Origin of the sequence: Streptomyces sp. PH10-H1, assembly GCF_030063355.1 — a bacterium.
Classification (GTDB): Bacteria; Actinomycetota; Actinomycetes; order Streptomycetales; family Streptomycetaceae; genus Actinacidiphila.
Map to the genome: position 1 here is coordinate 1 of NZ_JASISZ010000007.1, position 180,472 is coordinate 180,472.

The window sequence follows — 180,472 nt, forward strand, 5'->3', positions numbered from 1 at the left end:
GTCTCCACGCAAGAGCGGCACCACCAGCCGGAATAAGGCCCGTGATGCACAACGTCCTCGCTGTGTAATCGCCTCCCACCCACCCCGAAAGGCGGCGGAAGGACTTTGTTTTTCAAAGGAACCTCAAACAGAACCGGAATCGGCCCTGCCCGGGGTATATAAGTCTGGCGTTGACTTTTGGCACGCTGTTGAGTTCTCAAGGAACGGACGCTTCCTTTGGTGCCGTCACCGGCGCCCTCCGGGCTTCCCTTCGCGTTTCCGACTCTACCAGACGCTTTCACGCCCGATTCCCAGCCGGCGGGAGTTCTACTTGTTCCTGCTTTAGCGTTTCTGCCTTTCGGCTTTCCCGCTGCACCCGACTTTAGCAGAAGCTTTCCATCGGATTTCCCGCTCTCGTTCCGAAGACATACGTACCCAGTCTGAGAATTCACTCGGATTGGGTTTGCGGCGTCTTCGTCGATGAGCGAAGAAGGAAGCAGACTCTATCTGTCGGTCTCGAACATGGCTAGTTGGAGACAACTGTTCGAGTCTACCTCCCCCATCCACCCGTGTCAACGGGGTTCTGGGGCGAAGAGGAGACTAACAGGTCAGCGGCGGTGATTGCACATCCAGGGACCGAGACGCTCAGGCAGCCGTCGGCAGGCCCGCGCTCCGGTCCGCGGCCTCCAGGTCGCCGGTCTCGCCGAGGCGGACCGCGCGCCGGCCGGCACCGTAGACATAGCCGAGGAAGAGCAGCTCAGCGACGATGCCGATGGTGATGCGAGCCCAGGTCGGAAGGCCGGACGGGGTGACGAAGCCCTCGATGGCTCCGGAGACGAAGAGGACCACGGCCAGGCCGATGGCCATGCCGATCGCCGCACGGCCTTCCTCGGCCAGTGCGGTTCTGCGGGAGCGCGGGCCCGGGTCGATCACGGTCCAGCCCAGGCGCAGGCCGGTGCCCGCGGCGACGAAGACGGCGGTGAGTTCCAGGAGGCCGTGCGGGAGGATCAGGCCCAGGAAGGTGTCGAGGCGGCCGGCCGAACCCATCAGGCCGATGCCGACGCCGAGGTTGAGCATGTTCTGCCAGAGCACCCAGAGCACGGGCAGACCGAGGAAGACGCCGAATACCAGGCACATCGCGGCGGCCTGGGCGTTGTTCGTCCAGACCTGGGCCGCGAAGGAAGCGGCGGGGTGGCTGGAGTAGTACGTCTCGTACTGCCCGCCGGGCCGGGTCATCGACCGGAGCGCATCCGAGGGGCCGATGGCCGACTGCACCTCCGGGTGGGAGGCGATCCACCAGCCGATGAGCGCGGCGATGGCAGTCGACAGCAGCGCGGTGGGCACCCACCAGTGACGGGCCCGGTAGACGGCTGCGGGAAAGACGCTGGTGAAGAAGCGGGCGACGTCGCGCCAGCTCGCCGCACGGGTGCCCGCGACGGCGCTGCGGGCCCGCGCGACCAGGGTGGTCAGCCGGCCGATCATGGCCGGGTCCGGGGCGCTGGACTGGACGAGGGAGAGATGCGTCGCCGTGCGCTGGTAGAGGCTGACGAGTTCGTCGGCCTCCTCGCCGGTGAGCCGGCTGCGCCGTCCCAGCAGAGCGTCGAGCCGGTCCCACTCGTGCCGGTGGGCGGCGGCGAAGACATCTAGGTCCATGGGCTGCTACTCCTGGCGGAAGAGGGCCGGACGGTGGGGAAGCCCAAGCTTGGCAGACCGGGCAGACTGTTCGGACGAGGGTTCGGACGAGGTTCGGGCAAAAGTTCGGGCGAGGGTTCCGGCAGCGTGGAGGAGGGGTTCGCGCGTGAGTGGACTGGTGACGGGCGAGGCGGTGGCGCTGGGGATGGACCCGGCGAAGCTGCCGAGCCGCGCACTCGCGATATCCATTGACCTCGTCGTGTACTGGACGGGGTTCGTCGGGCTCATGTTCTTCCTCGCCGCGGCGACGGCGTCGCTCGACGACGCGGCGGTGGCGGCGGTGTCCATCGGCGGGATGCTGCTCATCCTGGTCGGCGCACCGATCGCCGTCGAGACGCTCACCCGCGGGCGGTCGCTGGGGAAGCTGGCCTGCGGGCTCCGCGTGGTGCGCGACGACGGCGGGCCGATCCGCTTCCGGCACGCGCTGGTGCGCGGGGCGGTGGGCGTGGTCGAGATCCAGCTGTCGTTGGGGGTCATCGCCTGCATCGCGTCGCTGGTGTCGGCGCGCGGGCGGCGGCTGGGGGACGTCTTCGCCGGGACGCTGGTCGTACGGGAGCGGGTCCCGGTGCAGCACTCGCAGTTGATGCCGCCTCCCCCGCCCTGGCTCGCCGGGCGGTTCACGGGAGTGGATCTTTCGGGCGTGCCGGAGGGGCTGTGGCTCGCGGTCCGCCAGTACCTGTCGCGGATGCAGCAACTGGATCCGCAGGTCGGCTGGTCGATGGCGGAACGGTTGGCGACGGATGTCGCCGCGTGCACGGGGACGCGGGTGCCGCAGGGGACGCCGCCGGTGGCATTCCTCGCCGCGGTGGTGGCGGAACGGCAGTCACGTGACACTCAGCGGATGTTCGCCGGGGGGCGGCCTCCGGCCGGTCCTTTCAGTGATCCGCAGGTCGGTGGTGCTCAGGCGCCCTCGATGCCCTCGATGCCGTCCACGCCGCCGCTGTCCCCGGCACCTCCGGCACCCCCGGCACCCAGGGACGCGGTGCCAGCGCAGACCGCGCCGTCGCCCGCGCCCGTCCCGCCGGAACCTCCGCGTACGGGGTTCGCGCCGCCCGCTTAGAGCGCGCGTCGAGCAGGAGCTGCACGCGACGGGCGGGCGCTGTCAGGCGAAGGCCGACGGCGGCGATTCGAGCTCTTCGAGCTCGATGCCCGGGGCGGAGAGGACGATGTCGCCCGCGATGTGGATCGAGCGCTGCTCACCGGTGTCGAGCTCGGTGACCTGGTACTCGTCCACTGCCAGCGGGCCACTGTCAGTCGTGTGTGCTGTCCTGTTGAGCAGGGCCCAGGACTGGTCGAGGGTGCGGGGCGCGAGTACGGGGGGTGCGAATGCGACGAGGCGTACGCGGGTGGCGGGGGTGCCCGGTTCCAAGCGCAGCAGTCGTGCGGTGGCGATCAGGAATGCGGGCGAGGCACCGGTGAAGGCGTGGGCGGGGACGTTGCCCTCCTGCGCGCGCTCCCCCGTGGGGTCGGTGCGGACCCAGGTGACGCCGTCGACGGCCGCGCCGCGGACCTGCCAGCTGGACGCGTTCAGTTCGAGGCGGATGGGGCGGCCGAGGTCGTCGATGGTGAGGTCGACGGATCCAGCGTGGTCGCCCGAGGGGGCGGTGAGCTGGGAGACGTAGCGCCAGCCGGAAGGGCCGGTGGCGCAGTGGAAGTGCTCGGCACCCAGGGGGGTGTGGTCATGCGTGTCGTAGAACGAGTAACGGCCTCGGGGCATGGTGGGGACCTTAGACGGCGAAGCCCCCGCCGCAGAAAACGGCGGGGGCCGACGACGCGCGCAACGCTCAGCGGCTCAACAGGGTTGAGCTGCGGATCAGTAGCCGCGGATCAGTAGCGGGCGGATCAGTAGCGGTAGTGGTCCGACTTGTACGGGCCCTCGACCGGGACGCCGATGTAGGCGGCCTGCTCCGGGCGCAGGGTGGTGAGCCTGACGCCGAGGGCGTCGAGGTGGAGACGGGCGACCTTCTCGTCCAGGTGCTTCGGCAGCACGTAGACGCCGGTCGGGTACTCGCTCTGCTTGGTGAACAGCTCGATCTGGGCCAGCGTCTGGTCCGCGAAGGAGTTGGACATCACGAACGAGGGGTGCCCAGTGGCGTTGCCGAGGTTCAGCAGCCGGCCCTCGGACAGCACGATCAGGACCTTGCCGTCGGGGAACTTCCAGGTGTGGACCTGGGGCTTGACCTCGTCCTTGACGATGCCAGGGATCTTGGCGAGGCCGGCCATGTCGATCTCGTTGTCGAAGTGGCCGATGTTGCCGACGATGGCCTGGTGCTTCATCTTGGCCATGTCGGCGGCCATGATGATGTCCTTGTTGCCGGTCGTGGTGACGAAGATGTCGGCGATCGCGACGACGTCGTCGAGCGTGGCGACCTGGTAGCCGTCCATCGCGGCCTGCAGGGCGCAGATCGGGTCGATCTCGGTGATGATCACGCGGGCGCCCTGGCCGCGCAGCGACTCCGCACAGCCCTTGCCGACATCGCCGTAGCCCAGGACGACGGCGACCTTGCCGCCGATGAGGACGTCGGTGGCGCGGTTGATGCCGTCGATCAGGGAGTGGCGGCAGCCGTACTTGTTGTCGAACTTCGACTTGGTGACCGCGTCATTGACGTTGATGGCCGGGAAGAGCAGCGAGCCTTCCTGCATCATCTCGTAGAGGCGGTGGACACCGGTGGTGGTCTCCTCGGTGACGCCGCGGATCTCCGACGACAGCTGCGTCCACTTCTGGGGGCTCTCACCGAGGGTGCGGTTCAGCACGCGCAGGATGTAGCCGTACTCCTCGCTGTCCGCGGTGGACGGGTCCGGGGCCGCGCCGGCCTTCTCGAACTCAACACCCTTGTGCACCAGGAGCGTGGCGTCGCCGCCGTCGTCCAGGATCATGTTCGGGCCGCCGGTGGGGGTGTTCGGCCAGGTCAGCGCCTGCTCCGTGCACCACCAGTACTCCTCGAGCGACTCGCCCTTCCAGGCGAAGACCGGCACACCCTGCGGGTTCTCGGGGGTGCCGTTCGGGCCGACCGCGATGGCGGCTGCGGCGTGGTCCTGGGTGGAGAAGATGTTACAGGACGCCCAGCGGACGTCGGCACCGAGCGCGACCAGCGTCTCGATGAGGACCGCGGTCTGGATCGTCATGTGCAGCGAACCGGTGATCCGCGCGCCGGCCAGCGGCTGCGTGGCGGCGTACTCGGCACGGATCGACATCAGGCCGGGCATCTCGTGCTCGGCCAGCGTGATCTCCTTGCGGCCGTACGCGGCCTGGGAGAGATCGGCGACCTTGAAGTCATTGGCAGTGGTGGTCATACGGGCTGCTCCTCGCTGAATGCTTCGAGGTGGACGGGGAATTGACGCAGCCGCAGGCCGACGAGACAGCGCCCTCGAGCGGACACACCCGTCCCCTTGCAGCAGCGCATTCCGTCGGAGGCCCTCTCTCCCTCGGCCGGCCACCGCTTGCGCGGTACCGCCCGACCGCCATCAGCAGCGACGTCTGGCTACAGACGAACCTACACCGGACGGGCCGGACGGCTCATCGGTCCCCGGCTCGCGATGTCCGGAACCTGTCGACGGAAAGGGAAGAAGTTCGACCGAAAGGTGCAAAAAGGACCATCGCGCTCAGTATCGACATGAAAGTCGAGACGCAAGGCCCGATCGGCGCCCTGCCTTCAGAAGACCCCGAGCCGGGCCGGGATCCTCAAGATGCCGGCCGAGATCCGGTAGCCGACGGCCGTCAACCGGTGGATCCGGCGTTACGTGGGGGCCTCCGCGCCATACGGCGGGACCCCTACGATGCCTCCCGCGCCGTCCGAAAAGCGGAGGGCAGGCGGAGGGGCGGCATGGAGAACCCGGCAGATTCACCGTGGCCCGTGCCGGTTCGCAGAGCGAGCCGGAAATGGCTGGTCGTCTGGTGTGCGGTGCTGGTGGCCGGGCTGCGGTCGACTCTTCCTGCTCGGCGACAATCGCATCAACTCCCTCGACTCCCGTTTCCACCTCGAGACGGAGCAGGGAACAGCGCCCGCCTCCGCGGTGTGGGCGCGGGCGACGACCAGTACCGATGCGCTGATGCCCCATGCGGTGACATTCGGTTCCGGGCTGCTCATCGCGCCGGCCGGGCTGATCGGCGCCGTGGTCACCTGGGCGAAGGGCAGACGCCGGACCGCCGCATGACGACCAGTAACCGGCAGCCGGTACGACGAAGGGCCCCGCGCTTCGCCGCGCGGGGCCCTTCGTCGTACCAGGACCTCAGTGGGGATGCGGGTCGCCGCCCGGGTTCTGGGTCGGGTCGGGGCCGGCGGCAGCGGCGGCCTCGCTGTAGATGTCGGGTTCGAGATAGATGACGCGGGCGATCGGCTCGGCCGCGCGGATGCGGGCCTCGGCGGCGTCGATGGCGCGGGCGACCTCGGCGGCGGTGTCGTCGTGCTGGACGGCGATCTTCGCGGCGACCAGCAGTTCCTCGGGGCCGAGGTGGAGGGTCCGCATGTGGATGACGCCAGTGACGGTGTCTCCGTCGACGATGGCCTCGCGGATCCTGGCCGCCGATTCGGCGTCGGCGCCCTCGCCGAGGAGCAGGGACTTGGTCTCGGCGGCGAGCACCAGGGCGATCAGGATGAGCAGGATGCCGATGCAGAGGGTGCCGACACCGTCCCACACACCCTTGCCGGTGGCCAGTGAGATGCAGACACCGCAGAGGGCGAGGACCAGGCCGACCAGTGCGCCGAAGTCCTCCAGAAGAACGACGGGCAGCTCCGGGGCCTTAGCGCGGCGGATGAAGTTCGTCCAGGACTGCTGACCGCGGGTCTCGTTGGACTCCTTGATCGCGGTGCGGAAGGAGTAGCCCTCCGCGATGATCGCGAAGACCAGGACGCCGACCGGCCAGTACCAGTGCTCGATCTCGTGCGGGTGCTTGATCTTGGTGTAGCCCTCGTAGAGCGCGAACATGCCACCGACGCTGAAGAGCACGATCGACACGAGGAAGGCATAGATGTAGCGCTCCCGGCCGTAGCCGAAGGGGTGTTCCTCGCTGGCCTCGCGCTTGGCCTTCTTACCGCCGACGAGAAGCAGCGCCTGGTTGCCCGAGTCGGCGAGGGAGTGCACGCCTTCGGCGAGCATGGACGACGATCCGCTGAACGCCCACGCCACGAACTTCGCCACGGCGATGGCGAGGTTGGCGCTCAATGCGGCGACGATCGCCTTGGTTCCGCCTGACGCGCTCATAGGTGCTGGTTCGTCCCTTCCGTCGGCCCCGGCCGCTGCCACGGCCCAGTCTCCGGCCGGTGCTCGGCCTTCGCAGGCCGGTCATTCTTGCAGGCTGCCCTGCGAACGGCGCGTCAGGCCACCACGGTGGCCCGGAAGACGGTGCCCCCGGTGCTCCCGGTGCTCCCGGTGCTTCCGCCGCTCCCGTCCTCGGGGTCGTCGGTTCCCTCACTCGTCAGTTCGACGCGTTCGCCCGCCGGGATGAAGGCGGACTCGCCGCGCGCCAGCGTCAGGTCGCCGTGCGGGGAACGGAGCCGCACCGAGCCGTCGGTGCAGAGCAGGATCTGCGGGGTGCGGGCGTCGGGCGTGCGGGCCTCACCACCCGGGGCGAGTACATAGCGCGAGAGCCGGAACTCGTCGATCGGGGTCTCGTAGGCCTCTTCCCCGTTCGACGATGCCTCGGGGCGCATGACGCCCGGGTCGGTGGCTTCGAAGCGGACGACGCGGAGCAGTTCCGGCACGTCGACGTGCTTGGGGGTGAGGCCGCAGCGCAGCACGTTGTCGGAGTTGGCCATGATCTCGACGCCGAGGCCGTCGAGGTACGCGTGCGGGATGCCGGAGCCGAGGTAGAGGGCTTCGCCGGGCTGCAGGGTCACATGGTTGAGGAGCATGGCCGCGATGACGCCCGGGTCGCCGGGGAAGCTGCGGGCCGTGGCCGCGTAGGCGGCGAAGTCGGCGGCGTGCGGGCCGTCCTGCGCTCCGAGGCGGGCGGCGGCGTCGGCTGCGGCGTCGACCGTGTCAGCCATCGCGTCGCGGTCGGCGGTCAGTACGGCGGCGAGGACCTCGCGCAGCGCGTCGCTCCCGGGGCGGGCGCGCAGGATGTCCGCGTACGGCTTGAGCGAGTCGACGCCGAGGGCTTCGAGCACCTCGGCGGCCTCGGCGGGGTGCCGAAAGCCGCACAGTCCCTCGAAGGGGGTGAGCGCGACGATGGCTTCGGGCTTGTGGTTCGCGTCCTTGTAGTTGCGGTGCGGGGCGTCGGCGGGGATGCCGCGCGCCTCCTCGTCCGCGAAGCCCGCCTGCGCCTGGGCGAGGTCGGGGTGGACCTGGAGGGACAGCGGCGCACCGGCCGCGAGGACCTTGAACAGGAAGGGCAGCCGCGGGCCGAAGCGCTGTACGGCGGGCTCGCCGAGTTCCGCGCGCGGATCGGCGTCGATGACCTCGTTCAGCGGGATCGGTCCCGCGCCCCGGTCGATCCGCGAGGGCGCGCCCGGGTGGGCGCCCATCCACAGCTCGGCCTGTGGCTCGCCGGTGGGGGTGGTGCCGAGCAGTTCGGGGATGGCGGTCGTGGAGCCCCAGGCGTAGGGGCGCACGCTGTTGGTCAGACGGTCCATGACGTCATGATCTCTCGCTGGAGGCGACAGCAAGGTAAACCGCGGCGAAATCTGTCAGGGCGAGCAGCTCGGCGGCGGTTTCCAGGGCGCTGCCGTCCGCCGCGGCGATTTCGCTGAGCGGGGTCTCATGGGCGTAGGCCAGCTCACGGGCGGCGGGCGCCGCGGCGGCCTGCTGTCCGGCCGCCTCCCGCAGGAGGACGACGCGCAGCCGCATCGTCCGGTTGTCCTCGGTGCGGTCGCGGAAGAAGTCGTCGGGGTCGGCTCCGGCCGCGAGGGTCCCGGCGAGCAGGGCGCCGTGTGCCGCCAGCGCTTCGGGCAGTTCGGCGGCGAGCGCGGGGCGGCCGGTACGGGCGGCGAGTACGGCCGCGAAGCGGCGGGCGGCCGGGGCGCCGATCGGGCCGGTGCTCCAGAGCAGGGGCAGGGCGTCGGCGAGTTCGGTGGCGAGGGTCTTGGCGGGGTTGTTGTACGTGGCGATGGCCGGTCCGCAGCGCGCGGCGACCTCGTCGAGCCGGTCGGCCACGGCCTGGACCGCGGTCGGCGGGGCGCTGAACAGCCCGATGCGGTCGGCGAGCGTGAGCAGCGGGGTGAGCAGCGCCCACAGCGCGCCGGGGTCGTCGCCGGAGGCGCCGGCCGCCCCGGAGGGGAGCGTGGGCGCGGGCCCGGCGAACGGGATCGTCATGCCGCGCGCCTGTTCCAGTGCCTCGGCGAGGGGCGATTTGGCGGGCGCCACGGCGGCGACGGTGCAGCCGCGCCGGTAGGCCTGCTCGACGAGGCCGACCAGGCCGTCCTCCCTGCCACTCGAAGTGGTGAGCAGCAGCAGGTCGAGGGGGCCGGTCCAGCCGGGGAGCGTCCAGTGCAGTTCGTACGAGGTCGGGCCGGCGGGCCGGAGCGGTATCACGGGGCAGCTGCCGGCGCCGAGCGCGGCGAGCACGTCGGCGACGACCGCGGTTTCCGGGCCGGTGCCGGCGACGAGCACGCTGCGCGGCCTGCCGTCCGGGCGGAGGTTCTGGACGCCCGCTTCCTGCGTGAGCCGCGCGGCGATCCGCACGCGGGCACCGGCGGCCGCGGCGCTGAGCAGCAGCCCGCGGGTGTCGGCGCGGCCGAGGGCGTCGGGGTCGTCAAGCAGCGACTCGTCGAGCATCGGGACCTCCCGGTCCTGGTCCGTCACCCCGGGCCCGCCCTGCCGGGTGGTCACGGGGGCCCGGTCCTGGGTCCCCGTGCCGCCGGCCAGGGTGGCGGAGTGGCTGGTGCGGCTGGGTAGCTGGGTGTGACGGGATGTGACTGGTACTGGTTCTGCCGGGTGACGTGTCGCGGGACCCTGCCCAGGACCCTGCCCAGGACCCTGGCCGGGACCCTGGCCGGGACCCTGGCCGGGACCCGTTGAGGCCGGGCGGTCAGGCCGGACTTTCAGGCCGGGCGGCGGGCCTCGTCGATGAGCAGGACGGGGATGTCGTCGCGTACGGGGTAGGCGAGACCGCAGCTGTCCGAGGTGCACACGAGCTCGCTCGCTTCGGTGTCCTCCCGGAGGGGGGCGTGGCACGCCGGGCAGGCGAGGATCTCCAGAAGGCTGGCTTCGACGAGCGGCATGGTGGCTTGTCCTTTGGACGGGTCGGACGGTTGGACGAGTTGCCCTGAACGGTTGGGCTGAGCGGCTGAGCGGCCGGACGGCTGGACGGCGGTATACGTTTGCGCCGTGATCAGCCTATCGCCGGGGTGGGGCCGCGTCAGGCCCGGATGATGGCGAGTGCCTCGTCGCGGACGCGCGCGACGGTGGCGGCGTCGCGGGCCTCGACGTTGAGGCGGAGCAGCGGCTCGGTGTTGGAGGCGCGGAGGTTGAACCACCAGTCGGCGGTGGTGACGGTGAGACCGTCGAGCTCGTCGAGGATGACGCCGGGCCGGCTCTCGTAGGCGGCGCGCACCGCGGCGACCCGGCCCGCCTGGTCGGCGACGGTGCTGTTGATCTCGCCGGAGGCGGCGTAGCGGTCGTACTCGGCGACGAGGGCGGACAGCGTGCCGTCCTGGGCGCCGAGCGCGGCCAGCACGTGCAGCGCGGCGAGCATGCCGGTGTCGGCGTTCCAGAAGTCACGGAAGTAGTAGTGCGCGGAGTGCTCGCCGCCGAAGACCGCTCCGGTGCGGGCCATCTCCTGCTTGATGAAGGAATGGCCGACGCGGGTGCGCACCGGGTTGCCGCCGTGCTCCTTGACGACCTCGGGCACGGACCAGGACGTGATCAGGTTGTGGATGATCGTGGCGCCGGGGTGCTTGGCCAGCTCCCGGGCCGCGACCAGGGCGGTGATCGCCGAGGGGTTGACCGGCTCGCCGCGCTCGTCGACCGCGAAGCAGCGGTCGGCGTCACCGTCGAAGGCCAGGCCCAGATCGGCGCCGGTCTCCAGGACCTTCGCCTGGAGGTCGACCAGGTTCGCCGGGTCCAGCGGATTGGCCTCGTGGTTGGGGAAGGTCCCGTCCAGCTCGAAATACAGGGGGACCAGCTCCAGCGGCAGCCCGTCGAAGACAGTGGGGACGGTGTGACCGCCCATCCCGTTGCCCGCGTCGACCACGACCTTCAGCGGCCGGATCGCGCCCAGGTCCACCAGGTCGCGCAGATAACCGGCGTAATCGGCCAGTACGTCCAGCTGGGTGATCACTCCGGGGGTGGCGACCGGCTCCGGCGCGCCCTGCTCGCTCCACCGCTCGGCCAGCGCGCGGATGTCGGCCAGTCCGGTGTCCTGCCCGACCGGGGCCGCGCCCTTGCGGCACATCTTGATGCCGTTGTACTGCGCGGGGTTGTGGCTGGCGGTGAACATCGCGCCGGGCAGGTCCAGTTGACCGCTGGCGAAGTACATCTCGTCCGTCGAGCACAGCCCGATCTCGGTGACGGACGCACCGCGCGCGGCCGCACCCCGCGCGAAGGCGCGGGACATTCCGGGAGAGGAGGGGCGCATGTCATGGCCGACGACGATCGCATCGGCTTGGGTGACGGTGGCGAAGGCCGCGCCGAAGAGCTCGGCGAGCGGCTCGCCCCACTGGTCCGGGACCACGCCGCGAATGTCGTAGGCCTTAACGATCTGCGACAAGTCGGACACAGCACACCCCTGTTGGACAGCGCCGGACGGCGGCGCGCGGAAAACTCCCGCTCAACCTACCCCGGCGGAGCGATCGGCCCGCTGATCGGCCCGGTGATCGGCCCGGTCAGGGCTCGGGCGAGCGCAGCACCCTCAGGTGGCCCCGGCGGGCGACCTCCATGGGGTCCACGTCACGGCCCCGGGAGACGTTCGCGGGGCGCTCCGGTGGGCGGGCGGCCTCGCGTACGGCGTTGGCGAGCGCTTCGAGATCGTCACCGCTGGGGCGGACGGGACCGGTGTCCATCGCGAGCCGGACGACTTCCCAGCCGCGCGGCGCGGTGAGGCGCTCGGAGTGCTCGTGGCAGAGGTCGTAGCAGTGCGGCTCGGCGTAGGTCGCGAGCGGGCCGAGTACGGCGGTCGAGTCCGCGTAGACGTACGTCAGCGTCGCGACGGCGGGTCGGCCGCAAGCGGTCCGCGAACAGCGACGTACAGGGCTCACGACGTTGGACGCTACCGCACTCTTGAGCGGGCCGCGACGACTCTCCACGACCTCACCCGGTCGTGTCGTCCCGGTTCGCCGGGAACGCCGGGTAGCCGGGATCACGAGCTGACCTGCGAGGAGGAGGCGGCGGCACGGATTCCCCGTGGTGGTCCCGGCGGTTTCCCCGTCACACGGTCGCGCGACATCGGGGCGGATGGCGCGCCGCCCGGCGTCCGCCATGTACCGCGGCTCCGGGAGGACTAGGCTCAAAGGCGATGGACAGCCCTGTACCTCCCTCTTCAGACCCCCGCCCGCGTCGCCGCGACCGTCATGGGCGCGGGATGCGCGGACCCATCGCGCCGCCGCAGGTGCCGCTCGCGCTCACGCGCGCCGACGCCTTCGACGACCTCGTACGGGACGCCGCCGACCGCCTGGAAAGGCGCTGGCCGCAGCTTGCCGACGTCGAGTTCGCCGTGCAGGAGGTGCCGCTCGTCTCCGACGCGGGGAAACCGGCCACGGCTGACGACTCGGCAGACGGCAGTGTGCCGCTCGGCCGGCTGATCAGCGGCCGCAAGGACGCTCCGAACCGGATCGTGGTGTACCGCCGCCCGGTGGAGATCCGGGCCAAGAGCCACGACGAGCGGGCGATGCTCGTGCACGAGGTCGTCGTCGAGCAGGTGGCCGAGCTGCTGGGGCTCTCACCGGAGAACGTGGACCCCAAGTACGGGCAGGACTAGCACGTACGGGCAGGACTGGAGCACGTACGAGCAGGACTGGAGACGGTCCGCTCGCACCTGCCCGCCCGGCCCCTCAGGCCCTAGTCGGTCAGGATCGACAGGTTCGGCTGGACCTTGGGGACCACGACCGTGCCCCGGTCGTCCGGCATCGGCTGGATGGTGAACATGGGGACGCCGTTGAGCGGCAGCGACAGCATGCGGGAGGCGTAGACCGGGCCGCCGGAGACCGGTTCCACGGTCACCGCGTACGCGCCCGTGCCCGACGAGGGCTGGGGCGGCTCGATCGCCAGGGTGGTACCGGCCTTGACGGTGACGGTCTTGGTGACCGGTGCTCCGCCGTCGGTGGCCGCCGAGGTGGTGACCTTCACCGTCGCCTCCTTGCCCGGCGCGACGAGGGACAGCGTCGATGCCTTCGTCCGGTTGTCGGCGACGGTGGCCCGGTCGTCGATCTTCGCCGTGGCCGGCAGGAAGGCCATCTCCTGCTTGGCGCCCGTGCCCCGGGTGATCCGCAGCGCGGCGACGATCGGTGCCGGGCTGTGCGCGTCGGTCGGGGCCAGCAGCAGGGATCCGGCCTCGCCCTTGGTGAGGTCCCCGAGGTCGACCGCAGTCGTCATACCGCTCTTGACGTGCAACGTCTCATGTCCGGCCGGGGTGATGGAGCCTGCCGGTGAGGCGAGCCGGACGGTCAGGTCGGCGTCTTCCTGGCTCGTGGCGTACGCCACGAGCTGTACGGACGTCGCGTCGCTGGGGATGCCGGGGAACACCAGGCCGCCGGCCGGGTCGGCGGCGGCGGGCAGCCAGTCGACGCCGAGCCTGCTGTCCGCCGCCTGGACGGCCGCGCCGACCCGGCCGCTGCGGACGGTGACATGCACGGTCAGATCGGGTGCCTTCTCCGCGATGAGGGTGGAGAGCAGGATCGACGTGCTGCCTTGCGACGGGACGGAAACGCCGTCGCCGGTCGTGGCCTTGAGGGCGCCGTCCTTGCCGAACAGTTCGATATCGACGACGGCGTCCATGTCGTCGGGGTTCACCAGATGCAGGAAGTCCTGGCGGTCCGCGGCGGTGCTCGCGGCGGGGAACCAGAACTCGCTGTCGGGGGCGACGCAGGAGGTGCCCAGCACGCCGCGGCCGGCGCCCGCGCTGATCACGGTGGTCTGCTGGACGCTCCAGCCGGGGGCGAGACCGCCTTCAGCAGTGCCGACCAGCGCGGGCTGATCGGGCTTGTCCACCTTGGCGGTGACCGGCACGCCCGGCTCGGTCAGCGGGGCGAGCGGCTTGGCCTGCCCGCCCGCGGCGCCCGTGGCGGGCAGCAGCTGGGCGGAGCCCTGCCGTCCCGGCTGGGTGCCCTTGGGCGTGAACGAGGTGTACGTGGTGGACGCCAGCTCGGAGGCCGAGGGCGCCGGGCACACCAGCGCCGACCGCTGCACGGGTTGCCGGGCGGCGGAGCCGACGGGCGCGGCGGCCGGGTCGCCGGCCCCGGTGAGCACTGCCGCGCCGGTCAGGGCGACGAGGGCTGCGGTCGCTCCCGCCAGGGAGAGGATGCTGCGGTTCACTGACTTTCACCTCGCGGTGTTGCCCGGGGCCGGCCGGTCGACCTGGTCATGACGTGTCTGACGTGTCTGACGTACGTGACGTGCGGGACTCGGCGGGACGGATGCGTCCGCCTCGCCGAGTCGTGGGGATCAGGGCTGGCGGTTGCCCCCGTCGTGGTGCTGGTCGCCGTCGGTGTAGTACCCGCCGCCGTCCTGCGGCTGCTGGTACGGGTCGTAGGCCGGCTGCTGGCCGTAGGTGTAGGGATCGGCGTAGGTGCCGCCGTTCTGGTCGTAGCCGCCGGGGTCGGCGGGGGCGGTGGGGGCCGCGTACTGGTAGCCGTCCCACTGCTGTCCGTACGGATCCTGTTGCGTGACGGCGGCGTACGGGTCACCGCCCGGGTCGACCGGTCCGGCCGCGTACGGGTCGTACTGGTCGGGGACAACCGGTGATTCGGCCGGTGATTCGGCCGGTGATTCGGCGGCGGGATCGGTTCCCGCCTCGGCGGCGGCCTCGGCATCGGCGGCCGCCTGGAGGCGGCGGGCCCGCCGGCCTTCGCCGGACGCCTGCGCCGGGATCCCGGAGGTGGATGTGGCCGCGGCCGCGGCTTCCTGCTCCGGCAGGTCGTCGTCGATCTGACGGCGGCGGCCCGGCAGCGCCAGCACCACCACAACGAGCGCGAGGAAGCCCTGGGCCCACAGCCAGCCGGTGTGGGCGACCGGATCCTGGTAGGTGAGGTCCAGCCGGCCGCCGTCCGGGGGCAGTTCGAAGCCCTGCGCCCAGTCGTCGACCTTGGTGGCCTTGAGCTGCGCGCCGTCGAGTGTGGCATGCCAGCCGTCGGAGGCCGTGTCGGCGATGCGCAGGACGCGTCCGGCCTTGCCGGCCGGGATCTTGGCGTGCGCCTCGACGCGCCCGGCCCCGACGGGCACCGGTGGTGCGTCCTTGCTGACGATGGCGATGCGGGAGACGGGGATGTCGACGCGCCACAGGGCGCTGCCGTCGGCCTGGCTGACGCGGGACAGGCCGGGGGTGCTGTCGAGCACCCGGCCCATCTCGTGCGGGGCGCCCGGCTGGACGAGGACGTAGCGGACCGCGTAGCCGGCGAGCCGGCTCGCCTGGTCGGCGCCGGAGCCCGCCACGAGGTTGGCGACCGTATCGTCCAGACGGCTGTCGCGGCCCGCCTCGGCGGCGAGTTCCGCGTCGCCCAGACGCGCGCCGGCGCCGCGGACCAGGACGTACGAGACGCCCGTGGGCTTGCCGTCGAGCACCAAGGTGCGGGCCTGGTCGCGGCTGGTGCTCTCCTCCGCGACGAATGCGGGGACCTGCACGGCGTCGTGCCGCTTGAGCGGCCCGTTCGCGCCGTCCTGCACCCAGGTGAACGCGGCCAGCAGCGGAGCGGCGGCGGCGGCCAGGGCGATCAGCGCGGCGACGGGCTGCCGCCAGCCGAAGCCCTTGGCGGCGATGCGTTCCTTGGCGCCCTCCGCTCCGATCGCCGCGGCGGCCAGCAGCGCGAGTCCGTAGACGAGGGTGGCGGGGCCGGCCCAGGCTTCGCCGTTCTCCAGGATGGCGAAGAGCAGCCCGGCCAGCGCGACCGCCCACGCGGTGAGCACCGCGAGCTGCCGCTCGGAGCGCATCAGGGCGGCGAGCGCGGCGAGGACGAGGCCGATGAGCAGCAGGCCGCCGGAGCCGTTCGGGCCGCCGGGGCTGATCATCAGCAGGTCGACTGCTGAGGCGGCCTTGGTGCCGAAGGGCAGGCCCGCCTCGTGCAGAAGCCGTCCGGGGTGTGCGACCAGGGCCAGCGACCAGGGCGCGAGGAGCACGGCGGGGGTGATGAGCAGGGCCGCGGAGCGCAGCAGGTGCGGGACGAGCAGCCGCTGCTGACCGCGCACGACGCGCAGTACGAGCACACCCGCGCACAGCACCAGCGCGATCGGCCAGACCAGCGGGGTGAAGGCGGCCGTGAAGGTGAGCATCAGGGCGAGCGCCCAGGTGGCGCGCCAGCTCGGCCGGGCGCCGCGCGCGATGGCGCCGTCGGTCAGCTGCAGTCCCGCCGTGGCGACCGCGGTGCGGGCCATCAGCGGCAGCAGGATCGCCAGGACGGCGGTGCCGATGCGGCCGCCGGCCAGCGCGCCGGTGGCGGCGGGCAGGAAGGCGTACGCGACGCTGGCCCAGGCCCGCAGGAGCCGGGACTCGACCAGCCGCCGGGACGCGAAGTAGGCGGTGACGCCGGCCAGCGGGACGGAGGCGACGAGGAGCACCGTGAGGGTGAGACCGGTGCTGCCGAACAGGACGCTGGCGAAGAGCGCGAGGACCGCGAGATACGGCGGGGCGGGCTGGGTGCCGCCGGTGCCCAGTGCGTGCCAGGCGCCGGTGTACGCGGCCCACAGGTCGGAGGCGCCGGGAGCGGCGGGCAGCAGTGCGCCGCCGGTCAGGGAGCCGGAGCCGAGCAGCGACCGGCAGGCGGCGAGCGAGACGACGAGCAGGACGGCGAAGAGCATCGGTCCCGGTTTGTGGGCGATGCGCTTCAGCCGGGCGAACTGCTCGACCTCGATGAAGTCGCCGTCCTCGTCGCCGGGTCCCGACTCGATGCCGCCGCCGTGCCGGCCGGCCGCCGCGGCGGCGGCCTCGGTACGTCCGGAGAAGTTACTGACGACCTGGTCGACGGTGGCCCGCACGGTGGCGCCCGGCGGCGGGAAGAGCGGCCGCAGTTCGGACGGCGGGACGGCGCCCTGGCCGCGGCGGCGGCGGGCGCCGAGCACCCGGCCGGGGCGCAGCAGCACACCGAGGAGTCCGACGATCTCGTCGACGGCCTGTACCGGCACCTTGCCGACGAGGTAGGCGAGGGTGCGCAGCAGGGTGCCGAGGACGATCCGCAGCACCACGTACGGCAGCAGCGGGCCGCGGGTGTTGGCGAGCAGCGTGTAGACGGCACCGGCCTTGTCGACGCGGTGCGGATTGACGGCGGACCGGCCGGCGCAGTCGACGGGTCGGCGCTCGCGGGAGGCGGCCTCGGCATGCCGCATCACGGCGTCCGGGGCGACCAGGACGATATGGCCGGCGGCCTGGGCGCGCCAGCAGAAGTCGACGTCGTCGCGCATGAGCGGCACATGGCGGTCGAAGCCGCCGAGCTCTTCCCACACATCGCGGCGGACCAGCATGCCCGCGCTGGACACCGACAGGACCTGGCGGACCTGGTCGTGCTGACCCTGGTCCTGCTCGCGGCGTTCCAGTCCGGTCCAGCGGCGGCCGCTGCGGGCGATGCTGACGCCGACTTCCAGCAGCTGGCGGCCGTCGTACCAGCTGCGCAGCTTGGGGCCGATGACCGCCGCGGAGGGGGACGCGTCGGCGGTGCGGAGCAGCGCGGCGAGGGCGCCGGGGTCGGGCTCGCAGTCGTCGTGAAGGAGCCAGAGCCATTCGACGGGTTCGCCGTGCGGATCATCGGGCTCGTCGTACGCGTCATCGTTCCAGCTGCGGCTGACGGGGTCCCATCCGCTGGCGCGCTGCAGATACGGCAGCTGCTCGGCGGTGAGCCGGCCGGCGGCACGGACCGCCTCGTCGACGGCCGCGCCGAAACCGGTGCGGCGGGCAAGGTGGAGCACGCGCTGGGCGCCGAGGGCTCCGGCCAGCAGCCGGGCGGAGTCGTCTGCGCTGCCGGTGTCGGCGGCGATGACGTCCTGGACAGGGCGGTCCTGGGCGAGGAGGCCGGAGAGCGCGTTGGGCAGCCAGCGGGCACCGTCGTGCACGACGAGCACGGCGGTGACGACATGGCGCGGCAACTCTGGGGCGGCCGGGAAAAAGGCCGACGCTTGACTGTTCACGGACATCGAGGTTCGGGCCCCGGTTCGCTGGACTGCGGTGGACGCTGTGACCACTGGGGTGGACGGCGCGCCTCGGACGGGCCCCCACACTAACGGCTCACGCCCGCGACCCTGCCCGGCGGCTGTGGATAACTCCCCCACGCCGATGGCCACGACACCGGGCACGGCACCGGCCGGCCCCGGCACGGCACCGGCACGTCACCCGCACGACATCGGACACAACAACGGCCCGCCTCCCGGTGGATGAGACCGGCAGGCGGGCCGAGCAAGCTTTGGAGCGAACCGGGACCAGGGCCGGACAGGCCTTAGACCACGCCCTTTTTGAGCCGTCGGCGCTCGCGTTCCGACAGGCCGCCCCAGATTCCGAAGCGTTCGTCATTGGCGAGTGCGTAGTCGAGGCAGTCGGAGCGGACTTCGCAGGCGAGACAGACCTTTTTCGCCTCGCGAGTGGATCCGCCCTTTTCCGGGAAGAACGATTCGGGATCGGTCTGCGCACACAGCGCGCGCTCCTGCCATCCGAGTTCCTCGTCAGCCTCCTCGGCCAGCAGAAGCTGGAACTGCTCGGTCATGCGCGCCCCTCGTCTGTCTTTGCTTCCCCGTGATGTTGCCGTTACCGGTAGCGGCTGAACGACACGAGTGAAATTACAAGTGTGCCGATACGGGCCAGTCAAGCCGAGATCTGCTATTAGGCCCGTTATTCACTCCGCTGAACCAAGGGTTGGCAGAAAGTGTGGAAATCATCCCAAACGCCAGCATCTGTCAACCAAGGTCCAGCAGATCCACCGCTCACACCTCGTCAGACGTCGCAGCACTGGGCCGCGTTCCGCATCGCGAGGTGAAGCGTTGTGGATCACAATCCGGCCACGGGGGCGCGACACCGTCGAGCAGGAAGACGCTCCCATGTGCAGTTGCTGCGCCACCTATCCGTACATCTCTCCGCACAAACCTTTCACCACCTCGGCCGACCGGATCAGGTGAAAGATTTCCGACATAACGGACAACTGGTTGACAAGCACTCCCGGAGACCGGTTTCCTATACCCATGCCAGCAGTGACCCATGCGCCGTTCCGGACTCGCCGTCGCGAGTCCCACCGCGCTGTGCCGGTCCGCTGTCGCCGTTCCTGTTGTTGCCGCTGAGTCCTGGACCGCTGAGCACCTTCATCCTCATCACCGCTCAGTTCCGCACCCGCCGCCCTCCGCAGCTTTCGGCAAGGAACTTCCGCACATGTACAGCGACGTCTCGATCGCCGGCGACCCGCTCGCCCTGCCCCACCTCCTGCCTCCCGTTCCGCAGCACCCCAGCACCGTCGCCGAATTCGCCGGCCTGGCCCGTTCCATCGCGGCCGACCGCGACCGGTGGGCGCCGCTGGTCCGCTACGACGCCACCACCCGCTGGTACGCGCGGCTGCAGACCGGACCCGGCTATGAGGTCTGGCTGCTCAGCTGGGTGCCCGGCCAGAGCAGTGGCCTGCACGACCACGGCGGCTCCTCCGGTGTGCTCACCGTTCTGCAGGGCGAGCTGACCGAGCGCGCGCTGTCCGGCGCCTCGGGCGAGGTCCGGCGCGGTCTCGTACCGGGCGGTCAGCGCGCCTTTGCGCCCGGCTATCTCCACGAGGTCGTCAATGACTCCCTCGAACCGGCCGTGAGCCTGCACATCTACTTCCCCGGCCTCACCGCGATGACCCCCTACGCGGCCTGCACCGCGCCCGCCGCGCAGGAGCCGGCCCATGAGCCGGCATGAGTCCGCGCAGGAGTCCGCGCAGGAGCCCGTGCAGGAGCCCGTGCGGGGCTGACAGAGCGGGCTGACAGACTGTCCCTCATGCGAATTGTGGTATTGGCCGGCGGCATCGGGGGGGCCCGTTTCCTGCGCGGCCTCAAGGCAGCGGCACCGGAAGCGGACATCACCGTCATCGGCAACACCGGTGACGACATTCATCTGTTCGGGCTCAAGGTCTGTCCCGACCTCGACACCGTCATGTACACCCTCGGCGGCGGCATCCACGAGGAACAGGGCTGGGGCCGGTCCGACGAGACGTTCACCGTCAAGGCCGAACTCGCTGCGTACGGAGTCGGGCCCGAGTGGTTCGGGCTCGGCGACCGCGACTTCGCCACCCACATCGTCCGTACCCAGATGATCGGCGCGGGCTACCCGCTCAGCGCCGTCACCGAGGCGCTGTGCGAGCGGTGGCAGCCGGGTGTCCGGCTCATCCCCATGTCGGACGACCGCGTGGAGACCCACGTCCTCATCGACGTGGACGGTGAGCGCAAGGCCGTGCACTTCCAGGAGTACTGGGTGCGGTTGCACGCCTCCGTCGAGGCGCATGCCGTGGTGCCGGTCGGCGCGGAGCAGGCGAAGCCGGCCCCGGGTGTTCTGGAGGCCATCGCGAGCGCGGACATCATCGTCTTCCCGCCGTCCAACCCCGTCGTCAGCATCGGCACGATCCTGGCCGTGCCGGGGATCCGCGAGGCCATCGCGGAGGCGGGCGTCCCTGTCGTCGGGCTCTCCCCCATCGTCGGTGACGCGCCCGTGCGCGGCATGGCGGACAAGGTCCTGGAGGCCGTCGGCGTCGAGACGACCGCCGCCGCTGTCGCCGCCCACTACGGGTCAGGACTGCTCGACGGCTGGCTCGTCGACACCGTGGACGCCGGCTCGGTCCCCGGGATCGAGTCGACGGGAATCCGCTGCCGTGCGGTACCGCTGATGATGACCGACCTCGAAGCCACCACCGCCATGGCGCGCGAAGCACTGGCGCTCGCGGCGGAGGTCCGGTCGTGACCTCCCCGGCCTCCCCCGGCTCCTCCGGCTCCCCGGCCTCCTTCGGCTCCCCAGGCTCCCCGGGCTTCCGGGACTCGGCGTCCGCCCCGGCCGTCCCGTCCTTCCAGGTCCTCGCCGTGTCCGGGATCCCTGAGGTGCAGCCCGGCGACGACCTCGCCAAACTGATCGCCGGCGCGGATCCCGCCCTGGCCGACGGGGACGTGCTCCTGGTGACGTCGAAGATCGTCAGCAAGGCCGAGGGCCGGATCGTCCGCGCCGACGACCGCGAGGCCGCGATAGACGCCGAGATGGTCCGGCTGGTCGCACGGCGCGGGCCCACCCGGATCGTCGAGACCCGGCACGGCTTCGTCATGGCAGCAGCCGGCGTCGACGCCTCCAATACGGCCCCCGGGACCATACTTCTGCTCCCCGAGGACCCGGACGCGTCCGCCCGCGCGATCCGGGACGGGCTGCGCGATGCGCTCGGCGTCCAGGTCGCGGTCGTGGTCACGGACACCTTCGGGCGGCCGTGGCGCGAAGGGCTCACCGATGTGGCCATCGGCGCCGCCGGGCTGCGGGTCCTCGACGACCTGCGCGGCGGCCTCGATTCGCACGGCAACGCGCTGAGCATGACCGTCACCGCCACCGGGGACGAACTCGCCGCCGCCGGGGACCTCGTCAAGGGCAAGGCGGCCGGGCTGCCGGTCGCCGTCGTCCGCGGGCTCGGCCACCTGGTGTCGCCGGACGACGGGCCCGGCGCCCGCGCCCTCGTCCGGGACGCGAGCACGGACATGTTCCGGCTCGGCACGTCGGAAGCCATCCGAGAGGCCGTCGCGGCACGCCGTACGGTCCGGGACTTCACCGGTGAGCCGGTGGACGGCACCGCGGTCCGGCGCGCAGTCGACATGGCCGTCACCGCACCCGCGCCGCACCACACCACGCCCTGGCGGTTCGTACTCCTGGAGTCCGCGGAGTCCAGAACGCGGCTGCTCGACGCCATGCGGGACGCCTGGGCGGCGGACCTGCGCGCCGACGGCTTCCCCGAGGAGAACGTCACCCGCCGGCTGCGGCGCGGGGACGTGCTGCGACGAGCTCCGTATCTGATCGTGCCGTGCCTGGTCGCCGACGGCGCGCACGCATATCCGGACCCGCGGCGGGCGGGAGCGGAGCGCGAGATGTTCGTCGTCGCCGTCGGAGCCGCCGTCCAGAACCTGCTGGTCGCGCTGGCGGGCGAGCAACTCGGCTCCGCGTGGGTGTCCTCCACGATGTTCTGCCGCGATGTCGTCCGCGATGTCCTCGGGCTGCCGGACGACTGGGACCCGATGGGCGCCGTCGCCGTCGGCCACGCGTCCGCCCCGCCGAAGCCCCGGCCGGAACGGACTGCGGAGGCGTTCATCACCGTCCGGTGAGCCTGCGACCGGACGCGCTGAATTCAGCCCGCTAGATGCGGGCGATGTCGTTCGGCGCGAAGCGCGGCGCTCTGCGCGGGGGGACGCGGCCGCTGAGCAGGATCAGGCGGGCCGCCCGGTGGCGCTGGCCCGCGTACGGGGCCAGTAGCGCGCACATCGCCGCGTCGTCGGTGCGGTGCGCTCCGGTGAGGGCGAAGCCGATGATGTTCGGCAGGTGCAGGTCCCCGACCGTCAGCGCGTCCGGCGCCCCGTTGCTGCGCTGCAGCGTCTCGGCGGCCGTCCAGGGGCCGATGCCCGGGATCGCCTGCAGCCGGGCGGAGGCCGTCGCCAGGTCCATGGTGGCGGCCTCCTCCATCCGCGCGGCCACCCGGACGGCGCGCAGGATCGTCGCGGAGCGCTTGTTGTCGACCCCGGCGCGGTGCCAGTCCCAGGACGGGATGAGGGACCACTGGCGCGGAGCCGGCATCACGTACATCCCGCCGGCGGGACCGCCGGTGGCAGGCCCTGGGGCCGGTTCGCCGTGGCGCCGCAGGAGCAGCCGCCAGGCGCGATGGGCCTCGTCGGACGTGACCTTCTGTTCCAGGATCGAGGGGATCAGCGATTCGAGTACGAGGCCGGTACGGGTCAGCCGCAGGCCCGGGTGCCGCCGGTGCGCCTCGTGCACGACGCGGTGGCGCGGGGTGAACGGGGCGGGGTCGTCATCCGCGCCGAGCAGCGCGGGAAGCGCCTCCAGGAGCCAGTCCGCACCCTCGCCCCAGGCCTCCGCCCGTACGGTGCCGCCGGCCGCGCCGATCCGCAGCGTTCCGGGGCCCGCCGGGGTGCGGGCGGCCCGCCAGATCGCGCCGTCGGGTGCCACCTGGTACGCCGGATCCCCCGGACCGCGGCCCAGCGGGCCGAGCGTCAGGCCGAGGTCGGTCCTGACCCCCGGGGTCCAGTGGCGGGTACTCGTTCGCATCCGCCCGAGGGTAGCCGCACGGCGGCTCCCCGGGCCCCGCCGGGCCGCGGCCAGGTACCCGACCGGGGCTCGCGTCCTCGGTCGGCGCCCTCCGCCCGCGCCCTCGGCCACCTACCTGGCGGTCGGCTACTCGTCGGCTACTGGTCCGAGGAGAAGCGGAGCGAGGCCGCGGGGATCTGCGCGCCGCACCAGACGCGGACGCCGTGGAGGAGTTCGTTGTCGGCGCCGACGGTGGCGCCGTCGCCGATGACGGCACCGTCGAGGATCGTGCGGGCGCCGATGGTGGCGCCGGTGCCGATGAGGGAGTCCCGGATGACGGCGCCGGGTTCGACGACGGCGCCGTTCAGGACGAGGCTGCCGTCGATGCGCGCACCGGCTCCGATCCGCGCGCCCGCGCCGATCGAGGTGCCGCCGCTGAGCTTGGCGCCCTCGCCGATGACGGCGCCGTCCAGGACGAGGCGCTCGCCACGCCGGCCGGGGACCGCCGGGGACGTGGCGCGGCCGAGAACGAGGTCGGCGGAGCCGCGGACGAAGGCCTGCGGGGTACCGAGGTCGAGCCAGTACGTGGAGTCGACCATGCCCTGGAGGTGGGCGCCGGAGGCGAGGAGGCCGGGGAAGGTCTCGCGCTCGACGGAGACGGGCCGGCCGGCCGGGATGCCGTCGATGACCGAGCGGTTGAATACGTACGCGCCCGCGTTGATCTGGTCGGTGACGATCTCCTCGGGGGTCTGCGGCTTCTCGAGGAAGGCCGTGACGCGCCCGGAGGCATCGGTGGGGACGAGGCCGAACGCGCGCGGGTCCGCGACCTTGGTGAGGTGCAGGGAGACATCGGCGCCCGTCGTGCGGTGGTTCTCGACGAGGGCGCGGATGTCGAGGCCGGTGAGAATGTCGCCGTTGAAGATGAGGACGGGGTCGCCGGGGGCGGACCGGAGCCTGGAGGCGACGTTGCGGATGGCGCCGCCCGTGCCGAGAGGCTCGTCCTCGGTGACGTACTCCAGACGCAGGCCGAGCGCCGAGCCGTCGCCGAAGTGCGGCTCGAAGACCTCGGCGAGGTAGGAGGTGGCCAGCACGATGTGCTCGACACCGGCCGCGCGGGCGCGGGCGAGCTGGTGGGTCAGGAACGGCACACCGGCCGCCGGGACCATGGGCTTGGGCGTGTGCACCGTCAGCGGGCGCAGTCGGGTGCCCTTGCCGCCGACCAAGAGGATCGCTTCAGTCACCTGGGTTCTTCTCTGCTTCCTGGTGGGCGGGCCGATGGGCCGCAATCTTAGGCAGATGAACGGATGAGCTGACCACTCGCACCGTCCGCGGCCCCGGGACACCCCGGAGCCGCGGACGGGAACGCGGTCGAACCGCGAGTCAAAGCACGAGTCGAACTTCGCGTCGAACCACACGTCGAACCGCGGGTAGAACCGCGGTGGAACGCGCTGCAACCGAGCGGCGGCTCAGCGGCCCTGGAGGTCGGCTGCCGACTGGCGGACGGATCCGAGTCTGGCGTAGAGCTTGGCCCCGGGGCACTCGGTGTTGAAGCCGTCGCGATGTCCCGAGATGACGTTGAGTTTGACGCTGGTGCCCTTCGCGTACAGGTTGCCGCCACCGGAGGTCAGATGGGCGGTGCCTTCCGGATTCGATCCGAACAGTCCGAGCTTCCAGGCGAGGAGATGGGACACCCCGTTCAGGGCGGCGGCCGACGGCGCGGCGCTGGTGAACGTACCGAGGACGGCGACGCCCATGCTGTTGGTGTTGAAGCCGAGGGTGTGAGCGCCGAAGACAGCCTTGCCGACGCCGCCCGCCCGGCCCTCGTAGATGGTTCCGCACTTGTCGACGAGGAAGTTGTACCCGATGTCCCGCCAGCCGCTGCTCTCCACGTGGTAGCGGTAGATGCTGCGGATGAGCGCGGGGCCTTCCGAGCAGCTGTAGCCGTTCCCGGTGGCGGTGTGGTGGACGAAGGCCACCTTGACGGTGTCGGTGTAGACGAAGCCGGCTTCGCGCAGGCTCTCGTCGGCGCCCCAGCCGGCCCGGGTGGTGATCTTGGGGCGCGCGCCGATGTAGGGCGTGCCACCGGCCTCGGTCGCAGTCGCAGTGGCGGAAACGGCCGCGGTCTCGGCCCTGCTGAGTGCGGGGATCTCGGCGGCGGGAGCGCCGACGGGGACGAGGCCCGGTGCCAGTCCCCGGCCGTCCAGGCCCAGCCGGAGGTCGTTCCCCGCCTGGGCCGACGCCTCCCGCACGACCTGTTCCGCGGCCTCCGGCGTCATCTCGTCGCCCGGGTCGACCATCTCCAGGCGCAGGCCCTTGGGCAGTGGTGCGGCGGCCACGGCGGAACGGTCACCGGTGTCCCTGACGACGGCTCCGGGCCGTACCCGGACCTGGACCCCGTCCGAGGCGCCGACCCACAGCGGGGCGGTGGCGCCACGGGTGGGACTGCCGCCGGGGTCGGGGGCGTCATCGTTGTGCGCCTGTACGTCCTGCCAGCCGGACCAGGCGCCGGTGGCGGCGGCCCGGGTCCGGACCTGGACGGAGCCGTTGATGTCGGCGGTGGAGTCGTCCCAGGTGACGCCGAGCAGCGAGTACGGGGTGACCCGGCGCGCGGCCAGGCCCTGCTCGGCGGTGGCGGCGAGCGCGCGGTCGGATCCATGGGCGGTGGCGGGGGCGAGCGGGACCAGTGGAAGGGAACGGGTGCTGCCCGGGACCTTTCGGGCGGCACCGGGGGCGGCCGGCGCTGTGCCGGAGACCGGGGAAGAGGAGGAGGAGGAAGAGGTCGAGGACATGGCAACGGCCGTGCGGGAGGAGGCCGTCACGTGAACCGGCCGCTCGGGCCGTCCGCCGTTCGCGGCGGCGCCCGTGGGGACGGCGATCGGAAGCGCCAGCGCGGCCGTGCACGCGACGCCGATGGTGGAGGCAAGGTATGCACGCATGGAACAGATCGTTACATAAGCCGCAAATATGTCCAGTCGGAATCTGACGGACTGTCCGCTGCGACCGCCGTCCCCCCCACCCGTACGGACGAGGCTCCCCGACCCGGCGGCAGGTAGCCTGAGTCGGGTGACCGCTACCGCCAACACCCCCGCCGGCCTGCTGGATTACGCCCTCCGGACGGAGCCCGCCCGCCCGCTGGTGACCTTCTACGACGACGCCACCGGAGAGCGTGTCGAACTCTCCGTGGCCACGTTCGGCAATTGGGTGGCGAAGACCGCCAATCTGATCCAGGACGACCTGGGCGCGCAGCCCGGCGACCGGCTCGCGCTGCTGCTGCCCGCGCACTGGCAGACCGCGGTCTGGCTGCTCGCCGGTTTCTCCACCGGGGTGGTCGTCGTCCCCGGCGGCGACCCGGCCGCCGCCGATCTGGTGGTCAGCGGCCCGGAAACCCTGGACGCGGCCCGCGCCTGCGGGGGCGAGCGGATCGCGCTCGCGCTGCGGCCGCTCGGCGGCCGCTTTCCGCAGTCGCCGGAGGGTTTCGCCGACTACGCGGTCGAGGTCCCCAGTCAGGGCGACCGCTTCGCGCCGTACGCGCCCGTCGGCCCGGACGCTCCCGCGCTGGAGCTCCCCGACGGCTCCGTACTGACGGCCGCCGAGGTGGTCGGCCGGGCCCGCGAAAGCGCCCGCGAGCTGGGCCTCGACCGTGGTTCGCGGCTGCTTTCCGGCCGGTCGTTCGACGACTGGGACGGGCTGGCCGCGGGCCTGCTGGCGCCACTGGCCGCGGACGGTTCCGTGGTGCTGTGCCGCCATCTCGGCCGGCTTCCCGCGGACCAGCTGGCCAAGCGCGAGGAGAGCGAGCGCGTCACCCACACGGCCCAGTAACCGCCTCTCCCCCGGGCCTCCCGCCCCGTCCTGGGGGATGCTTGGTTGATCACACAGCCAAGCGGAAGAGCGAGCCGCGCAACCATGTACGGGATTCGGATGTCTGAACGGGTGCCGGTCGGGCCATCCCGCCCGAGAACTCCGGCACCGAGCGACTCACCGAGGGATGGGCGCAGACGTGACCACGCCAGCAGGCACGCCCGCTACGCCACCGGACCCGGACGACGCGTCGTCCACCGGGGAAGGCGTCGGCGGCGCTGACACCCCGCCCGCCGCACCCGCGGCGCGCAAGGGGCGTCGCTGGCTGCGCGTACTCGCCGCGTGCACCGCCGTGGTCCTGCTGGCAGGCGCCGGCACCGCCTGGTACCTGTACAAGCAGCTCGACGGAAACATCAAGACCGACGTCCGCACCGCCAACGAGCTGGAGCGCTTCCAGTCCGAGCGGCCCACCCCCGGCCCGACCAAGGCCGAGAACATCCTGCTCATAGGATCGGACAACCGCGGCAACGGCAACAGCAAGTACGGACAGGACAGCGGCACCCAGCGCTCCGACACCACGATCCTGCTCCATCTCTCCAGCGACCGGAGGAGCGCGACCGCGGTCAGCATCCCCCGCGACCTGATGTCCCACGTCCCCAGCTGCAAGCAGGCGGACGGCACCATGTCGCAGGAGAAGTTCATCCAGTTCAACTGGGCCTTCGAATTCGGCGGGGCGGCCTGCACCATCCGCACCATGGAGAAGATGACCGGCATCCGCATCGACCACCACATGATCGTGGACTTCAACGGTTTCAAGAAGATGGTCGACGCGATGGACGGCGTCGAGGTGTGCCTCCCGAAGCCGATAAACGACCAGGAAGCGCATCTGAACCTGCCGGCCGGGGTGCAGACGCTCAACGGCGAGCAGGCCCTGGGCTTTGTACGCGCGAGGTACAGCCTCGGTGACGGCAGCGACACCCAGCGGATGGACCGCCAGCAGGAGTTCCTCGCCTCGCTGGTGCACAAGATCCGCAGCGATGGCGTGCTGCTCAACCCCACCAAGCTCTACCCGGTGTTGTCGGCGGCGACCTCGTCCCTGACCGTCGACGCGGGCCTGGACTCGCTCAGCAAGTTGTACGACCTCGCCCGCAGCCTGGAGAACACCCCGACCGGGGCGGTGCACTTCCTGACCGCGCCGCGCCAGCCGTACGCCTACGACAAAGACCGGGACGAACTGGTCCAGCCCGAGGCCGACCAGCTCTTCGCCGCACTCCGCGCGGACCGGCCGGTCAGCGTGACGACCAAGTCCGGCGACGGGACGAGGACCGGCGGACCGGCGGACGGCAACGGGGCGCGGGACGGCTGGACGTTCGCCGCGACGACGCCGCCGGGGCCGGGAGCCGGCCCGACGTTTCCCGGAACGACCGCAGAGCGAGACATCTGTGGTAAAGCGCAATAAAAGGTAAGACCAACAACCCGGCCGGATTGGAGGGTTTGTCCAGTTGTAGGGGAGTGGAGTTTGTCACGCACGTGACTAGACGCTGAAGTGTGGGGCTAGTGTGAGCGATCCGGCCGGACCGGAGGATGGTCAACCGGCCGCACTCACACGAAAGACAGAAGATCGAGCGCCCAGGGGGCAGGCGCCGCGTGGCACCGACGGAGGACCCGAGTAACCGTGGACACGCAAGGCCGTAGGAACATCGACCCGGCGGACCAGTGGGTCCTTGATCCGGAGACTGGCAGCTACGTGCCGCGGCTCCAGACCGAAGAACCTCCGTCACCGAGCGTGTCCGTTCAGGGCGGTCGGCGTGAGCGACGTGAGCAGCAGGGCGCCGGGGCCGCCCCGTCGAGCCGTCGCAAGGCCAAGCCGCGGACGTCGAGGAAGAAGAAGGTCCTCATCTGGACCGCGGGCACGGTCGGCTTCGTGCTCGTCGCGGGCAGCATCGGCGGCTACTTCGTCTACCAGCACTTCAACAACAACATCACCACCGTCGACGTCGGCGACGCGGGCAGCAAGAACGTCACGACCGACGGCCCGGTGAACATCCTGGTGATCGGCACCGACAGCCGGGTGGGTCTCGGCAACGAGTACGGCGACGCCGGCAGCGTCGGCCACGCCGACACCACGATCCTGTTCCATGTCTCCAAGGACCGCAGCAACGCGACCGCGTTGAGCATTCCGCGCGACCTGATGACCAACATCCCGGACTGCCCGACCAAGCAGAAGGACGGATCGACGAAGGTCGTCCCCGCCGAGCAGAACGTCCGGTTCAACACCAGCCTCGGCCAGGAGGGCCGCGACCCGGGTTGCACCATGCGTGCCGTGAAGCAGCTGACCGGCGTGAGTGTGGACCACTTCATGATGGCCAACTTCAACGCGGTCAAGGACCTGTCGACCGCGGTCGGCGGCGTCGACATCTGCCTGGCCAAGCCGATCAACGACCCCAAGTCGCATCTGAACCTCGGCAAGGGCCATCACAACGTCGCGGGCGACGAAGCGCTCGCCTTCGTGAGGACCCGGCACGCGGTCGGCTTCGGCGGCGACCTGGACCGCATCAAGCTCCAGCAGCAGTTTCTGGGCTCGATGATCCGCCAGATGAAGTCCGGCGACACCCTCACCAGCCCCAACAAGCTGTGGAAGCTGGCGAATGCCGCCACCAAGGCACTCACCGTCGACAGCGCCATCGGCAGCATCTCGAAGCTCTCCGACCTGGCGAAGGACCTCAGCTCGGTCGACACCAAGAACATCACCTTCGCCACCGTCCCGGTCATAGACAACCCGGCCGACGGGAAGGTCCACAAGACCGTCGTGCTCGACCCGACGAAGGCCTCGCAGGTCTTCTCCATGGTGCGGAGCGACATCTCGCTCACCGCGGTGACGAAGAAGAAGACCGGCACCCCCGGCTCGCCCGCGGCCCCGGACAAGCTGGCCGGCACCAAGGCCCCCGCGTCGCAGGTGCGGGTCAAGGTGTTCAACGGCAGCGGTGTGACGGGCGTGGCCCAGGACACCATCAGCTGGCTGCAGAACAGCAAGGCCGTCAACCGCTCCACGAACGGCGGCAACGCCCCGGCGGGAGTGGTGGCGACCACGACGCTGGTCTACGCCCCCAACCAGGCCGATCAGGCGCGCGCGCTGGCCGCCATGATGGGGCTGCCCGCCACCGCGCTGCAGCCGGGGACCGCGGACGCGGCGCCCAAGGCCAACATGACGCTCACCCTTGGCAGGGATTTCAAGGGTGCGGGGACACCGATCGCCGCTCCGACGACAGCGCCGGAGGGAATTCAGAAGGTCGTCGCCGACGATAAGAGCGTCTGCGCGAAATGACGTATCCAGGGGGGGCCATGCGGGACAGCGGTGTACGGGGCGGTGGGGCGCGAGATGCGGCCGGGCCGGGTGACCTCGGCTGGGACGACAGCTTGTACCAGGACCTGGACGGGGCCGGCGCGGGCTCCGGCGCGGGCTCCCGAACGAGTTCCGGCGCGGGCACCGCCACGGGCGCGGTCACGGACCCGGGCCTGGCCCCGGACTCGGGCGAACCCGCGATACCCGGGCAGCGGAACGGCGGTACCGGCGGCGGTGCCAACGGGGATAACGGCAGCGGCGACCGCCGTGGCGGCAGCCGGCGGCAGCCGCGCAGCAGGAAGCGCCGGATATTCCGCTGGATGGCCGGCACGATGTCGCTGCTCATACTCGCCGGCGCGGGCGCCGGCTACGCGTACTACGAGTACCTCGCCGGGAAGATCCGCACAGGTGAGCTCAACAGCGGCAAGAGCGATGTGGCGCCGTCCAGGGCGAACGCGGCCGGTGAGACGCCGCTCAACATCCTGGTGCTCGGCTCCGACGCCCGTGACTCCGAGGCGAACATGCAGTTGGGCGGGGCCCGTAACACCGCGGGCGAGCCGCCCCGCGCCGACGTCATCATGCTGCTCCACATATCCGCCGACCGCAGCAACATGTCCGTGGTCAGCATTCCCCGTGACACCCGGGTGCCGATCCCCGAGTGCACGGACGCCGCGACCGGCAAGACGTTCAAGGCGACGGATCACGACATCATCAACGAGTCGCTGGGCCGGGGAGGTGCGGGCTGTACGCGCGCGGCCGTCCAGAACCTCACCGGCGTCTACATCGACCACTGGATGACCGTCGACTTCGCCGGTGTGGTGAAGATGGCCGACGCCGTCGGCGATGTCGAGGTCTGCGTCAAACAGAACATCTGGGACCACCCGACCAAGGCCCAGCCGGGCGGCTCGGGGCTGAAGATGAAGGCCGGCACCTGGCCGGTCAAGGGCCAGCAGGCGCTGCAGTGGCTGCGCACCCGGCACGCCTTCGGTGACGACGCGGGCCGCTCCAAGGCGCAGCACATGTACATGAACTCGATGATGCGCAATCTGCAGAATCAGAGCCTGTTCACCAACCCCGCCCGCCTCAACGGCCTGGCCACGAAGGCGATGGAGGCGTTCCAGGTCTCGAAGGAGATCGGTACGCCGAAGAAGCTCTACGGCCTCGGCATGGAGCTCAAGAGCGTGCCGCCGGGCCGGATGACGATGATGACGATGCCGCACGACGCCGACCCGGAGAACCCCGACGCCCACTACGTCCCGGCCAAGGCGGACGCCTCGAAGGTCTGGACGCTGCTGCGCAACGACGTCGCCATGGACACCAACGGCAAGGGCGCGAACGCTCCGAAGGCCGCCGCCAAGACCGGACCGCCCGCCGCGGCCCCGGCCGCCATCGCGGTCACCGTGGTGAACGGCACGGCCGGGGACAAGAACGGCACCTCCGTGGAGAATCGTGCCTCCACCGTCTCCAAGGCGCTGGTCACGGGCGGTTTCACGAAGGCGAAGGCCGCCACGACCGGCAAGCCGAGCAAAGGGACGCTCGTCAACTACCCGGCGAGCGCCGGTGAGCAGGGCAAGTCCGACGCACTGGCCGTCGCCGCGGCCCTGAAGATCCCGTCCGCCGCGGTACGGGCGGCGGCCGATGTCACGGCCGTCACCGTGACCGTCGGCGCGGACTGGACCTCGGGCACGGACTACGGCAAGACGGCTCCGGGTGCGGGCTCCGTCCCGACCACCGCGGACGCATTGAACGGTTCCGACAAGGGCTGCATGGACGTCTACAAGCCCTACCAGTGGAAGTAGGGGACGTGGATCACCGGCGAACCAGGGGTGCGGCGACGCGGAGCGACGTTCCCGCGCAGAGCAGTCCCTCCGAACTCGGCTGGGACGACGGCCTGTACCGGTCGGAGTCCGGGGCGGCGCCCGACGCGGAATCGTCCCGGCCGGCCGACCCGCAGGACGCGTCCGGGAGCGGCCACCGCAGGGGCGGCACCCGTTCCCGCAAGGCACCGAAGGGCCCCAAGAGCCGCAAGCGCCGTGTGCTGCGCTGGATCGGGATCGGCACCGCGGTGGCGATCCTCGGCACGGCCGGCGCCGGCTGGGCGTACTACGAGCACCTCAACGCGAACATCAAGAAGGACGAGCTCAACCTCAGCGACTCGAAGCTCTCCAAGTCGCAGGCGAACGCGGACGGCCAGACGCCGCTCAACATCCTGCTGCTGGGCTCCGACAGCCGTAACTCCGACGAGAACGTGAAGCTCGGCGGCGCCAGGGACACCAGGGGCGAGAAGCCCCGTGCCGATGTCGAGATGCTGCTGCACCTCTCGGCGGACCGCACCAACATGACGGTCATCAGCATCCCGCGCGACACCCGGGTGACCATCCCCAAGTGCACCGACCCGCACGACGGCACGGTCTACAAGAAGTCCGAGGACATCATCAACGCCAGCCTCACCCACGGCGGTCCCGGCTGCACGGTCGCCACGTGGGAGGAGATGACCGGCATCTCCATCGACCACTTCATGATGGTCGACTTCGCCGGTGTGGTGAAGATGGCCGATGCCATCGGCGGCGTCCCGGTCTGCGTGGACAAGAACATCTACGACAAGCAGTCCGGGCTGCGGCTCAAGGCGGGTAGGACGACCGTCATGGGCGAGCAGGCCCTGCAGTGGCTGCGCACCCGGCACGGCTTCGAGGACGGCACCGACCTCGGCCGTACTCACGCGCAGCACATGTACATGAACTCGATGATCCGCGAGCTCAAGAAGGGCGCGAAGCTCACCGACCCCGGGCAGCTCACCGGCCTCGCCGAGGCGGCGACCAAGTCGGTCACCGTGGACACGGGTCTCGGCACCGTCAAGAAGCTCTACGACCTGGGCAATGAGCTGAAGAAGGTGCCCTCCAACCGGATCACCATGACCACGATGCCGTGGAACTGGGACCCCACGAACAAGGCGCACGTCATTCCCAAGCCCGGTGACGCCGAGAAGCTCTTCGCGCTCGTGCGGGCGGACAACCCGGCCGACGGCAAGGCCAAGGAGCCGGCCCCCGGGGCGGCCGCGAGTTCCTCCCCCGCCGACCCCGCCGCGCCCACGGGCGAGATCGCCGTCACCGTGCGGAACGGCACCGGCACCGCGTCCAGGGCCGCGGTGAGCGGCCGTGCCAAGGTCATCGCCGGCCGGCTGAACGCCCTCGGCTTCACCAAGGCCGTCGCCGACACCAGCCCGCAGACGCAGGCCGACACCACGGTCAGCTACCCGAGCGCGTCCCTGAAGGGCGACGCCCAGGCCGTGGCCAAGGCGCTGGGTCTGCCGGACAGCGCGGTGCGGGTCTCCAAGAGCGTGACCACGGTGACGCTGGTCGTCGGCTCCGACTGGCGTACGGGCACCAGCTATCCGAAGACCGCCGGGTCATCGGGTACCGCCGGTTCCGGGACTCCGAACAAGGCACCGGACACCTCGTCCGCGCTCAATGGGGCCGACACCTCGGCGTGCATGAAGGTGAACACCTTCCCGGGCGCCCACTACGTCTGGTAGCGAGCGGGGCCGGTGCCATTACCGGCACCGGCCCCGTCGTCGTTATGGACGGCCGGGTCAGACACCGGCCGTCGTCACACTGGGACGGCGGCTGGCGATGACCTTGTTCGCGAGGGACCGCGGGCTGGTGAGATAGCCCCAGCCCCAGCACATGTGCATGGTCGCGAGCGCGACCGGGATCCGTGCGCGGGCGGCGAGCGACAGGCCCCTGCCCGCAGGGAGGGAGCCGAGCGTGATGGCGGCGAGGTATCCGGCCGGGACCACCCAGCCGAACGGGGTGACGGCCACGCCCACCACGATGCCCGCCGCGATGCCGAGAACGGCCGCCGGGGGCGCGAGGTAGCGCATGTTGACCGAGCCGCGGTGGTAGCGGGCGACGACATGGCGCCAGCGGCCGTAGTTCCGGTACTGCTTGGCCAGCTCGCGCACGCTCGGCCGCGGCCGGTACGAGACCTTCAGCTCGGGCGAGAACCAGACGAGGTGACCGGCCTCGCGGATCCGGTAGTTCAGCTCCCAGTCCTGGGCGCGGATGAACTCCACGTTGTAGCCGCCCTGCTCCTCCAGCACCTCGCGGCGGAAGACGCCGAGGTAGACGGTGTCGGCCGGGGCCGCGGTGCCGCCGGTGTGGAAGGACGCGTTGCCGACGCCGATCTTGGAGGTCATGGCGGCGGCCACCGCCTCCTCCCAGGAATTCTCGCCCTCGGCGTGCATGATGCCGCCGACGTTGGCCGCACCGGTCTCCGCCAGCAGCCGGACGGCGGTGGCGATGTAGTCGGGCGACAGCATCCCGTGCCCGTCGACCCGGACCACGACCGGATGCCGGGACGCCTTGATCGCGGCGTTCAGCGCGGCGGGGGTGCGGCCGGTCGGGTTGGGCACGGTGTGGATCCGGGGATCCTCCGCGACCAGTTCGGCGGCGATCTCGTCCGTGCGGTCCGCGGAGGGGCCGAGTGCGATGACCACCTCGAGCTCACCCGGGTAGTCCTGCTCCAGGATGTGCCGGACGGAGTCGCGCAGATGACGTTCCTCGTTGAGCACCGGCATGATCACGGAGACAGCGGGGAGGGCGGGGTCGTTGGCAGCGTTCATCGCGGGAAACGTTACCGCGAATGGGGGACCCGAGCGTGTGGGGGGCACGAATGACTGTCCGTTTTGTCTAGCCTGATCGGGTCCCCTGTCTCCCCGCGGAGGTGCGCCCCGATGACGGTCCCGCCCGCTCGCCCGCCCGCCACCCCGTCCCGCAGGTCCCGCACCCCCGTGAAGACCGGGCGGCGCCCCGGTGGACAGCCACCTCGACAGCCCGGTCGGCGGCCCGTCCGCTGGAGCAGCCGGATCGCCGGCGGACTGGCGCTGATGGTCATCACGGCCAGCGGCATCGGCCATGCCGTGGTCAGCGGGGTGGACAAAGGCATCGACCGGGTCGACGCCTTCGGCGGGATGCGGGACCGCCCCGGCGGCAGCAAGGGCATGAACTTCCTGCTGGTCGGCACCGACGGACGCGACGGTCTCGACCCGGACGCCAAGAAGCGGTACCACCTCGGCGGCGCACCCTGCCACTGCACCGACACGATCATGCTGGTGCATCTGTCGGAGAACCGCGCCCGCGCGAGCGTGGTCAGCATCCCGCGCGACAGCTACGCCATGCTGCCGGAGCATGTCGGGGCGTCCGACGGCGTGAAGCACGCGAGCCACCCCGCCAAGATCAACGCGGCCTACGCGGACGGCGGCCCCTCGCTCAGCGTCGCCACCGTCGAGAAGATGACCGGTGTGCACATCGACCACTACCTGGAACTCGACTTCACCAGCTTCATGAAGACCGTGGACGTCATCGGCGGCGTCCAGGTCTGCACGGTGCGCCGGCTGCAGGACTCCTACACCGGCCTCGACCTGCCGGTCGGCACCTCGACGCTGACCGGCGGCGAGGCCCTGCAGTACGTCCGCTCCCGCCATCTCGACGGCGCCGCCGACCTGGGCCGGATGCAGCGCCAGCAGCGCTTCCTCGCCCAGATCATCCACCGGGTCACCAGCGGCGGCCTGCTCACCAACCCCGTCAAGCTCAGCGAGGTCGCCTCCACGGTGCTCGGGTCGGTCCGCGCCGACCAGGACCTCAGGCCGAAGGACCTGATCGCGCTGGCCCAGGGGATGCGGGGCTTCACGCCCGGCTCGTCGGAGTTCACCTCGGTGCCGATCGGCGTCATGGGCTTCCCGGTCAAAGGCATCGGCTCGACCGTGAAGTGGGACGACGCCAAGGCCGGCAAGCTCTGGGCCGCGATCCGTGCGGACCAGCCGCTGGCCGTCCACGCGCCGGCCCAAGCGCCTGTCCAGGCCAAGGGCCCCGCCACCGGGCCCGCCGATGCGCCCGCCACCGGGCCCGCGCCCAAGGTCGAGGTGGATGTCGACCCCGGCTCGGTCCGGGTCAAGGTCGACAACGGCACCGCCGTCAGCGGCCTGGGCGACAAAGCCGACAAGGCGCTGCGCGCCACCGGCTTCGCCACCACCCGCGCCCCCGGGAACGCGAACGTGCACAACGTGCCGCGCACCGTCATCCGCTACGACCCCCGGTGGGACCGTTCGGCGAAGTCACTGGCCGTCGCCCTGCCGGGCGCGGAACTGGTGCCGGCCACCGGGCAGGGGCCCGTCATGCAGGTGACCATCGGCGCCGGATACCGGGGCGTCACACCGGTCCGGGCCCAGGGCCTCGCACCGGCCGCGGGCACCGCGACGGGCGCGGTGACCGGCGACCAGGTGGTCTGCCCGTAGCGGATCGGACGGGCTGAATTCAGCCCGTCCAGGGGGCACCTCCCAGCGGTAGCTGGGGGAGATTGAGGACAGGCCCTAGTCGTCGAGGCCCTCCGCTGCACGGTTCTGGCGCAGCTCGACGATCGCGCGGCGACGCGAGAGGCGGTGGGTGCGGCGGATCTGCGCCTCCTGGTAGCGGCGGCGGTCCTGGTCGGTCTCGGGCCGCACCTGCGCCACGGAGCGGGGCTTGCCCTCGGCGTCGACGGCGACGAAGACGAGGTAGGCGCTGGCCACCTGCTTGGCGGGTCCCGATTCGTTCCACCGCTCGGCCACCACCCGTACGCCGACCTCCATGGAGGTCCGGCCGGTCCAGTTGACCTGGGCCTTCACATGCAGCAGATCGCCGACCCTGACCGGCTCCAGGAAGATCATCTCGTCCATGGCGCCGGTCACCGCCGGACCCTCGGAGTGCCGCCCGGCGACCGCGCCGGCCGCGTCGTCGACGAGCTTCATGACGACGCCGCCGTGCACCGTGCCCAGCAGGTTGGTGTCGTGTGCGCTCATGATGTGGCTGAGCGTGATGCGCGACACGGAGGTCGGCTTGTCCGGGATCTCCGTGACGGAAGGCTCGATCATGCCTGTCAGCCTATGTCCGCTCTACGATCCCAGCCGCACCGGAAGGTCGCGCAGGCTGTTGACGAGGATCGACGGGTTGTTCGCGAGCTGCTCCTCGGGCACCGCGAGCGTGAGGCCGGGGAAGCGGTCGAAGAGTGCGGGGAGGGCGACCTGGGCCTCCAGCCGGCCGAGGGGGGCGCCGGGGCAGACGTGCGGGCCGTAGCCGAAGGAGAGGTGGCGGGCGGTGCGGCGGGTGATGTCGAACTCCTCGGCGGTCGGGCCGTGCTGGACCTCGTCGCGGCCGATGGCGCCGTAGGAGACCATCACGGCGTCGCCCTCCTTGATGACCACATCGCCGATCGCGATGTCCTCGGTGGCGTAGCGGAACAGGAAGTTGGTGGTCGGCGGCGACCAGCGCAGCGTCTCCTCGACGACCGTGTCCCAGCCGCAGCCGCCGCCGCGCACCAGCGCCAGCTGGTCGGGATGGGTGAGGAGCCCGCGTACGGCGCTGACCAGCAGGTTGATGGTGGTCTCATGGCCTGCGGCGATCATGACCAGGAGGGTGCCGACGAGCTCCTCGTCGGACAGCCGGTCGCCGCCCTCGGTCGCGGCGAGCAGCGCGCTGGTGAGGTCGTCGCCGGGCCGCCGCTTCTTCTCCTCGACCACGCCCGCGAAGAACGCGAACAGCTCGGCCATGGCGGCCCGCACCTCGTCGGCGGGGGTGACGCTGCTGAAGAAGGTGTCGTACAGCGCGCGCAGCCGGGAGTGTTCCGCGGCCTCGACGCCCATCAGCTCGCTGATGACGCGCATCGGCAGTTTGAACGCGAACCCGCTCTTGAAGTCCACGACGGCGCCGCCCGCGCCGGCGGCCTCGAACTCGTCGAGGATCGTGCGGGTGATCTCCTCGATACGCGGTCGCAGCCGCTCCATCCGGCGCGGGGTGAGCGCCTGGGCGGTGAGCACCCGCTGCCGCTTGTGCTCGTCGCCGTCGGCGGTGACCATGCTCGTGCCGGGGGCGACCAGGCCGATCAGCGGCCAGGTCGTGGGGATCTCGCCACGGGTCCAGGCGCCCCAGCGGTTGATGTCCTTCACCAGGCGCGCGTCGGTGAGCAGTCTGCGGGCTTCGGCGTGGCGCGTCACCGCCCAGCACGCGACTCCGCCGGGCACCTCGATCGCGACCACCGGCCCGGCCTGTCGCAGCCGGGCGCCCTCTCCGACGAGATCACGTACGAGTGGGTCGAGGGCGATACGGCCGTGGTCGACGGGGCAGGTCATGGTTGCCTCCAAGTGGGTTCCAAAAGCTGACAGTTGTAGCTACCCCGTTGTCAATAGCCTTTCAACCACCGCTGTTTCCCAGCGCGGGACGGTACGTAAGTCCGCGGGTGCGGCGGCGAGCGCCGGCAGGCTCGCGGCCGCGGTGATGACACCCGCGGCCAGGGGGGCGGTCACTGCTCCGCCCAGCGGCAGGCGGCCGGCGCGGTGGGGGTGCGGTCATCGATCGGGTCCTCGCGAAGGGCGGCGGGATTCCTCTGCCGCAGGTCAGGAGGGGTGACCCGGACCGCGGGCCAAGGGAGGCACCGGCGCACCACGGTCACCTCAGCGGCAACCAGGCCGCCCGTGTAGCTTCGCGGTAGCTTCCGTTGCGCCAACGCGCGTTCACTGTCCGTCATTTGACGGCGCTAGAGTGCGGCATTCGACTGCCGAGGAGGGGGACGCATGCCGGGGAACGGCGCCGTGACCGGCGGGGAACAGCCTTTGAGCCACCCGTTGAGTTGCATACGCGCGGAGCGCGGCTGGACCTACCAGGACGTGGTCGACATCGTCGCCCGCCGGGTCGGCAACATGTCCGCGCGCCGGGAGAAGGCGTGGCGCTGGGAACACCGCGGAGTCGTACCCGACCTGGAGACACAGCAGGCCCTCGCCAGCGAACTCGGGGTTCCGCAGGCCCAGTTGACCACCACTCCGTGGCCCGGCTGGCTGCCGGTGGGCGACCGTACGGCGGCGCGCGTCGCCTGGACACCGCAGGACTGCGTCGCCGCGCTCGACGCGACGGCCGGGACGGCGCTGCTGGACCGGCGCGGGTTCATGGTCGCGGGCGCGGGCAGCGCCGCGACGGCCGCGCAGCGGTGGCTCGCGCTCGCCCCGCTGTCGTGGCCCCAGCCACAGCCCATGACCGTGCCCTCGCCCGTGCCCTCATCCGAATCCGCGTCGCCGTCCGCGTCGCCGTCCGCGTCCGTGGCCGTGCTCGCACCGGTGGCCGTGCCCGCGCCGGCACCCTTCGCGGCGTCCCAGTCCGTGCCGCGGCCACGCGGCGGCTCGTCCGCCGCACACGCCACGCCCGCGCTGCTCGCCGCGATCGGCGCGCTGGAGGAGCGGGTCCCCGCGCTGCGCCGGCTGGAGGCCGCGCTCGGCGGTGGACCGGTCCGCGCGGCGGCCGACGCCGAACTGCGTCTGGTCACCGATCTGCTGGCCCGCAGACCCACGGCGCGGCTCGGTCCCGCCGATGCCGCCGGGCTCCCGGCGCGGCGGCTGTTCACGGTCGCAGGCGAGTTGGCGTGCCTGACGGGCCGCGCCTGTCTCGACACCGGCCACGAGGCCGCCGCCGAGCGGTACTTCACCGCCGCGCTGTCGGCCGCCCACGCCGCCGGTGACCGCCCGCTGGGGGCGCGGGTCCTCGCCGCGATGAGCCTGCAGTGCCTGACCGCCGGCCGTCCGCAGGAGGCGCTGGCCATCGCGCGGGCCGCCCGCGAGGGCCTCGTCCGGGAAGCGGCCACGGGCGAGGGGCGCGCCGCCGGCACGTCCACGGCGCACGGGTACGCCGCGGACGAACGCGATGCCGATCCGCGCGCGGCGGGAGGGCTCCCGGCCGACGTACTCCGCTCCTCGGCGCTGCTCATGGCCCGGCAGGCGCGGGCCCATGCCGTACTGGGCCAGGCCGGCGGGTGCCAGCGGCTGCTCGCCGCGGCGGGCGCCATCCTGACCCCCGACACCCGGAGCGGCGCCGACCACCGGGCCGACTACTGCGCGGAGGCCGCGGCCTGCGAGCTCGCGCTGGACCGCCCTGCCGCCGCCGACCACTGGCTCCGGCGGACCCTCTCCGCGCTGCCCGAGGGCCGGGCCCGCGACCGCGCGGGCACCCTCGTCCTGCGGGCCGGGGCCGCACTCGACCTGGGCGCCGTGGATCGGGCCCGGGAGCTGGCCACGGAGGCCGGACGTGCCGTCGAGGGCATCGACTCCCCCCGGGTGCGGCACGCCCTGGCAGCGCTGTGGGAGCGGCTGCACGGCCGTCCCGTACGGCAGCGCGGGGGCAGGGAGGCGCCCGGCCGGGACCTCGCGATGACCGCCCTGTAACACATGTACGGGTATGCATCGGGTCTGCTACAGAACCGCCTGCGATTGCCGGTCTCGCACCCCCAGCGGGCACACTTTCCCCATGAGCGGATGGTCCAACGAAGCAGAGCAGCGCCGGCGCACCGAGCCACCGCTGCCCCCCGAGCTGTCGCCGCGCCGTGGCGCGGCCGCCGCGGCCGGTGTACCCCCGCAGCCTTCGCGGGGCGGGGCCGGCGGCGGCGACTACGGGCCGCCGAGCACCGGCGGCGGTGGCCGCGGTTCCGGCCGCCGGCCCGGCAGCCGGGCCCGTAAGGTGAAGATCACCCTGCTGAGCCTGGTCCTGGTGCTGCTGGTGGTCTCCGCCGGTACGTATTTCTGGGCCGACGGCAAGGTGCGCCGCGAGGTGGACCTCAGCAAGGTCGAGGACCGGCCGGCCGGCGGTAAGGGCACGAACTATCTGATCGTCGGCTCCGACAGCCGCGAGGGGCTGTCCAAGCAGCAGGAGCAGGATCTGCACACCGGCTCGGCCCAGGGCAAGCGGACCGACTCGATGATGGTCCTGCACGTCGGTGGCAACGGGAACACCATGCTCAGCCTGCCGCGTGACTCGTACGTCACGATCCCGGCCTTCACCGGCCAGCAGTCCGGCAAGCGCTACCCGGCCGCCACCCACAAGCTCAACCGGGCCTACGCGGACGGTGGCCCCGAGCTGCTCACCCGGACCGTCGAGTACAACACCGGTCTGCACATCGACCACTACGCCGAGATCGGGTTCTCCGGCTTCGTGAACCTGGTGGACGCGCTCGGCGGCGTCGACATGTGCCTCGACAAGCCGCTCAAGGACAAGGCGTCGGGCGCGGACTTCCCGGCCGGCTGCCAGACGCTGAACGGCAAGCAGGGCCTCGCCTTCGTCCGGCAGCGGCACCAGGAGGCCGACCAGGACCTCGGCCGGATGCGGAACCAGCAGAAGTTCCTGTCGACGCTCGCCCACCAGGCGGCCTCGCCCAGCACCGTGCTGAACCCGTTCACTCTCTACCCGGTGATCGGTTCCGGCCTCGACACCCTCATCGTCGACAAGGGCATGAGCCTGTGGAACATCAGCTCGATGTTCTGGGCGATGAAGGGCGTGACGAGCGGCGACGGCAAGTCGATGACCGTCCCGATCTCCACCGCCAGTCTGCCCACCCGCGGCGACGGCGTCGCGGTGAAGTGGAACCAGGCGAAGTCCAAGCAGCTATTCGCCCAGCTGAAGAACGACGAGACGGTCACGGTCACCGACAAGGGCTGACCGGTCGGCGTCCCTCAGCAACAAAGCCCCGGACGGGAATTCGTCCGGGGCTTTCGCGCACGGCTTTCGCGTACGGCGTCCTGAGTTACGCCGCGACCTCGGTTACTTCGGCAGGTTGCGCGCCATCACGATGCGCTGGACCTGGTTCGTACCCTCGTAGATCTGGGTGATTTTGGCGTCGCGCATCATGCGCTCGACCGGGTAGTCGCGCGTGTAGCCGTAGCCGCCGAGCAGCTGGATGGCGTCGATGGTGACCTCCATCGCGACGTCGGAGGCGAAGCACTTGGCGGCGGCGCCGAAGAAGGTGAGGTCCTCGTCCTTGCCACCGGCGGAGATGCGCTCGGACTTGGCGGCGGCCGCGTAGGTCAGCTGGCGGGCGGCCTCGAGCTTCATGGCCATGTCGGCGAGCATGAACTGGACGCCCTGGAACTCGGCGATGGCCTTACCGAACTGCTTGCGTTCGTGCACATAGCCCTTGGCGTAGTCGAGGGCGCCCTGCGCGATGCCGATCGCCTGGGCGGCGATGGTGACGCGGGTGTGGTCGAGGGTCTTCATCGCGGTGGCGAAGCCGGTGCCCTCGTCGCCGATCATGCGATCGGCGGGGATCCGCACATTGTCGAGATAGACCTCGCGGGTCGGCGAGCCCTTGATGCCGAGCTTCTTCTCGGGGGCGCCGAAGGAGACGCCCTCGTCGGCCTTCTCGACGACGAAGGCGCTGATGCCCTTCGAGCGCTTCTCCGGGTCGGTGACGGCCATCACCGTGTAGTACTCGCTGACGCCCGCGTTGGTGATCCAGCGCTTCACGCCGTTGAGGACGTAGAAGTCGCCGTCACGTACCGCGCGGGTCTTCATACCGGCCGCGTCGGAGCCCGCCTCGGGCTCGGACAGGGCGTACGAGAACATCGCGTCGCCCTTGGCCAGCGGGCCGAGGTACTTCTTCTTGAGCTCCTCGGAACCGGACAGGATCACCGGGAGCGAGCCGAGCTTGTTCACGGCCGGGATGAGGGAGGACGACGCGCAGACGCGGGCCACCTCCTCGATCACGATCACGGTGGCCAGGGCGTCCGCGCCCGCGCCGCCGTAGGCCTCCGGGACGTGCACGGCGTGCAGGTCGGCGGTGATGAGGGCGTCGAGGGCCTCCTGCGGGAAGCGGCCCTCCTCGTCCACCTCCGTCGCGAAGGGGGCGATCTTCGCCTCGGCGAGCGAACGGACCGAGTCGCGGAGCATGTCGTGCTCCTCGGACGTCCGGTAGAGGTCGAAATCGGAAGAACCGGCCAAGGCTGTCTCACTCCCCGAGTGCTTGCTAACTACCGTTAAGTAACCAACCGATCGTAGGCCCGATCGGGCCGCCCGGCATACGTGAGCTTCACGACACCTTGCTGCCCAGCCGGTCCACGGTGTTCGCTCCGATGTAGTCCGCCATCGTGTCGTTCCGCACCGCTTCCCACAGCGCCGACGTGCCGTTCCGGTCGAGAAGGACCACCTCCTGGCCCTTGATCATGTCGAAGCCGGCGACGGGCGCGTTCATGAACACCATGTCGGAGGACCTGGTGCCCTTCATGCCCCAGATCAGGTCCCGCAGATCGCCGTCGGAGAGCCGGTCGTCGACGCTCACCGAGTTCGTCACCTGGTCCAGCATCCGCTTCGCCTTGAGCGGATTGCTGAGCGTGTCCCCCGCCAGCACCTTGGCCAGCACGGCCCGCAGGAAGTTCTGCTGCCGGTGGGTACGGTCCAGGTCGCCGCGCGGCAGGCCGTACCGCTCGCGTACGTAGTCCAGCGCCTCGTCGCCGTCCATGTGGTGGGTGCCCGCGTCCCACATCCCCGCGCCGTTGCGCGGGGAGACGGTCTTGTCGACGGTGATGTCCACCCCGCCGATGGCGTCGGTCAGCTTCTTGAAGCCGCTCCAGTCGATCACCGCGAGATGGTCGACCTTCACATGGGTGAGCCGCTGCACCGTGTCGATCAGCAGCGGCGGGCCGCCCCAGGAGAAGGCCGCGTTCAGCTTGTCGCTGCCGTGGCCCGGAATCGGCACCCAGGAGTCACGGGGCAGCGAGACGACATACGCGTGCTTCCCGTCGGCCGGCAGGTGCACCAGCATCATCGTGTCGCTGCGCTGCGCGCCCGACTGCCACTCCGGCGCCTTGGCGCCCTTGCCGGTGGTCGGCAGGTCCGAGCGCGCGTCGATACCGACCAGCAGGAATGTCTGACCGCCCTTGCCGGGCGCGGGCTGCGCCTCGGGCGGCACGTTCGTCGGGAACGCGTTCGGGATCCGGTCGACCCGGCCGGTGTAGTGCTCGTACGCGTACCAGACCGTGCCGACGATCAGCAGCGCGCCGGTACACAGCAGCAGCACGGCGGCGAGCAGCACCCGGCGGGTTCTGCGCCGGCGACGGGCCCTGCGGTCCTTCGGCTCCGGCGGCTCCCCGGGCAGCGCCGCCCCGGCCTGCACGGGTTCCCCGGCCTGCACGGGTTCCCCGGTCTGCACGGGTTCCCCGGTCTGCACGGGTTCCCCGGTCTGCTCGGGTTCCCTGATGTGCTCTGACCCCTCGGCCTGCCCACCCGGTTCGGGACCCTCTTCACTTCTCGGTACCGCGTCCTCTTGGCTGGCTCGTGCCACGGCCTCCACCCCCTCAGCTGTGTACGCGTTGTGGCCATCTGACCACGGCTCCACCCTGGATTTCACACACCGGGACGCGACTATGCTCTTCGCATGCCTCTGAAGCTCACCGTCATCGGCACCGGTTACCTCGGCGCCACCCACGCGGCCGCCATGGCCGAGCTCGGCTTCGAGGTACTGGGGCTCGATATCGACCCCCGCAAGATCGAGATGCTGTCGGCCGGCAAGGTCCCGATGTACGAGCCGGGTCTCGAGGAACTGCTCGCCCGGCACGTCGCCGGCATCGAGGGATCCACCGGACGGCTGAGGTTCACCACCTCCTGGGAAGAGGTCGCCGAATTCGGTGATGTCCACTTCGTCTGCGTCAACACCCCGCAGAAGCACGGCGAGTACGCCTGCGACATGTCCTACGTCGACAGCGCCTTCGAAACGCTCGCACCGCATCTGCGGCGGCCCGCCCTGGTCGTCGGCAAGTCCACCGTGCCGGTGGGCAGCGCCGCCCGGCTCGCCGCCCGGCTCGCCGAACTGGCTCCGGCCGGGGCCGACGCCGAGCTGGCCTGGAACCCCGAGTTCCTGCGCGAGGGCTTCGCCGTCCAGGACACTCTGCACCCGGACCGGGTCGTCGTCGGCGTCGCGAGCGCGCACGCCGAAAAACTGCTGCGCGAGGTGTACGCGACACCCGTCGCGGAAGGCTCGCCGTTCGTCGTCGCCGACTACCCCACCGCCGAACTGGTCAAGACCGCCGCCAACGCCTTCCTCGCCACGAAGATCTCCTTCATCAACGCCATGGCCGAGGTGTGCGAGGCCGGCGACGGCGATGTCGTGAAGCTCGCGGAGGCGATCGGCCACGACGACCGGATCGGCCACAAGTTCCTGCGGGCCGGCATCGGCTTCGGCGGCGGCTGCCTGCCCAAGGACATCCGCGCCTTCATGGCGCGCGCCGGTGAACTCGGCGCCGATCAGGCACTGACCTTCCTCCGCGAGGTCGACTCGATCAACATGCGGCGGCGCGGCCACATGGTCGAGCTCGCCCGCGAAGCGGTCGGCGGCGACAGCTTCCTCGGCAAGCGGATCGCCGTACTCGGCGCCGCCTTCAAGCCGGACTCCGACGACGTACGGGATTCGCCCGCGCTCAATGTGGCCGGGCAGATCCACCTCCAGGGCGGCCAGGTCACCGTCTACGACCCCAAGGGCATGGACAACGCGCGGGCGCTGTTCCCCACGCTCGCGTACGCGGGCAGTGCGCTGGATGCCGTGCGGGGGGCGGATGTGGTTCTTCACCTCACCGAATGGCGCGAGTTCCGGGACCTCGACCCCGCGGCCCTCGGCGAGGTCGCCACGACGCGGCACATCATCGACGGCCGCAACGCGCTCTCTCCCGAGCTGTGGCGCGCGGCGGGCTGGAAGTTCCGCGCGATGGGCCGTCCTTCGGCCTGACGGCTTTGGTGCCGGGTCCCTGCGGGAGCGTTGCCGGGCCGGGGCCCGGTGGCTCCGGGGTAGGGGTCCGAAATCGACTATTTACGGGCCTGGCGGCCCACAAATAGCTCGGCAGCATTTCGGACCCCTACCCCTGCGCCCCCGTTCCCCTCCGAGTTCCCGTGCGTCCCGTGCGCAAGTGCTCGGCCGCCTTCCGCTGCCCCTGCGCCCCCGTATGTCGTGTCCGACCGTCCTGCTTTACGGCGTACGGCTGCGGTATGCGCGCATTTTGGCTCGGCTGCCGCAGACGGCCATCGTGCACCAGCGGCTGCGGCCCGCTGGGCTGCGGTCGTAGTAGACCCAGCGGCAGTTGTGGGCTGCGCAGGCTTTGAGCCGGGGCCAGGTGCCGTCGGCGACGGCGGTGGTGATGCCGGCGGCGAGGTGGGCGGTGAGGGCGGCGGCGCCGGTGAGGCCTTCTGCCGGGCGCAACGACGCGCCGCCCCGCGGGTCGATCGAGAGCACCAGCGGCGCGGCTCCCAGCAGCCGCCGCAGTTCTGTTCCCGTTGCTTCCGGCACGTCCGTTCCGGTGTGTGCCTGGCAGGCGTCGCGCAGTGCCTCGCGGAGTGCGATGACGTCGGCGAGGTCCGTGGTGCCCGAGGCGGGGCCGTGCAGGCCGTGGTCCCGTGCCCAGGTGTCCAGGTCGGCCGGGGTGCGCAACTGGTCGTCGGCCGACTCGATATCGACGGTGTTCGCCAGATCCTGGACCAGAAGGAGTGGTCCGGGAGCGGGGGCGCGTTCTCCGGGCTGCTGCACCCTTGCCACGTTACTGCTTGAAGGGCATGATGCAGTAACGGTTACCGGTTAACCACGATCACAGGTAACGAGCGAAGGAGACAGCATGAGCATCGGAACGCTGGGCAGCGTCGTCCTGGACTGTCCGGACCCCAAGGAATTGGCCACGTTCTACGCGGCCGTGGTCGGCGGTGACGTGGAGGCGGACGACGACGACTGGGTGGAGCTGCGCGCGGCCGACGGCGTCAAGGTGTCGTTCCAGCGGGCGCCGGAGCTGCGCGCGCCGCAGTGGCCCGACCCGGAGCGGCCGCAGCAGTTCCATATCGACGTGGCGGTCGAGGACCTGGACGCGGCGCAGGAAGCGGTGCTCGCCCTCGGAGCGAAGCTCCTGGAGGACGATCACGGCGGCGAACGGGACTGGCGGGTCTTCTCCGACCCGGCGGGACACCCTTTCTGTCTCTGCGCCTGCTGAGGCAGAAAGGGCGCCCCGGCCGTCAGCCGTCGAGCTCGCCGATCGTCGCGTTGGACGGGCCGCGCTTGGCCTGGGCCACGACGGCGGCCGACTCGGCGTCGCGCAGCACCCGGACGGCGTTGCGCCACGTCAGCTTGGCGAGGTCGGCGTCGGACCAGCCCCGGCCGAGGAGTTCGGCGATGAGGTTCGGGTAGCCGGACACGTCGTCGAGACCCGAGGGAGTGAACGCCGTGCCGTCGAAGTCGCCGCCGATGCCGAGGTGGTCGATGCCGGCCACCTCGCGCATGTGGTCGAGGTGGTCGGCGACGGTGGCGGGGGTGGCGACGGGGCGCGGGTGCTCAGCCTCGTACGCGCGCTGGACCTTCATGCCGGCGGGCGTGGTGTCGAGGTGGTGCAGGCCGTTGGCGCGCATGTTCTCGTCGGCGGCGCTGGTCCAGGCGACCGCGTCGGTGAGGATGAACTTCGGGACGAAGGTGGCCATGGCGACGCCGCCGTTGGCGGGCAGCAGGGCCAGGACGTCGTCCGGGATGTTGCGGACGTGGTCGCAGACCGCGCGCGCGGACGAGTGCGAGAAGATCACCGGCGCTTCGCTGACCCGGATCGCGTCCCGCATCGTGTCGGCGGAGACATGCGACAGGTCGACGAGCATGCCGCAGCGGTTCATCTCCCGGACGACCTCCTCGCCGAACGCGGTGAGACCGCCCGCCCGCCGCTCGTCGGTCGCCGAGTCCGCCCACGGAAGGTTGTCGTTGTGGGTGAGCGTCATATAGCGGACGCCGAGCTGGTGCAGCGCACGCAAGGTGGCGAGTGAGCTGTTGATGCTGTGGCCGCCCTCGGCGCCCATCAGGGAGGCGATACGGCCCTCGGCGCGCGCCGTCTCCATGTCGTCGGCGGTGAGCGCGAGCCGCAGATCGTCGGCGTAACGCTCCGTCAGCCGCAGCACCACGTCGATCTGTTCGAGGGTCGCGCAGACCGCGTCGTCGCCGGCCATGTCGCTGCGGACATAGACGGACCAGAACTGCGCGCCGACGCCGCCGGCGCGCAGCCGCGGGATGTCGGTGTGCAGCGAGGCGCTCTGGTCGGTGCCGATGTCGAGCAGGTCGAGGTCGTAGCGGACCTGCTCGCGCAGCGCCCACGGCAGGTCGTTGTGTCCGTCCACGACGGGGTGGGCGGCGAGCAGTTCCGTGGCGCGGGCGAGAAGGTCCATCGACGTCTCCTTGATACGGGTTACTTGCCGAACCCGAAGCCTGCCGCACCCTGGACCTTGGCGCGCAGCCGCTTGCCCTTGTCGGTGGCCTGTTCGTTCAGCTCTTCCTGGAAGTGCCGCATTTTGGCGAGCAGTTCGGGGTCGTGCGCGGCGAGGATGCGGACCGCGAGCAGCCCCGCGTTGCGTGCGCCCGCGACGGACACCGTGGCGACGGGGACGCCGGCCGGCATCTGGACGATGGACAGCAGTGAGTCCATGCCGTCGAGGTACTTCAGCGGCACGGGAACACCGATGACCGGCAGCGGGGTGACGGAGGCGAGCATGCCCGGCAGGTGGGCGGCGCCGCCCGCACCCGCGATGATCGCCTTGAGGCCGCGGCCGTCGGCCTGCTCGCCGTACGCGATCATCTCGCGCGGCATGCGGTGTGCGGAGACGACGTCGACCTCGTAGGGGACCTCGAACTCGTCCAGCGCCTGGGCGGCGGCTTCCATGACGGGCCAGTCGGAGTCGGAGCCCATGACGATGCCGACGAGAGGGGACGTTGTCATTCGGTGATCGTTCCTCGCAGGTAGTCGGCGGCATGCCGGGCGCGCTCGCGCACATCCGCCAGGTCGTCGCCGTAGGTGTTGACATGGCCGACCTTGCGGCCGGGCTTCACGTCCTTGCCGTACATGTGGATCTTGAGCTGCGGGTCGCGGGCCATGCAGTGCAGATACGCGGAGTACATGTCGGGGAATTCGCCGCCGAGGACGTTGGCCATGACGGTCCACTTCGCGCGCGGGCGCGGGTCGCCGAGCGGCAGGTCCAGTACGGCGCGCACATGGTTGGCGAACTGGGAGGTGATCGCGCCGTCCTGCGTCCAGTGGCCGCTGTTGTGCGGGCGCATCGCCAGCTCGTTGACCAGGATCCGCCCGTCGCGGGTCTCGAAGAGCTCGACGGCGAGATGCCCGACGACGCCCAGCTCTCCGGCGATGGTCAGCGCGAGCTGCTGGGCCTGCGCCGAGAGATCGGCGGAGAGGTTCGGCGCGGGGGCGATCACGGTGTCGCACACCCCGTTGACCTGCACGGATTCCACGACCGGATAGGAGACGGCCTGGCCGTGCGGCGAGCGCACCACATTCGCGGCCAGCTCCCGTACGAAGTCGACCTTCTCCTCCGCGAGCACCGGGACGCCGGCCAGGAACGGATCCGCGGCCTCGTCCTCGCTGCGGACGACCCACACGCCCTTGCCGTCGTACCCGCCGACCACGGTCTTGAGCACGACGGGGAAGCCGTCCCCCTCAGCCGCGAACCGCGTCACATCCGCCGGGTCCGCGACGATCCGGTGCCGTGGGCACGGCACCCCGATCTCGCTGAGCCTGGCCCGCATGACGCCCTTGTCGTGGGCGTGCTGCAGAGCGCCGGGCCCCGGGCGGACGGCGATGCCGTCGGCCTCCAGGGCCCGCAGGTGCTCGGTGGGGACATGCTCATGATCGAATGTGATCACGTCGCAACCGTGGGCGAAGGCCCGCAGTGTCGCCAGATCGCGGTAGTCGCCGATGACGACATCGCTCACCACCTGCGCCGCCGAGTCCTGCGGAGTGTCGCTGAGGAGTTTGAACCTGATACCGAGCGGGATACCCGCTTCGTGGGTCATACGGGCGAGCTGGCCGCCGCCGACCATGCCGACTACCGGGAATGTCACGTTCCCCAGGATATCGGGCGTCCGAGTACCCGAATGACGCCACCCACAGGCAGCGCTTCCCACCGTGCGGTTAGCATGAAGAGCCAGTACGACCACACCGACAGACAAGGCCGAGCGATCACCATGGGCGGACGCCAAACCGTGCAGTCGCGTTTGGGATCGCTGTATCGAGAGGTCGCCAGGTTCGGCGTGGTCGGTGGCGCGGGCGTTCTGGTGAACGTCGGGGTCTTCAACCTGGTGCGGCACAGCACCGGGCTGCAGACGGTCCGGGCGAGCATCATCGCCACCGCCGTATCGATTCTCTTCAATTACGTCGGCTTCCGGTACTTCACCTACCGGGATCGCGACCGCAGCAGCCGCTCGAAGGAACTGGGCCTCTTCCTCGGCTTCAGCGCCGTCGGCCTGGTCATCGAGAACGCGGTGCTCTACGTGGCGACGTACGGGTTCGGCTGGGACAGCTCGCTGCAGAGCAACATCTTCAAGTTCGCCGGCATCGGCGTGGCCACCCTCTTCCGCTTCTGGTCCTACCGGACCTGGGTCTTCAAGGCGCTGCCCGCACGCGGGGTCCGGGAGCAGGCGGAGTCGATACTGGCCGAAGCCGCGCCCGGGACCGAGACCGGAGCGGGACCGCAGCCGAACATCCGCTCCCCGAAGTAGGAACTCTCCGCAGGAGGAACTCTCCGCAGGAGTCGCTCTCGCGGGAGACGCGCTACACCGGAGGACCGGCCACGTCCCCGCGCGGCTGGCGCGGCTGTCCCGCCGGATCCTCCTGGGCCAGGAAGAGCGCGAAGACCGGCGGCCGCTGCTGCAACAGCTCCAGCCGCCCGCCGTCCGCCTCGGCCAGATCGCGGGCCACCGCCAGCCCCAGTCCGGTGGAATTGCGACCGCTCACCGCCCGCTCGAAGACCCGTGCTCCGAGGTCCGGCGGTACGCCCGGCCCGTCGTCCGTGACCTCGACGACCGCTTGATTCCCTGTCACCCGGGTGTGCAGGCCGACCGTGCCCGCGCCGTGCATGAGCGAGTTCTCGATCAGGGTGGCCAGCACCTGGGAGACCGCACCCGGGGTGCCGACGGCCCGCAGTCCCGGGGTACCGGACCGGATGATGGAGCGCCCCTCGCTCTGCGACGCCGGGCGCCACTCCTCCATCTGCTGCTTGATCACATCGTCGAGGTCGAAGTCGACCGCCGAGCCGGAGCGCGGGTCGCGGGCGTTGGTCAGCAGCCGCTGCACCACATCGGTGAGCCGCTCGACCTGGCCCAGCGCGATCGCCGCCTCTTCCTTGACGGCGTCCTCGTCGTCGGCGGTGGCGATGATCTCCTCCAACCGCATCGAGAGCGCCGTCAGGGGCGTACGGAGCTGGTGCGAGGCGTCGGAGGCGAGCCGCCGCTCGGCGGTCAGCATCCGGCCGATTCGCTCCGCGCTCGCGTCGAGGACGTCGGCGATCCGGTCCAGCTCGGGAACGCCGTAGCGGCGGTGCCGCGGGCGCGGATCGCCGGATCCGAGCCGTTCTGCGGTCTCCGCGAGGTCGGTCAGCGGGCTGCCGAGCCGGCGCGCCTGCCGTACCGCGAGCACCACGGCCGCCAGCACCGCGAGCAGCGCGACCGCCAGGATGACCAGCAGGGTCCTGCCGATCTCCTGGCTGATCTTGGAGCGGGACTCCTCGACGACCACGGTCGCACCGTTGTCGCCGGTCTGGGTGGACTTGATCACCCGGCCGCCCGGCGGCGTCCCGATCTCGATCGGCGCGCTGCCCGGCACCCGCACGATCGCGAACCGGTCGGCGGCGACCTGCTGGGCCAGCGAGTCGGCGTCGACCTTCTCCCCGCTGGCGCGCCGGCTGTCGACGCTGCCCGACAGCCGCACCGCCTCGGAGTCGACGCTCTCCTGCGCGCTGTTCTCGATCGTGCGGGTCTCGACGATGACGAGCGAGAGCCCGAAGACGGCGATGACGACGAGCACGACAGCGAGCGTGGAGGAGATCAGTCGGCGGCGCATGGGAGAAGGGTGTCAGCCTTCGGCTAGTTCTTCTCGAACCGGAACCCGACACCGCGCACGGTGGAGATGTACCGGGGAGCCGTCGCGTCGTCGCCGAGCTTCTTGCGCAGCCACGAGATGTGCATGTCGAGGGTCTTGGTCGACGACCACCAGGTGGTGTCCCAGACCTCGCGCATCAGCTGCTCACGGGTGACCACCCGGCCCGCGTCCCGTACCAGGACACGCAGCAGGTCGAACTCCTTCGCGGTGAGTTGCAGCTCGTCGTCGCCCATCCAGGCGCGGTGCGACTCGACGTCGATCCGTACCCCGTGGGTGGACGGCTGCGGCGCGTCGGTGGTGCCGCGGCGCAGCAGCGCCCGGACCCGCGCCAGCAGTTCGGCGAGCCGGAACGGCTTGGTGACGTAGTCGTCGGCACCGGCGTCCAGGCCGACCACCGTGTCGACCTCGTCGGCCCTGGCCGTGAGCACCAGCACCGGGAAGGTGTGCCCCTCGGTACGGATCCTGCGGCACACGTCCAGGCCGTCCATGCCGGGCAGCCCCAGGTCGAGCACCACCAGGTCGACAGCGCCCAGCAGGGCGGCTTCGAGCGCGGTGGGCCCGTCCTCGCGCACCTCGACCTCGTAACCCTCGCGGCGCAGGGCGCGCGCGAGCGGTTCCGAGATGGATGCGTCGTCCTCGGCAAGAAGTACGCGGGTCATGGGCTTGATGGTAGACCGCGTGGACAGGCGGCGACGTAGCGGTGCCAACAGCCCTGTGAGGTAGGTCTCAAGACGCCCTATAACACGTGTTCGGCTGTCATAAAGTATTGAATCGCCCGTAGCAGCACTCTGGGACCTTCTGCGCGCAACCCGCGCCGAAGGCCTCTTCTGTGACGGGGCTGGTGCAAACCAGCGAGAGTGACTGACCTGACGGCCGGGTCCGCCGCGCAAGACCGCGCGGCGGGCGTGGATCCCGGCACGCCCCCATAGCGTGCCGGTGCCGGCCACCCCCCACCGGGCGCGCGGACTGTTCCGTCGCGCGTCCCGAGCGAACAAGGATCGACCATGGCGTCCAGCCTGACGAAGGACGCCGCCCCGCAGGAGACCCCTGTACCGGGCGGCAAGACCTTCTTCGGCCACCCCCGCGGCCTGGCCACTCTCTTCATGACCGAGATGTGGGAGCGTTTCAGCTTCTACGGCATGAAGGCCCTTCTCCCGCTCTACCTGATCGCCGGCGGTCCCGCCGCCGACAAGGGCGGCCAGGGAGGCGGCCTCGCGATGACCGGGGCCACGGCCATCGCCATCTACTCCATCTACATGGCGATGGTGTACCTGCTCGCCATGCCGGGCGGCTGGTTCGGAGACCGGGTCTGGGGACCGCGCAAGACGGTCGCCATCGCGGCCGGCATCATCATGGCCGGCCACCTGACACTGGCGATCCCCGGCCAGGCGACGTTCTTCGCCGGCCTCGGACTGGTCGCCCTCGGCTCCGGCCTGCTCAAGGCGAACATCTCGACGATGGTCGGCCACCTCTACGACGGGCCGGACGACCCGCGTCGCGACGGCGGCTTCACCGTCTTCTACATGGGCATCAACATGGGTGCCTTCTTCGCCCCGCTGGCCATCGGCACCGTCGGCCAGAACTACAGCTGGCACCTGGGCTTCGCCCTCGCCGCGGTCGGCATGGCGCTGGGCCTGGTCCAGTTCCTGCTCGGCACCCGTCACCTGAGCGAGCGCAGCAGCGTCGTCCCCAAGCCGCTGACGACCGCGGAGCGCGACGCGACCCTGCACAAGGGCCTGATGTGGCTGCTCGCGGCCGTGGCCTTCTACGGCGTGGTCGTCCTCAGCGGCCACTACACGCTCAACTGGGCGCTGGTCCCGATCACCGTCATCGGTCTGGTGATCCCGGTCGGCGTCCTGGTGCGCATAAAGCGCGACAAGGATCTGTCGGCCCCCGAACAGTCCAAGATGAGCGGCTACATCTGGTTCTTCGTTGCCGCCGCCGTCTTCTGGATGATCTACGACCAGGGCGGATCGACCATGTCGATCTTCGGCGACACGAAGACGCAGGGCGCTCTGTTCGGCTTCGACTTCCCGTCCTCGTGGTTCCAGTCGGTGAACCCGCTGTTCGTCATGGCGCTGGCTCCGGTCATCGCCTGGGGCTGGATCTGGCTGTCGAAGAAGAACCGCGAACCCAGCACCACGGTGAAGTTCGCCATGGGCCTGTTCCTCATCGGCGCCTCGTTCTTCGTCTTCGTCGTCCCGATGGGACTGGCCTCGGACGGCACGAAGGTCAGCCCGATGTGGCTGGTCTCGATCTACATGATCCAGACCATCGGTGAGCTCTGCCTCTCCCCGGTCGGCCTCTCGGTCACCACCAAGATGGCTCCGGCCAAGTACGGCAGCCAGATGATGGGGGTCTGGTTCCTCGCGGTCACCGCGGGCGACTGCACCACCAGCCTGCTGTCGATCGCGGGTGTGGACCTGAACGGGACCGGCATGGTCGGCCTGGAGGCCGCCCTCGCCGTCGTCGCCGGCCTGGCCGTGTGGATGTACCGCAAGAAGGTCGTCGCGCTGATGGGCGACGTCCGCTGACGTCCCTCCCCGCGCACGCCTGATGAGGCCCGGTGACCGTACGGTCACCGGGCCTCGTCATGTCGCGGGCGCTGTCACGCCCGCGAGCGAGGTGCGTGTCGTGCCCGCTGTACGTGTTGTGCCTGCCGTGCCTGCTGTGTGCGGTCAGTGGCGCAGCTTGCGCCAGGGAGTGAAGGTGAAGACGGCGCCGCCGATGAGGAGGACGGTGCCCGCGACGAGGCCGAGGGCCCGCAGGGAGCCGTCGTTCTCGGCGCCGGTGTTGGCGAGGCCGCCGGAGGTGGCCGAGTTGTTGTCGCCGGTGGTGCCGCCGGAGACGCCGCCGCTGCTGCCCTTCTCCTTGATGTCGAGGGTGAGCGAGGCGTCGACGGCCTTGGTCGGAGTGCAGGTGGCGACCGTGGTTCCGCCATCGGTGAGCTTGATGACGATGGCGCCGGGAGTGAGCGTCACCTTGCCGGTCTTACCCGGCGAATACGTGCCCTTCAGATCATCGAGGGTGACCGGGGAGTTCGCGGTGACCGCCTGGGTGTTGGGCGGGCCGGTGACGGCGACCGTGCCGGAGTCGGCGCCGCCGACCTTGACGGCCATGCTCGGAGTGATGAAGCCCTTGGGGAAGGGCGCGGGGGAATTCATGACGCTGCCGATGAACTTCACCGCGAGGTCGTAGCCCCCGCTGCTCTTGGTGGCGTCGATGGCGATCTTGGCGGTCGGCTTGCCGAACGTCCCGCAGTCGACGGGTACGGAGACCGTGGTGCCCTTGTGGACGGTGCCGTTGGGCTCACCGCTCCCTCCCGTCGTGCCGCCGGAGGTCGTGGTGCCGCCGGTCGTTCCTCCGGAGGCCGTCGTGCCGCCGGAGGTTGTACCGCCGGAGGCCGTGGTGCCGCCCGACGCGGTCGTGCCACCAGCGCTCGTCGTTCCGCCGGAGGTCGTCGTGCCACCGGACGTCGTCGTACCGCCCGTGCCGCCGCTGCCCGTCACCTTGATGGTTACCGCGACCGGGACGCCGGCGGTCGGCGCGCAGGCGGTGTCGGTCGACATGATGTAGTTGGCGTTGATGTTGTACGCGCCGGGCGACAGGGTGACGTCACCGGCGGCGGTCAGCTTGAGCTTGCCCTTCATGTCGGACAGCACCATGGGGCTGTTCTTGGGGATCGGGGGGTTCGTCCGCGTGCCGGCGACGTCCAGCGACCCGGTCTGCGCGCCGCCGATCGTGACCTTGCCGGTGGGCAGGACCGAGTTGGCGGGCAGATCGGCGACGCCGGGGTTCTCCGAGGCGGCCTGCACCATCTTCCATGTCACGTCGATGGTGTCGCCGACCTTGGCGGTCGCGGGCGCGGTGACGTCCGCCTTGGTGGTCCCGTTGATGTCGGGCAGGTTCGCGATCTTCGGCGGTATGCACTTGGTCGCGAATGAGGACACGGCGGCCTGCGCGGGTGCCGCGATCAGCAGCGCCGAGCCGCCGCCGAGCATGAGCGCGAGACTGACCGCGGTCGCGGTCCTGCTCCTCCGCGGTCGCGTTGGTCGATTCGTCACGTGCTTCCCTTCGAAGGTGGACGTTCGGTACTCGGTGCGGATGCCGGTGGGGGTGCGGGAGTCGGTGGGGGTGCGGGAGTCGGTGCGGATGCGGGAGTCGGTGCGGATGCCGGTGTGGCAACCGGTGGGGATGCCGGTGCGGCCGGCAGGGTGCCCTGGCTGAACCAGGGCAGGGCCCCCGTGTCGTCCGCCGGACGGGAGTCCGGCGGGTGCGCGCCGTTGGGCGACGGCTTCGGGGGCGGCGACCGCCGTGGCGCGGGCAGGTGGAACAGCGCGGCGGGCCGACAAGGGGCCTTGCGGCGACGGCCGGAGGCATAGATCGTGCCGGGCAGCCGCGGGCGCGCCTTGTCGACCACGGCCATGCCGATACGGAAGACCGCGGCCGGGACGACCACGCACAGCAGGATCCAGAAGAGGGTGATGCCCCACGGCCGGCCGACGTCCCACGGTTCGGTGACGAGCACCTTGCCGCCGTACTTGAGCTGGACCTTGTAGTCGCCGTGCGCACCGGAGGCCAGCTCGACGGGCAGCTTGATCTGCTGCTTCATGCCCGGCGCCACACTGCCGCGCCACTGCTGCTCCTCCCACTGCGGCGCGAAGACCCCGTGCGAGACACCGACCTGGAACACCGGGTCCTTGGTCGGCGCCGAGCCGAGATTGCCGACGGTGAAGACGAGTTGGCGCTGCGGCGGTGAGCCGAACCAGTTGAGCAGACCGCTGCTCCCCTCAAGCCTGGCCGTGAGCACCGCGAGCCGCCCGCCGCCGGCCGGCTGCGGCCGATCGGCGACCGGGTGTCCGGTGACGACGAAGGGCGCGTCGACGGAGACGGAGTCGCCCATCACCGTCGCGACATGCACCACGCAGGGGCAGGGCTTGGGCGGTGCGGCGGCCAATAGCTTCTGGGTGAAGCCGCCCTTGGCGTCGGTGGTGACCGCCCGGCCGGACTCGTTGGAGCAGGAGTTGGTGCCGCCGATCGCGTTCTGGCCGCAGACCAGCAGGGTGAGCAGCGTGGCCGGCTTCCAGCCCCGCCCGGTGACGGTGATCTCCGCGCCGGGCTTGGCCTGTTGCGGGGAGAGCGCCACCGCGGGTTTCTGATCCGCCGATGGTGTCAGGACCGTCGCGCGCGCGGGCTGCGCGGTGAGCGCGGACAGTACGAGCAGCCCCGCGGCGAGCACGGCGGCCGCCAGCGCCCGGAGTCGTTCCCTGTGCATCGTGCTCACGCCTGTCCGCCCCTGCTTCCCACGCTTGTCACGCTTGTCACGCCGGCCGTTGTCTCCTCCGCTGCGCCCTCCGGAGCTTCCTCCGGTGACCGCGGCGGACGGTTCCTGCGGCGCCGGACGGTGAACCAGGCGGACAGGAGCGCGAGTCCGGCGAGCAGCACTCCGACGGCGAGCCACGGGACGGCGTAGAACGAGGCGCTGCCGGTCTCGTTCAGCTCGCCCCGGTCGGTGGTGACGGTCAGTTTCACGCTCACCCGGTCGAACTGCGGCGCCCCGGCCCATTTCTCGGTCAGTTCGACCTGCTGGCCGGGCAGCAGCTCCAGCGGCAGTCCCTTGGCCTGGCGGTCCAGCAGGGTGCTGCCGAACAGCCCGGTGGCCTTGAGCCGCAGGCGCGGCAGCAGGGAGACGTTGCCGCGGTTGACGAGGGTGTAGTGGATGGTGGCGTTGCTCGCGCCGGTGCCGGGCAGCCAGGGCTGGCCGTGGTCGATACGGACGTTCTCGACGGACAGCGCGGGGAGGCTGGGCCCGCTCACCCGGAGGTAGATCCGGGCCCCGACGGCCCGCCGTACGCCGACCGCGACGTTGCCCTTGCTCTTGTCGGTCTCGGTGTTGAGGGCGACGATCGCGCCGGGATGGTCCCCGGGGGCGGCGGTGTCGGGGACGGTGAGGGTGAACGGGATGTCGGCGCGGGTCCTGGGCGGCACGGTGAGACTGCCCTGTGCGAGCTTCACCCAGGTGCCGATGTCCTTGTTGGTCTCCTCGGGACCGCGGACGGCGAAGCCGCCGTCGCGCGGGGTGTTGTAGGCGTCGGCGCCGTAGATCTTGAAGGTCATGGGCGCGTCGGAGAGGTTGGAGACCGAGACCTTGTCCTTCACGGTGGTCCCCGGGCCCGCCTCCAGGGTGAAGAACTGACGTTCCTGGCTGGTGCTCGTCCTGTCCTTCGCCCCGCCCGCGGGGGCGGGGAAGACCGACCAGCGCCCGTTGTCCGCGGCGCCGGCCGGTCCTGCCGCGGGACCGAGGCCGATGCCGAGCAGCGCGGCGACCGTCAGCAGCACTGCGTACGCCTTGGCCCTCGACATGTCTGGCATCTCCCTCGGTCCGAGTCAACTGACTGTGCGTCAGGTGAGAGTCAGGGTCAAGACTCCGGAATAGGTTCCTGGAGCGGAGTAGGCCGGCACGTTCAGCGACAGACCCGCGCCGGCGGTGAACTCGCCTCCGGTCACGGTGCCGTTGGGCGTAGTGGCCAGCGTGGCGCCCGTCGTACCCACGGCGCCGGGCGAACCGGCGGCACAGGCACTGAGGCTGCCGGCCTTGGCGGTGCAGGACGGCGTCCAGCTGAGCTTGTCGGCGCCGATGACGGCACCCGCCGGACCCTTGAAGTCGGTGACCGAGCCGGTCAGCGACCAGCCGGCGGCGGCGCCGCGGAAGTCCTTGACGGTGACTGTCTGCAGCGCGCCGGTCGAGGGACCGCCCTGACCGAAGTTCACCGGGGTCATCGCCACGGTGTCACCGGCCTGGGTCATGGACAGCGTCCCCGGGATGACCGAAGCGTTGAGCTTCTGACTCCCCGGCGGGACCGGGGTGTTGTCGTTGACCTTGTACGCGATCGGGCCCGCGGCGGTGGCCGGGTCGTAGCTCACGCCCTCGAAGGCCACGATGCCGGTGGTCGCGAGGTCTTTGACCACGAGCGGGGCGGAGAAGCCGCCCTGCGCGTCAGCGGTAGCGGTGGTCACGTCGCCGGTGGGATGGGACCCGGCCAGCGCGAGGATCGTCACCTTGGCACCGGCGGTGAACTTGGTACCGGTGACGGCGACCGTGGCACCCGGGTCGCCCTGTGCGGAACCGAGCGCGAGAGTGCGCGGGTTCGGCTGGGTCGCCGGGCTCGCGGTGACGGTCTCGGAGACCGGCGCGGGCGGGTTGGTGACCGTGCAGACGGTGTCCAGCTCCAGGACGTAGCTGGTGTGGATCGTGTAGTCGCCGGGCGACAGGGTGATGGCCCCGGCCGCGGTGGCGGTGAAGCTCCCCGTCATGACCAGCGCCGGGAAGGAACCCTTGCCCGGGATGGGCGGGTTGCTCTTGGGGCCGGTCACGGCGACCGTCCCGGTCTGCGCTCCGGCCAGTACGACGACGGCCCGGGGGGTGACGACATCGGCGGGCAGCGCGATATCGGTCGGGTTGCTGGCGGCGGCCTTGGAGAGGGTGTAGGTGACCTTGACGGTGTCACCGACCTTCGGGCTCGCGTTGTCTACGGTGACGGACGCGGTGGACGTGCCGTCGATGGGCGGAAGCCCGGCCACGGCCGGCGGTATGCAGTGCGTCGGAAAGTCCACCGGAGTACTCGCCTGGGCGGGTGCCGCGAGAACCGCGCCACCACCCACCATGAGTGCGGCGGCCCCGAGCACCGCGGCCAGTCTCCGTCCCCGCGTAATGGATCTTCGCGCGTGAGCGATCATCTTGTCCCCTTGATCACAGTCCGGGCGCAGCGTCCCTGTTCCCCTGCGCTGACGCTGGTCATTGAGACCGGGTGGCCGAAAGAAGTCAATGGCGGTGGCCGACCAGATTTGACTACCCGTCAGAAACGTGTCCGAGCAGGTCAGCGCGGATATGGCGGCGGACACGCCAGCGGACACGCGAGCGGACATGCCGGGCCGTGGCACCGGCTCGAAGGGTCGGTGCCACGGGTCCGGATCAGTGGGTTCGGGCAGCCCTGCGGGTGAGCCAGAGCGCGCCGGCGACACCGGCCAGCAGCACCGTGCCGCCGAAGGTGCCCAGCGCGACGGCGCTGTCGGCCGGACCGGTCTGCGGCAGCGTGGAGTCGTTGCCGGGCGGGGTGGTGGCGCTGCCGCCGCCCGCCGCCTTGACGTCCATCGACAGCGAGGGCTTGGGACTGTTCGTCGCGTTGCAGGTCGTGACGGTGCCGAGCGCCTTGATGATGAGCACCCCGGCCGTGAAGGTGACCTTCCCGGACTTCTTGGGCGTGTAGGTACCCGTCAGGTCATTGATCTTGATGGGAGTGTTGGCGGGGATCGCCGCGCCGTTCGGGGCCCCGGCCACCGACACCGAGCCCGAGTCCGCACCGCCGAGGATGATCGTCGCGCTCGGGTTCATCGCGCCCTTGCCCAGCTCGATCGGGCTGGACGAGACACCCTTCTGGAAGGACATCGTGATTGTGTAGCCGGATCCGGAGGCGACGCTGGTGATGTCGATGGGCGACACCGCGTCCTTCTTCCCGATCGGCGACTGACAGCTGTAGGCGACATCCACCGTTTCGGCGTGTGCGGCCGGGGCGACCAGCAGCGCCGCACCCGCCGCGGTCGCCGTCGCGAGGAGCAGCACTCCACCCCGGGCGGCCGTTCTGCTGAGGACGCTGTTCATGACGTGTTTCATCGGCTCTTCTCCCTTCCGCCACAAGTTACTGACGGCACATCAGATTCGGCGGCCGACAGTACGCCCGTGATCTTGGAGAGGGAAGAGCAATTGACGAGGAGGAAATCCGCCGGAAATCAGGCGGGAGCCGCCAGTTCGGCCCACACGGTTTTCCCGGGCCGCTCAGCGTGCCGTGCGACACCCCAGTCCGTGCACAGCCGCTGCACGATGAATATGCCGTGCCCGCCGGGCCGGCCCGCACGGTGCGGAACACGCGGCGCCGGCTCCCCGGCCCCACTGTCGGCCACCTCCAGCCGCAGCACCTTGGGGCCGCGGACCAGCCGCAGCTCATCGGGGCCGTCCGCGTGCAGACAGGCATTGGTGACCAGCTCGGAGACGACCAGCAGGACGTCCTCGGCCGCCGCCCGGCGTTCCGGCGAGGAGGCCGGCAGCCAGCCCCAGGCCTGGAGCGCCTCACGAGTGAAGTCGCGGGCGCGCGGAACGATGGCACTCTCACCCAGCAACGGCAGGATCCGCGTGGAACCGGTCCCGGGCACGACAATGTCGCCCGGGTCCGATTCGCGGTCATCCGCCGCGTGGGGCCGAGTGGTGCTCATCAGCGCCTCACCTCACCGATGTCCGACAGTTTCAGGAGTCTCCTGCCCGGCGAAATCCCGAGGACACCTCGGGAGCTCTACGAAACAGGGTGGAGTGGGAGTCCGCCATCGGCGACGCTTCCGTCACTCCTGCAATGCCTCGTCCAGCGTGGCGTGGACGGTGAACACGGCTTCGGCACCCGTGATCTCGAACACACGAGCGACAACCGGCAGCATACCCGTCAGATGCACCCCGCCACCGGCCGCCTCGGCCTTCAGCCGGGCACCGAGCAGCACGTTCAGCCCGGTGGAGTCACAGAATTCCAGCTGGGAGCAGTCCACCACGAGCTTTGTGCAGCCCGCGGTCACACACGCCTCGAGCGGCTCGCTGAGCAGCTCGGCGGTGTGATGGTCCAGCTCGCCCGCAGGCGTGACAACGGCGCTCGTGCCGTGCAGTCGCACGTCCACCTGCAACCGGTCCCGGCCGGCCGTACCGACCATCCCGCGGTCCATGTGCGCTCCTCCTGGAATCTTGGGTCATACGCACTCCGAACCCTACGCGCATCGCGAATCACGCGGAAGCTGCCCCACGGCTGCCCTGCAACTGCCCCGTCCGGGGCCCGTTATGTGCCCTTCGGGCAACCGCCGGGAAGTTGCGCTGTCAGCGTGAAAGGGGGTAGGGGTTGAACAACACCTATTCGCAAACGGCCGCCTCGGAGGCGCAGCACACCGTAGTAGAGGCACGGCACCGGCAGCCAGATGCCGTAACCGAGGGAGAAAGAGCATGACACCCCGGCTCGACGCGACAACCGCGACGACGACAAGTCCGTCTGTCGGCTCTGACCAACAGGAGCCGGAGGGGCTGCAGGGGCTCCCCGAGATACCGCCGTTCGAAACGGTGGGTCCGGTCGACGCACGTGCCCTGTCCAAGACTCTGTTCCGGCGCCTCGACGCGCTGGACGAGGGCACGTACGAGTACTCGTACGTCCGCAACACCCTCGTGGAGCTCAATCTCGCCCTGGTGAAGTTCGCGGCCTCCCGGTTCCGCACCCGCAGCGAACCGATGGAGGACATCGTCCAGGTCGGCACGATCGGCCTGATCAAGGCGATCGACCGCTTCGAACTCAGCCGTGGCGTGGAATTCCCCACCTTCGCGATGCCCACGATCATCGGCGAGATCAAGCGCTTCTTCCGTGACACCAGCTGGTCGGTACGCGTTCCGCGCCGCCTGCAGGAGCTGCGGCTCGACCTGGCCAGGGCCGGCGACGAGCTCGCCCAGCAGCTGGACCGCTCACCGAACGTGGCCGAACTGGCCGAGCGGCTGCAGATCAGCCCGGACGAGGTCGTCGAGGGCATGGCCGCGAGCAACGCGTACACCGCGAGCTCGCTGGACGCCCAGCCCGACGAGGACGACTCCGAGGGGGCACTGACCGACCGCATCGGCTACGAGGACCACGACCTCGAGGGCATCGAGTACGTCGAGTCGCTGAAGCCGCTGATCGCCGAGCTCCCGCCGCGCGACCGCACGATCCTCTCGCTGCGCTTCGTCGGCAATCTCACCCAGTCGGAGATCGGCGAAGAGCTCGGCATCTCACAGATGCACGTCTCGCGGCTGCTCTCCCGGACGCTGGACCGCCTCCGGCGCGGGCTGCTCGTCGAGGACTGATCGGCCCGCACGCCGCCGGGACCCCGGTCAGGCCACTTGGATCCCGCCCTGCCACACCCGGCTGACCAGCGGCACTCCGGGCCGGTAGGCCAGATGTACGTGGCTGGGGGCGTCGAGCAGCATCAGGTCCGCTCGCGCTCCCGGCGTGAGGTGCCCCACATCGTCGCGGCGCAGCGCCCGCGCTCCCCCGAGCGTCGCGGCCGCGACCGCCTCGTCGGGCGTCATCCGCATGTCGCGTACGGCGACGGCGATGCAGAACGGCATCGAACTGGTGAAACTCGACCCCGGATTGCAGTCCGTCGAGAGCGCCACCACCGCTCCCGCGTCGATCAGGCGCCGGGCGTCGGGGTAGGTGGCGCGGGTGGAGAACTCGGCGCCGGGCAGCAGCGTCGCGACCGTGCCGGTGCCGGACGCCAGCGCGTCGACATCCGCGTCCGTCAGATGGGTGCAGTGGTCGGCGGACGCCGCCCCCAGCTCGACCGCCAGCTGCACCCCGGGGCCGGGGCCGAGCTGGTTCGCGTGGACCCGCGGGACGAGGCCGCGCCGGGCGCCCGCGGTGAGGATGGCGCGCGCCTGGTCGCCGTCGAACGCCCCCTTCTCGCAGAAGACGTCCACCCAGCGGGCGTGCGGCGCGCAGGCGTCCAGCATCGGCCCGGTGACCAGATCGACGTACCCGGCCGGGTCGTCCGTGTACTCCGGCGGCACGATGTGCGCCCCGAGGTAGGTCGTCTCCGAGGTATGTCTGCCGGCGATCCGCAGGCTGCGTGCCTCGTCCTCCGGCGTGAGGCCGTAGCCGGACTTCGTCTCGATGGTCGTGGTGCCCTGCCGCCGCGCCTCGGCCACATAGCGGGCCACGTTGGCGTCGAGTTCCTCATCGCTGGCGGCCCGGGTCGCGGCGACCGTGGTCCTGATGCCTCCGGCGGTGTACGGCGTGCCCGACATCCGGGCGTTGAACTCCTGCGTACGGTCGCCCCCGAACACCAGGTGCGAGTGCGAGTCGACGAATCCGGGGAGCACCGCCCGCCCGCCCGCGTCGAACGTCTCGTCCGCCGCCGGCGCCCGCCCGGCCGGGCCCACCCACGCGATCCGGCCGTCCTCCATGACCACCGCCGCGTCCGCGACCAGGCCGAGCGGTCCTGCGCCGAGGGATGGGTCGTTCGTGACCAGGCTGCCGATGTTGGTGATGACGGTCGTGGGCATCGCGCGATCCTTCGTCGAGTTCGTCGGTTCGTCGGGTTCGTCGGGTTCGTCGGGTTCATCGGGTTCGTCGGGGGCCGGTCGGCCGGGCAGCGCTAGGAAGAACGGCGCAGGCGGGTGATGGCGGCGGCCAGCGCTGCCGGCACGTCCGGCACCAGCTGATGCGTACCGTCCCTGACGATGTGCCGTCCGCCCACCACGGTGTGCCGTACGTCCGCGGCCGTCGCGGCGAACACGGCCGTCTCCGCGCCGAGCCGCGGCAGCGTGCCGGCGGTGCGGACCGAGTCGAGGGCGACGGTGGTGAGGTCGGCGAGCGCGCCGGTCTCGATACGGCCGGCGTCGGCCCAGCCCAGCGAGGCGTGGCCGTCATCGGTGGCGGCGCGCAGCAGCTGGGCCGCCGTCCAGTGCCCGCGGGCACGGGTGCGCAGCCGCTCGTTCAGCTCCATCGCGCGGGCCTCTTCGAGGATGTCGATGACCGCGTGGCTGTCGCTGCCGAGCGACAGCGCGCTCCCGGCGAGCTGGACCTGCCGGGCCGGGCCGATGCCGTCGGCGAGATCGCGTTCGGTGGTCGGGCACATGCAGACGACCGTGCCGCTGTCGCCGAGGAGCCGGATGTCCTCCGCGGTGAGGTGGGTGGCGTGCACGGCGGAGGTGCGCGGGCCCAGCGCCCCGTGGTCCGCGAGGAGCCGCGTCGGCGTGCGCCCGTGAGCCTTCAGACAGCCCTCGTTCTCGGCCGTCTGCTCCGACAGATGGACATGCAGCGGGGCGCGCCGCGCCGCCGCCCACTCGGCGACCCTGGCGATCCCGGCGGGCGGTACGGCACGCACCGAGTGGATCGCCGCGCCGATACGGGCGTGGTCGCGGTTCCTGAGGGCGCTCGCGCGCTCCTCCCAGGCGTGCACGCCCGCGTCGGCGAACCGCAGTTGGTGCCGTTCCGGAGGCGCCCCGAATCCGGACGAGAGATAGGCCGTGTCGAGCAGCGTGATCCGGATGCCCGCCTCGCCCGCGGCGGCGATGAGCGCCTCGCCCATGGCGTTGGGGTCGTCGTACGGCGTACCGCCCGGCCCGTGGTGCAGATAGTGGAACTCTCCGACGCAGGTGATGCCGGCCAGCGCCATCTCGGCGTACACGGCCCGCGCGAGCGCGAAGTACGTGTCGGGGTCGAGTTCCGACGCGACCGAATACATGATCTCGCGCCAGGTCCAGAACGTTCCGGACCCGACCTGCACGGTGCCGCGCAGCGCCCGGTGGAAGGCGTGCGAGTGGGCGTTGGCGAGGCCCGGCAGGGTGAGTCCGCGCAGCGCGACGGCTCCGGGGGGCGGGGCGTCGACTCCGGTCCTTACGGCGGTGATCCGGCCGTCCGCCGTGTCGATCGCCACGCCCGGCTCGACGACTCCGTTGTCGAGCCAGGCGTATTCCGTCCAGTACGTCAGCTGCACGCGAGACCTTCCAGTACGTCGGCGAGCGCGGTCACCCCGGCGAGGCAGTCCTCCTCGGCGGCGGTCTCGGCGGGTGAGTGCGAGACGCCGGTGGGGTTGCGTACGAACAGCATGGCGGTCGGGACACTCGCGGACAGGATCCCCGCGTCGTGTCCCGCGCCGGTCGGCAGCACCGGTACGACACCTCCGAGCAGCTTCGCGACCTCGTCGCGCAGCGCGTGCTCGAACTCGACGACGGGTGTGAACGACTCACGGGTGACGCGGACATCGATGCCGTCACGTGCCCCCCGCTCGTAAGCGGCCTGCTCGATCCCGGCCACCACCCGGTCGAGGGTCTCCTGGTCGGCAGCGCGCGAATCGAGCCAGCCGCGGACGAGGGAGGCGATGGCGTTGACGCCGTTGGGCTCGACGCTCACCTTGCCGAACGTCGCCAGCGCCCCGGCGAGCCGGGCCTCCCGGCGGGCGGCGAGCACCGTGTCGGCGTAGCTGAGCATCGGGTCGCGGCGGTCCTCCAGACGGGTGGTGCCCGCGTGGTTGGCCTCGCCGTGGAAGTCGAACCGCCAGCGGCCGTGCGGCCAGATCGAGGACGCGATGCCGATGGCGTCGCCGGTCAGGTCCAGCGACCTGCCCTGCTCGACATGCAGCTCCACGAACGCACCGATGCGGGCGAGCCGCTCCGGGTCCGGGCCGATGGCGCCGGGATCGTAACCGGCGTTCTCCATGGCCTGCGGGAGGCCGACGCCGTCGGCGTCCACCAGCTCCCGCGCCTTCTCGGGCGTCAGCTGCCCCGCCGCCAGCCGCGAGCCGACGCAGGCCAGACCGAAGCGGGCGCCCTCCTCGTCGCCGAAGTTGACGATGGCCAGCGGACGGGTCGGCTGCGCCTTGCGGGCGTGGAGTTCGTCCAGGGCGGCGAAGGACGAGACGACGCCCAGCGGCCCGTCGAAGGCCCCGCCGTCCGGCACCGAGTCCAGATGCGAGCCGGTGACGACCGCGTCGCCCGCCGTGGGGTCGCCGAGCCACGCCCACTGGTTGCCGTTGCGGTCCACCTCGAAGCCGAGTCCGCGGGAGCGGGCCTGCGCCTCGAACCATGCCCGGCAGTCCACGTCGGCGCCGGTCCAGGCGTGGCGGCGGTAGCCGCCGGAGACGGAGCTGCGGCCGATCGGCAGCAGCTCCGTCCACATGCTGTGGAAGCTCACTCGGAGTCGCCCTCGCGCATCGGGACCCGCACTCCGCGCTCGGCGGCGACCTCGTCGGCCCGGTCGTAACCTGCGTCGACGTGGCGGATGACGCCCATGCCCGGGTCGTTCGTCAGCACGCGGCGGATCTTCTCGCCCGCGAGCTTGGTGCCGTCCGCGACCGTGACCTGCCCGGCGTGGAGGGACCGGCCCATACCGACGCCGCCGCCTTGGTGGATGGAGACCCAGGACGCGCCGGAGGCGACGTTCACCATGGCGTTGAGCAGCGGCCAGTCGGCGATGGCGTCGGAACCGTCGAGCATCGCCTCGGTCTCGCGGTACGGCGAGGCCACCGAGCCGCAGTCCAGGTGGTCACGCCCGATGACGATCGGGGCGGCCAGCTCACCGCTCGCGACCATGTCGTTGAAGCGCTCGCCCGCCTTGTCGCGCTCGCCGTAGCCGAGCCAGCAGATACGCGCGGGCAGGCCCTGGAAGTGGACCTTCTCCTGCGCCATCTTGATCCAGCGGTGCAGCGACTCGTTCTGCGGGAACAGGTCGAGGATCGCCTTGTCCGTCTTGTGGATGTCGGACGCCTCGCCGGACAGTGCCGCCCAGCGGAACGGGCCCCTGCCCTCGCAGAACAGCGGCCGGATGTACGCCGGTACGAAGCCGGGGAACGCGAACGCCCGCTCGTAGCCGGCGAGCTGCGCCTCACCGCGGATGGAGTTGCCGTAGTCGAAGACCTCGGCGCCGGCGTCCATGAAGCCGACCATCGCCTCGACGTGCCTGGCCATCGACTCGCGCGCCCGCAGCGTGAAGTCCGCCGGCTTCTCGGCCGCGTAGGCGGCCATGTCGTTGAAGTCCATGCCGATCGGGAGGTAGGCCAGCGGATCGTGCGCGGAGGTCTGGTCCGTGACGATGTCGATCGGCGCGCCCTCGGCGAGCATCTGCGGCAGCAGTTCGGCGGCGTTGCCGAGCAGCCCGATGGAGAGCGGCTGCCGTGCGTCGCGGGCCTCGGTGGCGAGCCGCAGGGCGTGGGCGAGTGAGTCGGCCTTGACGTCGAGGAAGCGGTGCTCGATCCGGCGCTCGATCGCGCGCGGGTCGACATCGATACAGATGGCGACGCCGCCGTTCATGGTGACGGCCAGCGGCTGGGCGCCGCCCATGCCGCCGAGACCGGCGGTCAGGGTGATGGTCCCCGACAGCGTGCCGTCGACGCCCTTGCCGAGCTTGCGCAGCTTCTCGGCGACAGCGGCGAACGTCTCGTAGGTGCCCTGGAGGATGCCCTGGGTGCCGATGTAGATCCACGAACCGGCCGTCATCTGCCCGTACATGGTCAGACCCAGCGATTCCAGCCGCCGGAACTCCTCCCAGTTGGCCCAGTCGCCGACCAGGTTGGAGTTGGCGATGAGCACGCGCGGCGCCCACTCGTGGGTCTGCATCACGCCGACGGGACGGCCGGACTGGACGAGCATCGTCTCGTCCTGCTTCAGCGTCTGCAGCGTGCGGACCATTGCGTCGAACGAGCGCCAGTCACGCGCGGCCTTGCCGGTGCCGCCGTAGACGACCAGCTTTTCGGGGTGCTCTGCGACCTCCGGGTCGAGGTTGTTCTGGAGCATCCGCAGCGCGGCTTCCTGCTGCCATCCCTGCGTGCTCAGTTCCGTACCGCGCGGCGCCCGCACGATCCTCGGTCCCGACATCGGCCCGGCCTCCCTCTGTCTCACTCCACCAATGGATTTTTCCATTCACATATTGTCCGTATGAATACGTCTAGTCAACAGGGCAGGCCCGGGCAGGCTGGCGTCACGCCGGCCGTGGTGATGGGATGGCCCGCATGACGGCCGACGCCACAGCACGACGGGGACACGCGCTGCGCGCGGCGGTGGAACAGGGACTGATCGGCCCGGAGGATCCCGTCATCGGGCTCCTCGACGTGACCGGCGTCCAGGAGGCCGCGGCCGCCCTCAAGGTGGCCTTCGCCACACCCGGCGTGACAGTCGACCACACCTTCGCCGTCAAGGCCGCCGCCCTCGTGCCCGTGCTGCGGCTGCTCGCCGGCCTCGGCATCGGCGCCGAGGTCGCCAGTCCCGGCGAGCTCGCCATCGCCCGCGCCGCGGGCCTCCCGGCCGGCCGCATCGTCCTCGACTCCCCCGCTAAAACCCGCGCCGAACTGCGCGAAGCGCTCGCGCTGGGCATCGCCGTCAACATCGACAACCCGCAGGAACTGGCCCGCCTCGACGTCCTGACCGCCCAAGCCCCGACCACATCCCCCATCGGCCTGCGGATCAACCCGCAGATCGGCGGCGGCAGCATCGGCGCCATGAGCACCGCCACGGACACCTCGAAGTTCGGTGTCGCGCTGCGCGACGACGGCGCCGAGGAGTGGATCCTGCGCGCCTACGCCGAGCGCCCCTGGCTCAACCGCCTCCACACCCACACCGGCTCCCAGGGCGTACCGCTGGAACTGATGGCCGCAGGCGTGCGGGCCGCCTACGAACTCGCCGAACGGATCAACACCGCCGCCGGCCTCCGGCAGGTCACCACCCTCGACATCGGCGGCGGCCTCCCCGTCAACTTCGGCTCCGACGAGATCACGCCCACCTTCCGCGACTACGCCGGACTGCTACGCACCACCGTCCCCGGCCTCTTCGACGGCCGGTACACGATCGTCACCGAGTTCGGGCGCTCCCTGCTCGCCAAGAGCGGCACGGTGCTGGCCCGCGTCGAGTACGCCAAGTCGGCCGGCGGCCGGCCCATCGCCGTCACCCACGCGGGCGCGCAGCTCGCCACCCGTACGGTCTTCGTCCCCGACGCCTGGCCGATCCGGGTCGCCGCCCTCGACGCCAAGGGCCGCCCCAAGAGCGGCGACCCCGTCATCCAGGACGTGGCCGGCCCCTGCTGCTTCGCCGGCGACCTCCTCGCCCAGGCCCGCCCCCTCCCGCTCCTCGAAGCGGGCGACCTCGTCGCCCTCCTCGACACCGGCGCCTACTACTTCTCCAACCACTTCGCCTACAACTCCCTGCCCCGCCCGGCCATTTACGGCTACGCCGTGCAGGACGCCGACGTACGGTTCGCTCTCATCCGCCCCGCCCAGACCCTCACCGAGCTCCTCGCCGAAGGCGGGGCCGCTCAAGCGGATGCCCTCACCGGCCTCGGGTAACGAACCGGCCGGAGGGGGACAGGGCCGTAGGGGTGGGGGTTCGAAATGCTGCCGAGCTATTCGATGGGCCGCCTGGAACGTAAGCTGGAACGTAAGGAGGCGATTTCGAACCGCCGCCCCGGAGGACCCGGCCCCGACCCCGCACACGGTCGTGCCGGGTCCCTCACTCCGTGAACAGCCCCCGCGCAGCGGCCCGCGCGTCGAATTCCTCGAGCCGCGCCTGGGCGTCCGGCAGGTTGTCGCACATCGACTCCAGCAGGACGCGTCCGAGAAGCATCGGCGCGCACGCGGTGTCGAAGGCGAGGCCGGTGCCGACGGCGGCGGGCAGCAGCAGGTCGGAGCAGACCGCGACGGGGGCGAACGCGCTGTCGGCGACGGTCACGACCGTCAGCCCGGCGCGGCGCGCGTACGTGAGCGCGTCGACGACCTCGCGCGGGTGCCGGGGCAGCGCGAAGCAGAGCACCGCGGTAGCGCCGGCCCGGACCGCGCCGTCGAGGCGGTCGGCGAGCATGGTGCCGCCCTCGTCGAGCAGCCGGACGTCGGGGTGGACCTTGGCGGCGAAGTACGCGAAGCCCCGCGCCTGGGCGCCCGCCGCACGCAGACCGAGGACGGGCAGCGGCCGGGACGCGGCGAGCACGGCGCCGGCGCGGGCGACGGGCGCCGGGTCGGCGAGGAGGGCAGCCAGGTGCCGGAGGTTCTCGATCTCGGCATGGACGGCCTGCTGGTACTCGTTGTACGGGGCGGCCTCGGGTCCCGGCCGTACGGGCGCGACCTCGCGGAGGTGGCGGCGCAACGCCGGGTAGCCGTCGAAGCCGAGGGCGACCGCGAAGCGGGTGACGGACGGCTGGCTGACCCCGGCGAGTTCGGCGACCTCGACGCTGGACAGGAATGGCGCGTCGGCGGACCGGCGCACCAGGCAGTGGGCGATCCGCCGCTGGGTCGGGGTGAGCCGGTGCGACTCGAACAGTTTCAGCAGTCTCGCCGAAGCGCCCTCACTCGCACCCGCGCCCACGCTCGCGGCGTCGCGGCCGGCACCCGCGCCCACGCTCGCGGCGTCGCCCCCGTCCTCCGTACCCATCAACGTCCTCCTGGCCTATTCAGTCGACGATGACTCTGCATGAATCCATGCAACCTGGCAAGGAGTGTCCACAGGACGCACCCGGCACGCACCCACTGCGCATCCGCCGCACACCCGGTACGCACCCGGTGCGGTCACACCGGGGGCAGTCACACCGGGGGCAGCCGCCCCTTCTGCGGCTTGCCCATGGCGTTCCTCGGCAGCTCGTCCAGGAAACGGACCTTGCGCGGCCGCTTGTGCACCGACAGATGTCCCGCCACGAAGTCCATCAGCTCGGCCTCGCTCACCCCGTCCGCGACGACATAGGCGACGATCTCCTGCCCCAGGTCCTCGTGCGGCGCGCCGACCACCGCCGCCTCCCGTACCGCCGGATGGTCCAGCAGCGCGTTCTCCACCTCGCCCGCGCCGATCCGGTAGCCGCCGGACTTGATGAGGTCGGTCGAGGCGCGGCCGACGATCCGGTGCATGCCGTCCGGCTCTGCCATCGCCATGTCGCCGGTGCGGAACCAGCCGTCGGCGGTGTACGAGGCGGCGGTGGCCTCCGCACGCCCCAGGTAGCCGTCGAAGAGCGTTCCCGAGCGGATCTGCAGTTCGCCCACCGTCACACCGTCGTACGGGGCCGGCCCGCCGTCCTCGTCCATCAGCCGGGTCTCGACCCCCGGCAGCGGCAGTCCGACCGAGCCGGGCCGCCGTTCACCGGCCGCCCGCGTGCTGATGGTGATCAGCGTCTCCGTCATCCCGTACCGCTCCACGGGCCGCTGCCCGGCGAGCGCCTCCAGGTCCCGGAAGACCGGCGCGGGCAGCGGGGCGCTGCCCGACACCAGCAGCCGTGCGCCGCTCAGCGCGCGGGCTGCGGCCGGGTCGCGCACCACCCGCGACCAGACCGTCGGCACCCCGAAGTACAGGCTGCCGCCTGCCGCCGCGTAGGCCTGCGGTGCCGGCCGTCCGGTGTGCACCAGCCGGCTGCCCGTGCGCAGCGCGCCGAGCACGCCCAGCACCAGCCCGTGCACGTGGAACAGCGGCAGGCCGTGCACCAGGGTGTCCCCCGCGGTCCAGTCCCAGGCCGCCGCGAGCGCGTCGAGGTCGGCGGCGATCGCGCCGCGCGAGACCACCACGCCCTTGGGCGGGCCCGTCGTGCCCGACGTGTAGAGGATCAGCGCGGCCTCCTTCACTCCCGGCTCCGGCCCGCTCCAGTCCGCCCGCTCGGCGAAGTCGACGGGCATCAGGGTCGCGCCCGAATCCCCCAGGATGTGGTTCTGCTCGGCCGGCCCCGCGTCCGGCGGCACCGGTACCACCGGCACTCCGGCCAGCAGCCCGCCCACCACGGCGGCCACCGTCTCCAGCGACGCCGTCGCCCGCACCGCGAAGGCCGGCGCTCCCGCCACCCGCACCGCGACCGCGCGAGCCGCGCCGAGCAGTTCCTCGTACGAGCAACCGCGCCCCGCGACGGACACGGCATCGGGCCGGTCCCCGCCGTCGGACGCGGTGAGGGCCGTCAGCAGTGAGGTGGCGGGTGACAGCGGCACGGGTGTGCTCCTTGATGTCTCTATCCGAGCCCCGGCGGGCTCGACGGGGGCTCGCGGCAGCAGCACCGCGACTCTACGCATCGCCCCACGGGAGGGGGCACCCCCGAAAGGAATCGGGGGTTTCCCCCAGTGCCGGGCGCCGCCGCGCTCCGTACGGTGGCGTTATGGACGCCCGCGACCCGGAACTCAAAAAAGAACTCGCCGCCACCCTCCAGGCCCGCAAGGACCTCGGGGCGGAATACGAGTCGGAACTGGTCGACTCGTTCATGGAGAAAGTGGACCAGCGCCTCGACAGTCACGTAGAACAGCGCGTCCGCCGGCAACTGGCCGAGCAGCAGACCTCCTTCGCCCGCGCCGGCCGCGGCCCCGGCCAGCCGGAACCCAACGCGCGTTTCGCCCGCTACGGTTTCGCCGGCTTCACCATGATCGCCGCGATCCCGCTCTCCGCGATCGGCGCGGTCAACGCGGGCGGCGGCGGTCTCCTCATCACCTGGGCGGGCATCGTGGGCGTCAACGTCGCACAGTCCCTCGGCCTCATCCTCGCCGGGGACCGGGCCGAACGGCGCCGCAAGTCCGACAGCGACTGGGAGTAGCCGATAGCGGCCGGCTGCGGAAACGCGGCCGGCTCCCTGCGGCGACCGGCGCCGGAAAATGATGGAGCGGGGACCGCCGCACCCCCGGTCACCCGGGGGGCGGGACGACGGCGGTCCCCGCATCAGACGCTGGCCGGGTCAGGCCCAGACACCACGTCCAGGGAGGGTCGCCTCGGAGGTCCGGGAGCCGCTCCGGAGGCCTTGGCGCCACATCCTGTGTCGTCGGGCTTCTCTTCCCGACGACCACCAATGTGCCCGACCCGTGTTAAGCCCGTGCTGCGGCCGCGTGACGTGGATGTACCACTTTCGAATCCCCAGGTGAACAGCGCACGACGCCCCGGGTCAGCGGGCGTTGGGCCTCTGGCGGAGGTGACGGCCCGGCGGTGGGCGGGCCGGGCGGCGGGAACGGGAACGGCCCCCCTGCCACGTCGGGCAGGGCGGCCGTTCCATCGCGCTGTCACCGCCGCACCAGCGGTGCTCCGGTTGCCGCAGGGGCTACTTCGCCAGGAAGGCGAGCAGGTCCTGACGGCTCACCACACCGGTCGGCTTGCCCTCGACGAGCACGATCGCCGCGTCGGCCTTGCCCAGGACCGCCATCAGGTCGGAGACCGGCTCACCGGAGCCGACCTGGGGCAGCGGGGCGCTCATGTGCCTCTCCAGCGGGTCCCCGAGGGTGGCGCGCTTGGCGAACAGCGCGTCCAGGAGGTCGCGTTCGACGACGGAGCCGATGACCTCGGCAGCCATCACGTCCGGGTGCCCGGCGCCCGGCTTGACGATGGGCATCTGGGAGACGCCGTACTCACGCAGCACGTCGATCGCCTCGCCGACGGTCTCCTCCGGGTGCATGTGGAGAAGCTGCGGGATGCCGCCGCCCTTGTGCCCGAGGACGTCGGAGACGCGGGCCTGGCCGCTGCCCTCGTCGAGGAAGCCGTGCGAGGCCATCCACTCGTCGCTGAAGATCTTCGACATGTAGCCGCGCCCGGAGTCCGGCAGCAGGACGACGACCACGTCGTCGGGCCCGAGCTTCTCCGCGACGCGCAGCGCCGCGACGACCGCCATGCCGCAGGAGCCGCCGACGAGCAGGCCCTCCTCCTTGGCCAGCCGGCGGGTCATCTGGAAGGAGTCCTTGTCGGAGACGGCGACGATGCCGTCCGCGACCTCACGGTCGTAGGCGGTCGGCCAGAAGTCCTCACCGACACCCTCGACCAGGTAGGGACGCCCGGAGCCGCCGGAGTACACCGAGCCCTCGGGGTCGGCGCCGATGACCTTCACGCGGCCGTCGCTGGCGTCCTTGAGGTAGCGGCCGGTGCCGGAGATGGTGCCGCCGGTACCGACGCCCGCGACGAAGTGGGTGATCCGGCCCTCGGTCTGCTCCCACAGCTCGGGGCCGGTGGAGTGATAGTGCGACAGCGGGTTGTTCGGGTTGCTGTACTGGTCGGGCTTCCACGCGTTCGGGGTCTCGCGGACCAGCCGGTCGGAGACGTTGTAGTACGACTCCGGGTGGTCGGGGTCCACGGCGGTCGGGCAGACCACGACCTCCGCGCCGTACGCCCGCAGCACGTTGATCTTGTCCAGCGACACCTTGTCCGGGCAGACGAAGATGCAGTGGTAGCCCTTCTGCTGCGCGACGATCGCGAGGCCGACACCGGTGTTCCCGGACGTCGGCTCGACGATCGTGCCGCCGGGCTTGAGCTCGCCGCTCTGTTCCGCGGCCTCGATCATCCGGACCGCGATGCGGTCCTTGACCGAGCCTCCGGGGTTGAAGTACTCGACCTTGGCCAGGACGGTCGCCTGGATGCCCTCGGTCACGTTGTTGAGCCGCACCAGCGGGGTGTTGCCGACGAGGCTGATCATCGAGTCGTGGAACTGCACCATTGTCTCCGGGTTCTCCGTGAATGTGCGGCCAGCCTATGGCCTAACGGGCCGCGGCTCAGCTCGTCCGGGACTCCATCGCTTCTCCGAGGCTCCCCCCTAATGTTGGTCGATCACCACTACGACACGTTGCAGCCGACATCTCACGGGGCAACAAGGTGTTGTACGTAGAAACCACGGGAGGTGAGCCGGCTCGATGTCGAGGGCGAGGGTGGCACGGCGGATTGCGACCGCGGCGGGGATCGGCGGTGGCGGGATCAGTCTGCTCGGTGGGGCGGCCGTCGGAGTACTGCTGGCCGAGGTACGGCTGGCCAGACGGACGGTCGGCGGCTCCGACGCCGTACCGCCGCGCGCAAACGGCAGATACGGGTCGGCGTTCTCGCACCGGACGGACGAGGTGCCGCTCCGGCTCGGCGTCCTCGGCGATTCGACGGCGGCGGGGCAGGGCGTGCACCGGGCGCGCGAGACCCCGGGAGCGCTGCTCGCCTCGGGCCTCGCGGCGGTCGCCGAGCGGCCCGTCACCTTGATGAACGTGGCGAATCCCGGCGCGCAATCCAATGACCTGGCGCGTCAGACCGCACTCCTGCTCGACCTGGGCGCACCGCCCCCCGACGTCTGCGTGATCATGATCGGCGCGAATGACGTCACCCACCGGATGCCGCCCGCCAAGTCCGTCCGGCTGCTGTCGGACGCGGTCCGCCGGCTGCGTGAGGCGGGCAGTGAGGTGATCGTCGGGACCTGTCCCGATCTGGGCTCCGTGGAGCCGGTCTACCAGCCGCTGCGCTGGGTGGCGCGCCGGATGAGCCGCCAGCTCGCCGCCGCGCAGACCATAGGGGTGGTGGGTCTCGGCGGCCGTACCGTCTCGCTCGGCGATCTGCTCGGGCCGGAGTTCGAGGCGCATCCGCGCGAGATGTTCGGCCCGGACAACTACCACCCGTCAGCGGAGGGCTACGCGACGGCGGCGATGGCGATGCTGCCGACGCTGTGCGCCTCGCTGGGCGTCTGGCCCGACGAGGACGAGCGTCCGGACTCGCGGCGCGGCGAGGGCTTCCTGCCGGTGGCGCAGGCCGCTGCGGAGGCGGCCGCGGAGGGCGGCACCGAGGTGGTCGCGGCGATGCACGTGCTGTCCGGAGCCCGGGGCCGCTGGGCCCTGCTCAAGCACCGGCGCCGCCAGCGCCTGCCGGACACGGAAGAACCGGCGACGACGGAGGCATCGCCGGCCTGACGGGATCGCGGCCGCGGGAGCGGGCTCGGCGCGGGTGCGGGTGCGGGTGCGGGTGCGGGCTCGGGCTCGGGTGCGGGTACGGGCGCGGCGCGGGTGCGGGTGCGGGTGCGGGCTCGGGCTCGGGCTCTGGGAAACTAAGCGCGCGCTCAGAAAGAGTCCCGTGTCACAGCCCACAGCCCGTGACTCCTCGCGATACGTGCAGGTAACTTCCCAGAGAGTCCTGCCGCCTCGACGAGGAGTGTGTGTCGCGATGCCCGAAGCCGTGATCGTCTCAGCCGCCCGATCCCCCATCGGACGCGCCTTCAAGGGGTCCCTCAAGGACCTGCGCCCGGACGACCTGACCGCCACGATCATCCAGGCCGCCCTCGCCAAGGTGCCGGAACTCGACCCGCGGCAGATCGACGACCTGATGCTCGGCTGCGGTCTGCCCGGCGGCGAGCAGGGCTACAACCTGGGCCGGATCGTGGCCGTGCAGATGGGCATGGACCACCTGCCGGGATGCACGGTCACCCGTTACTGTTCGTCGTCGCTCCAGACGACCCGGATGGCGATGCACGCGATCAAGGCGGGCGAGGGCGACATCTTCATCTCGGCCGGCGTCGAGATGGTCTCGCGCAGCATCAAGGGCAGCTCGGACGGCCTGCCGGACACCAAGAACCCGTTCTTCGCGGACGCCGAGGCGCGGACGCAGAGCCGTGCCGAGCAGGGCGGCGGGGAGTGGCACGACCCGCGTACGGACGGGCTGGTCCCGGACGCGTACATCTCGATGGGCCAGACCGCCGAGAACCTGGCCGCGATCAAGGGCGTCACCCGCGCCGACCAGGACGAGTTCGGCGTACGGTCCCAGAACCTCGCCGAGGAAGCCATCAAGAACGGCTTCTGGGAGCGCGAGATCACCCCGGTCACGCTGCCCGACGGCACGGTCGCCTCGAAGGACGACGGCCCGCGCGCGGGCGTGACGGTGGAGGGCGTGCAGGGCCTCAAGCCGGTCTTCCGCCCCGACGGCACGGTCACCGCGGGCAACTGCTGCCCGCTCAACGACGGCGCCGCCGCCCTCGTGGTCATGTCGGACGTGAAGGCCCGCGAGCTGGGCATCACCCCGCTCGCCCGCGTCGTCTCCACCGGCGTCTCCGGCCTGTCGCCCGAAATCATGGGCTACGGCCCGGTCGAGGCGTCGAAGCAGGCGCTCAAGCGTGCGGGCCTGGGCATCGGCGACATCGACCTGGTAGAGATCAACGAGGCGTTCGCCGCGCAGGTCATCCCGTCCTACCGCGACCTCGGCGTGGACCTGGACCGGCTGAACATCAACGGCGGCGCGATCGCCGTCGGCCACCCGTTCGGCATGACCGGCGCCCGAATCACCGGCACGCTGATCAATTCGCTGCAGTTCCACGACAAGCAGTTCGGCCTGGAGACGATGTGCGTCGGCGGCGGCCAGGGCATGGCCATGGTCATCGAGCGGCTGAGCTGAGCCGCAGCGGAGGCGAACCCAGCGCCCGAGCCGACCGGCTCGTAACTCTTCTGCCGTCACACGGTGTGATCTAAGTCGCAATGGAATCGCCCCCGGGTTGTTATCTGAGCCCGGGGGCGGCGCGTTTTCCCAGGTCAGGGCGTCATCACTCGGATGGCTCAGGACCTCAGACCTGTCCATATCGTGACGTTCCGCACTGCGAAGGGGAGAGGTTTACAGGCACAGTGATGTGTGGGGGATGTTTCGTCCACTCTCCAGTGGGCACTGCTCGGGATCACATCAGTCGGGAGTACGTCTGTGAGCGCCCTCTTCTCCATCCTGCTGGTGGTCGCGGTCATCGCCGTGGCCCTCGGGTCCGCCGCCCTGCACTCCGCCCGTGGCCTGCGCCGCGAGCTCGTCGCCCTGCGCGAGGATCTCGCCTTCGCCGGTACCGCCGCGAGCACCGCGGCCGGCACCGCCGTACCGGCCGCCCGGCCGGTGCCCGCTGACGAGATACGCGCCGCCGTCGCGGACGCGCTCGCCGACGAACGGGAGCGCGAGCTCGCCGAGGCGCGCGCCTTCTGGGCCGAGCAGGAAGCCCGCGAGTCCGCCGACGGCCCGTTCTTCCGGGGGGGCATACCGGCTCCTGGCACCGACTACGCCGAGTACGAGATCCCGACGGTGCTGCCGTTCCTGCCCCGTCAGGCCGACCTGGCCGGGCTCGAGGCCGAGCCTGCCCTCCCGATGCCGGGCGCCCTCCCGCACCCCGCCGGCCAGGACTTCGCCGATTACCCGGACTTCCCCGACCTGCACGCGGGCCACAGCGCCTCCGTCGTCGCCAGCCAGAAGCAGACCGCCGAGCGCCTCACCGACCTCGCCGACGGCCGCATCCCGCTCTCCGACGTGCGCCCCGGCCCGCTCGGCACCCTCGACGTCTACGTCTTCGCCGACGGCACCACCCTGTGTATGACGCCGGGCCACCGCGAGACCGCGCTCCAGCTGTCGGAGGCCCTCGAACGCGGCGAGGTCCCCGTCCTCCTCGGCGGCTCCGCCGTGGGCGGCGCGCACGCCCTGACGTTCACCTATGGCGACGAGAGCGTCTACATCCTGGCCGACCGGGTCGTCGCCTCGCTCTGACCGGGGTCACGCTGCTGCGTCAGACCCCCGCGCGCCGAGCGGCCCCGTCGATTCGGACGAGGGCCGCTTCCAGTACTCCCCCGCACTCCGGGCGTGGTTCGAGCACCAGTGCCAGGTCGTGCCCCGCCACCGCGATCTGGTCGCCCACCGTGAAGGCCCCGTCGTCCGGCATCAAGACCGGCTCCCGGCCGGGAAATTCGAGCCGCTGCGCCTCGGCGGCCAGCCATCGTGCCAGGTCCAGGCCGGTTTCCGCCGCCCCACCCCGCAGCCGGCTCTGGGGCAGGACACGAAACCGGCCCGCCAATCGGTCGGTCGCGGAGCGCAGAGACGTGCAATCAAGCATGTCGGCGAGCGTACCGGGGGCGTGTGTTCCGGCCACGCACCCATATCCGGCTGCCATGGATGGTTGCCAATGCCCCAGCAGACTGGCACGGTGAGATGACCGGACACCGTATACCGGAGGCGCCGATGTCCCAGATCTTCTCCGAGGAAACCCACCGGAACCTGCTCTCCCGCATCCCCCATTGCACCGGCCGAGAAGTACGCGAATGGCTCCGCGCAGTCGAAGAAGGCCCAGCCTTCCTCCGTTTCGACGAGAAAGTCAGCTGGCTCCGCAGCGAACATGACCTGTCCTACGGACACGCCAAGGCGATCGTCCACGAATACGACTTGAGGCGGGCAGCCCGCAACCTCCTGTAGCCCGGGCACACAACGACGGGACCCCGGGAGGCGCTGCCTCCCGGGGTCCCGTCGTACTCGGGTCTACGGCCTACTGCCGCATCAATCCCTGAGGATCGAGATCAGCCGCAGCATCTCCAGGTAGATCCACACCAGCGAGAGCGTCAGGCCGAACGCGGCCAGCCACGACTCGTTCTGCGGGGCGCCGTAGCGAACACCGTCCTCGATCTGCTTGAAGTCGAGCGACAGGAAGAACGCACCCAGGCAGACACCGATGATGCCGACGATGATGCCGAGCGGGCCGCTGCTGCGCAGACCGCCCCCGGGGGCGGCACCGAACGCGACGAACAGCATGTTGACGACCATCAGCAGCACGAAGCCGATGGCGATGGCGATACCGATGCGCTGATACCGCTCGGTGACCCGGATGAGCCGGGTCTTGTAGGCGATGAGGATGCCGACGAAGACCGCCATCGTGCCCAGCACCGCCTGCACCGGGGCGCCGGACCACATGTCGTTGTACATCTTGCTGATGACGCCGAGGAAGACGCCCTCGAAGGCCGCGTAGCCGAGGATCAGCGCGGGCACCGGCGTCCGCTTGAACGCCTGGATCATCGCGAGCACGAACGCCACGAGCGCGGCGCCGATCGCGATGCCGTAACTCGTCCTCGTCACCGGCAGCGCGAACCACGCCACCAGTGCGCCGACGATCACGGTGCCCAGCGTCATGCCCGTCCGCATGACGACGTCGTCCATCGTCATGCGCCCGGTCTGCAGCGGTCCGGCCGGCGGGGCCTGGTACATCTGCTGAAGCTGCTCGGGGGAGAGTTGCTGCTGGTCCGCCGTCGCGTACGGGTTTCCACCCTGCGCGTACGGGTTTCCACCCTGCTGCGCATACGGATTCCCCGTCCCCTGCGGGGTCGCGCCCTGCTGCTGCGTGCCGAAGCCCGCGTATCCGTCCCCGCGGCTGAAGCCTCGCCGCGAGAAGACCGGGTTGCTGCTCCTCATCTCACTCCTCCATGGCCGCGCGATACGGCATTGCATCAAGAGTAATGGCTTCGCAAAGGAGACGGAGTACCGCCAGAGGAGGATCTTCTGTCGCCTCTTCTGTCGCCGCGCCCCACGTGAGATGGAGGTGCCCGGAGCCGGACTCGAACCGGCACGGCCGTGAGGCCAGCGAGGTTTAAGCTCGCCGTGTCTGCGTTCCACCATCCGGGCGGGGGCGGGTCTCGACGCAGGACGAGCGTATCGGGGTTACTGGGCTGAACAGGGCACGATCCGCGTCATGTTGTCTGATTTTAGGGGTACCTGACGCAGCCTCAACTGGTCCTTGAGGGGGGTGGATCGGGACCTCGAAGGCTTCACGAGGCATCCACACGTCCTCCGCAAATGACGCGAAATCGATCATGCCGGGAGCGTCCGGCCGGAGCCTCTCCAGCGGCCGCACCGCCCCGGCACGGCTGCGGCGCGGCGAATGCTTCCCGCCGGGGTCTCAGGGCCGCCGTCATCCCAAAGGAGGACAGCGGACCTCCCGGGTCCCTCGCAGGACTGCCCCCAGAACAGCAGTCTGGGCTGATCCCGTGGCCGATTCCGCCTTGCACGATGGAGGGGTCCTCGTTCGTCCCACCCCTGGAGCCGCCCCGTGACCACCACCGGAACCCCTTCCCGCACCTCAACGGTGGCCGCCCGCGCCACGGACCTGTCCAAGGTCTACGGCGAGGGCGAGACCCGGGTCGTCGCTCTGGACGGTGTGTCGGTCGAGTTCCGGCGCGCGGAGTACACGGCGATCATGGGCCCGTCGGGTTCCGGCAAGTCCACGCTGATGCACTGCATGGCGGGGCTCGACTCGGTCTCCGCCGGATCGGCGCGCATCGGTGAGACGGAGCTGTCGTCGCTCAAGGACAAGCAGCTGACGCAGTTGCGGCGCGACAAGATCGGCTTCATCTTCCAGGCGTTCAACCTGCTGCCTACGCTCACCGCGGCCGAGAACATCACGCTGCCGATGGACATCGCCGGGCGCAAGGCGGACAAGAAGTGGCTCGACCAGGTGATCACCACGGTCGGCCTGGCGGACCGGCTGTCGCACCGTCCGAACCAGCTGTCCGGCGGACAGCAGCAGCGCGTGGCGGTCGCCCGCGCCCTGGCGAGCAAGCCGGAGATCATCTTCGCCGACGAGCCGACCGGCAACCTGGACTCGCGTGCCGGCGCCGAGATCCTGGGGTTCCTGCGCAATTCGGTCCGCGAGCTGGGCCAGACGATCGTCATGGTCACCCATGACCCGGTCGCGGCGTCCTACGCGGACCGGGTGATCTTCCTCGCCGACGGCCGCGTGGTCGACGAGCTGCACGAGCCGACCTCCGACGGCGTCCTGGAGCGGATGCTGAGTCTTTCCGGGGGGAGCCCCCAGACCCCCGGTTCCAACGCCCAGGGCGGCCGCACCAGCTGAGGCCGGCGCGCTCCGCGCCCCGCCCCGCCCCGCAGTTCTGCCGCGCCACCGCACCGCCGTGGTGCCGCGCCGCTGTGCCCCCGCACTGCCGCCCCGACCGAACGAACCAGGACTGATCCCCATGTTCCGCACTGCCTTGCGCAATGTTCTCGCGCACAAGGCCAGGCTGCTGATGACCGTGCTCGCCGTCATGCTCGGCGTCGCCTTCGTCTCCGGCACCCTGGTCTTCACCGACACCATCGGCGGCGCTTTCAAGAAGAGCTCGGCCAAGAGCTACGAGAACGTATCCGTCGCCATCAAGCCCGGTGTCACAGGCAAGGGCAACTCCCGCGACGACGAGCGGCCGCATCTGACCGAGCGGCAGCTGGACACGGTCCGCGCGCTGCCCGGAGCGGCCTCGGCGACCGGCAGCGTCTCCGGTTTCACCGCCGTCGCCGACAAGGACGGCAAGCTGATCGGCGACGGCTGGACCACCCGGGGCGGGAACTTCTCGGCCGGCAAGGACGGTACCGATGCCCGCTACCGGATGACGGACGGCCGCGCCCCGCTGAAGGCGGACGAGGTCGCGCTCGACACCAAGACCGCCGACCGGGCGCAACTCCAGGTCGGCGACACCGTGCGCATGTCGGTCGACGGCCCGGTCATGCACCAGACCGTCACCGGCATCTTCGAAACCGACGACGGCAATGTCGCGGCGGGCGGCAGCCTCGTCCTCTTCGACACCCCCACCGCGCAGCAGCTCTTCGCCAAGCCCGGCCAGTACGACGAGATCGACGTCAAGGCCGCGCCCGGCACCAGCCAGGCCGCGCTCAAGACCGCGGCCGAGAAGGCGCTGCCCAAGGGCACCGAGGTGGTCACCGGCCAGCAGCTGGCCGATGACGAGGCGGTCCGGATCACCGCCGCGATGAGCGGTCTGAACACCGGATTGCTGGTCTTCGCCGGTATCTCGCTGTTCGTCGGCATCTTCATCATCGCCAACACGTTCACCATGCTGGTCGCCCAGCGCACCAAGGAGCTGGCGCTGATGCGCGCGGTCGGCGCGAGCCGCCGCCAGGTGACGCGCTCGGTGCTGATCGAGGCGTTCGTCGTCGGCCTGACGGCCGCTGTGGCCGGCCTCGTGACGGGTATCGGCATCGCGGTCGGCATGCGGTCGCTGCTCGGCTCCACGGGCGCGACGCTGCCGGACGGCCCGCTGGTCGTCGGATCCGGCACGATCACCGCGTCGCTGGTCGTCGGTGTCGCCGTCACCATGCTCGCCGCATGGCTGCCCGCCCGCCGGGCGTCCCGGATCCCGCCGGTCGCCGCGATGAGCAGCGTCCACGCTCCGGCCACCACCAAGAGCCTGGTGCTGCGCAACACCATCGGCGCACTGCTGGCCGGTGCGGGAGCCGCCCTGGTCATCGCCGGTGCGGGCATGAGCATGGACACCGGCAAGATGCCGCTGGGCGCCGGCGCCGGTCTGCTGCTGATCGGCGTGTTCGTCCTGACGCCGCTGCTGTCGCGCCCGGTCATCGCCGCGGCGGGGCCGCTGCTGCGCCCGTTCGGCGTCACCGGCAAGCTGGCCCGGCAGAACTCGGTACGCAACCCGCGGCGCACCGCCGCGACCGCCTCGGCGCTAATGATCGGCCTGACGCTGATCACCGGTCTGACGGTGATCGCGACCTCGGTCCAGAAGGGCATCGACAAGCTCGCCGCGGACTCGGTCAAGGCCGACTACACGATCAGCATGGTCAACCGCGCCACCGACCTCTCCCCCGAGGTCGAAAAGACGCTCGGCGGCCTCGGCTCCGTGACCGCGTCCAGCCCGCTGCGGAACGCCTGGATCAAGGTCGGCGGCGACAACCAGTCGGTGACCGGCGTCAACACCAGGACCATCGACCGCCTCGTCAACCTCGACTTCACCGCCGGTTCGACCGCCGGACTGGGCGGCACGACCGTCGTCGTGGACGACAAGTCCGCCAAGCACAGCGGCTGGAAGGTCGGCGACACGCTGCCCACCGTCTACGACGACAAGGCCAAGGGCACGCTGACCATCGGCGGCATCTACAAGGGCAACGACATGCTGGAGGGCGTCCTGGTCGACACCGCGACCCTCGACCCGCACCTGGCGAAGATCGCCGACATGAAGGTCATGGTGAAGACCGCCGACGGCGCGAGCGCCGCGGCCAAGGACTCCATCGAGAAGGCGCTGGGCAACAACCCGGCGATCAAGGTCCAGGACAAGGCCGATATCTCCCAGGACGCCGGGGGCATGATCAGCATGATGCTGAACATGCTCTACGGGCTGCTCGCCATGGCCGTGATCGTCGCCGTCCTCGGCGTCATCAACACGCTGGCCATGTCGGTCTTCGAGCGCTCCCACGAGATCGGTGTGCTGCGCGCGATCGGCCTCGACCGCCGGGACGTCAAGCGGATGGTCCGGTTCGAGTCCCTGCTGATCTCCCTGTTCGGCGCCCTGCTCGGGATAGGGCTCGGGGTCTTCCTCGGCTGGGCCGCCGGCCGGCTGATCGCCGGCAGCATGGACACCTACGCGATGGTCCTGCCGTGGGACCGCATCGCGATCTTCCTCGGCGGAGCGGCCCTGGTCGGCGTCCTCGCCGCCCTGTGGCCGGCCCGGCGAGCGGCCCGGCTCAACATGCTCAGCGCGATCAAGGCGGAGTAGCGGGGCCCTCAAGGGCCGGGTGGGCTTTTCGCCTCGAGCGCCGGGCGGGATTTAAAAATCAAGCCCGCCCGGCGCTCGAGGGCACGGTTCAGCCCCGCCGGCGCTTGAGGCGAAAGCAGCCCGCCCGGCGCTCGAGGGCAGAATTCACCCCCACGGCCTGGCGAGCTCCATCCCCGACCCCCCGCCGGAGGCGGTCCGTACCGCCAGGACCTGGTTGACGCCGATCCGGTTCTGCTCGAACGACAGCGCGCTGGCAGCCATGTAGAGCCGCCAGACCCGGGCCCGGCCCGGGCTCGTGAGCCGTACCGCCTCCTGCCAGTGGTCCTCGAGGTTGCCGACCCAGGCCCGCAGCGTCAGCGCGTAGTGCTCGCGGATCGCCTCGACGTCACGCACTTCGAAACCGGCTTCCTCCAGACGGGAGACGGTCGAGCCGACGGACGCGAGCTCGCCGTCCGGGAAGACGTAGCGGTCGATGAACTCATCGACGTGGTAAGCCTCCTCGTCCGCCCAGGGGCGGCGGGCGATCTGGTGGTTGAGCAGCCGGCCGCCCGGCCGCAGCAGGCCGTAGAGGTGCGCGGCGTACTCGCGGTACAGGTCGCGGCCAACATGTTCCGCCATGCCGATCGAGGAGATCGCGTCGTACGGGCCGTCCTCGACCGCGCGGTAGTCCTGGACGCGGATGTCGATGCGGTCGGTGAGCCCGGCCTCCGCGACGCGCTTGCGGGCGTACGCGGCCTGTTCGGTGGAGAGCGTGATCCCCACGGCGCGCACGCCGTAGTGCTCGGCAGCATGCAGCACCATGGAGCCCCAGCCGCAGCCGACATCCAGCAGGATCTGGCCGGGCTGAAGCGCCAACTTGCGGCAGACGAGGTCGAGTTTGGCCCGCTGGGCCTCTTCGAGAGTGACGCCGGGCTGCTCCCAGTAGGCGCAGGAGTACACCATCGACGGGCCGAGGACGCGCTCGTAGAAGTCGTTGCCGACGTCGTAGTGGTGGCTGATCGCCTCCTTGTCGCGCCCCGGGCTGTGCAATGGGCCGAACCGGCGGCGGGACTCCTCGGGCGGTGGCATGGGCGGCAGTCCGGGCCCGGCGAGCACGAATGCCTCACGGGCGAGCCGGTAGGTGCGCGGGTCGCGCAGCGCGGCGGCCGCGCGCCGGAGCGTGCCGATGTGCGGCGCGCTGTCCTCGCCCTTGTCCCAGACGATGCCGGCGATCAGGTCGAGCGCGTCGTAGAGATCGCCGTCGACGTCCAGGTCACCGGCCACCCAGGCGCGGGCCAGCCCCACTTCTCCCGGCTTCCACAGCAGTCGGCGCAGCGCCCGCCGACGCCGTATGACGAGGGTGGGGGCGTCCGGAGGACCGGCCTCACTTCCGTCCCAGGCGCGGATGCGCAGTGGGAACGGTGCCCGTAGGGCCTTCTCAGCGAGGTCGCGCATGCGACGGGCCGCATCTGCCATGCGTACGAGCGTACGACGGACCACCGTCAACGCGAGTGATTTTCCGGCCCAACCGCCCTGGCGTCCCCGGAGAACGCCGAAGGGGCGTCCGCACCACGGATGGCGGACGCCCCTTCGGCGTTACGGATACGACCGGACCTGCCGGACCTGGGTGACCCGAGGTCAGGAGGCCTTGGCCTTCTCGGCGGCCTTGCCGGCGGCGGCCGGAGCCGCGTTCGCCCGGACGGCTGCCTGCGCGGCCGCCGGGGCCGGACGGGCGGCCTCGTAGAACTCCTCGCGGGGGTTCTCCATGGCGCCGAGCGAGACGACCTCGCGCTTGAGGAACATCGCGAGCGTCCAGTCCGCGAAGACCCGGATCTTGCGGTTCCAGGTCGGTACGGCCATGCCATGGTAGCCACGGTGCATGTACCAGGCGAGCCGGCCCTTGAGCTTGATCTTGGTCTTGCCAACGACGATCATCGCGACGCCCTTGTGCAGACCGAGACCGGCGACCGCGCCCTTGTTGGCGTGGGCGTAGGTCTGCTGCGGGAAGCCGCGCATCCCCGAGACCACGTTGTCGCCGAGGACCTTGGCCTGGCGCAGCGCGTGCTGGGCGTTCGGCGGGCACCAGGCGTTCTCGGCACCGGCCTTGCGGGCGGCGATGTCCGGAACCTGGGCGTTGTCGCCCGCGGCCCATATGTAGTCGGTGCCCTGCACCTGGAGCTTCTCCGAGGTGTCCACGTGGCCGCGCGGGCCGAGCGGCAGGCCGAAGCGGACGAGGGCCGGGTTCGGCTTGACGCCGGCGGTCCACACGATCGTGGAGGCGTCGACCTCCAGACCGTTGGCCAGCACCACGTGCTTGTCGACACAGGACTTCATCGACGTGCTGAGGTAGACCTCGATACCGCGCTCGCGCAGGTGCTCGAGGCCCCACTCGCCGAGCTGCGGGCCGACCTCGGGGAGGATCTTGTCGGCGGCGTCGACGAGGATGAAGCGCATGTCCTCGCGCTTGACGTTCGGGTAGTACTTGGCGGCGTCGCGGGCCATGTCCTCGACCTCGCCGATGGTCTCCGCGCCGGCGAAGCCACCGCCGACGAAGACGAAGGTCAGCGCCTGGCGGCGGACGTCCTCGTCCGTCGTGGAGTCGGCCTTGTCGAGCTGTTCGAGCACGTGGTTGCGCAGGCCGATGGCCTCCTCCACGCCCTTCATACCGATGCCGTTCTCGGCGAGGCCGGGGATCGGGAAGGTGCGGGAGACCGCGCCGAGCGCGATGACCAGGTAGTCGAAGGGCAGCTCGTAGGTCTCGCCCACGAGCGGCTGGATCGACGCGACCTTGCGGTCCTGGTCGATGTTCATCACGCGGCCGGTGAGCACCTCCGCACCGGGCAGCACGCGTCGCAGCGGGACGACGACATGGCGCGGGGAGATGCTGCCGGCGGCAGCTTCGGGAAGGAATGGCTGGTACGTCATGTACGAGCGCGGGTCGACGACAGTGACCGTCGCCTCGCCGTACCGCATCTTCTTCATGATGCGGCGCGCCGCGTACAGGCCGACGTATCCGCCGCCTACTACGAGGATCCGTGGACGCTCCGAAGTGCTCATGGTTCGAGTATCCAGCACCTGATGGAGGGGTGCTCGTGAGCCCCTTCACAAGGTACTGGACACCCTCTGCTACACTGCCCGGCCGCGTGATCAGGCCCACAGCACAACAAGGGAACCCGAGACGCGGATGGGGCGTTGAGCGCGCCGTCTGATCAGCGAAGATCGGCGCCCTGATGAGGCGGGTCCATGGGGCCGTAACACCGTGGAAACACCGCGCCGCAAGGGTTTTAAGGGGCTCCGGGCCCTACGGCCTTGGAAAACTGGGCCACAGGGCCGGAACTTCATGTGAAGAGTTTCACAAAGTTCGTCCTACGCGATGCTCCAGGTGATCCAGTCGGGCAGGAGTGGCGTCGGCGCACGGGAGAAGCAGCGGACGAGCACCAGCTCGCCATCACACGGGCGGTAGGCCCTTTAAAAGCCCCACCGGCGATCCGGTTACGGCATGGCCTCGCTGCCCATCGAGGGCTCGTCGAGAACCAGTTTGAGGAACAGCGCCCCGGACACCGATGCAGCGGTGGCGGCACGCCTCGCGCGTCAGGAAGTCCTCTACTCACCAGGCCGCAAGCGTTGGCACGACCCCAACCCCGACCACCGACGAGGGTGACCCCGTGCATGCGCTGCCCCCGTGGCGCATGGGCGGGACCCCAGTCGATCAGGTGCGCGCGGTCGGTGATCAAGATGTTGTGCGGGGCGAGGAGCCGGGACACGGAGCTAGCGCTGTGATGGCTCACCGGGCTCGTTGGCCGCCCTGACCGCCCCTGTCCGGCAGCGTCCCAGAACTCCGATGGACAGTGCGGATGCAGCCATCAGGCCGAACATGATCGAGTTCGAACCCTCGTTGTGCCCTCGCTCCCAGATTTGGAATCCCGCCAACAGGACGACGACTCCGAGCAGCGCGAACTGCACCCACCGAATAGCAACGGCACGCTGGTGATGGCGTTCCGCACCGCTCTCTCTGCTCCGCGCTTGGTCTCCTCTGTTCCTGGAGTGTCCTGACTGTACTGATGTACGGGCACTCGGTCTCGGACGTCGCAGCGCGGGATCCGATGCGACCACCCACCGCACCGGACGACAGCGGCCCCGGTGCCGCCGCAAGGCGGAACCGGCCGCTATGCGCCTAGGATCGACGCATCACCGCAGGTCAGCTCTTGTCCGGCTCCTCTGCCAGTTTGTACGCGATGCCGTCGAGGATGTCGTGCTCGCTCACGACCACCTCGCGGGCCCCGATCCGCTCCATGATCTGGAGCAGGACGAGCGCTCCGGCGCCGATGACGTCGACCCGTCCGGGGTGCATCACGGGGATGGCCGCGCGCTGGGCGTGGGTCGCCGCGAGCAGCCGGCCGGTGATCTCCCTGACCTGCTCGACGGAGACCCGCGAATGGTGGATCGCGGCCGAGTCGTACTCCGTCAGGCCCAGCGCGATGGCGGCGACCGTGGTGACGGAACCGGCCAGGCCGACGAGGGTGCGGGCCTGTTCGAGCGGGACGGAGCCGGCCACCTCGTCGAGCGCCGCGTTGATGTCGGCCTTTATCGCGGTGATCCGGCCGAGCGTCGGCGGATCGACGATCCGGCCGTCGTCGCCGGTCAGGTGCCGCTCGGTCATCCGCACACAGCCCATGTCGACGGAGCGGGCAGCGAGCACGCTGTCGTCGCCGACCACGAACTCGGTCGAACCGCCGCCGATGTCGACGACCAGATACGGCTTCGCCAGATGATCGTGGCCGGCCAGCTCCTTGGTGGCGCCGGTGAAGGAGAACTCGGCCTCCTGGTCACCGGTGATCACCTCGGGCTCGACGCCCAGGATGTCCACCACACCGCGCACGAAATCCGCGCGGTTCTCGGCGTCGCGCGAGGCGGACGTCGCCACGAAGCGGACGCGCTCCGCGCCGTGCTCGCGGATCGCCGCGGCGTACTCGCGGCAGGCCGCGGAGGTCCGCTCCAGCGCCTCGGGCGCCAGCCGGCCGGTACGATCCACGCCCTGCCCGAGGCGGACGATCGTCATCCTCCGGTCGAGGTCCTTCAGGTCGCCGGTGACCGGGTCGGCGTCGGCGACGAGCAGCCGGATCGAGTTCGTACCGCAGTCAATGGCTGCTACTCGGGTCATGTGACGTCCTCTTCGACGGATGTACAGGAGCCGCCGCTGACGCACGGGCCCTTGCGCCACCACTCGGGAAGCATCGCGATGGCCTCGTCGCCCAGCGGGTTCACGCCGGGGCCGGCGGCCAGTGAGTGGCCGACCAGGACGTGGAGGCACTTCACGCGGTCGGGCATGCCGCCCGCGCTCGGGAAGCCCTCGAGTACCTCGATGGCGTCGCGGCGCGTGATGTAGTCCTCGTGCGCGGCCCGGTACGCGGCGGCCAGTTCCGGGTCCGTGGCGAGCCGGGCCGTCATCTCCTTCATGACGCCGTCGGCTTCCAGCGTCCCGATGGCGGACGCGGCGCGCGGGCAGGTCAGGTAGTACAGCGTCGGGAACGGCGTACCGTCCTCCAGCCGCGGCTGGGTCTCGACCACGTCGGGCTGCCCGCACGGGCAGCGGTGGGCGATGGCCCGCAGGCCGCGCGGCGGGCGGCCCAGCTGCTCCTTGAACGCGGCGATGTCGGCGTCGGTGGGGAGGGTGTGCGGGGTGGGGTACATAGGGGCAGAGCTCTGCTCTTCATTGGAGGGGTGATGGGCGACGGGTGGGCGCGAGGTCATGTGCCGTTCTCGATCGTGGAGGGTCAGCGGCGGGGCGCCGCGGCGGCGTCGGCGTGGTCGACGCTGTCCCAGAAATTGTCGTACCAGGGGCGGTGTGCGGCGGCCTCGTCCGAGGACCGCCGGCCGGCCGCGGTGGAGCCGGTGCCGGAGTCCGGGGTCGGGCTCGCCACCGTATAACCGGTCTCACCGGGCAGCATGAAGTGCAGGTGCAGGCGGGCCTGGGTCTTCACATACGCCGGGTCCTGCCAGCGGGCTTTCTCCTCGCGCAGCTGCTCGACGCGGTCGCGGGCCTGCTGGGCCTGCTTGCGCTGGTCGGCGATCTCCGAGCGCTGGGCGATGTACTGCCGCATCGGGTAGGCGAGGGCGACGATCAGCGCGCAGAGCACGAGCGCCAGCAGCGCGGCCCGTCCGGTGAGCTTGCTGCGCCGGGGAGCCGGGCGCCGGGCGGCCGCGCGGTAGACACGGGCCTGCGCCTCCTGGCCGATCGCTTTCAGACGCGCCGCGGTGGAGAACCGATCCGCCCCCACGCCGTCTCCCCTCGTCCGTACCCGTACGTACCTACGTCCCCGGCCACGGTACGGGACCGGGCGCGGGGACGTAGGTCAGACGTGCGGCGGTGCCGCCGATCAGCCCTTGAAGCGGGGGAACGCGGAACGGCCGGCGTAGACCGCCGCATCGTCCAGGATCTCCTCGATGCGCAGGAGCTGGTTGTACTTGGCGACGCGCTCGGAGCGGGCCGGGGCGCCGGTCTTGATCTGGCCGCAGTTGGTGGCGACGGCCAGGTCGGCGATGGTGACGTCCTCGGTCTCACCGGAGCGGTGCGACATCATGCACTTGAAGCCGTTGCGCTGGGCCAGCTCGACCGCGTCGAGGGTCTCGGTCAGCGAGCCGATCTGGTTGACCTTGACGAGCAGGGCGTTCGCCGACTCCTCGTCGATGCCGCGCTGCAGACGCTCCGGGTTGGTGACGAAGAGGTCGTCGCCGACGATCTGGACCTTGTCGCCGAGCTTGGCGGTGAGAGCCTTCCAGCCCTCCCAGTCCTCCTCGTTCAGCGGGTCCTCGATGGAGACCAGCGGGTACGCGGCGACCAGCTCGGCGTAGTAGTCCGACAGCTCGCCGGCGGAGATCTTCTTGCCCTCGAAGTCGTACGAACCGTCCTCGTTGTGGAACTCGGAGGCGGCGACGTCGAGCGCGAGCGCGATGTCCTGGCCGGGCTGGTAGCCGGCCTTCTTGATGGCCTCGACGATGAGGTCGAGCGCCTCACGGTTGGAGTCGAGGTTCGGCGCGAAGCCGCCCTCGTCGCCCAGACCGGTGGACAGGCCGCGCTCCTTCAGCACGCCCTTGAGGGTGTGGTAGACCTCGGCGCCCCAGCGCAGGGCCTCGGAGAAGGACTCCGCGCCGATCGGCGCGATCATGAACTCCTGGATGTCGACGTTCGAGTCGGCGTGCGACCCGCCGTTCAGGATGTTCATCATCGGGACAGGCAGCACGTGCGCGTTCGGGCCGCCCAGGTAGCGGAAGAGCGGCAGGTCGGACGCCTCGGAGGCGGCGTGCGCGACGGCGAGGGAGACGCCGAGGATGGCGTTGGCGCCGAGCGAGGACTTGTCCGGGGTGCCGTCCAGGTCGAACATCGCCTGGTCGATCAGCCGCTGCTCGGTGGCGTCGTAGCCGACGAGCTCCGGGCCGATCTGCTCGATGACGGCGAGAACGGCCTTCTCCACGCCCTTGCCCATGTAACGGCTCTTGTCACCGTCGCGAAGCTCGAGGGCCTCGAACGCTCCGGTGGAGGCACCGGACGGAACGGCGGCACGGCCGGTGCTCCCGTCGTCGAGGCCGACCTCGACCTCGACGGTGGGGTTGCCTCGCGAGTCGAGGATTTCCCGGGCTACGACGACGTCGATGGACGGCACGAGTGTCTCCTTCAGGCTGTGTACAGCTGATGCGTGTCTCTCTGCTCTTGCGACACGAGCCTAACCGCCCGGGGGGCCCGGCCAGTCGATCGGCCGACCCCTGAGACGAAAAAGGGACCAAAGACCAACAACAGGTGACCAACGGGAAAACCCCGGCCGGACACGCTCGGGGGGAGTGCGTGCCCGGCCGGGGAGACCTGGGGTGAGCGAGAGACTCAGCTGAGGTGCGGTTGCCGGCTCAGCTCAGGTGCAGCTGCTCAGCTGAGGTGCAGCTGCTGGCCCGGGTAGATCAGGTCGGCGTCGTGGACGACGCTCTTGTTGAGCTTGTAGAGATTCGCCCAGCCGCCGGAGACGTGGTGCGCCCGGGCGATCTTGGAGAGGGAGTCGCCCTTGACGACCTTGTACTCGCCATTGCCCTGCTGGACCGGGGCGGCCTTCTTGGCCTCGGTCTTGGCGGGCGCCGTGCGCTTCGCGGAGCGGTCGGCGTGCTGGGTCTTCTTGGCGTGGTCCGTGGTGCTGCTCGAGCTGGAGGAGCTGCTCGAAGAGCTCTTGGCGGACGAGGAACCGGAGGGGTTCACGTTGGCGGCCGGGCCACCGGCGGTCAGGTTGCCGGCACCGGCACAGGACCAGGCACCCGGGCCCTGCAGGGCGAGCAGCTTCTCGGCGACCGCGATCTGCTGGTCCTTGGTGGCCAGGTCGGCGCGGGCGGCGTACGCCGTGCCGCCGGCCGCTTGCCAGCTGGACTGGGAGAACTGCAGGCCACCGTAGTAGCCGTTACCGGTGTTGATCGACCAGTTGCCACCGGACTCGCACTGGGCGACGGCGTCCCAGGTGGCGACGGAAGCGGCGGAGGCCGAGGAGGCGCCGATCATCGGGACGGCGATCGCCGCACAGGTGACACCGGCAAGAGCGGCGAAACGTACGGTCTTCGAGGGGCGACGGTGCTTACCCATGGTTGTTTCTTCCTCACCGACGCCTACGAGGTCAGCTGTCGGGTTCGGGCGTGAGTTGCCCGGCGGCGCCGGCTTTCGCTGCGCTGCTTAACCCCAAGCCGGCCCGTTCCGTACGAGTACGGAGCTGGACCGGCGGAAGACCTTGGGTCCCCCGCTCCTGCCTACGGCGCTTTCGCGTCGACTGTTCCCGTCGGTCGGCGGCAGGACTCGGCGATCCTGACCGGCGGGGCCCGCTGTGGCGAGCGGTACGACGTTAAGCACACGGTCCCGGCGAGGACAAACATCCCTGGTCCACACACCAACTCCCCTGTCCGCCCGAGCGGACCCACAGATGCCCAGGTCGGAAGGGAGAAAGTCGGCGCTGTGCGAGCGAGTGGTCACAGGCGCCACGGAGACCCTTGTCACAAGGAGCGGGGCACCGGGACCGTTCGCGACGGCCTCAGTAACTCAAGTTGAGGTGCTGACCGGGGAGGATAAGGTCCGGATTTGCCCCTACAATACGGTCATTTGCCCCATAGAGCGCGGTCCAGCCGCCCGGCAAGTGATGAGCCGCGGCGATGGCTGACAGGTTGTCGCCCGGCACCACGATGTACTCGCCATCGCTCTGAACGCCGCCCGGTCTGCCGCCGTCCACGACTCCTGCACCCCGCTGCGCGTCGCGCGAGGCGCGGCCGGGAGTGTCCGTCCCCGTCGGATCGGGCGCCACGGGCTTGGCGTGCTTGCCCTGGCTCTGCCCCGGGGCCGGCGTGGTGGCCGGGCTCGAGGGGGTGGCGGGGGCGCCGGTGGGCTTCGCCGCGCCCGAAGGGCCGGCCGTGGGGCTGGCCGTGGGCGACGTGGGCGTCGATGGCGACGTAGGGACCGCGGGCGTCGTGGGCGACGCCGGAGCGGAGGGAGCCGGGGTCACCGGCATGCTCGCGCCCGGGTCGACGCTGGGAGTCGCGCCGCCCTGGACCAGTCCCGCGGCCACCGAGCAGCCGGGCCAGGCGTCGGGGCCCAGTGCGGACAGCAGCGTCTCGGCGACGGCTATCTGCTGCGAGCGGCTGGCCAGATCGGGGCGCGCCGCGTAGACGGTGCCGCCGTACTGCTCCCAGGTGTCCTTGGTGATCGACAGACCACCGTAGAAACCGTTGCCGACGTTGGCGCTCCACATGCCGCCGCTCTCACATACCGCCACCTTGTCCCAGGTCGTGGCGTCGGCCGCCTGGGCTGCGCCTGCGCCGAGCAGCGGGAGTGCGATCCCCGCTCCCGTCACCGCGACCACCACGATGGCGGTCGAGGCCTGGCTCGGTCGGCGATGTCGGCCGTTCCCGGACTTCAGCATTCGGTCACCTTTCTGCGAAGTCTGCGATGACCGCAGAACGTAGCGGTGTTGACCATGGCATCACAAGTCGGTGTAGCGGGCGTCACGCTGAGGTCACGGTCGATTTCGTCCCGTAGCTCTTGTACAGGACATTATTGATGCTTCATCAGGGGTTTCAACGTTTCGAAGGGCCGGACGGAGCCCCGGACTCAGCGCCTCCGATTCAGCGCGCGGATCCGGGGGTGCGCGTCGATTCGGGGATGCCTGTCGATTCGGGGGTGCGCGTCGATTCCGGGGTGAAGGCCACCGGCAGCGTCCGCAGTCCGCGCATGATCAGGCCACCGCGCCACCGCAGTTCGTCCGGCCCGGCGGCCAGTCGCAGATCCGGGAGGCGGGTCAGCAGCGTCGCGAGCGCGGACTGCGCCTCCAGGCGGGCCAGCGGGGCGCCGAGGCAGTAGTGGATGCCGTGCCCGTATCCGACATGCTGATTGTCGCGGCGCGCCAGATCCAACGTGTCGGGACCGTCGAACCGGTCCGGATCGCGGTCGGCCGCCGCCAGGACCACCAGCACCGGATCGCCCGCACCGATCACCTGGCCGCCGATCGTGAGCGACTCCGTCGCGAACCGCCAGGTCGCCAGCTCCACCGGCCCGTCGTAGCGCAGCAGTTCCTCGACAGCGGTCTCCAGCAGGTCCGTCTCACCGCGTGCGATCGACTCCTGCAGCTGTGCCCGCTGTCCGGGATGGTGCAGCAGGGTGTGCATGCCGTTGCCGATGAGATTCACCGTCGTCTCGAACCCGGCGAACAGCAGGATGAAGGCCATCGCCGCGGCTTCGTTCTCCGAGAGATGCTCGCCGTGGTCGCTGGCCCTGATCAGCCCGGAGATCAGATCGTCGCCGGGATCCGCGCGCTTGCGGTGGATCAGCTCCAGCAGATAGGCGCGCATCTTCTTCACCGACCGGGCGACACCGCCCCGCGGGCCGCCGCCGTGCCGGATCATCATCCCCGCCCAGTCCCGGAAGTCGTCCTGGTCCTCGGCCGGAACGCCCAGCAGGTCACAGATCGCGTAGATGGGGAGCGGGAACGCGAACTCGTGGATGAGGTCCGCCTCCCCCTTCACCGCGCCCTGTTCGTCCTTCTGCAGGCCGTCGATGAGCCGGTCGGTCAACTCCTGCACCCGCGGGGCGAACTCCGCGATCCTGCGCGGCGTGAACGCCTTCGAGACGAGACGCCGCAGGCGCGTGTGGTCCGGCGGATCGATGTTCAGCAGATGCGTCATCAGGTCCGCGCCGCGCTCGCCGGGGATCCCCACCTTGTTCTTGGCGTTCGCGCCCTCGCTGTGATGCCCCCGGTTCTTGCTGAGCCGCGCGTCCGCCAGCGCCTGCCGCGCGTCCCCGTACCGCGTCACCAGCCAGGCGTCGACCCCGCTGGGGAGCGTGGTCCTGTGCACCGGCGAGTGCTCGCGCAGCCAGGCGTAGGCCGGGTACGGATCGGCGGCGAATTCCCAGGTGAAGAGGGTGGGGGCGGGGGTGATGGCGGGGGTGGTGGCAGTCTCGTCAGGCACACCCTGACGCTAGCGCGTCCCGGCAGAGGCGGTCGGCGAGCCGGGTCGTCTGCGGCAGCCGGTACTCCGGCGCCAGCGCGAGGACGTGGCGGCATGCCGTGTCCAGGCCGATACGGTGGCCTGTCGACACATAGACCGGCTTGACCTCCTGCTGTGTGCGCAGCGCGCGGCCCACGGTCCCGCCGGCGTCGTCGAGCGGCGCGAACGCCCCGCGTTCAGGACCCAGCGCCGCCGGATCGTAGCTGCCGGTGAAGGGTGTCTTCGCGACCCCGGCGGTCGGAATGCCGGTGATCACCCCGAGATGGCAGGCGAGGCCGAAGCGCCGGGGATGGGCCAGCCCATGACCGTCGCAGAGCAGCAGGTCCGGGACGGTCCGCAGTTTACGGAGCGCCTCGATCAGGGCCGGCGGCTCCCTGAACGCGAACAGCCCCGGGCTACGTCCCTGACGGGGTCGCTCTCGCCTTCGGTACGGCCGCTCCCGCCTCCGCTGTGGTCGCTTACTCCGCCGCGCGCAGGGTGTCGCGGTAGCGGCGGGCGGCGGCCCGCAGCGCGGATTCCGGGTCGAACCCGGCCGCCGTGGCCGCGGAGGCCACCGCCAGCAGCAGATCGCCGAGCGCCGCCTCGTCCGACGGCACCTCGACGCCGGCGGCGGCCGGCACCGGAAGCCCGGCCCCCCGCGCCCGGCCCGTGAGCTGCGCGGCCAGCGCGAGCGCCGGCTGCCCCACCGGGACGCCGTCCGTCACCGAATCGCGCTGCTTCTCGATGCCCTTGAGGCGGACCCAGTTCGCCTGCACGGCCTCCGGGGTCTCGGCGATCTCGTCGCCGAAGATGTGCGGATGCCGGTGGATGAGCTTGTCGACGATCGTGCCCGCCACATCGTCGATCGAGAACGGCTCCTCCGCGTCCTCCTCCGCGATCCGGGCGTGGAAGACGACCTGCAGCAGCACGTCCCCGAGCTCCTCGCGCAGCGACTCCCGGTCGCCCTCCTCGATCGCCTCGACCAGTTCGTACATCTCCTCGATGCCGTACTTGGCCAGGTCCGCGTTGGTCCGCTCGCGGGTCCACGGGCACTCCGCGCGGATCCGGTCCATGACCTGCACGAGGTCGAGCAGCCGCGCTCCCGGCAGGTCGTACGAGCCGGGCAGCAGTTCCAGATCGGGCATCGCGACCCGTCCCGACCCGCCGAGGCGGGCCAGCTCGTCGGTGACCGCGGGGTCGCCGTCGGCGGCCGGGAGATAGACGACGGTACGGTCGCCCGCGGTCGCGTCGACCAGTTCACGGCCGGTGGGCGACGTATGGACGACATCCACGCCGGCCTCGCGCAGATAGGGGAGCTGCGGGTGCCCGGGATCCGGGCAGATGACCTGGTCGGCCGCACGCAGCAGCTCCCACGCGGGCCATGACAGCAGGCCGGGCGCCACCCGGTGGCTGGTGGTGAGCAGTACGAGGCGGCCTGGCGCGGGGGTCATCGAGTCGTCCACCGCACGAACCTACCTCGTGCCCGCTACGCGTATCCCCAGTGCGGCTTGCCGCTCTTCATCGCGCAGCGCAGCAGCCTGCCGTTGCCGTCATGCGTGGTGAGGCCCAGATGGGCCTCCTTGCAGAACTGGCCCGCTTTGTAGTGGTTCCCCGACGGCGCCAGGATGTCGCCGCTGTCGCCGACCGGGGTCGGCGTCGGCGCGGGCGCCGTCGTCATGTGGCTGGGGGCCGGGGTGCGGGTCGGGGTGGCGCTCTGCGTCCCGGCCGGTGCCGGCGTCGGCACCGCCGTCGTCGCGATGGGCGAAGGCGAAACCGACGGCGAGGGGGTCGCGGACAGGGAGACCGACGCGGTCACGGACGGAGTGACCGTGCCGGAGATCTTGTCCGCGTTGTCACTGCCGCCACCCCCGTCGCCCGTGCAGCCGGCCAGAGTGAGCAGTGCGGTCAGCGCGACCGCGGAGAGTGTGGCGCGTAACGGAAGCGGGGAACGTATCAAGGAAGGCATCCAGGGATATTTCGGTGCTCCGGAATTCGGGGTGCCACCCTGTCATGGCGTGGGTGGCACCGCAGTCGATCCCCGGAACCCGTGGCGCCCTGCAAAAATCGGGCGCCCGCCAGGCGCCGCGAACCCGGCCAAGATCGGCCGGACGGGCCCTACGCGCCCGGGAGGGCCTGTGGCGCCTTGACGAGCCATGGCTCCTGGAGGGCGAGGAGCTTCCCGCTCTCCGCGTTCCACGTTCCGTACCGCGGGCTGACGTCGATGCCCATCGATTTCGACGTCTTCACCAGCAGCGCCTGCAGCGCCGTGATCCCTCCGTCGCTGCCCGGCTGGAAGCCGAGGCCCGTCATGAGCTTGGTCTGGGCGATCTGCTCGCCGATGACGGTATCGATGTCGGCGGGAGCGAAGGGGTGCTGGCTCTGCACCACCTGCGCCTTCACCGCGTCCGCGCCGCCTTGCCGCTGCTCGATCGCCGTCCGCTGCTTCTGTACCTCCGCCGGGCTCACGGTGACCCCGGCGTCATGCGCGGCCTTCTTGAGGACGCGCTCGAAGACCATGTTGCCGAGCGTCTCGCTCGTCAGCTGGCTGCTGTTCTCGATCAGAGTCGCCGACTGCGGCAGCTTCTCCTGCGCGGTGCGTACCGCGTTGACCTTCGACTGCAGGGCCGAGACGGAGATCGTCTCGTTCCCCACCACAGCGGCGGCCCCGGCGCGGGGGGTGCCGCACGCGCTGAGCACAGGGGTCATCGCGACAAGCGCGGCGGCGGCGAGCGAGACGGCGGTGCGTCGGCGGACCATGGTGCCTCCCGGCGTGGGATCGAGCGGCGGTGCTTCGACCTTCCGAAGATCGAGGATATTGATCAGAACGCTTCGATATCCAGCACTCTGCCGAACGAGACGCCACCAGTTGAGGTTTTGGCTCAGGAGCCCTGCTCGGGACGGGGCCCAGGCGCCCGGCTCAGGACGTGGGCGGCCGGCTCAGGACGTGGGCAGTTTCTGGGTCGGGCAGGTGTTCAGCTGCTTCCGCATCGCGTCCTTCTCGGCCGCGGTGACCCAGACCCCGTACTTCTTCTTCACCGCTACCTGCCGCGCCACGTACTCGCACCGGTAGCCCTTGTTCGGGGGCAGCCAGGTCGCCGCGTCACCGTCGCCCTTGGCGCGGTTGGCCGACGCGTCGGCGGCGATCAGGTTCGTCGGGTCGTTGGCGAACTGCACCCGCTTGTCGTCCGTCCACTGGCCGGCGCCCTTCTGCCAGGCATCGGACAGCGCCACCGCGTGGTCGATGTCGACCTTGCTCTTCCCCCGGGTGTACGTGATCTTCTGCCCGGTGTACGGATCGTCGAGCGTCCCCGACGTGACGACACAGTCACCGCCCTGCTCGGCGCGGAACGTTTTTCCTGTGAGGTCGCGCTTGAGGATGTCGTCGCGGGTCCCGCAGCCGTTGTGATCGGTGTCGACCCACGACTTCCCGAACTTCTCCCGCGTGTAACCGGTCTTCGGCGCACGTCCCTTGACGGTGAGCGTGTCGACGGCGGCGAGCGCGCTTCCACCGGGTGCGCTCTTGCCGGGTGCGTTGCCGTTGCTGCCGGGCTGCGTCGTGTCCTTGCAGCCGGCGATGCCGAGCAGACCGGCGACCGCCAGCCCGCAGAGGAGTATCCGTGCTGACCGTGCCCCGCGTTCGTACATGTGCGCACCCTATGGCGTTGAAGGTCCGGCGATCGGAACGGCCCGGAAGGACCGTCCATCTGCCCGGCTCATGCCCGCACTTGCCCCAGCCATGCCAGCATGCGGCGCAGCTCGGCGGAGAACGGGTGGTGGGGGCCGTGGACGCGGTCGGAGTCGTAGAGCAGGCGCGCGAGCACCTCGCGGGCGGTGGTGCGGTCGCCGACGGAGAGCAGGAGGTGGCCGATCCTGCGGCGGACCTCCATCGGGAGGACGGGATCGGTGGCCGCGTAACGCTCGAAGTACGGCAGGAGGGTGCGGTATTCGGCGAGGGCCGCAGGGGCCTCGCCGAGCTGTTCGAGGCACTGCGCGGCCTCGTAGCGGAACTGGAGGACCTGACGGTCGCCCGGACCGCTCTGGGCGGCGAACTCATCGGCCAGCCGGCGCAGTTCGGGGAAAGCGCGGCGGTACTGCCCGTCCTCCATGAGCGTGGCGGCGTACTGCTTGCGCAGCATGCGGAGGATCGGCGAGTGCTCGCCGTGCTTCTCCGCGGCGGCCGGGAGTACACCGCCGAGGATGTCGACGGCCTGGGTGATGCGGCCGGCGTCCAGGAGCCGTCTGACCTCGTCGACCGCCGCCGCGATGTCCGGGCTCGTCGGGGGCGTGGTGGGCATGGCCGGCGGCGTGGAGGGCGGTGTCGTGGGCGGCGGCACCGTCGGCATGGCCGGCGACTGGACCCCGTCCTGTCCGGTGCCGGGCCGGTCGGGCCAGGGGGCGTGAGGACGGAGGAAGGGACGGGTGGGGTCCATGGGCCCGGTCGGACGCTGAGCGTTCGCTGTCCCCGCGGCTGGGAGCAGTGCCGCCAGTTCGCCGTAGACGCGCTGGGCGTCGGCGGGGCGGTGCTGGGGGTCCTTGGCGAGCAGCCGCAGGACGAGGGATTCGAGCGGCGCCGGCACATCGGCGCGAAGCCGGCGGAGCGCGACGGGGGTCTCGTACAGATGGCGGTGGAGGACGCCGAGCGCCGTGGAGCCGTGGAACGGCACATTGCCGCTGAGCAGTTCATGGAGGACCACGCCGAGTGCGTACAGGTCGGTGCGCGGGCCGATCGCGCCGCCCATCGCCTGTTCCGGGGCCATGTAGGCGGGGCTGCCGATCGGCGAACCGGTGTGGGTGAGCCGGGTGGTGTCGGTGTCCATGACGGAGGCGACGCCGAGGTCGAGCACGACGACGGTGCCGTCGGGGCGGACCATCATGTTGCGCGGCTTGAGGTCCCGGTGCACGATCGGCACCGCGTGAACGGCGGAGAGCGCGGCGCACAACTGGGCGGCGACCGCCACCGCCCACGGCCAGGGATAAGGGTCGTGCTCGGCGAGGTGGTCGCCGAGGTTCGAGCCCTCGACGTGCTGCATGACGAGGTACAGCTCATCGCCGTCGCTGCCCGCGTCATGGACGGTGACCAGGCCGGGATGGTCGACCTGGGCGGTGACCCGGCACTCCCGGTCGAACCGCTGGCGCAGCTCGGCGACGTTCTCGCCACCCGTGACCTTGTCGGGGTGGAGCAGTTTCACGGCGACGCGGCGGTCCAGCCGGCGGTCGTACGCCGTCCACACCTGGCCCATGCCGCCCTGGCCGAGGACGGTGGTCAGCTCGTACCGCCCGGCGACGAGCCGGCCGTTCATCTGCCTTCCTCCTTGCGGAGGTAGTCACTCAGCTCGTCGAGTTCGGCGCGGACCTGCTCGATACGCGGGGCGGGCGGGCCGGACGGTCCGGGGACCGGGGTGGGCTCCGGGGCCGGGGCGGGGGCAGCCGGGGCCGGGGTGGGTGTGTCGCGGTACGGGTTGTAGTCGGCGCGCGGCGCGGGCGGCTGCTGCTGTTGTTGCTGCTGCTGCTGCTGAACCCCGTAGGGGAACGGCTGCTGGCCGTACGGACGCGGCGGCGTCCGCGCGTCCAGAGCCCGGTAGTGCCGGACGTCGGTGACCCAGTAGTACACCGCGGCTGCGGCGGCCTGCGCGAGCAGGACGATGACCAGCGCGTTCGACCGCGGGCTGCCGCTGTTCTGCTCCTGGCCGATGAGCACCAGCAGCGTGAGCGTGAGAACGAAGGAGGCCCCGCAGAGCACCCAGTCCGCCGCGTTGCGCCGCTTCAGCAGGGCGACGCGCAGCAGCGGTGTCCAGGCGAGCATGCCGCACGACACCACCGCGAGCAGCACGAACAGGACTCGCAGGCCGGTCCGCGTGCCGTCACTCGGCTGGGGCGGTGTGGCGCCTGGGCCGTTCATGTCTGCTCCTGAACAAAGTCATGGCTGGGAGTGCGAGCGTATCGGCCGGGGCCGACCAGCGGTCTGACGATGCCACAACTATTCGGGCCGAAACGTGCCCTCTCGCCCGGTCCGCCACGGAGGCCGGACGCACCGCCCGGCGGGTCCATGGCCACCGTCACCAAGAGCGACGCATACTGCAGGACGAGTGATGGCGACGAGTCCTGAACAAGAGCGACGAATCACACCCCGGGCGGCACTCACGTATCTTTTCGTGGCGGGCGCGAACAGGCCGAGGGTGCCGCTCGTCTTCCCCGTGTTCCCCGTGCGAAAGGACCGCAGCATGGATATGGCTACCGCAGCCATCCCCGCCCAGCACGGGAACAGCGCCGCGCCCAGCACGCGGCTGAACGGTCTCCTGCGGCCCCGGCTCGACCCGTACTGGCTGGCCGGCGCGCTCTTCGTCGCGTACGCCACGCTGTCGGCCGTCCGGTTCCGGCGGATGGCGACGATGTCCTGGGACCTCGGGATCTTCGAGCAGGCGGTCAAGTCCTACGCGCACCTCCAGGCCCCGGTCGCCGATCTCAAGGGTCCTGGGACCAATATCCTCGGCGACCACTTCAGCCCGGTCACCGCCCTGATCGCCCCCTTCTACCGGGTGTTCCCGACGCCGGTCACCCTCCTCGTGGCGCAGGCCGTCCTCTTCGCGGTCTCCGTCATCCCGGTCACCCGGGTCAGTGCCCACTTCCTGGGGCGCGGCCGGGGGCTGGCCATCGGTGTCGCCTACGGGCTGTCGTGGGGGGTGCAGCGCGCCGTCGAGTTCGACTTCCACGAGATCGCCTTCGCCATGCCGATGCTCGCCTTCTCGCTGGAGGCCGTGCTGCGCAAGCGGTGGAAGACCGCCATGTGGTGGGCGCTGCCGCTCATCCTCGTCAAGGAGGACATGGGGGCGACCGTCGCCGCCATCGGCGTCGTCATCCTGCTGCGCACCCGGCGCGACGATCCGCGGATCGCGTCGTACGCCGTCTGGCTCATCGGCTTCGGCATCGCCTTCGCCGCCATCGCCTTCGGCGTCATCATCCCCGCCTTCAACCACGGCGGCGCCTACGACTACTGGAACAAGCTCGGCGGGAGCGGCGCCCCGGTGGCCGGCACGATCCCGCCCGACACCGCGCTGCGCACTCTGCTCTGGATCCTCCTGCCGACCAGCGGACTGCTCGCGCTGCGCTCCCCGCTGCTGATCGCCATCCTGCCCACCATGGGCTGGCGCTTCATCTCCCACGACGACCACTACTGGGGTCTGGACTGGCACTACAGCGCCGTGCTGATGCCCATCGTCACCCTCGCCCTCGTCGACGCGATCAACCGGTCGCGAGAGAGCCCGCGGCCTTGGCTGCGCTCCTACGCCTCGCAGCTGCCGGCCGCCGTGGCCGCCGCCGCCATGGCGCTGAGCACCACGCTCCCGCTGGCCGACCTCACCCACACCGCCACGTACGAGCCGGGCCGGCACGTCAGGGCCGTGGAGAAGCTGCTCCGGCAGATCCCCGACGGCGCGAGCGTCGAGGCCAACGTCGGACCGATCAGCCGGCTCGTCGACCGCTGCACGGTCTACTGGGTCGGCGGCGCCCAGAACGTCGTTCCCGACTACATCGCGCTCGACAACGGATCCGGCTGGGTCCCCGACCCGGTCGGATACGCCCACCAGCTCCATCCGTCGGCGGCCTACACCGAGATCGCCGACGGCGAGGGCTACGTCATCCTGCGTCGCGGGTAGCCGGGGTGAGGGCGGGCTCGGGGGCGGCGGCCCGCGGCTCGCGAGTCAGCAGGATCCGCCGGGACAGCACGAACGTCACGGGGATCGCGGCCGCCGCCGCGATCAGCGGGGCGGGCTTCTCACCCACGCCGCACCACTCCACCAGGATGTACATGCCCACCGAGGTGACGATGAAGTTCGTCAGGTTGGTCAGCGGGAAGAACAGGAACTTCCGCCAGGTCGGGCGGGTCCGGTAGGTGAAGTACGTGTTGAGGAAGAACGAGCCGATCATGCTCAGCACGAACGCCACCACATACGCCGGGTAGTACGGCATCCAGCGGTGCAGGACGAGATAGCAGCCGTAGAAGGTGCCGGTGTTCACGACACCCACCAGGCCGAAGCGGAGCACCTGGAGGAAACGCGCGGGCATCAGCGCAGGCCCTCCGCCGAAGCCGAAGCCGAAGCCGGCGTCGAAGCCGGCGTCGAAGCCGGGGCCGGGGCCGGGGCCGACGGTGGAACCGAGGCCGAGGCCGAAGGCGCCGGCAGGAAGGCCTGTGCGCCGGGGTTGGTGCCGAGCAGTGCCGACCGCGGCACGTTGGTCTCCTTGACCAGGAAGTGCGGCCGCCGCTTGGACTCATAGTAGATACGGCCGATGTATTCGCCCATCAGCCCCAGCATCATCATCTGCAGCCCGCCGAGCCCGACGATGGCGACGATCAGCGTCACATAGCCCGGCGCGGTCACCCCGCCGACCGCCGCGGCCACCGTGACCCAGGCGGCGTACAGGCCGGCCAGACCCGCCAGCGCGAGGCCGAGGTGGATACCCATCCGCAGCGGACGGTTGTTGAAGGAGATGAGCCCGTCGATGCCGTAGTTGAGCAGCGCCCCGAACCGCCACTTGGTCTCACCGGCCGCGCGGGCGGCGTTGCGGTAGTCGAAGGTCACCGTGTCGAAGCCGATCCAGGAGAACAGCCCCTTGGAGAAGCGGTTGTACTCCGGCATCGACAGCAGCGCGTCCACCGCACGGCGGGACAGCAGGCGGAAGTCGCCCACGCCGTCGGTCAGTTCGACATCCACCCACTTGTTGACCATCCGGTAGTACAGCCGGCTCACCGCGCTGCGGACGAACTTGTCGCCCTCCCTGGTGCGGCGCGCTATCACCTGGTCGTGGCCGCGGCTGAACAGCTCCAGCATCCGCACGATCAGCTCCGGCGGGTGCTGCAGATCGGCGTCCATCAGCACGACGGCGTCGCCCGTGGCCTCGCGCAGCCCGGCGAGCATGCCGGCCTCTTTGCCGAAGTTCCGGCTGAAGGAGACATACCGGGTGCTGCCCGGGTGCTTCTCGGCGAGGCCCCGCAGCCGTTCCAGGGTCGCGTCCGAGCTCCCGTCGTCCACGTAGCAGAGCTCGTAGTCGACAGGGAGCAGGTCGAGGGTCTCCCGGATCTTCGCGTCGAAAAGCTCTACACCGGATTCCTCGTTGTAACAGGGAACGACAACGGACAGGCGCATGGCTTCACTTTCCGTGGGATACACGAAAATGCTGCCTGCGGTACACGGCCCCCACGCGGCCGCCGCGCGATGGTCACATGACGACGATCTGAACGCCACGTGACGCACGGCGCGGCGGCGCCTGCGGTACTCCGATATTCGAATCAGTTGTCGAGAATCGTCGTCAGGAAATCCGCCGTCCACACCAGGAGTTCACGGCCGATGACGGGCGTGCCGCCGATCTTGGCGGTGGCCGGGCGCGGGACGAGGACCTGCCGGGCCGCGCTCTTCGTGATGGTGCGCGGGTGGAGCCGGTTCAGCCGCAGCTCCTGCGACTCGCGCAGCTCGACCGGACTGAACCGGACATTGCCGCCCTGCAGGGTGATGTCGGAGACCCCGACCTTGCGGGCGAGCAGCCGCAGGCCCGCCACCAGCAGCAGATTCTCCACCGGCTCCGGCAGCTTGCCGTAGCGGTCGGTCAGCTCCTCGCGGACCGCGGCGATGTCCTCGTGGCTGTTCGCGGCGGCGATGGCGCGGTACGCCTGCAGGCGCAGCCGCTCCCCCGGCGCGTAGTCGTGCGGGACATGCGCGTCCACCGGCAGTTCGATCTTGACGTCGAGCAGCGTCTCGTCGGGCTCGCCGCCGTCCTCCAGCGCGGAGCGGTAGTCCGCGACCGCCTCGCCGACCATCCGGATGTAGAGGTCGAAGCCGACGCCCGCGATGTGCCCGGACTGCTCGCCGCCGAGCAGATTGCCCGCGCCGCGGATCTCCAGGTCCTTCATCGCGACATACATGCCCGCGCCCATCTCGGTGTGCTGCGCGATGGTCGCCAGCCGCTCGTGCGCGGTCTCGGTCAGCGGCTTCTCCGGCGGGTACAGGAAGTACGCGTAGCCGCGCTCGCGCGAACGGCCGACCCGGCCGCGCAGCTGGTGCAGCTGCGACAGACCGAAGTTGTCACCGCGCTCGACGATCAGGGTGTTCGCGTTGGAGATGTCGATGCCGGACTCGACGATCGTCGTGGAGACCAGCACGTCGAAACGCCTCTCCCAGAAGTCGACGACGACCTGCTCCAGCGCGCTCTCCCCCATCTGCCCGTGCGCGGTGGCGATCCGCGCCTCCGGCACGATCTCGCGCAGCCGCGCCGCCGCCCGGTCGATCGACTCGACCCGGTTGTGGATGTAGAAGACCTGGCCCTCGCGCAGCAGTTCACGGCGGACCGCGGCACCGATCTGCTTCTCCTCGTACGGGCCGACGAAGGTCAGTACCGGGTGCCGCTCCTCCGGCGGGGTGGTGATCGTCGACATCTCGCGGATGCCGGTGACCGCCATCTCCAGCGTGCGGGGAATGGGGGTGGCGGACATCGTCAGCACGTCCACGTTCGCGCGCAGCTTCTTCAGCTGCTCCTTGTGCTCGACGCCGAACCGCTGCTCCTCGTCGACGATGACCAGGCCCAGGTCCTTGAACTTCGTCTCGGACGAGAACAGCCGGTGGGTGCCGATGACGACATCGACCGAACCGTCGCGCAGCCCCTCCAGAACGGCCTTCGCCTCGCTGTCGGACTGGAAGCGCGACAGCGCCTTCACCACGACGGGGAACTGCGCGTACCGCTCCGAGAAGGTCGTGAAGTGCTGCTGGACGAGCAGCGTGGTCGGGACCAGCACCGCGACCTGCTTGCTGTCCTGGACCGCCTTGAAGGCGGCGCGGACCGCGATCTCGGTCTTGCCGTAGCCGACGTCGCCGCAGATCAGCCGGTCCATCGGGACCGACTTCTCCATGTCCTCCTTGACCTCGGCGATGGTGGTCAGCTGGTCGGGCGTCTCCACGTAGGGGAAGGCGTCCTCCAGCTCGCGCTGCCAGGGGGTGTCGGGCCCGAAGGTGTAACCCGGGGCGGCCATCCGCGCCGAGTAGAGCTTGATCAGGTCGGCGGCGATCTCCTTGACCGCCTTCTTCGCCCGCGCCTTCGTCTTCGTCCAGTCGGCGCCGCCGAGCCGGTGCAGCGTCGGGGCCTCGCCGCCGACGTACTTGGTGATCTGCTCCAGCTGGTCGGTCGGCACGAAGAGCCGGTCGCCGGGCTGGCCCTTCTTCGCGGGCGCGTACTCGACCAGCAGATACTCACGCGTGGCGCCCTGGACGGTGCGCTGCACCATCTCCACATAGCGGCCCACGCCGTGCTGCTCGTGCACGATGTAGTCGCCGGGCTGCAGCGTCAGCGGGTCGACGGTCTTGCGGCGCCGCGACGGCATCCGCCCCATTTCCTTGGTGGAGGACTTCTGCCCGGTGAGGTCGGATTCGGTCAGCACCGCCAGCTTGAGCGCGGTATCGATGAAGCCGTGCTCGATCGAGCCGGTCGCGACATGCACGACAGACGGCTGGAGGTCGGCCAGGTCCATGTCCAGGCGCGCGGCGATGCCCTCGCCGCCCAGCACCTCCACGATGCGGGCGGCCGGGCCGTGGCCCTCGGTGACGTAGACCGTGCGCCACCCCTCGGCCAGCCAGCCCTTGGTGTCGGCCAGCGCGCGGGCGGTGTCGCCCCGGTACAGCTCGGGCGCGTGCATGCCCAGCTGCAGAGTGTCCTCGTCCAGGTCCGGGTCCAGCTCGGCGTCCGCGGCGAACGGGCTCACCGACCACCAGGGCGTACCCAGCTCGCGGGCGTGGTCGCGCACATCGGCGATGGACCACAGCGAGGCCGCGCCCAGATCGACCGGCGCCACCCCTCCACCGGCGGAAGCCGCCCAGGACGCCTCCAGGAACTCCTGCGAGGTGGCGACCAGGTCGGCGGCGCGGGTCCTGACCCGCTCCGGGTCGCAGACCACCGTCATGCTCCCGGCCGGCAGCACGTCCAGCAGCAGCTCCATATCGTCCACCAGGACCGGAGCCAGCGATTCCATGCCCTCGACGGCGATGCCCTCGGCGATCTTGTCGAGCAGTTCGCTCAGCTCGGGGTGGCGGACCGCCAGCTCGGCCGCCCGTGCCCGCACCTCAGCGGTGAGCAGCAGCTCACGACAGGGCGGCGCCCACAGCCCGTGCTCGGCGATCTCCAGCGACCGCTGGTCGGCGACCTTGAAGTACCGGATCTCCTCGACGTCGTCGCCCCAGAACTCCACCCGCAGCGGGTGCTCCTCGGTCGGCGGGAAGACATCGAGGATCCCACCGCGGACCGCGAACTCGCCGCGCTTCTCCACCAGCTCCACGCGGGCGTAGGCGGCGGCCGCCAGCCCGTCCACGACCTCGCCGAGATCCGCGCCCTGCCCGCTGCGCAGCGCCACGGGCTCCAGTTCGCCCAGCCCCTTGACCTGTGGCTGGAGCACCGAACGGATCGGCGCGACGACGATCTTCACCGGCCCGGCGGTCGGGTCGTCCGCCCTCGGGTGGGCGAGCCTGCGCAGCACGGCCAGCCGCCGGCCGACGGTGTCGGAGCGCGGCGACAGCCGCTCGTGCGGCAGTGTCTCCCAGGCCGGGTACTCCGCGACGGCGTCCGGCGGCAGCAGCGACCGCAGCGCAGCCACCAGGTCCTCGGTCTCCCGGCCGGTCGCCGTCACCGCCAGTACGGTGCGGCCGGTGCGCGCCGCGAGCGCCGCCAGGACGAGCGGCCGGGCGGCGGGCGGCCCCACCAGGTCGACATGGGGGCGATTGCCGTCGATGCCGGCCTTCACCGCTTCTGCGAGGGCCGGATCGTTCACGACGACGTCGAGCAGACCGTTCAGACTCATGAAGGGGTTTCCGTCCCAGGGCTGGACAACGCGAACGACCCGACACGTCAAACGGGCCGGGGTTGTCAAGCGTACGACGACCCACTGACAGCCGCCGCCCTCTCGGTTCCACGAGCGGTTCCACGAGCGAAAAAAACGAGCGGCGGCCCCGGAACGCGGGGGGTTGCGTTCCGGGGCCGCCTGGCAAGGCAGTGGGGAGACTGCCTAGTCGGTGGCGATGGCGTTGAGCACGTTCATCCGGCCCGCCCGGAAGGCGGGGACCAGCGCGGCGATCAGACCGACGAAGGCCGACCCGATGAAGACGAAGATGATCGTCCCCCACGGGATCTTCAGAACGCCAAGGCCCTCCAGGGCGAGCAGCTGCTGGGCCGTGGTGCCCCAGCCCATGCCCAGGCCGAGGCCGACCAGGGCGCCGAAGAGGGCGATGACCACGGACTCCAGGCGGACCATCCTGCGCAGCTGGCGCCGCGACATTCCGATCGCCCGCATGAGGCCGATCTCCCGGGTGCGCTCGACGACCGACAGGGCCAGCGTGTTCACCACGCCCAGGATGGCGACGATGATCGCCAGGGCCAGCAGACCGTAGATCATGTAGAGCAGCTGGTTGACCTGGCTCTTGATGAGCTCCTTGTAGTCCGACTGATCGCGGACCGTGAGCTGCGGGTAGCCCTTGACGGCTGCCTTGAGGGAAGCCGCGGCATCCTTCGCCTGGCCGTCGACCGCCTTGGCGAACATGACCTCGTTGAGCGGCATCCTGTCGGCCGGCAGGTACTCCTTCGCGGTGGCGATGTTCATGTACATCGCGCCCTTGTCGAAGGTGGTGTCGTCCGACGTGATCGCGTTGACCTTCAGCTTCGCCGTCTCGCCGCCGATGAAGGCGACCGTCAGCTCGCTGCCGATCTTGATGCCGTGGTCCTTGGCGAAGCCGTCGTTGACCGACATGGAGCCCTTGGCGTAGGCGTCACCGAGCTTGCCCTGCACGGTCTCGATCCGCAGGTCGTCCGTGTAGCTGGGGCTGGCCGCCGTCAGGTGCTTGGTGCTCGACTTGCCGTCGGGAGTCGTCAGCTTGGCATTGACGCCCGTGTAGTCGGTGACGTGCTCCAGGTGGTCGGCCGAGTGGATCGCCTTGGCGAGCGCGGGGCTGAGTGCCTGGCCGTTGTCGGTCTGCAGGATGAAGTCCGCGCCGACCGACTTGTCGAGCTGGTCGGTGGCCGAGGCCACCATCGAGGAACCGACCACGGACAGGCCCGCGACCAGCGCGAGACCGATCATCAGGGCGGAGGCGGTGGCACCCGTACGGCGCGGGTTGCGCAGCGCGTTGCGCTCCGCGAGCCGGCCGACCGGGCCGAAGAACCGCAGCGTGCCGGCGCTGAGGGCACGGACGATGACTCCGGCGAGCAGCGGGCCGATGACCACGCAGCCGAGCAGCGTCAGGAGCACCCCGAGACCGAGGTACGAGGCGCCCTGGGACGCCTTCGAGGCGTTGGCGGCGGCGAACAGGGCGGCGACGCCCGCACCGGTGAGCACCACACCGATGGCGGCGCGGATCTTTCCGGCCCTGCCGTCGGCCGGGGTGCCGGCGTCCCGCATGGCGGCCATCGGGGAGATCTTGCCGGCCCGGTAGGCGGGAAGCAGCGCGGCCAGCACGGTGACGACCACACCGATCGTCAGACCGATCAGCGGGGTGGCGGCCTTGATGGTCAGCTCGGAGGTGTTGAGGTGCATCCCCAGCTGGCCCATGAGTTTCATCAGCAGGATCGCGAGGCCGACACCGCCGACGACGCCCAGGACCGAGCCGACGACGCCGAGCATCAGCGCCTCGAACAGCACGGACTGGTTGATCTGCTTGCGGCTGGAGCCGATGGCCCGCATGAGGCCGATCTCGCGGGTGCGCTGGGCGACCAGCATCGAGAAGGTGTTCACGATGAGGAAGATGCCGACGAGCACCGAGATGAAGGCGAAGCCGAGCATCGCGTACTTCATCGGATTCAGGAACGAGCCGATGTCCTTCTTGGCCGCGGCCTTGGACTCGGCCGCGGTCTGAATCTTGTATCCGGTGCCGACGGCGGCGGTGACGTCCTTCTTCAGCGTCTCGTTGCTGACCCCGGCGGCGGCGGTCAGGCCGTAACCGCTGTAGGTGTCCGTGTTGCCGAGCAGCCTGGCCTGCGCGGTGGGGGTGTCGAGGTAGACGATCGCCGCACCGGGGTTGGTGGTCTTGAAGGTCGCGATGCCGACGATCTGGGTGGTGAAGTCACCGGGGGCGGCGATGACGCGGAGCGAGTCGCCGATCTTCAGGTTCTTCTTGTTGGCGGTGTCGGCGTCGAGCATCGCCTCAGTGGGACCGCGCGGGGCGTGGCCCGAGGTGATCTCGACCGACTTCTTCTCGCTGTCGCCCCAGTTGGTGGCCAGCGTGGGCGCACCGGAGGTCGGGCCGATGTTCTCGTTCTTGCTGTTGGCGACGGTGACCTTCTCGCTGGTCACCTCGAGGGTGACCTGCTTGACCCCGGGCACCTGCTGCAGCTTGGTCAGCAGTGAGGCCGGGACGGTCTCCGGCTTACCGGTCTCCTGCGCGTCGTCGACCTTCTTGGCGCTGACCGAGACGTCCGACGCCGTGGAGGCGAAGAGCTTGTCGAAGGTCGCGGTCATGGTGTCGGTGAAAACGAGCGTGCCACAGACGAACGCCACCGACAGGAGCACGGCGACGGCGCTGAGCACCATGCGGCCCTTGTGCGCGACAAAGTTGCGCATCGATGTCTTGAAGACGGTCACGACGTCCTCCCACGGGCGTCGAAGGACTTCATGCGCTCGAGGACGGAGTCGGCCGTGGGGTTCACCATGTCGTCGACAATGCGGCCGTCGGCCAGGTAGATGACACGGTCCGCGTACGAGGCGGCGACCGGGTCGTGGGTCACGATGACGATCGTCTGGCCGAGCTCGTCGACCGAGCGGCGCAGGAAGCCCAGCACCTCGGCGCCGGCGCGCGAGTCCAGGTTTCCGGTCGGCTCGTCACCGAAGATGATCTCGGGGCGGGCGGCGAGGGCGCGGGCGACCGCGACACGCTGCTGCTGGCCACCGGAGAGCTGGTTCGGGCGGTGCTTGAGACGGTCGGCCAGGCCGACGGTCTCGATGACGCGGTTCAGCCACTCGCGGTCGGGCTTACGGCCCGCGATGTCCATCGGCAGCGTGATGTTCTCCACCGCGTTGAGCGTCGGCAGCAGGTTGAACGCCTGGAAGATGAAGCCGATCTGGTCACGGCGGAGCTGGGTGAGCTTCTTGTCCTTCAGCTTGGTGATCTCGGTGTCACCGACCCATATCTGTCCGCTGGTGACCGTGTCGAGACCCGCCAGGCAGTGCATCAGTGTCGACTTGCCGGAACCGGACGGGCCCATGATCGCGGTGAAGCCGCTGCGGGCGATGTCGACATCCACCGCGTCCAGCGCGACCACACGCGTCTCGTCGGAGCCGTACGCCTTGGTGACCTGCCGTGCACGGGCGGCAACAGCCGAACGCTCTCCGCTGCCCCCGGACTTGGGAATCGTTACAGCCGTTGTCACTGCTATCTCCTGAAACCTCGTGGGTCCCGGCGGAACCTGGCGGTCCCTGCCGTGCGTTATCAGAATGCTGGTGAGCCAGGGGTCGCGGCGATGGGGCAGGTCTCCGTCTTGCGGGTGGGGTTAGCCCCACCACGTCCCACTCATGACCCTAAGGAGCACCAGGCCCTCAGAACGTCCTCCGCCAGTACGAACATCACGTAGGCGGAAGTGCGTACTTACCCCTAAGGGACGGCGACTTCCACCCCGACGGAGCCTCGGGGTCGAGCGTGCGCCCTCCCCTCGCGTGAGGTGCAAGACCCTTCTCCTGCCTGCGGCGATACCCCCGATAGCCGGGTATCGCAGCCCTGCCCCGGCATGGAATGGTGCGGTGTACACCCACCCGGGTGTACACCAGGGGAGGGAGCCGCCGTGAGCGGTCCTGTGGAACGTACGGCCCGGTCCTCGACCGGAGCGGAGCCCGTTCCCGCGCCCCGTCGCGGCCGGATCGTCGCCGCGCTGATGCTCGCCATGGCACTCGCCGCGATGGACTCCACGATCATCTCGACGGCCATTCCGCAGATCGTCGGCGACCTCGGCGGCCTCTCGGTGTTCTCGTGGCTCTTCTCCGGCTATCTGCTCGCCGTCACCGTGACGCTGCCCGTGTACGGCAAGCTCGCCGACACCTTCGGCCGCAAGCCGGTGCTGCTCGCCGGAATAGCGCTCTTCCTGCTCGGCTCCCTGCTGTGCTTCGGCGCCTGGAACATGGCGAGCCTGATCGCCTTCCGGATCGTCCAGGGCCTGGGCGGCGGCGCGATCCAGGGCACCGTCCAGACCGTGGCCGCCGACCTGTACGGGCTGAAGGAGCGCGGCCGCATCCAGGCGGCGCTCTCCACCGTGTGGGCGGTCTCCGCCATCGCGGGACCGCTGGCCGGCGGCTTTCTCGCCGGCTACGGCGACTGGCGCTGGATCTTCCTCATCAACGTGCCGGTCGGCGCGGCTGCCCTCGCCCTCATCCTCCGCTACCTCCACGAGAACGTGCCCCGCACCCGGCATCGCATCGATTGGCCCGGCGCGGTCGGCCTCTTCTTCTCCGGCGGGCTGCTGCTCTTCGCCCTCGTCCAGGGCGGAATCGCCTGGTCCTGGCTGTCCTGGCAGTCCCTCACCCTGTTCGCCGCCAGTGCCGTCTGCACCGCCGCGACCGTCTGGGTCGAACGCCGCGCCGCCGAACCGATCATCCCCGGCTGGGTGTGGCGGCGGCGCGTCATCGTCTCCGTCAACCTGGCGCTCGGCGCGCTCGGCCTGCTCATGATCGCGCCGACCGTCTTCCTGCCGACCTACGCCCAGACGGTGCTCGGGCTCGGGCCGGTCGCGGCCGGCTTCGTACTGTCCGTCATGACGCTCAGCTGGCCTCTGTCGGCCGCTCTCAGCAGCCGCGTCTATCTGCGGATCGGCTTCCGCAACAGCGCCGTCATCGGTATGACCTGCGCCACCGCGATACTCGCGGCGTTCCCGCTGCTGCCCTACGGCGGCCCGGCCTGGCAGCCCGCCCTGATCATGCTGCTGCTCGGCGGCGCGCTCGGGCTCTTCCAGCTGCCGCTGATCGTCGGCGTGCAGTCCACGGTCGGCTGGGCGGAACGCGCCACCGCGACCTCATCGGTCCTCTTCTGCCGCCAGGTCGGCCAGAGCGTGGGCGCGGCCGTCTTCGGCGCCATCGCCAACCACACGCTGGTCGCCCGGCTGGGCGCGGCACCGGTTGCCCTCGCGGCGCGGGGCGGAGCACCGGCCGAGCCGGTGCGGCGGGCGGTGGCGGCGGCGGTCGACCACGTGTACGTGGGGGCCGCCGCGGCCGCTGGCGCGGCCGTCCTCATCCTGCTCTTCGTGGCCCCCCGCCACTTCCCGGTCCTGCCGGACCCCGACTGACTCAGCCCGACGGGCGTCCGAGGCCATCGGTTCAGCCCGGCCGGCGCTTGAGGCCACCTTCTAGCCCGGCCGGCGCTTGAGGCCACCTTCTAGCCCGGCCGGCGTTTGAGGCCATCGTTTAGTCCGGGGCGGGGCCCGGGTCCGCGATGGAGGGGTCTTCTTCGGGGAGGGGGCGGCCCGTGAGGGCGGCGAGGCTGGTGCGGACGTGCGCGAGGTGCGCGCGAATCTCCTCGCTGCGCTCCTCGTGCTCGCGCAACTGCCGCTCGCTCTCCCGCCGGATCCTCTCCTCGCGCATGCGCGCTTCCGCCAGCAGCGCAGCTGCCCTGGCGTCGGCGTCCTCCTGCCCGTGCCGCGCGTACTCCTCGGCCTCGGCGCGCGCCGTCCGCGCGTCCTCCAGACGGCGTTCCGCGTATCCGGTCAGCTCACCGATCCGGCTGTCGACGCCGGCCTCGCGCTCGGCCATCTCGTGCTCGAAGGCGTCCAGCCGCTCGCGCTGTTCCTTGTCGAGCTCGGTGAGCGTACGGGCGACGTCCTGCCGGGTGGCCTCCAGGGCCTGCCCGGCCTCGCCGCGCACGCGGGCGGCATCGTTCTGTACTTCCGTGAGGAGTTCACTGGCGCGGCCGCGGGCCTCGTCGAGTACCCGGTTCGCCTGGTCCTCGACGACGGCACGCCGCTCGGCGGCGGCGGCCCGGGTCTGGTCCTGGAGGGCGCGGCGGGCGGTCTCCGCGGCGTCGCGCGCGTACTGCGCCTCGTTCTCGGCACGTTCCCTGACCGCCGCGGCCTCCTCCTCGACGAGGCGCAGGAGTTCCTGCGCGCCTTCGCTGAGGGTCTCGTAGCCGGCCGGTCCGAGCGCATCGACGTGTTCGCGCAGCGCCGTGCTCTCGACCTCCATCTCGTTCGCGAGAACGGTGAGCCTGGCGGCCCTTTCCCAGGCCGCGTCGCGGTCCTCGGACAGCTCCTCGAGGAAGCGTTCGACCTGTTCCACCTGGTATCCGCGCCCGCGGACGGTGTCGAAGCCGTGAGGTGATGCCGTGCTGCTCATGCGCTGCCCCTCGCCGTCCTTCCGAACCGTACTCTGTTATCCATTTTTGTCGATATGTCCGAATTATGGATGCTACGACACTCCGACCTACCCCTACCCAGGAATCGGAGTGTCCGCCCGGATCTGGGCAAAGGGGTGGAGAGGAATGGATTCAGCGGGGCTGTTGAGGGCGGACGGGCTCGGCTCAGTGCTGTGCCGGACGGCCGTGGCCGCCCGGCACTCACGATGCACGGGTCAGAGCAGGCCGTCCCACATCTGCTCGATCAGTACGGCCCACCAGTTGTCCGGCGAAGCGATCGCGGCCGGGTCCTGCGCCGCCAGCTGCGCCTGGAAGTCGACCGTCCAGCGGCCGGCCTGGTCGGGCGTGAGCCCGATCCGCAGCCGCCACATCCGCCCGAGCAGAGCGAGGCAGCGGGCGAACTCCGGCAGGCTCGAGTTCACGAACTGCGGCGGCACCGGCTGCCCGCCGGGTCCCGCTTCGAGCGGCACGGCGACGATGTGCGCGGTCCCGTACTGCACACACAGCTGACGTCCGAAGTCATTGCCCATGACCAGGTACGAGCCCGCGTCCGACGCCGGCTGCACGCCGCGTTCCTGCGCCAGCTCGGCGAGCGTCGGCACCGGTCGGCCCGGCTGGGCCTGTGCCCAGAAGAACGGCCCGAAGTCGACCGGCAGCCCCGCCCACATCAGCGTCTGCGCGACGATGTCCGGCACGCCCTGGCGCGACACCGCGCGCTGGTCGAAGCGGAACAGGCCCTGCGGCCCGAACGCCTGCGCCAGCTCATGGCCGATGCCTTCGAGCGGGATCGGCGGCACCCGCTGGACCTGGTTGGGATCTGGCATCGGCACCCGCTGCGGCTGCGGGCGCGCCGGGGCCGACGCCACCTGGTGCAGCTCGCCCTGGTGCGTCAGCAGATGCTGGACGCCCTGCTGGCGCGAGGCGTGCTCCCGGCCGTACGGGGCCGTGTGGCTGATCCGTACCTGGGGCCACGTCTCGCGGATCATCCGGGCGCAGTAGCCGCCCGGCAGATCGCACGCCTCCAACTCCGTGTGGAGTTCCAGCACTTGCTGCGGCGGCACATTGAGCGCGCGCAGCTCGTGCAGGATCTGCCACTCCGGGTGCGGAGTGCCCGGCGCCGAGCGGCGGATGAGCTGCTGCTGCGAGCCGTCGTGCGCGCGGTAGCTCAGTACGGCCATGTAGCCGGGACCGACGGTCGGCACACCGGCCGGCGGCTGCGGATACCCGTAGCCGCCGGAGGGCGGCGGCTGTCCCACGGCTCCGGGCGGGGGCGGCGGAGGCGGTGGCATGCCGGGACCACCGGAGCCACCGGGACCGCCGACACCGGGTCCCGCGAGCATCGTCGCGGCGTAGTTGACCCCACCGGCTCCCCCGGGACCCCCGGCCCCGGGGGGCGGCGGAGCGCCGTGACCGCCGGGCACGCCCGGAGGAGGCGGAGGCGGCGGACCACCGGAACCGCCACCGATCACCCCGGGCGGAGGCGGCGGCATCCCCGGACCACCCACAGCGGGACCAGCCAGCATCGTCGCGGCGTAGTTGACCCCACCGGGACCCCCGGCTCCACCGGCCGCCGGGGGCGGCGGCGGAGCGCCGTGACCGCCGGGCACGCCCGGAGGAGGCGGAGGCGGCGGACCACCGGAACCGCCACCGATCACCCCGGGCGGAGGCGGCGGCATCCCCGGACCACCCACAGCGGGACCGGCCAGCATCGTCGCGGCGTAGTTGACCCCACCGGGCGGCGGAGTACCGGGGGCGCCGGGCGCACCGGGAGAACGGGGCGCGTTGGACGCGCCGGGCACACCGGGCGCGCTGGGCGGCGGCGGTGCGTCCGGGCTCCGCCGCACGGGTCCCGCCGACGGCACGCCACCGCGTACCGCCTTGGCGGTGTCCGCGTCGGCGATGTCCGCGGCACCACGCCCGGGAGCGCCGGGACCGCCCGGACCTCCGGGACCTGGCCCACCGGGGCGGCCGGGAGCGCCCGGCGCCGCGAGGCCCGCGGGCGGCGGCAGCGCCGCGCCGGGTCCGGCCGGCGGCGGCAGACCGGGGCCGGCGTAGCCGGAGCCCGCGGGCCCGCCCGGGTTGCCGGGACCGCCGGCCCCGGGCGTCGCGGGCGCGATCGGGAAGCCCGCGCCCCCTGCGCCGTCCGGCGGAGCGATCATCGTGGCGGGCAGGGAGCTGCCCTGCGGCATCAGTTCGGTCTTGGCGTCCGCTCCGATCGGCGGCGGGGTGTGGGCGTCGTCGGAGTCGGAGATCGGCGGCGCGAAGACCGTGGCGGGCACGGGGACGGACACGGAGTCGTCGCTGCTGGTGGTGCGCGCGGACCACGCCGCGGACGACGCCCCGGGAGACGCCCCGGCCGACGGGGACGCGGAGGCAGCGACGGCCGGAGCCGCCGGGGATGCCGGGGATGCCTGGGACGCGGAGACGGACGCCGAGGCCGCAGCCGCGGGCCGGCGGTCCGGGATGCCCATCTTGTCCGCCGCGTCCTGCAGCCACTGCGGCGGGCTGATCAGGAAGGACGTCGCCTCCAGATCGATCCGCTGGGGCGGCGGCGGTGCGGCGTCGTTCGGCACCGCACCGTACTCCTCCTCGTAGCGGCGGATGACCTCGCCGACCGGCAGACCCGGCCACAAGGTGGCCTCTCCGCTGTCCCGCGCGATGACCAGCCGTACCTGTCCGTCATCGCTCGACGGACCGTCCTCACGGGGCTCGGACCAGGCGACGAAGCCCAGGTCGAACTCCCGCACCCGCACCTCGCGGGCCTGGTACGCCGGGACGTCACCGTTGATCCACCGCTCGGCGCGCTCCTGCGCCTGCGCGAAAGTGACCATTCCCTGCTTCACCCCTCCACCGGGACGGCACTGGCGAAGCCACCGTCGACCATCAAGTTCGCCACGGTCAGCAGCTCGGGCGGATTGCCCGCCAGCCGCAGCAGGAACGCGTCGAGTGAATCGCCGCACGGCAGCAGCAGTGCCTCGACCCGCTCCTGCGGGGACGACCAGTGGTCGCCGTCCCGCGCGTCGTCGTACGCGCAGAACCAGACCGAGCCGGCACCGCTGCCCTTGACCTTCACCGCGACCACTCCGCCCTGGACGTAGCCGATGGCCAGATAGTCCTTGGTGAAGTGGTCGCGAAGGCATTTGTTGACGTATACGAGGTCGTTGACGGCCGCCTCGTCACGGACCGTGAAGAACGGCTGGTCGAGCAGCAGCCCGAGATCGGGATCGAGGGCGACCCCCGCGGGGGCGCAGCCTCCCGCCGCCTTGAGGAAGGTGCGGTAGGCGCCGGGAAGCCGGTAGCCCAGCTCCTCCTCGACGTCGCGCACCTGCTGCTCGGTGACCGCCACCCCGCTCTGATGGGACGCGGCCTTGGGCAGTCCGAAGTGCACCGGCCTGGTCTCCTGCAGGGGACGCGTGCCGCGCTTGATGTGGTCGGCGGTCGAGACGGCGAGGCCGCCGTGGTGCCGCAGCAGGGCCTTGACCTCGACCGGAATCAGTTCCAGCCGCCGGGTGCCCGCGACGTGGTGCCAGGTCCAGCCGTGCGGGGTCGCGACAGGGGGCAGGCTGCCCCACAGCTCGTGGCCCGCGGCGTGCAGCGCGGCGTTGGCCGACACATAGTCCGTCAGCCGCAGCTCGTCGACACCGAAGCCCTCCGGCGGCTCCGCGATCTCTGCCGCAGCGCGCGCGAACGCCGAGAAGTCCGGGTATCCGTCGTCGTCCACCCAGATGCCCTGGGGGTGGCGGGCGGCGCGCACCGGGTCCGGAAAGTGCACGACCTGCCCGGCGTAGGCCGCGTTGGGTGGCGCGGTCTGCTGCCCGAGCCGACCTGTCGTCATGGCGGTTGCCCCCTGCTGCGTCTGGCTGATGAGCACAGCCTATGGGGTGTGGCAAGAGCTGCTTCCGCCCAGGTCCGGGTCAGCTGCCGGCCGTCGCGGCCTTCAGCTTCGCGTCCTGTTTACGGGCCACATCGACGGGCGCCGCGGCCTGTCCTCCGGTCAGCTTCGCCGACAGGAAGGTGATGCTGTCGTCACCGGAACGCACGACGGTGACGAGCGCGGCACCGGCCACCTTGTCGCTGGTGTCCGCCATCACGTACGAGACCGCCTCGTCGCCCGCCGTGACCGTGGCGGCCTTCGTGATCGTGAAGGGGATCTTCTTGCCGGTGCCGGCCGTCGCGATGAAGGCGGTGCAGGTGTCCAGTGCCCGCTTCAGCTCGGCCATCATCTTCCCGGCGTCACCGGGGGCGTGGCTGGCCAGCAGCATCCGGTGCACCTCCGCGCCCGAGCCGAGAGCGTCCTTCTTGGCGACCGAGGCCCCGGCGTAGGCCTTGCGTACGTACTTCGGCTTGGTGCCGACCGGGTCGGCCAGCGGCTGGCACTGCGGTTTGTCGGTCGTCAGCTTGTCGTCGGCGCTCATCGACGCGCTGGTCGACGCCTCGACCTTGTAGCCGGGCAGATCCGCGTCCTTGACGAGCACCGCTCTCAACTGCGCTTCGGTGAGCGGCGGCTTGGCGGCCGCCGTCGGGGCCGCGGTCGAGGGCACCGCAGGGGACGTCGTCACGCCGTCCTTCTTCTTCGCGTCGTCGCTCTTGCCGCCATCGCTGGAGCAGGCCGCGGCCAGCGCCAGCACGGGCAGCACAGCGGCGACCGCGACCACCCGCCGAATACGAATACGGCCACGCGCAAGCGTGCGGGTACGGATACTGGCGCTCATGCCGTCAAGTCCCCCTTGTGAACGGATCGTTCCGCCCGCGAACGCGGGTGCCGACCCATCCTTCCAGTCCATCCTTCCGGCCCATCTGCTGCCCCGTCCAAGCCGTTTCCACTCCGCCGACGATCCGTCACACCACGGTGACATGGGACACACAAGATGTTCGGCACACCGCACCCGACTTCCGCACCTCCTGTCACCTTTGGCAGTCTGATGTCTTGTAAACGGGGGATCGCCCGCTCCGGTGGGCGGACAGGAGGACAGCACCACCATGCAGACAACGGACGCCGCTGATCCGCGGCTCACTTGGAGTGCCGTCGGCGCCGACGCCGCGGGACCACCTGTTCTGCGGCACCGCCGGGACGGCATCCTGCCGGCCGTGGCCGCCGCGCTGTCCATTCGCGACGAGGTGCTGACCTGCACCGGGAGCAAGGCCGAGCAGGCGCCGGCGCTGCATCCGATCGTCCAGGACTTCCTGGACACGCTGCCGGTCGCCCAGCGCGAGCGCTTCACCGGGCGCTGTCCTGAGCCGGTGCTGCTGTCGCGGTATCTCGCTGAAGTGGATGCCAGTCGCAGCAAGCGCGCGGCCCGCAAGGCACTCACCCAGAGTGAGGCCCGCAAGGCACTGCGCGGCGCGCGGCTCACCGCGCGCCGCATCCGGGAGGACGGCGACCCGGAGCACGGCTCGTACGCGCCGCCCTGCCGCTCCTGCGCACCGCTGCTCGCGCACTTGGGCGTGCGGCCGGTCGATCCGGCGGCGGAGGCGGCCGCGTGACCGACACGAACGCGGTGCACGCAACGAACACAGCGCACGCGACGAGCACGGCGAACGGCGTGAATCACGCCGCCGGCATGCCGATCTCCCCGAGCACCCGCTTTCCGGTCGGCGTGGACGCCGCCCTGCGATCGGCCGGCTGGCAGCCCGGCCGCTGGGACATCATGCAGGCCGAGGTCTGGGCGGACGCGCTGCGCTCCCACGCCTCCCCCGCCGGGCACCGGCACGCCGTCTCGCCGGCCGCCGTGGAGGCGTGGGCCGAGTTCGGCGGCCTCGCCATACCCGCCACCACCGGTCCCGGCCGGCAGATCGCGCCCACCCCGGTCCTGGTCAACCCGCTGCGCGGACTTCATCTCGCCCGTACCCTCGCCGACCTCGGCCGGGCGCTCGAAACCGAGGTCTCCCCGCTCGGCGAGGAGATGGGCTCCGGCTCGCTCCTCGCCATCGACGCCGACGGTCATGTCTACGCCATCGATCACACCGGCGACTGGTACCTCGGCGCCGACATCGACAGCGCCCTGACCACCCTCGTCACCGGCGGCCGGCCCGCCCGCCTCACGACGACCTGACCAACCAACTCCAAAAAGCGCTCAGCCCTCGCTCAGCCCTCGCTCAGCCCTCGCTCAGCAGACGGCCGGCGGTCCGGTGGGGACGGCGGCGGGCAGCGCGGGGATCATGGCGGAGACACGGAAGCCGCCGTCGGCGGTGTGGCCCGCGACGAAGCCGCCGCCGAGGGCGGTGACGCGCTCCTTCATACCGACGAGGCCGTGCCCGCCGCTGGGGAGAGCGGCGGCGGGCGACCCGTCGGAGGGACCGTTCTCGACGCGGACGGCGACCTCGGTGGCGCGGTAGGCGAGGCGGACCTGGGTCCTGGCGCCGGAAGCGTGCTTGTGGACGTTGGTGAGGGCTTCCTGGACGACCCGGTACGCGGTCCGCTCGACCTGCGCCGCACACGCCCGGATCTCGCCCTCGACGGTCAGCGCGACACGCATCCCCGCCGCTCGGGACTCCCCGACGAGCGCCTCCAGCCGGGCGAGGCACGGCCCGTCACCGCCGGGAGCGGCAGAACCGTCCAGGCCGTCGAGCCCGTCGGGACCGCCGGAACCGGCAGTCACCGGCGCGGCGGACCCGGAACCGCCACCGGTCCCGCTGCCCACCTCGGTGAACGCCAGGGTGCTTCCGGCGCCCGCGCCGTTCACCCCCGGGCCCGTCCGCAGGACGCCCAGCATCTGGCGCAGTTCGTTGAGCGCCTGCCGCCCCATGTTCCCCAGCAGTTCCGCGCTCGCGGACGCCTTCTCCGGATCCTTCAGGGCGACGGCCTTGAGCGCCGCGGCGTGCACGACCATGAGGCTGACCCGGTGCGCGACCACGTCGTGCATCTCGCGGGCGATCCTGGTGCGCTCGTCGGCCCGGGCGCGTTCCGCCCGTTCCGTCGCCTTCTCGGCGAGCAGCGTCAGCTCGCGCTCCAGTCCGTCGGCGCGTTCGCGCAGGCTCTCGACGAGCCGGCGGCGGGCCCGGACGTACAGGCCGAGCAGCACGGGCGGCGCGGTGAGGCCCAGGGCCATGAGGACGGACGTGATCACGATGACGAGCAGCGGGGTGTTGTTGTCCAGCCGCAGGCTGTCGCGCATCTGGATGAACGCGACGATCATCGTGCCGACCCCGGTCATCCCTGCCAGGGTGGCGGTGATGCGGCGCGGGACCTCGGAGGCCGCCAGCGTGTAGAGACTGACGACGCCGAGCAGATATCCGAGCTGCGCGGGCGTCACCGCGATGGACAGCAGGACGATCGGGATGGGCCAGCGTCGGCGCAGCAGCAGGGTGGATCCGACGAGCAGTCCGAAGACCGCGCCGACACCGGGCGCAATCCCGGTCTTCTGGGCGAAGGACACCCCTTCGACAAAACATTCGAGCGCCGAGACGGCGGCCAGCGTCGCGTCGAGCACGAGGCTGCGCCGCCTCGGCCACCACCATGGGCCTGAACGTGCTCGGCCCCCGCCTCGGTCCTCCGGTACGTGCGCCCCCGTCGTACTCATGCGGTCCAGCCTAGGCGGTGCCCCGCGCGGGCAGGGGTTGCCGGGTGTGTATACAGGGGCTGTCCGCCAGGTGGGCGGGGGCCGTGGCCGCCGGAGACCCGACCTATCCTGGACTGGTCGGACAGCGCGGTCCGCCCCACCCCGCCCTCCGCCGGCGGGGAGAATAGCCGTCGCCCATCCCACCGCACGAGGAGCCGCACCTGTGAGCAGCGCCGACAACGCCACGGACAGCCCAGCCCTGCGCGCCGACATCCGCCGGCTGGGCGAACTCCTCGGCGGGACACTCGTCCGCCAGGAGGGCCAGGAGCTACTCGACCTCGTGGAGAAGGTACGGGCACTGACCCGTTCCGACGGCGAGGCCGCCGCCGCCCTGCTCGGGGAGACGGACCTGCAGACCGCCGCGAAGCTGGTGCGGGCCTTCTCGACCTACTTCAACCTCGCGAACGTCACCGAGCAGGTGCACCGCGGCCGTGAGCTGCGCGCCCGCCGCGCCTCCGAGGGCGGTCTGCTCAGCCAGACGGCGGACCTGATGAAGGACGCCGACCCGGACCACGTCCGCGAGACGGTCAAGCACCTCAATGTGCGGCCGGTGTTCACCGCGCACCCCACCGAGGCGGCCCGCCGCAGCGTGCTGAACAAGCTGCGCCGCATCGCCGAGCTGCTCGACGCGCACCAGGACGGGACCGGTGACCGCCGCCGTGCCGATCTGCGGCTGGCCGAGAACATCGACCTGCTGTGGCAGACCGACGAGCTGCGCGTGGTGCGCCCGGAGCCCGCCGACGAGGCGCGCAACGCCATCTACTACCTCGACGAGCTGCACGCCGGGGCCGTCGGCGACGTGCTGGAGGACCTGTCGGCCGAGCTGGAGCGGGTCGGTGTGCCGCTGCCTCCCGAGACCCGCCCGCTGACCTTCGGCACCTGGATCGGCGGCGACCGCGACGGCAACCCGAACGTGACCCCCGAGGTCACCTGGGACGTCCTGATCCTGCAGCACGAGCACGGCATCACCGACGCCCTGGAACTGGTGGACTTCCTGCGCGGCGCGCTCTCCAACTCGATTCGCAACTGCGGCGCGACCCCGGAGCTGCTCACCTCCCTCGACCTCGACCTGGCGACGCTCCCCGAGATCAGCCCGCGCTACAAGCGGCTGAACGCCGAGGAGCCGTACCGCCTCAAGGCCACCTGCATCCGCCAGAAGCTGGTCAACACCCGCGAGCGGCTCGCCGCCGGCAGCCCGCACGTGGCGGGCCGCGACTACCTGGGCAGCGCTGAGCTGCTGCAGGACCTGGCGCTGATCCAGGCCTCGCTGCGCGCCAACCGGGGCGAGCTGATGGCCGACGGCCGGATGGAACGCACCATCCGCACCCTCGCCGCGTTCGGGCTGCAGCTCGCCACGATGGACGTACGCGAGCACGCGGACGCCCACCACCACGCGCTCGGCCAGCTCTTCGACCGGCTCGGCGAGGAGTCGTGGCGGTACGCGGACATGCCGCGTGATTACCGTCGCAAGCTGCTCGCGAAGGAGTTGCGCTCCCGCCGTCCGCTGGCCGGCACCCCGGCCCCGCTGGACCCGGCGGGCGCGAAGACGCTCGGCGTCTTCCACACCATCCGCGAGGCGTTCGGGCGATTCGGCCCCGAGGTCGTGGAGTCGTACATCATCTCGATGTGCCAGGGCGCGGACGATGTCTTCGCCGCGGCCGTGCTGGCCCGTGAGGCCGGGCTGATCGACCTGCACGGCGGGGTCGCCCAGATCGGCATCGTCCCGCTGCTGGAGACGACGGACGAGCTGAAGGAGGCCGACCGGATCCTCGACGAGATGCTCGCCGACCCCTCCTACCGCCGCCTGGTCTCGCTGCGCGGCGATGTGCAGGAGGTCATGCTCGGGTACTCCGACTCCTCCAAGTTCGGCGGCATCACCACCTCCCAGTGGGAGATCCACCGCGCCCAGCGCCGGCTGCGCGATGTCGCACACCGCTACGGCGTACGGCTGCGGCTCTTCCACGGCCGCGGCGGCACCGTCGGCCGCGGCGGCGGCCCCTCGCACACCGCGATCCTCGCGCAGCCGTGGGGCACGCTGGAGGGCGAGATCAAGGTGACCGAGCAGGGCGAGGTCATCTCCGACAAGTACCTGATCCCGTCGCTGGCCCGGGAGAACCTCGAACTGACCGTCGCGGCCACCCTGCAGGCGTCCGCGCTGCACACCTCGCCGCGCCAGTCCGACGAGGCGCTGGCCCGCTGGGACGCGGCGATGGACACCATCTCGGAGGCCGCGCACAACGCCTACCGGCACCTCGTCGAGGACCCGGACCTGCCCTCGTACTTCTTCGCCTCCACCCCGGTGGACCAGCTCGCGGAGCTGCACCTGGGCTCCCGCCCCTCGCGCCGCCCGGACTCCGGCGCGGGCCTGGACGGGCTGCGCGCCATCCCGTGGGTGTTCGGCTGGACGCAGTCCCGGCAGATCGTCCCCGGCTGGTACGGCGTCGGCTCGGGCCTGAAGGCCGCCCGTGACGCCGGGCTCGGCTCCGTCATCGACGAGGCGCACGCGAACTGGCACTTCTTCCGCAACTTCCTGTCCAACGTCGAGATGACCCTGGCCAAGACGGATCTGCGGATCGCGCGGCACTACGTGGACACCCTGGTGCCCGACGAGCTGAAGCACGTCTTCGACACCATCGAGGCCGAGCACGCCCTCACCGTCCAGGAAGTGCTGCGCATCACCGGCGAGAAGGAGCTGCTGGCCGGCGATCCGGCGCTGGCGCAGACCTTCCACATCCGCGACCAGTACCTCGACCCGATCTCGTACCTCCAGGTCGCCCTGCTCTCGCGCCAGCGCGAGGCGGCGGCCCGGGGCGAGGAGCCGGACCCGCTGCTGGCGCGGGCCCTGCTGCTGACCGTCAACGGTGTGGCCGCGGGTCTGCGCAACACCGGCTGAGACGGTGCCGGGATGACGACGTGAACGGCCCCGGACAGAAGTCCGGGGCCGTTCACGTGTCAGCTCTTGCGGTGTCCGATCAGGCGCGGCTTGGGCTCGATGCCCGACAGGCCGTTCCAGGACAGGTTCACCAGATGTGCGGCGACCTCGGCCTTCTCGGGCCGCTGCGGCGCGTCGAGCCACCACTGACCGGTCAGCGCGACCATGCCGACCAGCGCCTGGGCGTACATCGGTGCGAGCTTGGGGTCGAAACCGCGGTTCTTGAACTCCATGCCGAGGATGTCCTCGACCTGGGTGGCGATGTCGCTGATCAGGGATGCGAAGGTGCCGGTGGACTGGGCGACCGGGGAGTCGCGGACCAGGATCCGGAAGCCGTCGGTGTACTGCTCGATGTAGTCGAGCAGCGCGAACGCGGCCTGTTCCAGGAGTTCCCTCGGATGGCCGCCGGTGAGGGCGCTGGTGACCATGTCGAGGAGCCGGCGCATCTCGCGGTCCACCACGACGGCGTACAGCCCTTCCTTACCGCCGAAGTGCTCGTAGACGACCGGTTTGGACACGCCGGCCTTGTGGGCGATCTCCTCGACCGAGGTGCCCTCGAAGCCACGCTCCGCGAAGAGCGTGCGGCCGATGTCGAGCAGCTGCTCGCGGCGTTCCTTGCCCGTCATGCGCACCCGCCGCGCGCGTCGCGCGTTCGTACCTGTCGTACCCTCACCGCTCGTACTACTGCCGTCGCTCACGCGTCAATCATGCCGGTTCACTGACACATTCCTTACGCCGGGCGGCGATCCGCTCCTTGGTGGGCCACCTGACGTCCGTCACCCAGCCGAGCTGTTCGCACCAGCGGATGATGCGGGCGCTGGAGTCGAGCTGGCCGCGCAGCACGCCGTGGCGGGCCGAGGTGGGCTCGGCGTGGTGGAGGTTGTGCCAGGACTCGCCGCAGGACAGCACGGCCAGCCACCACACGTTGCCGGACCGGTCGCGGGACTTGAAGGGCCGGGCGCCGACGGCGTGGCAGATGGAGTTGATGGACCAGGTGACGTGGTGGAGCAGGGCCACCCGGACGAGCGATCCCCAGAAGAACGCGGTGAATGCGCCGTTCCAGGACATCGTCACCAGCCCGCCGACCAGCGGCGGGATCATGAGCGAGGCGATGGTGAAGAACAGGAACTGGCGGGAGATCATCCGGATCGCCGGGTCCTTCATCAGGTCGGGCGCGTACTTCTCCTGCGGGGTCCGCTCGGTGTCGAACATCCAGCCGATGTGGGCCCACCACAGGCCCTTCATGAGGGCGGGCACGGTCTCGCCGTAGCGCCACGGCGAGTGGGGGTCACCGTCGGCGTCGGAGTACTTGTGGTGCTTGCGGTGGTCGGCGACCCAGCGCACGACCGGGCCCTCGACCGCCAGCGACCCGGCGACCGCGAGCGCGATCCGCAGCGGACGGTTGGCCTTGAAGGCGCCGTGGGTGAAGTAGCGGTGGAAACCGATGGTGACGCCATGGCAGCCGAGGTAGTACATGCCGACCATCAGACCGAGGTCCAGCCAGCTCATCCCCCAGCCCCAGGCCAGTGGAATCGCGGCGACGAGCGCCAGGAACGGGACGCCGATGAAGGCGCCGAGGGTGATGCGCTCGGTCATCCCCTTGTTGTCTCCGCCGAGCGTGGCGCTCGGTGCGAATTGGTCGGGCCCGGGGTCTCGGGGCTCGGTGATCACGTCGGCCTGTGCGGTCATGGAGGTCCCTCACCGGGGGTGTATGGGGGGATTTACTACGGAACCGTAACCTACGGCGACGTAAGTATGTCAGCGTCGCGACGACAGGGGACAGGTCCGGAGGGCGAACGCCCCGTAGCTAGGTCTACCCCGGAACGCTGTCGCCTTCACGCGGCCGCTTGCGGCATAGTGGGAACGCGCAGGCGCGGTGATCCGCGCGGTGATCCGCCGTGGTGTAATCGGCAGCACCGGGGCTTTTGGTGCCCTTTGTCCGGGTTCGAGTCCTGGCGGCGGAGCTTGAGGAAGCGGGTCCCGGCCTTCATGGTCGGGACCCGCCCGTGTTTCCCCGCCCATACCCCCCGGTATCCTGCGGGTGTCCGTCACCCAAAGCCGAGGAGCCCCTTCCGTGAGCCCCAACCGCCCGGCTGCTGTCGTCGTCCTCGCCGCGGGTGAGGGCACCCGCATGAAGTCGGCCACCCCCAAGGTCCTGCACGCCATCTGCGGGCGCACCCTCGTCGGCCATGTCGTGGCCGCCTCCCGCGCGCTCGATCCCGAACACCTCGTCGTGGTCGTCGGGCACGCCCGCGAGCAGGTCGGCGCCCACCTCGCCGAGATCGACCCCACCGCCCGCACCGCCGTGCAGGAGCAACAGCACGGCACCGGGCACGCGGTCCGGATCGGTCTCCAGGAACTGACCGCGCAGGGCGTCGTGCTCGCCGGCACGGTCGTGATCACCTGCGGCGACACCCCGCTGCTGACCGCCCGGACGCTCCAGGCGCTGGTCGCGACGCACGAGGGCGACGGCAACGCCGTCACCGTGCTGTCCGCCGAGGTGCCGGACCCGGCCGGCTACGGCCGGATCGTGCGGGCCGCCGACGGCTCGGTGTCGGGGATCGTCGAGACCAAGGACGCCAACGAGGCCCAACTGGCCATCGCCGAGATCAACTCCGGGGTCTTCGCCTTCGACGCGCAGCTGCTCGCCGACGCCCTCGGCAAGGTGACGACCGACAACGCGCAGGGCGAGGAGTACCTCACCGACACCCTCGGCATCCTGCGCGAGGCCGGGCACCGGGTGGGCGCCGCCGTCGCACCCGACCACCGGGAGATCGCCGGGATCAACAACCGGGTGCAGCTCGCCGAGGCGCGCCGCACGCTCAACGACCGCCTGCTGAACGAGGCGATGCTCGCGGGCGCCACCATCGTGGACCCCGCCTCGACCTGGGTGGACGTGGCCGTGGAGTTCGCGCCGGACTCGCTGGTGCTCCCCAACACCCAGCTGCACGGCACCACGAGCCTGGCCGAGGGCGCCGAGGTCGGCCCGAACTGCACGCTCACCGACACCACCGTGGGCTCGGGCGCCCATGTGAGCAACACGGTCGCGCAGAGCGCCGAGATCGGCGAGCACGCCACCGTCGGCCCGTTCGCCTTCCTGCGGCCCGGCACGAAGCTCGGCCCGAAGTCGAAGGCCGGCACCTACGTCGAGATGAAGAACGCGACGATCGGCGAGGGCACCAAGGTGCCGCATCTGTCCTACGTGGGCGATGCCACGATCGGCGAGTACACGAACATCGGCGCCGCGAGCGTCTTCGTGAACTACGACGGCGAGGTCAAGCACCACACCACGATCGGCAGCTACTGCAAGACCGGCTCCGACAACATGTTCGTGGCCCCCGTCACAGTCGGGGACGGTGCCTACACCGCCGCCGGCTCGGTGATCACCAAGGACGTGCCGGCCGGTTCGCTGGCCGTAGCCCGTGGCCAGCAGCGGAACATCGAGGGCTGGGTCGCCCGCAAGCGTCCCGGAAGCGCCGCCGCGGAGGCCGCCGAGCGGGCCTCGCGGGGTGAGTAACGGCACTCCCGCCGGGTCACTCCGGGGTCCGGCGGGGCGTACCGTAAGAGGTGCACGACTTCCGCAGGCCGACGTCCACAGGGCGAGCCCGCGAACTGAGTCTTAACGGGGGGTGCCCCCCGAACCCCCCGTAGATCCGTAAAACCAAGGAGACGGTGTGACCGGGCTCAAGACGACCGGTGAGAAGAAGCTGATGCTCTTCTCCGGACGCGCTCATCCGGAACTCGCGGAGGAGGTGGCCCACCAGCTCGGTGTCGAACTGGTTCCTACCAAGGCCTTCGACTTCGCGAACGGCGAGATCTACGTCCGCTTCGAAGAGTCCGCGCGCGGCAGCGACGCGTTCGTGATCCAGAGCCACACCGCTCCGATCAACAAGTGGATCATGGAACAGCTGATCATGATCGACGCGCTGAAGCGGGCCTCCGCCAAGCGCATCACCGTGATCCTCCCGTTCTACGGCTATGCCCGTCAGGACAAGAAGCACCGCGGCCGTGAGCCGATCTCGGCCCGCCTGATGGCCGACCTGTTCAAGACCGCGGGTGCCGACCGGCTGCTCGCCGTGGACCTGCACGCCTCGCAGATCCAGGGCTTCTTCGACGGCCCGGTGGACCACCTCATCGCCCTGCCGATGCTGGCGGACTACGTGGGCGCCAAGGTCGACCGCTCCAAGCTCACCATCGTCTCCCCGGACGCCGGCCGCGTCCGCGTGGCCGACAACTGGTGCGACCGGCTCGGCGCGCCGCTGGCGATCGTGCACAAGCGCCGCGACCCGCATGTCGCGAACCAGGTGACGGTCCACGAGGTCGTCGGTGACGTCAAGGGCCGCATCTGTGTGCTCGTCGACGACATGATCGACACCGGTGGCACCATCTGCGCAGCCGCGGACGCCCTGTTCGCGAACGGCGCCGAGGACGTCATCGTGGCCTCGACCCATGGTGTGCTCTCCGGCCCGGCCGCCGACCGGCTGAAGAACTCGCAGGTGAGCGAGTTCATCTTCACCAACACCCTGCCGACGCCGGGTGAGCTGGAGCTGGACAAGATCACGGTGCTCTCGATCGCCCCGACGCTCGCCTCCGCGATCCGCGAGGTCTTCGAGGACGGTTCGGTCACCAGCCTCTTCGACGGTGCCGCGCACTGACCGCACGGCGCTCCCGCACTGACAGTGCTCACCCGCTGACGGTGCAGTGACCGGGCATTGATCGATTTCGTCAAGGCCTCCCCGCCAAGTAGACTCTTGGAGTTTGCTCGGCGAGGGAGGCTTTTTCGTCTCCGTTATCGGCGCGCTCCTCGTAAGTGGATCGGCCCCCGTCGTGGGCCGGGCGACAGTGTCCAAGCCAGTCGTCTCTTTACGTCTTTACGAGGAGTGATTCTCATGTCCGAGGTCAAGCTCAGCGCCGAGGTCCGCACCGAGTTCGGCAAGGGTGCCGCCCGCCGCGCGCGCCGCGCCAACCTGGTCCCCGGTGTCGTCTACGGTCACGGCGCCACCCCGGTGCACGTGAACCTGCCGGGCCACGCGCTGCAGCTCGCGCTCCGCACCAAGAACGTCCTCATCAGCCTCGAGGTCGAGGGTGAGACCACCTTCGTGCTCCCCAAGGCCGTGCAGCGCGACGCGATCAAGGGCTTCCTCAAGCACGTCGACCTCCTCACCGTGAAGCGCGGCGAGAAGGTCAACGTCGACGTGGCCGTGCACACCACGGGCGAGCTGGCCCCGGGCGGCGGCCTGCTGGAGCACGTGCTCAACGCGCTCCCGGTCGAGGCCGAGGCCACCCACATCCCGACCTCCGTCTCCGTCTCCATCGAGGGCCTGGAGGCCGGCGCCGCCATCCTCGCCAAGGACATCACCCTGCCGGAAGGCACCGTGCTGACGATCGACGGCGACACCGTCGTCATCCAGATCGTCGCCCCGCAGGCCGAGGAGCCGGCGGACGAGTCCGCCACCCCGGCCGGCGAGAGCACCGAGGCCTGATCTTCCTGGCTTCCGCTTTCCGAAACCGCCGCCCCGCTCCGTCTGGAGCGGGGCGGCGGTTCAGGTTGAATGGACTTCAATGGACGGCATGAGCATGAGCAGTTCTTCCGGTGCGCCCGGATCCCCCGCCCCCGAGGGGCCCTGGCTGGTGGCCGGACTCGGCAACCCAGGCCCCGAGCACGCAGGAAACCGGCACAACATCGGGTTCATGGTGGCCGATCTGCTCGCGGAGCGGATCCGCAGCAAGTTCAAGACCCACAAGAGCCGCGCCCAGGTGGTCGAGGGCCGCATCTCCGGTCAGCGGGTCGTGCTGGCCAAGCCGATGACGTACATGAACCTCTCCGGCGGACCCGTCACCGCGCTGCGCGACTTCTACAAGGTGCCGACCGGGCAGATCATCGCCGTCCATGACGAACTGGACATCGACTACCCGACGCTGCGGCTGAAACTGGGCGGCGGCGACAACGGCCACAACGGCCTGAAGTCGATCACCAAGTCGCTGGGCCCCGACTATCTGCGGGTGCGCTGCGGCATCGGACGGCCGCCGGGCCGGATGGATGTGGCCGCCTTCGTGCTCAAGGACTTCTCCTCGGCCGAGCGCAAGGAGCTGGACTGGTTCGTGGACCGGTCGGCGGACGCGGTCGAGTCGCTGATCTCCGAGGGGCTGGAGCGGGCGCAGAGCACGTACAACAGCTGACGCCGCCGCGCACGGCATCGGCGCCGGCGGTTGACTCCATGGCATGTCATGGCCAAAGATCGCCCGCATGGTCAAACGGAGCCGGGCCCGCCGCATGGCGGAGAGTGCCTGGGGCGTGCTGCTCATCGGCAAGGCCGTGGTCCTGTGGGCGGTGGTCGCGCTGCTGCTCGCCTCGGGAATGTGGGTGTCCTGGGGGACGGCCCAGCACGTGATGCTCACCAAGGGCCGCGAGCGCGGCACCATGACGGTGTCCGCCTGCGGGGAGAAGACCTGTACCGGCCCCTTCGCCCCCGACGGGCCCGCCACGGCGCGGCCCCGGGTCATCATCACCAAGTCGGTCACCCACCGCACCGGCGAGAAGATCGCGGTCGCTGTGGAGCCCGGCACCGATGACGTCGTGCGTACCGGCTGGGCCGGCGTGCTGTACTCCTGGGTTCCGCTCGGCGGCGCCCTCCTGCTGGCCGCCCTGGTCCTCGCGGGCGGCCTCCGCATGCCACGCAGCGCCTGGGCGGCCGGCCTGGCGGGCGCGGCCCTGATGGTCGCCGCCTTCGCCCTCCTTTAGAGCCGTGACGGCAGGGCTGCACCGGGTTACGCGTCCTCCGGCCGCGCTGTCCTCAATCGCCGGAGTAGAAGCGGCGGTGACCGGGGAGGTTGTCGTCCCAGACGACCGCGGCGCCGCGCTCCTCCAGGCGCCGGGCGAAGGCCGTGATGCCCTCGACCCTGATGCCCGGATGGGCCTTCCTGGCGGGACGGAAGCCCTCCTCGATGCCGATGTGGATCTGGGCGGCGCCGGAGCCGAACCAGCACCCGCCCCGCGCGGCGAGCATCGGCGGCTTGCGGAGTTCGGTCATGCCGAGCACGTCCCCGTAGTACGCCCGGAGCGCGTCCTCGCTGCCGGGAGGCGCCGCGAGCTGTACATGGTCGAGAGAGCTGATCATGCCGGCACCCCGCCCTTGCGCGCGACGACGAAGATCCGCCGGAACGGGAAGACGGTGCCGTGCGGACCGGAGGGATACGCCGTGCGCAGCAGCTCGCCGTACTCGCCGAGGAACGCGTCGCGGGCGGCGCCGTCGCCCGCCAGGGCGGTCAGTACGGGGCGCAGCGCGGTGCCCTTGGTCCATTCGAGCACCGGGTCCTCGCCCTGCAGGTGGTGCAGATAGGTGGTCTCCCAGACATCGGTCTCACAGCCGAGGCAGGTCAGGCGCTGGAAGTACTCCTCCGGTTCGAGGATGAGGACGCGGCGCTCGGCGAGACCGCCCAGCCGGGCGCGCCAGCGCGGGGTCGCGCACAGCCCAGCGAGGATGGCGTGGCTGGGAGCGGTGTAGTTGCCGGGCACCTGGAAGGCGAGCGTGCCGCCCGGAGCCAGTCCGTCGAGCCAGGCGGGGAACCGTTCGGCGTGGCCCTCGACCCACTGCAGGGCGGCGTTGGAGACGATGAGGTCGTACGTCTCCTCGGGCGCCCAGAGCGCGGCGTCGGCGGGCCGGAAGTCGACGTGCCCGCCGCCGGGGGTGGGGCCGGCGTAGACGCGGGCCGCGTCCAGCATCTGGGGCGAGTTGTCGAAACCGGTGATGCGGGCGGCGGGCCAGCGCCCGGTGAGCAGCGTGGTGACATTGCCGGGACCGCAGCCGACATCCGCGATGCGCGGGGCCCGGCCCGGGAGGGCGGGTACGCGGGCGAGGAGTTCATGGAACGGGCGGGTGCGGTGGTCGGTGTGGTGCAGGTACTGCTGCGGGTCCCAGGCGGGTGCTGCTGCCGGCACGTTTCTGCCTCCCTGACGGATCTGGTGATGTCCCTGCGCGTCCCTACGCTGCCTCAATTATTATCTTGACGTCAAGAGACTTCATATCGACAGAACCACTACACTGATCGTCATGGAGGACGAGGTCGACCGGCTGGTCGCTGCATGGCGCCGAGAGCGCCCCGACCTCGACGTGGAACCACTCGAGGTGCTCAGCCGCGTCAGCCGGCTGGCACGGCACCTCGACCGGGCACGGCGGCTCGCCTTTTCCGAGCACAGTCTCGAACCCTGGGAGTTCGACGTGCTCACCTCGCTGCGCCGCACCGGACCCCCGTACCAGCTCTCCCCCGGGCAGCTGCTCACGCAGACGCTCGTCACCTCCGGCACCATGACCAACCGGATCGACAGGCTCGCCAAGAAGGGCCTGGTGGAACGGCTGCCGGATCCATCGGACCGCCGCGGAGTACTCGTCCGGCTCACGCCGGAGGGACGCGAGCGCGCCGACCAGGCACTGGCCGGACTGCTCGCCCAGGAACGGTCCATCCTCGGTGAACTGACGGACCGGCAGCGCCGCGACCTCGCCGCCCTGCTACGACAGCTGACCGCTCCGTTCGACAACATCCCCGGCTGACGGGACCAGCTCCACCGGGCCGACCCCGGCCCGGCGCGCCAGCGCGACCGCCGCCAGTGTCGAGTGCACGCCCAGCTTCCCCAGCACGTTCTGCATATGGGTGCGGACTGTGTGCGGCGACAGGAACAGCCGCTCGGCGACCGCCTTGCGGCCCAGCCCCGCCACCATGCAGCGCAGCACCTCCTGCTCGCGCGGCGTCAGCGACTCCACCAGCCGCTCGCTCTCGGTCCGGTGCCGGCGGGCGGCCGTGAGCTCCCGCAGCACTCCGGTGAGCAGCGCGGGCGGCAGATGCGTCTCGTCCCGCAGCACGCCGCGCATCACGGCCAGCAGCCGCGACAGCGAACAGTCCTTGGCGACCCAGCCGGAGGCCCCGGCCTGCAGCGCGCGGGCCGCGCGCCTGGCGTCGTCCCGCTCGGCCAGGACCACGGTGCGGGTCGTGGGGTGCTCGGACCTGACCCGTTCGACCAGCCCGATACCGTCGATCAGATGGTCGGGAACCGCGAGCACGGCCGGGCTGCCCGGATGATCCGCCCGCCGCGGCTCCGGAACGATCCGCGGCACCGCGGCCAGCGTGGCGGCCACGCCGGCCACGCTTCCCGGTGGACGGAACACGGCGCCGAGGTCGGCGTCCACCAACAGCACGTCATACCTGCGGTTGTCCGCCACCGCGCGCTCCAGACAACGCTGCGCGGCAGGACCGCTGCCGGCCGCCGACACATCGACGTCCGGCTCCGCCGCGAGTGCGGCTGCGAGTGATTCGGCGAAGATCCGGTGGTCGTCTACGACGAGAACACGAATGCGTCCCACGGGCCCCACTCCCGGCATATTGCGCTCCCCCACGGTTGAGGTTCGGATCGCATCGGATTAGGCGCCCGGAACGGGATCTTCCACCACAGCCCCGCACGACCGCCGCCGTACCGGACCTGCGGCGCCCGTTCCGGGTGCCGAATCCTTGCGTCTCGCCCCCTGAAAAGCACCGGCCCCCACCGGCGCTGTCACAGAAGCGTAGGGGCCGGGGCCACCAATAGCGCCCGATTGGCAGAAGTCGGTTGGGACCAGCGGATGCATTCAGCCAACAACCGGGGCGCGCGGGGCGGCTGTTACGCCGTCCGACGACGCGAAGGCCGCCCTCGAACGCCGGGCGGGCTGATTTCGGGCGCTGGCGCACGTGCATTCAGCCCCGCCGGCGTTTGAGGCGACACGGACCGGTCGGCGGTTGAGGGATCCGCTCGGCCACGGCTGTGGTGGCAGGTCGGTGACTACCGCACGCGGTGGGCGCCCGCCGAGGGGATGGCGGTGAAGACGCGCGGCTCGTGGTGGCCGCCGGCGGCGAACGCCGACGTGATCGCGTCGGTGATCTTGTCGGCGGCGTCGCTGTCCGCGAGGACGATGGCCGAGCCGCCGAAGCCGCCGCCCGTCATCCGCGCCCCCAGCGCGCCGCAGGCGATCGCGGTGTCGACGACGAGGTCCAACTCCGGGCAGGAGATGCGGAAGTCGTCACGCAGGGAGACATGTCCCGCCGTGAGCACCGGGCCGATGTCGCGGGTGCGGCCCGCGTCGAGGAGCTCGATAACCTGCTCGACGCGGTGGTTCTCGGTGACGATGTGCCGGACGAGCCCGGGTACGCGGTCGTCGGGACCGCCGTGACCGCCGTCGCGCAGCCGGTCGAGCGCGGCGTCCAGTCCGTCGAAGGGGATGTCGCGCAGTGCGGGGACGCCGAGCGCGGCGGCGCCCGCCTCGCACCCGGCGCGGCGCTCACCGTAGGAACCGTCGCTGTGGGCGTGCTTGACGCGGGTGTCCACGACCAGCAGCCGCATGCCTTCGGCGGCGAGATCCAGCGGCACCTGGCGCTGGGAGCCGTCCCGGGTGTCCACGAACAGGGCGTGGCCCTCCGTACAGCAGGCGGACGCCGTCTGATCCATGATGCCGGTGGGGGCGCCGACGTAGACGTTCTCGGCGCGCTGGCACAGCAGGGCCGTTCTCGGCCGCTCGATGCCGAGTCCGTGCAGGCCGTCTAGGGCGAGCGCGGTGACGACCTCCAGCGCGGCGGAGGAGGACAGACCGGCGCCGGCGGGGACCGTGCTCTCGTAGTGGATGTCGGCGCCGGTGAGGCGGTGGCCCGCCTCCCGCAGCGCCCACACCACCCCGGCGGGGTACGAGGCCCAGCCGTCGTCGCGGCCGGGCGTCAGTTCGTCGAGGCGCAGTTCGACGATGCCGCCGGGCGCGTCGGCGGAGTGCACTCGCAGCAGCCCGTCGGCACGGCGGGCGACCGTGGCGACGGTGGTGTGCGGCAGCGCGAACGGCATCACGAAGCCGTCGTTGTAGTCGGTGTGCTCGCCGATCAGATTCACCCGCCCCGGGGCGGCCCAAACGCCCTCCGGCGCGACGCCGAACACCTTCTCGAACACGGTCACTTGACGGTCTCCTGATTCTCCCGGCGCCCAGGGCGCACGTCGCGCACCCGGCGCTCGTCGCGTTCCCCGCGCTGCGCGAACACCCACGCATCGCCGACGATTTCGGCGAGATCCGTACGGGTCGGCCGCCAGCCCAGCAGCCGCCGGGCCCGGTCGGCGGAGGCGACGAGCACGGCCGGATCGCCACCGCGGCGCGGCGCGATGATCTCGGGGACCGGGCGGCCGGTGACCTGACGGACCGTCTCGACGACCTGGCGGACGGAGAAGCCCGCACCGTTGCCGAGGTTGCAGATCAGGTGCTCGCCCGTGGCGGCCACGGACAGCGCGAGCAGATGCGCCTGCGCGAGGTCGGCGACATGGATGTAGTCGCGGACGCAGGTGCCGTCGGGGGTCGGATAGTCGTCGCCATAGACGGAGATCGCCTCACGGCGGCCCTGCGCGACCTGCAGAACCAGCGGGATGAGGTGCGACTCGGGGTCGTGCCGCTCGCCGATCATGTCCCCGGAGAGAGCGCCGTACGCACCGGCCACGTTGAAGTAGCGCAGGGACACCGCGGACAGCCCGTGCGCGGCGGCCTCACCGGTGATCATGTGGTCGACGGCGAGCTTGGTGGCACCGTACGGATTGGTCGGCTCGGTCGGGTCGTCCTCGGTGATCGGGACGGACCGCGGCTCGCCGTAGGTCGCCGCGGTGGAGGAGAAGACCAGGCGGCGCACCCCGCACTCGCGCATGGCGGCGAGGAGTTCCATGGTGCCCGCCACGTTGTTGCGCCAGTACGTGCCCGGGTCGGCGACCGACTCGCCGACCTGCGAGGAGGCGGCGAAGTGCAGCACGGCGTCGTACGAGGAGTCGAGCACCTTGTCCGCGTCCTGGACCCGGCCCTCGACGAAGTGCGCGCCCGCCGGAACGCCCTCGCGGAAGCCCGTCGACAGGTCGTCGAGGACGGTGACCCGGTGACCGGCTTCCAGCAGATGCGCCGTGACGACGCTGCCGATGTAACCGGCACCGCCGGTCACCAGGACCTTCATGGGGGTGCTCACTGGCTCGCTACCTCTCGCAGTCGCTGTGCCGCGGTCTCCGGTGGCACGTCGTTGATGAACACACTCATGCCGGATTCGGAACCCGCGAGAAACTTCAGCTTGCCGGAAGTGCGGCGGACGGTGAAAAGCTCGAGGTGCAGCGCGAAATCGCGCCGGTCCGCCGCTCCGAATGGCGCCTGGTGCCATCCGGCGATGTACGGGGTGCGCGGTTCGCCCTCCCCGAAGATCCGGTCGAAGCGCCTCAAGAGTTCCAGATAGACATGTGGGAACTCTGTGCGTGCGTCCTCGTCGAGACCCAGCAGGTCCGGCACCCGGCGGTTGGGGTAGAGGTGCACCTCGTAGGGCCAGTGCGCCGCGAAGGGGACGAACGCCGTCCAGTGCTCGCCCTTCAGGACGATACGACGGCCGTCGGCGCGTTCACCGGCGAGTACGTCGTCGAAGAGATTGCCGCCGCCGGTGCGCTCCCGGTGCGCGGCCAGCGAGCGCAGCATCAGCTCGGTGCGCGGGGTGACGAACGGATAGGCGTAGATCTGGCCGTGCGGGTGGCCGAGGGTGACGCCGATCTCCTTGCCGCGGTTCTCGAAGCAGAAGACCTGCTCGACGCCCGGGAGTTGGGACAATTCGGCGGTGCGATCGGTCCAGGCGCCGAGCACCAGCCGGACCTGCTCGGGGGAGAGATCGGCGAACGAGGCGTCGTGGTCGGAGGTGAAGCAGACGACCTCGCAGCGGCCGGCGTCGCCCGCGAGGGAGGGAAAGCGGTTCTCGAAGACGACGACGTCGTAGTCGGCGGCCGGGATCTCGCTGAGCCGGCCGTCGCGCGAGGGGCACAGCGGGCACTCGTCGGCCGGCGGGTGGTAGATGCGGCCCTGGCGGTGGGAGGCGACGGCGACGGTGTCGCCCAGCAGCGGATCACGACGGAGCTCGGCGGAGGTGGCGACCGGGTCCAGCGGTCTGCGGTCCACGGCATCGCGGACCGCGTCGTCACGCGAGTCGTAGTAGAGCAGCTCACGGCCGTCCGCCAGCCGGGTCGTCGTCTTCTTCACTACGAAGGCCCCTCACCAGACTCACTCAACAGAACCGCGCACAATGAATCACAACACAACAGTGGCGTCAATGCGCAGGCCAGGACACGCCGACTTGGCGATGCCCCCGCGCGGGGCACGGGGGCATGCGGAGACCGGCGGACCGGGTCGGTGAGCGGGGGCGGCGGACGTGCGGCAGACGTGCGGCGGACTGTCGAGTCCGCCCGGCTACAGCGGCGCGGGCCCGCCGCCGGCAGCGGTGTTCCCTGCCGCGACCCGGTCCAGCAGCCCCGTACGGGCCGCGAGCGCGGCGGCCTCCAGCCGGGAGCCGACGCCGAGTTTCATGAGCACCCGCTGTACATGCGTGCGCGCGGTACTGGGGGCGATCCTCATCCCGGCCGCGATCAGCCGGGTGTCCTCCCCCTCAGCGACCCGCATCAGTACCTCGACCTCGCGCGGGGTGAGCATCTGCAGCAGCCGGCTGCCCTCGTCGTCGGGCTCCTCCACCGGATTCAGCAGCTCCGCGAAGGCGCCCTGCAGCAGCTGCGGCGACACCGCGACCTCACCGGCCCTGGCCTTCACCATCGCCCGCTCGACGCCCTCGATGCGCTCGTCCTGCCGTACATAGCCCGACGCACCGGCCGCGAACGCCGCCGCGATCCCGCGCGGGCTCGGCACCGGCCCCAGGACGACCACGGCCACCGCGGGCCGGTCGCGCTTGACCCGCGAAACGGTCTCGAACACCCCTGGATCGGCGGGGGCCGACGTGCCGATCAGACACACCTCGGGCGACCTGCTCAGTACGAGATCGGCTGCCCCCGCGACGGGTGCGGCCGCGGCCAGCACCCGGTGGCCGCGCAGTTTCAGTGCCGAAGCGAGCGCCTCCGCGAGCAGCCGGTGGTCGTCGATGACGACAAGACGTACGCCCATACCGCGTTCCCCCATCCCCCCGAGGAGCGATCAGGGCCAGTCCCGGCGCCCCCACGTCCTGCCCCCACTTGTACGTAGCGCACGGCCCGCCCGGTGTCCCGGCGGTGACCCACGGCAGGCCCGGGTCTAGCCCCGGAAGCTACACGTTTGTTCGACGCCGCGCGCCCCTTACCGGTAAGAAGCTTCCCTCAATTCCGAAATACCCGTCATTGATGGCCGGTTCACACCCGCCCAGGTCACATCGTGTACAAGTCGGGCCCACAACGAGGCGGATGTCTCGTTGTGGGCCCGTCAGTGCGGTGCTGGGGGTTTGGCTCAGCTTCAAGCTCAGCTCGGCTCAGCTGAAGTCGGCGATCGCCTTGTCCGTCAGATCGCTCTTCGCGGAGATCGACGTGGCGGTGAGCAGGAAGTGCCCGTTGTGCAGCCACTGGTAGCTGTACGAGTCCAGGAAGTCGTTCTCGGTCTTCTGGGTGTCCGAGGCGAACTTCATGTACGGCGTGTTCTTCTGTGTCTTCGGGTCCATCGCGTAGAGCCCGCCGGGCTTGTCGTACGTCGACTTCTGGTACGCGATGACCTTGCCGTTCTCGATGGCGACGACGGTCGTCTCGGCCGCGACGTCAGGCTTCGCGGTCCACAGCGGCTTTCCGGTCTTCAGGTCGATGGCGGCGATCTCGTTGGTCTGGCCGTAGGAGGCGCCATCGGCCTTGTGCGTCTTCGTCGGGGTGTAGAGCGTCGTGCCGTCGATCGCGAAGTCGAAGCAGCGGCCCTCACCGGGCATCCGGCAGTGGATGCCGTAGTTGCCCTCGTAGCCGCCGTTGCCCAGCGAGGTGTGGCCGACCAGCTTGCCGTTCTCCAGGTACATGAGGTCGGACATCAGGCTGTTCGAGGCGCCGATCCCGATGACCACCGGATCGGTGGACACGATGTTGGAGAGCTCGGTGCCCGCCGACACCTGCCAGGACCAGGTCTTCTTGTAGGTCGTGGGGTCGATGCCCTGGACGTAGACCTCTTTGGTGCCCTCGCACGCGACCACGGCGAGCAGCTGCTTGCCGCCCGCGTAGCCCTTGTCCTGGCACTTCGAGGACGGAACGGGCGCCCAGATCTGCTCATGGGTGCTGATCTTGTACGCGGCCGAGCCATGAATCCAGGAGACCGCCGCGACATCACCGCTGACCGCGACCTGCGAGTAGATGAACGCGGTGGAGGTGGAACCCGGCGCGATGGGCAGCGGCACCTCCCACAGCTTCGTGCCCTTGGCGATGTCGACGGCCATCAGCAGTTCGCAGTTGGCGCCGAACTGGATCACGACACGGTCGTTGGAGGCGTCGTCCGACGCCGGGCAGGACTTGCCCGTGATCGGAATCGACCACTTCTCCTTGCCGCCGTTGAGCACATACCCCTTGATGGAGTCCGGCATCGTCTTGACGAAGGTGTCGCCGGTGAACCAGGCGTTCGGAACGCGGGCGGTGATCTCGTCCAGGGGCGGCCGCTGGGCGGTCGCGGTCCAGCCGACCTTGGCGTGAATGAGGCCCTGCGGCTTGTCGTTGCCACCGCTGCTGGTGCCGCCGTCGGTGCCGGCCGAACTCTTCTTCGCCTCGGGCAGCTCTTTGCCGTCATCGCCCTTGGTCGCGAACCACACACCGCCGCCGATCACCAGCACCGCGGCGACGACCGCGGCGATGATCGTGATGAGCCTGCCGTTGCCACCGCTGCCGCCGCCCTGGCCGGGGGGCGGTGTGTACACGGTCTGCGGGCCGCCCGGCGGCGGGTTCGGCGGGTAGCCGTACTGCGGCGGCTGCCCGGGCGGCGGCGCCTGCGGATAGCCGTACTGCTGCTGCGGTTGCTGGGGCGGCTGCTGCTGCGCGTACGGGTTCTGACCCGGCGGCACCGGCTGCGCGTACGGGTTGTCCGGGACCTGGCCCGCGGGCGGAGTCTGCGGATAGCCGTACTGCGGCTGCGGCGGCGGGCCTTGCGGGGCCTGCCCGGGCGGCGGGCCTTGCGGGGCCTGCGGGTTCAGCGCCGTCTGCGGGTACCCGTACTGCGGCGGCTGCCCGGGCGGCGGGCCCTGCGGCGGCGGGGCCTGCTGGGGAGGCGGTGGCACAGCGCCCTCAGGTTTCCCGAAGTTGGGCGGGTTGCCGGGCGGCGGGGGCGGCTGCGTCATCAGCAGGTCCTCATTCAGACAATACCAGTAAGGGTCAGGTAAGCGGGAGTTCTCTTTCTATCACTGCGCCCCTGCCACCCCACGCGCCAGCCCATGACCGTTACGCGCCCGCTACAAGCCGGGGCGCGCACGCCCCGGCCAAATCGGTATCTACTCGTCTTCCGCCGGCAACTACTCGTCGTCCGCCGGCAACTACTCGTCGTCCGCCAGCTCGAGCCAGCGCATCTCCAGCTCGTCGCGCTCATCGCGCAGCGCGCGCAGCTGGGCGTCCAGCTTCGCGACGCGCTCGAAATCCGTTGAGTCGTCCGCGATCTGCGTGTGCACCTTGGCCTCTTCCTGGCCGATGCGGTCGAGCCGGCGCTCGACCTTCTGCAGCTCCTTCTTCGCCGCCCGCTCGTCCCGGGACCCGGCGGCCCCCGCCACCTTGCCCTTCGCCGCGACCGGCGCGGGCGCCGACTCGGCGGCGATCCGGCGGCGGCGCTCCAGGTACTCGTCGACCCCGCGCGGCAACATGCGCAGCGTCGAATCGCCGAGCAGCGCCCAGACGTTGTCCGTCGTGCGCTCCAGGAAGAAACGGTCGTGGCTGATGACCACCATCGAGCCGGGCCATCCGTCGAGGACGTCCTCCAGCTGCGTCAGGGTCTCGATGTCGAGGTCGTTCGTCGGCTCGTCGAGGAACAGCACATTCGGCTCGTCCATCAGCAGCCGCAGGATCTGCAGCCGCCTCCGCTCGCCACCCGACAGGTCACCGACCGGCGTCCACTGCTTCTCCTTCGAGAAGCCGAACTGCTCGCACAGCTGGGACGCGGTCATCTCCTTGCCCTTGCCGAGGTCCACGCGCTGCTTCACGCTCTCCACGGCCTGCAGCACCCGCCACGTCGGGTCCACGTCCGCGACCTCCTGCGACAGGTACGCGAGCTTGACCGTCTTGCCCACGACGATCTTCCCGGCGGGCGGCTGCTCGTCCCCGTGGGAGTAAGCGGCCTCCGCCAGCGCCCGCAGCAGTGAGGTCTTGCCCGCGCCGTTCACGCCCACCAGGCCGATCCGGTCGCCCGGGCCGAGGTGCCACGTCAGATGCTTGAGCAGCACCTTCTCGCCGCCCTGGATCGTCACGTCGTCCAGCTCGAAGACGGTCTTCCCGAGCCGCGAGTTCGCGAACTTCATCAGCTCGGCACTGTCGCGCGGCGGTGGCACATCCGCGATCAGCTCGTTCGCGGCCTCGATGCGGTAGCGCGGCTTGCTGGTACGCGCCGGGGCGCCGCGGCGCAGCCACGCCAGCTCCTTGCGCATCAGGTTCTGCCGCTTGCCCTCTTCGGTCGCCGCGATCCGGTCGCGCTCGGCCCGCGCGAAGACGTAGTCGCTGTAGCCGCCCTCGTACTCGTGCACCGCACCGCTCTGCACGTCCCACATCCGGGTGCAGACCTGGTCCAGGAACCACCGGTCGTGAGTGACGCAGACCAGCGCGGAGCGCCGGACCTGGAGGTGCCCGGCCAGCCAGGCGATGCCCTCGACGTCGAGATGGTTGGTGGGCTCGTCGAGCACGACCAGGTCCTGCTCGTCGATCAGCAGCTTCGCCAGCGCGATCCTGCGCCGCTCACCACCCGACAGCGGCCCGATCACCGTGTCCAGCCCCTGCGGGAACCCCGGCAGGTCCAGCCCGCCGAACAACCCCGTCAGCACATCCCGGATCTTGGCGTCCCCGAGCCACTCGTGGTCCGCCTTGTCCCCGACCACCTCATGCCGGACGGTGGCCGCCGGGTCCAGGCTGTCGTGCTGCGTCAGCACCCCGAGCCGCAGCCCGCCCACGTGCGTGACCCGCCCGCTGTCCGGCTCCTCCAGCTGCGCGAGCATCCGGATCAGGGTCGTCTTCCCGTCGCCGTTACGGCCGACGACCCCGATGCGGTCGCCCTCCGAGACACCGAGGGAAACACCGTCGAGCAGCGCCCGGGTGCCGTAGACCTTTCCTACGGCCTCGACGTTGACGAGGTTGACGGCCACTTTTACTCCATGCTCGCGCGGAACGATCGATCTCCCAGGGTAGTCGCCACCGCCCACCACCCCGCGCCGCCAGCCCCTCCGGGGGCTGGCGGGGCCACCGCAGGCGGCGGCACGGCGCTCCTGGCCCGGGCGGAGGCGGGGGGCATGGCGGCCTATCACCAGCAGGCCCAACGGGTGCAGGGCCGCGTCGACCGGTCCAATGAGTGTTGGACGCAGCTCATGGAGGCCGCAGGTGCGTATGGGATCACGGAGCGGCAGGTAACTGCATTGCACGAGGTCGCGATGGTGGGCCGCGTCCGGCGCTCGCGCCATGAGAAGGCCGAGGCGATCAACACGCAGCAGGCAACGCGGGACCTGCAGGCCCTGACCAAGGCCCAGCTGGTGACCGCGGTGGGGCAGACCAAAGGGCGTCACTACGTGGCCGGACCCCGCTTCCCCCACAACGTGCTGGCCACCGCCCAGCGCCACCACACCATCGTCAATCCGTACTCCGCGTAGACGAAGGGGGTGGGTGGGTGTCCGAGACGGGGCAACGCATAGTGCCGGCGGGCGCGAACCGAGAGCCCCTGCCCGGGCCGGCCCAGGAGCCGCCGCAGGCGGACGTCCGCCGAACGGACCGCCCGCGTTGCCGCCCACCGCGGCGCGGTATCGGATGGAGCTGCACGTCACATCCCCGGCGGCACCGGTTGGTTCCGTCTGACGACAGGAAGCACCCATGCAGCAAGCACCCATGTATGTCCGCACCACCTACGCGACCGGCGACCCGGCCAAGATCGGAGCCGCGCTCGAAGCGCTCCGCAGCGAAGCCCCTGGCCTGCTCGCCGAGAACTCTGGATACCGCGGTTACGGGCTGTTCGCCGACCGCGAGATCGGCAAGATCATCATGGGCTCGTGGTGGGAGAGCGAGCAGGACCGCGCCAACAGCGACAAGCGGCTGCGCGAGCGCCGCGCGGCCCTGCTGGCGCCCTTCGCCGACACCGTGACCTTCGACAACTGGGAGGCGGCGGTGTACACCCAGACACCGCAGGTCTCCGCCGGCGCGGGCATGCGGCTCGGCCGCCTGGAGTTCGACCCGTCGAACGGCGACGCGTTCGTGCAGACGTACCGGGACGTGGGCCTGCCCAAGCTGGAGGCCCTCCCCGGGTTCGCCGGGTCGGCGCTCTTCATCGACCGCGCCGCGGGGCGAGCCACCGTGAGCCTGCTGTTCAAGGACAAAGCCGCTCTGGCCGCCTCCCGCGGGCCCAATTCGGCGGTCCGCGGGGAGAGCCTCGCCAAGGCGAAGGTCACCCTGCGCAGCATCGAGGAGTTCGAGGTGGTCCTGGTGGAGCGCAAGGCCCCGTAGACCGGGGCGCGGCGCGGGGCGCTTCGCGGGACGCGGGCGGCCGGGCGACCCGGTCGCCGGAGAACCGGGCCGCCGCCGCGTGGGGTTCATGTACGCGTGACCCCACGCGGCGCCCCGACGGTGGCCTACGCGGCCTGCTCGCCGGCCTTCACCGCCCGAAGGAACGCGCGGAGCAGCTCCTCGTGCGGGAGTGCGCAGACAGTTGGGGCGGATACGCGCTCGGGGAAGAGCTGTTCGGAATGTGCGGAAAGCTGCTGTGGTTCGAACTGGCGGCATAAGACCGGCCGGACGGAACGGAGCGGACCGGTGGGGGCTGGCGTTCAGACAGTGCGGAGTGCGCTTCTGCGTCGGGCGGAGGGCAGGGGGTGCGTCGCTGCGCTCCTGCCAAGGGATCACGGCTCGCTGCGCTCCCCGCACATCCCACCGCCTGAACCCCAGCCCCACGACCGCTGAACTCCTCAACCCCGCAGCACGTCCGGCGGGCAGGAGCGCCGCTCCGTCGGCGGGGGCCGGAAGCGATCCGGGCGCTGCGGCAGTCCGGAGGCCGCCAGGGCGTCGCTCAGCGGTTGAGGCCGAGGCGGGTGTCCTGGATGCGGGAGAGTTCCCGGATGGTGAGGATGGCGAAGACGGCGGCGCCGGCGGTGGCCAGGTCGGTGACGATGTCGAGGATGGCGCTGGTCTGCAGGGCCTGGGCCCAGCCCTGGACGTCCAGGGTTCCGTCCCTGAGCTTGCCGTACACGTCACCGGTATCCGCGTAGCGGGTGAAGCTGGCCTCGTCGGCTGCCCATTCCTTGTAGAAGCTGGACACGGTGGTGAGAGCGATGACAACGATCCATGCGGCCCACCAGGCGTTCACGAGGCGCCGGGGCCCGGAGGCGGGGTCGGTGGATTCGACGATGTCGTCGATGGTCTGTTTCGGGATCCAGAGATTGCCGACGGGGGCGAACCAGCCGCCGATCGCCCAGCCGGGAGAGCGGCGGTGCAGACCGGGGGCCATGACCTCGGCGTTGGCTCGGACGCGGCGGAACCACAGCAGAAAGGCAACGGTGGTCAACGTGATGGCGAGGGCGTACAGGAACTGGGTGGTCCGGTGAAAGCCGGTGTCGATGTGGCTGAGGTACGCGTGGGCGCGGATCGGGCTGGTGCCGGCCGCCGCGCTCATCTCGCTGAGATCCGAACGGTATTGGGCGTCGGAGACGGCCACCAGCACGTCGAGCACGCCGGTGATACCGAGGAGCACCGTGGCGACCATACCCAGACCGCCGGCTCGGGCGGGTCTGAGTCGAAGGTTGGTGGCGTACTTGGGCGCACGTTCTGCGAGTGGCATGGACATGAACCGCAGACTATGAGCGGTGATGATCTCGCCACAATGAGTTTCGACGCCGGATTCGCAGAGCCGGGAACCACCGGCTACCCGTTGACGATCATGGCTCCGGTGGCGGGGGACGAGGTGACTCGGGCTGTGCGGCAAGTGCCGGATGTGGTCAGGGCTTCGGCGATCCTCTCTGCCTCCCCGGCGGTTCCGGCGAGGAAGGCGCAGGTGGGGCCCGAGCCCGAGACCAGGGCGGCGAGGGCGCCGGCTTCGGTGCCGGCGCGGAGGGTGTCGGTGAGGGCAGGCCGCAGGGAGAGCGCGGCGGGCTGCAGGTCGTTGCTCAGGGTGGCGGCGAGCGCGGCCGGGTCGCCGGAGGCGAGGGCTGCGAGGAGGGCGGGGGCCGGTTCGGGGCCGGGGATGTCGGCCGTGGTGGCGCCCGTACCGGACGCTTCGCGCAGCCGGTCGCATTCGCGGTAGACGGCCGGGGTGGACAGACCGCCGTCCGCGACGGCGAAGACCCAGTGGAAGGGCCCCCGGACGTCGAGCGGGGTGAGGATCTCGCCCCGGCCACGCCCCAGCGCGGCGCCGCCGATCAGGCTGAACGGCACGTCGCTGCCCAACTCCGCGCAGATGTCGAGCAGTTCGGCCTGCGGGGTGTTCAGACCCCACAGCGCGTCGCAGGCGAGCAGCGCGCCCGCGCCGTCCGCGCTGCCGCCCGCCATGCCGCCCGCGACGGGGATGTCCTTGGCGATGTGGATGTGGACGGCAGGCTCGATGCCGTGCCGCGCGGCGAGCGCGATGGCGGCGCGGGCCGCCAGGTTCGTCTCGTCCAGCGGGATCTGGGCGGCGTCCGGTCCTGACGCCGTGATCCGCAGACTGTCGGCGGACGTCACCGTGACGTCGTCGTACAGGCCCACGGCGAGGAACACGTTCGCCAGGTCGTGAAAACCGTCGGGCCGCAGGCCACCCACCGCGAGCTGCGCGTTGACCTTGGCCGGGACCCGGACGGTGACCGACCCGACAGTGACCGGAGCACTCACTTCGCGTCCTCCGCCACGGCCGGCTTGTGCCCGGCCGGCTTGTGCTCGGCGATGGCCGCGAACTCCTCGACGGTGAGGGCCTCACCGCGTGCCTGCGGCGAGATGCCGGCCGCGACGAGCGCGGCTTCGGCGGCCGGAGCGGAGCCCGCCCAGCCCGCGAGCGCGGCCCGCAGGGTCTTACGGCGCTGGGCGAAGGCCGCGTCGACGACCGCGAAGACCTCACGGCGGGTTGCCGTCGTCTTCAGCGGCTCGTGGCGCACCAGCGATACGAGGCCGGAATCGACGTTGGGCGCGGGCCAGAAGACGTTGCGGCCGATGGACCCGGCGCGCTTGACGTCCGCGTACCAGTTCGCCTTCACCGAGGGCACGCCGTAGACCTTGTTGCCGGGCTTGGCGGCCAGCCGGTCCGCGACCTCGGCCTGCACCATGACGAGGGTGCGTTCGATCGTCGGGAACGTCGCGAGCATGTGCAGCAGCACGGGGACGGCCACGTTGTACGGCAGGTTCGCGACCATCGCCGTCGGCGGCGGTCCCGGAAGCTCGGCGACCTGCATCGCGTCGTTGTGCACGAGCGCGAAGCGGTCGGCGCGAGCGGGCATCCGGGCCACGATGGTGGGGGTGAGCGCGCCGGCCAGCACATCGTCGATCTCGATCGCCGTGACCCGGTCCGCCGCCTCCAGCAGCGCCAGCGTCAGCGACCCGAGTCCCGGGCCCACCTCCACGACCGTGTCGTCCGGCCGCACACCGGCCGTGCGCACGATGCGCCGCACCGTGTTCGCGTCGATGACGAAGTTCTGGCCCCGCTGCTTGGTGGGGCGTACGCCCAGCGCGGCGGCCAGTTCGCGGATGTCGGCGGGACCGAGGAGGGCGGCGTCGGGCTCAGTGGTGCTCACGTACTCAGCGTACGGGCCCTACCGCCCGCCTCAAGCCGGGCCCTGACCGGGCGGTCGAGGCGGGTGGGCCCGGTCCCGTGGGCGGGGGGCGTTCCCGGGCGCGGGTGCACTTCGCGGCCGCCGACGCACCGACGACTGCGTCAGCCGCCCAGTTTGCGGCCGCAGACCGGCCAGGGGCTGGCGCCTCGTTGGATGTAGAGCCTTTTGGCGCGGAAGGTCTGCTCGCCGGCGGGGGCGTCCTGGGGGCGGCCGGCGCCGCCGAGGCTGTGCCAGGTCTGGGTGTCGAACTGGTAGAGGCCGCCGTAGGTGCCGGAGGGGTCGACGGCGTTGGGGCGGCCGCCGGCCTCGCAGTGGGCGAGGCCCTGCCAGTTCAGGCCCTCGGTTCCGGCGACCGTGGTCGGGAGCGCCTTGGTGCCGGTCCTGACGACCTGGGTGACGGGCTCCTTGACGATGTCGGAGTCGGTCACCTTGGGCCGCTGCTTCACGCCGTTGACCGTGCGGAAGGCGTACGTGACGCGGCGGACGCCCGCCCTGCCCGGGATGTCGACGGCCTCGGTGCCCTGGAACAGGGTGGCGTCCTTGTGCTTCTCCGTGCGGAACGGCACCGGTTCCTCGCGCACCTCCTCGGTGCCGGAGATGCGCAGCACGGAGATGGTCTGCCCCTCGCGCGGGAAGCTGTCGGGGTCGACGGAGGTGGTGTCCTGGTTCTGCAGGGTGATGCCGGACTGGGCGACGGCCTCGCGGACGGTGGCGGCGTTGGTGCGTACCGTCCGCTCGCGGCCGTCGGCGAGGAAGGTGACGGTCCGCTCGGTGCGTACGTCGAGGTCGAGGCCGTGCCGGCCGATGGACGAGCTCCGGGAGGCGGACAGGTGCGCGCCCTCGGCGCGGACACCGAGCTCGCGCAGCGCCTCGTCGACGGTGCCGGCCGTGGTCCACAACTGGCGGCGATGACCGTCGAGGGTGAGGGAGACGGGGCGGCCGTAGCGGACCACGATCTCGTCACCGTCGTGCAGTTCGGCCTGCCGCCCGGGCGCGACGAGGTCGTGCTCGCCCACCGGAACGCCCTGCTGCTCCAGCACCTCCTCGACGTCACCGGCGAAGGTGTGGAGGGTGCGCGGTTCGCCGTCGACGGTGAGGCGGACGTCCTTGTCACCGGCGAGGAAGGCGACGGTTCCGCCGGCCAGGAACGCGACGACGAGGGCCTGCGGCAGCAGCTTACGCAACGTGTCGGGGCGGGGGGCGGGGGCCGGGGCGTCGCCCGGCACCGATCCGGATCCCGATCCCAATCCCGGGCCTGACTCTGAAGCCGACGTCGCGACCGACGACCGCGACGCGGACCGTTTGCCGTTTCTGGTGGCCTGGCGGGCGGCGGTCCTGGCCCCCACCGGCGCCGCAGGGTGAAGGGGAGCCGGGTCCAGGTCCGTGACCGGGGGCAGAAGGGCGGTCGCCGCCTCGTCGGCCCACGCCGGGCTCCGCGCGGCGCCCCACTCGGACTGATGCGGCAGCCGGGTGCCCATGCCTCCCTGCGGTTCGGCGTCGAAGCGCCCGGCCCCGGCTGCGGCTGTGGCGCCCGCCCCGGCGCCGGCTCCGCCGCGTGCCGCTCGGTAGGTGCCCTGCGCATTGCTCACGACGACTCCACAGGTCCGACGGTCCCCGATCCGGACCGGGACCATAGCGGAGCCTGCGTCACTCTCCAAAACCATACGAACACACTGTGTCGCGTCCGAAGTGGGTCGGGAGACGGAACGGGAGGCGGTCGGGGAAGGGCGTCAGTAGCCGAAGACCCGTGCCGTATTGGCTCCGACGGCCCTCGCCAGGTCGTCCTCGGGGAGCTGCTTCACCGCGGCCATCGCCCGCAAAGTGACCGGAATGAGATAGGGCGCGTTAGGCCGACCGCGGTACGGGACCGGGGTGAGGAAGGGCGCGTCCGTCTCGAGCAGCAGCAGTTCCAGCGGCGCGACGGCGACCGCGTCGCGCAGCTCCTGGGCGGACTTGTAGGTGACGTTGCCGGCGAAGGACATGTAGTAGCCCTTGTCGGCGCAGACCCGGGCCATGGCGGCGTCGCCCGAATAGCAGTGGAAGAGGACGGTGCCGGGCGCGCCCTCCTCGTCGAGGATGCGCAGGACGTCGGCGTGCGCCTCGCGATCGTGGATCACGAGCGCCTTGCCGTGCTCCTTGGCGATCGCGATATGACGGCGGAACGAGTACTGCTGGGCCTCGACGCCTTCGGGGCCGGTGCGGAAGTAGTCCAGGCCGGTCTCGCCGACGCCACGCACCTGGGGAAGCGCGGCGAGCGCGGCGATCCGGTCGAGGGCGTCGTCGAGGGCTGTGTCGCCGCCCGGGGTGCGGGCGCCCTGGCGGGACCAGCCGTCCGGGTCGCCGTGGACGATCCGGGGCGCTTCGTTGGGGTGCAGGGCGACGGTGGCCCACACGTTCGCGTGAAGGGCGGCGGTCTCGGCCGCCCATTGCGAACCCTTCAGGTCGCAGCCGACCTGGATGAGCGTGGTGACCCCGACAGCGGCGGCCTTGGCCAGAGCTTCCTCGACCGTCCTTTCCTGCATGTCGAGGTGGGTGTGCGAGTCGGCGACCGGGACCCGCAGCGGCTCGGGCGCCGGCGGGGCCGCGATCTTCTCGTTCTTCGGGGACATGCCCCGATCCTAGAGAGGCCCGCAGCGCAGAGGCCACGGAGCCCACGGAGCCCACGGAGGCCACAGGAGCCTACGGAGTGCCTGCGGAGGCCTGCGAACGGGCCTTAGGTGGTACGGACGGGCCTGCGGACAGGTCCGGAGGGTCCAGAGGGCGGCGGGTCAGGAGGGCGGAGGGTCAGGAGGGCGGCGGGTCAGGAGGGCGGCGGGTCAGGCGGTGCCCGCCTCTCCGTGCTTGCGGTGCAGGAGGTGCAGAACGGACCAGTGGTGGGTGCGGTGCACACCGCGTTCGCCGGCGGGGGTGTCCCACAGGGACGCCACATCGGAGACCTGGCCCGATCGCATGATCCGCACGAGGTGTCCACCGCAGTTCAGGCAGGTCGGGCGGGTCAGCGGCGACGGCACCTTCTCGCCGTCGGTGGTGTACGTGACGTAGGGGTGGCCCTTCGCGTCGACGTGATGCTCGATGTCGTACGACTGCTCCCAGCCGTGACCGCAGCGGAGGCAGGCGAACGCATACGCCTCGCCGACCGTGCTGTCGGTTCCGATGGTCTCGCTCATGGCAGCTCCTGTTGCCCTCCGGACGGGGCGTCCGGAGCGGGTCTTCCCACTACCAGCGAACGCCTTTCCGGCCGATACCGCAGCAGGGGTATCCGACTCTTGGGGCAGATTTGGGCTGTATGTGGGGAGTGCACGACATTGCTTTACCCTCGTCCGAGTTTAGGCACGTGGCACACGTCACCGCACTTAATAATGCCCTGCATTAGAATACCTCCATGGCGAGAACATCAGGACCCGAGACCCGCCGCAAACTGCTCCGCGCCGCCGAGGAACTCTTCGCGGCCAAAGGCGTCGACGGCGCCCTGACCCGCGACATCACCCGTCTCGCGGGACAGTCCAACCCCTCCGCCGTGCAGTACCACTTCGGATCGCGCCAGGGTCTGCTCGACGCCGTCATGGCCGGGCGCCAGGAGCGGACGGAGGCGGCGCTCGCGCCGCGGCTCGCCGCGCTGCTCGCCGGCCCGGCGGGGGTGTCGCGACCCGAGCCTGAGCCGCGTGAGTTTCAACTGCGCGAGCCTGAACCGCGTAAGCCTCAACTGCGTGAGTTGCTCGCGGCCCTCATCGCCGCCGAGGCGACCGAACTCGCCACCGACAGCGGACGGCGCTGCCTGTTGATCTCCGCACAGCTCAGCCGTGAGAGCGGCGTCCGCACCCGCACCCCGCATCCGACACTGGCCGGCACCGGCTCCTGGCGGCTCATCCGTCTCGTCGAGGACCGCCTCGACCGGCTGCCGGAACCCGTACGGCTGGAACGCCTCGACCTCACGCTCACCCTGATCGGCGCGGCCCTGGGCGACCGGGCCCGCCAGTACCTCGACGGCACTCAGCCGCTCACCGACGAGGAGCTGTTCCTCGCCGACCTCGTCGGCACGACCACCGCCATGCTGCGCGCCCCGGCGCCGGGCGCACCCCCCCGCCTCGCCGACTCCGACCCCGACTCCAAGGGGAGACTGAACATGAACGATCTGACCGGCAAGACCGTCATCATCACGGCCTGGGCGCCGAGACCGCCCGCCAGGCGGACTCCGCGTCCTACGTGACGGGCGCCGAGCTCGCCGTGGACGGCGGCTGGACGGCCGGGCCGACGGTCAAGTACGTCATGGGCGAGTAGTTCGTAGCCGGTGACCCGTTGCGGTATCGGCGGCGGAACGTGCGGGGGCCCGGTACTGCTCAGGCTCCCGCTGTCGTGCCGGTTCCCGTGCCCGATCCCGATCCCGAGTCCGTTCCCGTGCCCGATCCCGAGTCCGTTCCCGCGCCCGATCCCGTTCCCCCGGCCTTGGCCGCGTTCTTCGCCGCCACCACCGCGTCGAAGACATCCCGCTTCGGCAGGCCGAGTTCCGCCGCCACCGCCACGATCGCCTCCTTGCGGCGCTCGCCCGCCTCCTCGCGCACCGCCACCCGGCGCACCAGTTCAGCCGGGCCGAGATCCGAGGGTCCCCGTTCCGGAGCGCCCTCCACGACGACGGTGATCTCGCCGCGTACGCCCTCGGCGGCCCAGGCCGCCAGCTCCTTCAGCGGGCCGCGCTTGATCTCCTCGTACGTCTTCGTCAGCTCGCGGCAGACCGCCGCGCGGCGATCGGCGCCGAACGCCTCCGCCATCGCGGCGAGCGTGTCGTCGATCCGGTGCGGCGCCTCGAAATACACCAGCGTGCGACGGTCGTCGGCCACCTCGCGCAACCGAGCCAGCCGCTCCCCTGCCTTGCGCGGCAGGAACCCCTCGAAACAGAACCGGTCGACGGGCAGGCCGGACAGCGCCAGCGCCGTCAGCACCGCCGACGGGCCCGGCACCGCCGTGACCCTGATGCCCTTCTCCACGGCCGCCGCCACCAAGCGGTAGCCGGGATCGGAGACGGACGGCATGCCCGCGTCCGTCACGAGCAGGACGCGGGCGCCGTTCTCCAGCGCCTCGACCAGCTCCGGGGTGCGCGCGCTCTCGTTGCCCTCGAAGTACGACACGACCCTGCCGGTCGTGTGCACGCCGAGGCCCTGCGTGAGGCGGCGCAGCCGCCGCGTGTCCTCCGCGGCGATCACTTCCGCCGCCGTCAGTTCGGCGGCGAGGCGCGGTGGCGCGTCCTGAATGTCGCCGATCGGGGTTCCCGCCAGTACCAGTACGCCTGCCGCTGAGCTAGTCACGGGGCTAGCTTCCCACCCGCCCGCCCTTTGCCCTCAATCGCCGGGCGGGCTGACCTTGTGGCCGCAAGCGCCGGCCGGGCTGAGACGGGGCTTCACCCGGCCGGCTGACCACGTGGCCGCAAGCGCCGGCCAGGCCGGGAGGGGGCGCCGGTGCCGGGAAATTGCGGACTCTTGCCGTATTGGAAGCGGAATCCGCATGCCGGGACCCGAACCGGCATGCGACTTCCCTACGATGGCCCGGTGACCAGTGACACCGCGACTCAGGCCGAACGGGACGAGGACCGCCTCCTCCCGGAGCCGCAGCCCAGCGCATGGCAGCGGCGGCTGCGCCGCTTCGGCTATACGGAGCGGCCGCGCGTGGATGTGCGCGACCGGTTGGTGGTGCCGTTTCCGGAGCGGGGCACGCGGATGTGGGGGTTGCTGGGGCTCGACCCCGCGGCGGCGTCGAGGGTGGCGCGGCTGACGGGGTGGGGCGGGCCGCTGCTGGTGGCACTGGTGGCGGGCGCGATCCGCTTCTGGCATCTGGGCAGTCCGCGCTCGGTGATATTCGACGAGACGTACTACGCGAAGGACGCGTGGTCACTGCTCCAGTACGGCTATGAGGGCACCTGGCCCGAAGGCAAGATCTCCAACGCGCAGATCCTGGCCCATCCGCAGGTGATCTCGCTGACGCACGATCCCAGCTATGTGGTGCACCCGCCGGTCGGCAAGTGGGTCATCGCCATCGGGGAGCAGCTGTTCGGCCTGAATCCCTTCGGCTGGCGGTTCATGGTCGCGCTGCTCGGCACGCTGTCGGTGCTGATGGTGTGCCGGATCGGCCGCCGGCTGTTCCGTTCGACGGCGCTCGGCTGTCTGGCCGGCGGGCTGCTGGCCGTGGACGGCCTGCATTACGTGATGAGCCGGACGTCACTGCTCGACCTGGTGATCATGTTCTTCGCGCTGGCCGCGTTCGGCTGCCTGGTCGTGGACCGCGACTGGTCGCGGGCCCGGCTGGCGGCGGCGCTGCCGGTCGGTGAGGACGGCGTGGCGAGCCCGGACCGCCGGACCGGCGACCGGGCCGGCATGGGCTGGCGGCCGTGGCGGCTCGCGGCCGGGCTGTTCCTGGGCCTGGCGTGCGCGAGCAAGTGGAACGGCCTGTACTTCCTGGCCGCGTTCGGGCTGATGACGATCCTGTGGGACGCCGGATCGCGCCGGGTGGCGGGCGCCAGGCGCCCGTACCTGGCGGTGCTGCGCAAGGACACCGCCTGGGCGTTCCTGTCGCTGGTGGTCGTCGCGGTGGGCACGTATCTGGCGTCCTGGACCGGCTGGTTCATGAGCAAGGACGGCTACGGACGCGACTGGGCGAAGCACCGCCAGGGCCTGTCCCCCGACCACATCAAGCTTCCGCTGATCGGCCGGATCGACCTCCACCAGTTCGACATGACGTGGATGCCGGACGCGCTGCGCAGCCTGTGGCACTACGAGTTCCAGGTCTACCAGTTCAACATCGGCCTCTCCACGCCGCACATGTACCAGTCGAACCCGTGGAGCTGGATGGTCCTCGGCCGCCCTGTCTCGTACTTCTACGAGTCGCCGAAGAACGGCCAGGACGGCTGCACCGCGGCCAAGGGCTGCGCCCGCGAGATCCTCGCGATCGGCACCCCCCTGCTGTGGTGGGCGGCCTGCTTCGCGCTGCTGTACCTGGTCTACCGCTGGGGCCTGCGCCGCGACTGGCGGGCGGGCGCGATCCTGTGCGGGGCGTTCGCCGGCTGGCTGCCCTGGTTCATCTACCAGGACCGCACGATCTTCCTCTTCTACGCGGTCGCCTTCGTCCCCTATCTGTGTCTCGCGGTCGCGATGATGGTCGGCGCGATCCTGGGTCCGCCGGGCGCCGACGAGAGACGGCGGATGTGGGGCGCGGTCGGCGCGGGCACGCTCGTGCTGCTGATTGTCTGGAACTTCATCTACTTCTTCCCGATCTACACGGCCCTGCCGATCTCCATGGACGCCTGGCATGCGCGGATGTGGTTCGACGCCTGGATCTGACCTGCTCAACGGCGCCGCGCAGCATCTAGGCGCGGCGCCGTTCGCGGTCATCGTTGGTCGTTGTCGGTCATCCGTGAGTGCCACCGGACGGCCCACAGACGGCCCGAGGAATTCACGCCGAGAGGCTGTCGATGTCAGCGCTTGACAAGCAGTCGCACGGCGGAGAGGGCTTGGCGACCGGTCCACCGCGCGCTAGCCCTCGATCTTGTTCTCGGCCTTGTGGCTCTTGCTCAGGCCATCCGCACTCGCGCCAACTCCCATACTCTTGGCGATTGTCAGGCACCCGACGCGAACTGCTCCATTGACTGCCGCTCGTCAAGAATGCTGTCAGCAGAGAACTGCCGCATCCAGAAGGGACCTCCCTCCTCATGCCTGTCGCCTCCCCTCGCACCTCCTGCAGTAGATGCGGAACCACGCTCAGTCGGACGAACACCGACACCTTGTGTAGCCCTTGCCGTCGCAGCGTTGGTGCCACAGGTACAGCGCAGCACGCAACCTCGTCCCGGGGCGACGGGCAGGTCCATTGGCTCAGCGCCGAAGGCGAGAGAAGTGCGCCACCGGACGGCTCGAACCTCGCTGCCGTCTTGAAGGCGTACCGGTCCCTTCACCAACTCAAGCAGCAGGATCTTGCCGACCTACTCGGCTACGACCAGTCTTACGTCTCGCTGTTGGAGCGAGGTAAGCGCACGATCCGAGACATGGACGAACTGCGCCGACTTGCGCAGGTCCTAGCGTTACCTGAGGACGAGTTGGGACTTCTCCCAGCAGTCGACGCCGCTGTCGCCACGAACATCGACTCGCCCAAGCATGGCGGCCCCAATCCGCTTGACGCGGTGGAAGACCAACGTCGGTGGCGGATGACTCGCCGTGAACTGAACCGCCACCGCAGCGACCTCACGGCGGCAGCGGCCCGGCTGTATCCGGATGTTGAACGGGCGGGGAACAGCACCGCCCTCACCAAGCCATCATGGATGTGGCCAAGTCCCGTGGACTTCGCCGACGTCGAACTCACGTGGCTGACTCAGCCGACACCTCCGCAAGTCCTTGGCAATGAGCCAGAAGCCGCAGGAGTTCGACCCCTCGCGCCACGAGGTGGCCGGTTCGACAGGTACTCACAGGCAATCCGGGTCATCGACCGACCGTCACTGTTTGTCAACCGCCCCAGCTTCCGCCTGCTCGACGTTGCTCAGGTCGACGGTCGGCCCAAACTGTCGTTCGGCTACACGACTTACTTCGACATGGCTGATGTCTGCGAAGGAGTAGCCCACGAGCTGGCGAAGGCATGGCTGGAGACGGGGAGCGACGCGGCATGGATGCACGCGCCAGAGTGGGACCCTCTCCCCCTACGGACCCTGGTGGGGGATCCCTTCGATCTCGCTCGCCGGCCGCTCCTGCCGTCTATCGACACCCTGACCATCCGGCTAGGGCCCGAGGGCGCGTCGTTCCCCTTGCACCATCGGTCAGCGAGCAACGTGGCGCTAGCTGGCGGGATTTACCACATCATGCCCGCAGGGGTCTTCCAGCCCTCATCCATCATGCCGTGGGACCAGTCCAACGACTTCAACCTCTGGCGCAACGTCCTCCGGGAGTATGCCGAGGAGTTTCTCGGAGACCCGGAAGCTGACGGCAGTAGCGGCGAGCCCATCGACTACGACGGAACCGAGCCCTTCCGATCCCTCAATGAGGCGCGACGTGAGGGCAAGGTCCGGCCGTACTGCTTCGGCATTGGACTAGACCCGCTCACACTCGCGGGTGAGATTCTGAGCGTGGTGGTCATCGACTCGGAGGTCTACGACTCGGTCTTCGCCGACATGGTCTCCCGGAACTCCGAAGGCACCGTCATCGCCGGCCGGACCGGGGAGGACACGGCGGGAATCGAGTTCACGGAGGCCAACATTCGCCGCCTATTGGACAATGAACCCCTCGCCTCCGCTGCTGCCGCATGCCTCGACCTGGCGTGGCAGCACCGGGGGCTCATCCTGGGCTGAAAGGGATCTCAGTGCGAGTACTTGTGACCGGGGCGTACGGCTTCGTCGGCAATGCCGTCGTGCGCCGACTCGTTGAGGCCAACCACCAAGTGGTGGCCCTAACCCATCGCCCGGCTGGTTCTGATCTGCCCGATCTTCCCGTGGCTCAGGTCTTCTATTGCGACATCCGAGACAAGACGGCTCTTCTGGGAGCCCTCGAAGGCGTCGACGGTGTTTGTCATCTTGCTGCGCTCACTCGGGTGCGTGAGTCCTTCGAGCGTCCCGAGGAATACCAGGCCGTCAACACTGGCGGCACAGTCGCGTTGCTCGACGCACTTGTCGAGCAGTCCGCCGGACGGCCGGCTCCCACGGTCGTCCTCGGCTCGACGGCAGCGGTCTACGGGGCTCCCGAGCATCAGCCCATCGGCGAAGACGCGGTCCCGGCGCCGACGAACCCCTACGGAACATCGAAGCTTGGTGCCGACGAAGCCCTTCGGCAGCGTGCCGAGAGTGGAGCTGTCAAGGGCGTGGCCCTGCGCTGCTTCAATATCGCGGGAGCGGTGCACGCAGTCGGAGACGGAGACGAGTCCCGAATCATCCCGAAGGCCCTGGCTGTCGCCGCTGGCCGATACCCACACCTGGAGATGAACGGCGACGGCAGCGCTGTCCGGGACTTCGTGCACGTCGATGACTTGGCGCGCGCCTACGTCCTCGCTCTTAGCGCCGTGACGGTGGCTCCCTATCGCATCTACAACGTAGGGGCCACCGCGGCGAGCATGCGAGAGATCGTTGCCACCGTCGAACGCGTGACGGGGAGAGCTGTGCCCGTCGTGCACCGACCCCCGCAGCCTGAGCCGCCGAAGCTTGTGGCAGATATCACGAGGATCACCAACGAACTGGGGTGGAAGCCCGAATGCTCCAACCTTGATCAGCTGATCATCGACAGTTGGTCAGCGGTGACGCAGGGCCCTCACTGAACCTCGGACAAGCGGCTCTTGACGCTGGCGGGAAGCGCATCGAATGCCGCGCGCCAGTGCTCAAGAGCCGCTCTCGTTGCGTCTGCATCGGCCTCAGCGTTGGCGAGCAAGTCGCGTAGGGCATCTTCCATCTCAATCCCCGCTCGAAGAACAGGCAGCGCCCAATCTGCGGCACCCTGAGAGTGATCAGCTAGGCGGGGAGGAAACTGCGCGAAGACCCCCTTGCCCTGGTGCCCAACGACGTAGCCCTCAGATCGCAGCAGCGACACAGCGTTCTTCACGACCGTGCTCGACGTTCCAGTGTCGTCAATCAGGACCTGCGTCGAAGGCAGTGCCACTCCGCTTGCCAACTTGCCACTACGGATGCGCTCTCGCAGGTCATCGGCTAGTTGGAGGTAGGCCGGCCGTCCTCGGAACTCGGTCATTGCAGTGATCCTCCAGTCAAGGTGTCGCACCTAGTACACCAGTGTCCCGCATCCGATCGGTTGGATGTGGGCTGAGCCCCTTGCCAACTTAGGGCCCTAGGTGCACCATGTTGTTCAGAGGGCAACGCTCAAGCGTCGTCTCCCATATGACAAGCCGTCATTGGATCGCGGAGCGCGACTCCATGAAGCTTGTGGCACGAGAACAGTTCGGTGGTTACGGATTTCGAGAGGCAGTAAACGACTCTCGAAATCCGCGCCCAGAAGACCGACTTCCGTTGCATTCAGCACATCTTCCGAGGGCCTTCTTTGGGCTGCTCGGATTGCACGAGCAGACGCGAGGGCCCGGGACAGATCGGGCTAGGGCACCCGGCGGCTTCGGTCGCTTGTTCGACTCAACTCAATAGTGCGATCCACCGCAGCATGACGGCCGTGTCCACACCGGCCGGGGCGGGTGGAGACCAGTCGGTCACCTCCCCTAGCGGGACACGAACCGACTCAAAAGAACGGATCTGTCCAAGGGCATGTACGCCGCGCGATGACACCGAGATGCGATTCCTCGGGAGAGCGGGATGAGGCCCAGATCCATACCGCGCACCACGGGCACGCCGCCTCCCGAAGAAGGAATAAGGCGGCCGTACGCGGCGGCAGAGACGCGTAACCCCAAGGCCTTTTTGCAGCCCTGTTTGCCCAGTCGTCCCCGGCTCCGGCCGGGGGCGTTGGGGAGCGTTGGGAATCCCCCGTTCCAGACGGCAGCGCGGCCCCGGTGCATCACCACCGGGGCCGCTGTTCGGGCCGTTCCTTTCGAGAGGAGCACGACCCATGAGGTACATCGGCACTGTTCAGGCGGTTGTTACCGCCGCAGAGTTCGATCGTGAGCCGACGGACGCTGAGCTGGCGGGCATCGAGGTTGAGATGCCCGTGATCCTGGCGGAAGTCGCGTTGCTGGACGCACAGCTCATGACGCTCGACCGCCCCGCGTCCGAAGTGGATACGCGGCGGATTCGCCGTGCGGAACACAAGCTGCTGACCGAGCGGCGCCATCTGGCGAACGTCGGTCGGCAGAGTCCGGCGGGGGTTGGGGCATGAACCGCACCCCCAAGGCCCTGCTCATCCTCGCCCTCGTTGGCGTAGTGGGGATGGCGTTCCGGGTGTCGTGGAACGCTCAACGCGATGTGGCCGCCACGGTGGGCGCGGACGCTGCGGCATCGCTGCTGTATCCGTTCGTGGTCGATGGGCTGATGGCGTTGGCGTTGGTCGCCACGCTCGTTCTCACCGGCCGCGATCGCCGCTTCGCCTTGCGGGTGCTGGCGGGGTACACCGCCGCGTCCCTGGTCCTGAACTACGTACACGGGTTGGTCCCCGCGCTGCACAACGGCGGAAGCCGGATGGTTCTCGCTGAGTGGGCGCCCGCGAATTGGGCGCTGGTGTTGCTGGCTACCTCGTTGCCGGTCGGGTCGATTTTCTTCGGTTCCGACCTGGTCGCGAAGGTGCTGCACCACCAACCCGCGAATCAGGATGAAACAGCGGTGACGCTGACAAATCAGTCGGTGTCTGACCTGCAAGAGTCGACCCCGCCCGCCGTGCCCGAACCGCCGGTACATCCGGCGATCGAGGCGGCCGAAGCGGCACCGATTCTCGCCCCGGTCGGGCAACTGGCTGCGGCTGTGGTGCAGGGGCCGCGTCGGGCGACCGGTCGAGTCCCCCAAGCCGCCCGAACCCCCCGCCCGATCCGCACGCCGGAAGAGCTGCTCGCGGAGGGGCGCGAGGTTACCGCGGCTTGGTCGGACGACGCTTTGACCGCCGAAGCGATCCGCAAAGAACTGCGGACCGCACCGGCCAAAGCCCGGATCGTTCGAGATGCGTTGAAGGCTGAGCGCGGTATCGCGGACGCAGCCTGATGCGCTTCTACGACCCGGACGGCACCAAGTTCGGGCTCCCCACCTTTCCGTTCCGACTCGCACCGGACGGCTTGGCGACGCGTCGGCAACTGCGGGCCGCTGGCCTGCGGCCGGGCGGGCAGGACATCGCCGCGCAGGTGTTGTGGTCCTCCCGCCGCTACGGCCGCCGTACCCGGGTCGCGTACCTGTACCGGATCGACCGGGCCAAGCCGGTGCGCCCGATGACCCCGGCCAAGTGGGCCGCGCTCGCCCTGGCCAATGCCGCCCGCCGGATGTGCCCGCAGTGCCGCACCGATGCCGGATACGTCATCCCGTCCTCGCTCGGATGCTGTGTGACCTGCGCGGACAGCGAACCGCTTGCCGCTTGAGGAACAGCGCCATCTCGAATCGCCGCGTGAGCCCGGTCCTAGCCGGCCAAAGCGAGACCGGGCCCCTGCGGCTCCCCGGATCCACAAAGGAGCACGATCACTGTGTCTGACCTTCCCGTGTACGACCAACCCGACGATGACCCGAACGACCCCGACAACGAGGCGTTCGACGGCACCGAGGGGGCGGTTCTGCCGTTCCTGTCCAAGCGCGACAAGCCCGCCGACACCCCGGAACCGGCGCCCGATGAAGCCGGGACCGGTGAGCGGGAGATCAACCTCCCCGATGACGACCCGCAAGCCGAGGGTCTGATCGAGGGCGAGGCCGTCGACCGCCCGCAGGTCGAGTATCCGGCCTCGCTGGCGGAGACGATGCAGGCCAAGGACAAGGCCCGCCACTCCGTCATCCCCGCGTGGATGAAGTCGGCCGCCCAGCGCCGGTTGGTCGCCCGGTGGGCGGTGCGGCACTACGCGGCCGTCACCGGCTTCCACGCGGTGCGCACCCCGCTCTACGGGGCCAAGCTCACCGCCTACGCCCCGCGCGGTCTGGCCCGCTGGACCGGCGCGGCCGGGCGGTGGCTCTCCGATGCGGAGTCCCGTCCGGTGCGGCTGGCGGCGGTGCACGCGGAGGACGCGGGCGAGTACATGCGCCTGGCGAGGCTGCGGGACGGCCGGGTGAAGATGCGCGGCATCCTCGCCTCGCTGGCGACCGTGTTCGGCTTGGGTGCGTCGCTGGCGATGTGGGTGCTCGCTCCCATGTGGCTGTTGGCGCTGTCGGTGACGATGGTGACCGGGGCCTTGGGGTGGGCGGGTGTTCCCGCAGACCGGCCGCTGATCGCGTCGGCCCGGGTGAAGTTCCGGAACCGCAAGCTGACCAGCGACATCATCACGCGGGCATTCGTCGTGGCCGGGCTGACCAACCCGGATCAGGGGGTGGCGTTCCCGCGTCCGATCGTGCCGGACGGCGACGGCTACCGCGTCACGGTCGATCTCCCCTACGGCAAGACCTTCGCGCACGCGCTGCGGGCCCAAGAGTCGCTGGCGTCGGGTATCGACGTGGCACCCACCCAGGTCTTCTTGGACAAGGACGAGACCAGCGCGCGGCGGGTGTCGATGTGGGTAGCCAATCAAGACCCGCTGGCGGTTCCCGCCGGTCCCTCCCCGCTGATCACAGCGGACCGGGTGGACTTCTGGAAGCCCTTCCCCTGGGGCCGCGACGAGCGCGGCAACGAGGTCATGGTCACCATGCTGTGGCTCTCGCTCCTCGTGGGTGCGGTGCCGCGTCAGGGCAAGACGTTCTCGGCGCGCACCATCGCGTTGGCCGCCGCGTTGGATCCGTTCGTGCGGCTGATCGTGTTCGACGGGAAGGCGTCGCCGGACTGGCGGAAGTTCGCCCTGGTCGCCCACCGGGTCGGGTTCGGGATCGTGCCCAAGAACGGCATCGACCCCGTCAAGCACATGGTCAACGCCCTGACCGAGCTGAAAGCCGATGTGGAGGACCGCTACCACAAGCTGTCCGAACTGCCCCTGCACCTGTGCCCGGAAGGCAAGCTCACCCCGGAACTGTCCCGGAACAAGGCGCTGAACATGCCGCTGACGCTGGTCATCGTCGATGAGGTGCAGGAGTACTTGCAGCACCCCGAGCACGGCAAGATCATCCTGGAACTGCTCGTCTACCTCGCCCGCGTCGCCCCCGCCGTCGGCGTCTCGGTCATGAACTCCACCCAGAAGCCCGACGACAAGGCGTGCCCGTCGGTGCTGCGTGACCAGCACCAGGCCCGCTTCGCCCTCATGGTCGGCGCCTACCAGGTCTCGGACGTGATCCTCGGCGCCGGTTCGCGCTCCGAGGGACTGGACGCCTCCCGGCTGCTGCGCTCCCACAAGGGCGTAGGGATCCTCAAGGGCATGAGCGATGACTCCGGCATCGTGCGGACCTACCTCGCCGACGGGCGCGACGCGGAAAGCATCCTGATCCGTGCGCAGGCGCTGCGTGAGGCCGAGGGCACGCTGTCCGGTGACGCGATCGGCGAGACGGCCGGAGACGACGCGGCGGCGGCAACTTTGCTGGACGACATCGCCGTCGTGATGCCCAAGGCCGAGGCCAAGCAATGGTCCGAGACCGTCATCGACAACCTCGCCACCCTGCGCCCCGACGTCTACGGGTCGTGGGCGCAGTTGAAGGGCGAGGCCAAGGGCAAGCACCTCGCTGCCGCGCTCAAGCCGTTCGGTATCGGCACTGAGCAGATCGGCGTCCGCATCGACGGCAAGCCGGTCACGCGGCGGGGCATCATCCGCGCCCACATCATCGCCGCCATCACCGAACGCAACCGGAAGCGGCCCGCCGCGTAGGCCCCCGGAGCTGCTAGCGCTAGCAGCACGCACCGCTAGCGCTAGCAGCTCCGCTAGCACCCCACATATGCGCTGATCAGGCCGCTAGCAGCTAGCGGCCTTCCCTGGTCACGCCCCAAAACCAGCCCTGGAGGCCCGTGATGACTCCCGCGCTCGCTGCTAGCACTCTCCTCATCCTGTTCACGCTCGGTTACGTCGCCGTGTGTGCCGCGCAGCCGTTCGCGGCCTGCCGCAAGTGCCGCGGCTTCGGCTTCAAGGTCAAGACCACCCGGCGCGGCAAAGCCAAGCGCGGCAAGGACTGCCGCCGCTGCCACGGCCACGGCGCCCGCATACGCCGCGGCCGCCACCTGTGGAACCTGTGGCGCAACGTCCACCGCGACGGCACCCGCTGAACCCACCCGCCCACGCACCCGAACGGAGTCCTGTCGTGGCTGTGACCGTCTCTCTCGTCCTGCTGTTCGGCGCCCTGCTCGCCTTCCTCCTCAAGGTCGGCTCCCTCAAAGCCGGGGCCTGCTTCGTCGCCGTGATGTTCGGCTTCCTCCTCGCCTCCACCGGCGCATCCGGACCCATCAACCAATTCGTCACCTCCACCGCCACACAGATCGGCCACATGCGCCCCTGACCACCGGACGGAGACCCATGCACGAGCACACCTCACCGGAAGCGGCCCGGCACTGGCTGGCCGCCGCCGTCCCGAAAGCCGCACCCGCCATCGCCACGTCAACCGTGCTGATCCTGGCCCGCATCTGGAACGCCAACGGCGCCCAACACAGCACCGGGGACGCGTGGCTCATGGGCATCCTCGCCACCGGCGCCGCTATCGCGGGCGGGTCCGCCGCGTCCGGCCGCAACGGAGACAGCACGCTGGCCGGAACGGCGTTCGCCGCATCGGGAACGCTCGCGTTCGCCGGAGTCGCCGCGTACGCCGATGGCCTGCCGTTGCCGCTGCTGCTGTGGGCGATTGCCACGGTTCTCGCCTACGCGCTGGCGGTGCGGTATTGGCGCACCGACCGCCGTGAATCCGTCGCTTTCGACCGGCGGACGGTCGAGCGGCATGAGGACCACCGGCACGTGGAGACCGTGGAAGTCATCCGGGCCCGTGCGCAGGTCGAGAGCGCGCAAGCCGGGGGCGCGTACGCCACCGCGCTTGCCGCCGCACTCACCGCCCGCGCCACCCTGCCCGGCTTCGACCCGGTCGCCGTCACCCGTGCCGGACTGCCCGAACTGACCGCCGCCGATTACGACCCCGACAGGAAGTGGTGACCCGCATGTTCGCGCCCGAGGCGTACGCCGATGCCCCGCCGATCATCCGCGAAATGAACACCGTCCTGACCCTCGTGGAAGCCCTGCGCATCGTGGCCACCCCGGAACGGATCCGGGAGTTGCAGCTCCGCAAAGCCGCACTGCTGGACCGCATCGCCCTGCACACCCCGCAGGACACCGACGCTGCCGACGTGGCCACCGACGCCGCGGACGCCTTGTTCGTTCTGGACTGCCCGGACCCCGACGAACGGGCCGAATTCCTCGACCAAGCCACCCGTCACCGCTACTGGCGCGATGGCCTGCGCGGCTACGTCCGCACGCAGTACGCCGCCTACTCCCACGGCCCGAACCCCGCCTGAATGTGCCGGGGCGGACGCCTCTCGCCAAAGAAACCGTCCGCCCCGGTCCCCAGTCCCTTTACACAGAACAGGAGTACTCCCAGCATGAGCCATGCCCTGTCCAACGTGCTGCTGACCGCAGCACTGGCCACCATCGATCGCGGCTGGCCCGTCTTCCCTCTGCGGGCCAACGCCAAGACTCCCGCCCTGCACGCCGAGGAACGGTGCCCGCGCACTGGAGAGTGCGGCGGCGGCCACCACACCCCGGAACAGCGCGCCACTGTGGATCGTGCGCAGGTGATGCGGTGCTGGCAGTCCGCTCCCTTCAATGTCGGCATGGCGCCCGGTCCGGCCGGGCTGGTCGTCATCGACTTGGACACTCCCAAGAGTCCCGAGGACACCCCGCCGGCCGAATGGTCGGGCATGCGGGATGGGATGGATGTGTTCTGTGCCCTGTGCGGGCGTGCCGGTCAGCCCGTGCCGGAAGAGACGTTCACGGTGCTCACGGGGCGCGGCGGGGTGCACTTGTACTTCACCGCTCCTGAGGGAAGGGCGCTACGCAGTAGTAGCGGGTTGCTGGGGTGGAAGGTCGATACCCGGGCGCATGGTGGCTACGTCGTGGCACCCGGGAGCGTCGTCAACAACCGCCCGTACACGGTCATCCGGGATCAGCCCCCGATCCCCCTCCCTGCGTGGCTGCTTGGGCCGTTGTCGCCGCCGCCCGCACCGGCCCCCATGTCGGCGGCCGTTCTGCGTGAGCACGTCCGGGGGGCAGGTCCCTACACCGCTGCGGCGGTCACGGGTGAAGTCGAAAAGGTGCAGTCCGCCCGTGAGGGCGGCCGTAATGCCGCTCTGTACGCCGCCGCGTACGCCCTCGCCCGCATGGTCACCCTGGACACACTGACCGAAGACGACGTGACGGCCGTTCTGACGGCCGCTGGACTGTCGGTGGGCCTGACGGAGCGGGAGTGCGCTACGGCGATTCGTAGCGGTCTGCTGCGGGGCGCACGCGGCCGGGTGAGGGCAGCGTGACCACGGTCCCCGAGGTCAGTGCCGAGGGCCTGTGGGACGGTCTGGCTGACCTCGAACCCGACAACGACGGGCCCGTGTGGGAAGACCCGATTCCCCTCAAGCGCAGCCGGGAGCTACCGCTCTTCCCCACCGGCACCCTGCCCGGGTGGCTGCGCGCCTTCGTGGAAGCGGTCGCCGAGGAGACACAGACCCCGGTCGATCTCGCGGCCTGCATCGCCCTGTCGGTGCTGGCCACCGCCGCAGGCGGCCGCGCCGTAGTCCACGTGCGCGGCAACTGGCGGGAACCCACCAACCTGTTCGTCGTGGTGGCTCTGCCCCCGGCCAACCGCAAGTCAGCGGTGTTCGCGGCGTTGACCGAACCGCTCTTTGAAGCGGAGGAGCTGCTCAAGGCCACCGTGCAACCGGCCATCGTGGAAGCGCAGCTCACCGCACGTCTGGCCAAGGAAGCGGCCGATCGGGCTGCCGCCAAGGCCGCTGGCGCTGAGGGCGGCAAGCGCGATGAGCTGATCGCCGCAGCCGTCGGCATGGCCCAGACCGCCGATGCGGTCACGGTGCCTGTCGAGCCGCAGCTTCTGGCGGACGATGCGACCGCCGAGACCGTCACGTCCCGTATGGCGGAGCAGGGCGGCCGGATCTCCGTCATGTCAGCGGAAGGCGAGATCTTCGACATCATCGCCGGACGCTACTCGGGCAAGCCCAACATGGGGGTGTTCCTCAAAGGGCATGCAGGGGACCGGCTGCGGGTGGACCGGCAGACCCGCAAGGAGTACATCGACCATCCCGCGCTGACCATGGGCCTGTCGGTTCAGCCCAAGGTGCTGGACGACATCGGCAAGGTGGCTGGCTTCAAGGGGCGCGGCCTGCTCGGGCGGTTCCTGTACTCGCTGCCCAAGTCCCTGGTCGGCGAACGAGAAGTCATCACCGACCCCGTTCCGGATGAGGTCACCGCCGCCTACACCCGCAACGTCATCGACCTCACGCTGTCGCTGGCGGAGTGGACCGACCCCGCCGTCATCCAGCTCAGTGCGGACGCCGATGCCGCGCTGATCGAGTTTCAGCGGCGGATCGAACCCAAACTCGCCGCACGCGGCGGGTCCCTGGGGCACATCAGCGATTGGGCGGGAAAGCTCGCCGGCGCCACCGCCCGCATGGCCGCTCTCCTGCACTTGGCGGAGCACCTGCAAGGTGGTCACGCGCGGCCGGTCGCGGTGGCCACCATGCAGGCGGCCATCACGATCGGGGAGTACTTCACCGCGCACGCGCTGGCGGTATTCGACGCCATGGGCATCGACCCGGCCATCAGCCGGGCCCGGTCCCTGCTGGAAGTCCTGGAAGCCAACGAGTGGACGGAAGTCAGCCGCCGCGACCTGTTCGCCAAGCTCTCCCGCGCGGAGTTCCCCACCGTTGCCGACCTCGAACCGGCCGTCGCCCTGCTGGAGGAGCACGGCTACCTGCGGGCCTATCTCCCCGAACGCACCGGCGCCCGGGGGCGACCGCCCGCACCGCGCTACCTGCTCCACCCCGCCCTGTCCAAGCCTGCGGCGTGAGCCGACCCGCGCGCTCAACCCCGCCCGCAAAAACCGCAGAATCGCAAAATACCCGGGCCGTTGCCGCTGACCTGCGGCAACGGCCCGCGCCGGTCCCCACGCGGACCGCGCCGCAGAAACACCGGTAATTCCGCAAAAACCGAGAGCCCCTTACATGGCGGCTCCGCGCCGCCGTCCGCCCGCTGTTTATTGCGGATTCTGCGGATTCTGCGGCAAACCACTCCCCGCGCACCGCCCCGCCACATCACCGCAGGTCAGCCGCACCGCACCTGGTTTCTGCGGATATTGCGGTTTCTGCGGCAGGGGCCACCCCTCCACCCGCCCGCCAGCGCAAGGAGCCGCAGTGACCACCGCCCCCATCACCCAGGCCCTAACCGGGCTGCCCGACCGGTATCTCACCCCCATCGACATTGCCGCGCTGCTGTCCGTGCCGCTGGAGACCGTCTACCAGTGGCGCCGCAAGCGCACCGGGCCACCCGGATTCCGTATCGGCAAGCACCTGCGCTACGACCCCGCCGCCGTTCACCACTGGATCTGCGAGCGAGCGTCCGACGACGCTGCCGCCTGAAAGCCACTCCCCCAACCCAGTCACACCGCGTAGGCCCGGCCACCTCTGGCCGGGCCTACGCGCTTCCCACACTCACCCCAGAGCAGGAGAAGACGTTGGCAGGCCACATCCAAGACCGCTGGTACAAGACCGAAAAAGACGCGGACGGAATCCCCCGCCGTGTGAAGAGCGACCGCTACGGCATCGGACTCCGCTACCGGGCCCGGTACGTCGGCCCCGACGGAACCGAGAAGAGCCAGTCCTTCCCCGACAAGCAAAAGCGCCTTGCCGAGCAGTGGCTCACCCGCATCGATGCGGACATGTCGCGCGGGCAGTACATCGACCCCGCCGCCGGCCGAACCACCTTCCGGCAGTACGCCACGAAGTGGCTCACCGATCACGCTTCCGACATCAACGGCTACGACGCCATCGAGAGGAAGTTCCGGCTGCACACCTTCCCTCACATCGGCACACGTCCGATTGCCTCATTCCAGCCTGGCCACATCCGAGCATGGCTCACCCGGCTGGAGAGCACCGGGCTTGAGGCTTCGTCCCGTCGCGTCATCTTCGGAACCATCTCCGCCGTGTTCAACGCGGCCGTGGATGACGGCTTGATCTCCAAGAACCCGTGCCTCGCCAAGTCCGTCCAGTCTCCGAAACCAAGCCCGTCGCGGATAGTTCCTTGGACCCCGAAGCAGATGTTCGCCGTACAGGCCGCGCTGCCCGAACGGTTCCGCGCGATGGTGGACGTCGGTGGTGGTGGCGGATTGCGACAGGGTGAGATCTTCGGACTGTCGCTCGATGAGCTGGACTTCGACGGCGAGTGGATCGCTGTGCGGCACCAGCTCAAGCGAGTACGCGGGAAGTTCGTCTTCGCACCGCCGAAGCGCGGCAAGCTCCGCGACGTGCCGATGCCCGGCTCTATGGCCGCTGCCCTGCACGCCCACATGAAACGCTTTCCCCCGGTCCGAATCACTCTCCCCTGGATCGCGCCGGACGGACCGCAGGTCACCAAGACCCTGCTCTTTACCGGGCGCACCGGGGACAGCGTGCGAGCGAGCTACTTCGACGACTTCATGTGGAAACCCGCTCTCGCTGCCGCGGGCTTCATCCCTGAGCCCGCAACGGGGGAGCGCCACCAAGCCGCGCGTGAGCACGGCATGCACGCGCTCAGGCACTTCTACGCCTCCGTGTTGCTGGACGCGGGCGAAAGCATCCGGGCCCTGAGTACGTATCTCGGCCATAGTGATCCGGGCTTCACCCTCCGGGTCTACACGCACCTGATGCCGAGCAGTGAAGGGCGGACGCGGAAGGCGGTGGATCGCGTGTTCAAGGCGCCCGCCAAACCGCTGGACGGCCCAGGGACGGCCCAAGCCGCGTAGGACCACCCTGGCCAGGGACATCCTCCCTGGCCAGGGGCTTGCGGGCCGGAGGATCCGCAACTTCATCTACTTCTTCCCGATCTACACCGGCCTGCCGATCTCCATGGACGCCTGGCATGCGCGGATGTGGTTCGACTCCTGGATCTGATCCTGGAGAGCCGGTCCGGGTGTGCTGATCCACATGGCTGGTCCTGGCCCCTTGGTCCGAACCTGATATCGACGCGTGCCCGGAATGAGACCCCCTGCGTCACTGGCGTCCCGTAAAGTGCGATGAAGAGCGCTTTCTTTGAACGCGTTCAAGTCACCTTGGGGGGGGGACGGGTCATGCAGCGGGGTGCCAAGCTCGGCATAGTCGGCGGGGTCTTTGCCGGAATACTCGGGATCGCCGGCTACGGCGTCTACAACGTGCTGGACGGGCTCAACAGCGACACCGCGTCGGCGTCGAGCCCGGCCGGTTCTGCGAAGAACACCAGCCCGCCCGGGGCCAAGGAGATCACCGACACCGCGGCCGACTTCCTCGCCGCCTGGTCCTCGGGCGACACCGCGAAGGCCGCGGGCCTCACGGATTCCGTACAGACCGCCACCGGCGCGCTGACCGCGTACAAGGACAAGGCGCACGTCTCCGCCGTGAAGTTCACTCCGGGCACCGCCGTCGGTACCAAGGTGCCGTTCAACGCGGCCGCCACCCTCACCTTCGAGGGCAAGACCTCGCCGTGGACGTACGACTCCACCCTCACCGTCATCCGCGGCACGAGCGGCAAGCCCGTCGTGCAGTGGAAGGCCGCCGTCCTGCACCCGAAGCTGACGAACGGCGCGACGCTGGAGACCGGCCCGGCCAAGAAGCCCTCGCTGGACTTCACCGACCGGAACGACAAGGTCCTCGACCCGGTGAAGTACCCGTCCCTGGGACGGTTCTTCACCCAGCTGAGGGACAAGTACGCGACCAAGGCGGCGGGCGGCACCCCCGGTATCGAAACCTGGATCGCCGGCGCGGACGGCAGCGTCACCGAGACCCTCCACGTCATCACCAAGGGCGCCGGCAGCAAGTTCCCAACCACCCTCGACGCGGACATCCAGGCCGCCGCCGAGAAGGCGGTACTGCAGCGATCCGGCTCCGCGGTGACCGCGCTGGACTCGCGCACCGGCGGGATCCTGGCCGTCGCCAACAACCCGGCGACCGGCCAGAATCTGGCCTTCGGCGCGCAGATCGCTCCCGGCTCGACGTTCAAGGTCCTCACGGCCGCGGCCCTTCTGCAGAAGGGCATCAAGCCCGGCGACCCGGTGCCCTGCGCGCAGCAGTACGCCGCTCCGCACGGCAAGCCCTATACGAACGTGGAGAAGAGCTCGAACCCGCAGGCCGACTTCCGCTGGGACTTCGCCAACTCCTGCAACACCGGCTTCGTGAGGCTCTCCGGGAAGATCGGCCCGGACACCCTCAACTCCGTTGCCGACAACAGCTTCGGCATCGGCCCGACGTGGAACTGCGGGGTGCAGTGCGTCGAGGGCAAGGTGCCCGTGGGCAGCGGCGACGACATGACCGCGGAGATGATCGGCCAGGGTCAGCTCCAGATGAACCCGCTCATCGTCGCCTCGATCGCGGCCACCGCCTCCACCGGCTCCTTCCACCAGCCGAGAATGGTGCCCCTGGACGTGATCGGCGCCCCGGTCGCCAAGGCCGGCGGCCTCTCGTCGAGCGTCACCAACGACCTGCGGTCGATGATGCACACCACCGCCGTGAGCGGTACCGCCGCCGAGGCGATGAGCGGTCTGAACGGCAGTGGCTGCGGCGCCAAGACCGGTTCCGCGGAAGCCGGCGCCACTCAGCCCAACGGCTGGTTCCTCGGCTACTGCGACAACGTGGCGGTCGCCTCCGTCGTCCTGAACGGCGGGCACGGCGGCGACTCCGCCGGCCCCATAGTCGCAGCCGTGCTCAAGGCGTCATAACGGCGTGACGCCTCTCATAACCGCGGCCGTGCTGACCGCGGCCGTGCTGACCGCGGCCGTGGCGCACGCCAGTTGGAACGCCATCGCGCACGGCATCAAGGACCAGTGGCTCGCCTTCACCCTGATGGGCATCGGCGGGGCGGTGATCGGCGCGGGGCTGGCGTGTTTCGCGCCCGTTCCGGCGTCGGGTGCCTGGCCGTATCTCATCGCGTCGGCACTGCTGCACATCGTGTACCAGTGGCTGCTCATGCAGTCGTTCCGGCTGGGCGACTTCGGGCAGGTGTACCCGATCGCCCGCGGCATCGCGCCCCTGCTCGTCACCGTCCTCGCGGCGGTCTTCGTCGGTGAACAGCCGGACGCCTGGCAGTCGGCGGGGATCGTGGTCGCGTCGGCGGGGCTGGCGGGCGTGGCCCTGTGGGGCATGCGCGGGAAGCGCGGACAGGGCAAGCACTGGCTTGCGGTGGCCGCGGCGGTCGCCACCGGTGCGTCGATCGCCGTGTACACCGTCGTGGACGGGGTCGGTGTGCGCGCCTCGGGATCGTCGGTCGGCTACGTCGGATGGCTGTTGCTGCTGATGGGTTTCGCGATTCCGTCCTACGTCCTCGCCACCCGGCGCGGTGAACTCCTCGAACAGCTGCGGCCGCTGGCCGTGCGCGGGCTGTTCGGCGCGGTGCTGTCGGTGTTCGCGTACGGGCTGGTGCTGTGGGCGCAGACCCGCGGCGATCTCGCGCCGATCGCGGCGCTCCGGGAGACGTCACTCATGCGTTGCTCGTACCGTGTTTGTCATGAGCCGATCTAAGAGAACGGTCACCATCACCCCCGGCGAGGACGCCGCCATCTACTGCCGGATCTCGCACGTCAAGGACGAGGACCAGACCGGAGTAGACCGCCAGGAGCGGATCTGCCGGGAGATAGCCGAACGGCTGCAATTACGCGTCGAGCCGGACCACGTCTACGTGGACAACAATCGCTCAGCCTGGCAGCGCAACCGCAAGCGGCCGGGATGGGACAAGATGCTCAAGACCATGAGTGAAGGCGCCATCCGGCATGTGATCGTCTATCACCCGGACCGGCTGATGAGACAGCCAAAGGACCTTGAAGAGCTGCTGTCCGTAGCCGATGACAAACGCGTCCTACTGCACGGTGAGGCGAACCGGCGCGACTTGTCCGACCCTGACGACCGGTTCATCCTGCGTATTGAGGTCGCGCACGCGTGCCGTTCCTCCGACGACACCTCGCGACGGCTTAAAGACTCGTTGGAGGACAAGGCCAGGGCAGGAAGTCCGCATGTGGGCAACCGTCCCTACGGCTATACCAAAGACGGACGCACGATCGTCGAGGCAGAGGCTGAGATTGTCCGGGAGGTCTACCGCCGATACCTCGACGGGGAATCCCCCGCCGCGATCTCTCAAGACCTGCATGCTCGAAAGATCCTCACTTCCAAGGGGAAAACCTGGGGGCCGGAGAACGTACGCAACCTGCTGTCGTCCAACTTCGTGGCAGGTATCCGGATTCATCGGGGTGAGGAGGTCGGGCCTGGATCATGGCCCGCCATCATCGATCGCGGTCAATGGGACGAGGTCCAGCAACAGAGGACGCACCGTGCCGCGCGCATCGAGAAGGAGCGCAAGCGCCCTGACAGGTACTACCTGCTGCGCGGAGTGGTCACGTGCACCTGCGGTATGCGCATGGCGGGCACGAACGGCGGCAGGTACGCGTACTACCGGTGCACTCGGGCCGCGCTCAATGGAGAGCAGAAGTGCGGTCGATCCGTTTCCGCCGGGCCTCTTGAGGAATTCGTAAGGGCGGTGGCAATCAAAGGGCTCGAAGAGATGGATGTCACCGGTCGTGAACCCGTTACGACCGTGCGCCCTGAGGCTGACGTGCGCGCCGATGACAAGGATCAGCGGAAGCTCAGGGAGCTCAACCAACTCTGGTTGAGCGATGATGACTTCACGATGACCGACTACCAGTCGATGCGCGCCGTCATCATGCAGCGGATCAAAGAACGTCAGCGCAAGACCGTACAGCGCCCGATAGCCGTGCTCGAAGGAATCGTGGGGCCGGATGCCAAGAAGAACTGGCAGGCGCTGGAGAAGAAACAGGACTACGCCCGGATGAACGCGATCTACCGGTTCCTCTTCTCCGCCATCGTCGTGCATCCGCCCAAGAGTTTGGGACGGGGTTTCGACACGGACCGGATCGAGGTCCAGGCGAATCCTCTTCCCTAGTGCAATCCGGCAGCAGGACCGAGGAGCCGCACAAGGCGGGCAGCGCTCTTCGGTCCTAGCCGCTTCGGGATCTTCGCCGCTTCGCGCTCCACGGCCCGCCTCCACTTATCGGGATCATGACGTGTCATCGGTCCATCGCCGACCTGCTGATCTCTTCGCGTGCGATCCGGCGGTTTGTCGTGAGGTCTTCGGCGATTCCGGCGGCGATGAGGGCGGCGCCGGGGGTGTGGCCGGAGCCGCTGTAGCGCCAGCGCGCATCGGTGGTCACGTCGGAAGCGTCGGTCAGGTCGGACCCAGCGCGTTCGTGCTGGGCGCGGTCCGCGCGCAGGGCCGCGTAGGTGGTGGAGTACGCGCGGGATTTGGTGAGGATGTGGCCCCGGTAGCCGAGCGTGTGAGCCCAGGCCCGCAGCCGCAGCGGCTCGAACTCCCGTAGCCCGCCGAGGCGCCAGCAGGTGCGCATGAGCGTTCGCAGGTGGGCAGTGACGGGCGCGAACTCGATTTCGGCAGCGCTGGTGACGGCGTGATCGAGACCGGCGGATGTGTCGGCAGCGCCCTTGGTGACGTACTTGGCGACGTAGGCGGCTACCGCGTCATCGGCCAGCCCCTCGCCACCGCTTAAGGCCCGTAGCGGCCGGGCGTCGAGTTGGCTGCCCCAGCGCAGCTCATGCTCTCCCAGGGCCAGGCCGTACGCCGTGCGGAGTCTGATCCGGTGCGCGGCCGACTGGACGGCGGCGGTGAGCCGGTCGGTGGTGCCCCAGACCGGGGGCGGATCGTGGGGGCCGCCGGGGCCGTCCAGGCGCACTACAGCGTGGACGTGGATGGCTGCGCGGTGTTGGTATTCGGCAACCTTGGCGAAGGACAGCCGGGCGTGTGCGGGGAACGTGGACTGTGCGAGCCCGGCCGCCGATGCCAGGTGCCGCCGTACGGCGCGGGTGAAGCGGGCCCACAGCTCCCCGGCGTGTGCGTGCCACAGGACGTGTGCGGTGTAGTCGTAGCAGTCGCGGCACAGGGGTTGGCCGGCGGACGGGTCCGGCACGGTGTGCACCAGGCCGCAGCCGATCGGCCGACCGTGCTCGCAGTCACCGCCGTCACGTCGGGGTCGGCACCGCTGGCCATCGGTGGCCCGGTGGACGGGGCCGAAGCTAGGGGCGGTGAGGGTGACGAACAGCCGGGGCCGGTCGCGGACTTCCGCCGGGACGCTCTTACCGCCGATGAGTCCGGCGCGCACGAGGTGGAAGGTGTCGCCCGCGTGGAGGCGGGAGCACGGCGCGCACACGGTCTGTCGCCGGTTGCGGCAGCGGACCATGAGGCGTTCGCCGGGTTCGCCGCTGGTGTCGTAGTGGTGCAGTACCTCGCCCGTGCCCGCATCGCGAGTCGTGGTGGAGCCGGTCAGGTAGACGGGGTGTGTGCATCCGCCGGTCGCGGTGACCTGCTCCAGCCAGCGGCCGAACAGCGGATCGTGGGCGAGGGCGATGATGTCGCGGTCTGTCTCGGAGAGCTGACGCAGGCGCGCCGCGCGGTCGAGTGCGGCGCGCCTGTCAGCGGGGGTCGTGAAGGATCCGCCGGAAGCGGTAATGGTGGGGGCCTCCCAGGGTGGGCCGCCGTAGCGGCAGGGGTGGACGGGTTTGGGTGGGTTGTGTCCATGGCGATCACTCCTTGTGGATCCAGGCGGTTGGACTGGTGCGGTGGCCGCATTGGTGCACCGGGCTACGGCGTCCGAGACTGAGTACCCGTACATCAGTACAGTCAGGGCACTTAACGAACAGAGGAGACCAAGTGCCGAGCAGAGAGAACGGTGTAGAACGCCATCACCAGCGTGCCGTTGCTATCCGGTGGGTACAGTTCGCGCTGCTCGGGCTCGTTGCCCTGTTGGCCGGATTCCGTATCTGGGAACGAGAGCCCAACGGTGTTGCGAACTCGATCACGTTCGGCCTTATGGCTGCATCCGCACTGTCCATCGGAGTTCTGGGACGCTATCGGGCAGGCGCCGTCAGGGCGGCCAACCAACCCGGTGAACCGTCGCGGTCACAGCACTAGCGGATGGTGCCTTTGCCCCGGCAGCAGCGGCAGCGCCGCAGGCGTCCGGTGCGGGTCTTGCGAGTGCGTTCGCCTTTGCAGACGGGGCAGATCACACGGCGCATAGTCACGTACGGGCCTCCGGGTGGTCAGTGGTGCAGGAAGCCGCCGAGCAGCCAGTTCACGGTGGCGATCACGGCCCAGCCCATCGGGGTCAGAGCCAGGTAGAAGCCGAACAACGCGGCCATGGAGGCTTCCCAGGGGCGCATGTCCCGGGAGCGGACCAACAGCACGGTGATGATTCCGAAGATCAGCACCAGCGGCATGGGGGTACTCATGCGGTTCCCTCCGTAGGGAGGTTCGCGAAGGCCCGCAACTTCGGTGCCCGGTCCGCGTACCGGGCCGCCGCCGCTTGTGCCTCCGTCACGGTGGTCAGGTGCGATCTGCCGCGCACCCAGCCGCCGTCATCCGCCGTGGTGACCGCGACACCCTGTTCCCCCGGGGTGATCGACTGGGCGACGGCCGCCGCGTCCTTGTTGAGGTCCCCGAGGGTCATTTCCGCTGTGCCCGGGTCGTTGACTCGATGGCAGATCCGTCCGCCGAGCTGGGCGCGCAGGGCGGTCACGCCGGGGCCGAGGTCGGAGCCGACCCGTTGCCCGGCCACCACCAGGTGCACGCCGAGTGCGGCACCGAGTTGGGCGATGCGCAGGAGGTAGGTGGAGCACTGTTCGGCTTCCGCCTTGTCCTCCCGGCCGCCGGAGGTCAGGTAGAGCTCGGCGATCTCATCGACGATCACCACGACCGGTATCGGTCGGGCGATCTCCGGGAGATCCCAGATCGAGCGTGCCCCGGCCATCCGGCACACCCGCATCCGCTCTTGCAGATCCACCACCAGTGCCGAGAGCACCACCAGTGCTTCCCTGCGGTTGGTCGCCAGCGCGGACAGACGGGGACCGAAAATCCCCAGCTCCATACCGCCCTTGCAATCGATCCCGACAAGTGCCACGCGTTGCGGGGCGAGTTCGGTGACCAGCCGAGCCAGCAGCGTGGACTTGCCCGAGCGGGTCGCACCGACGATCAGCCAGTGCGGCACACGGCGGAAGTCCATCACCCACTCCCGGCCGCTCTCCAGCAACCCCACCAGCGCCGTCAACAGCACAGCCTCAGCCGGGGCCGGAGGCGCCCCGGGTGCCGCCAGCGGATCAACGGCGGTAGCGACCAGGTGCACGATGCCGCGTTCCGGTGAGATCACCCGCACCGCGAACACCCGCCAGGCGTGCGCCAGCGCTTCGGCCGCCGCCATGAACCGCAGGGGCGTCTGTCCCGGATGCAGCCGCACCACGACCGATAGGCCGTTGGGTGTGGCTCGGGGGAAGGAGATGCGCGGAGCCCGGGGCCGCAGCGCTTCGCCCTTGACGGCCAGCCCGCCGACCCGGACCTGATTGGGGCGGTAGGAAACCGACAGGTCGTTGAGGTGCGCGACCTTCCGCCAGGTGAACACCACCCGTGCCGCCGCGACCGGGTATCCGGTCAGGTACCAGTACCAGGTAGGGCGCCACTCCCGCAGCGCGCTACCTGCTACCAGCAGCCAGGCGAGCACGACCAGCCCGAAGGCCAGCATCAGCGACCCCATCAGGCACCACCCGTCTTACTGGCCGCCGCCGTTGCCGACCCGCCAGCGGCGGGTAGGTGCGGCGCGGGGGTGATGGCTGCCGCGCGGAAGCTGATCCCGTGCCGGTCGCCCATGGCCCAGGCGAACGCCTCCAGGCCGGTCACCTTGACCGGCATGCCTTCCTCGATGCCCTTGGGCTCACCGGTCACCGAGATCTCGATCACCGAGACCCGCCGTCCTTCCTGTCGCACCGTGACGGCCACGGTGTAGATCGTGTTGCCGTCCTTGTCCTTCTTGACCTCCTTGTTCTCGAAGTTGCTGATCTTTGCTTCCGGCGCGACCGCGCACCGCAGTACGCCGAGCCGGGATGTGTCCACAGGTATGGCTTGCATGGGTGTTGGTCTCCTTGACCACTCAGACGCGGCACATATGCCGACGTCACTCGTCCTTACGTGTGATGACTATGCATGTCTTGACGAGGAGACGCAAGCACTTATGCTGACGAGTGACGTAACACGTCGGGCGCTGTCCGCCCGAGACCCAGCCCGCGCCCACCAGCGGAAGGCCACCCACATGCCCGGCATCGAGCGCCACGAACCGCTGTACCAGCAGGTCGCCACCGCCATTCGCGCGGCGATCACCTCAGGCGAATTCCCGCCCGATGCCCCGCTTCCCTCCGAGGCCCAGCTCATCGAGCGCTACAAGGTCTCCCGCCCGACCGTGCGCAACGCGATCGCCGCACTCAGGTCCGAGGGACTGATTGACGTGATCCACGGCAAGGGCAGCTTCGTGAAGGGCGCGTCGACACCGCCGCTGACGATCGAGCGGAACATCACCCGCACGGGCAAGACGTTCGCCGCCGATCACACCGTGTGGGAGCAGGTCCATGAACCGACCGTCTACCGGACCACCACCACCGCCGCTACCGGGCCCCTCCTCGAACTGGGCGAGGAGGAAGCGCTCTTCGGCGTCGATCGCGTGCTGATCAGCCTGGCCACCGGCACCCGCGCACTGCACCGGGTACTGATCCCGTTCGCCACCGCCGAGATCGCGCCGTCCCTCGCCGAGGCACCGGACGCGGCGCCGGAGGCGATCTACGCGGCGCTGACCGCCGCCGGGCACAAGCTCACGTGGTTCGAGACCGTGCGGGCCCGCATGCCGCAGGCCGACGAGCGCAGCGCCCTGGAGTTGCCCGACGCCACGCCGGTTGTCCACATCCTGCGCGTCACCCATGGCACCGACTACCGGCCCCTGCTCCTCGAAGAGCTGCGCAGCAGCGGCGCCCAGGTCCAGCTCTCCTACCGGATCACCGCCGACAGCCCCCGCACGCTCCGCGCCGTCCGCAGCTGACGAGCCGGATCGGTCCAAACCTTCTTCACTGACTCAAGGGCGCGCCTGCGGCGCGCCGGGCGGCCCTGCCGCCTCTCCGGGCTGCGGCCTGGCGGCCGGTCCCGTCGAGCGACAGCCGCCCCACCCCGCGACGCGCCAACCGTCAGCAACGTCCAACCCTCCGTCACAGCCGGGGCGTTGTGGCTGGGGGTCGACGGCCTCCGAGGCTTTAGGCAGCCACCATGGGGCGAGCCTCTAAGAGCAGGGGGCCACTCGGTCACATTGCGGGCAGGGGTGAAGCCTGCCCGAGTCGCGGGTCAGCGTACGGCCCCCTGCTCTCTCCCCCCATGGCAGCTCCCGCCCAAAGCCTCTCCGGCCGGCGACGTGCCCACGATCCGCACCCGGACACTGCAGGCCGAGCGCTGCGCGGCCCATCAACTCGCTTGCCCCCACCGGTCCGCCGCCGACCGCACCAGCGACGCCACCTGACGGGCCACAAGCGCCGGGAGCACCACCCGCACCCGTCCGGCCCCGTCCGGACCCGTACCCGCGCGCAGCCTCAGGCCGGACACCTCCACACCGGCCGCCGCCAGCGCATCGGACAACGCCTCACCGGCATTGACCGCCTCCCGCCAGCCCGCGACGTAATCCACCCCCCGCACCCACACCATCGCGTCAGGGTCGAACTCCTCGTCCTCGAATCCGCCGTCCCCAGGGTCGTACATCCGGCTCCAGTCCCTTCGCCGCACGTTGGCTGAATCTGGCCATCCGAGGCGCATCGAAGCGAGCATGACAACAGCCCCGGTACCATCGGCACCAGGGTCCTGATCATGGGGATTCCTAGCCGGACCACCCCAGTTGCTTCCAGGCGCGAGGGGTGGTCCGGTCTTGCGTCAGCAGTTCTTGAGCACACGGCCCGGCCCCCGAACGCAACAGGGGGTAGTCCAGGAGCCGGACCGATTCCCTCCCCGGCACGGTCAGCACACCCACGCGGCAGGCAGAATGGGCAGACCGCCGCGTGTCATTCGCGCCAGGGAAGCTCAAGAGCGGAAGCCGGAACGACGACCCCCGCCCGACCTATGGGGGCGGTGACCGCCCCTCCCGCTCTTCGGCCGCCACGCGCTCAGCGAACCCGTGCAGCAACCTCCGCAGGCGCTGCTGTGTACGGGCATCGGACATCTCGGCCGCGATCCGGGCACGCTCCCCATCCAGCAAGCGGAACAACCGGCGATCCGTCACATGACGCCACCACCACTCCTCCACCACGAACGCCGCCGACGACACCCACTCACGCACACCCTCGCCCCTCACCGAGGCCCCTCCACCAGCGAGGCCCGGAAGAAGCTTGTGATCACACCACGAAATCCCGTGTGCCCAGTCAGCCCGGCATGCCGCAGACACCACACCTCCGGACCCTCCTGCTCATCCGCCGCCGCCGACGCCTCACCGCACGAAGTGCACTCCGCCGCATAGATCGGCCCGCTACCCG

Annotated in this window: 152 protein-coding genes, 2 tRNA genes, 2 pseudogenes and 1 riboswitch; of the genes and pseudogenes, 62 read left to right on the plus strand and 94 right to left on the minus strand. The window is 70.5% G+C overall.

From position 1 onward, the window contains the following. Positions 1-624: 624 nt before the first annotated feature. A complete protein-coding gene (locus QMK24_RS06825) occupies positions 625-1,632 on the minus strand; it encodes a stage II sporulation protein M (RefSeq protein ID WP_283464292.1) in 1,008 nt (335 codons plus the stop codon). A 145-nt stretch (positions 1,633-1,777) separates the two neighbouring features. Between QMK24_RS06825 and QMK24_RS06830 the strand changes: the two genes are divergently transcribed. After that, a complete protein-coding gene (locus QMK24_RS06830) occupies positions 1,778-2,731 on the plus strand; it encodes an RDD family protein (RefSeq protein ID WP_283464293.1) in 954 nt (317 codons plus the stop codon). A gap of 42 nt (positions 2,732-2,773) precedes the next feature. Here the strand turns inward: QMK24_RS06830 and QMK24_RS06835 are convergent, their stop codons facing one another. Together QMK24_RS06835 and ahcY are read right to left on the minus strand one after the other, a co-directional pair. Continuing rightward, a complete protein-coding gene (locus tag QMK24_RS06835) occupies positions 2,774-3,388 on the minus strand; it encodes a hypothetical protein (protein WP_283464294.1) in 615 nt (204 codons plus the stop codon). Between the two features lie 125 nt (positions 3,389-3,513). After that, on the minus strand, positions 3,514-4,965 hold the full coding sequence (ahcY, locus tag QMK24_RS06840) for an adenosylhomocysteinase (RefSeq protein WP_283464296.1): 1,452 nt from the start codon (positions 4,963-4,965) through the stop codon (positions 3,514-3,516). A gap of 603 nt (positions 4,966-5,568) precedes the next feature. On the opposite strand from ahcY, the gene QMK24_RS06845 reads away from it, so the two are divergent. Then, positions 5,569-5,826: a S26 family signal peptidase gene (locus tag QMK24_RS06845; RefSeq protein WP_283464297.1), complete on the plus strand. Its 258-nt coding sequence runs from the start codon at positions 5,569-5,571 to the stop codon at positions 5,824-5,826. Positions 5,827-5,901: 75 nt separating this feature from the next. On the opposite strand, the gene QMK24_RS06850 is transcribed toward QMK24_RS06845, so the two are convergent. From QMK24_RS06850 to QMK24_RS06875, 6 genes are all read right to left on the minus strand, one after another. Beyond that, positions 5,902-6,873, minus strand: coding sequence for a cation diffusion facilitator family transporter (locus QMK24_RS06850; RefSeq protein WP_283464298.1), 972 nt, complete (start codon positions 6,871-6,873; stop codon positions 5,902-5,904). A 113-nt stretch (positions 6,874-6,986) separates the two neighbouring features. Beyond that, complete coding sequence (manA, locus tag QMK24_RS06855) at positions 6,987-8,243, minus strand: mannose-6-phosphate isomerase, class I (RefSeq protein WP_283464299.1); 1,257 nt, start codon at positions 8,241-8,243, stop codon at positions 6,987-6,989. A 4-nt stretch (positions 8,244-8,247) separates the two neighbouring features. After that, on the minus strand, positions 8,248-9,384 hold the full coding sequence (locus QMK24_RS06860; RefSeq protein ID WP_283464453.1) for an SIS domain-containing protein: 1,137 nt from the start codon (positions 9,382-9,384) through the stop codon (positions 8,248-8,250). Positions 9,385-9,650: 266 nt separating this feature from the next. After that, a complete protein-coding gene (locus QMK24_RS06865; protein ID WP_283464300.1) occupies positions 9,651-9,830 on the minus strand; it encodes a Trm112 family protein in 180 nt (59 codons plus the stop codon). A 137-nt stretch (positions 9,831-9,967) separates the two neighbouring features. Beyond that, positions 9,968-11,326: a phosphomannomutase/phosphoglucomutase gene (locus QMK24_RS06870; protein WP_283464301.1), complete on the minus strand. Its 1,359-nt coding sequence runs from the start codon at positions 11,324-11,326 to the stop codon at positions 9,968-9,970. A gap of 106 nt (positions 11,327-11,432) precedes the next feature. Further along, a complete protein-coding gene (locus QMK24_RS06875; protein ID WP_283464302.1) occupies positions 11,433-11,852 on the minus strand; it encodes a DUF3499 domain-containing protein in 420 nt (139 codons plus the stop codon). 209 nt (positions 11,853-12,061) lie between these two features. On the opposite strand from QMK24_RS06875, the gene QMK24_RS06880 reads away from it, so the two are divergent. Further along, positions 12,062-12,523, plus strand: coding sequence for a metallopeptidase family protein (locus QMK24_RS06880; protein ID WP_283464303.1), 462 nt, complete (start codon positions 12,062-12,064; stop codon positions 12,521-12,523). A gap of 80 nt (positions 12,524-12,603) precedes the next feature. On the opposite strand, the gene QMK24_RS06885 is transcribed toward QMK24_RS06880, so the two are convergent. From QMK24_RS06885 to QMK24_RS06895, 3 genes are all read right to left on the minus strand, one after another. Continuing rightward, a complete protein-coding gene (locus QMK24_RS06885) occupies positions 12,604-14,076 on the minus strand; it encodes a DUF5719 family protein (protein ID WP_283464304.1) in 1,473 nt (490 codons plus the stop codon). 129 nt (positions 14,077-14,205) lie between these two features. Next, positions 14,206-17,877: a glycosyltransferase gene (locus QMK24_RS06890; RefSeq protein WP_283464305.1), complete on the minus strand. Its 3,672-nt coding sequence runs from the start codon at positions 17,875-17,877 to the stop codon at positions 14,206-14,208. A gap of 299 nt (positions 17,878-18,176) precedes the next feature. Continuing rightward, on the minus strand, positions 18,177-18,440 hold the full coding sequence (locus QMK24_RS06895; protein ID WP_093737255.1) for a WhiB family transcriptional regulator: 264 nt from the start codon (positions 18,438-18,440) through the stop codon (positions 18,177-18,179). Between the two features lie 656 nt (positions 18,441-19,096). Here QMK24_RS06895 and QMK24_RS06900 point away from each other — a divergent pair. The 3 genes from QMK24_RS06900 (at position 19,097) to QMK24_RS06910 (ending at position 22,035) form a co-directional block, all read left to right on the plus strand. Then, positions 19,097-19,612: a cysteine dioxygenase gene (locus QMK24_RS06900; protein ID WP_283464306.1), complete on the plus strand. Its 516-nt coding sequence runs from the start codon at positions 19,097-19,099 to the stop codon at positions 19,610-19,612. Between the two features lie 78 nt (positions 19,613-19,690). Beyond that, positions 19,691-20,647, plus strand: a complete 957-nt coding sequence (gene cofD / locus QMK24_RS06905; protein ID WP_283464307.1) for a 2-phospho-L-lactate transferase — start codon at positions 19,691-19,693, stop codon at positions 20,645-20,647. Then, positions 20,644-22,035 carry a coenzyme F420-0:L-glutamate ligase gene (locus QMK24_RS06910; protein WP_283464308.1) on the plus strand — a complete coding sequence of 464 codons (1,392 nt, stop codon included), beginning with the start codon at positions 20,644-20,646 and terminating at the stop codon, positions 22,033-22,035. The genes cofD and QMK24_RS06910 overlap by 4 nt, the downstream gene beginning before the upstream one ends. Positions 22,036-22,066: 31 nt before the next feature. Here the strand turns inward: QMK24_RS06910 and QMK24_RS06915 are convergent, their stop codons facing one another. The 3 genes from QMK24_RS06915 to QMK24_RS06925 all read right to left on the minus strand — a co-directional run bounded on the left by QMK24_RS06915 (position 22,067) and on the right by QMK24_RS06925 (position 25,905). Continuing rightward, complete coding sequence (locus QMK24_RS06915) at positions 22,067-22,990, minus strand: DNA-3-methyladenine glycosylase family protein (RefSeq protein ID WP_283464310.1); 924 nt, start codon at positions 22,988-22,990, stop codon at positions 22,067-22,069. Positions 22,991-23,127: 137 nt separating this feature from the next. Then, positions 23,128-24,210 (minus strand): mannose-1-phosphate guanylyltransferase, encoded by a 1,083-nt coding sequence (manB, locus tag QMK24_RS06920; RefSeq protein ID WP_283464311.1) that lies wholly within the window; start codon positions 24,208-24,210, stop codon positions 23,128-23,130. A gap of 225 nt (positions 24,211-24,435) precedes the next feature. Beyond that, positions 24,436-25,905, minus strand: a complete 1,470-nt coding sequence (locus QMK24_RS06925; protein WP_283464312.1) for a peptidoglycan recognition protein family protein — start codon at positions 25,903-25,905, stop codon at positions 24,436-24,438. 127 nt (positions 25,906-26,032) lie between these two features. On the opposite strand from QMK24_RS06925, the gene QMK24_RS06930 reads away from it, so the two are divergent. From QMK24_RS06930 to QMK24_RS06950, 5 genes are all read left to right on the plus strand, one after another. Further along, entirely contained in the window at positions 26,033-26,788 is a 756-nt protein-coding gene (locus QMK24_RS06930) for a TIGR03089 family protein (RefSeq protein WP_283464314.1), read from the plus strand. A 178-nt stretch (positions 26,789-26,966) separates the two neighbouring features. Continuing rightward, complete coding sequence (locus QMK24_RS06935) at positions 26,967-28,226, plus strand: LCP family protein (RefSeq protein ID WP_502962523.1); 1,260 nt, start codon at positions 26,967-26,969, stop codon at positions 28,224-28,226. Between the two features lie 216 nt (positions 28,227-28,442). Next, the gene (locus QMK24_RS06940; RefSeq protein WP_283464316.1) at positions 28,443-30,092 is read left to right on the plus strand and encodes an LCP family protein; all 1,650 of its coding nucleotides are present in this window, start codon (positions 28,443-28,445) and stop codon (positions 30,090-30,092) included. Between the two features lie 17 nt (positions 30,093-30,109). Beyond that, the gene (locus QMK24_RS06945; RefSeq protein ID WP_283464317.1) at positions 30,110-31,909 is read left to right on the plus strand and encodes an LCP family protein; all 1,800 of its coding nucleotides are present in this window, start codon (positions 30,110-30,112) and stop codon (positions 31,907-31,909) included. Positions 31,910-31,914: 5 nt separating this feature from the next. After that, entirely contained in the window at positions 31,915-33,642 is a 1,728-nt protein-coding gene (locus QMK24_RS06950) for an LCP family protein (protein WP_283464318.1), read from the plus strand. 57 nt (positions 33,643-33,699) lie between these two features. Here QMK24_RS06950 and QMK24_RS06955 read toward each other — a convergent pair whose 3' ends face one another. Then, a complete protein-coding gene (locus QMK24_RS06955; RefSeq protein ID WP_283464319.1) occupies positions 33,700-34,731 on the minus strand; it encodes a glycosyltransferase family 2 protein in 1,032 nt (343 codons plus the stop codon). 111 nt (positions 34,732-34,842) lie between these two features. On the opposite strand from QMK24_RS06955, the gene QMK24_RS06960 reads away from it, so the two are divergent. Next, a complete protein-coding gene (locus tag QMK24_RS06960) occupies positions 34,843-36,402 on the plus strand; it encodes an LCP family glycopolymer transferase (protein ID WP_283464321.1) in 1,560 nt (519 codons plus the stop codon). Positions 36,403-36,477: 75 nt separating this feature from the next. On the opposite strand, the gene QMK24_RS06965 is transcribed toward QMK24_RS06960, so the two are convergent. Further along, positions 36,478-37,017, minus strand: coding sequence for an acyl-CoA thioesterase (locus tag QMK24_RS06965; RefSeq protein ID WP_283464322.1), 540 nt, complete (start codon positions 37,015-37,017; stop codon positions 36,478-36,480). Between the two features lie 21 nt (positions 37,018-37,038). Next, positions 37,039-38,271, minus strand: coding sequence for a cytochrome P450 family protein (locus tag QMK24_RS06970; protein ID WP_283464324.1), 1,233 nt, complete (start codon positions 38,269-38,271; stop codon positions 37,039-37,041). A gap of 441 nt (positions 38,272-38,712) precedes the next feature. Between QMK24_RS06970 and QMK24_RS06975 the strand changes: the two genes are divergently transcribed. Both QMK24_RS06975 and QMK24_RS06980 read left to right on the plus strand, forming a co-directional pair. Next, complete coding sequence (locus QMK24_RS06975) at positions 38,713-40,347, plus strand: NsdA family TPR-like regulatory protein (RefSeq protein WP_283464325.1); 1,635 nt, start codon at positions 38,713-38,715, stop codon at positions 40,345-40,347. An 82-nt stretch (positions 40,348-40,429) separates the two neighbouring features. Then, positions 40,430-41,614: an LCP family protein gene (locus QMK24_RS06980; protein WP_283464326.1), complete on the plus strand. Its 1,185-nt coding sequence runs from the start codon at positions 40,430-40,432 to the stop codon at positions 41,612-41,614. Between the two features lie 102 nt (positions 41,615-41,716). Here the strand turns inward: QMK24_RS06980 and QMK24_RS06985 are convergent, their stop codons facing one another. Together QMK24_RS06985 and QMK24_RS06990 are read right to left on the minus strand one after the other, a co-directional pair. Further along, the gene (locus QMK24_RS06985) at positions 41,717-42,892 is read right to left on the minus strand and encodes an acyl-CoA dehydrogenase family protein (protein WP_283464327.1); all 1,176 of its coding nucleotides are present in this window, start codon (positions 42,890-42,892) and stop codon (positions 41,717-41,719) included. Between the two features lie 88 nt (positions 42,893-42,980). After that, the gene (locus tag QMK24_RS06990) at positions 42,981-44,231 is read right to left on the minus strand and encodes an LCP family protein (RefSeq protein ID WP_283464328.1); all 1,251 of its coding nucleotides are present in this window, start codon (positions 44,229-44,231) and stop codon (positions 42,981-42,983) included. Between the two features lie 93 nt (positions 44,232-44,324). Between QMK24_RS06990 and QMK24_RS06995 the strand changes: the two genes are divergently transcribed. After that, the gene (locus QMK24_RS06995) at positions 44,325-45,668 is read left to right on the plus strand and encodes a UDP-glucose dehydrogenase family protein (protein WP_283464329.1); all 1,344 of its coding nucleotides are present in this window, start codon (positions 44,325-44,327) and stop codon (positions 45,666-45,668) included. Positions 45,669-45,905: 237 nt separating this feature from the next. Here QMK24_RS06995 and QMK24_RS07000 read toward each other — a convergent pair whose 3' ends face one another. Then, on the minus strand, positions 45,906-46,460 hold the full coding sequence (locus QMK24_RS07000) for a CGNR zinc finger domain-containing protein (protein ID WP_283464330.1): 555 nt from the start codon (positions 46,458-46,460) through the stop codon (positions 45,906-45,908). Between the two features lie 85 nt (positions 46,461-46,545). On the opposite strand from QMK24_RS07000, the gene QMK24_RS07005 reads away from it, so the two are divergent. After that, positions 46,546-46,911: a VOC family protein gene (locus QMK24_RS07005; protein ID WP_283464331.1), complete on the plus strand. Its 366-nt coding sequence runs from the start codon at positions 46,546-46,548 to the stop codon at positions 46,909-46,911. Between the two features lie 22 nt (positions 46,912-46,933). Here the strand turns inward: QMK24_RS07005 and QMK24_RS07010 are convergent, their stop codons facing one another. From QMK24_RS07010 to QMK24_RS07020, 3 genes are read right to left on the minus strand one after another with little or no spacing between them, the layout of a single operon-like run. Beyond that, on the minus strand, positions 46,934-48,118 hold the full coding sequence (locus QMK24_RS07010) for a dipeptidase (RefSeq protein WP_283464333.1): 1,185 nt from the start codon (positions 48,116-48,118) through the stop codon (positions 46,934-46,936). Between the two features lie 20 nt (positions 48,119-48,138). Further along, positions 48,139-48,666, minus strand: a complete 528-nt coding sequence (gene purE / locus QMK24_RS07015; RefSeq protein WP_283464334.1) for a 5-(carboxyamino)imidazole ribonucleotide mutase — start codon at positions 48,664-48,666, stop codon at positions 48,139-48,141. After that, a complete protein-coding gene (locus QMK24_RS07020) occupies positions 48,663-49,802 on the minus strand; it encodes a 5-(carboxyamino)imidazole ribonucleotide synthase (protein WP_283464336.1) in 1,140 nt (379 codons plus the stop codon). The genes purE and QMK24_RS07020 overlap by 4 nt, the downstream gene beginning before the upstream one ends. Before the next feature lie 123 nt (positions 49,803-49,925). On the opposite strand from QMK24_RS07020, the gene QMK24_RS07025 reads away from it, so the two are divergent. Then, on the plus strand, positions 49,926-50,459 hold the full coding sequence (locus QMK24_RS07025; RefSeq protein ID WP_283464454.1) for a GtrA family protein: 534 nt from the start codon (positions 49,926-49,928) through the stop codon (positions 50,457-50,459). A gap of 52 nt (positions 50,460-50,511) precedes the next feature. Here QMK24_RS07025 and QMK24_RS07030 read toward each other — a convergent pair whose 3' ends face one another. Further along, positions 50,512-51,798 carry a sensor histidine kinase gene (locus QMK24_RS07030; protein WP_283464338.1) on the minus strand — a complete coding sequence of 429 codons (1,287 nt, stop codon included), beginning with the start codon at positions 51,796-51,798 and terminating at the stop codon, positions 50,512-50,514. 23 nt (positions 51,799-51,821) lie between these two features. After that, positions 51,822-52,496, minus strand: coding sequence for a response regulator transcription factor (locus QMK24_RS07035; RefSeq protein ID WP_138356121.1), 675 nt, complete (start codon positions 52,494-52,496; stop codon positions 51,822-51,824). 345 nt (positions 52,497-52,841) lie between these two features. On the opposite strand from QMK24_RS07035, the gene QMK24_RS07040 reads away from it, so the two are divergent. Beyond that, positions 52,842-54,371 carry a peptide MFS transporter gene (locus QMK24_RS07040; RefSeq protein WP_283464340.1) on the plus strand — a complete coding sequence of 510 codons (1,530 nt, stop codon included), beginning with the start codon at positions 52,842-52,844 and terminating at the stop codon, positions 54,369-54,371. Positions 54,372-54,515: 144 nt separating this feature from the next. Here QMK24_RS07040 and QMK24_RS07045 read toward each other — a convergent pair whose 3' ends face one another. From QMK24_RS07045 to QMK24_RS07075, 7 genes are all read right to left on the minus strand, one after another. Continuing rightward, a complete protein-coding gene (locus QMK24_RS07045) occupies positions 54,516-55,901 on the minus strand; it encodes a hypothetical protein (protein ID WP_283464341.1) in 1,386 nt (461 codons plus the stop codon). Beyond that, complete coding sequence (locus QMK24_RS07050; RefSeq protein WP_283464456.1) at positions 55,898-57,112, minus strand: hypothetical protein; 1,215 nt, start codon at positions 57,110-57,112, stop codon at positions 55,898-55,900. The genes QMK24_RS07045 and QMK24_RS07050 overlap by 4 nt, the downstream gene beginning before the upstream one ends. A 5-nt stretch (positions 57,113-57,117) precedes the next feature. After that, positions 57,118-58,200, minus strand: coding sequence for a WxL protein peptidoglycan domain-containing protein (locus QMK24_RS07055; RefSeq protein ID WP_283464342.1), 1,083 nt, complete (start codon positions 58,198-58,200; stop codon positions 57,118-57,120). Between the two features lie 39 nt (positions 58,201-58,239). Then, positions 58,240-59,574, minus strand: coding sequence for a beta-xylosidase (locus QMK24_RS07060; RefSeq protein WP_283464343.1), 1,335 nt, complete (start codon positions 59,572-59,574; stop codon positions 58,240-58,242). Between the two features lie 235 nt (positions 59,575-59,809). Then, the gene (locus QMK24_RS07065) at positions 59,810-60,508 is read right to left on the minus strand and encodes an LPXTG cell wall anchor domain-containing protein (protein ID WP_283464344.1); all 699 of its coding nucleotides are present in this window, start codon (positions 60,506-60,508) and stop codon (positions 59,810-59,812) included. 116 nt (positions 60,509-60,624) lie between these two features. Then, on the minus strand, positions 60,625-61,104 hold the full coding sequence (locus tag QMK24_RS07070) for an ATP-binding protein (protein WP_283464345.1): 480 nt from the start codon (positions 61,102-61,104) through the stop codon (positions 60,625-60,627). A gap of 123 nt (positions 61,105-61,227) precedes the next feature. Then, complete coding sequence (locus tag QMK24_RS07075) at positions 61,228-61,596, minus strand: STAS domain-containing protein (RefSeq protein WP_283464347.1); 369 nt, start codon at positions 61,594-61,596, stop codon at positions 61,228-61,230. A gap of 271 nt (positions 61,597-61,867) precedes the next feature. On the opposite strand from QMK24_RS07075, the gene QMK24_RS07080 reads away from it, so the two are divergent. Further along, the gene (locus tag QMK24_RS07080) at positions 61,868-62,749 is read left to right on the plus strand and encodes an RNA polymerase sigma factor SigF (protein ID WP_283464348.1); all 882 of its coding nucleotides are present in this window, start codon (positions 61,868-61,870) and stop codon (positions 62,747-62,749) included. Between the two features lie 27 nt (positions 62,750-62,776). On the opposite strand, the gene hutI is transcribed toward QMK24_RS07080, so the two are convergent. The 4 genes from hutI to hutU form a co-directional block, all read right to left on the minus strand. Next, entirely contained in the window at positions 62,777-63,949 is a 1,173-nt protein-coding gene (gene hutI, locus QMK24_RS07085) for an imidazolonepropionase (protein ID WP_283464349.1), read from the minus strand. 92 nt (positions 63,950-64,041) lie between these two features. Next, a complete protein-coding gene (locus QMK24_RS07090) occupies positions 64,042-65,385 on the minus strand; it encodes a formimidoylglutamate deiminase (RefSeq protein ID WP_283464350.1) in 1,344 nt (447 codons plus the stop codon). After that, entirely contained in the window at positions 65,376-66,581 is a 1,206-nt protein-coding gene (locus QMK24_RS07095; RefSeq protein WP_502962524.1) for an allantoate amidohydrolase, read from the minus strand. The genes QMK24_RS07090 and QMK24_RS07095 overlap by 10 nt, the downstream gene beginning before the upstream one ends. Next, complete coding sequence (hutU, locus tag QMK24_RS07100) at positions 66,578-68,260, minus strand: urocanate hydratase (RefSeq protein WP_283464351.1); 1,683 nt, start codon at positions 68,258-68,260, stop codon at positions 66,578-66,580. The genes QMK24_RS07095 and hutU overlap by 4 nt, the downstream gene beginning before the upstream one ends. A gap of 125 nt (positions 68,261-68,385) precedes the next feature. Between hutU and QMK24_RS07105 the strand changes: the two genes are divergently transcribed. Continuing rightward, positions 68,386-69,720 (plus strand): type III PLP-dependent enzyme domain-containing protein, encoded by a 1,335-nt coding sequence (locus QMK24_RS07105; RefSeq protein ID WP_502962525.1) that lies wholly within the window; start codon positions 68,386-68,388, stop codon positions 69,718-69,720. Between the two features lie 163 nt (positions 69,721-69,883). Here the strand turns inward: QMK24_RS07105 and QMK24_RS07110 are convergent, their stop codons facing one another. After that, positions 69,884-70,798, minus strand: a complete 915-nt coding sequence (locus QMK24_RS07110; protein ID WP_283464352.1) for a MurR/RpiR family transcriptional regulator — start codon at positions 70,796-70,798, stop codon at positions 69,884-69,886. A 149-nt stretch (positions 70,799-70,947) separates the two neighbouring features. After that, the gene (locus QMK24_RS07115; protein ID WP_283464354.1) at positions 70,948-72,324 is read right to left on the minus strand and encodes an acyl-CoA synthetase; all 1,377 of its coding nucleotides are present in this window, start codon (positions 72,322-72,324) and stop codon (positions 70,948-70,950) included. Positions 72,325-72,488: 164 nt separating this feature from the next. On the opposite strand from QMK24_RS07115, the gene QMK24_RS07120 reads away from it, so the two are divergent. Then, positions 72,489-72,917 carry a hypothetical protein gene (locus tag QMK24_RS07120; RefSeq protein ID WP_283464355.1) on the plus strand — a complete coding sequence of 143 codons (429 nt, stop codon included), beginning with the start codon at positions 72,489-72,491 and terminating at the stop codon, positions 72,915-72,917. A 495-nt stretch (positions 72,918-73,412) separates the two neighbouring features. Here QMK24_RS07120 and QMK24_RS07125 read toward each other — a convergent pair whose 3' ends face one another. Beyond that, positions 73,413-74,789, minus strand: coding sequence for a cystathionine beta-synthase (locus QMK24_RS07125; protein WP_283464459.1), 1,377 nt, complete (start codon positions 74,787-74,789; stop codon positions 73,413-73,415). A 196-nt stretch (positions 74,790-74,985) separates the two neighbouring features. Here QMK24_RS07125 and QMK24_RS07130 point away from each other — a divergent pair, with 196 nt between their 5' ends. The 3 genes from QMK24_RS07130 to QMK24_RS07140 all read left to right on the plus strand — a co-directional run bounded on the left by QMK24_RS07130 (position 74,986) and on the right by QMK24_RS07140 (position 78,601). Next, positions 74,986-76,014: an SGNH/GDSL hydrolase family protein gene (locus QMK24_RS07130; protein ID WP_283464356.1), complete on the plus strand. Its 1,029-nt coding sequence runs from the start codon at positions 74,986-74,988 to the stop codon at positions 76,012-76,014. 250 nt (positions 76,015-76,264) lie between these two features. After that, complete coding sequence (locus tag QMK24_RS07135; RefSeq protein WP_283464358.1) at positions 76,265-77,485, plus strand: acetyl-CoA C-acetyltransferase; 1,221 nt, start codon at positions 76,265-76,267, stop codon at positions 77,483-77,485. A 297-nt stretch (positions 77,486-77,782) separates the two neighbouring features. Beyond that, positions 77,783-78,601, plus strand: coding sequence for a hypothetical protein (locus tag QMK24_RS07140; protein ID WP_283464359.1), 819 nt, complete (start codon positions 77,783-77,785; stop codon positions 78,599-78,601). A gap of 19 nt (positions 78,602-78,620) precedes the next feature. Here QMK24_RS07140 and QMK24_RS07145 read toward each other — a convergent pair whose 3' ends face one another. Further along, entirely contained in the window at positions 78,621-78,944 is a 324-nt protein-coding gene (locus tag QMK24_RS07145; protein WP_283464360.1) for a hypothetical protein, read from the minus strand. A 125-nt stretch (positions 78,945-79,069) separates the two neighbouring features. Between QMK24_RS07145 and QMK24_RS07150 the strand changes: the two genes are divergently transcribed. Continuing rightward, positions 79,070-79,300, plus strand: coding sequence for a DUF4287 domain-containing protein (locus tag QMK24_RS07150; protein WP_283464361.1), 231 nt, complete (start codon positions 79,070-79,072; stop codon positions 79,298-79,300). 81 nt (positions 79,301-79,381) lie between these two features. Here the strand turns inward: QMK24_RS07150 and QMK24_RS07155 are convergent, their stop codons facing one another. Together QMK24_RS07155 and QMK24_RS07160 are read right to left on the minus strand one after the other, a co-directional pair. Then, positions 79,382-80,287 (minus strand): Bax inhibitor-1/YccA family protein, encoded by a 906-nt coding sequence (locus QMK24_RS07155; RefSeq protein WP_283464362.1) that lies wholly within the window; start codon positions 80,285-80,287, stop codon positions 79,382-79,384. A gap of 128 nt (positions 80,288-80,415) precedes the next feature. Continuing rightward, positions 80,416-80,497, minus strand: a tRNA-Leu gene (locus QMK24_RS07160). A gap of 424 nt (positions 80,498-80,921) precedes the next feature. On the opposite strand from QMK24_RS07160, the gene QMK24_RS07165 reads away from it, so the two are divergent. Then, a complete protein-coding gene (locus tag QMK24_RS07165) occupies positions 80,922-81,725 on the plus strand; it encodes an ABC transporter ATP-binding protein (RefSeq protein WP_283464363.1) in 804 nt (267 codons plus the stop codon). A 121-nt stretch (positions 81,726-81,846) separates the two neighbouring features. Next, positions 81,847-84,387: an ABC transporter permease gene (locus QMK24_RS07170; RefSeq protein WP_283464364.1), complete on the plus strand. Its 2,541-nt coding sequence runs from the start codon at positions 81,847-81,849 to the stop codon at positions 84,385-84,387. Between the two features lie 144 nt (positions 84,388-84,531). On the opposite strand, the gene QMK24_RS07175 is transcribed toward QMK24_RS07170, so the two are convergent. The 16 genes and pseudogenes from QMK24_RS07175 to QMK24_RS07250 form a co-directional block, all read right to left on the minus strand. Then, positions 84,532-85,842 (minus strand): SAM-dependent methyltransferase, encoded by a 1,311-nt coding sequence (locus QMK24_RS07175; protein WP_283464365.1) that lies wholly within the window; start codon positions 85,840-85,842, stop codon positions 84,532-84,534. 162 nt (positions 85,843-86,004) lie between these two features. Further along, positions 86,005-87,423, minus strand: coding sequence for an NAD(P)/FAD-dependent oxidoreductase (locus QMK24_RS07180; protein ID WP_283464366.1), 1,419 nt, complete (start codon positions 87,421-87,423; stop codon positions 86,005-86,007). A 1,141-nt stretch (positions 87,424-88,564) separates the two neighbouring features. Further along, a complete protein-coding gene (locus tag QMK24_RS07185) occupies positions 88,565-89,527 on the minus strand; it encodes a Ppx/GppA phosphatase family protein (protein ID WP_283464367.1) in 963 nt (320 codons plus the stop codon). Further along, positions 89,524-90,057: a DUF501 domain-containing protein gene (locus QMK24_RS07190; RefSeq protein ID WP_283464460.1), complete on the minus strand. Its 534-nt coding sequence runs from the start codon at positions 90,055-90,057 to the stop codon at positions 89,524-89,526. Before QMK24_RS07190 ends, QMK24_RS07185 begins: the two co-directional genes overlap by 4 nt. Before the next feature lie 83 nt (positions 90,058-90,140). After that, on the minus strand, positions 90,141-90,644 hold the full coding sequence (locus tag QMK24_RS07195; RefSeq protein WP_283464369.1) for an FtsB family cell division protein: 504 nt from the start codon (positions 90,642-90,644) through the stop codon (positions 90,141-90,143). Positions 90,645-90,743: 99 nt separating this feature from the next. Then, positions 90,744-92,027 carry a phosphopyruvate hydratase gene (eno, locus tag QMK24_RS07200; protein ID WP_283464370.1) on the minus strand — a complete coding sequence of 428 codons (1,284 nt, stop codon included), beginning with the start codon at positions 92,025-92,027 and terminating at the stop codon, positions 90,744-90,746. Positions 92,028-92,284: 257 nt separating this feature from the next. Then, complete coding sequence (locus QMK24_RS07205; protein WP_283464371.1) at positions 92,285-92,980, minus strand: LysM peptidoglycan-binding domain-containing protein; 696 nt, start codon at positions 92,978-92,980, stop codon at positions 92,285-92,287. A gap of 5 nt (positions 92,981-92,985) precedes the next feature. Further along, positions 92,986-93,159: riboswitch (cyclic di-AMP (ydaO/yuaA leader) on the minus strand. 260 nt (positions 93,160-93,419) lie between these two features. Then, on the minus strand, positions 93,420-94,301 hold the full coding sequence (locus QMK24_RS07210) for a transglycosylase family protein (RefSeq protein ID WP_283464373.1): 882 nt from the start codon (positions 94,299-94,301) through the stop codon (positions 93,420-93,422). 202 nt (positions 94,302-94,503) lie between these two features. Next, positions 94,504-95,844, minus strand: a complete 1,341-nt coding sequence (locus QMK24_RS07215; protein WP_283464374.1) for a cytochrome P450 family protein — start codon at positions 95,842-95,844, stop codon at positions 94,504-94,506. Further along, positions 95,837-96,277: pseudogene (locus QMK24_RS07220) on the minus strand (endonuclease V); the annotation flags it as partial. The gene QMK24_RS07215 and the pseudogene QMK24_RS07220, both read right to left, overlap by 8 nt. A gap of 64 nt (positions 96,278-96,341) precedes the next feature. Next, the gene (locus QMK24_RS07225; RefSeq protein WP_283464463.1) at positions 96,342-97,313 is read right to left on the minus strand and encodes a nucleoside triphosphate pyrophosphohydrolase; all 972 of its coding nucleotides are present in this window, start codon (positions 97,311-97,313) and stop codon (positions 96,342-96,344) included. A gap of 35 nt (positions 97,314-97,348) precedes the next feature. After that, entirely contained in the window at positions 97,349-97,828 is a 480-nt protein-coding gene (locus QMK24_RS07230; RefSeq protein ID WP_283464375.1) for a hypothetical protein, read from the minus strand. A gap of 149 nt (positions 97,829-97,977) precedes the next feature. After that, positions 97,978-98,619 carry a SurA N-terminal domain-containing protein gene (locus QMK24_RS07235; protein WP_283464377.1) on the minus strand — a complete coding sequence of 214 codons (642 nt, stop codon included), beginning with the start codon at positions 98,617-98,619 and terminating at the stop codon, positions 97,978-97,980. Positions 98,620-98,799: 180 nt separating this feature from the next. Next, positions 98,800-99,507: an HNH endonuclease family protein gene (locus QMK24_RS07240; RefSeq protein ID WP_283464378.1), complete on the minus strand. Its 708-nt coding sequence runs from the start codon at positions 99,505-99,507 to the stop codon at positions 98,800-98,802. Positions 99,508-99,575: 68 nt separating this feature from the next. Beyond that, positions 99,576-101,162: a serine/threonine-protein kinase gene (locus tag QMK24_RS07245; RefSeq protein WP_283464380.1), complete on the minus strand. Its 1,587-nt coding sequence runs from the start codon at positions 101,160-101,162 to the stop codon at positions 99,576-99,578. Then, positions 101,159-101,761: a hypothetical protein gene (locus tag QMK24_RS07250; RefSeq protein ID WP_283464381.1), complete on the minus strand. Its 603-nt coding sequence runs from the start codon at positions 101,759-101,761 to the stop codon at positions 101,159-101,161. Before QMK24_RS07250 ends, QMK24_RS07245 begins: the two co-directional genes overlap by 4 nt. A 322-nt stretch (positions 101,762-102,083) precedes the next feature. On the opposite strand from QMK24_RS07250, the gene QMK24_RS07255 reads away from it, so the two are divergent. Further along, positions 102,084-103,514 (plus strand): DUF2079 domain-containing protein, encoded by a 1,431-nt coding sequence (locus QMK24_RS07255; protein ID WP_283464382.1) that lies wholly within the window; start codon positions 102,084-102,086, stop codon positions 103,512-103,514. On the opposite strand, the gene QMK24_RS07260 is transcribed toward QMK24_RS07255, so the two are convergent. The 5 genes from QMK24_RS07260 to QMK24_RS07280 form a co-directional block, all read right to left on the minus strand. After that, positions 103,495-103,923 (minus strand): GtrA family protein, encoded by a 429-nt coding sequence (locus QMK24_RS07260; protein WP_283464383.1) that lies wholly within the window; start codon positions 103,921-103,923, stop codon positions 103,495-103,497. The two genes, QMK24_RS07255 and QMK24_RS07260, sit on opposite strands and share 20 nt — an antisense overlap. Continuing rightward, positions 103,923-105,002 carry a glycosyltransferase family 2 protein gene (locus tag QMK24_RS07265; protein ID WP_283464384.1) on the minus strand — a complete coding sequence of 360 codons (1,080 nt, stop codon included), beginning with the start codon at positions 105,000-105,002 and terminating at the stop codon, positions 103,923-103,925. Before QMK24_RS07265 ends, QMK24_RS07260 begins: the two co-directional genes overlap by 1 nt. A gap of 143 nt (positions 105,003-105,145) precedes the next feature. Next, positions 105,146-108,691: a transcription-repair coupling factor gene (gene mfd / locus QMK24_RS07270; RefSeq protein ID WP_283464386.1), complete on the minus strand. Its 3,546-nt coding sequence runs from the start codon at positions 108,689-108,691 to the stop codon at positions 105,146-105,148. Positions 108,692-108,895: 204 nt separating this feature from the next. After that, positions 108,896-111,460 carry an ABC transporter permease gene (locus tag QMK24_RS07275; RefSeq protein ID WP_283464387.1) on the minus strand — a complete coding sequence of 855 codons (2,565 nt, stop codon included), beginning with the start codon at positions 111,458-111,460 and terminating at the stop codon, positions 108,896-108,898. Beyond that, positions 111,457-112,245 (minus strand): ABC transporter ATP-binding protein, encoded by a 789-nt coding sequence (locus tag QMK24_RS07280; RefSeq protein ID WP_283464388.1) that lies wholly within the window; start codon positions 112,243-112,245, stop codon positions 111,457-111,459. Before QMK24_RS07280 ends, QMK24_RS07275 begins: the two co-directional genes overlap by 4 nt. Before the next feature lie 354 nt (positions 112,246-112,599). On the opposite strand from QMK24_RS07280, the gene QMK24_RS07285 reads away from it, so the two are divergent. Beyond that, complete coding sequence (locus QMK24_RS07285; RefSeq protein ID WP_502962526.1) at positions 112,600-114,144, plus strand: MFS transporter; 1,545 nt, start codon at positions 112,600-112,602, stop codon at positions 114,142-114,144. Between the two features lie 118 nt (positions 114,145-114,262). Here the strand turns inward: QMK24_RS07285 and QMK24_RS07290 are convergent, their stop codons facing one another. The 4 genes from QMK24_RS07290 to QMK24_RS07305 form a co-directional block, all read right to left on the minus strand. Beyond that, entirely contained in the window at positions 114,263-115,186 is a 924-nt protein-coding gene (locus QMK24_RS07290) for a coiled-coil domain-containing protein (protein ID WP_283464390.1), read from the minus strand. Positions 115,187-115,420: 234 nt separating this feature from the next. After that, positions 115,421-118,036 carry an SUKH-4 family immunity protein gene (locus tag QMK24_RS07295; protein ID WP_283464391.1) on the minus strand — a complete coding sequence of 872 codons (2,616 nt, stop codon included), beginning with the start codon at positions 118,034-118,036 and terminating at the stop codon, positions 115,421-115,423. An 8-nt stretch (positions 118,037-118,044) separates the two neighbouring features. Then, positions 118,045-119,040: an SMI1/KNR4 family protein gene (locus QMK24_RS07300; RefSeq protein ID WP_283464392.1), complete on the minus strand. Its 996-nt coding sequence runs from the start codon at positions 119,038-119,040 to the stop codon at positions 118,045-118,047. A 79-nt stretch (positions 119,041-119,119) separates the two neighbouring features. After that, entirely contained in the window at positions 119,120-119,917 is a 798-nt protein-coding gene (locus tag QMK24_RS07305) for a hypothetical protein (RefSeq protein ID WP_283464393.1), read from the minus strand. Between the two features lie 268 nt (positions 119,918-120,185). Here QMK24_RS07305 and QMK24_RS07310 point away from each other — a divergent pair, with 268 nt between their 5' ends. Together QMK24_RS07310 and QMK24_RS07315 are read left to right on the plus strand one after the other, a co-directional pair. Further along, positions 120,186-120,689 (plus strand): YwqJ-related putative deaminase, encoded by a 504-nt coding sequence (locus QMK24_RS07310; RefSeq protein ID WP_283464394.1) that lies wholly within the window; start codon positions 120,186-120,188, stop codon positions 120,687-120,689. Between the two features lie 77 nt (positions 120,690-120,766). Beyond that, complete coding sequence (locus QMK24_RS07315) at positions 120,767-121,258, plus strand: SUKH-3 domain-containing protein (RefSeq protein ID WP_283464465.1); 492 nt, start codon at positions 120,767-120,769, stop codon at positions 121,256-121,258. Positions 121,259-121,312: 54 nt separating this feature from the next. Here the strand turns inward: QMK24_RS07315 and QMK24_RS07320 are convergent, their stop codons facing one another. Further along, positions 121,313-122,725: a histidine kinase gene (locus tag QMK24_RS07320; protein WP_283464395.1), complete on the minus strand. Its 1,413-nt coding sequence runs from the start codon at positions 122,723-122,725 to the stop codon at positions 121,313-121,315. Between the two features lie 202 nt (positions 122,726-122,927). Here QMK24_RS07320 and ppc point away from each other — a divergent pair, with 202 nt between their 5' ends. Beyond that, the gene (ppc, locus tag QMK24_RS07325; protein ID WP_283464396.1) at positions 122,928-125,657 is read left to right on the plus strand and encodes a phosphoenolpyruvate carboxylase; all 2,730 of its coding nucleotides are present in this window, start codon (positions 122,928-122,930) and stop codon (positions 125,655-125,657) included. A gap of 59 nt (positions 125,658-125,716) precedes the next feature. Here the strand turns inward: ppc and QMK24_RS07330 are convergent, their stop codons facing one another. Further along, entirely contained in the window at positions 125,717-126,322 is a 606-nt protein-coding gene (locus QMK24_RS07330; protein ID WP_283464466.1) for a TetR/AcrR family transcriptional regulator, read from the minus strand. Between the two features lie 79 nt (positions 126,323-126,401). After that, positions 126,402-127,385: an acyl-CoA desaturase gene (locus QMK24_RS07335; RefSeq protein ID WP_283464397.1), complete on the minus strand. Its 984-nt coding sequence runs from the start codon at positions 127,383-127,385 to the stop codon at positions 126,402-126,404. Between the two features lie 203 nt (positions 127,386-127,588). Between QMK24_RS07335 and QMK24_RS07340 the strand changes: the two genes are divergently transcribed. From QMK24_RS07340 to QMK24_RS07365, 6 genes are all read left to right on the plus strand, one after another. Next, positions 127,589-127,660, plus strand: a tRNA-Gln gene (locus QMK24_RS07340). Positions 127,661-127,770: 110 nt separating this feature from the next. Then, positions 127,771-129,213, plus strand: a complete 1,443-nt coding sequence (glmU, locus tag QMK24_RS07345) for a bifunctional UDP-N-acetylglucosamine diphosphorylase/glucosamine-1-phosphate N-acetyltransferase GlmU (protein WP_283464398.1) — start codon at positions 127,771-127,773, stop codon at positions 129,211-129,213. 157 nt (positions 129,214-129,370) lie between these two features. Next, entirely contained in the window at positions 129,371-130,351 is a 981-nt protein-coding gene (locus QMK24_RS07350) for a ribose-phosphate diphosphokinase (RefSeq protein WP_283464400.1), read from the plus strand. Positions 130,352-130,585: 234 nt separating this feature from the next. Continuing rightward, positions 130,586-131,179, plus strand: a complete 594-nt coding sequence (locus QMK24_RS07355; protein ID WP_283464401.1) for a 50S ribosomal protein L25/general stress protein Ctc — start codon at positions 130,586-130,588, stop codon at positions 131,177-131,179. A 79-nt stretch (positions 131,180-131,258) separates the two neighbouring features. Then, on the plus strand, positions 131,259-131,876 hold the full coding sequence (pth, locus tag QMK24_RS07360; protein ID WP_502962527.1) for an aminoacyl-tRNA hydrolase: 618 nt from the start codon (positions 131,259-131,261) through the stop codon (positions 131,874-131,876). A 43-nt stretch (positions 131,877-131,919) separates the two neighbouring features. Next, positions 131,920-132,438: a hypothetical protein gene (locus tag QMK24_RS07365; RefSeq protein WP_283464403.1), complete on the plus strand. Its 519-nt coding sequence runs from the start codon at positions 131,920-131,922 to the stop codon at positions 132,436-132,438. A gap of 52 nt (positions 132,439-132,490) precedes the next feature. Here QMK24_RS07365 and QMK24_RS07370 read toward each other — a convergent pair whose 3' ends face one another. Together QMK24_RS07370 and QMK24_RS07375 are read right to left on the minus strand one after the other, a co-directional pair. Beyond that, positions 132,491-132,814 carry a VOC family protein gene (locus QMK24_RS07370; RefSeq protein ID WP_283464404.1) on the minus strand — a complete coding sequence of 108 codons (324 nt, stop codon included), beginning with the start codon at positions 132,812-132,814 and terminating at the stop codon, positions 132,491-132,493. Next, entirely contained in the window at positions 132,811-133,635 is an 825-nt protein-coding gene (locus QMK24_RS07375) for a trans-aconitate 2-methyltransferase (RefSeq protein ID WP_283464405.1), read from the minus strand. The genes QMK24_RS07370 and QMK24_RS07375 overlap by 4 nt, the downstream gene beginning before the upstream one ends. Positions 133,636-133,747: 112 nt before the next feature. Between QMK24_RS07375 and QMK24_RS07380 the strand changes: the two genes are divergently transcribed. Beyond that, on the plus strand, positions 133,748-134,245 hold the full coding sequence (locus tag QMK24_RS07380) for a MarR family winged helix-turn-helix transcriptional regulator (RefSeq protein WP_283464406.1): 498 nt from the start codon (positions 133,748-133,750) through the stop codon (positions 134,243-134,245). On the opposite strand, the gene QMK24_RS07385 is transcribed toward QMK24_RS07380, so the two are convergent. From QMK24_RS07385 to QMK24_RS07415, 7 genes are all read right to left on the minus strand, one after another. Further along, the gene (locus tag QMK24_RS07385; RefSeq protein ID WP_283464408.1) at positions 134,204-135,052 is read right to left on the minus strand and encodes a response regulator transcription factor; all 849 of its coding nucleotides are present in this window, start codon (positions 135,050-135,052) and stop codon (positions 134,204-134,206) included. The two genes, QMK24_RS07380 and QMK24_RS07385, sit on opposite strands and share 42 nt — an antisense overlap. 452 nt (positions 135,053-135,504) lie before the next feature. Beyond that, positions 135,505-136,659, minus strand: a complete 1,155-nt coding sequence (gene galK / locus QMK24_RS07390) for a galactokinase (protein ID WP_283464409.1) — start codon at positions 136,657-136,659, stop codon at positions 135,505-135,507. Then, entirely contained in the window at positions 136,656-137,687 is a 1,032-nt protein-coding gene (gene galE / locus QMK24_RS07395; protein WP_283464467.1) for a UDP-glucose 4-epimerase GalE, read from the minus strand. Before galE ends, galK begins: the two co-directional genes overlap by 4 nt. 8 nt (positions 137,688-137,695) lie before the next feature. Continuing rightward, positions 137,696-138,742, minus strand: a complete 1,047-nt coding sequence (gene galT, locus QMK24_RS07400; RefSeq protein ID WP_283464410.1) for a galactose-1-phosphate uridylyltransferase — start codon at positions 138,740-138,742, stop codon at positions 137,696-137,698. Positions 138,743-138,949: 207 nt separating this feature from the next. Beyond that, positions 138,950-139,651 carry a response regulator transcription factor gene (locus QMK24_RS07405; RefSeq protein ID WP_283464411.1) on the minus strand — a complete coding sequence of 234 codons (702 nt, stop codon included), beginning with the start codon at positions 139,649-139,651 and terminating at the stop codon, positions 138,950-138,952. 337 nt (positions 139,652-139,988) lie between these two features. Then, positions 139,989-141,812 carry a hypothetical protein gene (locus QMK24_RS07410; protein WP_283464412.1) on the minus strand — a complete coding sequence of 608 codons (1,824 nt, stop codon included), beginning with the start codon at positions 141,810-141,812 and terminating at the stop codon, positions 139,989-139,991. A gap of 192 nt (positions 141,813-142,004) precedes the next feature. After that, complete coding sequence (locus QMK24_RS07415; protein ID WP_283464413.1) at positions 142,005-143,810, minus strand: ABC-F family ATP-binding cassette domain-containing protein; 1,806 nt, start codon at positions 143,808-143,810, stop codon at positions 142,005-142,007. A 144-nt stretch (positions 143,811-143,954) separates the two neighbouring features. Between QMK24_RS07415 and QMK24_RS07420 the strand changes: the two genes are divergently transcribed. Further along, positions 143,955-144,308 (plus strand): hypothetical protein, encoded by a 354-nt coding sequence (locus QMK24_RS07420; RefSeq protein ID WP_283464414.1) that lies wholly within the window; start codon positions 143,955-143,957, stop codon positions 144,306-144,308. A gap of 217 nt (positions 144,309-144,525) precedes the next feature. Continuing rightward, positions 144,526-145,152, plus strand: coding sequence for a hypothetical protein (locus QMK24_RS07425; RefSeq protein WP_283464415.1), 627 nt, complete (start codon positions 144,526-144,528; stop codon positions 145,150-145,152). Between the two features lie 559 nt (positions 145,153-145,711). On the opposite strand, the gene QMK24_RS07435 is transcribed toward QMK24_RS07425, so the two are convergent. From QMK24_RS07435 to QMK24_RS07460, 6 genes are all read right to left on the minus strand, one after another. Beyond that, positions 145,712-146,485, minus strand: coding sequence for a DUF4328 domain-containing protein (locus QMK24_RS07435; protein ID WP_283464417.1), 774 nt, complete (start codon positions 146,483-146,485; stop codon positions 145,712-145,714). Between the two features lie 77 nt (positions 146,486-146,562). Continuing rightward, the gene (locus QMK24_RS07440; RefSeq protein ID WP_283464418.1) at positions 146,563-147,504 is read right to left on the minus strand and encodes a 4-(cytidine 5'-diphospho)-2-C-methyl-D-erythritol kinase; all 942 of its coding nucleotides are present in this window, start codon (positions 147,502-147,504) and stop codon (positions 146,563-146,565) included. Further along, positions 147,501-148,397 carry a 16S rRNA (adenine(1518)-N(6)/adenine(1519)-N(6))-dimethyltransferase RsmA gene (gene rsmA / locus QMK24_RS07445; RefSeq protein ID WP_283464419.1) on the minus strand — a complete coding sequence of 299 codons (897 nt, stop codon included), beginning with the start codon at positions 148,395-148,397 and terminating at the stop codon, positions 147,501-147,503. The genes QMK24_RS07440 and rsmA overlap by 4 nt, the downstream gene beginning before the upstream one ends. 140 nt (positions 148,398-148,537) lie before the next feature. Further along, positions 148,538-150,025: a resuscitation-promoting factor gene (locus QMK24_RS07450; protein WP_502962528.1), complete on the minus strand. Its 1,488-nt coding sequence runs from the start codon at positions 150,023-150,025 to the stop codon at positions 148,538-148,540. Positions 150,026-150,166: 141 nt separating this feature from the next. Beyond that, positions 150,167-151,045 carry a TatD family hydrolase gene (locus QMK24_RS07455; RefSeq protein ID WP_283464420.1) on the minus strand — a complete coding sequence of 293 codons (879 nt, stop codon included), beginning with the start codon at positions 151,043-151,045 and terminating at the stop codon, positions 150,167-150,169. 207 nt (positions 151,046-151,252) lie between these two features. After that, complete coding sequence (locus QMK24_RS07460; protein ID WP_283464421.1) at positions 151,253-151,603, minus strand: hypothetical protein; 351 nt, start codon at positions 151,601-151,603, stop codon at positions 151,253-151,255. 215 nt (positions 151,604-151,818) lie between these two features. On the opposite strand from QMK24_RS07460, the gene QMK24_RS07465 reads away from it, so the two are divergent. Together QMK24_RS07465 and QMK24_RS07470 are read left to right on the plus strand one after the other, a co-directional pair. Beyond that, positions 151,819-152,643 (plus strand): TetR/AcrR family transcriptional regulator, encoded by an 825-nt coding sequence (locus QMK24_RS07465; protein ID WP_283464422.1) that lies wholly within the window; start codon positions 151,819-151,821, stop codon positions 152,641-152,643. Beyond that, positions 152,625-152,714 (plus strand): annotated as a pseudogene (locus QMK24_RS07470) (3-alpha-hydroxysteroid dehydrogenase); the annotation flags it as partial. The gene QMK24_RS07465 and the pseudogene QMK24_RS07470, both read left to right, overlap by 19 nt. A gap of 59 nt (positions 152,715-152,773) precedes the next feature. Here the strand turns inward: QMK24_RS07470 and rsmI are convergent. Next, positions 152,774-153,736, minus strand: coding sequence for a 16S rRNA (cytidine(1402)-2'-O)-methyltransferase (gene rsmI / locus QMK24_RS07475; protein WP_283464423.1), 963 nt, complete (start codon positions 153,734-153,736; stop codon positions 152,774-152,776). Positions 153,737-153,976: 240 nt separating this feature from the next. Between rsmI and QMK24_RS07480 the strand changes: the two genes are divergently transcribed. From QMK24_RS07480 to QMK24_RS07490, 3 genes are all read left to right on the plus strand, one after another. Then, entirely contained in the window at positions 153,977-155,761 is a 1,785-nt protein-coding gene (locus QMK24_RS07480) for a dolichyl-phosphate-mannose--protein mannosyltransferase (RefSeq protein WP_283464424.1), read from the plus strand. Between the two features lie 368 nt (positions 155,762-156,129). Beyond that, on the plus strand, positions 156,130-157,749 hold the full coding sequence (locus tag QMK24_RS07485) for a helix-turn-helix domain-containing protein (RefSeq protein WP_283464425.1): 1,620 nt from the start codon (positions 156,130-156,132) through the stop codon (positions 157,747-157,749). An 11-nt stretch (positions 157,750-157,760) separates the two neighbouring features. Beyond that, positions 157,761-158,705, plus strand: a complete 945-nt coding sequence (locus tag QMK24_RS07490) for an NAD-dependent epimerase/dehydratase family protein (protein ID WP_283464426.1) — start codon at positions 157,761-157,763, stop codon at positions 158,703-158,705. Here the strand turns inward: QMK24_RS07490 and QMK24_RS07495 are convergent. After that, entirely contained in the window at positions 158,699-159,130 is a 432-nt protein-coding gene (locus QMK24_RS07495) for a winged helix-turn-helix domain-containing protein (protein WP_283464427.1), read from the minus strand. The genes QMK24_RS07490 and QMK24_RS07495 overlap by 7 nt on opposite strands. An 819-nt stretch (positions 159,131-159,949) precedes the next feature. Here QMK24_RS07495 and QMK24_RS07500 point away from each other — a divergent pair. The 15 genes from QMK24_RS07500 (at position 159,950) to QMK24_RS07570 (ending at position 174,026) form a co-directional block, all read left to right on the plus strand. Next, positions 159,950-160,216 (plus strand): DUF6284 family protein, encoded by a 267-nt coding sequence (locus QMK24_RS07500; RefSeq protein ID WP_283464428.1) that lies wholly within the window; start codon positions 159,950-159,952, stop codon positions 160,214-160,216. Then, positions 160,213-161,028, plus strand: coding sequence for a DUF2637 domain-containing protein (locus tag QMK24_RS07505; RefSeq protein WP_283464429.1), 816 nt, complete (start codon positions 160,213-160,215; stop codon positions 161,026-161,028). The genes QMK24_RS07500 and QMK24_RS07505 overlap by 4 nt, the downstream gene beginning before the upstream one ends. Next, complete coding sequence (locus QMK24_RS07510) at positions 161,028-161,396, plus strand: RRQRL motif-containing zinc-binding protein (RefSeq protein ID WP_283464430.1); 369 nt, start codon at positions 161,028-161,030, stop codon at positions 161,394-161,396. The genes QMK24_RS07505 and QMK24_RS07510 overlap by 1 nt, the downstream gene beginning before the upstream one ends. Before the next feature lie 102 nt (positions 161,397-161,498). Then, positions 161,499-163,742, plus strand: coding sequence for a cell division protein FtsK (locus QMK24_RS07515; RefSeq protein ID WP_283464431.1), 2,244 nt, complete (start codon positions 161,499-161,501; stop codon positions 163,740-163,742). Between the two features lie 140 nt (positions 163,743-163,882). Then, positions 163,883-164,134 carry a hypothetical protein gene (locus QMK24_RS07520; protein ID WP_283464432.1) on the plus strand — a complete coding sequence of 84 codons (252 nt, stop codon included), beginning with the start codon at positions 163,883-163,885 and terminating at the stop codon, positions 164,132-164,134. Positions 164,135-164,169: 35 nt separating this feature from the next. After that, the gene (locus tag QMK24_RS07525; RefSeq protein ID WP_283464433.1) at positions 164,170-164,364 is read left to right on the plus strand and encodes a hypothetical protein; all 195 of its coding nucleotides are present in this window, start codon (positions 164,170-164,172) and stop codon (positions 164,362-164,364) included. Between the two features lie 17 nt (positions 164,365-164,381). Continuing rightward, the gene (locus QMK24_RS07530; RefSeq protein ID WP_283464435.1) at positions 164,382-165,005 is read left to right on the plus strand and encodes a hypothetical protein; all 624 of its coding nucleotides are present in this window, start codon (positions 164,382-164,384) and stop codon (positions 165,003-165,005) included. Further along, a complete protein-coding gene (locus QMK24_RS07535) occupies positions 165,002-165,364 on the plus strand; it encodes a hypothetical protein (protein ID WP_283464437.1) in 363 nt (120 codons plus the stop codon). The genes QMK24_RS07530 and QMK24_RS07535 overlap by 4 nt, the downstream gene beginning before the upstream one ends. 84 nt (positions 165,365-165,448) lie before the next feature. Continuing rightward, a complete protein-coding gene (locus tag QMK24_RS07540) occupies positions 165,449-166,375 on the plus strand; it encodes a bifunctional DNA primase/polymerase (RefSeq protein WP_283464439.1) in 927 nt (308 codons plus the stop codon). Beyond that, a complete protein-coding gene (locus tag QMK24_RS07545) occupies positions 166,372-167,922 on the plus strand; it encodes a YfjI family protein (protein ID WP_502962529.1) in 1,551 nt (516 codons plus the stop codon). The genes QMK24_RS07540 and QMK24_RS07545 overlap by 4 nt, the downstream gene beginning before the upstream one ends. Positions 167,923-168,265: 343 nt before the next feature. Then, positions 168,266-168,490 (plus strand): helix-turn-helix transcriptional regulator, encoded by a 225-nt coding sequence (locus QMK24_RS07550; protein ID WP_283464441.1) that lies wholly within the window; start codon positions 168,266-168,268, stop codon positions 168,488-168,490. 95 nt (positions 168,491-168,585) lie between these two features. Beyond that, positions 168,586-169,851: a tyrosine-type recombinase/integrase gene (locus tag QMK24_RS07555; RefSeq protein ID WP_283464442.1), complete on the plus strand. Its 1,266-nt coding sequence runs from the start codon at positions 168,586-168,588 to the stop codon at positions 169,849-169,851. Positions 169,852-170,175: 324 nt separating this feature from the next. Continuing rightward, complete coding sequence (locus QMK24_RS07560) at positions 170,176-171,795, plus strand: penicillin-binding transpeptidase domain-containing protein (protein ID WP_283464443.1); 1,620 nt, start codon at positions 170,176-170,178, stop codon at positions 171,793-171,795. Between the two features lie 4 nt (positions 171,796-171,799). After that, a complete protein-coding gene (locus QMK24_RS07565; protein ID WP_283464444.1) occupies positions 171,800-172,594 on the plus strand; it encodes an EamA family transporter in 795 nt (264 codons plus the stop codon). Continuing rightward, positions 172,581-174,026 (plus strand): recombinase family protein, encoded by a 1,446-nt coding sequence (locus QMK24_RS07570; RefSeq protein WP_283464445.1) that lies wholly within the window; start codon positions 172,581-172,583, stop codon positions 174,024-174,026. The genes QMK24_RS07565 and QMK24_RS07570 overlap by 14 nt, the downstream gene beginning before the upstream one ends. 124 nt (positions 174,027-174,150) lie before the next feature. On the opposite strand, the gene QMK24_RS07575 is transcribed toward QMK24_RS07570, so the two are convergent. The 4 genes from QMK24_RS07575 to QMK24_RS07590 form a co-directional block, all read right to left on the minus strand. Next, a complete protein-coding gene (locus QMK24_RS07575) occupies positions 174,151-175,764 on the minus strand; it encodes a replication initiator (protein WP_283464446.1) in 1,614 nt (537 codons plus the stop codon). 427 nt (positions 175,765-176,191) lie between these two features. Then, positions 176,192-176,380: a hypothetical protein gene (locus QMK24_RS07580; RefSeq protein WP_283464447.1), complete on the minus strand. Its 189-nt coding sequence runs from the start codon at positions 176,378-176,380 to the stop codon at positions 176,192-176,194. Beyond that, positions 176,377-177,675 carry an FtsK/SpoIIIE domain-containing protein gene (locus QMK24_RS07585; RefSeq protein ID WP_283464449.1) on the minus strand — a complete coding sequence of 433 codons (1,299 nt, stop codon included), beginning with the start codon at positions 177,673-177,675 and terminating at the stop codon, positions 176,377-176,379. Before QMK24_RS07585 ends, QMK24_RS07580 begins: the two co-directional genes overlap by 4 nt. Beyond that, positions 177,675-178,046 (minus strand): SCO3933 family regulatory protein, encoded by a 372-nt coding sequence (locus QMK24_RS07590; RefSeq protein ID WP_283464450.1) that lies wholly within the window; start codon positions 178,044-178,046, stop codon positions 177,675-177,677. The genes QMK24_RS07585 and QMK24_RS07590 overlap by 1 nt, the downstream gene beginning before the upstream one ends. 181 nt (positions 178,047-178,227) lie before the next feature. Between QMK24_RS07590 and QMK24_RS07595 the strand changes: the two genes are divergently transcribed. Beyond that, positions 178,228-179,004 (plus strand): GntR family transcriptional regulator, encoded by a 777-nt coding sequence (locus tag QMK24_RS07595; protein ID WP_283464451.1) that lies wholly within the window; start codon positions 178,228-178,230, stop codon positions 179,002-179,004. Between the two features lie 413 nt (positions 179,005-179,417). On the opposite strand, the gene QMK24_RS07600 is transcribed toward QMK24_RS07595, so the two are convergent. Together QMK24_RS07600 and QMK24_RS41735 are read right to left on the minus strand one after the other, a co-directional pair. Continuing rightward, positions 179,418-179,708 carry a hypothetical protein gene (locus QMK24_RS07600; protein ID WP_283464452.1) on the minus strand — a complete coding sequence of 97 codons (291 nt, stop codon included), beginning with the start codon at positions 179,706-179,708 and terminating at the stop codon, positions 179,418-179,420. A 582-nt stretch (positions 179,709-180,290) separates the two neighbouring features. Then, the gene (locus tag QMK24_RS41735; protein ID WP_502962530.1) at positions 180,291-180,458 is read right to left on the minus strand and encodes a DUF7848 domain-containing protein; all 168 of its coding nucleotides are present in this window, start codon (positions 180,456-180,458) and stop codon (positions 180,291-180,293) included. Positions 180,459-180,472: the final 14 nt, after the last annotated feature.

Excerpts from the sequence above, each read along its gene's own strand:
- QMK24_RS06825 (WP_283464292.1), bottom strand. The coding sequence starts at position 1,632 with ATGGACCTAGATGTCTTCGCCGCCGCCCACCGGCACGAGTGGGACCGG.
- QMK24_RS06860 (WP_283464453.1), bottom strand. The coding sequence starts at position 9,384 with ATGCTCGACGAGTCGCTGCTTGACGACCCCGACGCCCTCGGCCGCGCC.
- QMK24_RS07285 (WP_502962526.1), top strand. The coding sequence starts at position 112,600 with ATGGAATGGTGCGGTGTACACCCACCCGGGTGTACACCAGGGGAGGGA.
- QMK24_RS07050 (WP_283464456.1), bottom strand. The coding sequence starts at position 57,112 with ATGCACAGGGAACGACTCCGGGCGCTGGCGGCCGCCGTGCTCGCCGCG.
- QMK24_RS07530 (WP_283464435.1), top strand. The coding sequence starts at position 164,382 with ATGCACGAGCACACCTCACCGGAAGCGGCCCGGCACTGGCTGGCCGCC.
- QMK24_RS07155 (WP_283464362.1), bottom strand. The coding sequence starts at position 80,287 with ATGAGGAGCAGCAACCCGGTCTTCTCGCGGCGAGGCTTCAGCCGCGGG.
- hutI (WP_283464349.1), bottom strand. The coding sequence starts at position 63,949 with ATGCCCACGACCGTCATCACCAACATCGGCAGCCTGGTCACGAACGAC.
- QMK24_RS07590 (WP_283464450.1), bottom strand. The coding sequence starts at position 178,046 with ATGCAAGCCATACCTGTGGACACATCCCGGCTCGGCGTACTGCGGTGC.
- QMK24_RS07185 (WP_283464367.1), bottom strand. The coding sequence starts at position 89,527 with ATGACCCGAGTAGCAGCCATTGACTGCGGTACGAACTCGATCCGGCTG.
- QMK24_RS07150 (WP_283464361.1), top strand. The coding sequence starts at position 79,070 with ATGTCCCAGATCTTCTCCGAGGAAACCCACCGGAACCTGCTCTCCCGC.
- QMK24_RS07240 (WP_283464378.1), bottom strand. The coding sequence starts at position 99,507 with ATGTACGAACGCGGGGCACGGTCAGCACGGATACTCCTCTGCGGGCTG.
- QMK24_RS06965 (WP_283464322.1), bottom strand. The coding sequence starts at position 37,017 with ATGATCGAGCCTTCCGTCACGGAGATCCCGGACAAGCCGACCTCCGTG.
- cofD (WP_283464307.1), top strand. The coding sequence starts at position 19,691 with ATGCGAATTGTGGTATTGGCCGGCGGCATCGGGGGGGCCCGTTTCCTG.
- QMK24_RS07420 (WP_283464414.1), top strand. The coding sequence starts at position 143,955 with ATGGCGGCCTATCACCAGCAGGCCCAACGGGTGCAGGGCCGCGTCGAC.
- QMK24_RS07105 (WP_502962525.1), top strand. The coding sequence starts at position 68,386 with ATGGCCCGCATGACGGCCGACGCCACAGCACGACGGGGACACGCGCTG.
- QMK24_RS06890 (WP_283464305.1), bottom strand. The coding sequence starts at position 17,877 with ATGTCCGTGAACAGTCAAGCGTCGGCCTTTTTCCCGGCCGCCCCAGAG.
- QMK24_RS07025 (WP_283464454.1), top strand. The coding sequence starts at position 49,926 with ATGGGCGGACGCCAAACCGTGCAGTCGCGTTTGGGATCGCTGTATCGA.
- QMK24_RS07295 (WP_283464391.1), bottom strand. The coding sequence starts at position 118,036 with ATGGTCACTTTCGCGCAGGCGCAGGAGCGCGCCGAGCGGTGGATCAAC.
- mfd (WP_283464386.1), bottom strand. The coding sequence starts at position 108,691 with ATGAGTCTGAACGGTCTGCTCGACGTCGTCGTGAACGATCCGGCCCTC.
- QMK24_RS07355 (WP_283464401.1), top strand. The coding sequence starts at position 130,586 with ATGTCCGAGGTCAAGCTCAGCGCCGAGGTCCGCACCGAGTTCGGCAAG.
- manA (WP_283464299.1), bottom strand. The coding sequence starts at position 8,243 with ATGGACCGTCTGACCAACAGCGTGCGCCCCTACGCCTGGGGCTCCACG.
- QMK24_RS07225 (WP_283464463.1), bottom strand. The coding sequence starts at position 97,313 with ATGACCCCCGCGCCAGGCCGCCTCGTACTGCTCACCACCAGCCACCGG.
- QMK24_RS06960 (WP_283464321.1), top strand. The coding sequence starts at position 34,843 with ATGACGGTCCCGCCCGCTCGCCCGCCCGCCACCCCGTCCCGCAGGTCC.
- QMK24_RS06945 (WP_283464317.1), top strand. The coding sequence starts at position 30,110 with ATGCGGGACAGCGGTGTACGGGGCGGTGGGGCGCGAGATGCGGCCGGG.
- QMK24_RS07075 (WP_283464347.1), bottom strand. The coding sequence starts at position 61,596 with ATGGACCGCGGGATGGTCGGTACGGCCGGCCGGGACCGGTTGCAGGTG.
- QMK24_RS07425 (WP_283464415.1), top strand. The coding sequence starts at position 144,526 with ATGCAGCAAGCACCCATGTATGTCCGCACCACCTACGCGACCGGCGAC.
- QMK24_RS07250 (WP_283464381.1), bottom strand. The coding sequence starts at position 101,761 with ATGAACGGCCCAGGCGCCACACCGCCCCAGCCGAGTGACGGCACGCGG.
- QMK24_RS07540 (WP_283464439.1), top strand. The coding sequence starts at position 165,449 with ATGAGCCATGCCCTGTCCAACGTGCTGCTGACCGCAGCACTGGCCACC.
- QMK24_RS07560 (WP_283464443.1), top strand. The coding sequence starts at position 170,176 with ATGCAGCGGGGTGCCAAGCTCGGCATAGTCGGCGGGGTCTTTGCCGGA.
- QMK24_RS07600 (WP_283464452.1), bottom strand. The coding sequence starts at position 179,708 with ATGTACGACCCTGGGGACGGCGGATTCGAGGACGAGGAGTTCGACCCT.
- QMK24_RS06850 (WP_283464298.1), bottom strand. The coding sequence starts at position 6,873 with ATGAGCGCGTCAGGCGGAACCAAGGCGATCGTCGCCGCATTGAGCGCC.
- QMK24_RS06835 (WP_283464294.1), bottom strand. The coding sequence starts at position 3,388 with ATGCCCCGAGGCCGTTACTCGTTCTACGACACGCATGACCACACCCCC.
- QMK24_RS07465 (WP_283464422.1), top strand. The coding sequence starts at position 151,819 with ATGGCGAGAACATCAGGACCCGAGACCCGCCGCAAACTGCTCCGCGCC.
- QMK24_RS06865 (WP_283464300.1), bottom strand. The coding sequence starts at position 9,830 with ATGCCGCTCGTCGAAGCCAGCCTTCTGGAGATCCTCGCCTGCCCGGCG.
- galE (WP_283464467.1), bottom strand. The coding sequence starts at position 137,687 with ATGAAGGTCCTGGTGACCGGCGGTGCCGGTTACATCGGCAGCGTCGTC.
- QMK24_RS07500 (WP_283464428.1), top strand. The coding sequence starts at position 159,950 with ATGAGGTACATCGGCACTGTTCAGGCGGTTGTTACCGCCGCAGAGTTC.
- QMK24_RS07595 (WP_283464451.1), top strand. The coding sequence starts at position 178,228 with ATGCCCGGCATCGAGCGCCACGAACCGCTGTACCAGCAGGTCGCCACC.
- QMK24_RS06955 (WP_283464319.1), bottom strand. The coding sequence starts at position 34,731 with ATGAACGCTGCCAACGACCCCGCCCTCCCCGCTGTCTCCGTGATCATG.
- QMK24_RS07170 (WP_283464364.1), top strand. The coding sequence starts at position 81,847 with ATGTTCCGCACTGCCTTGCGCAATGTTCTCGCGCACAAGGCCAGGCTG.
- QMK24_RS07230 (WP_283464375.1), bottom strand. The coding sequence starts at position 97,828 with ATGCCTTCCTTGATACGTTCCCCGCTTCCGTTACGCGCCACACTCTCC.
- QMK24_RS07245 (WP_283464380.1), bottom strand. The coding sequence starts at position 101,162 with ATGAACGGCCGGCTCGTCGCCGGGCGGTACGAGCTGACCACCGTCCTC.
- QMK24_RS07040 (WP_283464340.1), top strand. The coding sequence starts at position 52,842 with ATGGCGTCCAGCCTGACGAAGGACGCCGCCCCGCAGGAGACCCCTGTA.
- QMK24_RS07495 (WP_283464427.1), bottom strand. The coding sequence starts at position 159,130 with ATGACCGAGTTCCGAGGACGGCCGGCCTACCTCCAACTAGCCGATGAC.
- QMK24_RS07330 (WP_283464466.1), bottom strand. The coding sequence starts at position 126,322 with ATGACGGGCAAGGAACGCCGCGAGCAGCTGCTCGACATCGGCCGCACG.
- QMK24_RS07570 (WP_283464445.1), top strand. The coding sequence starts at position 172,581 with ATGAGCCGATCTAAGAGAACGGTCACCATCACCCCCGGCGAGGACGCC.
- QMK24_RS07190 (WP_283464460.1), bottom strand. The coding sequence starts at position 90,057 with ATGTACCCCACCCCGCACACCCTCCCCACCGACGCCGACATCGCCGCG.
- QMK24_RS07290 (WP_283464390.1), bottom strand. The coding sequence starts at position 115,186 with ATGAGCAGCACGGCATCACCTCACGGCTTCGACACCGTCCGCGGGCGC.
- QMK24_RS07180 (WP_283464366.1), bottom strand. The coding sequence starts at position 87,423 with ATGAGCACTTCGGAGCGTCCACGGATCCTCGTAGTAGGCGGCGGATAC.
- QMK24_RS07110 (WP_283464352.1), bottom strand. The coding sequence starts at position 70,798 with ATGGGTACGGAGGACGGGGGCGACGCCGCGAGCGTGGGCGCGGGTGCC.
- QMK24_RS07065 (WP_283464344.1), bottom strand. The coding sequence starts at position 60,508 with ATGAAACACGTCATGAACAGCGTCCTCAGCAGAACGGCCGCCCGGGGT.
- QMK24_RS07235 (WP_283464377.1), bottom strand. The coding sequence starts at position 98,619 with ATGGTCCGCCGACGCACCGCCGTCTCGCTCGCCGCCGCCGCGCTTGTC.
- QMK24_RS07265 (WP_283464384.1), bottom strand. The coding sequence starts at position 105,002 with ATGCGCCTGTCCGTTGTCGTTCCCTGTTACAACGAGGAATCCGGTGTA.
- QMK24_RS06970 (WP_283464324.1), bottom strand. The coding sequence starts at position 38,271 with ATGACCTGCCCCGTCGACCACGGCCGTATCGCCCTCGACCCACTCGTA.
- QMK24_RS07520 (WP_283464432.1), top strand. The coding sequence starts at position 163,883 with ATGACTCCCGCGCTCGCTGCTAGCACTCTCCTCATCCTGTTCACGCTC.
- QMK24_RS07005 (WP_283464331.1), top strand. The coding sequence starts at position 46,546 with ATGAGCATCGGAACGCTGGGCAGCGTCGTCCTGGACTGTCCGGACCCC.
- QMK24_RS07575 (WP_283464446.1), bottom strand. The coding sequence starts at position 175,764 with ATGTACGGGTACTCAGTCTCGGACGCCGTAGCCCGGTGCACCAATGCG.
- QMK24_RS07460 (WP_283464421.1), bottom strand. The coding sequence starts at position 151,603 with ATGAGCGAGACCATCGGAACCGACAGCACGGTCGGCGAGGCGTATGCG.
- QMK24_RS07305 (WP_283464393.1), bottom strand. The coding sequence starts at position 119,917 with ATGAGCGCCAGTATCCGTACCCGCACGCTTGCGCGTGGCCGTATTCGT.
- hutU (WP_283464351.1), bottom strand. The coding sequence starts at position 68,260 with ATGTCGGGACCGAGGATCGTGCGGGCGCCGCGCGGTACGGAACTGAGC.
- QMK24_RS07205 (WP_283464371.1), bottom strand. The coding sequence starts at position 92,980 with ATGGGTAAGCACCGTCGCCCCTCGAAGACCGTACGTTTCGCCGCTCTT.
- QMK24_RS07080 (WP_283464348.1), top strand. The coding sequence starts at position 61,868 with ATGACACCCCGGCTCGACGCGACAACCGCGACGACGACAAGTCCGTCT.
- QMK24_RS07435 (WP_283464417.1), bottom strand. The coding sequence starts at position 146,485 with ATGTCCATGCCACTCGCAGAACGTGCGCCCAAGTACGCCACCAACCTT.
- QMK24_RS06975 (WP_283464325.1), top strand. The coding sequence starts at position 38,713 with ATGCCGGGGAACGGCGCCGTGACCGGCGGGGAACAGCCTTTGAGCCAC.
- QMK24_RS07260 (WP_283464383.1), bottom strand. The coding sequence starts at position 103,923 with ATGCCCGCGCGTTTCCTCCAGGTGCTCCGCTTCGGCCTGGTGGGTGTC.
- QMK24_RS07035 (WP_138356121.1), bottom strand. The coding sequence starts at position 52,496 with ATGACCCGCGTACTTCTTGCCGAGGACGACGCATCCATCTCGGAACCG.
- QMK24_RS07310 (WP_283464394.1), top strand. The coding sequence starts at position 120,186 with ATGCAGACAACGGACGCCGCTGATCCGCGGCTCACTTGGAGTGCCGTC.
- QMK24_RS07455 (WP_283464420.1), bottom strand. The coding sequence starts at position 151,045 with ATGTCCCCGAAGAACGAGAAGATCGCGGCCCCGCCGGCGCCCGAGCCG.
- QMK24_RS07405 (WP_283464411.1), bottom strand. The coding sequence starts at position 139,651 with ATGGGCGTACGTCTTGTCGTCATCGACGACCACCGGCTGCTCGCGGAG.
- QMK24_RS07175 (WP_283464365.1), bottom strand. The coding sequence starts at position 85,842 with ATGGCAGATGCGGCCCGTCGCATGCGCGACCTCGCTGAGAAGGCCCTA.
- QMK24_RS07255 (WP_283464382.1), top strand. The coding sequence starts at position 102,084 with ATGGATATGGCTACCGCAGCCATCCCCGCCCAGCACGGGAACAGCGCC.
- pth (WP_502962527.1), top strand. The coding sequence starts at position 131,259 with ATGGACGGCATGAGCATGAGCAGTTCTTCCGGTGCGCCCGGATCCCCC.
- QMK24_RS07365 (WP_283464403.1), top strand. The coding sequence starts at position 131,920 with ATGTCATGGCCAAAGATCGCCCGCATGGTCAAACGGAGCCGGGCCCGC.
- QMK24_RS07485 (WP_283464425.1), top strand. The coding sequence starts at position 156,130 with ATGCCTGTCGCCTCCCCTCGCACCTCCTGCAGTAGATGCGGAACCACG.
- purE (WP_283464334.1), bottom strand. The coding sequence starts at position 48,666 with ATGACAACGTCCCCTCTCGTCGGCATCGTCATGGGCTCCGACTCCGAC.
- QMK24_RS07030 (WP_283464338.1), bottom strand. The coding sequence starts at position 51,798 with ATGCGCCGCCGACTGATCTCCTCCACGCTCGCTGTCGTGCTCGTCGTC.
- QMK24_RS07370 (WP_283464404.1), bottom strand. The coding sequence starts at position 132,814 with ATGATCAGCTCTCTCGACCATGTACAGCTCGCGGCGCCTCCCGGCAGC.
- QMK24_RS07300 (WP_283464392.1), bottom strand. The coding sequence starts at position 119,040 with ATGACGACAGGTCGGCTCGGGCAGCAGACCGCGCCACCCAACGCGGCC.
- QMK24_RS07120 (WP_283464355.1), top strand. The coding sequence starts at position 72,489 with ATGGACGCCCGCGACCCGGAACTCAAAAAAGAACTCGCCGCCACCCTC.
- QMK24_RS07320 (WP_283464395.1), bottom strand. The coding sequence starts at position 122,725 with ATGAGTACGACGGGGGCGCACGTACCGGAGGACCGAGGCGGGGGCCGA.
- QMK24_RS07410 (WP_283464412.1), bottom strand. The coding sequence starts at position 141,812 with ATGACGCAGCCGCCCCCGCCGCCCGGCAACCCGCCCAACTTCGGGAAA.
- QMK24_RS07010 (WP_283464333.1), bottom strand. The coding sequence starts at position 48,118 with ATGGACCTTCTCGCCCGCGCCACGGAACTGCTCGCCGCCCACCCCGTC.
- QMK24_RS06925 (WP_283464312.1), bottom strand. The coding sequence starts at position 25,905 with ATGCGTGCATACCTTGCCTCCACCATCGGCGTCGCGTGCACGGCCGCG.
- QMK24_RS07585 (WP_283464449.1), bottom strand. The coding sequence starts at position 177,675 with ATGGGGTCGCTGATGCTGGCCTTCGGGCTGGTCGTGCTCGCCTGGCTG.
- ahcY (WP_283464296.1), bottom strand. The coding sequence starts at position 4,965 with ATGACCACCACTGCCAATGACTTCAAGGTCGCCGATCTCTCCCAGGCC.
- QMK24_RS07315 (WP_283464465.1), top strand. The coding sequence starts at position 120,767 with ATGCCGATCTCCCCGAGCACCCGCTTTCCGGTCGGCGTGGACGCCGCC.
- QMK24_RS06980 (WP_283464326.1), top strand. The coding sequence starts at position 40,430 with ATGAGCGGATGGTCCAACGAAGCAGAGCAGCGCCGGCGCACCGAGCCA.
- QMK24_RS06995 (WP_283464329.1), top strand. The coding sequence starts at position 44,325 with ATGCCTCTGAAGCTCACCGTCATCGGCACCGGTTACCTCGGCGCCACC.
- QMK24_RS07145 (WP_283464360.1), bottom strand. The coding sequence starts at position 78,944 with ATGCTTGATTGCACGTCTCTGCGCTCCGCGACCGACCGATTGGCGGGC.
- QMK24_RS07130 (WP_283464356.1), top strand. The coding sequence starts at position 74,986 with ATGTCGAGGGCGAGGGTGGCACGGCGGATTGCGACCGCGGCGGGGATC.
- QMK24_RS07055 (WP_283464342.1), bottom strand. The coding sequence starts at position 58,200 with ATGTCGAGGGCCAAGGCGTACGCAGTGCTGCTGACGGTCGCCGCGCTG.
- QMK24_RS06880 (WP_283464303.1), top strand. The coding sequence starts at position 12,062 with ATGGACAGCCCTGTACCTCCCTCTTCAGACCCCCGCCCGCGTCGCCGC.
- QMK24_RS06895 (WP_093737255.1), bottom strand. The coding sequence starts at position 18,440 with ATGACCGAGCAGTTCCAGCTTCTGCTGGCCGAGGAGGCTGACGAGGAA.
- QMK24_RS07060 (WP_283464343.1), bottom strand. The coding sequence starts at position 59,574 with ATGATCGCTCACGCGCGAAGATCCATTACGCGGGGACGGAGACTGGCC.
- QMK24_RS07505 (WP_283464429.1), top strand. The coding sequence starts at position 160,213 with ATGAACCGCACCCCCAAGGCCCTGCTCATCCTCGCCCTCGTTGGCGTA.
- QMK24_RS06915 (WP_283464310.1), bottom strand. The coding sequence starts at position 22,990 with ATGCGAACGAGTACCCGCCACTGGACCCCGGGGGTCAGGACCGACCTC.
- QMK24_RS07580 (WP_283464447.1), bottom strand. The coding sequence starts at position 176,380 with ATGAGTACCCCCATGCCGCTGGTGCTGATCTTCGGAATCATCACCGTG.
- QMK24_RS07335 (WP_283464397.1), bottom strand. The coding sequence starts at position 127,385 with ATGACCGCACAGGCCGACGTGATCACCGAGCCCCGAGACCCCGGGCCC.
- QMK24_RS07070 (WP_283464345.1), bottom strand. The coding sequence starts at position 61,104 with ATGAGCACCACTCGGCCCCACGCGGCGGATGACCGCGAATCGGACCCG.
- QMK24_RS07380 (WP_283464406.1), top strand. The coding sequence starts at position 133,748 with ATGGAGGACGAGGTCGACCGGCTGGTCGCTGCATGGCGCCGAGAGCGC.
- QMK24_RS07210 (WP_283464373.1), bottom strand. The coding sequence starts at position 94,301 with ATGCTGAAGTCCGGGAACGGCCGACATCGCCGACCGAGCCAGGCCTCG.
- QMK24_RS07510 (WP_283464430.1), top strand. The coding sequence starts at position 161,028 with ATGCGCTTCTACGACCCGGACGGCACCAAGTTCGGGCTCCCCACCTTT.
- QMK24_RS07135 (WP_283464358.1), top strand. The coding sequence starts at position 76,265 with ATGCCCGAAGCCGTGATCGTCTCAGCCGCCCGATCCCCCATCGGACGC.
- QMK24_RS06900 (WP_283464306.1), top strand. The coding sequence starts at position 19,097 with ATGTACAGCGACGTCTCGATCGCCGGCGACCCGCTCGCCCTGCCCCAC.